At 67.1% G+C, this 224,400-nt stretch carries 210 protein-coding genes, 2 tRNA genes, 2 pseudogenes and 1 riboswitch (1 of these 215 only partly in view); of the genes and pseudogenes, 106 read left to right on the forward strand and 108 right to left on the reverse strand.

Annotated features, from left to right (window positions below):
- Positions 1-46 precede the first annotated feature (46 nt).
- The 10 genes from PVW48_RS10140 (at position 47) to infB (ending at position 12,427) form a co-directional block, all read left to right on the forward strand.
- Positions 47-736 carry an adenylate kinase gene (locus PVW48_RS10140; RefSeq protein ID WP_012180210.1) on the forward strand — a complete coding sequence of 230 codons (690 nt, stop codon included), beginning with the start codon at positions 47-49 and terminating at the stop codon, positions 734-736.
- Positions 737-855: 119 nt separating this feature from the next.
- Positions 856-1,113, forward strand: a complete 258-nt coding sequence (locus tag PVW48_RS10145) for a DUF4212 domain-containing protein (protein WP_012180211.1) — start codon at positions 856-858, stop codon at positions 1,111-1,113.
- Between the two features lie 17 nt (positions 1,114-1,130).
- The gene (locus tag PVW48_RS10150; protein ID WP_012180212.1) at positions 1,131-2,927 is read left to right on the forward strand and encodes a sodium:solute symporter family protein; all 1,797 of its coding nucleotides are present in this window, start codon (positions 1,131-1,133) and stop codon (positions 2,925-2,927) included.
- A 124-nt stretch (positions 2,928-3,051) separates the two neighbouring features.
- Complete coding sequence (locus PVW48_RS10155) at positions 3,052-4,872, forward strand: DUF294 nucleotidyltransferase-like domain-containing protein (protein WP_274581252.1); 1,821 nt, start codon at positions 3,052-3,054, stop codon at positions 4,870-4,872.
- A 12-nt stretch (positions 4,873-4,884) separates the two neighbouring features.
- Complete coding sequence (locus PVW48_RS10160) at positions 4,885-5,400, forward strand: hypothetical protein (protein ID WP_274581253.1); 516 nt, start codon at positions 4,885-4,887, stop codon at positions 5,398-5,400.
- 20 nt (positions 5,401-5,420) lie between these two features.
- Positions 5,421-6,878, forward strand: a complete 1,458-nt coding sequence (locus tag PVW48_RS10165) for a 3'-5' exonuclease (protein WP_274581254.1) — start codon at positions 5,421-5,423, stop codon at positions 6,876-6,878.
- A gap of 153 nt (positions 6,879-7,031) precedes the next feature.
- On the forward strand, positions 7,032-7,622 hold the full coding sequence (gene rimP / locus PVW48_RS10170; RefSeq protein ID WP_274581255.1) for a ribosome maturation factor RimP: 591 nt from the start codon (positions 7,032-7,034) through the stop codon (positions 7,620-7,622).
- Positions 7,623-7,635: 13 nt separating this feature from the next.
- A complete protein-coding gene (gene nusA / locus PVW48_RS10175) occupies positions 7,636-9,270 on the forward strand; it encodes a transcription termination factor NusA (protein WP_012180217.1) in 1,635 nt (544 codons plus the stop codon).
- Between the two features lie 23 nt (positions 9,271-9,293).
- Positions 9,294-9,932 carry an RNA-binding protein gene (locus PVW48_RS10180; protein WP_012180218.1) on the forward strand — a complete coding sequence of 213 codons (639 nt, stop codon included), beginning with the start codon at positions 9,294-9,296 and terminating at the stop codon, positions 9,930-9,932.
- The gene (gene infB / locus PVW48_RS10185; protein WP_274581256.1) at positions 9,929-12,427 is read left to right on the forward strand and encodes a translation initiation factor IF-2; all 2,499 of its coding nucleotides are present in this window, start codon (positions 9,929-9,931) and stop codon (positions 12,425-12,427) included. Before PVW48_RS10180 ends, infB begins: the two co-directional genes overlap by 4 nt.
- Before the next feature lie 343 nt (positions 12,428-12,770).
- Here the strand turns inward: infB and mutT are convergent, their stop codons facing one another.
- From mutT to PVW48_RS10200, 3 genes are all read right to left on the reverse strand, one after another.
- Complete coding sequence (gene mutT, locus PVW48_RS10190; RefSeq protein ID WP_274581257.1) at positions 12,771-13,169, reverse strand: 8-oxo-dGTP diphosphatase MutT; 399 nt, start codon at positions 13,167-13,169, stop codon at positions 12,771-12,773.
- The gene (argJ, locus tag PVW48_RS10195) at positions 13,166-14,389 is read right to left on the reverse strand and encodes a bifunctional glutamate N-acetyltransferase/amino-acid acetyltransferase ArgJ (RefSeq protein WP_274581258.1); all 1,224 of its coding nucleotides are present in this window, start codon (positions 14,387-14,389) and stop codon (positions 13,166-13,168) included. The genes mutT and argJ overlap by 4 nt, the downstream gene beginning before the upstream one ends.
- A 77-nt stretch (positions 14,390-14,466) precedes the next feature.
- The gene (locus PVW48_RS10200; protein ID WP_274581259.1) at positions 14,467-15,309 is read right to left on the reverse strand and encodes a peptidylprolyl isomerase; all 843 of its coding nucleotides are present in this window, start codon (positions 15,307-15,309) and stop codon (positions 14,467-14,469) included.
- A gap of 227 nt (positions 15,310-15,536) precedes the next feature.
- Here PVW48_RS10200 and secA point away from each other — a divergent pair, with 227 nt between their 5' ends.
- On the forward strand, positions 15,537-18,263 hold the full coding sequence (gene secA / locus PVW48_RS10205) for a preprotein translocase subunit SecA (RefSeq protein WP_012180223.1): 2,727 nt from the start codon (positions 15,537-15,539) through the stop codon (positions 18,261-18,263).
- Positions 18,242-19,768, forward strand: a complete 1,527-nt coding sequence (locus tag PVW48_RS10210; protein WP_274581260.1) for a PstS family phosphate ABC transporter substrate-binding protein — start codon at positions 18,242-18,244, stop codon at positions 19,766-19,768. The genes secA and PVW48_RS10210 overlap by 22 nt, the downstream gene beginning before the upstream one ends.
- On the opposite strand, the gene radC is transcribed toward PVW48_RS10210, so the two are convergent.
- The 3 genes from radC to dnaK all read right to left on the reverse strand — a co-directional run bounded on the left by radC (position 19,740) and on the right by dnaK (position 23,686).
- Positions 19,740-20,504, reverse strand: a complete 765-nt coding sequence (radC, locus tag PVW48_RS10215) for a RadC family protein (RefSeq protein ID WP_012180225.1) — start codon at positions 20,502-20,504, stop codon at positions 19,740-19,742. The genes PVW48_RS10210 and radC overlap by 29 nt on opposite strands.
- Positions 20,505-20,539: 35 nt before the next feature.
- Complete coding sequence (gene dnaJ / locus PVW48_RS10220; RefSeq protein WP_274581261.1) at positions 20,540-21,691, reverse strand: molecular chaperone DnaJ; 1,152 nt, start codon at positions 21,689-21,691, stop codon at positions 20,540-20,542.
- A gap of 75 nt (positions 21,692-21,766) precedes the next feature.
- Positions 21,767-23,686: a molecular chaperone DnaK gene (gene dnaK / locus PVW48_RS10225; RefSeq protein ID WP_274581262.1), complete on the reverse strand. Its 1,920-nt coding sequence runs from the start codon at positions 23,684-23,686 to the stop codon at positions 21,767-21,769.
- A 165-nt stretch (positions 23,687-23,851) separates the two neighbouring features.
- Between dnaK and PVW48_RS10230 the strand changes: the two genes are divergently transcribed.
- Positions 23,852-24,487, forward strand: coding sequence for an alpha-ketoglutarate-dependent dioxygenase AlkB family protein (locus tag PVW48_RS10230; RefSeq protein ID WP_012180228.1), 636 nt, complete (start codon positions 23,852-23,854; stop codon positions 24,485-24,487).
- Positions 24,488-24,517: 30 nt separating this feature from the next.
- On the opposite strand, the gene PVW48_RS10235 is transcribed toward PVW48_RS10230, so the two are convergent.
- On the reverse strand, positions 24,518-25,339 hold the full coding sequence (locus tag PVW48_RS10235; protein WP_274581263.1) for an ABC transporter permease: 822 nt from the start codon (positions 25,337-25,339) through the stop codon (positions 24,518-24,520).
- 153 nt (positions 25,340-25,492) lie between these two features.
- Between PVW48_RS10235 and cysQ the strand changes: the two genes are divergently transcribed.
- The 8 genes from cysQ (at position 25,493) to PVW48_RS10275 (ending at position 34,821) form a co-directional block, all read left to right on the forward strand.
- Positions 25,493-26,290, forward strand: coding sequence for a 3'(2'),5'-bisphosphate nucleotidase CysQ (gene cysQ / locus PVW48_RS10240; protein WP_274581264.1), 798 nt, complete (start codon positions 25,493-25,495; stop codon positions 26,288-26,290).
- Complete coding sequence (locus tag PVW48_RS10245; protein ID WP_274581265.1) at positions 26,290-27,090, forward strand: 3-deoxy-manno-octulosonate cytidylyltransferase; 801 nt, start codon at positions 26,290-26,292, stop codon at positions 27,088-27,090. The genes cysQ and PVW48_RS10245 overlap by 1 nt, the downstream gene beginning before the upstream one ends.
- Positions 27,087-28,319, forward strand: coding sequence for a glycosyltransferase family 2 protein (locus PVW48_RS10250; RefSeq protein WP_274581266.1), 1,233 nt, complete (start codon positions 27,087-27,089; stop codon positions 28,317-28,319). The genes PVW48_RS10245 and PVW48_RS10250 overlap by 4 nt, the downstream gene beginning before the upstream one ends.
- A gap of 144 nt (positions 28,320-28,463) precedes the next feature.
- Entirely contained in the window at positions 28,464-29,357 is an 894-nt protein-coding gene (gene galU / locus PVW48_RS10255; protein ID WP_274581267.1) for a UTP--glucose-1-phosphate uridylyltransferase GalU, read from the forward strand.
- Positions 29,358-29,369: 12 nt separating this feature from the next.
- On the forward strand, positions 29,370-30,608 hold the full coding sequence (locus tag PVW48_RS10260; protein WP_274581268.1) for a glycosyltransferase family 4 protein: 1,239 nt from the start codon (positions 29,370-29,372) through the stop codon (positions 30,606-30,608).
- 47 nt (positions 30,609-30,655) lie between these two features.
- A complete protein-coding gene (locus tag PVW48_RS10265) occupies positions 30,656-31,672 on the forward strand; it encodes a glycosyltransferase family 2 protein (RefSeq protein WP_274581269.1) in 1,017 nt (338 codons plus the stop codon).
- Positions 31,669-33,378 (forward strand): DUF5927 domain-containing protein, encoded by a 1,710-nt coding sequence (locus PVW48_RS10270; RefSeq protein WP_274581270.1) that lies wholly within the window; start codon positions 31,669-31,671, stop codon positions 33,376-33,378. The genes PVW48_RS10265 and PVW48_RS10270 overlap by 4 nt, the downstream gene beginning before the upstream one ends.
- A 6-nt stretch (positions 33,379-33,384) precedes the next feature.
- Complete coding sequence (locus PVW48_RS10275) at positions 33,385-34,821, forward strand: hypothetical protein (protein ID WP_012180237.1); 1,437 nt, start codon at positions 33,385-33,387, stop codon at positions 34,819-34,821.
- Between the two features lie 11 nt (positions 34,822-34,832).
- Here PVW48_RS10275 and PVW48_RS10280 read toward each other — a convergent pair whose 3' ends face one another.
- From PVW48_RS10280 to PVW48_RS10320, 9 genes are all read right to left on the reverse strand, one after another.
- A complete protein-coding gene (locus PVW48_RS10280; protein ID WP_012180238.1) occupies positions 34,833-35,297 on the reverse strand; it encodes a PTS sugar transporter subunit IIA in 465 nt (154 codons plus the stop codon).
- 38 nt (positions 35,298-35,335) lie between these two features.
- On the reverse strand, positions 35,336-35,911 hold the full coding sequence (gene hpf / locus PVW48_RS10285) for a ribosome hibernation-promoting factor, HPF/YfiA family (protein WP_012180239.1): 576 nt from the start codon (positions 35,909-35,911) through the stop codon (positions 35,336-35,338).
- Positions 35,912-35,985: 74 nt separating this feature from the next.
- Positions 35,986-37,302, reverse strand: a complete 1,317-nt coding sequence (locus tag PVW48_RS10290) for an RNA polymerase factor sigma-54 (protein WP_274581271.1) — start codon at positions 37,300-37,302, stop codon at positions 35,986-35,988.
- 8 nt (positions 37,303-37,310) lie between these two features.
- Positions 37,311-38,075, reverse strand: coding sequence for an LPS export ABC transporter ATP-binding protein (gene lptB / locus PVW48_RS10295; RefSeq protein ID WP_012180241.1), 765 nt, complete (start codon positions 38,073-38,075; stop codon positions 37,311-37,313).
- Positions 38,072-38,584, reverse strand: a complete 513-nt coding sequence (lptA, locus tag PVW48_RS10300; RefSeq protein ID WP_012180242.1) for a lipopolysaccharide transport periplasmic protein LptA — start codon at positions 38,582-38,584, stop codon at positions 38,072-38,074. The genes lptB and lptA overlap by 4 nt, the downstream gene beginning before the upstream one ends.
- Positions 38,585-38,597: 13 nt before the next feature.
- Complete coding sequence (locus PVW48_RS10305; RefSeq protein ID WP_012180243.1) at positions 38,598-39,200, reverse strand: hypothetical protein; 603 nt, start codon at positions 39,198-39,200, stop codon at positions 38,598-38,600.
- A 3-nt stretch (positions 39,201-39,203) separates the two neighbouring features.
- A complete protein-coding gene (locus PVW48_RS10310) occupies positions 39,204-40,166 on the reverse strand; it encodes a KpsF/GutQ family sugar-phosphate isomerase (protein ID WP_274581272.1) in 963 nt (320 codons plus the stop codon).
- Between the two features lie 9 nt (positions 40,167-40,175).
- The gene (locus PVW48_RS10315; RefSeq protein WP_274581273.1) at positions 40,176-40,787 is read right to left on the reverse strand and encodes a ribonuclease D; all 612 of its coding nucleotides are present in this window, start codon (positions 40,785-40,787) and stop codon (positions 40,176-40,178) included.
- Between the two features lie 42 nt (positions 40,788-40,829).
- Positions 40,830-40,916, reverse strand: a tRNA-Leu gene (locus tag PVW48_RS10320).
- A gap of 275 nt (positions 40,917-41,191) precedes the next feature.
- Between PVW48_RS10320 and PVW48_RS10325 the strand changes: the two genes are divergently transcribed.
- On the forward strand, positions 41,192-42,175 hold the full coding sequence (locus PVW48_RS10325) for a complex I NDUFA9 subunit family protein (protein ID WP_012180246.1): 984 nt from the start codon (positions 41,192-41,194) through the stop codon (positions 42,173-42,175).
- 22 nt (positions 42,176-42,197) lie between these two features.
- Here the strand turns inward: PVW48_RS10325 and xrtE are convergent, their stop codons facing one another.
- From xrtE to PVW48_RS10345, 4 genes are all read right to left on the reverse strand, one after another.
- A complete protein-coding gene (xrtE, locus tag PVW48_RS10330) occupies positions 42,198-43,826 on the reverse strand; it encodes an exosortase E/protease, VPEID-CTERM system (protein ID WP_274581274.1) in 1,629 nt (542 codons plus the stop codon).
- 107 nt (positions 43,827-43,933) lie between these two features.
- On the reverse strand, positions 43,934-44,140 hold the full coding sequence (locus tag PVW48_RS10335) for a hypothetical protein (RefSeq protein WP_162017717.1): 207 nt from the start codon (positions 44,138-44,140) through the stop codon (positions 43,934-43,936).
- A gap of 134 nt (positions 44,141-44,274) precedes the next feature.
- Entirely contained in the window at positions 44,275-49,458 is a 5,184-nt protein-coding gene (locus tag PVW48_RS10340) for an SdrD B-like domain-containing protein (protein WP_274581275.1), read from the reverse strand.
- Between the two features lie 402 nt (positions 49,459-49,860).
- Positions 49,861-50,664 (reverse strand): undecaprenyl-diphosphate phosphatase, encoded by an 804-nt coding sequence (locus tag PVW48_RS10345; RefSeq protein ID WP_012180249.1) that lies wholly within the window; start codon positions 50,662-50,664, stop codon positions 49,861-49,863.
- Positions 50,665-50,884: 220 nt separating this feature from the next.
- Here PVW48_RS10345 and PVW48_RS10350 point away from each other — a divergent pair, with 220 nt between their 5' ends.
- Together PVW48_RS10350 and gltB are read left to right on the forward strand one after the other, a co-directional pair.
- Positions 50,885-52,324: an NAD(P)-dependent oxidoreductase gene (locus tag PVW48_RS10350; RefSeq protein WP_274581276.1), complete on the forward strand. Its 1,440-nt coding sequence runs from the start codon at positions 50,885-50,887 to the stop codon at positions 52,322-52,324.
- A gap of 214 nt (positions 52,325-52,538) precedes the next feature.
- Positions 52,539-57,077, forward strand: coding sequence for a glutamate synthase large subunit (gene gltB / locus PVW48_RS10355; protein WP_274581277.1), 4,539 nt, complete (start codon positions 52,539-52,541; stop codon positions 57,075-57,077).
- 259 nt (positions 57,078-57,336) lie between these two features.
- Here gltB and PVW48_RS10360 read toward each other — a convergent pair whose 3' ends face one another.
- Positions 57,337-58,197, reverse strand: a complete 861-nt coding sequence (locus PVW48_RS10360) for an LOG family protein (protein WP_274581278.1) — start codon at positions 58,195-58,197, stop codon at positions 57,337-57,339.
- A 180-nt stretch (positions 58,198-58,377) separates the two neighbouring features.
- Between PVW48_RS10360 and PVW48_RS10365 the strand changes: the two genes are divergently transcribed.
- The 4 genes from PVW48_RS10365 to PVW48_RS10380 all read left to right on the forward strand — a co-directional run bounded on the left by PVW48_RS10365 (position 58,378) and on the right by PVW48_RS10380 (position 61,338).
- Positions 58,378-59,007, forward strand: coding sequence for a hypothetical protein (locus tag PVW48_RS10365; RefSeq protein ID WP_274581279.1), 630 nt, complete (start codon positions 58,378-58,380; stop codon positions 59,005-59,007).
- A 103-nt stretch (positions 59,008-59,110) separates the two neighbouring features.
- Positions 59,111-59,938, forward strand: a complete 828-nt coding sequence (dapD, locus tag PVW48_RS10370; RefSeq protein ID WP_274581280.1) for a 2,3,4,5-tetrahydropyridine-2,6-dicarboxylate N-succinyltransferase — start codon at positions 59,111-59,113, stop codon at positions 59,936-59,938.
- A gap of 364 nt (positions 59,939-60,302) precedes the next feature.
- Positions 60,303-60,776 (forward strand): hypothetical protein, encoded by a 474-nt coding sequence (locus PVW48_RS10375; protein ID WP_274581281.1) that lies wholly within the window; start codon positions 60,303-60,305, stop codon positions 60,774-60,776.
- On the forward strand, positions 60,766-61,338 hold the full coding sequence (locus PVW48_RS10380; RefSeq protein WP_012176690.1) for a hypothetical protein: 573 nt from the start codon (positions 60,766-60,768) through the stop codon (positions 61,336-61,338). The genes PVW48_RS10375 and PVW48_RS10380 overlap by 11 nt, the downstream gene beginning before the upstream one ends.
- Positions 61,339-61,829: 491 nt before the next feature.
- Here PVW48_RS10380 and PVW48_RS10385 read toward each other — a convergent pair whose 3' ends face one another.
- Complete coding sequence (locus PVW48_RS10385) at positions 61,830-62,036, reverse strand: cold-shock protein (protein WP_012176691.1); 207 nt, start codon at positions 62,034-62,036, stop codon at positions 61,830-61,832.
- A 167-nt stretch (positions 62,037-62,203) separates the two neighbouring features.
- Complete coding sequence (locus tag PVW48_RS10390; protein WP_274581282.1) at positions 62,204-62,725, reverse strand: DUF305 domain-containing protein; 522 nt, start codon at positions 62,723-62,725, stop codon at positions 62,204-62,206.
- A gap of 134 nt (positions 62,726-62,859) precedes the next feature.
- Between PVW48_RS10390 and PVW48_RS10395 the strand changes: the two genes are divergently transcribed.
- The 6 genes from PVW48_RS10395 to PVW48_RS10420 all read left to right on the forward strand — a co-directional run bounded on the left by PVW48_RS10395 (position 62,860) and on the right by PVW48_RS10420 (position 69,149).
- The gene (locus PVW48_RS10395) at positions 62,860-63,207 is read left to right on the forward strand and encodes a hypothetical protein (protein WP_274581283.1); all 348 of its coding nucleotides are present in this window, start codon (positions 62,860-62,862) and stop codon (positions 63,205-63,207) included.
- Between the two features lie 4 nt (positions 63,208-63,211).
- On the forward strand, positions 63,212-64,351 hold the full coding sequence (gene dapE, locus PVW48_RS10400; RefSeq protein WP_274581284.1) for a succinyl-diaminopimelate desuccinylase: 1,140 nt from the start codon (positions 63,212-63,214) through the stop codon (positions 64,349-64,351).
- The gene (locus tag PVW48_RS10405) at positions 64,348-64,776 is read left to right on the forward strand and encodes a GNAT family N-acetyltransferase (RefSeq protein WP_274581285.1); all 429 of its coding nucleotides are present in this window, start codon (positions 64,348-64,350) and stop codon (positions 64,774-64,776) included. The genes dapE and PVW48_RS10405 overlap by 4 nt, the downstream gene beginning before the upstream one ends.
- On the forward strand, positions 64,776-65,354 hold the full coding sequence (locus PVW48_RS10410) for a TIGR04282 family arsenosugar biosynthesis glycosyltransferase (protein WP_274581286.1): 579 nt from the start codon (positions 64,776-64,778) through the stop codon (positions 65,352-65,354). The genes PVW48_RS10405 and PVW48_RS10410 overlap by 1 nt, the downstream gene beginning before the upstream one ends.
- Positions 65,355-65,554: 200 nt before the next feature.
- Positions 65,555-67,810, forward strand: a complete 2,256-nt coding sequence (rnr, locus tag PVW48_RS10415) for a ribonuclease R (protein ID WP_274581287.1) — start codon at positions 65,555-65,557, stop codon at positions 67,808-67,810.
- A gap of 91 nt (positions 67,811-67,901) precedes the next feature.
- Entirely contained in the window at positions 67,902-69,149 is a 1,248-nt protein-coding gene (locus tag PVW48_RS10420; RefSeq protein WP_274581288.1) for a lytic murein transglycosylase, read from the forward strand.
- 88 nt (positions 69,150-69,237) lie between these two features.
- On the opposite strand, the gene PVW48_RS10425 is transcribed toward PVW48_RS10420, so the two are convergent.
- Positions 69,238-69,888 (reverse strand): DUF998 domain-containing protein, encoded by a 651-nt coding sequence (locus PVW48_RS10425; RefSeq protein WP_274581289.1) that lies wholly within the window; start codon positions 69,886-69,888, stop codon positions 69,238-69,240.
- 156 nt (positions 69,889-70,044) lie between these two features.
- Positions 70,045-72,369 carry a multicopper oxidase family protein gene (locus PVW48_RS10430; protein WP_274581290.1) on the reverse strand — a complete coding sequence of 775 codons (2,325 nt, stop codon included), beginning with the start codon at positions 72,367-72,369 and terminating at the stop codon, positions 70,045-70,047.
- A 236-nt stretch (positions 72,370-72,605) separates the two neighbouring features.
- Between PVW48_RS10430 and typA the strand changes: the two genes are divergently transcribed.
- Complete coding sequence (typA, locus tag PVW48_RS10435) at positions 72,606-74,423, forward strand: translational GTPase TypA (protein ID WP_012176701.1); 1,818 nt, start codon at positions 72,606-72,608, stop codon at positions 74,421-74,423.
- Between the two features lie 614 nt (positions 74,424-75,037).
- Here typA and PVW48_RS10440 read toward each other — a convergent pair.
- A complete protein-coding gene (locus PVW48_RS10440) occupies positions 75,038-75,742 on the reverse strand; it encodes a winged helix-turn-helix domain-containing protein (RefSeq protein WP_083768341.1) in 705 nt (234 codons plus the stop codon).
- Positions 75,714-76,007, reverse strand: a complete 294-nt coding sequence (locus PVW48_RS10445) for a hypothetical protein (protein ID WP_044028146.1) — start codon at positions 76,005-76,007, stop codon at positions 75,714-75,716. The genes PVW48_RS10440 and PVW48_RS10445 overlap by 29 nt, the downstream gene beginning before the upstream one ends.
- A gap of 133 nt (positions 76,008-76,140) precedes the next feature.
- On the opposite strand from PVW48_RS10445, the gene PVW48_RS10450 reads away from it, so the two are divergent.
- The 5 genes from PVW48_RS10450 to PVW48_RS10470 all read left to right on the forward strand — a co-directional run bounded on the left by PVW48_RS10450 (position 76,141) and on the right by PVW48_RS10470 (position 80,270).
- On the forward strand, positions 76,141-76,695 hold the full coding sequence (locus PVW48_RS10450) for a hypothetical protein (RefSeq protein WP_012176704.1): 555 nt from the start codon (positions 76,141-76,143) through the stop codon (positions 76,693-76,695).
- Between the two features lie 43 nt (positions 76,696-76,738).
- Positions 76,739-77,359 carry a ribonuclease HII gene (locus PVW48_RS10455; protein WP_274581291.1) on the forward strand — a complete coding sequence of 207 codons (621 nt, stop codon included), beginning with the start codon at positions 76,739-76,741 and terminating at the stop codon, positions 77,357-77,359.
- Positions 77,360-77,453: 94 nt separating this feature from the next.
- The gene (locus tag PVW48_RS10460) at positions 77,454-78,560 is read left to right on the forward strand and encodes a site-specific DNA-methyltransferase (protein WP_274581292.1); all 1,107 of its coding nucleotides are present in this window, start codon (positions 77,454-77,456) and stop codon (positions 78,558-78,560) included.
- 323 nt (positions 78,561-78,883) lie between these two features.
- Positions 78,884-79,555, forward strand: a complete 672-nt coding sequence (locus PVW48_RS10465; protein WP_274581293.1) for a cupin domain-containing protein — start codon at positions 78,884-78,886, stop codon at positions 79,553-79,555.
- A 73-nt stretch (positions 79,556-79,628) separates the two neighbouring features.
- Positions 79,629-80,270 (forward strand): NAD(P)-dependent oxidoreductase, encoded by a 642-nt coding sequence (locus PVW48_RS10470; RefSeq protein ID WP_274581294.1) that lies wholly within the window; start codon positions 79,629-79,631, stop codon positions 80,268-80,270.
- A gap of 123 nt (positions 80,271-80,393) precedes the next feature.
- Here the strand turns inward: PVW48_RS10470 and PVW48_RS10475 are convergent, their stop codons facing one another.
- Both PVW48_RS10475 and mutY read right to left on the reverse strand, forming a co-directional pair.
- On the reverse strand, positions 80,394-81,548 hold the full coding sequence (locus PVW48_RS10475) for an alkane 1-monooxygenase (RefSeq protein WP_274581295.1): 1,155 nt from the start codon (positions 81,546-81,548) through the stop codon (positions 80,394-80,396).
- 7 nt (positions 81,549-81,555) lie between these two features.
- Complete coding sequence (mutY, locus tag PVW48_RS10480) at positions 81,556-82,650, reverse strand: A/G-specific adenine glycosylase (protein WP_274581296.1); 1,095 nt, start codon at positions 82,648-82,650, stop codon at positions 81,556-81,558.
- 85 nt (positions 82,651-82,735) lie between these two features.
- Between mutY and PVW48_RS10485 the strand changes: the two genes are divergently transcribed.
- Both PVW48_RS10485 and PVW48_RS10490 read left to right on the forward strand, forming a co-directional pair.
- Positions 82,736-83,248 carry a DUF721 domain-containing protein gene (locus tag PVW48_RS10485; RefSeq protein ID WP_274581418.1) on the forward strand — a complete coding sequence of 171 codons (513 nt, stop codon included), beginning with the start codon at positions 82,736-82,738 and terminating at the stop codon, positions 83,246-83,248.
- 11 nt (positions 83,249-83,259) lie between these two features.
- Positions 83,260-83,931 (forward strand): DsbA family protein, encoded by a 672-nt coding sequence (locus PVW48_RS10490; protein WP_012176712.1) that lies wholly within the window; start codon positions 83,260-83,262, stop codon positions 83,929-83,931.
- Between the two features lie 35 nt (positions 83,932-83,966).
- On the opposite strand, the gene lpxK is transcribed toward PVW48_RS10490, so the two are convergent.
- The 6 genes from lpxK to PVW48_RS10520 form a co-directional block, all read right to left on the reverse strand.
- Positions 83,967-84,980 (reverse strand): tetraacyldisaccharide 4'-kinase, encoded by a 1,014-nt coding sequence (gene lpxK, locus PVW48_RS10495; RefSeq protein ID WP_274581297.1) that lies wholly within the window; start codon positions 84,978-84,980, stop codon positions 83,967-83,969.
- Positions 84,980-86,296, reverse strand: coding sequence for a 3-deoxy-D-manno-octulosonic acid transferase (locus PVW48_RS10500; RefSeq protein ID WP_274581298.1), 1,317 nt, complete (start codon positions 86,294-86,296; stop codon positions 84,980-84,982). Before PVW48_RS10500 ends, lpxK begins: the two co-directional genes overlap by 1 nt.
- Before the next feature lie 160 nt (positions 86,297-86,456).
- Entirely contained in the window at positions 86,457-86,648 is a 192-nt protein-coding gene (locus tag PVW48_RS10505; protein WP_012176715.1) for a Trm112 family protein, read from the reverse strand.
- Positions 86,645-87,292, reverse strand: a complete 648-nt coding sequence (locus PVW48_RS10510) for an LON peptidase substrate-binding domain-containing protein (RefSeq protein WP_012176716.1) — start codon at positions 87,290-87,292, stop codon at positions 86,645-86,647. Before PVW48_RS10510 ends, PVW48_RS10505 begins: the two co-directional genes overlap by 4 nt.
- A 26-nt stretch (positions 87,293-87,318) precedes the next feature.
- Complete coding sequence (locus PVW48_RS10515) at positions 87,319-88,230, reverse strand: thioredoxin family protein (RefSeq protein WP_274581299.1); 912 nt, start codon at positions 88,228-88,230, stop codon at positions 87,319-87,321.
- A gap of 73 nt (positions 88,231-88,303) precedes the next feature.
- Entirely contained in the window at positions 88,304-89,092 is a 789-nt protein-coding gene (locus tag PVW48_RS10520; protein ID WP_274581300.1) for an exodeoxyribonuclease III, read from the reverse strand.
- Positions 89,093-89,432: 340 nt separating this feature from the next.
- On the opposite strand from PVW48_RS10520, the gene PVW48_RS10525 reads away from it, so the two are divergent.
- Entirely contained in the window at positions 89,433-89,957 is a 525-nt protein-coding gene (locus PVW48_RS10525) for a VPLPA-CTERM sorting domain-containing protein (RefSeq protein ID WP_274581301.1), read from the forward strand.
- Positions 89,958-90,172: 215 nt separating this feature from the next.
- Here the strand turns inward: PVW48_RS10525 and PVW48_RS10530 are convergent, their stop codons facing one another.
- The gene (locus PVW48_RS10530; RefSeq protein WP_012176720.1) at positions 90,173-90,859 is read right to left on the reverse strand and encodes a response regulator transcription factor; all 687 of its coding nucleotides are present in this window, start codon (positions 90,857-90,859) and stop codon (positions 90,173-90,175) included.
- A 158-nt stretch (positions 90,860-91,017) separates the two neighbouring features.
- On the opposite strand from PVW48_RS10530, the gene ribA reads away from it, so the two are divergent.
- From ribA to PVW48_RS10545, 3 genes are read left to right on the forward strand one after another with little or no spacing between them, the layout of a single operon-like run.
- Complete coding sequence (gene ribA / locus PVW48_RS10535; protein WP_274581302.1) at positions 91,018-92,088, forward strand: GTP cyclohydrolase II; 1,071 nt, start codon at positions 91,018-91,020, stop codon at positions 92,086-92,088.
- A 27-nt stretch (positions 92,089-92,115) separates the two neighbouring features.
- Complete coding sequence (locus tag PVW48_RS10540) at positions 92,116-92,403, forward strand: DUF1330 domain-containing protein (RefSeq protein ID WP_012176722.1); 288 nt, start codon at positions 92,116-92,118, stop codon at positions 92,401-92,403.
- Positions 92,404-92,409: 6 nt separating this feature from the next.
- Entirely contained in the window at positions 92,410-92,904 is a 495-nt protein-coding gene (locus tag PVW48_RS10545) for a L,D-transpeptidase family protein (RefSeq protein WP_274581303.1), read from the forward strand.
- On the opposite strand, the gene PVW48_RS10550 is transcribed toward PVW48_RS10545, so the two are convergent.
- Positions 92,901-93,557, reverse strand: coding sequence for a YggS family pyridoxal phosphate-dependent enzyme (locus PVW48_RS10550; protein WP_274581304.1), 657 nt, complete (start codon positions 93,555-93,557; stop codon positions 92,901-92,903). The genes PVW48_RS10545 and PVW48_RS10550 overlap by 4 nt on opposite strands.
- An 86-nt stretch (positions 93,558-93,643) precedes the next feature.
- Entirely contained in the window at positions 93,644-94,618 is a 975-nt protein-coding gene (locus PVW48_RS10555; protein WP_274581305.1) for a porin, read from the reverse strand.
- A 300-nt stretch (positions 94,619-94,918) separates the two neighbouring features.
- Here PVW48_RS10555 and PVW48_RS10560 point away from each other — a divergent pair, with 300 nt between their 5' ends.
- Complete coding sequence (locus PVW48_RS10560) at positions 94,919-95,389, forward strand: DUF3576 domain-containing protein (RefSeq protein ID WP_012176726.1); 471 nt, start codon at positions 94,919-94,921, stop codon at positions 95,387-95,389.
- A gap of 6 nt (positions 95,390-95,395) precedes the next feature.
- Here PVW48_RS10560 and PVW48_RS10565 read toward each other — a convergent pair whose 3' ends face one another.
- Both PVW48_RS10565 and PVW48_RS10570 read right to left on the reverse strand, forming a co-directional pair.
- A complete protein-coding gene (locus tag PVW48_RS10565) occupies positions 95,396-95,770 on the reverse strand; it encodes an STAS/SEC14 domain-containing protein (RefSeq protein ID WP_012176727.1) in 375 nt (124 codons plus the stop codon).
- Positions 95,771-95,826: 56 nt separating this feature from the next.
- Positions 95,827-96,144, reverse strand: coding sequence for an HNH endonuclease (locus tag PVW48_RS10570; RefSeq protein ID WP_274581306.1), 318 nt, complete (start codon positions 96,142-96,144; stop codon positions 95,827-95,829).
- A gap of 74 nt (positions 96,145-96,218) precedes the next feature.
- Between PVW48_RS10570 and PVW48_RS10575 the strand changes: the two genes are divergently transcribed.
- Entirely contained in the window at positions 96,219-97,439 is a 1,221-nt protein-coding gene (locus PVW48_RS10575; protein WP_274581307.1) for a TIGR03862 family flavoprotein, read from the forward strand.
- Here the strand turns inward: PVW48_RS10575 and PVW48_RS10580 are convergent.
- The 8 genes from PVW48_RS10580 to PVW48_RS10615 all read right to left on the reverse strand — a co-directional run bounded on the left by PVW48_RS10580 (position 97,418) and on the right by PVW48_RS10615 (position 108,599).
- Positions 97,418-98,008 carry a glutathione S-transferase family protein gene (locus tag PVW48_RS10580; RefSeq protein WP_274581308.1) on the reverse strand — a complete coding sequence of 197 codons (591 nt, stop codon included), beginning with the start codon at positions 98,006-98,008 and terminating at the stop codon, positions 97,418-97,420. The two genes, PVW48_RS10575 and PVW48_RS10580, sit on opposite strands and share 22 nt — an antisense overlap.
- Positions 98,009-98,022: 14 nt before the next feature.
- Positions 98,023-99,048 (reverse strand): DNA polymerase III subunit delta, encoded by a 1,026-nt coding sequence (holA, locus tag PVW48_RS10585; RefSeq protein WP_274581309.1) that lies wholly within the window; start codon positions 99,046-99,048, stop codon positions 98,023-98,025.
- Positions 99,045-99,539, reverse strand: a complete 495-nt coding sequence (gene lptE, locus PVW48_RS10590) for an LPS assembly lipoprotein LptE (protein WP_274581310.1) — start codon at positions 99,537-99,539, stop codon at positions 99,045-99,047. The genes holA and lptE overlap by 4 nt, the downstream gene beginning before the upstream one ends.
- Positions 99,526-102,135, reverse strand: a complete 2,610-nt coding sequence (gene leuS / locus PVW48_RS10595; protein ID WP_274581311.1) for a leucine--tRNA ligase — start codon at positions 102,133-102,135, stop codon at positions 99,526-99,528. The genes lptE and leuS overlap by 14 nt, the downstream gene beginning before the upstream one ends.
- A gap of 81 nt (positions 102,136-102,216) precedes the next feature.
- Positions 102,217-102,822 (reverse strand): LolA family protein, encoded by a 606-nt coding sequence (locus tag PVW48_RS10600; RefSeq protein ID WP_044027558.1) that lies wholly within the window; start codon positions 102,820-102,822, stop codon positions 102,217-102,219.
- Between the two features lie 139 nt (positions 102,823-102,961).
- Positions 102,962-105,949 carry a DNA translocase FtsK gene (locus PVW48_RS10605; RefSeq protein WP_274581312.1) on the reverse strand — a complete coding sequence of 996 codons (2,988 nt, stop codon included), beginning with the start codon at positions 105,947-105,949 and terminating at the stop codon, positions 102,962-102,964.
- A gap of 13 nt (positions 105,950-105,962) precedes the next feature.
- Positions 105,963-107,144: an aminotransferase class I/II-fold pyridoxal phosphate-dependent enzyme gene (locus PVW48_RS10610; protein ID WP_274581313.1), complete on the reverse strand. Its 1,182-nt coding sequence runs from the start codon at positions 107,142-107,144 to the stop codon at positions 105,963-105,965.
- A 123-nt stretch (positions 107,145-107,267) separates the two neighbouring features.
- Positions 107,268-108,599, reverse strand: coding sequence for an amidase (locus tag PVW48_RS10615; RefSeq protein ID WP_274581314.1), 1,332 nt, complete (start codon positions 108,597-108,599; stop codon positions 107,268-107,270).
- Between the two features lie 61 nt (positions 108,600-108,660).
- Between PVW48_RS10615 and PVW48_RS10620 the strand changes: the two genes are divergently transcribed.
- On the forward strand, positions 108,661-109,926 hold the full coding sequence (locus PVW48_RS10620; protein ID WP_443112674.1) for an FAD-dependent monooxygenase: 1,266 nt from the start codon (positions 108,661-108,663) through the stop codon (positions 109,924-109,926).
- Between the two features lie 122 nt (positions 109,927-110,048).
- Here PVW48_RS10620 and PVW48_RS10625 read toward each other — a convergent pair whose 3' ends face one another.
- The 3 genes from PVW48_RS10625 to PVW48_RS10635 all read right to left on the reverse strand — a co-directional run bounded on the left by PVW48_RS10625 (position 110,049) and on the right by PVW48_RS10635 (position 113,744).
- Positions 110,049-110,843 (reverse strand): inositol monophosphatase family protein, encoded by a 795-nt coding sequence (locus tag PVW48_RS10625; RefSeq protein WP_274581316.1) that lies wholly within the window; start codon positions 110,841-110,843, stop codon positions 110,049-110,051.
- Positions 110,830-112,176, reverse strand: coding sequence for a TldD/PmbA family protein (locus PVW48_RS10630; protein WP_274581317.1), 1,347 nt, complete (start codon positions 112,174-112,176; stop codon positions 110,830-110,832). The genes PVW48_RS10625 and PVW48_RS10630 overlap by 14 nt, the downstream gene beginning before the upstream one ends.
- Positions 112,177-112,253: 77 nt before the next feature.
- Positions 112,254-113,744: a hypothetical protein gene (locus tag PVW48_RS10635; RefSeq protein ID WP_012176747.1), complete on the reverse strand. Its 1,491-nt coding sequence runs from the start codon at positions 113,742-113,744 to the stop codon at positions 112,254-112,256.
- Between the two features lie 115 nt (positions 113,745-113,859).
- Here PVW48_RS10635 and PVW48_RS10640 point away from each other — a divergent pair, with 115 nt between their 5' ends.
- Complete coding sequence (locus PVW48_RS10640) at positions 113,860-114,618, forward strand: SDR family oxidoreductase (RefSeq protein ID WP_274581318.1); 759 nt, start codon at positions 113,860-113,862, stop codon at positions 114,616-114,618.
- A pseudogene (locus PVW48_RS10645) lies at positions 114,615-115,223 on the forward strand (enoyl-CoA hydratase/isomerase family protein); the annotation flags it as partial. The gene PVW48_RS10640 and the pseudogene PVW48_RS10645, both read left to right, overlap by 4 nt.
- 142 nt (positions 115,224-115,365) lie before the next feature.
- On the opposite strand, the gene PVW48_RS10650 reads toward PVW48_RS10645, so the two are convergent.
- A complete protein-coding gene (locus tag PVW48_RS10650) occupies positions 115,366-115,950 on the reverse strand; it encodes a transglycosylase SLT domain-containing protein (RefSeq protein WP_012176750.1) in 585 nt (194 codons plus the stop codon).
- Positions 115,951-116,026: 76 nt separating this feature from the next.
- On the reverse strand, positions 116,027-116,908 hold the full coding sequence (locus PVW48_RS10655; RefSeq protein ID WP_274581319.1) for an AEC family transporter: 882 nt from the start codon (positions 116,906-116,908) through the stop codon (positions 116,027-116,029).
- A gap of 86 nt (positions 116,909-116,994) precedes the next feature.
- On the opposite strand from PVW48_RS10655, the gene hspQ reads away from it, so the two are divergent.
- On the forward strand, positions 116,995-117,321 hold the full coding sequence (hspQ, locus tag PVW48_RS10660; protein ID WP_012176752.1) for a heat shock protein HspQ: 327 nt from the start codon (positions 116,995-116,997) through the stop codon (positions 117,319-117,321).
- Between the two features lie 47 nt (positions 117,322-117,368).
- Here hspQ and PVW48_RS10665 read toward each other — a convergent pair whose 3' ends face one another.
- The 3 genes from PVW48_RS10665 to PVW48_RS10675 all read right to left on the reverse strand — a co-directional run bounded on the left by PVW48_RS10665 (position 117,369) and on the right by PVW48_RS10675 (position 119,870).
- Positions 117,369-118,952, reverse strand: a complete 1,584-nt coding sequence (locus PVW48_RS10665; RefSeq protein ID WP_274581320.1) for a gamma-glutamyltransferase family protein — start codon at positions 118,950-118,952, stop codon at positions 117,369-117,371.
- Positions 118,953-119,013: 61 nt separating this feature from the next.
- Positions 119,014-119,451: an ATP-binding protein gene (locus PVW48_RS10670; protein WP_274581321.1), complete on the reverse strand. Its 438-nt coding sequence runs from the start codon at positions 119,449-119,451 to the stop codon at positions 119,014-119,016.
- A gap of 86 nt (positions 119,452-119,537) precedes the next feature.
- Positions 119,538-119,870, reverse strand: coding sequence for an STAS domain-containing protein (locus tag PVW48_RS10675; protein WP_012176755.1), 333 nt, complete (start codon positions 119,868-119,870; stop codon positions 119,538-119,540).
- Between the two features lie 99 nt (positions 119,871-119,969).
- Between PVW48_RS10675 and PVW48_RS10680 the strand changes: the two genes are divergently transcribed.
- Positions 119,970-121,148, forward strand: coding sequence for a thiolase family protein (locus PVW48_RS10680; protein ID WP_274581419.1), 1,179 nt, complete (start codon positions 119,970-119,972; stop codon positions 121,146-121,148).
- A 57-nt stretch (positions 121,149-121,205) separates the two neighbouring features.
- Here PVW48_RS10680 and PVW48_RS10685 read toward each other — a convergent pair whose 3' ends face one another.
- Positions 121,206-121,364, reverse strand: coding sequence for a hypothetical protein (locus PVW48_RS10685; RefSeq protein ID WP_157865166.1), 159 nt, complete (start codon positions 121,362-121,364; stop codon positions 121,206-121,208).
- A gap of 47 nt (positions 121,365-121,411) precedes the next feature.
- Complete coding sequence (locus PVW48_RS10690) at positions 121,412-121,654, reverse strand: hypothetical protein (RefSeq protein ID WP_274581322.1); 243 nt, start codon at positions 121,652-121,654, stop codon at positions 121,412-121,414.
- Between the two features lie 389 nt (positions 121,655-122,043).
- Here PVW48_RS10690 and PVW48_RS10695 point away from each other — a divergent pair.
- The 4 genes and pseudogenes from PVW48_RS10695 to PVW48_RS10710 all read left to right on the forward strand — a co-directional run.
- Positions 122,044-122,196, forward strand: a pseudogene (locus PVW48_RS10695) (IS21 family transposase); the annotation flags it as partial.
- A gap of 90 nt (positions 122,197-122,286) precedes the next feature.
- Positions 122,287-122,721: a hypothetical protein gene (locus PVW48_RS10700; protein ID WP_274581323.1), complete on the forward strand. Its 435-nt coding sequence runs from the start codon at positions 122,287-122,289 to the stop codon at positions 122,719-122,721.
- An 80-nt stretch (positions 122,722-122,801) separates the two neighbouring features.
- On the forward strand, positions 122,802-123,185 hold the full coding sequence (locus PVW48_RS10705; protein ID WP_274581324.1) for a hypothetical protein: 384 nt from the start codon (positions 122,802-122,804) through the stop codon (positions 123,183-123,185).
- Between the two features lie 42 nt (positions 123,186-123,227).
- Entirely contained in the window at positions 123,228-123,812 is a 585-nt protein-coding gene (locus PVW48_RS10710) for a hypothetical protein (RefSeq protein WP_274581325.1), read from the forward strand.
- 327 nt (positions 123,813-124,139) lie between these two features.
- On the opposite strand, the gene PVW48_RS10715 is transcribed toward PVW48_RS10710, so the two are convergent.
- Positions 124,140-124,216: transfer RNA gene (locus tag PVW48_RS10715), tRNA-Pro, on the reverse strand.
- 147 nt (positions 124,217-124,363) lie between these two features.
- Between PVW48_RS10715 and PVW48_RS10720 the strand changes: the two genes are divergently transcribed.
- Positions 124,364-125,245 (forward strand): lysophospholipid acyltransferase family protein, encoded by an 882-nt coding sequence (locus tag PVW48_RS10720; protein ID WP_274581326.1) that lies wholly within the window; start codon positions 124,364-124,366, stop codon positions 125,243-125,245.
- Here PVW48_RS10720 and PVW48_RS10725 read toward each other — a convergent pair.
- The 6 genes from PVW48_RS10725 to leuC form a co-directional block, all read right to left on the reverse strand.
- Complete coding sequence (locus PVW48_RS10725; RefSeq protein ID WP_044028161.1) at positions 125,242-126,222, reverse strand: DMT family transporter; 981 nt, start codon at positions 126,220-126,222, stop codon at positions 125,242-125,244. The two genes, PVW48_RS10720 and PVW48_RS10725, sit on opposite strands and share 4 nt — an antisense overlap.
- A 130-nt stretch (positions 126,223-126,352) precedes the next feature.
- On the reverse strand, positions 126,353-127,459 hold the full coding sequence (gene leuB / locus PVW48_RS10730) for a 3-isopropylmalate dehydrogenase (RefSeq protein ID WP_274581327.1): 1,107 nt from the start codon (positions 127,457-127,459) through the stop codon (positions 126,353-126,355).
- 75 nt (positions 127,460-127,534) lie between these two features.
- A complete protein-coding gene (locus PVW48_RS10735) occupies positions 127,535-128,659 on the reverse strand; it encodes an endonuclease/exonuclease/phosphatase family protein (protein ID WP_274581328.1) in 1,125 nt (374 codons plus the stop codon).
- Positions 128,660-128,764: 105 nt separating this feature from the next.
- A complete protein-coding gene (gene leuD / locus PVW48_RS10740) occupies positions 128,765-129,370 on the reverse strand; it encodes a 3-isopropylmalate dehydratase small subunit (RefSeq protein ID WP_274581329.1) in 606 nt (201 codons plus the stop codon).
- 37 nt (positions 129,371-129,407) lie between these two features.
- A complete protein-coding gene (locus PVW48_RS10745) occupies positions 129,408-129,935 on the reverse strand; it encodes an HdeD family acid-resistance protein (RefSeq protein WP_274581330.1) in 528 nt (175 codons plus the stop codon).
- Positions 129,936-129,969: 34 nt separating this feature from the next.
- On the reverse strand, positions 129,970-131,373 hold the full coding sequence (leuC, locus tag PVW48_RS10750) for a 3-isopropylmalate dehydratase large subunit (RefSeq protein ID WP_012176767.1): 1,404 nt from the start codon (positions 131,371-131,373) through the stop codon (positions 129,970-129,972).
- A 311-nt stretch (positions 131,374-131,684) separates the two neighbouring features.
- Here leuC and PVW48_RS10755 point away from each other — a divergent pair, with 311 nt between their 5' ends.
- The 11 genes from PVW48_RS10755 to PVW48_RS10805 all read left to right on the forward strand — a co-directional run bounded on the left by PVW48_RS10755 (position 131,685) and on the right by PVW48_RS10805 (position 143,566).
- Positions 131,685-132,287, forward strand: coding sequence for an SOUL family heme-binding protein (locus tag PVW48_RS10755; RefSeq protein WP_012176768.1), 603 nt, complete (start codon positions 131,685-131,687; stop codon positions 132,285-132,287).
- Positions 132,288-132,485: 198 nt separating this feature from the next.
- Positions 132,486-132,818, forward strand: a complete 333-nt coding sequence (gene rsfS, locus PVW48_RS10760) for a ribosome silencing factor (RefSeq protein ID WP_274581331.1) — start codon at positions 132,486-132,488, stop codon at positions 132,816-132,818.
- A gap of 18 nt (positions 132,819-132,836) precedes the next feature.
- The gene (gene rlmH / locus PVW48_RS10765; protein ID WP_274581332.1) at positions 132,837-133,307 is read left to right on the forward strand and encodes a 23S rRNA (pseudouridine(1915)-N(3))-methyltransferase RlmH; all 471 of its coding nucleotides are present in this window, start codon (positions 132,837-132,839) and stop codon (positions 133,305-133,307) included.
- Between the two features lie 123 nt (positions 133,308-133,430).
- Positions 133,431-134,948, forward strand: a complete 1,518-nt coding sequence (gene gpmI, locus PVW48_RS10770; protein ID WP_274581333.1) for a 2,3-bisphosphoglycerate-independent phosphoglycerate mutase — start codon at positions 133,431-133,433, stop codon at positions 134,946-134,948.
- Positions 134,945-136,048 carry a murein hydrolase activator EnvC family protein gene (locus PVW48_RS10775; RefSeq protein ID WP_274581334.1) on the forward strand — a complete coding sequence of 368 codons (1,104 nt, stop codon included), beginning with the start codon at positions 134,945-134,947 and terminating at the stop codon, positions 136,046-136,048. The genes gpmI and PVW48_RS10775 overlap by 4 nt, the downstream gene beginning before the upstream one ends.
- Before the next feature lie 7 nt (positions 136,049-136,055).
- Entirely contained in the window at positions 136,056-137,393 is a 1,338-nt protein-coding gene (locus tag PVW48_RS10780; protein WP_274581335.1) for a S41 family peptidase, read from the forward strand.
- Position 137,394: 1 nt separating this feature from the next.
- On the forward strand, positions 137,395-137,877 hold the full coding sequence (locus PVW48_RS10785) for an RNA pyrophosphohydrolase (protein WP_274581336.1): 483 nt from the start codon (positions 137,395-137,397) through the stop codon (positions 137,875-137,877).
- A gap of 279 nt (positions 137,878-138,156) precedes the next feature.
- Complete coding sequence (locus PVW48_RS10790; protein WP_274581337.1) at positions 138,157-141,141, forward strand: error-prone DNA polymerase; 2,985 nt, start codon at positions 138,157-138,159, stop codon at positions 141,139-141,141.
- A 105-nt stretch (positions 141,142-141,246) separates the two neighbouring features.
- Positions 141,247-142,359 (forward strand): S-(hydroxymethyl)glutathione dehydrogenase/class III alcohol dehydrogenase, encoded by a 1,113-nt coding sequence (locus PVW48_RS10795; RefSeq protein WP_274581338.1) that lies wholly within the window; start codon positions 141,247-141,249, stop codon positions 142,357-142,359.
- Positions 142,356-142,844, forward strand: coding sequence for a GNAT family N-acetyltransferase (locus PVW48_RS10800; RefSeq protein ID WP_274581339.1), 489 nt, complete (start codon positions 142,356-142,358; stop codon positions 142,842-142,844). The genes PVW48_RS10795 and PVW48_RS10800 overlap by 4 nt, the downstream gene beginning before the upstream one ends.
- A gap of 11 nt (positions 142,845-142,855) precedes the next feature.
- Positions 142,856-143,566: an NYN domain-containing protein gene (locus tag PVW48_RS10805; protein WP_012176787.1), complete on the forward strand. Its 711-nt coding sequence runs from the start codon at positions 142,856-142,858 to the stop codon at positions 143,564-143,566.
- Here PVW48_RS10805 and PVW48_RS10810 read toward each other — a convergent pair.
- Positions 143,563-144,186: a TetR/AcrR family transcriptional regulator gene (locus PVW48_RS10810; protein WP_012176788.1), complete on the reverse strand. Its 624-nt coding sequence runs from the start codon at positions 144,184-144,186 to the stop codon at positions 143,563-143,565. The genes PVW48_RS10805 and PVW48_RS10810 overlap by 4 nt on opposite strands.
- Positions 144,187-144,305: 119 nt before the next feature.
- Between PVW48_RS10810 and mbfA the strand changes: the two genes are divergently transcribed.
- Entirely contained in the window at positions 144,306-145,277 is a 972-nt protein-coding gene (mbfA, locus tag PVW48_RS10815) for an iron exporter MbfA (RefSeq protein WP_012176789.1), read from the forward strand.
- Positions 145,278-145,284: 7 nt separating this feature from the next.
- On the opposite strand, the gene PVW48_RS10820 is transcribed toward mbfA, so the two are convergent.
- Positions 145,285-146,106 (reverse strand): GT-D fold domain-containing protein, encoded by an 822-nt coding sequence (locus PVW48_RS10820; RefSeq protein ID WP_274581340.1) that lies wholly within the window; start codon positions 146,104-146,106, stop codon positions 145,285-145,287.
- 310 nt (positions 146,107-146,416) lie between these two features.
- Between PVW48_RS10820 and PVW48_RS10825 the strand changes: the two genes are divergently transcribed.
- On the forward strand, positions 146,417-147,352 hold the full coding sequence (locus tag PVW48_RS10825; RefSeq protein ID WP_012176791.1) for an AEC family transporter: 936 nt from the start codon (positions 146,417-146,419) through the stop codon (positions 147,350-147,352).
- Positions 147,352-147,804 (forward strand): YaiI/YqxD family protein, encoded by a 453-nt coding sequence (locus tag PVW48_RS10830; protein WP_274581341.1) that lies wholly within the window; start codon positions 147,352-147,354, stop codon positions 147,802-147,804. Before PVW48_RS10825 ends, PVW48_RS10830 begins: the two co-directional genes overlap by 1 nt.
- 90 nt (positions 147,805-147,894) lie before the next feature.
- Here the strand turns inward: PVW48_RS10830 and PVW48_RS10835 are convergent, their stop codons facing one another.
- The gene (locus PVW48_RS10835; protein WP_274581342.1) at positions 147,895-149,130 is read right to left on the reverse strand and encodes an MFS transporter; all 1,236 of its coding nucleotides are present in this window, start codon (positions 149,128-149,130) and stop codon (positions 147,895-147,897) included.
- Positions 149,131-149,237: 107 nt separating this feature from the next.
- Between PVW48_RS10835 and zapE the strand changes: the two genes are divergently transcribed.
- Positions 149,238-150,320 (forward strand): cell division protein ZapE, encoded by a 1,083-nt coding sequence (gene zapE / locus PVW48_RS10840; protein WP_044027567.1) that lies wholly within the window; start codon positions 149,238-149,240, stop codon positions 150,318-150,320.
- Positions 150,321-150,375: 55 nt separating this feature from the next.
- Here the strand turns inward: zapE and PVW48_RS10845 are convergent, their stop codons facing one another.
- Positions 150,376-150,858 carry a peroxiredoxin gene (locus tag PVW48_RS10845; RefSeq protein WP_012176795.1) on the reverse strand — a complete coding sequence of 161 codons (483 nt, stop codon included), beginning with the start codon at positions 150,856-150,858 and terminating at the stop codon, positions 150,376-150,378.
- A gap of 86 nt (positions 150,859-150,944) precedes the next feature.
- Between PVW48_RS10845 and PVW48_RS10850 the strand changes: the two genes are divergently transcribed.
- The 3 genes from PVW48_RS10850 to PVW48_RS10860 are packed head-to-tail and all read left to right on the forward strand — an operon-like array spanning position 150,945 to position 152,873.
- Positions 150,945-152,150, forward strand: a complete 1,206-nt coding sequence (locus PVW48_RS10850) for an NAD(P)/FAD-dependent oxidoreductase (RefSeq protein WP_274581343.1) — start codon at positions 150,945-150,947, stop codon at positions 152,148-152,150.
- Positions 152,147-152,704, forward strand: a complete 558-nt coding sequence (gene rsmD, locus PVW48_RS10855) for a 16S rRNA (guanine(966)-N(2))-methyltransferase RsmD (protein ID WP_274581344.1) — start codon at positions 152,147-152,149, stop codon at positions 152,702-152,704. The genes PVW48_RS10850 and rsmD overlap by 4 nt, the downstream gene beginning before the upstream one ends.
- Positions 152,697-152,873 (forward strand): hypothetical protein, encoded by a 177-nt coding sequence (locus PVW48_RS10860; RefSeq protein WP_274581345.1) that lies wholly within the window; start codon positions 152,697-152,699, stop codon positions 152,871-152,873. The genes rsmD and PVW48_RS10860 overlap by 8 nt, the downstream gene beginning before the upstream one ends.
- A 121-nt stretch (positions 152,874-152,994) precedes the next feature.
- Here the strand turns inward: PVW48_RS10860 and PVW48_RS10865 are convergent, their stop codons facing one another.
- The 4 genes from PVW48_RS10865 to sfsA form a co-directional block, all read right to left on the reverse strand.
- On the reverse strand, positions 152,995-154,047 hold the full coding sequence (locus PVW48_RS10865; protein ID WP_012176798.1) for a TRAP transporter substrate-binding protein: 1,053 nt from the start codon (positions 154,045-154,047) through the stop codon (positions 152,995-152,997).
- Positions 154,048-154,334: 287 nt separating this feature from the next.
- Complete coding sequence (locus PVW48_RS10870) at positions 154,335-154,829, reverse strand: hypothetical protein (RefSeq protein WP_274581346.1); 495 nt, start codon at positions 154,827-154,829, stop codon at positions 154,335-154,337.
- 69 nt (positions 154,830-154,898) lie between these two features.
- The gene (gene map, locus PVW48_RS10875; RefSeq protein WP_012176799.1) at positions 154,899-155,714 is read right to left on the reverse strand and encodes a type I methionyl aminopeptidase; all 816 of its coding nucleotides are present in this window, start codon (positions 155,712-155,714) and stop codon (positions 154,899-154,901) included.
- Positions 155,715-155,760: 46 nt separating this feature from the next.
- Complete coding sequence (sfsA, locus tag PVW48_RS10880) at positions 155,761-156,495, reverse strand: DNA/RNA nuclease SfsA (protein WP_274581347.1); 735 nt, start codon at positions 156,493-156,495, stop codon at positions 155,761-155,763.
- Positions 156,496-156,543: 48 nt separating this feature from the next.
- Between sfsA and PVW48_RS10885 the strand changes: the two genes are divergently transcribed.
- From PVW48_RS10885 to PVW48_RS10900, 4 genes are read left to right on the forward strand one after another with little or no spacing between them, the layout of a single operon-like run.
- The gene (locus PVW48_RS10885; protein WP_274581348.1) at positions 156,544-157,272 is read left to right on the forward strand and encodes a competence/damage-inducible protein A; all 729 of its coding nucleotides are present in this window, start codon (positions 156,544-156,546) and stop codon (positions 157,270-157,272) included.
- Positions 157,269-157,994, forward strand: coding sequence for a GNAT family N-acetyltransferase (locus PVW48_RS10890; RefSeq protein WP_274581349.1), 726 nt, complete (start codon positions 157,269-157,271; stop codon positions 157,992-157,994). Before PVW48_RS10885 ends, PVW48_RS10890 begins: the two co-directional genes overlap by 4 nt.
- Positions 157,991-158,566, forward strand: coding sequence for a peroxidase-related enzyme (locus PVW48_RS10895; protein ID WP_274581350.1), 576 nt, complete (start codon positions 157,991-157,993; stop codon positions 158,564-158,566). The genes PVW48_RS10890 and PVW48_RS10895 overlap by 4 nt, the downstream gene beginning before the upstream one ends.
- Complete coding sequence (locus tag PVW48_RS10900) at positions 158,563-159,495, forward strand: OmpA family protein (protein ID WP_274581351.1); 933 nt, start codon at positions 158,563-158,565, stop codon at positions 159,493-159,495. The genes PVW48_RS10895 and PVW48_RS10900 overlap by 4 nt, the downstream gene beginning before the upstream one ends.
- A gap of 7 nt (positions 159,496-159,502) precedes the next feature.
- Here PVW48_RS10900 and PVW48_RS10905 read toward each other — a convergent pair whose 3' ends face one another.
- The 7 genes from PVW48_RS10905 to ilvD form a co-directional block, all read right to left on the reverse strand.
- Positions 159,503-160,411 carry a LysR family transcriptional regulator gene (locus PVW48_RS10905; protein ID WP_274581352.1) on the reverse strand — a complete coding sequence of 303 codons (909 nt, stop codon included), beginning with the start codon at positions 160,409-160,411 and terminating at the stop codon, positions 159,503-159,505.
- 145 nt (positions 160,412-160,556) lie between these two features.
- Positions 160,557-161,141 carry a type 1 glutamine amidotransferase domain-containing protein gene (locus tag PVW48_RS10910; protein ID WP_274581353.1) on the reverse strand — a complete coding sequence of 195 codons (585 nt, stop codon included), beginning with the start codon at positions 161,139-161,141 and terminating at the stop codon, positions 160,557-160,559.
- Positions 161,142-161,179: 38 nt separating this feature from the next.
- Positions 161,180-163,198 carry an oxidoreductase gene (locus tag PVW48_RS10915; RefSeq protein WP_274581354.1) on the reverse strand — a complete coding sequence of 673 codons (2,019 nt, stop codon included), beginning with the start codon at positions 163,196-163,198 and terminating at the stop codon, positions 161,180-161,182.
- Between the two features lie 103 nt (positions 163,199-163,301).
- Entirely contained in the window at positions 163,302-163,718 is a 417-nt protein-coding gene (locus PVW48_RS10920) for a hypothetical protein (RefSeq protein ID WP_274581355.1), read from the reverse strand.
- Positions 163,715-164,458 (reverse strand): DUF6478 family protein, encoded by a 744-nt coding sequence (locus tag PVW48_RS10925; RefSeq protein WP_274581356.1) that lies wholly within the window; start codon positions 164,456-164,458, stop codon positions 163,715-163,717. The genes PVW48_RS10920 and PVW48_RS10925 overlap by 4 nt, the downstream gene beginning before the upstream one ends.
- Positions 164,459-164,603: 145 nt before the next feature.
- Entirely contained in the window at positions 164,604-165,263 is a 660-nt protein-coding gene (locus PVW48_RS10930; RefSeq protein ID WP_274581357.1) for a hypothetical protein, read from the reverse strand.
- On the reverse strand, positions 165,235-166,968 hold the full coding sequence (gene ilvD / locus PVW48_RS10935) for a dihydroxy-acid dehydratase (protein WP_274581358.1): 1,734 nt from the start codon (positions 166,966-166,968) through the stop codon (positions 165,235-165,237). Before ilvD ends, PVW48_RS10930 begins: the two co-directional genes overlap by 29 nt.
- A 143-nt stretch (positions 166,969-167,111) precedes the next feature.
- Here ilvD and PVW48_RS10940 point away from each other — a divergent pair, with 143 nt between their 5' ends.
- From PVW48_RS10940 to PVW48_RS10955, 4 genes are all read left to right on the forward strand, one after another.
- A complete protein-coding gene (locus PVW48_RS10940; RefSeq protein ID WP_274581359.1) occupies positions 167,112-168,014 on the forward strand; it encodes a CPBP family intramembrane glutamic endopeptidase in 903 nt (300 codons plus the stop codon).
- 64 nt (positions 168,015-168,078) lie between these two features.
- Entirely contained in the window at positions 168,079-169,041 is a 963-nt protein-coding gene (gene accD / locus PVW48_RS10945; RefSeq protein WP_012176813.1) for an acetyl-CoA carboxylase, carboxyltransferase subunit beta, read from the forward strand.
- A gap of 4 nt (positions 169,042-169,045) precedes the next feature.
- The gene (locus PVW48_RS10950) at positions 169,046-170,314 is read left to right on the forward strand and encodes a bifunctional folylpolyglutamate synthase/dihydrofolate synthase (RefSeq protein WP_274581360.1); all 1,269 of its coding nucleotides are present in this window, start codon (positions 169,046-169,048) and stop codon (positions 170,312-170,314) included.
- 102 nt (positions 170,315-170,416) lie between these two features.
- On the forward strand, positions 170,417-171,376 hold the full coding sequence (locus tag PVW48_RS10955) for a Hint domain-containing protein (protein ID WP_274581361.1): 960 nt from the start codon (positions 170,417-170,419) through the stop codon (positions 171,374-171,376).
- Here the strand turns inward: PVW48_RS10955 and PVW48_RS10960 are convergent.
- From PVW48_RS10960 to PVW48_RS10985, 6 genes are read right to left on the reverse strand one after another with little or no spacing between them, the layout of a single operon-like run.
- A complete protein-coding gene (locus PVW48_RS10960) occupies positions 171,373-171,666 on the reverse strand; it encodes a 4a-hydroxytetrahydrobiopterin dehydratase (protein ID WP_012176816.1) in 294 nt (97 codons plus the stop codon). The two genes, PVW48_RS10955 and PVW48_RS10960, sit on opposite strands and share 4 nt — an antisense overlap.
- Positions 171,666-172,892, reverse strand: coding sequence for a GNAT family N-acetyltransferase (locus tag PVW48_RS10965; protein ID WP_274581362.1), 1,227 nt, complete (start codon positions 172,890-172,892; stop codon positions 171,666-171,668). The genes PVW48_RS10960 and PVW48_RS10965 overlap by 1 nt, the downstream gene beginning before the upstream one ends.
- Positions 172,893-172,942: 50 nt before the next feature.
- On the reverse strand, positions 172,943-173,716 hold the full coding sequence (locus PVW48_RS10970) for a glycerophosphodiester phosphodiesterase family protein (RefSeq protein ID WP_274581363.1): 774 nt from the start codon (positions 173,714-173,716) through the stop codon (positions 172,943-172,945).
- Positions 173,713-174,180, reverse strand: coding sequence for a RidA family protein (locus tag PVW48_RS10975; RefSeq protein ID WP_274581364.1), 468 nt, complete (start codon positions 174,178-174,180; stop codon positions 173,713-173,715). Before PVW48_RS10975 ends, PVW48_RS10970 begins: the two co-directional genes overlap by 4 nt.
- A 22-nt stretch (positions 174,181-174,202) precedes the next feature.
- Positions 174,203-175,510 (reverse strand): HlyD family type I secretion periplasmic adaptor subunit, encoded by a 1,308-nt coding sequence (locus tag PVW48_RS10980; protein ID WP_012176820.1) that lies wholly within the window; start codon positions 175,508-175,510, stop codon positions 174,203-174,205.
- Positions 175,507-177,246: a type I secretion system permease/ATPase gene (locus tag PVW48_RS10985; protein ID WP_274581365.1), complete on the reverse strand. Its 1,740-nt coding sequence runs from the start codon at positions 177,244-177,246 to the stop codon at positions 175,507-175,509. Before PVW48_RS10985 ends, PVW48_RS10980 begins: the two co-directional genes overlap by 4 nt.
- 172 nt (positions 177,247-177,418) lie before the next feature.
- On the opposite strand from PVW48_RS10985, the gene PVW48_RS10990 reads away from it, so the two are divergent.
- Both PVW48_RS10990 and PVW48_RS10995 read left to right on the forward strand, forming a co-directional pair.
- Positions 177,419-178,240: an MlaA family lipoprotein gene (locus tag PVW48_RS10990; RefSeq protein ID WP_012176822.1), complete on the forward strand. Its 822-nt coding sequence runs from the start codon at positions 177,419-177,421 to the stop codon at positions 178,238-178,240.
- Positions 178,230-178,850, forward strand: coding sequence for an MlaC/ttg2D family ABC transporter substrate-binding protein (locus PVW48_RS10995; protein ID WP_274581366.1), 621 nt, complete (start codon positions 178,230-178,232; stop codon positions 178,848-178,850). The genes PVW48_RS10990 and PVW48_RS10995 overlap by 11 nt, the downstream gene beginning before the upstream one ends.
- Before the next feature lie 163 nt (positions 178,851-179,013).
- Here the strand turns inward: PVW48_RS10995 and PVW48_RS11000 are convergent, their stop codons facing one another.
- Positions 179,014-181,230 (reverse strand): transglycosylase domain-containing protein, encoded by a 2,217-nt coding sequence (locus PVW48_RS11000; protein ID WP_274581367.1) that lies wholly within the window; start codon positions 181,228-181,230, stop codon positions 179,014-179,016.
- A 287-nt stretch (positions 181,231-181,517) separates the two neighbouring features.
- Here PVW48_RS11000 and PVW48_RS11005 point away from each other — a divergent pair, with 287 nt between their 5' ends.
- Together PVW48_RS11005 and PVW48_RS11010 are read left to right on the forward strand one after the other, a co-directional pair.
- Positions 181,518-181,856 carry a P-II family nitrogen regulator gene (locus tag PVW48_RS11005; protein ID WP_012176825.1) on the forward strand — a complete coding sequence of 113 codons (339 nt, stop codon included), beginning with the start codon at positions 181,518-181,520 and terminating at the stop codon, positions 181,854-181,856.
- 34 nt (positions 181,857-181,890) lie between these two features.
- Positions 181,891-183,204, forward strand: a complete 1,314-nt coding sequence (locus PVW48_RS11010; protein ID WP_012176826.1) for an ammonium transporter — start codon at positions 181,891-181,893, stop codon at positions 183,202-183,204.
- Between the two features lie 160 nt (positions 183,205-183,364).
- Here the strand turns inward: PVW48_RS11010 and PVW48_RS11015 are convergent, their stop codons facing one another.
- The 5 genes from PVW48_RS11015 to dapA form a co-directional block, all read right to left on the reverse strand.
- Positions 183,365-184,543 carry an amino acid aminotransferase gene (locus tag PVW48_RS11015; RefSeq protein ID WP_274581368.1) on the reverse strand — a complete coding sequence of 393 codons (1,179 nt, stop codon included), beginning with the start codon at positions 184,541-184,543 and terminating at the stop codon, positions 183,365-183,367.
- An 8-nt stretch (positions 184,544-184,551) separates the two neighbouring features.
- The gene (gene sseA / locus PVW48_RS11020) at positions 184,552-185,403 is read right to left on the reverse strand and encodes a 3-mercaptopyruvate sulfurtransferase (protein ID WP_044027571.1); all 852 of its coding nucleotides are present in this window, start codon (positions 185,401-185,403) and stop codon (positions 184,552-184,554) included.
- 309 nt (positions 185,404-185,712) lie between these two features.
- A complete protein-coding gene (gene smpB / locus PVW48_RS11025) occupies positions 185,713-186,195 on the reverse strand; it encodes an SsrA-binding protein SmpB (protein WP_012176829.1) in 483 nt (160 codons plus the stop codon).
- A 30-nt stretch (positions 186,196-186,225) separates the two neighbouring features.
- Positions 186,226-186,564, reverse strand: coding sequence for a GNAT family N-acetyltransferase (locus PVW48_RS11030; RefSeq protein WP_050757766.1), 339 nt, complete (start codon positions 186,562-186,564; stop codon positions 186,226-186,228).
- 107 nt (positions 186,565-186,671) lie between these two features.
- On the reverse strand, positions 186,672-187,547 hold the full coding sequence (gene dapA, locus PVW48_RS11035; RefSeq protein ID WP_012176831.1) for a 4-hydroxy-tetrahydrodipicolinate synthase: 876 nt from the start codon (positions 187,545-187,547) through the stop codon (positions 186,672-186,674).
- 173 nt (positions 187,548-187,720) lie between these two features.
- On the opposite strand from dapA, the gene PVW48_RS11040 reads away from it, so the two are divergent.
- Positions 187,721-189,670: a lytic transglycosylase domain-containing protein gene (locus tag PVW48_RS11040; RefSeq protein ID WP_274581369.1), complete on the forward strand. Its 1,950-nt coding sequence runs from the start codon at positions 187,721-187,723 to the stop codon at positions 189,668-189,670.
- A gap of 37 nt (positions 189,671-189,707) precedes the next feature.
- Here the strand turns inward: PVW48_RS11040 and PVW48_RS11045 are convergent, their stop codons facing one another.
- Together PVW48_RS11045 and mnmD are read right to left on the reverse strand one after the other, a co-directional pair.
- Entirely contained in the window at positions 189,708-190,586 is an 879-nt protein-coding gene (locus tag PVW48_RS11045; RefSeq protein WP_012176833.1) for a DMT family transporter, read from the reverse strand.
- Positions 190,583-191,287: a tRNA (5-methylaminomethyl-2-thiouridine)(34)-methyltransferase MnmD gene (mnmD, locus tag PVW48_RS11050; RefSeq protein ID WP_274581370.1), complete on the reverse strand. Its 705-nt coding sequence runs from the start codon at positions 191,285-191,287 to the stop codon at positions 190,583-190,585. Before mnmD ends, PVW48_RS11045 begins: the two co-directional genes overlap by 4 nt.
- Before the next feature lie 80 nt (positions 191,288-191,367).
- Here mnmD and PVW48_RS11055 point away from each other — a divergent pair, with 80 nt between their 5' ends.
- Positions 191,368-192,426: an NAD(P)/FAD-dependent oxidoreductase gene (locus PVW48_RS11055; RefSeq protein WP_274581371.1), complete on the forward strand. Its 1,059-nt coding sequence runs from the start codon at positions 191,368-191,370 to the stop codon at positions 192,424-192,426.
- A 181-nt stretch (positions 192,427-192,607) separates the two neighbouring features.
- Here PVW48_RS11055 and PVW48_RS11060 read toward each other — a convergent pair whose 3' ends face one another.
- Positions 192,608-193,153: an NADPH-dependent FMN reductase gene (locus PVW48_RS11060; RefSeq protein ID WP_274581372.1), complete on the reverse strand. Its 546-nt coding sequence runs from the start codon at positions 193,151-193,153 to the stop codon at positions 192,608-192,610.
- 710 nt (positions 193,154-193,863) lie between these two features.
- Between PVW48_RS11060 and PVW48_RS11065 the strand changes: the two genes are divergently transcribed.
- From PVW48_RS11065 to cobO, 3 genes are read left to right on the forward strand one after another with little or no spacing between them, the layout of a single operon-like run.
- Entirely contained in the window at positions 193,864-194,220 is a 357-nt protein-coding gene (locus PVW48_RS11065; RefSeq protein ID WP_274581373.1) for a CidA/LrgA family protein, read from the forward strand.
- Positions 194,213-194,929, forward strand: a complete 717-nt coding sequence (locus PVW48_RS11070) for an LrgB family protein (protein ID WP_012176838.1) — start codon at positions 194,213-194,215, stop codon at positions 194,927-194,929. The genes PVW48_RS11065 and PVW48_RS11070 overlap by 8 nt, the downstream gene beginning before the upstream one ends.
- A gap of 11 nt (positions 194,930-194,940) precedes the next feature.
- The gene (gene cobO / locus PVW48_RS11075) at positions 194,941-195,555 is read left to right on the forward strand and encodes a cob(I)yrinic acid a,c-diamide adenosyltransferase (RefSeq protein ID WP_274581374.1); all 615 of its coding nucleotides are present in this window, start codon (positions 194,941-194,943) and stop codon (positions 195,553-195,555) included.
- A 248-nt stretch (positions 195,556-195,803) separates the two neighbouring features.
- On the opposite strand, the gene cobN is transcribed toward cobO, so the two are convergent.
- The 5 genes from cobN to PVW48_RS11100 all read right to left on the reverse strand — a co-directional run bounded on the left by cobN (position 195,804) and on the right by PVW48_RS11100 (position 202,407).
- Entirely contained in the window at positions 195,804-199,511 is a 3,708-nt protein-coding gene (cobN, locus tag PVW48_RS11080) for a cobaltochelatase subunit CobN (RefSeq protein ID WP_274581375.1), read from the reverse strand.
- Between the two features lie 68 nt (positions 199,512-199,579).
- Complete coding sequence (locus PVW48_RS11085) at positions 199,580-199,993, reverse strand: hypothetical protein (RefSeq protein WP_274581376.1); 414 nt, start codon at positions 199,991-199,993, stop codon at positions 199,580-199,582.
- A 391-nt stretch (positions 199,994-200,384) separates the two neighbouring features.
- Complete coding sequence (gene cobW, locus PVW48_RS11090) at positions 200,385-201,464, reverse strand: cobalamin biosynthesis protein CobW (RefSeq protein WP_274581377.1); 1,080 nt, start codon at positions 201,462-201,464, stop codon at positions 200,385-200,387.
- A gap of 1 nt (position 201,465) precedes the next feature.
- Complete coding sequence (locus PVW48_RS11095; protein WP_443112675.1) at positions 201,466-202,149, reverse strand: CbtA family protein; 684 nt, start codon at positions 202,147-202,149, stop codon at positions 201,466-201,468.
- A 21-nt stretch (positions 202,150-202,170) separates the two neighbouring features.
- Positions 202,171-202,407, reverse strand: a complete 237-nt coding sequence (locus PVW48_RS11100; RefSeq protein WP_443112676.1) for a CbtB domain-containing protein — start codon at positions 202,405-202,407, stop codon at positions 202,171-202,173.
- A riboswitch (cobalamin riboswitch) is annotated at positions 202,391-202,612 on the reverse strand. (Overlaps the previous gene by 17 nt.)
- A gap of 188 nt (positions 202,613-202,800) precedes the next feature.
- On the opposite strand from PVW48_RS11100, the gene smc reads away from it, so the two are divergent.
- The gene (smc, locus tag PVW48_RS11105; RefSeq protein ID WP_274581379.1) at positions 202,801-206,253 is read left to right on the forward strand and encodes a chromosome segregation protein SMC; all 3,453 of its coding nucleotides are present in this window, start codon (positions 202,801-202,803) and stop codon (positions 206,251-206,253) included.
- Positions 206,254-206,472: 219 nt separating this feature from the next.
- Here smc and PVW48_RS11110 read toward each other — a convergent pair whose 3' ends face one another.
- The 4 genes from PVW48_RS11110 to PVW48_RS11125 are packed head-to-tail and all read right to left on the reverse strand — an operon-like array spanning position 206,473 to position 209,947.
- Complete coding sequence (locus tag PVW48_RS11110) at positions 206,473-207,642, reverse strand: lytic murein transglycosylase (protein WP_274581380.1); 1,170 nt, start codon at positions 207,640-207,642, stop codon at positions 206,473-206,475.
- A 60-nt stretch (positions 207,643-207,702) separates the two neighbouring features.
- A complete protein-coding gene (gene cbiB, locus PVW48_RS11115) occupies positions 207,703-208,614 on the reverse strand; it encodes an adenosylcobinamide-phosphate synthase CbiB (protein ID WP_274581381.1) in 912 nt (303 codons plus the stop codon).
- A complete protein-coding gene (locus tag PVW48_RS11120) occupies positions 208,611-209,567 on the reverse strand; it encodes a threonine-phosphate decarboxylase (protein ID WP_274581382.1) in 957 nt (318 codons plus the stop codon). Before PVW48_RS11120 ends, cbiB begins: the two co-directional genes overlap by 4 nt.
- Complete coding sequence (locus PVW48_RS11125) at positions 209,564-209,947, reverse strand: DUF1636 family protein (RefSeq protein WP_012176849.1); 384 nt, start codon at positions 209,945-209,947, stop codon at positions 209,564-209,566. Before PVW48_RS11125 ends, PVW48_RS11120 begins: the two co-directional genes overlap by 4 nt.
- A 278-nt stretch (positions 209,948-210,225) precedes the next feature.
- Between PVW48_RS11125 and PVW48_RS11130 the strand changes: the two genes are divergently transcribed.
- Positions 210,226-210,585 carry a hypothetical protein gene (locus PVW48_RS11130; RefSeq protein WP_012176850.1) on the forward strand — a complete coding sequence of 120 codons (360 nt, stop codon included), beginning with the start codon at positions 210,226-210,228 and terminating at the stop codon, positions 210,583-210,585.
- 101 nt (positions 210,586-210,686) lie between these two features.
- Here the strand turns inward: PVW48_RS11130 and PVW48_RS11135 are convergent, their stop codons facing one another.
- Entirely contained in the window at positions 210,687-211,676 is a 990-nt protein-coding gene (locus PVW48_RS11135; RefSeq protein ID WP_274581383.1) for a glutathione S-transferase family protein, read from the reverse strand.
- 335 nt (positions 211,677-212,011) lie between these two features.
- Between PVW48_RS11135 and PVW48_RS11140 the strand changes: the two genes are divergently transcribed.
- The 8 genes from PVW48_RS11140 to PVW48_RS11175 all read left to right on the forward strand — a co-directional run bounded on the left by PVW48_RS11140 (position 212,012) and on the right by PVW48_RS11175 (position 220,135).
- The gene (locus PVW48_RS11140; protein ID WP_012176852.1) at positions 212,012-212,257 is read left to right on the forward strand and encodes a DUF6732 family protein; all 246 of its coding nucleotides are present in this window, start codon (positions 212,012-212,014) and stop codon (positions 212,255-212,257) included.
- On the forward strand, positions 212,254-213,504 hold the full coding sequence (locus PVW48_RS11145) for a sirohydrochlorin chelatase (protein ID WP_274581384.1): 1,251 nt from the start codon (positions 212,254-212,256) through the stop codon (positions 213,502-213,504). The genes PVW48_RS11140 and PVW48_RS11145 overlap by 4 nt, the downstream gene beginning before the upstream one ends.
- Before the next feature lie 899 nt (positions 213,505-214,403).
- Positions 214,404-215,042: a precorrin-8X methylmutase gene (locus tag PVW48_RS11150; RefSeq protein ID WP_044028195.1), complete on the forward strand. Its 639-nt coding sequence runs from the start codon at positions 214,404-214,406 to the stop codon at positions 215,040-215,042.
- Positions 215,043-215,124: 82 nt separating this feature from the next.
- A complete protein-coding gene (gene cbiE / locus PVW48_RS11155) occupies positions 215,125-216,327 on the forward strand; it encodes a precorrin-6y C5,15-methyltransferase (decarboxylating) subunit CbiE (protein WP_274581385.1) in 1,203 nt (400 codons plus the stop codon).
- Entirely contained in the window at positions 216,324-217,025 is a 702-nt protein-coding gene (gene cobI, locus PVW48_RS11160; protein ID WP_274581386.1) for a precorrin-2 C(20)-methyltransferase, read from the forward strand. Before cbiE ends, cobI begins: the two co-directional genes overlap by 4 nt.
- The gene (gene cobJ / locus PVW48_RS11165; RefSeq protein WP_274581387.1) at positions 217,016-218,821 is read left to right on the forward strand and encodes a precorrin-3B C(17)-methyltransferase; all 1,806 of its coding nucleotides are present in this window, start codon (positions 217,016-217,018) and stop codon (positions 218,819-218,821) included. The genes cobI and cobJ overlap by 10 nt, the downstream gene beginning before the upstream one ends.
- Before the next feature lie 123 nt (positions 218,822-218,944).
- Positions 218,945-219,721 (forward strand): precorrin-4 C(11)-methyltransferase, encoded by a 777-nt coding sequence (gene cobM, locus PVW48_RS11170; RefSeq protein ID WP_274581388.1) that lies wholly within the window; start codon positions 218,945-218,947, stop codon positions 219,719-219,721.
- A gap of 60 nt (positions 219,722-219,781) precedes the next feature.
- Positions 219,782-220,135, forward strand: a complete 354-nt coding sequence (locus tag PVW48_RS11175; RefSeq protein WP_274581389.1) for a hypothetical protein — start codon at positions 219,782-219,784, stop codon at positions 220,133-220,135.
- Between the two features lie 3 nt (positions 220,136-220,138).
- Here PVW48_RS11175 and PVW48_RS11180 read toward each other — a convergent pair whose 3' ends face one another.
- Positions 220,139-221,311, reverse strand: coding sequence for a MalY/PatB family protein (locus tag PVW48_RS11180; protein ID WP_274581390.1), 1,173 nt, complete (start codon positions 221,309-221,311; stop codon positions 220,139-220,141).
- Positions 221,312-221,423: 112 nt separating this feature from the next.
- Here PVW48_RS11180 and def (PVW48_RS11185) point away from each other — a divergent pair, with 112 nt between their 5' ends.
- The 3 genes from def (PVW48_RS11185) to fmt all read left to right on the forward strand — a co-directional run bounded on the left by def (PVW48_RS11185) (position 221,424) and on the right by fmt (position 223,411).
- The gene (gene def / locus PVW48_RS11185; RefSeq protein ID WP_274581391.1) at positions 221,424-221,948 is read left to right on the forward strand and encodes a peptide deformylase; all 525 of its coding nucleotides are present in this window, start codon (positions 221,424-221,426) and stop codon (positions 221,946-221,948) included.
- A gap of 72 nt (positions 221,949-222,020) precedes the next feature.
- On the forward strand, positions 222,021-222,515 hold the full coding sequence (gene def / locus PVW48_RS11190; protein ID WP_274581392.1) for a peptide deformylase: 495 nt from the start codon (positions 222,021-222,023) through the stop codon (positions 222,513-222,515).
- A complete protein-coding gene (gene fmt, locus PVW48_RS11195) occupies positions 222,512-223,411 on the forward strand; it encodes a methionyl-tRNA formyltransferase (RefSeq protein WP_274581393.1) in 900 nt (299 codons plus the stop codon). Before def (PVW48_RS11190) ends, fmt begins: the two co-directional genes overlap by 4 nt.
- A gap of 104 nt (positions 223,412-223,515) precedes the next feature.
- Here fmt and rnhA read toward each other — a convergent pair whose 3' ends face one another.
- Together rnhA and PVW48_RS11205 are read right to left on the reverse strand one after the other, a co-directional pair.
- Positions 223,516-223,989, reverse strand: a complete 474-nt coding sequence (gene rnhA / locus PVW48_RS11200; protein WP_274581394.1) for a ribonuclease HI — start codon at positions 223,987-223,989, stop codon at positions 223,516-223,518.
- On the reverse strand, positions 223,982-224,400 hold the 3' portion of the coding sequence (locus PVW48_RS11205; RefSeq protein ID WP_274581395.1) for a class I SAM-dependent DNA methyltransferase. 181 nt of this gene lie beyond the right edge of the window; only the last 419 of its 600 coding nucleotides appear in the window; its start codon lies beyond the right edge, outside the window; it ends in the stop codon at positions 223,982-223,984. Before PVW48_RS11205 ends, rnhA begins: the two co-directional genes overlap by 8 nt.

Genomic DNA, 224,400 nt, shown 5'->3' on the forward strand with positions numbered 1-224,400 from the left:
TCGAAGACCTCATCGAAAACAGAATGAACAAGAAAGGATGAGGGGCATGGATGGCGCGACACTGACACAGACCAAGCCGGTGAACGTGATCCTGCTGGGCCCGCCGGGTGCCGGCAAGGGTACCCAGGCGCGAATGCTCGAAGAGAAGTTCGGCCTGATCCAGCTCAGCACCGGTGATCTGTTGCGGGCAGCCGTGGCGGCCGGCACCGAGGCCGGGCGCGAAGCCAAGGCGGTAATGGAAGCCGGGGCGCTGGTGTCCGACGAGATCGTTCTGGCGATCCTGAAGGATCGGCTGGCCGAGGGGGACGTGAAGGCCGGTGTGATCCTCGACGGGTTCCCGCGCACCACGGCCCAGGCAGAGGCGCTCGATGCGCTGCTGTCCGACGCGGGCCAGGGCATCGATGCGGCAATTGCGCTCGTCGTCGACGACGAGGCAATGGTCGGCCGGATCTCCGGCCGCTTCACCTGTGGTGGCTGCGGCGAAGGTTACCATGATACTTTCAAGGTCCCCGCAAAATCAGGGACTTGCGATAAGTGTGGCAGCACGGATATGACACGTCGGGCTGACGACAATGCCGACACGGTGCGCGAGCGGCTCAAGGCCTATCACGTGCAGACGGCCCCCCTGATCGGATACTACGAGGCACAAGGCGTGCTGAGGAAAGTGGACGCGATGGGAGAGATTGGGATAGTCGCAGAGCAACTGGCAGGAATTGTCGGGTCCGCGACATCCTGAGGAGGATCGGCGCTCCCTTGGGAGAGGGGGCGCCGGAGTACGGAGCAACCGCAATAGCGCGACGTGGGACCCAGGTCCGCAGAGACGCGATTTGCATCTAGAAAAAGGGAGTGACCGCAATGGCGGATAATTCTTCAACTAACGCGTATTGGGCAGCCAATATCCGCATCATCACATGGTGCCTCGTCATATGGGCAGTCGCGTCCTATGGCTTCGCCATTCTTCTGCGGCCGCTTCTGTCGGGCATCCCGATCGGGGGCACCGACCTGGGCTTCTGGTTCGCACAGCAGGGGTCCATCCTCGTCTTTCTCGCGCTGATCTTCTTCTACGCATGGCGCATGAACAAGCTCGACAAAGAATTCGGCGTCGAAGAATAACAAAGGCTTAGGGACACATGGATCAGACAACACTCAACATTATCGTCGTGGGGCTGTCGTTCGCGCTCTACTTCGGTATCGCGATCTGGGCGCGCGCCGGATCGACCTCGGAGTTCTATGCCGCCGGACGCGGTGTCAACCCGGTGGTCAACGGCATGGCCACGGCGGCGGACTGGATGTCCGCGGCATCCTTCATCTCCATGGCGGGCCTGATCGCCTTCGTGGGCTATTCCAATTCCAGCTTCCTGATGGGTTGGACCGGCGGGTACGTGCTGATGGCGCTGCTGCTGGCGCCTTACCTGCGCAAGTTCGGCAAGTTCACCGTGCCGGAATTCATCGGGGACCGGTTCTACTCGACCAAGGCACGCGTCGTCGGCGTGATCTGCCTGATCGTCATCTCGACCACCTACGTGATCGGCCAGATGACCGGCGCAGGCGTGGCCTTCTCGCGCTTTCTCGAAGTGAGCAGCACGACGGGCCTGGTCACCGCGTCCTGCGTGGTGTTCGTCTACGCGGTTCTCGGCGGCATGAAGGGCATCACCTACACCCAGGTGGCGCAATATGTCGTTCTGATCATCGCCTACACGATCCCGGCGATCTTCATCTCGCTGCAGCTGACCGGCAACCCGATCCCGGGGCTCGGTCTGTTCTCGAACATGGCGCCGGGCCAGGTCGGGGCGGGCGAGCCGCTTCTGGTCACCCTGGACGGCCTGCTGACGGATCTCGGCTTCAACGCCTACACCACGGGCAGCTCGCCCTTCCTGATGGCGCTGTTCACCCTGTCGCTGATGATCGGGACCGCGGGTCTGCCGCACGTGATCATCCGCTTCTTCACCGTGCCGCGCGTGGCGGATGCCCGCATCTCGGCCGGTTGGACCCTCGTCTTCATCGCTCTGCTGTATCTGACGGCGCCTGCGGTGGGTGCGATGGCGCGGCTGAACATCACCGACCTGATGTGGCCGGAAGGCACGCAGGGCGAAGCCGTGACCATCGAGATGATCCAGAACGATCCGGAATATGCCTGGATGAACACCTGGCAGCAGACCGGTCTTCTGGGTTGGGAAGACAAGAACGGCGACGGCCGGATCCAGTACTACAACGACGCCAACCCGTCGATGACGGAACGCGCCGAGGCGGCTGGCTGGCAGGGTAACGAGTTGACCAACTTCAACCGGGACATCCTGGTTCTGGCCAACCCGGAGATCGCCAACCTGCCGGGCTGGGTCATTGCCCTGATCGCGGCGGGCGGTATCGCGGCCGCCCTGTCGACGGCGGCGGGCCTGCTGCTCGCCATCTCGTCGGCGATCAGCCACGACCTGATCAAGACCGTGTTCAACCCGTCCATCTCGGAGAAGGGCGAGCTGCTCGCGGCCCGGATCTCGATGGCCGGTGCGATCGTGGTGGCGACCTATCTGGGGCTCAATCCGCCGGGCTTTGCGGCCCAGGTGGTGGCGCTGGCCTTCGGTCTGGCCGCGGCGACGCTGTTCCCGGCGCTGATGATGGGCATCTTCTCCAAGCGCATCAACGCAAGCGGTGCGACCTGGGGCATGCTTGTGGGTCTGATCAGCACCTGTGCCTACCTGTTCACGTATCTGGGCATCTTCTTCGTCCCGGGGACCAACTTCCTCGAGCCGACGGCGTCCAACTACCTGTTCGGGATCCCGCCGACCCATTTCGGGCCGATCGGGGCGCTGCTGAACTTCGCCGTGGCGATCCTGGTGAGCCGTGCCACCGAAGAGCCGCCGCAGGAGATCCAGGATCTCGTCGAAAGCGTGCGCATCCCCAGGGGTGCCGGCGCGGCCGTCGATCACTGATCTGTCCGGACGGAGCGGGCCTTGCCTGCCCCGTCCCCATCCTGAACATTGCCGCGTCCCGACCTTTCCAAGGCCGGGGCGTGGTCGTCCGAAAGGCCCCCTTCCAGATGAATGGTGAGCGATTTTGCAGGACCTGACGAAGATCCAGAGCTTTCTGGCCCATGTGCACCCCTATGACAGCCTGACCGATGCGGAGCTTGCCATCCTGGCCGGGCAGGTGCAGGTCGTCACACAGGCCGCGGGCGAGAAGATCTATACCCTCGGGGAGCCGTGTCGTGGGGTCTATGTGATCGTGTCGGGCGAGGTCGAGATCACCGACGAGACCGGCGCGCAGATCTCGCAACTGGGCAGCCGCAACAGTTTCGGCGAACGCGGTCTGGCCCGCGACGGGGTTGCGGTGACCAATGCCCGGGCGGCCAGCGATACCGACATGCTGCTCGTGCCGGCGGAGGTGTTTCACGAGCTGGTCGACGTACACCCGGCCATTGCCAAGTTTTTCAACCGGTCCCGCGGGGCCGAGACCCGCAAGACCGATCTCGCCACGGCGCGGATTTCCGAGCTGATGACCCGGCAGGTGCTGGGCATCACCGCCGACGCCACGATCCAGCGCGCCGCCCATCTGATGCATGCCAAGAAGGTGTCGTCGCTGGCCGTGCTCGAAGGCGGGCGGCTGGTCGGTATCGTCACCGTGCGCGACATGGCGCGCGTCGTCTCCGAAGGGCTGGCGAACGATGCGCCGGTCTCGGAGGTGATGATGGCGCGCAAGATCATCTCCCTGCCGCCCGATGCCCTGGGCTCGGATGTGCTGCATACCATGCTGGAGCGGCGGATCGGGCATCTGCCGATCACCGACAAGGGCACGCTGGTGGGGATCGTCACCCAGACCGACCTGATCCGGTTCCAGGCGCTGTCCTCGGCGCAGCTGGTCCATGACATCGTCTATGCCGACACGCCTGCGGGCATCGCGGCGGTGACCAAGCGCCTGCCGGAGCTGCTGGCGCAGCTGGTGGGTGCGGGCAACCCGCACGAGGTGGTCACGCGCCTGATCACCGACATCGCGGATGCCGCTACCCGACGCCTCCTGGCGCTGGCCGAGGAAAAGCTCGGCCCGCCGCCGGTGCCCTATCTGTGGCTGGCCTGCGGCAGCCAGGGCCGGCAGGAGCAGACGGGCGTGTCCGACCAGGACAACTGCCTGATCCTCGATGACGCGATGACGCCCGAGATGGACGGCTATTTCAAGGCGCTTGCCAGCTTCGTCTGCGACGGGCTGAACGCGGCGGGATACGTGTATTGCCCCGGCGACATGATGGCCACGGCGGATCGCTGGCGCCAGCCGCTGCGGGTCTGGAAGCAGTATTTCCAGGGCTGGATCGCCCAGCCCGACACCGAGGCGCAGATGCTCGCCTCGGTGATGTTCGACCTGCGGCCCATCGGCGGGGAGGACAGCCTGTTCGCCAACCTGCAGGACGAAACCCTCGCGGCCGCCTCGGCCAACAGCATCTTCGTCACCCACATGATCGCCAACTCGCTCAAGCATACGCCGCCCCTGGGCATGTTCCGGGGTTTCGCCACGATCCGTTCGGGCGAGCACAAGAATGCGCTGGACCTCAAGCATAACGGGGTGGTGCCCGTGGTCGATCTCGGCCGGATCTACGCGCTGCGCGGGAGGCTGACGGCCGTCAACACCCGGGCGCGGTTGCTTGCCGCCCGCGACGAGAAGGTGATTTCCTCCTCCGGGGCGGCGGACCTGCTGGATGCCTATGACCTGATCGCGGAAACCCGGCTGCAACACCAGGCGCGACAGGTGCGCGCCGGGGAGGCGCCGGACAACTTCATGTCGCCGACCACCCTGTCGGATTTCGAACGCAGCCACCTGCGGGACGCCTTCGTGGTCATCCGCACAATGCAATCCGCCGCCGGGTCCGGTCGCGGTGGCCTGGCCTGAGGACGCGCGCAGATGTTTCTGGAATTGATCGCCACCTTCGCCATCGGATTTCTTGCCGCGGGTCTGGTCCTGCTGGCGAACCTGTTGACCGGGCGGCGCCTGTCGCGGGCCTTCGTGCCGCTTGCGGCCGGGGCCGCGATGATCGGGTTCACGATCTGGAGCGAATACAGCTGGTATCCCCGGACCAAGGCGCAACTGCCAGAGGGGGTCCTGATCGTGTCGACAAACGAGTCCCAGGCGCTCTACCGGCCCTGGACCTATGCCGCGCCTTTCGTGGACAAGTTCGCGGCGGTCGATCTGGCACGCGTCCTGCGCAACGAGAAACTGCCGGACCAGATTCTCGTGCCGATGCTCTTCATGGGGCGCTGGGCGCCGGGTGCCGAGATCCCGGTCGTGGTCGATTGCGGTGGGTCAAGGCGCGCGAAACTGGCCGATGGTACGGAATTCGATGATACGGGTGCGGTTCTGAACGCCGATTGGGTCTCTGTGGAGGCGGATGACCCCTTGCTGGAGGCTGTCTGCACCTGAGGCACGAAAGGGGGAGTGCGATGTTGGGAACTCTGAGTTTACGGCTGCGTGTCTTTTTGTTTTTCGCGTTTCTGGCGGCGGGTGGGCTTCTGGCGGTGTCCGGTGCGCTGGTGCTGGGGTACCGGCAGCTGGGCGATGCCGCGGCGCTCTCGGCCTTCGTGACCAGCGGGGCGGTGGCGGGGTTCGCGATCCTGGCCTTGGTGACCTGGGTCTGGATGCTGTTCGATGAAAACGTCGCCAAGGCCCTGGAGTCCCTGGCCACGGACATGCGCGCCCGGGCCCATGCGGATATCGAGCGCGACCTGGATCAGAACAAGGCAAAATACCTCGGCGACCTCGCCCCCGCGGCGGCGGCGGTCACGGCGAACCTGAGTGACATGAAAAACAGCCTGGCCCAGGCGGTGATGCGCGAGACCACGCTTCTGGCGGCGGAGAAGAACCATCTCGAAGCGGTGCTGAACGATCTGCCCACGGGCGTTGTGCTGTGCAATGCCCAGCACCAGGTGGTGTTCTATAACGGTCGGGCGCGGGACCTGTTGCGGCCGCTCGGGGGTATCGGGCTCGACCGGTGCCTGGCCTCGGTGCTGGATGCCGCGCCGGTGGAGGCGGCCTATGCGCAACTGCTGGCCCAGCCGCGCGAAAGCTGCGCGGACATGCGGCTGGAGGTGAATGAGGGCAAGCTGCGGCTCGGCGTGGGGATGCGGCTGGTGGAGCCGCTGCCCGACAGTGCGCTGCAGCCGGGCTATATCCTGACCCTGCGCGAGGCGCCGATGGTCGATACGGCCTGCGCCACGCCGATCCTGATGCCGCGGGAGACCGCCTTCGATTTCGACCTGCTCCATGCGCGCCCGTCCCAGGACGTGATGGACTGCAAGCTCGGCGATCTGAAATACGTGATCTTCGACACCGAGACCACGGGGCTGCTGCCCGAGCGCGGCGACGAGGTCTGCCAGATTGCAGCTTGCAGGGTGGTGAACGGCAAGATGGTCAAGACCGAGATGTTCGACACCCTGGTCAATCCGGGGCGGCCGATCCCGCTGTCGGCGACGAATATCCACGGGATCACCGATGCCATGGTCGCGGATGCGCCGGATTTCCTGACCGCGGGCCGGGCGTTTCACGGCTTTGCCGATGGCGCGGTGCTGATCGCCCATAACGCGCCCTTCGACATGGCGTTCTTCTATCGCAAGCAGGCCGAGATCGGGGCGCGGTTCGATCATCCGGTGCTGGACACGGTGCTGTTGTCGGCGGTGATCTACGGTCAGACCGAGCAGCATTCGCTGGACGCGCTGGCCGAGCGGCTGAACGTGACCATCCCCGAAGAGGCGCGGCACACCGCACTCGGCGATGCCCTGGCCACGACGGAGGTGTTCCTCAAGCTGCTCCCGATGTTGCAGGCCAAGGGGATCGAGACCTTCGGCGACCTTCTGGCCCAGACCAAGAAGCACGCACGGCTTCTGGAGGACCTCAACGCCTGAGCGTGTGCGGGAGGGGTTGTCGCGCCGGGGATTCGGGCGTATATGAGCCTCAACAGCGGCGGCTGCGGGTCCAAACCGAAGCCTCCACCGACACATTCGACGGGCCGCACGGCCCGTTTTTTTATTCCCGAATGCCGGGAGTGGAGACCCCTCTTGTCCGACCTGATCGCGAAAACCACCCTCGACCAGCGTATCGCCGCCCTCGTCACCCCGGTGATCGAGGATCTGGGCTATGAACTGGTGCGGCTGCGGGTGATGAGCGGCAAATCCCCGACCCTGCAGATCATGGCCGAGAAGCCCGAGGGCGGGATCGAGGTGGACGATTGCGCGCGGATCTCGACCGAGGTGTCGGCCACGCTCGATGTCGAGGACCCGATCGAGGACAACTACACGCTCGAAGTCTCCTCCCCCGGCATCGACCGGCCCCTGACCCGGCTCAAGGATTTCGACACCTGGGTCGGCTACGAAGCGAAGATCGAGACCACCGAGTTGATCGAGGGCCGCCGCCGGTTCAAGGGCACGCTGGCCGGGACCGAGGGCGACGAGGTGCTGATCGAGATCGAGGAAGGCACCATCGGGCTGAAATTCGAGTGGCTCAGCGACGCCAAGCTCGTGCTGACCGACGACCTGATCCGGGATGTCCTGAAAGGCCGCAAGGATGCGGGCCAGGTGGACGAAGCCCAGTTCGACGAAATCCAGACCATCATCGACGGCGATGATGAACCACCCGCGAATACCGCGTAAGGGAGAGACACAGATGGCAATCACCTCTGCCAACCAGTTGGAGCTGTTGCAGACCGCCGAGGCGGTGGCGCGCGAGAAGATGATCGACCCGGGCCTCGTGATCGAGGCCATGGAAGAGAGCCTCGCCCGTGCCGCCAAGTCGCGCTACGGCTCGGAGATGGACATCCGTGTGTCGATCGACCGCAAGACCGGCGTGGCGACCTTCACCCGCGTGCGCACCGTGGTCGAGGACGAGGAGCTGGAGAATTACCAGGCCGAGCTGACCGTGGAGCAGGCCAAGCCCTATCTCGACGATCCCAAGGTCGGTGACACCATCGTCGACCAGGTGCCGCCGGTGGAGATGGGCCGGATCGCCGCCCAGTCGGCCAAGCAGGTGATCCTGCAGAAGGTCCGCGAGGCCGAACGCGACCGCCAGTACGAGGAGTTCAAGGACCGCGCGGGCACGATCATCAACGGGGTCGTCAAGCGCGAGGAATACGGCAATGTCATCGTCGACATCGGCCGGGGCGAGGGCGTGCTGCGCCGCAACGAGAAGATCGGGCGCGAGAGCTACCGGCCCAATGACCGCATCCGCTGCTACATCAAGGATGTGCGCCGCGAAGTGCGCGGGCCGCAGATCTTCCTCAGCCGCACCGCGCCGGAATTCATGGCCGAGCTGTTCAAGATGGAAGTGCCGGAAATCTATGACGGCATCATCGAGATCAAGGCCGTGGCCCGGGACCCGGGCAGCCGCGCGAAGATCGCCGTGATCTCCTATGACGGGTCCATCGACCCGGTGGGCGCCTGCGTCGGTATGCGCGGCTCCCGCGTGCAGGCGGTGGTCAACGAGCTGCAGGGCGAGAAGATCGACATCATCCCGTGGAACGAGGACCAGCCGACCTTCCTGGTGAACGCATTGCAGCCCGCCGAGGTGAGCAAGGTGGTCCTGGACGAGGATGCGGAGCGGATCGAGGTCGTGGTCCCGGACGAGCAGCTCAGCCTCGCCATCGGGCGGCGCGGGCAGAACGTGCGTCTGGCCAGCCAGCTGACCGGGCTGGACATCGACATCATGACCGAGGCGCAGGAATCGGAGCGTCGTCAGGCCGAGTTCGCGGAGCGCACCAACATGTTCGTCGAGGCGCTGGACGTGGACGAGGTGCTGGCGCAGCTGCTGGTCTCCGAAGGGTTCACCAACCTCGAAGAGGTGGCCTATGTCGAGCAGGAAGAGCTGCTGGTGATCGACGGGTTCGACGAGGACACCGCCGAGGAGCTGCAGACCCGGGCCCGCGAGTTCCTGGAAGAGCAGGCCAAGAAGGCCCTGGAGCGGGCGCGCGAGATGGGCGTCGAGGACAGCCTGGTTGAATTCGAGGGCCTGACGCCCCAAATGCTGGAAGCCCTCGCCGCGGACGGGGTCAAGACGCTCGAAGACTTCGCGACCTGTGCCGACTGGGAGCTGGCCGGCGGCTGGACCACGGTCGATGGCGAGCGCGTGAAGGACGAGGGCGTGCTGGAGAAGTTCGACGTGTCCCTCGAAGAGGCGCAGCTTCTGGTGATGACGGCACGCGTGCAGCTCGGCTGGGTCAACCCCGAGGACCTGGAGATCGAGGAAGACGCCGATCCCGAGGCCGAAGGTGAAGCCGAGACCGAAGAGGGGGCGCCGCAGGTCTGAGCCTGCGGTCGCAGGGCTGGGCCATGACCCGCGGAGGCCGCCAGAAGGATCGCAGCGCCGGACCGGAGCGCAAGTGCATCGCCACGGGCGAGGTGCTGCCGAAGGCCGCGCTGATCCGGTTCGTCATCGGCCCGGACGGCACGGTGGTGCCGGACCTGGCGGGCAAGCTGCCCGGGCGCGGGATCTGGGTGAAGGCCGATCGCGCCGCGTTGGAGCGTGCGGTGTCCCGGAACCTGTTTCCGCGCGCGGCCAAGGCCCCGGTCAAGACCCCGGCCGACCTGGTCGATCAGGTGGAGCGGGGCCTGCGCGCGCGGGTGCAGGCGACCCTGGCGCTGGCACGCAAGGCGGGGCAGGCGATCTGCGGGTTCGAGAAGGTCCGCGGCAGCCTCGATCTGGGCGAGGCGGTGGTGCTTTTGCAGGCCTCCGACGGGTCCGAACGGGGAAAAACGAAGCTGCGGCCGCCCGACGGCCCGGCAAGCTACATCGGATGGCTGACCGCCCGGGAATTGGGTTTGGCATTTGGCCGCGATAGTGTGATACATGGCGCCTTAACGACTGGTGGACTCACAACGCGTGTTGTAGAGGAAGCCACGCGGCTCTCAGGCGTCCGCGAAAACGATGACGGCGGATCCGCCGCCGGAAAGGATACGACAGACGTATGAGTGATACAGACGGCAAGAAAACACTCGGACTCCGTGGCGGGTCTCGGACGGGTCAGGTGAAGCAGAGCTTCAGCCACGGCCGGACCAAGAACGTCGTGGTGGAAACCAAGCGCAAGCGCGTTCTGGTGCCGAAGCCGGGTGCGTCCGCCTCGGGTGGTCGCGGGTCTGATCCCAAGAAACCCGGCAATGCGACCGATGCCGAGATGGAGCGCCGCCTGCGCGCCCTCCGGGCTGCGAAAGCCAACGAATCCGAAGAGGCGGAGCGCCGCGCGGCCGAGGAAAAGGCCCGCGAAGAAGAGCGCGCGCGCCGTCGGGCCGAGATCGAGGCGAAGGAACGCGAAGAGCAGGAGCGCGAAGAGCGCGCCCGCCAGAAGGCCGAGGAAGAAGAAGAGGCCCGCAAGAAGGCGGAGGCCGACGCGTCCTCCAAGCCCGCCGCGGCGCGCAGCAAGGCCGACGATCCCGCGACCATGGATCCCGCGGCCGCCCAGGCCGCCGAGGCCCGTGGTGCCGGCAAGACCGGCTCCGGACCGCGAAAGGAGCGCACCGCCGACCGCGCCCAGCCCCGCAAGGAACAGAAGGGCAAGGGCGACGATCGCCGCCGGTCCGGCAAGCTGACCCTGAACCAGGCGCTTTCGGGCGATGGCGGGCGTCAGAAGTCCATGGCCGCGATGAAGCGCAAGCAGGAACGCGAACGCCGCAAAGCGATGGGCGGCAGCCAGGAGCGCGAGAAGATCGTCCGCGACGTGCAGTTGCCGGAAACCATCGTGGTGCAGGAACTTGCCAACCGGATGGCCGAACGTGTGGCCGACGTGGTCAAGGCGCTGATGAAGATGGGCATGATGGTCACGCAGAACCAGTCCATCGACGCCGACACCGCCGAGTTGATCATCGAGGAATTCGGCCACAAGGTCGTCCGGGTTTCGGACGCCGATGTGGAAGACGTGATCGCGACGGTCGAGGACGACCCGGCCGACATGCAGCCGCGTCCGCCGGTCATCACCGTGATGGGCCATGTCGACCACGGCAAGACCTCGCTTCTGGATGCAATCCGCAACGCCAAGGTCGTGGCGGGCGAAGCCGGTGGGATCACCCAGCATATCGGGGCCTATCAGGTCACGACCGATGACGGCACCAAGCTGAGCTTCCTCGACACGCCGGGCCACGCGGCCTTCACGTCGATGCGGGCGCGCGGCGCGCAGGTCACCGATATCGTTGTTCTGGTGGTGGCGGCCGATGATGCCGTGATGCCCCAGACCATCGAGGCGATCAATCACGCCAAGGCCGCGAAGGTCCCTATGATCGTGGCGATCAACAAGATCGACCGTCCCGAGGCCAACCCGGACAAGGTGCGGACCGACCTGCTGCAACACGAGGTGATCGTGGAGAAGCTGTCGGGCGACGTGCAGGATGTCGAGGTTTCGGCGATCAATGGCACGGGCCTCGACCAGCTGCTGGAATCCATCGCGCTGCAGGCGGAGATCCTGGAACTCAAGGCGAACCCCGACCGGGCCGCCGAGGGTGCCGTGATCGAGGCGCAGCTCGACGTGGGCCGGGGTCCGGTTGCGACCGTGCTCGTCCAGAAGGGTACCCTGCGCCGCGGCGACATCTTCGTCGTGGGCGAGCAGTGGGGCAAGGTCCGCGCGCTGATCAACGATCAGGGCGAGCGGGTCGACGAAGCCGGACCGTCGGTGCCGGTCGAAGTGCTGGGTCTGAACGGTACGCCCGAGGCGGGCGACGTTCTGAACGTGGTCGAAACCGAGGCCCAGGCCCGGGAGATCGCCGAGTACCGCGAGAGCGCCGCGAAAGAGAAGCGCGCCGCGGCCGGGGCGGCCACGACCCTCGAACAGCTCATGGCGAAGGCCAAGTCCGACGAGACTGTCGCCGAACTGCCGATCGTTGTGAAAGCCGACGTGCAGGGCTCTGCCGAGGCCATCGTCCAGACGATGGAAAAGATCGGCAATGACGAGGTGCGGGTACGGGTGCTCCATTCCGGGGTCGGGGCGATCACCGAGAGCGATATCGGCCTCGCCGAAGCCTCCGGCGCGCCGGTATTCGGGTTCAATGTCCGGGCCAATGCGCCTGCGCGAAACGCTGCCCAGCAGAAGGGCGTGGAGATCCGGTACTACTCGATCATCTACGACCTGGTGGATGACGTGAAGGCGGCGGCCAGCGGTCTTCTGTCTGCGGAGGTGCGCGAGAACTTCATCGGCTATGCCGAGATCCGGGAGGTCTTCAAGGTCTCGGGCGTCGGCAAGGTCGCGGGCTGTCTCGTCACCGACGGTATTGCGCGCCGCTCTGCCGGGGTGCGTCTGCTGCGGGACAACGTGGTGATCCACGAAGGCACGCTGAAGACGCTGAAGCGCTTCAAGGACGAGGTCAAGGAAGTGCAGTCCGGCCAGGAATGCGGCATGGCGTTCGAGAACTACGACGACATTCGCCCCGGCGATGTCATCGAGATCTTCGAACGCGAAGAGGTCGAACGCAACCTGGAGTGACCTGCGGGTTCCAGTCAGGAAAACGAAAAAGGGGTGGCCAGATCGGCCACCCCTTTTTTTGGCGTGAGAATTCGCGAAACTTCTATGCTGCGCGTCCGATCGGCAAACCTTCGAAGGTGCGCGTTCCGACGCGCACAACGATCCGACCGTTATCCAGAGCCTTCACAAAAAGGCCCTGAATGGAAACGCAGCTTCCGAGAGTGATGGTACGAAGCATGTGTGTCTCCAGTGTGGTACACCTTAAACATAGCATTCGTATTCATTGAATTCATCTAAAAACTGCCACTTATCTATTACGAAAGTTGCGGCAGAAGGTTACATCCTGTGCACTTTGGAAAGATGCCTATAGCCAATCGCGCAGGATCGGGATCAGCGGGATATCCGCGGGCGGCATCGGATACTCCCGGAGCTTGTTCGGCGCGACCCATTTAAGGACCTGATTTTCAACAGGTTTCGGGATACCCTCCCATTTCCGGCAGGCAAAGAGCGGCATCAGCAGGTGGAAGTCGGCATAGCTGTGCGACGCGAAGGTCAGCGGGGCCAGGCAACTGTTCCAGGTCTCGATCCCGAGCTCTTCGCGCAACTCTCGAATCAAGCAGTTTTCGGGCGTTTCGCCCGGTTCGACCTTGCCACCGGGAAATTCCCAGAGCCCGGCCATGGATTTACCTTCGGGCCGCTGGGCCAGCAAAACCCGGCCATCGGCATCAATCAGGGCCACCGCCGAGACGAGAACCACCTTCACGAGCGGTAGTCCGCGTTGATCTCGATGTAGCGCTTGGTCAGGTCGCAGGTCCAGACGGTCGCCGCCCCGGTTCCGAGGCCCAGATCGACCGCAACCTCGATCTCTTCGCGCTGCATGTAGGCGGCACCGGCGGCCTCGGTATAGCTGGGCGCGACCCAGCCATTCTCGGCCACGAGGATGTCGCCGAACCGGATGGTCAGCCGGTCGCGGTCGGCTTCGGCGCCGGACTTGCCCACGGCCATGACCACCCGGCCCCAATTCGGGTCTTCCCCCGCGATGGCGGTCTTGACCAGCGGCGAATTGGCGATGGACAGGGCATGGGTGCGGGCATCCGTTTCGGTGCGGGCGCCGGTCACGCGGACGGTCACGAACTTCGTGGCCCCTTCGCCGTCGCGCACGACCTGGTGGGCGAGGTCCAGCATAACGCCATGCAGGGCGGCCTCGAAGGCGGTGGATCCGGTCACATCGACCCCCGAGGCGCCCGTCGCCGCGAGCAGCAGCGTGTCGGAGGTGGAGGTGTCGCTGTCCACGGTGATGCAGTTGAAGGTCCGGTCCGTCAGCCGCGACAGCAAAGCCTGCAGGTCGGCGCGCGGGATCGCGGCGTCGGTGAAGATGTAGACCAGCATGGTGGCCATGTCCGGCGCGATCATGCCGGACCCCTTGGCGATGCCCGCGATCCGCACCGGTTTGCCGTCGATCTCGATCTCGGACCCGGCGCCCTTGGGGAAGGTGTCGGTGGTCATGATCGCCTCGGCAGCCTCGGCGATGCCCGCGGGGTCGAGGGCGGCGGCCAGGTCGGCCAGCTTGGCGGTGATGCGGTCATGGGGCAAACGCTCGCCGATCACCCCGGTGGAGGAGGTGAAGACCCGCGCCGCGGGCAGGCCCAGCACCCCGGCCACCGCGTCGCTGATCGCGGCGACGGACTCGTCGCCTGCCTTGCCGGTGAAGGCGTTGGAGTTGCCCGAATTCACGACGAGCGCCGCGCCCTCCGGTCCGTCATCGCCGATCTTGGCCTGGCAGTCGCGCACATTGGCCGAGCGGGTGGCGGAGCGGGTGAACACCCCGGCGAGCACACTGCCGGGGGCACATAGCGCCAGCATCACGTCGCGGCGCCCGGTATAGCGCACACCGGCCTCGGCCGTGGCGAAAGAGACGCCGGAAATCACCGGCAGGTCGGGAAACGCTGCCGGGGCGAGCGGGGAGGTCGGGTATTTGGCCATGGGCGGGATCCGGGCAAGGGGCGTGCGCGCAACTGGAGGGGCCGGGGCGCGGCCCGGCCCGTTCGATAAAGAGTGGCTCAGTCCAGGAGGGAAGTGTCGCGGATCAGGGCCGGGTCGATCTCCGCCTCGGACCGGGTGATCTCGGTTGCCGCGACCAGCGAGTCCACGACTTCCTGGGCCGCCTCTTCACTCAAGCGCTCTTCGAGCCTGCCCCGTACCTCTTCGAGGGGTTGGGCGGCAGAGTCGCGGATGTCATTCAGCCGGATCACGTGCCAGCCGAATTGCGTTTCCACCGGCTCGGATACGGTCCCGGGTTCCATCCCGATGACGGCCATTTCGAACGGGGCCACCATCATCCCCGGCCCGAACCAGCCAAGTTCCCCGCCATTGGGTCCCGACGGGCCGACGGACCGTGCTCTTGCCAGTTCCGCGAAATCGGCACCGCCTTCGAGTTCGGTCACCAGTGCCTGGGCCTCCTCCTCGGTTTCCACCAGGATGTGAGAGGCGTTGAATTCTTTCTCCGGCTCGATGTTACCGAATTCCGCGTCATACAAGGCCTGCACGCTCTCCTCGGTCACGGCGGCCTCGATGGCGCCGTCGATGATCGAATTCGCCATCAGGGCCCAGCGTTGGCTTTCCAGCGACAGCTCCAGCTCCTTGGAGAGCGAGTCGCCCATGGACTGCGCCAGGGCCACCTGGCGGATCATCTGCTCCAGAAGGCCGGAATACAGCCGATCGTCGGCCAGTTGCTGGAATTGCGTGGGCAGACTGCTTGCCACAGCGATCAGGTGGCCGAGGGTGATTTCCTCGCCGCCGACGGTTGCCAGAACCGTGTCGGCATCCTGGGCCTGGACGGCCACGGGGCTCAGCAAGGTCAGGCCAAGCGCGAGCCTGGCGAGGGGCTTCCGAATGATGTTCACGAGGGTGTCTCCTGTTGCGCGCGCGTTGGCAGCGTTTTTGCCTTGTTCACAAGGCCACGTTGACAGTTTCCGGGCAGGCCCTTAGATGCGGTATGTCCCCGGGGGCCCTTTGGCCGCACCGTCTCTGATGCCGTTTGTAAGCCGCAGCCGAGGCGTGGGCAAGCGCGGAGCTTCGGGCAGAGTTCACGATAGGTCGAGACGGCCTAAACCGGAGTACGAAATCGACAATGCTGGGTCTTGGAACCATCACCAAAAAGGTCTTCGGCACGCCGAACGATCGCAAGGTCAAATCGGTACGCCCCCTGGTGGCCAAGATCAACGCGCTGGAGCCTGAGTTTCAGGCCCTCGACGACGCCGGGTTGATCGCGAAAACCGAGGAATTCAAGCAGCGGATCGCGGCGGGCGAGAGCCTCGACGATCTGCTGCCGGAGGCGTTCGCCAACGCCCGAGAGGGGGCCCGCCGCGCGCTGGGCCTGCGGGCCTTCGACACGCAGCTGATGGGTGGGATCTTCCTGCACCAGGGCAATATTTCCGAGATGAAGACCGGCGAGGGCAAGACCCTGGTGGCGACCCTGCCGGCGTATCTCAATGCGCTGACGGGCAAGGGCGTGCATATCGTCACCGTGAACGACTACCTCGCCCGCCGGGACGCTGAGTGGATGGGCAAGGTCTATGCCCAGCTGGGCATGACCTGCGGCGTGGTCGTCCCGTTCCAGCAAGAGGATGAGAAGCACGCGGCCTATGCCGCCGATATCACCTATGCCACCAACAACGAGCTTGGCTTCGACTATCTTCGCGACAACATGAAGTCCGAGCTGAGCCAAATGTCCCAGCGAGGGCATCATTACGCCATCGTGGACGAGGTCGATTCGATCCTGATCGACGAGGCGCGGACGCCGCTGATCATCTCTGGCCCGAGCCAGGACAAGAGCGACCTCTATGTCACCATCGACAAGGTGATCCCCGAGCTGGTCGAAGAGCATTACACCATCGACGAGAAGACCCGGGGCGTCAGCTTCACCGACGAGGGCAACGAGTTCCTCGAGGACCGGCTGCACGCGCTGGGGATCTTGCCGGAGGAGCAGTCGCTCTATGATCCGGAGAGCACCACCATCGTGCACCACATCAACCAGGGCCTGCGCGCGCACAAGCTGTTCAACAAGGATCAGCAGTATATCGTGCGCAATGGCGAGGTCGTTCTGATCGACGAGTTCACCGGGCGGATGACCCCGGGGCGGCGCCTGTCCGAGGGGCTGCATCAGGCGCTGGAGGCCAAGGAAGGCGTCGAGATCAAGCCCGAGAACGTCACGCTCGCATCCGTGACCTTCCAGAACTACTTCCGGCTTTATGACAAGCTGGGCGGCATGACCGGGACCGCGGCGACGGAGGCCGAGGAATTCGCCGAGATCTACGGGCTCGGCGTGGTCGAGGTGCCGACCAATCGCCCGATCCAGCGCGAGGACGAGCACGACCAGATCTATCGCACCGTGCAGGAAAAGTTCGACGCCATCGTCAAGACCATCAAGGAGGCCCATGCCAAGGGTCAGCCCATCCTTGTCGGCACGACCTCGATCGAAAAGTCCGAGTACCTGTCGCAGCTTCTGAAGAAAGAGGACGTGCCGCACAACGTGCTGAACGCGCGCCAGCACGAGCAGGAGGCGCAGATCGTCGCCGATGCGGGCAAGCTGGGCGCGGTGACCATCGCCACCAACATGGCCGGGCGCGGCACCGACATCCAGCTCGGCGGCAATGTCGAGATGCGCGTGCTGCAGGCGCTGGCCGAAACGCCTGAGGCCAACCCAGACGAGATCCGCACCCGGATCGAGGCCGAGGTGGCCGAGAACAAGCGCAAGGTGCTGGAGGCCGGGGGCCTCTTCGTGCTGGCCACCGAACGGCACGAGAGCCGCCGGATCGATAACCAGCTGCGCGGCCGGTCGGGGCGTCAGGGCGACCCGGGGCGGTCGGCCTTCTTCCTGTCTCTGGAAGACGACCTGATGCGGATTTTCGGGTCCGAACGGCTCGACAAGGTGCTCAGCTCGCTCGGCATGAAGGAAGGGGAGGCGATCGTGCACCCTTGGGTGAACAAGTCGCTGGAGAAGGCGCAGGCGAAGGTCGAAGGGCGCAACTTCGACATCCGCAAGCAGCTGCTGAAATTCGACGACGTGATGAACGACCAGCGGAAGACCATCTTTTCCCAGCGGATGGAGATCATGGAAACCGACGACGTGGCCGAGATCACCCGCGACATGCGCCACCAGGTGATCAACGACCTGGTGGACGAGTTCATTCCGCCGAAATCCTATGCGGACCAGTGGAATGTCGAAGGGCTCTATGCCGCGATCCTGGAGAAGGTCGGCGCCGATACCGACGTTATCAAATGGGCCGAGGAAGAGGGCGTGGATGACGAGATCATTCGCGAGCGGCTGGAGAAGGCCTCCGACGAGTTCATGGCGGCCAAGGCGGCGCAATTCGGTGTCGAGAACATGCGCCGGATCGAGAAGCAGCTTTTGTTGCAGACCATCGACCAGAAATGGCGTGAGCATCTGCTGACGCTGGAGCATCTGCGCTCCGTCGTGGGTTTCCGTGGCTATGCGCAGCGCGACCCGCTGAACGAGTACAAGACCGAGGGCTTCCAGCTGTTCGAGAGCATGCTCGACAGTTTGCGGGTGGATGTGACCGACAAGCTTGGCAAGATCCGCCCCCTGACTGAGGAAGAGCAGCAGGCCATGATGCGCCAGATCGCGGCCCAGCAGGCCGCGGCCCAGGCGGCGAACGAGGCTGCGCGCCAGCCGCAACCGGCCATGGCCGGGGCAGGGGCGGAGGCCGAGGAGGGCACGCCCGCGGAGGGCTTCGTCGAGAGCGATCCGACCACATGGGGCAACCCGGGCCGCAACGACCGCTGTCCTTGCGGGTCCGGAAAGAAGTTCAAGCATTGCCACGGGCGCTACACCTGAGCGCCCGTCTCGCCGGGCTGGTCCTGGCGGCTTGCCTGTCGCCGGGGGCAGCCCTGGCCGAGCCCGTGACGCTGACCGCACGGTCGGACGGGTTTTCCGTGACCGGCGATCTGGTGGCTTTCGATGGCCGCTTTTACCGCGTCGACGCGCCCGAGGGGGTGCTGACCCTGTCCGCGGCGCAGGTGGACTGCACCGGGGCGGCCTGCCCGGCGGCGAACGAGACGACCGGGTTCGCGGTGACCTCGGCTTTCGGACCCGGCGCGGTCGTTCTGCCCGCGCTGATCCAGGCCTATGCCCGGGCGCGGGATCTGCCGCTGCGGCGCGAAGACCTGGACGCCACCCATATCCGTTTCGCGCTGGGCGATGACACCTCGTCGCGCCGCTTCCCCATTTCCCTGCGCCTCGCCCTGAGCGGCGAAGGCTTCGCGGATCTCGCCGTGGGCGAGGCCGACATGGTGCTCGCGGACCGGCTGATCTCGGAGGCGGAGTTGAGCGTCGCGCGGGATGCCGGGCTCGGCGATCTTTCCGCGCCGGGGCAGGAGCGGGTTCTGGCCTGGGATGCGCTGGTGGCGGTGACGTCGCCGCGTCGTCCACGGCAGCCGGTCGATCCGGCACAGGTGCTGGCCCTCTGGGATATGTCCGCGCCCGATTGGCGCGCGCTGGGCTTTGCCGAGGGGCCGCTGCGGCTCCATGCCCGGGCCCATGGCGGGGATCTGGTCAAGCTGCGTCCGGACGGGGCCGTGCCCGCGGCCCCGGTGACTTACCACGAACAGGGTGCGGGCCTGGCCGCCGTGGTGCGGGAGCAGCCCTCGGGCCTGGGCCTCGTCGCCTTGTCAGAACGCGGCCCGGCGCAGGCCTTGCCGCTGGCCGGGGCCTGCGGGCTCACCCATGCGCCCACGCGTGCGGCCCTGACCCTGGGGCGCTACCCCTGGGCGATGCCGCTCACCGCTTATTTGCCGGAGCGGCGCATGCCCTTGGATCTGGCCGATTTCCTGGCGTTTCTGGACAGCGAGGCCGCCGGGCGCGTTCTGGACCGGGCAGGGTTTGCGCAACCGTCACTGGCGCCGGTCGCCTCGGACCTCGCCGCGCGGGTGCTGCGGGCCCTGGCCGGGGCCTCGGATGCGGATCTGCCGCGCCTGCAGGAGGTGGCGCGACGGCTGGGGCAGGCGACCCAGCTTGGCCTGACCTTCCGGCCCGATGCCGCGGATCGGGGCGGTCGTGCCCTGTCGGCGGCGGCGCTGGAGACGCTGGCGGAGGCCGAAGACGGACGTTTTCTTCTCGCCGCCCATGCCCCGACCCGCGCGCAGGCGGAGGCGGACGCAGGTCAGCTGCTGGTCGAGCTTGCCGCGCTGCGCGGGGGGCGCGCGCCGCTGGAGATCGAGGTGGCGGCCCTGGGGCCGGCCCTGCCCGTGGCCTGCGCCGATGCGCCATGGGCCGCGTCGATGAACCGGCGGATCGATGTCTGGCGCCTGCCCGCTACAGGTAGCCCTCCGCGCGGAAACTGACCTCCCGCGACTTGCCGATCACCAGGTGATCATGGAGCCGCAGGCCGAGCACCTCGGCCGCGTCGCGGATCGCGTAGGTCATGGTGATGTCCTGCTCCGACGGGGTGGGGTCGCCGGAGGGGTGGTTGTGCACCAGGATCAGGGCCGAGGCGTTCAGCTCCAGCGCGCGTTTGGCGATCTCCCGCGGATAGACGGGCACATGATCCACGGTCCCCCGCGCCTGCGCCTCGTCCGCGATCAGCACGTTCTTGTTGTCGAGATACAGCACCCGGAAGTGTTCCGTATCCAGGTGGGCCATGGCGGTCTGGCAGTATTCCAGCAAGGCGTCCCAGCTCGAGACCACGGGGCGTTGCAATACCTTGCCGCGGGCCAGCCGATGGGCGGCGGCCTCCACGATCTTCAGCTCCAGCGCCACGGCCTCACCCACCCCGTCCACGGCCCGCAGCCGGGGCAAGGGGGCGGCCAGAACATGGGTGAAATCGCCGAATTCCTCGATCAGGCGCCGGGCCAGCGGTTTGACATCCTGCCGGGGAATGGCACGGAACAGAACAAGCTCCAGCAACTCGTAATCCGGCATCGCCTCCGCCCCGCCCGCGAGGAAGCGTTCGCGCAAACGCTTGCGGTGATCCTTGAGGTAGGATGGGGTTTTCTCCTGCCGCGCGGGGGCGGGTGCCACAGGGCGTGCGTCACCGAAGAGCGGCAGGGGGGATTCGTGAAAGGCATGGGCGCGCGGCATGGGGGCTACCCTGCCGCGCGATGCTTTCCGAAAGGTTAACTCTTCATCCCGTCCCAGAAGCTTTTGACGGTCTTGAAGAACTTCGAGGTCTCGGGCTGGTTGTCCTGGCTCTCGGCCTCGAACTCGCGCAAGAGCTCCCGCTGGCGCATGGTGAGGTTGACCGGGGTTTCCACCGCCAGCTCGATGAACATGTCGCCGGTGCCTGCACCGCGCAGGGCGGGCATGCCTTTGCCGCGCAGGCGCATCTGCCGGCCCGACTGGCTGCCGGAGGGAATCTTCACCCGGCTGCGGCCGCCTTCGATGGTGGGCACTTCCACGTCGCCGCCAAGCGCGGCTGAGGTCATGCTGACCGGGACGCGGCAATAGAGGTCGAGGCCTTCGCGCTGGAAGATCCGGTGCTCTTCGACCTCGATGAAGATATAGAGATCCCCCGACGGACCGCCCCGAACACCCGCATCGCCCTCGCCCGCGAGCCGGATCCGGGTGCCGGTTTCCACGCCTGCGGGGATATTGACGCTGAGCGCGCGGGTCTTTTCCTCGCGCCCGGCCCCTCGGCAGGCCTGACAGGGGTTCTTGATGATCTGACCCATACCAGAACACGTCGGGCAGGTTTTCTCGATGGTGAAGAAGCCCTGCTGCGCGCGCACCTTGCCCATGCCGGAGCAGGTCGGGCAGACCACGGGCTCCGCGCCGCCCTCGGCGCCTGTGCCGTCACAGGCGCTGCAGCTGACCGTGCCGGGGACAGAGATAGTTTTCTGCATGCCCATGAAGGCCTGCTCCAGGGTGATCCGAAGGTTGTAGCGCAGGTCCGAGCCGCGCGCGGCCCGCTGGCGTCCGCCGCCCCGCTGGCCGCCCATGAAATCGCCGAAGAGATCCTCGAACACGTCCGAAAAGGCGGAGGCGAAATCGCCCTGTCCCTGGCCGCCGAAGCCGCCGGGCCCGCGCGGCCCGCCGGAGCCGTTTTCGAACGCCGCGTGACCATAGCGGTCATAGGCGGCCTTCTTGTCGGGGTCCTTCAGGATGTCATAGGCCTCGTTGGCCTCCTTGAACTGCGCTTCGGCATTGGGGTTGTCCGAATTCCGATCCGGGTGCAGCTCCTTGGCCTTCTTGCGAAAGCCCTTCTTGATCTCGTCGGGAGACGCCCCCTTGGACACGCCCAGGACGTCGTAATAGTCGCGTTTGGCCATGACCGGATTCCTTCACTTAAACGCACGCGCCGACCCGCAAGTCACGGGTCGGCGCAGGGGTCCGTTTCGCGGGGCTCAGCCCTGCTTCCGGTCGTCCAGGTCTTCGAAATCGGCGTCCACGATGTCGTCATCGACCTCGCGTGCCTTGTCGCCATCCGCCTCGGGGGCTTCTTCCCCCGCGGCTTCCTGCTGCGACTTGTAGATCGCCTCGCCGAGCTTCATGGCCGCGTCGGTGACGTTCTGGATGCCGGACTTGATCTTGCCCACATCGTCGCCTTCCAGCGTTTCCTTGAGCGCGGAGACCGCCAGTTCGATCGCCTCGACGGTCGAGGGATCGACCTTGTCGCCATGCTCTTCGAGGGACTTCTCCGTCGAATGCACGAGGCTCTCGGCCTGGTTCTTGGTCTCGACCAGTTCCTTGCGCTGCTTGTCGGCGTCGGCATTGGCCTCGGCGTCGCGCACCATCTGATCAATCTCCTCGTCGGACAGACCGCCGGACGCCTGGATCGTGATCTTCTGCTCCTTGCCGGTGCCCTTGTCCTTGGCCGACACGGAGACGATGCCGTTGGCGTCGATGTCGAAGGTCACCTCGATCTGCGGCATCCCCCGCGGGGCGGGCGGGATGTCTTCGAGGTTGAACTGGCCGAGCATCTTGTTGTCGGCCGCCATCTCGCGCTCGCCCTGGAACACGCGGATCGTCACGGCGTTCTGGTTGTCCTCGGCGGTGGAGAACACCTGGGACTTCTTGGTCGGAATGGTCGTGTTGCGGTCAATGAGACGCGTGAACACGCCGCCCAGGGTCTCGATGCCCAGGGACAGGGGCGTCACGTCCAGCAGGACCACGTCCTTGACGTCGCCTTGCAGAACACCGGCCTGGATCGCCGCACCCATTGCGACGACCTCATCGGGGTTCACGCCCTTGTGCGGCTCCTTGCCGAAGAACTTCGACACTTCCTCGGTGACCCGCGGCATCCGCGTCATGCCGCCGACCAGAACAACCTCGTCGATGTCCGACGTGCTGAGCCCGGCATCCTTCAGCGCGTCCTTGCACGGCTTCAGCGAGGCCTTGATCAGGTCGGCCACCAGGCTTTCCAGCTTCGCCCGGGTGAGCTTCATCACCAGGTGCAGGGGCTGGCCGCCATTGGGATCCATCGAGATGAACGGCTGGTTGATCTCGGTCTGGGTCGAGGAGCTGAGCTCGATCTTGGCCTTCTCGGCGGCTTCCTTCAGGCGCTGCAGGGCCATCTTGTCCTTGGTCAGGTCGACGCCATGCTCTTTCTTGAACTCGTCGGCCAGGTAGTTGACGATCCGCATGTCGAAGTCTTCCCCGCCGAGGAAGGTGTCCCCGTTGGTGGATTTCACTTCGAACAGGCCGTCGTCGATCTCCAGGATGGTGATGTCGAACGTGCCGCCGCCGAGGTCATAGACCGCGATCGTCTGGGTGTCGGACTTGTCGAGGCCGTAGGCCAGCGCCGCCGCGGTCGGCTCGTTGATGATGCGCAGCACGTCGAGGCCGGCGATCTTGCCCGCGTCCTTGGTGGCCTGACGCTGGGCGTCGTTGAAATAGGCCGGGACGGTGATGACCGCCTGGGTGACATCCTCGCCGAGATAGCTTTCGGCGGTTTCCTTCATCTTCTTCAGGATGAGGGCCGAGACCTGCGCGGGAGAGAATTTCTCGCCCTTCACGCTGACCCAGGCGTCGCCGTTTCCGCCGTTCACCACGGCGTAGGGCAGGTTCTTCTTGTCTTTTTCCAGATCTGCATCGTCGAACCGACGCCCGATCAGGCGCTTGACGCCAAAGACGGTGTTTTCCGGGTTGGTGACCGCCTGGCGCTTGGCCGGCTGGCCCACGAGGCGTTCGTCGTCCGTGTAGCCGACGATGGAGGGCGTGGTCCGCGCCCCTTCGGAGTTTTCGATGACCCGCGGTTGCGAGCCGTCCATGATGGCAACGCACGAGTTGGTGGTGCCGAGGTCGATACCAATGACTTTACCCATTGCGATGTTCCCTTTCATCTAGGCGATTGTTTGGAGGCAAGATCCGTGAGCGGCCTCTCGTCTCCGATCCCTGAAAGATCACGGGGCCCGCGATCAAGTTCTCGGCGTATATAAGGAGGGGGTTGGGGTGCTGCAAGCGCCCCCCCGGTGCAGAAAGGGTCAGAAATGGAGAAAAAGCCGATTGTGCCCGATGCTATTGCGCCGGATTTGCGCCTGCGCGGGGTCGCGATTTACAAGGGGTTTGTGGACCGCGCCGCGCAGGAAGCCCTGGTGGAGGATCTGCGCGGGGTGGCCCGGGCGGCACCGTTCTATCGCCCGGTGACCCCGTCGGGCAAGGCGATGTCGGTGCGTATGACGGCGGCCGGACGGTTCGGCTGGGTGTCCGACCGCCAAGGCTATCGCTATGCGCCGACGCATCCGGGCGGGGGCGCATGGCCGGATATTCCGAACTCGGTTCTCACGATCTGGGACAGGCTCGTGCCGGAGGCGCGCAGGCCTGAGTGCTGCCTCGTGAATTTCTACGATGCCCACGCGAAGATGGGCCTGCACCAGGACCGGGACGAGGCCGATTTCAGCCAGCCGGTGCTGTCGGTGTCCCTGGGCGATGCAGCGCGGTTCCGGGTCGGGTCCACCAGCCGTGGGGGCACGACCGAATCGCTTTGGCTCGAATCGGGCGACGTCGCGGTGATGGGCGGAGAGGCGCGGCTGATCCATCACGGGATCGACCGGATCAAACCGGGCAGCTCCACGCTCCTGCCCGAAGGCGGGCGGATCAACCTGACCCTCCGTGTGGTCACCTGACAGCGGCGCGCGCCCTGTCCCGCACCGCCCCTATTTGCCCGCGGACCAGCTCAGCGAAGCGCGGCGGCGGGTGTGAAACTCTCCCATCAGGCCGATCATCAGGCACGCCACCATCAGCCAGAGCGGGTAGTCCAGGTTCGTGTTGCGGGGCAGGTAGTTGATGAATACCGCGCCGCGCATCTGGTCAATTAGATGGAACAGCGGGTTCCAGGCAAAGAGCGGCAGCATGAAGGCAGGCAGGGTATTGGCCACGAACATCTTGCCGCTGGCGAACATGTTGATCCGGCTGAAGATCATCTGCACGGTCTTGGTCGCCTCGGGCGCCCAGGGTTTCGCGGCGAGAAACACCATGCCGATCCCGGCCCCGCTGAGCCAGGTGAGAAGCAGTATCAGCCCCGCGCGCCCGGGGTCGGCAATCGCCACATTGTGGGTCACCAGGTGATAGCCAACCAGCACGATCAACAGCGACAGCACCTGAATGTACAGGCTGCTCAGCATGGCGGCGCCGATGCTGATCATGGTGTTCATGTTGCGATGCTTCATCATCGGCGAGGTCGGCCCCTCGCAGCCATAGACCGCGCCCATGGTCTTGTTGAACATCATGAACAGGAACACGCCGGTCAGGATGTACATCATGAAATCGCCGCGCAAACCTGCGCTGCGCATGCCCATCAACTGAAAGATCAGGTAGAACACCATCACGAAGACGATGGTCTGGAACACGTTCAGGAACAGGCTCATCATGGCATTGCCATGGGTGATGCGCACGCTCCGCACGCTGGCGTGATAGATCAGCGTCAGAGTGCGATAGGCCCCGGCCAGCGAGGACGAGCTTTCCTTGACGTAGAACACCGGCTGCGACCGTTTCCTTCCAGTGACACTCTGTCCGACATGACAACACAATGGTTGCGGATCGTTTAAGGCACCAGCATAGAAAAAATAAGCATGTGGGCAATGATCGCGGTCGCCGCGCCGCCCCGTTCGATCGCGACACAGGAGTTTTTGATGGATTTCGAGACCGTAATGCCCGTTTTGCGCCGGCTGTCCCTGGAGGCCGGGGATGCCATCATGGAGATCTACACCTCCGACGATTTCGACGTGCGCGCCAAGTCCGATGACAGCCCCGTCACCGCCGCCGACGAGGCCGCCGATGCGCTGATCTCCGCGGGGCTGAAGGCGGCCTTTCCCGATGTGCTCTGCGTGACCGAGGAGCAGGCCGCCTCCCACAGCCAGACCGCGGACAGCTTCTTCATCGTCGACCCGCTGGACGGTACCAAGGAATTCGTCCATCGCCGCGGCGATTTCACCGTCAACATCGCCTATGTGGAAAACGGCACGCCCGTGCGCGGGGTGGTCTACGCACCTGCCAAGGGGCGGTTGTTCTTCACGCAGGCCGATGGCACCACGGTCGAAGAGACCGGCGATTTCGACAAGGACACCGTCGGGACGGTCAAACCGCTCTCGGTCGCGACGCCGGACAATAATGCGCTGATGGTGGTGGCCTCCAAATCCCACCGGGATCAGGCCACTGACGACTATATCGGCAAGTACGGGGTCAAGGACATGACCTCCGCCGGCTCTTCGCTGAAGTTCTGCCTCGTGGCGACGGGGGAGGCGGATCTCTATCCGCGCCTCGGCCGCACGATGGAATGGGACACCGCCGCTGGGCACGCGGTGCTGCTGGGCGCGGGTGGTCATGTCGTGCGTTTCGATGATCACACGCCGTTGACCTATGGCAAGGCCGACTATGCCAACCCGTTCTTCATCGCCTATGCCCCGGGCGTGGACCTGAAGGCCGCCTGATGTCGGTTCTGGTGGTCATCCCGGCGCGGTACCCGTCGGTCCGCTATCCCGGCAAGCCGCTGGTGGAGTTACGTGGGGCCACGGGGGTTGCCCGCTCGCTCATCCGGCGCAGCTGGGACGCGGCGATGGCCGCCGAGGGCGTGGACCGGGTCGTGGTGGCCACCGATGACGACCGCATCCGCAGTCATGCCGAGGGGTTCGGGGCCGAGGCGGTGATGACCTCAGATACCTGCCGCAACGGGACGGAGCGGTGCGCCGAAGCGCTGACCGTGCTGGGGATCTCCCCCGAGATCGTCGTCAACCTGCAGGGCGACGCGCCCCTGACCCCGGCGTGGTTCGTGTCGGACCTGGTCGCGGGGCTGCGCGCGGCCCCGGATGCGGCGCTGGCCACGCCGGTGCTGCGCTGCGACGGCGCGGCCCTGGCCGGGTTTCTGGAGGATCGCCGCGCGGGCCGGGTGGGCGGGACCACCGCCGTGTTCGACCGGGACAATCACGCGCTCTATTTCTCCAAGGAAGTGATCCCCTTTACCAGTGACAGCTACGCGCCCGACGCGCCCACGCCGGTCTTTCACCATGTGGGTCTCTATGCCTACCGCCCCGATGCGCTGGTCGCGTACGGTACCTGGCCGGTCGGCCCGCTGGAGACCCTCGAAGGGCTGGAGCAGCTGCGCTTTCTCGAAAACGGCCGCAAGGTGCTCTGCGTCGAGGTGGAGGGCCGCGGCCGCGCCTTTTGGGAGCTCAACAACCCCGAGGACGTGCCCCGGATCGAGGCGATGCTGACCAAGATGGGACAGGCGTGACGCCGCAGGCGAGTGTCGTCATCGTCAGCCGCGGTCGCGGGCCGGAGCTTGCGCGCTGCCTTCTGTCGCTGGAATTCCAGACCTGCCCGCGGTTCGAGGTGATCGTGGTGGGCGACCGTGCCGCACGGCAAGCGGTGGTGGCTGGGCCGGGGCTGGCGCGGGTGGGGTTCGCGCCCTTCGAGGCCGCGAATATCGCCGCGGCGCGCAATGCGGGCGTGGCGGCGGCGCGCGCCCCGGTGGTGGCATTTCTCGACGATGATGCGGTGGCAGAGCCCTGCTGGCTCGCGGGGCTGATCGCGGCCCTGCAGGTGCCGGGCGTCGGGCTTGCGGCGGGATATGTGCGCGGACCTGATGGGCTGGCGTTCCAGTGGCGCGGCGAGTGGCTGACCCCCGAAGGGCTGTCGCGGCCGATGACCCCCGTGCCGGAGGTGCCGGGCCACGTTTTTGCCCAAGACGGTGCCGTGCCAGGGGCGATGGGGACGAATTTTGCGGTGGCCGCCAAGGCGCTGCGCGCGGTTGGCGGGTTCGATGCCCGGTTTCGCTATTTCCTGGACGAGAGCGATCTCGTGCTGCGGCTCGCCGCCGCCGGGCAGGGGGTCGCCTATGCCCCCCGGGCCCAGGTGCATCACAGCCTTGCGCCGGGGCCCTACCGGCGCGCGGATCGCCTGCCCCGCAGCCTGGTCGCGGTCGGGCGGAGCGCGGCGCTCTTTGCGGCAACCCACGCGCCGGACGCGGTGGCGGACGCCGTCGCCGCCCACCGGGAGCGGCAGCGCACGCGCCTTGTGCGGGCGATGGTCGCCGGGCGGTGCCTGCCCGATCAGGTCTGGTCGCTCCTGCGCAGTTTCGACCGTGGGGTGGCCCAGGCGAATCGCGTACCGGTCCCTCCTCCCGAGACATCTTTCGAGAAGGCCGGACGGCTGTTTTCCCAGGATGCCGCAGCCCGCAGCGCCTCCGCCGGAGCAGTCGAGGCGGTTTGGCTGATTGCCCAGGGGCGCGGGGACCCCCGCGCCTTCGCAGCTGCAGAAAGAGCGGCAGAGGCCGGGGGCGTGGCCACGGTCGTGATCCCGGCGGGGCGCCTGTCGCGTCCGCAGGTGGTTTTCCGCGCACCCGGGCTTTGGCTGCACAACCTCCCGCTTTCAAAGCGTCAGATGACAGCCAATCGTCATGTTCTCGACCATTTACAGGCGGAATATAGCGACATCCGAGTCGGGAACCATGTTAGGGTTTGACGCGTTAGCCCAAGGCATGTGTTGTCGGACAATGCTGCAATGCAACAACAGAACACACCTGGGGCGGCGCTGGCTGTTGTGCTTTGCGTCCGATACCGTGCAAAATGCGGTCGCCAACAGGTCATATTTGAATAGGAACGCATGATGTCTCGTAGTGTCAAAACCGCTGTCTTTCCCGTTGCTGGTATGGGCACGCGATTTTTGCCAGCCACCAAGTCGGTGCCGAAAGAAATCATGACCCTGGTGGATCGTCCGCTCGTCCAGTATGCGATCGACGAAGCGCGGGCGGCGGGGATCGAGGAGTTCATCTTCGTCACGTCGCGCGGCAAGAGCGCGCTCGAGGATTACTTCGACGCCGCCCCTCAACTCGAACAAACGCTCGAGGATAAGGGCAAGACCAAGCTGCTGGAGATCCTGCGCAACACCAACATGGACAGCGGCGCCATCGCCTATGTGCGGCAGACCCGCGCGCTGGGCCTCGGTCATGCGGTCTGGTGCGCGCGGCGACTGCTGGGCAACGAGCCCTTCGCCGTGATCCTGCCTGACGACGTGATCGCCGCCGAAAAACCCTGCCTCGCGCAGATGGTCGAGGCTTACCAGGAGCTTGGCGGCAACATGGTTGCGACCATGGAAGTGCCCATGGACAAGGCGTCGGCCTATGGCATCGTCGATGTCGAAGAGGACATGGGCAGCGTGGTGCGGGTCAAGGGCATGATCGAGAAACCCAAGGCTGAAGACGCGCCCTCGAACCTGGCGGTGATCGGGCGGTACATTCTCAGCCCGGAGGTTCTCGACAACCTCGACAAGGGCCAGATCGGCGCCGGGGGCGAGATCCAGCTGACCGATGCCATTGCGCAGGAAATCACCAACAAGAACAATGTCTACGGCTTCCGCTTTTCGGGCCAGCGGTATGACTGCGGCTCCAAGGCCGGGTTTCTGCAGGCGACGGTGTCCTTTGCCCTGGCGCGGCCGGATCTGCGCGACGAGCTGTCGGATTTCCTGCAGGAGCTGGCCTTCGCGCGCAAAGCGGCCGAGTAACTTCGCGCCCCGATGGCGGCGGAGGGCATGCGCCTGAACCAGGATCCCTTGCCCCTGCTGCTCGACGTGACACGGCTGGCTTCGCGGATCGGGGACAGGCGCTTGTCCGGCGTCGACCGGGTGGAGGCGGCCTATCTGCGCTTCGTGCTGTCGCAACCGGACATGCCCTATGGGCTGGTGCGGTCTGTCTTCGGCTACCTGCTGCTCGATCGCGCGGGGTTGCAGCCGCTCTGCGATGCCGTGGCCGATGAAACGATCTCCTGGGGGCGTCCGGACCTGTTGTCCCGGCTGGCGCGCCACCGCTCCAAGGCGCGCGCGGGGGTCGAGACGACCTTGCGCGCGCTCTCCATCGCGCGGGCGCCGCGTTCGGGGCTGGGCCGGATGCTGCGCAAATGCCTGCCCGACGGGGCCCATTACCTGAACGTGGGCGAGACGAATTTCGATGGCCCGGTCGCGATGGCCCTGCGCGGTCTGCGCCGCAGCTGGATCGACATGGTGCTGCATGACACCATTCCCTGCGACTTTCCCGATCTCGTGACCCCGGCCTCCGCCGCGCGGTTCGACAAGCGCCTGCGCGCGATGCGCACACATGCGGATCGGATCATCACCGCCACCTGGGCCGTGCAACAGGCCGGGTGCCGCCACCTGGGGCTTGGATCGGAGGACGCGCGCTGGTGCGTGGCGCCCTTCGGGCTCGACCTGCCGGAGCCCGACGCCAAGGCCCCCGCCCGGCACGGGCTGACCCGGCCCTACATGCTGGCGCTGGGGACGTTGGAGCCGCGCAAGAACATCACCTTCCTGCTGGAGATCTGGCGGCAGGCAACCGCCACGGGCAGCGCCATGCCGGACCTCGTTCTCTGCGGTGCGCGCGGCTGGTATCCGGCGAAGGTCTTCGCCGCGCTGGACGCCGACCCGCTGCGCGGTGTTCATATCCACGAGATCAACGATGCCCTGGATCCGGAAGTCGCGGGCCTGATCGAAGGGGCCGAGGCGCTGCTGTTTCCCACCGTGGCCGAAGGCTTCGGCTTCCCGCCGCTGGAGGCCATTGCCCTGGGCGTGCCGGTGATCTGCAGCGATCTGCCCGTGCTGCGCGAGACCCTCGGGGCCTTGCCCGTTTACGTGGCCCCCGGGGACAGCTACGCTTGGACATCAAAAATTAAGCAAGGTTGTGCAAAACCGGATCCGACCGCTGTGGAGGCCCTGCTGGACCGGTTCACCTGGGAGCAGCACTTCGCCCGGGTGTTCGGCTGAGCGCAGCCAGAAGCGGTCGCAGAGGCGATGACGAGGCACCGAACCGCGTGAGCGTGATCGAACAGTACAAGAGGCGCCTGCGGCGCAAGCGCTTGCTCTGGCGCGGCTTTCGCCGCCGACGCCAACTGACGGTCGTTGAAAACCGCACGGGCGAGATCGGCGCGTCCGACATCCTCGCCTTCGTCACCCTGCGCAACGAACGCATCCGCCTGCCCTACTTCCTGGATTACTACCGCAAGCAGGGGATCGACCACTTCCTGATCGTCGATAACGGCTCCGACGACGGCTCCACCAGCTACCTGGCGGATCAGCCCGATGTCTCGCTCTGGTCCACGCCGGACAGCTACCGCCGGGCGCGCTACGGGGTGGATTGGCTGACCTGGTTGCAGCGGACATACGGCCACAAGCACTGGTGCCTGACCGTGGATGTGGACGAGTTCCTGATCTATCCCTTCTGCGAAACCCGGCCCCTGCGCGCGCTCACCGACTGGATGGAGGCGTCGCGGCTGCGGGCGCTGCCTGCGATGCTGCTCGACCTCTATCCCAAGGGGCCGCTGGACAGCGTGACCTACCGCGAGGGGCAGAACCCGCTTGAGCTGGCCTGCTGGTTCGACAGCGGAAATTACACGATCTCGCAGAATCCCGAATTCGGCAACCTGTGGATCCAGGGCGGGCCGCGGGCGCGCACCTTCTTCACCGACACGCCGGAGGCGGCGCCGGCGCTCAACAAGATCCCGCTGGTGAAATGGGATCGCGGCTATGTCTATGTGGACAGCACCCATATGCTGCTGCCCCGCGGCCTGAACCGTGTCTACGAGACCGGCGGGGGGGAGCGGATTTCGGGCTGCCTGTTGCACACGAAGTTCCTCGACACCTTCGTGGCCAAATCCGCCGAGGAGGTCGTGCGCCAGGAACATTACGCCAAGGGCCGCGAATACAAGGCCTATGCCGAGACCCTGACCGAGCAGGGCGCGCCATCGCTCTGGACCGAGATGTCGGAGCGATACGTCTCTTGGCGGCAACTCGAAATCCTCGGCCTTCTGTCCAAGGGCAGCTGGGCATGAGCGCGCCGGTCAAACTGGGGTTCGTCATGCTTGCCCATGCGGAGCTGGGCCGTGTCGAGCAACTCGCGCGCTACTTCGCGGGCTTCGACTGCCCGGTTGTGATCCATATCGACCGCAAGACCCCGCAGGGGGAGTTCACCGCGCTGCAGACCCGGCTGGCGGACCAGCCCCTCGTGCACCTGATGCGGGTGCATAAATGCGGCTGGGGCCTTTGGTCCATGGTGGCTGCGACCCTGGACGCGGCGCAGGCCCTGCTCGACCGGTTTGCGCAGGTCACCCATGTCTCGCTGGTCTCGGGCGACTGCCTGCCCCTGCGCCCGCTCGACCGGCTGCTCGATTTCCTCGGCGCGCACCCGGACACGGATTTCATCGAATCGGTCACCGTCTCGGACGTGCCCTGGACCATCGGCGGCCTGCAGCAGGAGCGTTTCACGCTGCGCTTCCCGTTCTCCTGGCGGACCCGGCGCAAGCTCTTCGACAAGTATGTCGAGATCCAGCGCCGTCTCGGCGTGCGCCGCCGCGTACCCAAGGGCCTCGTGCCGCATCTGGGCTCGCAATGGTGGTGCCTGACCCGCCGCAGCCTGGAGGCGATCCTCGAAGACCCCCGCCGGGCAGAGTTCGAGCGGTACTTCGCCCGCGTCTGGATCCCGGACGAGTCCTACTTCCAGACCCTCGTGCGCCGGGTCTCCACGCAGATCGAAAGCCGGTCTCTGATGCTGTCGAAATTCGACACCCAGGGCAAACCCTTCGTGTTCTACGACGACCATCTCGACCTGGTGGGCCAGTCGGACTGCTTCCTGCTGCGCAAGGTCTGGCCCCGGGCCGACAGGCTCTATGCGCAACTGCTCGACCCCGCGCTGGGCGCGCCAGAGCATGGGCCGAGCGACCCGCACCGGATCGAGCAGACCTTCGAGGAGGCGATGCAGCGCGGGCGCGAAGGGCGACCCGGGCTCTTCATGCAGAGCCGCTTTCCCAGCGACACCTGGCAGTCGGGCAAGACCGCAGCCCCCTATTTCGCCTTCCAGGGCTATGACGAGGTGATCGAGGGCTTCGCGCCCTGGCTCGCTCAACGCAGCGGCGCTCGGGTTCACGGGCATCTGTTCGACTGGACCGAGGTGCAATTCGCCGAGGGGGTGCGGTGTTTCAATGGCGGTCTGTCGGATGCGGTCAGCCTGCGGGATTACAACCCGCAGGCCTTCCTGACCAACCTGATCTGGAACAGCCGCGGGGAGCCGCAGTGTTTCCAGATTGCCCCCTATGACCGGCAGGACCTGAATGACTACATGATGTGGGACCCCAACGCCCATATCTCGATCATCACCGGGGCCTGGGCGTTGAAACTTTTCCGGTCGGACCTGCCCTTCCGCGATGCCAGGCGGGAGGCGGCCTGGATGCAGAAGGTCGAGGACCACTTCCTCGGCCAGCTGCGCCGCCGGGGCCTGCCGAGTCGGGTGCGTGTCACCTCCCTGGCGGAGTTCGTGGCCGACCCGGTCGGGCAGCTTCAGGACGTGCTCGACCAGATGACGCCGGTGTCCCAGCGCCGCCTCGCCGCGCCCCCGCCGCTGGTCGATCTGGCGGGGTTCGGCGGCTTCCTGCAGGCGCTCAAGAACGCCGGGATGAAGCCCTACCTGACCGGAGATTTCCCGCTCGACACCGCGGGGCTCGGTCAGCCGACGACGCCCGCCAAACCCTATCTGGTGACTTGACCCGCCATGCCCGATCGCTTCGACTATTTCGTGATCTTCGCCGGGATGCGCACCGGTTCCAACTACCTGGAGCGGAACCTCAACGCCGCGCCGGACCTGCGTTGCTACGGCGAGCTCTACAACCCCTATTTCATCGCCCATGAGGGGCAGGAGTCGTTCCTCGGCCTCACCCTCGCGCAGCGCGAGGCCGACCCGGACGCCCTGATCGCGCGCATCCGGGAAGAAACCGTGGGCCTGCCGGGGTTTCGGCTGTTTCACGATCATGACCAGCGGGTGCGCGACCGGGCGCTTGCCGACCCGCGCGCGGGCAAGATCATCCTGACGCGCAATCCACTGGACAGCTATGTCTCCTATTGCCGGGCGCTGGCGTCGAACCAATGGGTGCTCACGGACGCCAAGGGCCAGATCGACACACCCGCCATCGATTTCGACGGGCCGGGTTTCGCGACTTTCCTGGCGGATCAGACCGATTACTTCACCGCCGTGCGGCAAGGGCTGGCCCGCGCCGGGCAGACCGCGCTGACCCTGCGCTACGAGGATCTGCAGCAGATCGAGGTGATCAATGGCGCGCTGGCCTATCTGGGCTCGCCTCACCGGCTTGCACGCCCCGAACGCACCCTGAAACGCCAGAACCCGGAACCGTTGGAGGGGAAGGTGACGGATATGGCGGTCCTGCGCGCGGCGGTGGCGGGGCTCGACCCGTTCGGGATCGACCATCTGCCCCCCTCCGCGCCGCCGCGCGGACCCGCGGTGCCCAGCTATGTCGCCTGTCCCGACACGGGGCTGCTCTATCTGCCCATGGCGGGGCCGGAGCCCGACCCGGTGCTGGCCTGGATGGCCGCGCTGGACGGGGTGCCCAAGGACGCACTGATCACGGGTATGCGCCAGAAAGACCTGCGCGCCTGGCGCCAGGCGCATCCGAACGCACGCTGTTTCACGGTGCTGCGCCATCCCGTCGCCCGCGCCCACACGGCCTTTGTCACCCGTATCCTGCCCAGCGGATTGCAGGCCTATGCCGAGTTGCGCCATGGGTTGATCGCCGCCTACAAGCTGCCCCTGCCGGAGCATTTCCCGGCCGACGAGGTGGACCCGGACCGGATCGGCAAGGCCTTCCTGCGATTTCTGAAGTTTCTCAAGCCCAACCTGGCGGCCCAGACCAGCCTGCGGATCGACCCGTCCTGGGCGGCGCAGATGACGGTGCTGCAGGGCATGGCCCAGGTCGCGATGCCGGATGTGATCCTGCGCGATGGTCCGACGCTGCAGACGGATCTCGCGGGTCTCGCCGCGCGCGCCGGGCGCCCGGCACCGGACGTGCCGGTGGTCTTCGAGACTGGCAATCTCGGCGCGCTATATACACCGGACATGGAAAAAGCCGCGCAGGCGGCTTACGGGGTGGATTACGCCAGTTTCGGGTTCGGCCCCTGGACGCCGACAAAGGCCTGAACCGGGCAGGCTCAGGCGGCGCGGGTGCTCTCGCTTTCGGTCAGAACCGTATAGAGCGTGCTTGGATCCCCATTGGCCCGCAGCTTGGCGCAGATATTCGGGTCGCGCAGGGTCCGCGACACCAGCGCCAGCGCCTTGAGATGCGCCACGCCGCTGTCTTCGGGTGCGAACAGCCCGAAGACCAGGTCCACGGGCTGCCGGTCGACCGAATCGAAGGGCAAGGGTTTGTCGAGGCGTACGAACACACCGACCACCCGGTCGATGTCACGGAGCCGCGCATGGGGCAGGGCCACGCCGTGGCCGACCCCGGTCGGCCCCAATGCTTCGCGCTCCTGAAGGGCGTCCACGGCATTCACCGGACACACCCCGTACGCATCGCAGACGATGTCGCTCAGCTCCTGCATCAAGCGCTTCTTGCTGCTCAGATGCCCGATCACCTTCACGGCTTCCGGCACGAGCAAATTCGATAAATCCATTCCGATCGCTCTTGTCTCCGCCGTGTCACTTGGCGGGGTTAGCTGTCCATCTTGGTATCGATCCAGCCGATGTTGCCGTCATCCCGGCGATATACGACGTTGATCCCACCGTGTCCCTCATTGCGAAACACCAGTACGGGTGCCTCGGCCAGTTCCATCTGCATCACGGCCTCCCCGACCGAAACTGACGGAATGGTTGTCTCCATTTCGGCGACAATGATTGGTTGCAGGGTCTCCGGCTCATGCTCATCGGACCCCTCCGAGCCATCGAGGATATAGGTAGACGCGCCGGAAAGTGCAACGGGTTCGGTGCGGTCCCGGTGATGGTTCTTCAACCTGCGCTTGTATCGGCGCAGCTGTTTCTCCATTTTCTCGCTGCATTTGTCGAAAGCGGCATAGATTTCGTGGGCCGAGGCCTTGGCTTGCGCGGTCAGCCCGGTGGACAGGTGCACCGTGGCTTCACAGACGTGATTATAGGCGTCCTTGGAAAACACGACATTGGCATCTGTCGGCCGCTCGGCATACTTGCCCACAACCTCCGAGAGTTCCGCTTTCACGTGGCGCTGCAGAGCCTCGCCGATGTCGATCTGTTTTCCGGTGATTTGGTAGCGCATAGTGCCTCCCTGAGTGCGCAAGCGGCGCCGGTCCGGTTATCCGGAGCAGAAACAGCCACTTGCAAGAAGTGGGATTACCCGGATGATATCATCCGGCCGCGCATCCGGGCCGCGGCGTTCAGCCGTTTGCGGTCGTAGGATGACGGGATGTTCAAGCATCCCCTGTATTTGGCGACAGTTCGACGGGCGATGTCAACGCCCTCCTTTTTCAACCTCTGCGCTATTTCGCCATCGGTGAGAACCGCGTCTTCGGATTCGGCGGCCACGAGTGCGGCGATCCGGCTCTGAACCCCGTAAGCACTGGTCGCAGCGCCCGTTTCCGGGCCCAAACGGGCCGAAAAGAACGCCGAAAGGGGAATCACGCCGCCCGCATGGGCCAGGGTCTTGTCTGCGACAGCACGCCCCACCGTGGCCGCGTGCAGACCCAGCCGTGCGGCCAGTGCCTCGCGGGTCAAAGGGCGCATCGCTGCCCCCCCTTCGCGAAAGAATCCGCTCTGGTAGTCCACCAGGAAGGCGACGATCCGTTCCAGCGCGTTGGCCCGGTAGCCAAGCGCCCGGTGCAGCGCTTCTGCCTCTGCCCCGTAGCGGGCCAGTGCCGTGTCGGCCGCTTCGCGCCTGGCGGCGGCTATCAGTTCGGGGTCGAGGGCCAGGTCGCTCTGGCGGCCGCGCAGCACCCGGATCTCGGGGCCCGCGCCGTCAGGGAAATGCACCGCCACGTCGGGCGCGCTGACCTGCGGCGTGGGGCTGAAACGCTGGCCGGGATAGGGGCTAAGCTCCGGCAGCAGCCGGATCACCGCGCCCAGATCCTCTGCCGGGATGCCGGTGCGCCGGGCGGCGCGGGCGACATCGCTGCCCACCAACAGGTCGAGCACCTCTGTCGCCCGGGCGGCGACCGCCGGGGCAATCCCCTTGTCCACCAGTTGCAGGCGCAGGCATTCCGCGAGGCTTCGCGCGCCCACACCCACAGGCTCGCAGCCCTGCAGCGCCGCGAGGCCCAGCAGCACCGTCGCCTCGTCCAGGGCGCATTCCTGGGCGATCTCGGCGGGCGTGCTGTCGAGGTATCCGGTTTCCGTCAAGGACCAGCTCAGGGCGAGGGCCGCCTGGTGGACTGGCGGCGCCAGGCTCATCAGCCCGAGTTGCGCCCGCAGGTGATCGCCGAGGCTGACCTCGGCCACGGTGGTGTCCAGCGCCACCTCGTAGGCGGTGACCTGTGCCGCCGGCGGCGGGCCGGGGCGGCGCAGGCTCAGGATCGGGTTTTCCTCCGCCTGCCGCACCAGCAACTCTTCCAGCGCCGCGGCGGACATCCGCAGCACCGACAGGGTCGTGCGCATTTCCGGCGTCAGGGTCAGGCGTTGTTGCTGCCGGAGCGTCAGCCCCTCCCGGTGCCGCATCGCGCGCCTCAGGTCATCGTGAAGGTGTTGCCGAGATAGACCCGACGGACGTTTTCGTCGCGCACGACCTCGTCCTTGGTCCCGCTCATCAGGACCACCCCGTCATGGAGGATATAGGCCCGGTCCACGATCTCCAGGGTTTCGCGCACGTTGTGGTCGGTGATCAGCACGCCGATCCCACGGGTCTTGAGCTGGGCGACCAGCGCCCGGATATCGCCCACGGCGATCGGGTCCACCCCCGCGAAAGGCTCGTCCAGCAGCAGGTATTTCGGATCCGCGGCCAGACAGCGCGCGATCTCCACCCTGCGCCGCTCGCCGCCCGACAGGGCCAAGGCCGAAGTGCGGCGCAGGTGCTCGATGTTGAACTCGGCCAGCAGCTCTTCCAGCCGCTCCATCCGGGTGGTCCGGTCCCGTGTATTGACCTCCAGGATGGCGCGGATGTTGTCCTCGACGCTCATCCCGCGGAAGATCGACATTTCCTGCGGCAGATACCCGATGCCCAGCTTGGCGCGGCGATACATCGGCAGGAGCGTCACATCGCGCCCGTCGATGGACACGATCCCGGCTTCCGGCGCCAGCAGCCCGGCGATGGCGTAGAAACAGGTGGTCTTGCCCGACCCGTTCGGACCCAGAAGGGCCACCGCTTCGCCGCGCGTGACCTCCAGGCTGACGTCGCGAATGACCGGGCGGCGCTTGTAACTCTTGCGCAGGTTGCGCACCCGCAGCCCCGGGGTGCCGTCGGTCACCGACAGGTCCGGTCCGTCCGCGCTCATTCCGGCTGCAGGACGGTGCGGACGCGCCCCTCCATCTCGCCGATCCCGGTCAGCAGGTCCACCACCAGCGCGTCCCCCGCGATCACCACCGGACCCTGGCTCAGCAGCACGTCGCCGCTCAGCCGGATCTCGTTGCTGGCGGGGGTGTAGACGGCACTCTGGCTCTCGGCGGCATCGGGTCCGCTGACCATCAGGACATTGCCCTCGGCGCGCACCTCGCGGATCTCGCTGGCGGTGGTGTCGCTCCCGGGGTCGTAGCTGACGGTCACCTCGTCCGCCTCCAGCCGCAGCGCGCCTTGCGTCACCTGGACATTGCCGGAGAACACCGCGCTGCCGTTCTGCTGGTTCACCGACAGGCTGTCCGCGTCGATCTCCACGGGCGCGTCGCGGTCCACCCGGGCTGTTCCGAGGGCCACCTGGGAGCCTTGCGCCCAGACCGGCGCGGGAAGGGGGAGGCCGAGGCCCAGGGCGAGTGCCGTGCACATCGCGATGCGTCTGAAATCCACCATGCGGCCTCCGAAATCACTGGGGGGTATATACCAGCTTCACCCCGTCTGTGAACACCACCTCCCGGTTGCCGGTCGCGGCGTCGGGCTGCATCCGTGCCCGCCCGGCGCTCAGGGTCAGCCCGGGGCCGAGCACGATCACGTCGCTCGTGGTCTCCCCCCATTGGCCGTCCAGCCGCACCTCTGCCCCTTCGGTGCTGAGCGTGTAACCGTCGGTGCGCGACAGCCGCAGTCCGCCCTCGATGCGGACCGTGCGGCTGGCATTGTCCATCACGCCCTCTGCGCCGCGGATATCGACCTGAAGCCCGTCATTCTGCAGGATGCGTCCGGTGATCTCGCTGGCCATGAACCGGTCCGGATTGCCGATATCGGGCCGGGCGCTCTCGGCGGTGAACCGTGCGAGCGCGCCGCTGTCCAGAACCGTCTGGTAGCGCGGGCGCAGGATGCGCTGGCCCTCGACGATTTCCTCCAGCTCGATATCCGAGAAGGGGATCGTCTGCTCGCCATCCTGCACGCCGGACAGCAGGAACAGGCTCGACAACAGCCCCAGCGCCAGCAGCGGCAGGACGATCTTCGCCGCCAGGACAAACTGCGAATAGCGGTTGTCGGCGCGCGGCATGGCTCAGCCGATCCCGGCCCGCAGACAGTCATGAATATGCAGGAACCCGGCAGGCGCCTTCGGCCCGTCCTCAGGCACCACGAACAGACAGGTGATCTTGCGCGCGTTCATCACCGCCACGGCTTCTTCGGCCAGGGCGTCGGGGGTGATGGTCAGGGGATCGCGGGTCATCACGTCGCCCGCCGCGAGCCCCAGCAGCCCGTCCATGTGCCGCCGCAAATCCCCGTCGGTGATCACGCCCGTCAGCAGCCCGTCCCGGGTCACCCCGACCACGCCGAATCCCTTCTGGCTGATCTCCAGCAGGGCGTCGCCCATGGCGGCGTCTTCGGCGATCAGGGGCAGCTCCGTGCCCTTGTGCATCAGATCTCCGACCTTGGACAGCCGCGCGCCCAGCTTGCCGCCGGGGTGGAAGTCGCGGAAATTCTGGGGGCTGAACTCGCGATGCTCCATCAGGGCCACCGCCAGGGCATCGCCCAGGGCCAGGGTCATGGTGGTCGAGGTGGTGGGCACGATGCCGGTCCCGCAGGCCTCCGGCGCCTTGGGCAGCACCAGCGCCACGTCGGACTGGCGCAACAGCGTGCTGTCGGGATTGCTCGCCACCCCGATCAGCGGAATGCGGAACCGCCGAGTGTAGGCCACCAGATCCGCGAGCTCCGGCGTCTCGCCCGAGTTCGACAGCACCAGTACCACGTCGCCCGCCGCCATCATTCCCAGATCGCCATGGCTCGCCTCGGCGGGGTGGACGAAATGCGCAGGCGTCCCGGTCGACGCGAAAGTCGCCGCCATCTTGCGTGCGATGTGGCCCGATTTGCCCATGCCCGACACGATCACCCGGCCCTTGGCGCTCAGGATCGTGTCGACCGCGCGGGCGAAACTGTCGTCGAGCCCGGCGGCCAGCTGCGCAAGGCCCTCGGCCTCCACCGCGATGACCCGGCGGGCGATGTCGAGAAAGGTGTCGCTGCTCATTGGGCCCACTCAGTGATGGAAAATGTCGATCTCGGACCAGCCGCCCAGATCGAGCCGGGCGCGCGTGGGCAGGAACTCGAAACAGGCTTGCGCCAGCTCTGTCCGCTCCTCGCGCGCAAGCATCCCGTCCAGCGCCTCTTTCAACCGGTGAAGGTACAGAACGTCCGACGCCGCATAATCCAGCTGCGCCGCCGACAGGGTCGGCGCCCCCCAGTCCGAGCTTTGCTGCGCCTTGGACACATCGACGCCCAGCACCTCGCTGAGCAGCGCCTTCAACCCGTGCCGGTCCGTATAGGTGCGCACCAGTTTCGAGGCGATCTTGGTGCAATAGATCGGCGCGGTCCGCACCCCGAACGCGTTTTCCAGGGCCGCGACGTCGAACCGGGCATAGTGAAACAGCTTCAGCACCTTGGGATCGGTCAGCATCCGGGTCAGGTTCGGGGCCTCGGTCTGTCCCTGGGCGATCTGCACCATATGCGCGTCCCCGTCCCCGGACGACAGTTGTACCACGCAGAGCCGGTCACGCGCCGGCACCAACCCCATCGTTTCGGTGTCGATCGCCACAACGGGGCCGAGGTCCAGCCCGTCGGGCAGGTCATGTGAATGCAAATGATTGGTCATGGGATCCCCTCGTGAACTCGCGAAATGGCGGCGGAAGGGGAATGGTGCCCAGGAGAGGACTCGAACCTCCACGTCCATACGGACACTAGCACCTGAAGCTAGCGCGTCTACCAATTCCGCCACCTGGGCAGGTGTCGTGAGCCGGGGAGGTACATCCGGTTGCGGGGGGAGTCAACGGCCCCGTTCGTGATTTCCGGAGATTTTTCGCGCCGCTTTCGGGGCGCGGCATCCCGGTCGCGATCCGCCTGCCCAGAGGCCATCTTTGCCGTGTGCGCCGGGGGCATTGTGACCTTGCGCGCCGGGGGCATTGTGACCTTGCGCGCCGGGGGCGCGACGACCTGCGCCTTGTGGCGGTTTTGCCCGCTCGCTAAACCCTCAGACGACTCGGGATCAAGGAGCACAAGATGTCCAAACTCGTGACCATCTTTGGAGGGTCCGGCTTCGTGGGCCGCTATATCGCCCGGCGCATGGCGCAAGAGGGCTGGCGCGTACGCGTCGCGGTTCGCCGCCCGAACGAGGCCCTGTTCGTGCGCACCTATGGCGCCGTGGGGCAGGTGGAACCGATCCTGAGCAACATCCGCGACGATGCCTCTGTACAGGCCGCGGTGACCGGCGCCGATGTCGTGATCAACTGCGTCGGCATCCTGTCGGAGACCGGCAAGAACACCTTCGGCCTGGTGCAGAGCCACGGTGCTGCCCGGGTCGCGCGCCTGTCTGCCGAGGCCGGCGTCGGCCGGTTTGTGCAGATCTCCGCTATCGGGGCCGACCCTGCCGCCAAGAGCGACTATGCCCGCACCAAGGCAGAGGGCGAGCAGGCGGTGCTCCAGGCCATGCCAGAGGCCGTGATCCTGCGCCCCTCCATCGTCTTCGGGCCCGAGGACCAGTTCTTCAACCGCTTCGCCTCCATGTCGCGCCTCGGACCGATCCTGCCCGTGGTCGGCGCCGAGACGAAGTTCCAGCCGGTCTATGTGGATGACGTGGCCCGCGCCGCGGTGAAGGCGGCTCTCGGCCAGGCCAAACCCGGCATCTACGAACTGGGCGGGCCCGACGTGAACAGCTTCCGCGAGCTTATGGCGCATATGCTCTCTGTCATCGACCGCCGCCGCCTGATCGTCAACGTCCCCTTCCCGGTCGCCCATGTGATGGGCATGACCCTCGACCTGGTGCAGAAGCTCTCGCTGGGGATCATCCACAACGGCATGCTGACCCACGACCAGGTGCGCAACCTCGCCAAGGACAACGTGGTCGCTGCGGATGCCATGGGGTTCGACGATCTGGGGATCGAGCCGGTCGCGCTGGAGGCGGTGCTGCCCGAGTACCTGTGGCGCTTCCGCCCGGCGGGACAGTACGAAGAGATGAAGAAATCCGGCAAGAACCTGCGGACCTGAGGGCGCCCCGAACCGGCGCGGCTCAGATGATGTGCCAGGCCCCCGTCGCCAATGCCCAGGCCGCGATGGAGGCGTTCGCAGCCCCGTGGCTGACGATGGCGTCGGTGACATTGCCTGACCGGTAGACCAGCGCGCCGAAGACCAGCCCGGCCAGCCCCGCCGCGATCCAGCGGTCATGCAGCACCGCGAAAAGCCCCGCACTGATCACCACCGCAATCGCCATTCGCAGCCCCTTGCCCGCGGGCGCGAGCTTCTCCAGCAGGTAGCCGCGGAACAGAAGCTCCTCGATCACCGGCACCAGCAGGCTCGTCCCGATCACCCGGGCGGTGATCCACAGCGCCAGCATCCCGCCGGTCAGCGCGCCGAAAGGCGGCGGCCCGTTCCCCGCCTCCGGACCGGTGACGATCCAAAGCACCCCGATGGCCAGCCCGGATCCGACCGCCAGCCCGTCGAGCCGCCAGGGCAGCGCGCGCAGCACGGACCAGAACAGCGCAAGTGCCGCCGCCATGGCCAGCGCCCGGAACGGGTAAAGCAGGCTGGGTGTCTCGGAAAATGTCGACGCCAGCAGCGCCGACACCATGAAGATCGCGAAGGGAAGCACCTTGGCGGCCACCGGATCCTCGAAGAACGGCGGCAGCGGCGCGGGCGCGGTGGCGACCGCCTCGGCCTTGTTGAAGAACGCCACGTGCCGCGCCACCAGGATCAGCCCCACCGACAGTGTCGTGAAGGCGAGCCAGCCCGCATGGCTGTGAAACCCGCCGATGGCCAGATCCGGTGACACCTCGTATCCGAGGCTCAGGAGTGCCGCGATCCGCACCACGTTGAAGCTCCAGCTCAGCACAATCCCGATCGGGAACAGCAGCAGCGCATGGGGGAAGGCCAGATCCCGCCGGAAGAGCAGCATGTAGACCGTCAGGAACACCGAGATCAGCGCGAAGCCCTCGACCCCCGAACATTGCGGCCCCACCGCGACGAAGAAATTCTCCGCTTCCGTTGCGCCGAGGATGCCGATGATCTTGGTCTCGGGGTAGGCCTCCGTGCCATAGCCCACAGCGTTCAAGACCCACAGGACCGCCTGGAAGGTGATCTCCGTCACCCAGTCCGCGCGCCACAGGGGTTGGATCAGGTCCGAGAGCTCCGGCAGGGCGAGGCCGGCCGCGAGCAGCGTGGCGAGCAGGACGCCCTTCTGCGCGATCAGCCCGCGCCAGGCGGGCCAGGGCGCGAGGATCAGGGCCGCGCCAATCCCGGCCAGCGCCGCGCCCACAAGCCACCCTGCACCGCCCGCGAAGACCAGCGCCGGGCTGGCGGCGTCGCTCAGGAAGAACCACGGCGCCAGCGCCAGCGCGAACCCCGCCAGGCTCAGGCTGACGCCGCTGCGGATCGGGCCGGGCACACGCAGGGTGTCCTGCACCAGGGCGCCGTGAGCCATGGCGAAGACGCCGAAAGCTGCCAGCAACCCGAGGATGCGGGGCACGATCCGGCTGGCAAAGGCACAAAACCCGTCCGGAGCAAGGTCGCGGCAGGTAAACTCGAAATTATGCTGGTAGAGCAGGGAAATCACCAACAACTCCACCACGACGAGGCCACCCGTGACACCCCAGGCGAGGCGCTGCGTGGATCTGGTCTGCGGTGTCTCGGAAAAGGCGCTCATGGCGGGATCTATCTCTGGCAAAGCGGACGGGACAGGGGCCAAAATGGAACGGCCCCGTGGCAAAACTCACCCCGGGGCCGCCCGATTGTCATGTCTGAGACGGGGTCTCAGGCCGCGCGGCGGCGACGCTCCCAGACCAGAGCCACGATGGCGACAACAGCGGCGAGCGCTGCAGTGCCTTCGAGGGCGCTGATTTCCGGAACGGGTGTGCAGCCTGCGCCTGTAAGAGGGTCGCAGCCACCAGTAGGTGTGGCGAACGCTGCGACTGCACTGAACATCGTGATCGATGCCGTCGTAAGTGCGGTACGTACCATGGGAAAACTCCCTGTGAGCGACCCCTTCATGCGCAAAGTAGGTCCTAAGAATTACAGGCGGCGCATCGCCATTCGAAGATGCCTTTAGGCGAATGTCAGGAGGCAGAAGCATTCTGCCTCCCTTTGTTTTGAACTCAGCAGAGGCAGTCGATATTGTCGAACTCCACTCCGATGATGAACGGCTGTGAGTTTGTGCTTGTCGCCGGGTTCGGATCGATGATCAGACCGACCACATCTCCAGCGCCTGCTTCAAAGCCTTCCCCGTTCGCTTCTGCGAGGGCAACGATCTCGCGAACATCCTCAAGGTCACCGAAGATGCCAGGGATGAAATCAATGCTATCGGTCAGGCCCCAGATCGCTGCCTGAACCTCGGCGTCTGTGAAACCTTGGCTCTCGAAGTCCTGGTTCAGGATCCAGTTGACCAGATCGAGATTTTCCTCGGCGCTTTGACCATTAATCCCAACCTGACCGTCCAGAACATTGTCCGGCAGCAGAGCTGCATCAGCCACAAACAGGTTCCCGCCGAGAACCGGGGCCGTCGCAAAGTCCGGTCCTGCGGCTGCCGGATCGAACGCGCTGACGCAGTATGCCGCCTCGGTGATGAGCCCATCGAGGCGCGCATCTGTGCTCGTCAGCTGCACAGTATAGGCGTCGCTGTTCCCGAGGTTGTAGCCGTCGATGATCTGGTATTCTACCTGCACGGGCAAGCTGAGTGCGATGTCCGCAAGATCCTCCGCCGTCCCGCAGAAGGTGACATCCACATCCGCCTGGGCGAAGCCGCCATTCCCGTCTGTCACGGTATAGCTGTAGGTCACGTCTGCCTCTTCGCCGATGTCGAGCGCCTCGAAGGCCGCTTCCCCGTCGAAGGTCAGGGACCCGCCGTTCAGGGTCACGAACACACCGTCGATTTCCAGCGTCTGACCGTCAATGATCTCGTTGCCGTTGACCTCGGTGATCGTCAGGCCGTCGCCATCGGGATCGGTGTCGTTGGCCAGGACATCGAGGGTCAGAAGCTCGTTGGCGCAGATCTTGCCCATGTCGTCCATGGGGGTCGGATCGCCGTTCTCGACCACGAGGCCCGCGTCGAGGGTCGGGTTGTTCTCGCCGATCGCCAAAGTGACCTGCTGGGTGATGCCACTGGCCTCCGCATCGCTGTCGGCGGTGTCATCGCCCCCGACATTCGGCGTGGTGAAGTCGAACCCGTCCGGCTCCACGAACTGGACCGCGTAGGTGCCAGCATCCAGGCCGCCGAAGCTGTACATGCCCAGATCGTCGGTCTCGGTGGTCCCGATCACCGCACCGGTCTCGTCGAGCAGCAGCACGGTGACATCGGCCACACCGGCCTCGCCCGCGTCCTGCACGCCGTTGCCGTTGGCGTCGAGGAAGACCTTGTCGCCCAGGGACGCGGTGCCCGGGTCTTCGACCCCGGCATCCACGTCGGTGATCGCGTCACCGATGGCCACCGAGATCACGCCGGTCTCGCCGGTGTTCGGATCCACGTCGCTGTCGATGGCATCGTCACCGGCATCCTGCGCCACGAAGACCTTGCCCAGCACATCCGGGGCGAAGGACACCTTGTAGTCCCCCGCCGCGAGACCGGTGAACTCGTAAGAGCCATCCGCCGCGGTCACCGTCTCGGCCACGAAGGCCCCCGCCGCGGTGAGCAGCACGACCCGCGCATTCGCGATGCCCGGCTCGTTGTCGTCGAGATCGTTGTCGTTCTCGTCGCAGAAATAGCGACCCGCCAGGGACGCCGTGCCCGGATCCTCGATCCCGGCGTCGTTGTCTTCCGACCGCTCGCCGATGGCCAGGGTGATGGTTCCGGTCTCGCCCGTGCCCTGGTCCGCGTCGCTGTCGATGGTGTCATCGCCGCCGACATTGCTGTCGACGAGGACCTTGCCATCCACCTCGGTCGGGAAGCGCACCGAGTAATCCCCGGCGTTCAGGCCGGTGAACTCGTAGGAGCCGTCGGTTGCCGTGGTCGCGGTGCCGATCACCTCACCGGCTGCGTTCAGCAGCGCGACCTCGACGCCGCCGACACCCGGCTCGCCATTGTCGACCGAGTCGTCTTTCTCGTCGCAGAACAGGCGCCCGGCAATGGCCGCCGTGCCCGGATCTGCCACGCCCGCATCCACGTCGCGCACGTCCTCACCCACGCCGACGACGACCGGATCGGAAACACCCGTGCTGGGGTCGACGTCGCTGTCCACGGTGTCGTCACTGCCGACATTCTGGGCCACGAACTCCTTGCCATCGGGATCGGCCTGGAACCGCACCGAATAGGTACCTGCCTCCAGCCCGGTGAACAGGTACGACCCGTCCGCCCCGGTGGTGGTGTCATCCACCACGTTACCCGCCGCATCCAGCAGCTCGACGGTCAGACCGGCAAGACCCGGCTCGCCGCTGTCCTCCAGCCCGTCCTTGTCGTCGTCGCAGAAATAGCGCCCGCCAAGGGTCGCCGTGCCCGGATCGACCAGACCCGCGTCAATGTCGCGCTCGGCTTCGCCGATGCTCAGCTCGAACGCCTCGGTCATGCCCGTGGTCGCGTCCGCGTCGCTGTCGCCATCGACCGCATCGTCCGCCGCCGCACCTTCGGTCGTGAAGACAAGCCCCCCCGTAGTAGAGGCATCGAAGGTCACCTTGTAGGACCCGGCATCGAGCCCCTCGAAGAGGTATTCGCCGTTGCCGTCGGTCACATCCGTGACACTGGTGTCATCCGCCGTGCCCAGAACGCCATCGGCGCCAGCCCCGGTCAGGGTGACGCTCACACCGGACACGCCACTCTCGCCACCATCCAGCAGGCCGTTCCCATTCGCATCGAACCATACGGTGTCGCCCACCGACGCCGTACCCGGATCCTCGACCCCGGCATCCACGTCGGTCTTGTCCTCGCCCGCCATCAACGTGATCGGCCCGGTGGTCCCGGTGGTCGGATCGACATCGCTGTCATCGGCGTCGTTGCCCACATCCTGCGCCACGAAGGTCTTGCCGGTTGCGTCCGGGGCGAAGCGCACCGCATAGGTGCCCGCGTCCAGCCCGGTGAAGCTGTAACCGCCCGTGTCGTCGGTCTGCGTGGTCGCGACCACGTTCCCGGCCGCATCCAGCAACTCGACCGTCGCCCCCGCGACGCCCGGCTCGCCATCATCCACGTCATTGTCGTTCTCGTCGCAGAAATAGCGCCCGGCGATGGAGGCCGGCTCCGGTGCCGGTTCGCCCGGCTTCCAGCACAGGTCATCGACCGCGCCGGAGCCCACCAGATGGATCTGCATGGACCCGACATCCGCCGCATCCAGATCGATCAGCTGGTTGGAGTTGTCGCCCGCCGCCGGGATGCCCACGGTCTTGATCAGGGTACCATCCGCGTCGAACAGCTTGATCGTCCCGCCGCTCTCCTCGATGTCCAGCAGACGGATGTTCTGCAGGTCCGAAGGCGCGTCGAAGTCGAAGGTGATGACGCCGCCATGGGCATTGTCGTCGGGATCGGACGCGTCATTGTCCTCGGAGATGATCAGGATGTTGCCCAGCCCGTTATAACCCAGGTCGTGATCGCCCCCGGTCGGATTGTTGCTGTCGAAGATCATCGCGTCGTTGGGCGATCCGGCCCCGTCGCCCGCCTTCTGGGCGGTGATGGTCACGCCCTCGAACTGGTTCGAAACGGTGGTGCCCCTGGTCAGACCCGAGAAGTCGAGCTTCAGGAAATCCGGCGGGCAGGTCTTGCCGTCCTGGCACAGCTCGATCTTGTCGATCCGCGCGAACTCGCCGCCATTCATGTAGCCCACGAGGCTGATCACGTCGCCCGTGTTCAACATCAGGTCCTGGAAGACATCTTCGGAGAAGGTCGAACCGGAATTCGCGCCGCCTTGCCCGTCATTGCCCTGGTCGAGCCAGATCGTGTCCACGTAGTGACCGTTCACGAACACGTCGATCGCGCCGTTGCCATCGTTCTCGTCCATCGAGAACACACTCAGGTCATAGGTGCCCGAGGGCCCCGAGAACACGGTCTCCGCCACGCCGCAATGTTCGGCGAGCTTGATGTTGGCCCCGCCATGGGCGTCGCCATTATGCTCGACGGAGTAACCCGAAAGATGCATGTCCTCGGCTTCGATCACGATGCATGTCGGGTTCGGCTCGTCCACGTCCTTGACCTTGACCCACAGGTCCTTGGTCGTCGCGTTGCCGTTCTCGTCGGTGACGGCCACGGTCACGTCATAGGTGTTGTTGTTGCCGCCGGAGGTCGGATTCTCGAAATCCTTGGCGGTCTTGAAGCTCAGTTCGCCCGTGTGGGGGTCGATCTCGAACATCGCGCCGTCGCGCCCGCCCACGATGCTGTAGGTGAAGCTGTCGCCCTCGGCATCGGTGCTGTCGATGTTGAAGATCTCGGTTTCGTTCTCATCCACATGCAGGATGCCGTTGTCGGGCAGGTTGTCGAAGACCGGCGCGGTGTTGGCCGGGGCCGAGTCGTCGGTGGTCAGCTCGATCTTGTCGATCCGCACCCACTCGCCGTCGTCACGCTCGGCCTTGATCTCGATCTTGGCGCCCTGGGGGATGTGCAAACCTTCGATGGTGAAGGCGCTGAAGCCGCCATTGTCGCTGCCGCCGCCGTCATTGTCGTTGTCCAGCTTGAAGCTCTCGACCAGCACGCCGTTGATGAACACCTTGATCCGGGATTCCCCGTCGCATTCGTCCTGGGCAAAGAGCGTCAGATCATAGGTGGCCGAGGGGCCGTCGAAATGGGTCGACAGCCGACCCTCGTGCCCCTCCAGCTTCACCAGTTCGCCGCCGGAGGCCTGATCTCCATGCACCGTGCGGAAGCCGTTATCGTTCATGTCTTCGGCTTCGATCACGAAGGTGGTCTTGCCGCCGGTATCGCCTTCCAGAGGGCCCGCGCCCAGTTTGGCGTATTCGATGCCCTTGCTGCCGCTGTCGTCCTTGACCTTCAGCTCGACACCGGCCGGGGGGACGTCCCCGATGAAGGTGAAGAAATCATCGCCCTGGCCGGGAGCCTTGTAATCCTCGATCTCGATCTCGGCGAGCTTGTAGGTCTTGCCGTCCGAGCCTTTGAGCACGTAATATTTTTCGATGTAGACCTGTTTGTGGGGAACCTCGACACCGTTCACGACCGCATACTGGCCCGTGGAATCCGTGGCATCATCGTCCTTGTCGCCGGATAGCTTGTTGTCGTCATCCGTGGTGGAGATGGTGTAAGTCGCCCCTGCGGGCATGACGAACTTGTCGCCGACACCCAGACCCTTTCCGATAGTGCCCTGCCGGACAAGATCGTCCTCGGAAAATGCCGTAAACTCATAAGTGGTGGTCATCACACTGTTCCCTCGTCAGACCTGTTCGGGCCGTTCCCCGAACGCTTTGTGTTCAGCGGGGAAATGGGGGCAGTGATGCACACACGAAAAACGCGCAAAGACAATGAAAGCACGCCCGAAGGCCACTCGTTACACAACACCGTCAATGTCTTTTACCCAATCCGTTCTGATCGTACACATTGACCCATGAACGGAACCATTACTCCACTACGAAATACTCGATAATTCGTATGCGAAAATCCGCTCATCCCGCAAGGAAATTAATGGTTTGTTAAGACTTTGCGCCAGGCGACCTGCAAGGCTCTGAATTCAAGTAATAAATTTCCTGACAATCTGAAGCTTTCCACAAGATAATCCGCCGTTCGGAAACGCTGCACCGCGGAAAAATCGGCTTCCGTGGCGTCAGGAATAGGCGATGATCAGCAGAATCGTGCCGAGGCAGACGCGGTAGATCACGTAGGGGGTGAAGCTCACCGTGCGCAGCAGGCGCATCATCAGCGTCAGCGCCAGGAGTGCTGCGCCGAACGCGAAAACCGCCCCGATCGCGGCGTCCTTGAGCAGGGCCCAATCGGCCTGTGCCGCAACCTCGACGCCCAGCAGGCCGCCGGAAGCAAGGATCGTCGGGATCGACATCAGCATGGACAGTTTCGCCGCATCCTCCCGCCCGTAGCCCAGAAGCCGCGCGCCGGTGATCGTGATGCCCGACCGTGACGTGCCCGGGATCAGCGCGAGCGCCTGCCACAGGCCCATGATGGCCGCATGCCGCAGGGTCCAGGCCCCGGCCTTGCGCGTCACCGGCCCCCTCTGGTCCGCCCAGTAGAGCACGATCCCGAAGATAAGCATGGTCCAGCCGATCACCGCCATCGACCGCAAGGCCTGGTCAAGCCCCGTCAGGTTCAGCGCCAGCCCGACCACCATCACCGGCACCGTCGCGATCAGCAGGCACAGCGCGAGGAATGCTCCCGGGGTGTCAATCCGCCCCCGGATCAGCCGCCCGACCCCGGCCACGGCCACCGCCACGTCTGCGCGGAAGTAGAGCACGACCGCAAAGAGCGTGCCCACATGGACGGCCACGTCGATCACCTGCCCCTGGTCCGCCATGCCGCTGAGTTCAGGCAGCAGGATCAGATGCCCCGAGGAAGAGACCGGCAGAAACTCGGTCAGCCCCTGGATCACGGCCACTAGGATAAGATGAAAAAGGGTCACGCGCGCCCGGTCATTGATTCGTGCCGCACGTTATCGGCGCGGAAAGTAAAAGAAAAACGAACATTTGATGCGGTATAAGTCAGTAATCCTGACATAAAATACGTCGAGATTCATTGTTTCCCAACGTCCCCGATGGAATTTTTGCGAACTAGGTCAGTAAATGTGACTTTTATTTGCCGAAAAGCGGCTTTATACAGCGCGGGCTAGTTAGGAGGACTTTATGGCCAACCAGCCGATGCTCAAGTTCGTCAAGATCCCGAAGGACATGCCCGAGAAACGGGATGCGGACACGCGCAAGCAGGACTTCGACGAGATCTACCAGGAGTATGCCGCCGAGAAGGCCGCCGAGCAAGCCTCGCGCTGTTCGCAGTGTGGCGTGCCCTATTGTCAGAGCCATTGCCCCCTGCACAACAACATCCCCGACTGGCTCAAGCTGACCGCCGAAGGCCGGCTCGAAGAGGCCTATGAGCTCAGCCAGGCCACCAACACCTTCCCCGAGATCTGCGGCCGCATCTGCCCGCAGGACCGCCTGTGCGAAGGCAACTGCGTGATCGAGAAGTCCGGGCACGGCACCGTCACCATCGGCTCGGTCGAGAAATACATCACCGACACCGCCTGGGAAAAGGGCTGGGTCAAGCCGATCACCCCCGCCCAGGAACGCCCCGAGAGCGTCGGCATCATCGGCGCGGGCCCGGGTGGGCTTGCGGCGGCGGACGTGCTGCGCCGCCAGGGCGTGCAGGTCACGATCTATGACCGCTACGACCGCGCGGGCGGCCTGCTGACCTATGGGATCCCGGGCTTCAAGCTGGAAAAGGACGTGGTCATGCGCCGCAACGACCAGCTGGAGCAGGGCGGGGTGACGTTCGAGCTGAACTGTGACGTGGGCACGGACATCTCCTTCGACAAGATCCGCGAGAAGCACGACGCCGTGCTGATCGCCACGGGCGTCTATAAATCAAGGGATCTGGGCGGTCCGGGCGCGGGCGCGAACGGGATCGTGCGGGCCATCGACTACCTCACGGCGTCGAACCGCAAGAGCTTTGGCGACGCGGTGCCGGAGTTCGACAGCGGCGAGTTGAACGCCAAGGGCAAGCGCGTGGTCGTCATCGGCGGCGGCGACACGGCGATGGATTGCGTGCGCACGGCGACGCGCCAGGGCGCGACCAGCGTCAAATGCCTCTATCGCCGGGACCGCGCGAACATGCCGGGCTCGCAACGCGAGGTACAGAACGCCGAGGAAGAGGGCGTGGAATTCGTCTGGCTGACCGCGCCGCAGGGGTTCGCGGGCGATACGGATGTGAGCGGCGTCATGGTCCAGAAGATGCGTCTCGGCGCGCCGGATGCCACGGGCCGACAGGCCCCGGAGGTGATCGAGGGCGCGGATTACATCGAGGACGCGGATCTCGTCATCAAGGCGCTGGGCTTCGAGCCCGAGGACCTGCCGACGCTTTGGGGCGAGGAAGCGCTGGAAGTGACCCGATGGGGCACGATCAAGGCGGATTTCCGCACTCACGAGACCGCGCTGCCCGGCGTCTATGCGGCCGGCGACATCGTGCGCGGCGCGTCCCTGGTGGTCTGGGCCATCCGGGACGGGCGCGAGGCCGCCGAGGCCATGCTGGAGAAATTCAACGCCAAGGCCACATCCGTGGCCGCGGAATAGGGCCCGACCCCGGTCGGATCGGGGTCGGACACCTGTCGGCAAAGTGTCGGGCAAGTGTATGGCATCCGGTTAACGCCAAAAAACGCAACGGTCAGGACCGCTGACCCAATTAAAAATCGCAACGCGCCCCGCACGGGTTCCCGTAACGGGGCGCACCAAACACCGAAATCACCCGGAGCGCGGCGCACGCCCCTCCCCCGCCAGGAGACACGCCATGACCAAGTATGACGCAAACTGGGCCGCCGCCGAAGAGGCCAAGCGCAAGTGGCTGGCCGAAAACGGCATGTATTCGGAGGAGGAAGAGCACTCCTCCTGCGGCGTGGGCCTCGTGGTCAACGTCAAGGGCGAGAAGTCCCGCGCCGTGGTCGAGGCGGGCATCACCGCCCTGAAGGCGATCTGGCACCGGGGCGCCGTGGATGCGGACGGCAAGACCGGCGACGGGGCGGGCATCCACGTGCAGATCCCGGTCGAGTTCTTCTATGACCAGGTGCGCAATACCGGCCACGAGCCGGAGATGGACCAGCTGATGGCGGTGGGCCAGGTGTTCTTGCCGCGCACCGATCACGGGGCGCAGGAGACCTGCCGGACCATCGTGGAATCCGAGGTTCTGCGCCTGGGCTACCACATCTATGGCTGGCGGCATGTGCCGGTGGACATCTCGTGCCTGGGCGAGAAGGCCAACGCGACCCGGCCCGAGATCGAGCAGATCATCATCTCCAACTCCAAGGGCGTGGATGAAGAGACCTTCGAGCGCGAACTCTACGTGATCCGCCGCCGGATCGAGAAGGCGGCGGCGGCGGCGCAGGTTGCGGGTCTCTATATCTGTTCGCTGTCGTGTCGGTCGATCATCTACAAGGGCATGATGCTGGCCGAGCAGGTGGCCGAGTTCTATCCCGACTTGCAGGATGCGCGCTTCGTATCGGCCTTCGCCATCTATCACCAGCGCTATTCCACCAACACCTTCCCGCAGTGGTGGCTGGCGCAGCCGTTCCGGATGCTGGCCCATAACGGCGAGATCAACACGCTCAAGGGCAACATCAACTGGATGAAGAGCCACGAGATCCGCATGGCCTCGGCGGCGTTCGGTGAGATGGCCGAGGATATCAAGCCGATCATCCCGGGGGGGTCGTCGGATTCGGCGGCGCTGGACGCGGTGTTCGAGGTGATGGTGCGCTCGGGCCGGAACGCGCCCATGGCCAAGACCCTGCTGGTGCCGGAATCCTGGTCCAAGCAGGCGGTGGAGCTGCCCCAGGCCTGGCGCGACATGTATTCCTACTGCAACTCGGTGATGGAGCCGTGGGACGGCCCCGCTGCGCTGGCCATGACCGACGGGCGCTGGGTCTGCGCCGGGCTGGACCGGAACGGGTTGCGTCCGATGCGGTACGTGGTGACCGGCGACGGGCTGGTCATCGCGGGGTCCGAGGCGGGCATGGTCCCGGTGAACGAGGCGAACCTGGTCGAGAAGGGCGCGCTCGGCCCCGGGCAGTTGCTGGCCGTGGACATGGAAGAGGGGCGGCTTTTCCATGACACCGAGATCAAGGACAAGCTCGCGGCCTCCCAGCCGTTCGGCGAGTGGGTGGGCAAGATCACCGATCTCGACAGTGCCCTGGCCAAGGTGACCGAGGTGGCGATCCACGAGGGGGGCGAGCTGCGCAAGCGGCAGATCGCGGCGGGCTATTCCATCGAGGAGCTGGAGCAGATCCTCGTGCCCATGGCCGAGGACGGCAAGGAGACGCTGGCGTCGATGGGCGACGACACGCCGCCCGCGGTTCTGTCGAACCAGTACCGGCCCCTGAGCCATTTCTTCCGGCAGAATTTCAGCCAGGTGACCAACCCGCCGATCGATTCCTTGCGCGAATACCGGGTGATGAGCCTCAAGACCCGGTTCGGCAACCTCAAGAACGTGCTGGACGAGACCTCCGAGCAGACGGAGATCCTGGTGCTGGAGAGCCCGTTCGTGGGCAATGCCCAGTTCGAGCGTCTGATCGCCCAGTTCGGGGAGTCGGTGTGCTACATCGACTGTACCTTCCCGGCGGGCAAGGATCGCGACACCCTGCGCCGCGAGCTCGGGCGCATCCGGGCCGAGGCCGAGGATGCGGTGCGCTCCGGCGCGGCCCATATCGTGTTGAGCGACCTGGGCCAGTCCGAGGACCGGGTGCCGATGCCGATGATCCTGGCGACCTCCGCGGTGCATAGCTGGCTGACGCGCAAGGGGCTGCGGACGTTCTGCTCGCTGAACGTGCGGGCGGCGGAATGCGTGGACCCGCATTATTTCGCCGTGCTGATCGGCTGCGGGGCGACCACGGTGAACGCGTATCTCGCCGAGGACAGCCTGGCGGACCGGATCCGGCGCGGGCTGCTCGACTGTACGCTGACCGAGGCGGTGGCGCGGTATCGCAATGCCATCGACCAGGGGTTGTTGAAGATCATGGCGAAGATGGGGATCTCGGTGATCTCGTCGTACCGCGGGGGTCTGAACTTCGAGGCGGTGGGGCTGAGCCGCGCCATGGTGGCGGAGTATTTCCCCGGCATGACCAGCCGGATTTCCGGGATCGGGACGACGGGGATCCAGACCAAGCTCGAAGAGGTGCATGCGCGCGGCTGGCGCGGGGGGCAGGATGTGCTGCCCATCGGCGGGTTCTACAAGGCGCGGCGGTCGGGCGAGAAGCACGCCTGGGAAGCGCAGACGATGCATCTGATGCAGGCGGCGTGCAACCGGTCGTCCTATGAGCTGTGGAAGCAGTATTCCAAGGCGATGCAGGCCAACCCGCCGATCCATCTGCGCGATCTGCTGGCGATCTCGCCGCTCGGCGCGCCGGTGCCCATCGAGGAGGTGGAGAGCGTCACCGCGATCCGCAAGCGGTTCGTCACGCCGGGGATGTCCCTGGGCGCGCTGAGCCCGGAGGCGCACAAGACCCTGAACGTGGCGATGAACCGGATCGGCGCGCGCTCCGACAGCGGCGAGGGCGGGGAGGATCCGGCCCATTTCGTGCCCGAGCCCAATGGCGACAACCCGTCCGCGAAGATCAAGCAGGTGGCCTCGGGGCGGTTCGGGGTGACTGCCGAGTACCTGAACCACTGCGAAGAGCTGGAGATCAAGGTGGCCCAGGGCGCCAAGCCCGGCGAGGGCGGCCAGCTGCCCGGCATGAAGGTCACCGACCTGATCGCGCGGTTGCGGCACTCGACCAAGGGTGTGACCCTGATCTCCCCGCCGCCGCATCACGACATCTACAGCATCGAGGACCTGGCGCAGCTGATCTACGACCTCAAGCAGATCAATCCGCGCTGCAAGGTGACGGTGAAGCTGGTCGCCTCTTCCGGCGTCGGCACCATCGCCGCCGGTGTGGCCAAGGCCAAGGCGGACGTGATCCTGATCTCGGGCCATAATGGCGGCACAGGGGCCTCGCCGGCCACCTCGATCAAATACGCAGGTCTGCCCTGGGAGATGGGCCTGACCGAGGCGCACCAGGTGCTGGCGATGAACAACCTGCGCGACCGCGTGACCTTGCGCACGGATGGCGGTCTGCGCACCGGGCGCGACATCGTCATGGCCGCGCTGATGGGGGCCGAGGAATACGGCATCGGCACCGCGGCGCTCATTGCCATGGGCTGCATCATGGTGCGCCAGTGCCAGTCCAACACCTGCCCCGTGGGGGTCTGCACCCAGGACGAGGAGCTCCGCGCCAAGTTCACCGGCAACGCCGACAAGGTGGTCAACCTGATCACCTTCTATGCCCAGGAGGTGCGCGAGGTGCTCGCCGCCATCGGGGCGCGGAGCCTTGACGAGGTGATCGGGCGCGCGGATCTCTTGCGCCAGGTCAGCCGCGGCTCGGCGCATCTGGACGATCTCGACCTCAATCCGCTGCTGATCTCGGTGGATGGGGCGCAGCATATCGTCTACGACCGCAACAAGCCGCGCAACCCGGTGCCCGATACGCTGGACGCGCAGATCGTCTCGGACGCGGCGCGGTTCCTCAAGGATGGCGAGAAGATGCAGCTGTCCTATGCGGTGCAGAACACGCTGCGGACCATCGGGACGCGCACGTCGAGCCATATCGTCACCAATTTCGGGATGCGCAACGCGCTCCAGCCCGATCACCTGACGGTGAAGCTGGAGGGATCCGCGGGGCAGTCGCTCGGGGCGTTCGGCGCGCCGGGGCTGAAGCTGGAGGTTTCGGGCGATGCCAACGACTACGTGGGCAAGGGTCTGTCCGGGGCGACGGTGGTGGTCAAGCCGGTGCTGGGCTCGCCGCTCAAGGCGGATGAGAACACGATCATCGGCAACACGGTGCTCTACGGTGCGACCGACGGCTATCTCTTCGCCGCGGGACGGGCGGGCGAGCGGTTCGCCGTGCGCAACTCCGGCGCGAAGGTGGTGATCGAGGGCTGCGGTTCGAACGGGTGCGAATACATGACCGGCGGTGTGGCGGTGATCCTGGGCGAGATCGGCGCGAATTTCGGCGCGGGCATGACCGGGGGGATGGCCTATCTCTATGACCCTGCGGGCCGCGCGCCGGACATGATGAACATGGAGACGCTGGTGACCTGCCCGGTGACGGTGGATCACTGGGAGGGCCAGCTCAAGGGCCTGATCGAGCGCCACCTGGCGGAGACCGGCAGCCGCAAGGCCGCCGATATCCTGCAGCACTGGGACATCGAGAAGGCCAACTTCCTGCAGGTCTGCCCGAAGGAGATGCTGGTCCATATCCCCGCGCCGCTCGGCATCGAGGACAGCGCGATCCCGGCGGAGTAAGGCGCAAGCGGCGCCGCCGGGCGCAAGCGGTTTCGAAACCGCTTGTCGGGTGGCCGGTCGGGCATGCCGTGCCCCGGTCCGGCCTTGCGTCCGCGGCAGGCCAAGCCGTGCCGGACTCGCGATCGCCCTGCGGTGCTCTGCCGTTGGAGTGGTGTGCCCAAGCGGTTTCGAAACCGCTTGCACCGCGCCTGTGGCGCGGGCCTTCGGCGAGGATATTTGGAGACTTGAGGCAGGGGGCGCGGCCCGCGAAGGGTCGTGATCAGACCCTCTGGCTGCGTCCCGGCAGGCTGTCGCGCCAGCCGGTTTCGCCGTCCCAGGCCTCGATCAGGGCGACGGCCTCTTCGGCGGTGTCGACCATGCGGAAGAGGTCCAGATCCTCCTCCGAAATCGTGCCGGCCTCGGCGAGGGAGTCCCAGTTGATGATGGTCTTCCAGAACTCCGTCCCGAAGAGCAGGAAGGGCAGGCGCGACATGCGCCCGGTCTGGATCAGGGTCAGGGATTCGAAGAGCTCGTCCAAAGTCCCGAAGCCGCCGGGGAAGACCGCGATGGCCTTGGCGCGCATCAGGAAGTGCATCTTGCGGATCGCGAAATAGTGGAAGTTGAAGCACAGGTCCGGCGTCACATAGGTGTTCGGGGCCTGTTCGTGCGGCAGCACAATGCTCAGCCCGATGGACGCGCCGCCGGCCTCGTGGGCGCCGAGATTGCCCGCCTCCATCACCCCCGGCCCGCCGCCGGTGACGATCACGTTCTCGCGGCCATAGGTCTCCATGCTTTTCTGGGTCATGGCATAGGCGAATTTCCGGGCCTCCTCGTAATAGCCCGACAGCTCGGCGAGTGTTTCAGTCCGGGCGCTGGCCTTGTCGGCCGGGGCCGGGATGCGCGCGCCGCCGAACATCACGATGGTGCTTTCCACCCCGCGCTCGTCCAGCACCATCTGCGGCTTGAGCAGTTCCAGTTGCAGCCGGACCGGGCGCAGTTCCTCGCGGCACAGGAAATCCGGGTCGTCGAAGGCCAGCCGGTAGGCCGGGGCGCGGGTCTGGGGCGTGTCCGGGATGCTCTCGGCGGTTTCCACATCCTGGTGGGCGTCGCGGAAGGGGCCTTGCTTGTGGTCGTCTCTCATCGCTGCTGCCTTGTGGGGGGACGGGAGTGTCCACCGTGCCGGGATTTGTCGGAAACGCAAGACCAAGCGCCCGATCTGCGGCGTCTCGTGCGGCCCGAGTGCGGAATGCTTGCGGGTCCGCGCGGGACCGGGGTAATTTGCGCGGGTGGCAGGGGCCGGTTCTGTTGGTTGGGGGTGCGCGTGGCTTTGAGCATTGCGGTGGGGACCAGGTCGCTGGACGTGGTGCCGTTCGAGCGGTTCGATGATTTCAGGGGGTTTTCGGCCCATTGGGCGGCGCGATTGGTGCCCGGCCCGGCGGTCTTGAACCACTGGGATCATGCTGCGCGGGCCTGGCGGGCGCCGCCGCTGGAGGCGCCGATCACCCTGCGGCCCGCCGTGCAGTGCCTGGTGAGCGACGGGTTCGGGGTGCGCGACGGGGCGGCGGAGCGGGCGATGATGGCGCGGATCTGCGACGGGCTGGGGGTGTCTGGCGCGGCGCTGCATGCGGCGGTGGAGGCGGAGCTGCCGCCCGCGCGGTTTGCGGTGGACACCCATGCCGCCCTGACCGCCGAGCAGCGGGCGGCCGGGTCCTGGGAGGTGCTCGGCCAGGCCCATTTCGAGCATCTGGTGCTGCGTGGGGCGGTGGGGCGGCTGGGGGATTGGATCCTGGTCTCGGTGGCGGTGGATTTCACGCTCTCGGCGCGGACGGTGGCGCGGGCGTTGCGGGGACCGGACGGGCCGGGCGGGGCGCTGACCGAGCGGAGGCCGGACGACCTGCGCGCCCGGTCGGGGGAGGCGGAGCGTCATGCAGGTTCGCGCGCGGGGCGGTAGGCGCGGGGTCGCGGCGCAAGCGCAGCGGGGCGCGTGCAATTGCAGCCCCGCGCGGGGTCGTCTATAGCCAGCGGAATTGATCTGCACGCTCGGAGGGGAGCCCATGTCCAACGCTCAGCTTGAAACCGCCATCGAGGCCGCCTGGGAGGCGCGCGACACGATCTCTCCGGCCACCACGGGCGAGACCCGCGAGGCCATCGAAGAGACCCTGAACGCGCTGGACAGTGGCGCGCTGCGCGTGGCCGAACGCGGTGCGGACGGATTCTGGCATGTCAACCAGTGGGCCAAGAAGGCGGTGCTGCTGGGGTTCCGGATCAAGGACATGGAGGCGCAGTCGGGCGGCCCCCAGGGCGGCGGCTGGTGGGACAAGGTCGACAGCAAGTTCCTCGGCTGGAATAGCGGCGCCTGGGAGAAGGCGGGCTTCCGCGCGGTGCCCAGCTGCGTGGTGCGCAAGTCGGCCTATATCGCGCCGGGCGTGGTGCTGATGCCGTCCTTCGTCAATCTCGGCGCTTACGTGGACGAGGGGACCATGGTCGACACCTGGGCCACGGTCGGGTCCTGCGCGCAGATCGGCAAGAACGTGCACCTGTCGGGCGGCGTCGGTATCGGCGGCGTGCTGGAGCCGATGCAGGCCGGCCCGACGATCATCGAGGACAACTGCTTCATCGGGGCGCGCTCCGAGGTGGTCGAGGGCTGCATCGTGCGTGAAGGCTCGGTGCTGGGCATGGGCGTGTTCATCGGCCAGTCCACCAAGATCGTGGACCGGGAGACCGGCGAGGTCATGTATGGCGAGGTCCCGCCCTATTCCGTGGTGGTGGCCGGGTCCATGCCGTCGAAGAACGGAATCAACCTCTATTGCGCGGTGATCGTCAAACGCGTCGACGAGCGCACCCGCTCCAAGACCGGCATCAACGAGCTGCTGCGCGATTAAGCCTGCGGGACCGCTTACCATGCTCCCCGCGGCAGGTCCGTGGGGAGCGACTCAGCAATGCCTTGAAGCCAAGCCTCGGCCAAGAACGTGACAAACCTGAAGACGGTTTTGCCATGGGTTTGTGGCGCAAGACTTTTCAACGCTTGCGGGCGAAGTACCGCGAGTGACAAAAACGACGAATTTTGGCTTATAGGTGACGGATTTTGGCGTATAGGTATTGTCAGGGGGTTTGGGTCTCAATTCTGGCATCACCGAAATCCGTGCTGTCCCTTTGGGGTTGCGCGAGCCAGCTAAACTGCGAAGATGACCGGTATCTGCTTCACTGATTGAGGAGCGTGGTACGCATCAACCAACAGAAAGGCATTTGAATTTGGCTTTCCTCAAGACATACAAAGACGAGATTGCCTCAACCGCTGCGATCATTTCGATAATCTCAGCAATCGTTCTAATTGTGTCCGTTGTCATCAGCGCTCGGCAGTTCTACCTGGCCCGCCAAGCCGTTCAAGCGCAGGCCATTGGAACCTCGCTTGCGCACGGTAGAGACCTCTATGATGCTCTAGCGGCAAACGCTGATCTCGCTGAGAGGCTTTTTGGAGTAGAGCCTCCGCAGCTAGAAGAAACAGTTTTCGTCCAAAAGACACTTAGCTTTTTCTCAGAACAATACATTTACCGTGACGGTGGTCTTATCGATGATGAAACGTGGGAACTAGTCCAGCGGGACATGTGTCAAACATATCAATCGCCTGGCTTTCTTAGAATAGCTGCTCCTTTGCTTGAGCGTGGCGATTTTCCAAGTGACTTCACCGATATTTTAAGAGGATGCAGCATTGCGCAATAGACTTCTCGGTATACTCCTCAGCGCCGTAGTTTATACGTTGCCCGCTCATGCATGGTTCTTCCAGCCTCCGCCAGGATCGGTTTCGGAGGAGACGCTGGCACGCTTTCAAGAAGCGGCAGTAAATACTCTCGAAGGTTTGGCGCTAATCCACCAAGTGCTGCTACAAATTGAGCAGGCTGAGACGAGCGTTAACTCCTTAGAAGCAACTTCTGCTGCGATAGAGAGGCTTACTTCAGCTGCGGAACTGTTTCAGGATTTGCAGACAGACGACTTACAGGCACTCGTCGTGTCAATAGAGGCCGTCGCACAAATCGATGAGGGTGCTATCCAGCTGGTAAGGAACGCGGAGATCGAGACTGCAGCCGATCTCGCGCGCTATTCTAGTGACCAAAGTTTGGCACTAGCTGAATTGATGGGTAGGCTTCAGGAAATTGACTTTGGCCCGGACGCCGCTGCAAATTCTGAAGGTCGCACGACAGTAAATCGAGTCGTCTCGAACATCTCCACTATGATGATCGTTGTAAATTCTGTGTCCGGTGCGCTAGCGTTGGAAACGCAATAATCGGCTCAGCCAGCTACAATAGCGTAGAAAAATGCCAAAAAGACTTAAAACCGGATGCTCCTAAAAATTACCAAAACTCAACCGTTTCCGTCACCGGCGATAACAACCGTTTTCGTCCACTCTAGATCTGGCCAACTGGACCACGCAAAGGTCCGCTGAGCCAATCGGTGCGCTGTAGGGCAATCAGAGAGGTCGTTGGTTATGGCGCCCGGCGCGGGACGAGGGCCGCAGGCCCGCCGCGCCGGCGCCTGCCCGGTCCGGCGGGTTGGCGCTTGGGTCGGGGTCGCGCGGAGCCTGTAGCGAAGATGTGCGTGGCGGCCATAAAGCTCTCTAGCCCAGAGCCCATGAGCGTCCTCCCCCGGGCAGGGGCTGGCGCGGCTCTGCACCCTGCTCCCGGATCGCGTGGACCCGACCCCCACACGCAAAACGGGCGCATCGTTGCCGATACGCCCGTTCGAAATTGTCAGCTCTGTCCCGAAACGGGACCGGGCTTAGGCCAGCGCGAGGTTGGCGGCGCTTTCACGGCCGTCGCGGCCGGATTCGATGTCGAAGGTAACCTTCTGGTTGTCCTCGAGGCCGGTCAGGCCGGCGCGCTCAACCGCGGAGATGTGCACGAACACATCGCGGCTGCCACCATCGGGGGCAATGAATCCAAAACCTTTGGTTGCGTTGAACCATTTTACGGTGCCAGTGGCCATCGTAAGTCTCCTTGTTTGCTGCCCGCAGGATGCGGCAGGTCGGCTATGTCAGTGCTAGATCGAGACACTGAGCCGTAAGGAGCAGGATTTTCGATAGAGGTAACGTAACCCGCTCTCCCTAGGCTCTTGTGCGCAATTAAGCAAGCGATATTCGCGCGCCGCCCCGGTCACGACGCAGGGTCACTTGCCTCCGCGGCGGTCTCGATCTGCGAGATGTAGCGCTTCATCTCGGCGATCTCGGCGCGCTGGGTGGCGATGATCTCGTCGGCCAGGGCGCGCACGCGGGGGTCCGACAGCGTCGCGCGTTCGCTGGTCAGGATGGCGATGGAATGGTGCGGGATCATCGCCTTCATCCAGGCCACGTCGCCCACGGTGTCTTGGGACCGCACCAGGAAGACCCCCGCCGCGAAGGCGAGCACCGCGCCCGTGAACACGGCGATATTGGCGCGGCGGTTGGAATACATCCCCAGCATGAAGGCCAGCATCACCACCGCCATGGCCCCGCCCATGTAGAGCGCCATCCAGGCCCGCGTCTGCGAGAAGAACACGTGGTCGAGCGCATAGGTGTTGAGATACATCAGCCCGTACATCACCGCGGTCGAGGTGGCGATCATGGCCAGGAACCGGCCGTAATTCGCGCCGGTGCCGGATTCGTGCGCGCCGGTGTGGGGGGTGTCATGCTGGGTCATGCCGATCTCCCGGGGTTGGTGGGTGTCATGGGTCAAACGTCCGACGCCGGGGATCGTTCCCGCGCGCGGGCGGCCTCTGGTCTCGGTCGGGTTGTGGTGCTAGGTCTCGCGCGATCCCGAACCCGGAGGGGGCCATGGCCCGGAATCCCAAGACCGACAAACCCGCCAAGCGCCCGCACCAGGTCTATACCCTGCTGGTGGAGGTGGGCCGGGCCAAGGATGACGGCCTGCCCAAGGCGGCCACGGGCGCGGCGCTGATGTGCTATGCCTCCGGCGTGGACGAGGCCGAGGCCGTGCGGGAGACCGTGGCGCTGCTCAAGCAGGCGGATCTCAACCCGTTGGAGGTGACGGGCTATGGCACGCTCGACGAGCGGTTGGAGGACGGCCACGACATTTCCGACGACGAGCGCGCGCTGATGCAGCGGGCGCTGGACGAGAATTCCGTGGTGGTGGCCCAGACCACCGCGTTTTACGAAGACTGAGCCCATGACCGACCCTGTTGCCCTGACCGCCGATCTGATCCGCTGCCCGTCCGTGACGCCCGAGGAGGGCGGTGCGCTGAGCCTGCTGGAGGCGCGGCTGTCGGCGGCGGGTTTCGCCTGCACCCGGGTGGACCGGAACGGGATCGCGAACCTCTTTGCCCGGTGGGGCGAAAAGGGGCATGCGCGGAGTTTCGGGTTCAACGGGCACACGGATGTGGTGCCCGTGGGCGCGCGGGCCGATTGGCGGTTCGACCCGTTCGGGGCGCAGGTGGAGGGTGACTGGATGTATGGCCGGGGCGCGGTGGACATGAAATCCGCCGTGGCCGCCTTTGCCGCCGCGGCGATGGATTTCGTGGCCGACACGCCCCCCGATGGCGCGGTGATCCTGGCGATCACCGGGGACGAGGAGGGCGATGCGAAGGACGGGACCGTCGCCCTGCTGGACTGGATGGCGGCGCAGGGCGAGGCGATGGATGTCTGCCTGGTGGGCGAGCCGACCTGCCCGGACGAGATGGGCGAGATGATGAAGATCGGGCGCCGCGGCTCGATGACGTTTTTCTTCGAGGCGCTGGGCGTGCAGGGCCATTCCGCCTATCCGCACCGCGCAAAGAACCCGGTGCCCGCGCTGGCCAAGCTGGTGGATCGGCTGGCGGGGCTGGAGCTGGATACCGGGACCGATCATTTCGATCCCTCGACGCTCGCGGTAACCACCTTCGACACCGGCAACCCGGCCAACAACGTGATCCCGGCGGCGTGCCGGGCCACGGTGAACATCCGGTTCAACGATGCCCATTCGTCGGAAAGCCTGACCGCGATGATCCGGGGGATCGCGGCGGAGGTGGCCGCCGAGACCGGGATCGAGATCACCGACCGGGTGTCGGTCTCGGGCGAGAGCTTCATCACCCCCCCGGGGCGGTTGTCGGACCTGGTCGCCGCGGCGGTGGAGGCCGAGACCGGCCGGGTGCCGGTGCTGTCGACCTCCGGCGGGACGTCGGACGCGCGGTTCGTGCAGCACCACTGTCCGGTGGTGGAGTTCGGCCTTGTGGGCAAGTCCATGCATCAGGTGGACGAGCGGGTGGCCATTGCCCAGATCCCGCAGCTCAAGGCGATCTACACCCGGATCCTGCGCGACTATTTCGCATGAGCACGGTGCGGGAGATTTCCGGGCCGGAGGAGCTGGCCCTGTGCCGCGCCCTGCGCCGGGAGGTGTTCATCGAGGAACAGGCCGTGCCCGAGGCCGAGGAATGGGACGGGCTGGACGCGGAGGCGCGGCATTGGCTGGTCTTCGACGGCGCGGTGCCGGTGGCGACCATGCGGCTGCGGGTGCTGGGCGAGGTGGGCAAGATCGAGCGGGTCTGCGTACGCGCGGCCCATCGCGGTTCGGGGCACGGGCTGGCCCTGATGCGCGCGGCCCTGGCGGCGCTGGCCGAGACGCCCGGGGTGACCGAGGCGCGGTTGGGCGCGCAGCTCCACGCGATTGCGTTCTACGAGGCGCTGGGGTTCACGGCCCATGGCGCGGAATTCATGGATGGCGGGATGCCCCACCGCTGGATGACGAAGCCGCTGTGATGCGCCCGACGCTGGTGGTGATGGTCAAGGAGCCGCGCCCGGGCCGCGTGAAAACCCGTCTGGGGCGCGAGATCGGGATGGTCGGGGCGGCCTGGTGGTTCCGGCACCAGGGCGCGCGCCTGATCCGGCGGCTGCGCGACCCGCGCTGGGACCTGGTGCTGGCGGTCTCGCCCGATACCGAGGGGCTGACGAGCCGGGTCTGGCCCGCCGATCTGCCCCGTTGGCCGCAGGGAACGGGCGATCTGGGGGATCGGATGGGGCGGGCGTTGCGCGGGTTCGGGCCGGGGCCGGTGGCGGTGATCGGCGCGGATATTCCCGGCATCGACCGCGCCCGCATCACTGAGGCCTTCGCCGCGCTGGGCCGCGCCGACGCCGTGCTGGGGCCCGCGCCGGACGGCGGCTACTGGCTGATCGGCTGGGCTGGGCGCCGCGCGCTGCCAGCCGCCACCTTCGAGAGCGTCCGCTGGTCCACCGAACACACCCGCGCCGATACGATCCGGTCGCTCGGCGATTGCCGGATCGCCCACGTGGCGGAATTGCAGGATGTGGACACAGTCGAAGATTTGCGCCGGGTTTGAGGGATTGCGCCGGGGCAGAGCCCCGTCGCCGGGGGCGCGCGCTGCGCGCGCGCCTTTGGGGCCTGCGCGGGCGCTTTGCGCAATGAAGCGAACAGACCGCGAGGGCGCTGCCCCCGCACCCCCGGAGTATTCCGGCAAAGATGAAGGGAGCTTGCGCGTCGCGGTTGCAACGGGCGCGGCAAACGCGCTAGGCGACGGGGATGGATCGGTTTCCCACCAAAGACGAAGTTCTCGCCTGGATCGAGGACAATCCCGCCCGCGCCAACAAGCGCGAGATCGCCCGTGCCTTCGGCATCAAGGGGGCCGCGCGCATCGACCTCAAGCGGCTCCTGAAGGAGCTGGAGGGCGAGGGCCACCTGGAAAAGCGCAAGCGCAGCTACCGCGATCCCGAGAGCCTGCCGCCGGTCTCGGTCCTGAAGGTCGGGGATGCGGATGGCGACGGCGATCTCTTTGCCCGGCCACTGGACTGGCAGGGCGCTGGGGCGGAGCCTGCCTGCCTGATCATCCCGCGCAAGGGCGATCCGGCCCTGGCCGAGGGCGACCGCATTCTGGCGCGTCTCACCAGGGTGGAGGGCGAGGATTACGCCTACGAGGCGCGGCTCATTCGCCGGATCGGCACCGGGCCGCGCAAGATCCTCGGCATTCTGCGCAAGACCGCCGAGGGCGGGCGGATCGTGCCCATCGACAAGGGCGCGGACCGGGAATGGCGCGTGGGCCAGGGGGGCTTGCTGGGCGCGCAGGACGGGGACCTGGTGGAGGCGGAGCAGGCCGGACCCAAGGGGCGCATGGGCCTGCCGCTGGCACGGGTGACGCAGGTGCTGGGCGATCCGGGCGGGGCGAAGTCGGTCTCGCTGATCGCGATCCACCAGCATGGTATCCTGGACGAATTCCCCGAGGCCGCCCTGGCGGAGGCCGAGGGGGTCACAGCCCCCGAGTTGGGCGCGCGCACCGACCTGCGCGACCTGCCGCTGATTACCATCGACCCGCCCGATGCCCGGGATCGGGACGACGCGGTCTGTGCGATCCCCGATGACGACCCGGCCAACCCCGGCGGCTTCGTGCTCTGGGTGGCGATTGCGGATGTGGCCGCGGCGGTGCGCCCGGGCGGCGCGCTGGACCGCGAGGCGCGCAAGCGCGGCAATTCCACCTATTTCCCCGACCGGGTGGTGCCGATGCTGCCCGACATTCTCTCGGGGGATTTGTGCTCGCTGCACGCGGATGTGGACCGGGCCTGCATGGCGGTGCGGATGGTGATCGATGCCGAGGGCACCAAGCGCGGCCAGACCTTCCACCGGGGGCTGATGCGGTCGCGCGCTTCGCTGGCCTACGGCGAGGTGCAGGCGGCGGTGGATGGCGATCCGACCGAACGGACCGAGCCGCTGCTGGAGCCGATCCTGCGTCCGCTCTTTGCCGCCTACGAGGCGCTCAAGGCAGCGCGGGCGCGGCGGCAACCGCTGGACCTGGACCTGCCGGAGCGGCGCATCGCGCTCAGCGAGACGGGGGAGGTGACCTCGGTGGCCTTCCGCGACCGGCTGGAGGTGCACCGGCTGATCGAGGAATTCATGGTGCTGGCCAATGTGGCTGCCGCCGAGACGCTCGCCAAGAAACGCACGCCGCTCTTGTACCGCGTCCACGAGGAGCCGGCCGAGACCAAGCTCGATGCGCTGCGCGAGACCGTGCAGGCGGCGGGGCTGACCTTGGCCAAGGGGCGGGTGCTGCGCACGGCGGACCTCAACCGGCTGCTGGCGCAGGCCGCGGGCACGGATGATGCGGAGTTGATCAATATCTCGACCCTTCGGTCGATGACGCAGGCCTATTACAGCCCCGAGAATTTCGGCCATTTCGGGCTGGCCTTGCAAAACTACGCCCATTTCACCTCGCCCATCCGGCGCTATGCGGACCTGATCGTGCACCGGGCGCTGATCACCGCGCATGGGTTCGGGGAGGACGGGCTGACCGAGGCCGATATCGACCGGCTGGAGGAGACCGCCAAGCTGATTTCGGAAGCCGAGCGGCGGTCCATGGCCGCCGAGCGCGACACGATCGACCGCTATCTCGCGGCCTATCTGGCGGACCGGGTGGGCAACGAGTTTTCCGCCCGGATCTCGGGGGTGGCGCGGTTCGGGGCCTTCGCGCGGCTGGACGAGACCGGGGCGGACGGGCTGATCCCGATCCGCACCATCGGGGCGGAGTTCTTTCATTTCGATGCCGAGGCGCAGGCGCTCGTGGGGTCCGACACGGGCTTCCGGCTGGCCATGGGCCAGCGCGTGACCGTGCGGCTGGCCGAGGCGGTGCCGGTGACGGGCGGCATCGGGCTGGAGCTGCTCGCGGTGGAGGACGAGACCGTGCCCACCGGGCGCAGGCGCGGCAAGTCCCGGCCCGTGCGGCGCAAGATCGCCGCGAAAAAGGCCAAGGCCGGCAAGCTGAAGAAGAAGCTCAAGCGCAAGCGGGTCTGACGGGCGGAGGCTTGCCGGGCCGCGCAGAACGCTTTGCCGGAAGCGCGTTTCGGGTTACCTTGGTCCCAAACAGTAGGGACGAGCAGACCCCATGATCCGTGCAACGCTGGCCGCCTTGTCGGTGGCGCTTTCGATGCCCATGGCCGTGCAGGCGGCCTCCCTGGCGCAATCCCCGCACCCGGTGGCCCGGCCCGGCCCGGTGGTGCAGGCCGTGGCCCTGCCTGCCCGGTTCGAGGCCTGGATCGGCGCGTTCGAGCGGCGCGCCCGGGCCGCTGGGATTTCGGCCGCGACCTTCCAGCGGGCCTTTGCCGAGGTGGACTACCTGCCGGACGTGATCCGGCGGGACCGGTCCCAGGCGGAGTTCACCAAGCAGATCTGGGAATACCTGGACAGCGCGGTCTCGGACGCACGGCTGCGCAACGGGCGTGCGGCCTTTGCCGCCCGGCGCGACACCCTGCGCGCGATCGAGCGGCGCTACGGCGTCGAGGCCGAGGTGGTCACCGCAATCTGGGGGCTGGAGAGTGCCTATGGCAGCTACCGGGGCGCGACGCCCACGCTGTCGGCCATGGCGACCCTGGCCTATGAGGGGCGGCGGGCGGCGTTTTTCGAAGACCAGCTGATCGCGGCGCTGAAGATCCTGCAAGACGGCGATACCACGCCGGGGCGCATGACCGGCTCCTGGGCGGGGGCGATGGGGCATACGCAGTTCATGCCCACGAGTTACCTGGACTACGCGGTGGATTTCACCGGCGACGGGCGGCGCGATATCTGGGGCGAGGATCCCACCGATGCGCTGGCCTCGACCGCCGCGTATCTCAAGGCGTTCGGCTGGACCACGGGGCAGCCCTGGGGGGTGGAGGTGCGCCTGCCGGCCGGGTTCGATTACAGCCTCACGGGCGAGAAGGTGAAGCGCAGCCCGGCGGACTGGGCGCGGCTGGGCGTGCGGGACATGGACGGGCGCGCGGTGCCGAACCATGGGCGGGCGTCGATCCTGCTGCCGGCGGGGGCGCGGGGCGCGGCCTTCATGATCTTCGACAATTTCCACGTGATCGAGCGCTACAACACCGCCGATGCCTATGTCATCGCGGTGGGGGTTCTGAGCGACCGGATCGCGGGCGGGCAAGGCATCCGCGCGGACTGGCCCCGGGGGGATCGCGCGCTGTCCTTCACCGAGAAGAAGGAGATGCAGCGCCTGCTGGGCCGGGCCGGGTTCGACACCGGCAAGGTGGACGGGATCATCGGGCCGAACACCATCGACGCGGTGCGCCGCTACCAGGCCAGCATCGGGGTGGTGCCGGACGGGTATGCCTCGCTCGACATCCTGCGGCGCTTGCGGTGATCCAGCGGCGCGCCTGCGGCGCAAGACATCTCGGGTAGGGGGCGGGCCTGCTCCGGAGGCGTGTTGCACAGATGAAGGGGGTGGCGGGTCAGCGGGCGTGTTCCGGCTGCGCCTGCCGGGCATGGGCGAAGAGGGCCGCGGCAAGGATCAGCACCTGCGCGCAGGCCACGCCCCCCAGCAGCCGCTCGTAGCCGCCATCCACATCCGTGGGCAGCAGGAAGAAGACCGGCGACATCACCGCCCAGAGCAGGCCCGTCCCGATCAGCGCCGGGCGGCTCCAGGGCAGCAGTCGGGCCGCCCGGGGCGCGAGGCAGAGCGGCATCGCGGTGAACAGGACCCCCAGCCCGTAGACGAGGTATTCGTGGATCACCACGCCCTCGGCATCGCCGTCGCCATACTCGTTGCGCGCGCCCACCACCACGATCGTCGCCGCCAGGACCGCGAGGCAGAGCGTGCCCGCGGACCACGCAAGCCCCCCCTGGTGGACATGGGCGCAGGCCAGGGCCAGGGCAAACAGCCCCGCCGCGAAGCCGTAGAGGGCCACATCCATGATGATCTCGCCACGTCCGGCGGCAAGATCGCTGATTGTGTCGGCCATGGGGTCATGGGCGGGCACAAAGAGCGGGCCGATCACCGTCCCGGCCAGCAGGGCGCCGACGCCGATCACGCCGATCCAGGCGAGCAGGGCAAGAAAGCCGGGTTGCCGCGCCAAGGCGGCATGGGGGGTGTGTGCGGACATGGGCTGCCAACGCCCCGGGGGCCGGTTGGTTCCCAAGGGGGGGCGCCGCCCCCGCCGGCGCGGGGCGCGGCCTCCCCCGGAGTATTTCGGCAAGGATGAAGGGGGCGGCGGAGCGGTCATCCGGCGTCGCGGGCGGGCGGTCCGCAGGGGTGCCGGTCAGGCGATCTCCACCGTGAACATCATGCCGTTATCCTCGTGATAGAGGCTGTGACAGTGGAAGACGAATTCCCCGGTGAAATCGACCTGGTAGCTGAGCGCGGCCACCCGGCGCCCGGTGAGCGGTGTGGCGGTCGCGTCGTTCCCGGCGTCGAAATAGACCGTGTCGCGCCAGATCGGCAGCAGGTAGGGGATGAAGCTGGTGATCGCCTCCGGGTCGTCCGGGGCGCTGACCCGGTAGCGGCCGAGCACCATGAACGAGTTGATGTGGATGTGGAACATGTGCAGGTCGCTGCTGGAATAGAGCTCCCAGGCCGTCCAGTCGCTTGCCGGCAGCATCAATTGCGGATCGTCGCTCAGGTCCGCATCGAAGGACTGGCCGTTGATCTGGAAATTGGCCGGGGTGCCGTCCGGGTCGGGCTCGGCGACGAAGGCGAAGTTCAGGGATTTCCAGTGCGGGTCCGTGACCCCGAGGCTGGGTGTCGTGACGGTCTCGGCGGCGGCGGCGAAGCTTGCGCGCCAGCGCGCCAGCATCTCGGCCACCGACAGGCTGTCGGGTTGGGCGGTGCCGGGCATGTCGGCCAGGGGCAGTTCGGGCCGCACGAGGTTGGCCTGGCCAAGGCCGGGCAGGCGGCGCAGGGCGGCGACCTCGAAGAACGCCATGTGGGGCAGGCTCTGGTCGGTCCTGGGCGGGCCGGAGACCACCACCGTGACGATCCCGTCCGTCGCGGCCTTGCCGGCCTCTTCGTTGTCGAGCACGTTCGGCGCGCTGCGCGCGGCGGTGCCCGGGGAGGTGCCGCTGGCGGGGGTGTCGTATTGCGGCACGCCCGCGAGGGCGAAGCGGACCTCTTCGGCGCCCTCGATGTCTGGGGCCTTGACCAGCAGGTCGAGCCGCTGGGCGGGTGCGAGGGTGATCAGTTCGGCGGTCGTCCAGTATCTGCGGGCTGCATGGGAGGTGTCACCGTCCTCCGGACGCGGCTGGTCGTAGTCGATGGGGAACCAGGGCGCATCGGGGGCAAACCGGCCCTCGGGGTCGTCCGCCGGGTTCACCGGGTAGAGCGGGATGCCGTCCACGGCGATGGCATAGACCTCGGGCAGGGGCTGTCCTGCGGGCGCGTCGCCCAGGATGCGGAATTTCGGAATGTAGTTCGTCCCATTGGTGGCGTTGATCATGCGAAAGCGCAGGATCTCGCCCGGAGCCATGGCGAGGGTCGGGGTGACCATCCCGTTGACCGAGGTGACCGCCGTGACCGCGCTGCCCGCCTGGTAGGTCGGGCTGCCGGGGAGGATCGAGGGCGTGCAGGCGAAGTTCTGCGCGGGTGTGCTGGCGTAGAAATTGTCGGCGACATAGATGCCGGTGCCGGCCTCGGGCCGGGTGTTATAGGCGATCTGTTGCAGGACCATGATCCGCTCGTCGTCCCGTGTGATGTTGCAGTGGATCGCCAGCGCCTCGTCCAGGTCGATCTCGCCGGGTTTGGAACGGATCAGCAGCGCACCCGCCATGCCCGCGCCCACCTGGCTGGCCACCGCACCATGCATGTGCGGGTGGTACCAGAACGTGCCGACGGGGTGGTCGTCCGGCACGTCGTAGAAATAGGGGAAGGTGGCCGGGTCCTCGGCGGTGATCGCATCCGGGTGCTTGAGGCAGATCTCCTTGATCTCGTCGGGCACCACGGTGACGAGCACATCGTCCGAGGGCGCGCGCGGCGTGTCCGAGGGCGCGCGCGGCGTCACGTGCAGCCCGTGGGTATGCAGGTTGGTGTAATTGAAATTATGCGGGGTGTAGCCCGCGTCGGGGGCGTCCGGGGCGATCTCGGGGTTGGTGCCGCAGACCTGCAGGTCGTTGGTCAGCCAGACGCCGGTGATCTCGCCGCGGGTGAATTCCATGGTCGGGCCCACCGCGCGCAGGCTGGCGGCCTCCGGCGCGATCCGGTCGGCATAGACCGGCGACCACAGCCGTGCGGTCGTGCCGTCCTGCCGGGTCAGCTCCACACCGTCGCGAGACAGGGCGGCGACCGCGTAGAACCGGTCGATCCTGGCGTAGTCCCCGGGCGCGAGATCCAGCGGCGGGCGCTCGCGGGCGATGGGCTGGTCGCGCCAGGTCTCGACGAAATCGGCGAAACTGTCGGCATAGGTGGCCCAGGCGGGGGCGTCGAACTGCCCCGGCCCGGTGGTCGGGGCGGGCGTCATCAGGGGCGGGGCGCGGAAGCTGCCGGTGGTGCGGGCCTGGGCTCGGCCCGGCCCGCCCGTGGCACGGACCAGCGCGGTGGTCCCCAGAAGCCCCAGGAAGGCGCGGCGTGTGAAGGTCGAAACATGTGCTGCCATGGGAAAAGTCCTTGTGAATCAGAAATAAAGGGCGCAAAGCCGCGCCCGGATCCGTCTCGACCACCCGCCGCCAGCGTGGCCCAGAGCCCGGCTCCGATCAAGGTTTATCGCCCGGCCGCGTCCCGTGCCCGCACCGCCTCGCCCCGCGCCCGTGGCGCCGCAGCGCAGAGAAAACGCTTTATTTCGCGGCCGACTCCCGCTACGTGGCGGCCAACTCCCTATCCAAAGGCACTCCCATGGACCTTCGCAATATTGCGATCATCGCACACGTGGACCACGGCAAGACCACCCTCGTGGACGAGCTTCTCAAGCAATCCGGCACCTATCGCGACAACCAGGCCACCACCGAGCGGGCGATGGACAGCAACGATCTCGAACGCGAGCGCGGCATCACCATCCTGGCCAAGGCCACCTCGGTGGAATGGAAGGGCACCCGGATCAACATCGTCGACACCCCCGGCCACGCCGATTTCGGCGGGGAGGTGGAGCGGATCCTGTCCATGGTCGACGGGGTCGTGTTGCTGGTCGATGCCGCCGAAGGCCCGATGCCCCAGACCAAGTTCGTCACCTCCAAGGCGCTGGCGCTGGGGCTGCGGCCCATCGTGGTGCTCAACAAGGTCGACAAGCCCGATGCGGAACCCGACCGGGCGCTGGACGAGTGCTTCGACCTTTTCGCCAATCTCGACGCCGATGACGACCAGCTCGATTTTCCCCATCTCTACGCCTCGGGCCGCTCCGGCTGGGCCGATGCGGAGCTGGACGGGCCGCGCAAGGATCTCGCCGCCCTGTTCGACCTGATCGTGCACCACGTGCCCAAGCCCCGGCAGATCGCCCATCTGGACGAGGATTTCCGCATGCTGGCCACCACGCTCAGCGCGGATCCCTTCGTGGGCCGCATCCTGACGGGCCGGGTCGAGAGCGGCACGCTCAAGGTCGGGGCCACCGTGCAGGCCCTGTCCCGCATCGGCCAGAAGATCGAGCAGTTCCGCGTCACCAAGATCCGCGCCTTCCGCGGCCTGGGCCACGCGGATATCGAGGAAGCCCAGGCGGGCGACATCGTGTCGATCGCGGGCATGTCCAAGGCCACCGTGGCCGACACGATCTGTGCGCTCGCCGTGGACACGCCGCTCGATGCGCAACCGATCGACCCGCCCACCATCACCGTCACCTTCGGGATCAATGACAGCCCGCTTGCCGGGCGCGATGGCAAGAAGGTGCAGTCGCGGGTGATCCGCGACCGGCTGATGAAGGAAGCCGAATCCAACGTCGCCATCAAGATCGCCGACACGCCCGGCGGCGAGGCCTTCGAGGTCTCGGGCCGGGGCGAGTTGCAGATGGGCGTGCTGATCGAGAACATGCGCCGGGAGGGGTTCGAGCTCAGCATCTCCCGCCCGCAGGTGATCATGCGCGAGGTCGACGGCGTGAAGATGGAGCCGATCGAGGAGGCCACCATCGACGTGGACGACGAGTATTCCGGCACGGTGATCGAAAAGCTGACCGGCGCGCGCAAGGGCGATCTGGTCGAGATGAAACCGGCCGGCGCGGGCAAGACCCGGATCGTGGCCCATGTGCCCTCGCGCGGGCTGATCGGCTACCATGGCGAGTTCCTGACCGACACCCGCGGCACCGGGGTGCTGAACCGGGTGTTCCACGACTGGGCGCCCTACAAGGGGCCGATCCCGGGCCGCCGGGCGGGCGTGCTGATCTCGATGGAGAACGGCACATCGGTGGCCTATGCCCTGTGGAACCTCGAAGAGCGGGGCCGGATGTTCATCGGCGCCCAGGAGGCGGTCTATACCGGCATGATCATCGGGGAGCACAGCCGGGAAAACGACCTGGAGGTGAACCCGCTGAAGGGCAAGAAGCTCACCAACGTGCGGGCCTCGGGTACCGATGACGCGGTGCGGCTGACCACGCCGATCACCCTGAGCCTGGAAGAGGCCATCGCCTATATCGACGATGACGAACTGGTCGAGGTGACACCGAACGCGATCCGGCTGCGCAAGCGGTACCTGGACCCGCATGAGCGCAAGCGCCAGGCGCGCGCGGGCTGAGGCGCGGGTTGGGGGCGCTGCCCCCGTCGCTGCGCGACCCCCCCGGAGTATTTTTGCACAAAAGAAGACAGGGGCGGGTCTTGCGGGGCCGCGCCGGGGGGAATCGGCGGGCTGGCCCGGGTTCGGGTTGCGGCGCGTGCCGGGGGCGTTAACCTTGATGTTTCGTGAACGGGGCGCGCGGTCAATGCCTTGAAAACGCAACGAAAACCTTCCCCGCGGGGAAGGTTTCGGCGTCTTTCGGGGGGGTATGCGCCCGCCGCCGCGCAGCGGCGGCCGGGCCCAAGGCCGGGCAAGCCCCCGGCAGGGGGCGCGGACCGGGGGCGGGAGCGCCACGAGTCCCCCGGTTTGGGCGGGGTGAGTCGGTGCATTGGGAGCATGCGGTCACTCCAGAGTTGGCACCGGCGCGGCATTGCTTGCCGGTCCGTCCGGCCCCGTCTGCGCGTTTGATCCACGGTGTGGGTCCGCGATTGTCTGCGCCAATCGCTGCCGCTCCCTGCGCTGCATCGCGTGTTGGCTCTGGTGGGTCTGTTGCGTGGCTTGATCATCTGGGTGGGCACGCGATTGTCTTTGCCAATCGCTGCCGCCCACTGCGCTGCATTGCTTTGCAATGCAGCCTAAATCATCTTGATCGCGGTCTTGTCGACGCTGAGCAGGTAGCCCTTGCGGGAGATGTTCCGCACCAGTAATTCGCTCACCATCTGGTTGCCGAGCGCGTCGCGCAGGCGCTTGATCCGCGTGGCCCCCGCCGCCTCTTCGCAGTCGCTCGCGTCCCGGCCCTGGATCATCCCCTCCAGTGCCGCCCCCGACAGGATGTCCCCGTCCATTCGCGCCTCCGCCAGCACCGACAGCGTCTCCATCGCCGCTTCGGTCAGCTTGAATTCCATGTCGTTGAGAACCACCAGACGCTCCTCGCGGCTGATCAGCAGGGAGGACACGATGATCCCCTTCTTGTCGATCTCCGACACCCGCCGGTTCACCGTCACCAGCGCCACCAGGCTCGCCAGCGCCGCCACCAGCAGGGCGGCCGAGAACACCAGCAGCACGAAGATCACCACCCGGTAAGAGGCCAGCACATCCGAAAACGCCGTGCCGCTCTGGGCGAGGATCTCCAGCAGGCGGATCTGGTCCGTGGTGGTCAGGGCGTCGTTCTCGACGAAGATCTGCTCGACCTGTCTGTTGAACGCATTGGCGTCGGGCAGGCTCCGGAACAGCACCACCGCCGCCACCAGCAGGATCGCCACGATCGCCGCCAGCCCGAGCGTGACCACCCGCGTGCCCGTGCGCAGCGTCCTAGAAGCGGAGGTAATAGGGTCCGGCATTGTCTTTCCGTTCTGCAAGCCCGTCCTCCCCGAAGGTGGAGACGATGTTCAGAAGCGTCCAGCCCCCGGCGGCGATCTTGCGCGCGGCCTCCTCGCTGGCGGCGCGGCGGTCGTCGCAGGCCCCGTCGCTGAGCGCGATCACCCCGTAATGCAGCCGCAGGGGGTCGTCCTGCTTGGCCTTGTAATCGGCATAGCAGGCGGCCTGGGCCGGAGCGGCCAGCAGCGCGAAGCAGGCGGCCAGAAGGGGAAGGCGGATCTTGTCCATGGGGAAGATCGTGACCGCCGCCGCGCCGATATTCAATAGCGCAAGCCTGTCATCGGCTGGCGGCGGGCGGTTATTGTGTGCGCGGCGCGGGCGGGGCGACGATCGGGGCATCGTTCACAGATGGAGAGATGCCATGACCCAGACCTTTTGCACCCGCGGTCTCCGCGCCGCCGCCGCGCTCCTGTTGTCGGCGGTGATCGGGGCGACCAGCCTGGCCGCCACCGCCAGCCCCGCCCGCGCGCTGGAGCGTGAAACCCTCGGGCAGCTGCTCTTCGGGGCGGCGGCCATCGCGCTTGCCGCCAAGGTCTATAACGACCGGGAGGACCGCAAGGCCCGCGAACGGGCCGCCCGGGCCGCCCCGCCCCCGGTGCAGGTGGTCGAGGCCGACCGCTGGCGCGCTTATGGTCCCCGGGGGCGGGTGGTCTATGGTCCCGGCACCCGGCCCGGGCAGGCGTTCGAGGGGGCGGGGACCCGGCGCGAGGCGCTGACCCGCCGCATCCAGTGCCAGCGCAAGCTGCAGACCGAGACCGGGTGGGTGAAGTTCTACAGCCAGGCCTGCCTCGACCGGGTGGGGGCGGATGTGGACGTGCCCCAGACCTGCCTGCGCCAGCGTTGGGCGCAGGGGCGCTGGGTGCAGTATTTCAGCCGGGGCTGCCTGCGCCGCTTCGGCATCGTGGACGCGGTGTGATCGGGTCTTGAGCCTGCGGGCGGCGCGGGCGACAGTCCGGCCCATGAGCCGCCCGCATTTCCAGTTCGAAACCGACCTCGCCGCCCGGGGGTATCTGCGCATCGCCGGGGTGGACGAGGTCGGGCGCGGCCCCTTGGCCGGGCCGGTGATGGCCGCGGCGGTGGTGCTGGACCCGGGTGCCATCCCCGAGGGGCTCAACGATTCCAAGCAGGTGACCGCGAAGCGGCGGGAGGCGCTGGCCGCGCAGCTGGCGCAGGTGGCCCAGGTCGGTGTCGGGGTGGCGGAGGTGGCCGAGATCGACCGGCTCAACATCCGCCGCGCGGCGCATCTGGCGATGCTGCGGGCGTTGGACGCCCTGCCCGCGCCGCCGGACATGGCGCTGATCGACGGGCGCGACCGGCCCGATGACCTGCCCTGCGCGGCCCATGCGATCATCAAGGGGGACACCAAATCCCTGTCCATCGCCGCCGCGTCCATTGTTGCAAAAGTGGCACGGGATCGGGTGATGAAGGCGCTGGCGGCGGAATTTCCGGGCTATGGATGGGAGACGAACGCCGGATACCCGACCCAGGCCCATCGCGCCGCGCTTCTAGATATTGGGGTCAGCCCACATCATAGACGCAGTTTCCGCCCCGTCCACAATATCTTGTATCAAGAAAAATAACTAAGCCCTTGATTCAAAAAAGAATTTGACGGCGAATCAGCTTTGACTCATCCTAGGCGCAACAAGAAGCGCAAAGCGCGAGACGAGGCAGACAATGAAAACCAAGACCAAACAGCCGGAAGCGGGCATGCTTCCGCTGAACGAGATTCTGGCCGGGGATTGCATCGAGGTGATGAACTCCCTGCCGGAGGCATCGGTGGACCTGATCTTCGCGGACCCGCCCTACAACCTGCAATTGAAGGGTGATCTGCACCGGCCGGACAATTCCAAGGTCGACGCGGTGGACGATGCCTGGGACCGCTTCGCGAGCTTCGACAGCTATGACCGCTTCAGCGCCGACTGGCTGGCCGCGGCGCGCCGGTTGCTCAAGCCCAACGGGGCGATCTGGGTGATCGGGTCCTATCACAACATCTTCCGTGTGGGCGCGGCGCTGCAAAACACCGGCTACTGGATCCTGAACGACGTGGTCTGGCGCAAGTCGAACCCGATGCCGAATTTCCGCGGCAAGCGGCTGACCAACGCGCACGAGACCCTGATCTGGGCCAGCAAGTCGGAGGGGGCGAAATACACCTTCAACTACGAGGCGCTGAAGCAGCTGAACGAGGGGATCCAGATGCGCTCCGACTGGGTGCTGCCGATCTGCACCGGGCATGAGCGGCTCAAGGACGAGGCGGGCGACAAGGCCCATCCGACCCAGAAGCCCGAGAGCCTGCTGCACCGGGTGATCGTGGCGACGACCAATCCCGGCGACGTGGTGCTCGACCCATTCTTCGGGACCGGCACGACCGGGGCCGTGGCCAAGAAGCTGGGCCGGGATTTCATCGGGATCGAGCGCGAGGCGGCTTATCGCAAGGTCGCCGAGGCGCGGCTGGCCGATGTGCGCCGGTTCGACCGCGAGAGCCTGTCGGTGACGCAGTCCAAGCGGTCCGAGCCGCGTGTGCCCTTCGGCCAGTTGGTCGAGCGCGGCATGCTGCGCCCGGGTGAGGTGCTGACCTCGCCGGGCGGGAAGGTCGCGAAGGTCCGTGCCGATGGCACGCTGGTGGCCGATCAGGTCACCGGGTCCATCCACCAGGTGGGCGCGGCGCTGGAGCATGCGCCGTCCTGCAACGGCTGGACGTACTGGCACTTCAAGCGTGAGGGCAAACCCGTGCCCATCGACCTCTTGCGCCAGCAGATCCGCGCGGAGATGCGCGCCAACTGATCCCCGAATTCCGGGTTACCGCCCGTGCCTGCGGCCCTTGCCGAAGTGGCACGCGACTTGCCCCGCCTGCCTGTCAGGCGGGGTTTTTTCGTGCGAGGAACAAGCGGTTTCGAAACCGCTTGGGGTCGCGCGGGCTGGGACGGCGCGCGCCGTGCCCGGCCCGGGACAGGCGCTGCGACAGGGCCGGTGCGGGGCCGTGCCGCCGGGTGCATCAAGCGGTTTCGAAACCGCTTGGTCAGCGCTTGTAGCCCATGTGGGGCGACATTCCCGGGGTCATGGCCTAGTTTCGGGCAAACGGGACAGGTGACGAAGGAAAGCCGAGCATGAAACTGAACGCGGATTTCACCCGGCGCGTGGTGGTGCGCCCCGAGGATTACGCCTGGGTCGACAGCCCGGCCAGCGGGGTGCAGCGGATGATGCTGGACCGGATCGGCGACGAGGTGGCGCGGGCCACCAGCCTCGTCCGTTTCGCCCCCAACAGCCAGTTCGACGCCCATAGCCATGGTGGGGGCGAGGAGTTCCTCGTGCTGGAGGGGGTGTTCTCGGATGAGCATGCGGATTACCCGGCGGGGTCTTACGTGCGCAATCCCATCGGCACCGCCCATACGCCCCATATCGGGCCCGAGGGCGCGACGATCCTGGTGAAACTGCACCAGTTCGACCCGGAGGACACCGAGCAGAAGGTCATCGACACCCGCGTGGCGGCGTTTCTGCCGGGCTCCGCGCCGGGGCTGAGCGTGCTGCCGCTGCATGCGGTGCCGGGGGAGTCGGTGGCGCTGGTGCGTTGGGCGCCTGGCACGCGGTTTGCCGCGCATCGCCATTGGGGCGGGGAAGAGATCTTCGTGCTGGAGGGGGTGTTTCAGGACGAGCATGGGGATTACCCGGCGGGCAGCTGGCTGCGCAGCCCGCACCAGTCCGAACATGCGCCGTTCTCGGAGGAGGGCTGCCTGATCTACGTCAAGACGGGGCATTTGCCGATGCAGGAAGCGGCCTGAGCCAGGCCAATCGTCGCGTTGGGGGTTTCCTCCGGGTGGGGCGGCCTATGTGTCGGACAACAGGAGGTGCGCGATGCAGAAGATACTGGTGATCGGTGGCAGCAAGGGGATCGGCCTGGAGGCCGTGAAAATCGCCTTGGAACAGGGGTTTGCGGCGCGGGTCATGGCGCGCAAGCCCGAGGCTGTGGGGCTGGAGCACGCAGATCTGGAACTGGTGGCGGGGGACGCGACCGATGCCATGGCGGTGAGCGATGCGCTGGCGGGGTGCGAGGCGGTGATCTCGGCCATCGGCATTCCCAAGAGCCTGCCGGCGCTGGCGCGGCCCACGACGGTGTTTTCCGACGCGACGGCAGTGCTGATCCCGGCGATGAAGGCGGCGGGGATCACCCGGCTTCTGGCGGTCACGGGGTTCGGTGCGGGCGAGAGCAACGCGGCCATGAGCACCCTGGAACGCCTTGGACATAAAGCACTTTTGGGCCGCGCCTATGCGGACAAGGCGGTGCAGGAGGAGATGATCAAGGGCTCTGGCCTCGACTGGACCATCGCGCGGCCCGGGATCCTGACCAACAATGCGCGGACCGGGCAGTACCGGGTGCTGAGCGATCCCGCGGAGTGGCGTAACGGGTTGATTTCGCGGGCGGATGTGGGGGATTTCCTGATCCGCGCGCTCAAGGAGGGCAGCCATATTCACGACGCGCCGGTGCTGGTGCGCTGAGCCGAAAACGCGCGTCGGGGGCGTGTCGGCAAACTGTATGGCAGGTGTATGGCACCTGTCGGGCACCTGTCGGGCAAATTGTCTGACAATCCACGCGCGGACCACAGGCCGCGCCCGGTCCAGTCAGCGTGGCAGCGGCGTCTCGGCGCGCTTGTAGGGGCCCCAATCCTCGATCTCGGGGTAGTATTGCCGACGCCAGGCGCGCACGCGGGGGTTCATGATCCGGCGCCAGAGGGGCGGGACCATGGCGGCCATGGTCATCACCGGATAGCCGAAGGGCAGTTGCGGTGCCTCCTCGGGTCCGTAGGTCTGCAACAGCGGGAAGCGGCGGTCGGGCTTGTAATGGTGGTCGGAATGGCGCTGCAAATTGATCAGCAGCCAGTTCGATGCCTTCTGCGCGGCGTTCCAGGAATGGCGCGGCTGCACATGCTCGTAGCGCCCGTCGCCCAGATGTTTCCGGGTCAGGCCGTAATGTTCCACGTAGTTGACCAGTTCGAGCTGCCAGATGGCGGTGGCCGCCTGCACGGCGAAGAGGGCAACGCCCGATGAGCCCCCCAGGGCGAAGGCGAGCGCGAGCCAGCCTGCCTGCAGCGCGGCGTAGCGCCAGAACGGGTTGGCCGGGTGCCAGACAGGGCGGTTGCGGCGGGCGAGCATCGCCGCCTCCGCCCGCCAGGCCGAGGCCAGGCATTGCCACAGCACACGCGGATAGAACCGGTGAAAGCCCTCGTTGTAACGCGCGGTGACCGGGTCGCGCGGCGTGCCCACGTAGCGGTGGTGCACCAGCAGGTGTTCGGAGCGGAAATGACCGTAGAGCACCGAGGCCATGAGCAGGTCGCCCAGCCACCGCTCCAGCCGGTTCTTCTGGTGCATCAGCTCATGCGCGTAGGTGATCCCGACCGTGCCGGAGGCCACGCCCATGCCGAAGAACACGCCGACCTTCTCGGCCGCGCCCAGATGGGCGGCGGCGGGCACGGTGGCCAGCAGCCAGATCAGCATCGCCGCCTGGAGCGGGAACCATGCCAGCGTGATGGCCCGGTACCAGCCGAGCGCCTCTTCGGGCGTGTCGGTGTCGGCATTGCCGGTCTCCAGCCCCGCGAGCGCATCCAGCAGGGTAAACAGCCCCCAACTGGCCAGGGGCGGCAGCAGGAGCGCCCAGCCGCCATATTCCGCCGCCAGCAGGATCGCTGGGAACAGGCCCAGCGACAGCCAGAAGGGCAGGGCCCGGGTCAGGCGGGCCATGCGGGCGGGGGGAATGGAGGCGGTGTCGGGGGTGCTCATGGCGTGATCAGAGCGGGGAAGGGAAGCCTGTGTCAAGATGTGCCGCCGCGAGGTCATGGGCCTTGCGGAACACCGTGGGCAGATCGGCGGGGCGAAAGGCGGCGCGCGGCACGAAGCGGCCCCTTGCGGGCGGGGCGTCCGTGATCGCGGTGCGCAGGGCCAGGCGCAGGTGGAAATGGGTGAAGGTGTGGCGCACTTCGAGGGCCGGGTCGTGCCAGTCCGCGGCGACCGGGGGGGCGTCGGCGGGCGCGTCCTCGGTCCAGTCGGTGGAGGGATAGGCGAGCATGCCGCCCAGCAGGCCCCGGTCGGGACGGGTTTCCAGCAGCCAGGCACCGTCCGGGTGGCGCGCGACATAGACCAGACCGAAACGGGTCGGTTTGGGCTTTTTCGGCAGTTTGCGGGGCAGGTCGGCGGCGATGCCGGTGGCGCGGGCGACACAAGGGTCCCGCCACGGGCAGATGCCGCAGGCGGGGTTGCGCGGGGTGCAGATCGTGGCGCCGAGGTCCATCACCGCCTGGGCGTAGTCGCCGGGGCGTTTGTCCGGCGTGAGGGCCGCGGCGGCCTCGGTCAGTTCCGGCTTGGCGGGCGGCAGGGGCGTTTCGATCCCGCGCAGCCGGGCCATGACCCGTTCGACATTGCCGTCGACCACCGTTTCGGGCCGGTCGAAGGCAATCGCGGCGATGGCGGCGGAGGTATAGGGGCCGATGCCGGGCAGGGCGCGCAAGCCTTCGGCGGTGTCGGGAAAGCGCCCGCCATGGTCCTGCGTCACCACCCGCGCGCATTTCAGCAGGTTGCGCGCGCGGGCGTAGTACCCGAGCCCCGCCCAGGCGGCCATGACATCGGCATCCGCGGCCGCCGCCAGGTCGGTGACCCGGGGCCAGCGGTCGGTGAAGGCGCGGAAGTAGTCGCGCACGGCGGCCACGGTGGTCTGTTGCAGCATCACCTCGGAGAGCCAGACGCGATAGGGGTCCGGGCGCTTGCCCGCGGCGCGCTCGGCAGGCCCCACGCGCCAGGGCATCACGCGGGCATGGGCATCGTACCAGTCGAGCAGCGTGCTGCTCAGCGCCGCCGCCGCCGCGTCGCTCGCGATTTTTTTATGCATTCTGCGCGGTCTCCGTCGCTTCGCCTCTGGTTCTGGGCGCGCATGAGCTTAGACTAGGGTGGAACGCATCGAAAGCGAGCGCGAGATGGCGACAGGCACACGGCGGCGCGGCTACGGCTTCCGCCAGACGGGACAGCTTCTGGAGACCCGGATCCGTACGGCGGGGGAGAGCCGGGGCTTCGCGGTGTCCAAGCTGCTGACCCATTGGGAGGAAGTGGCCGGGCCGGACATGGCGGCCAAGGTGCGCCCGGTGACGGTCAACTACGGCCGCAAGGGGTTCGGGGCCACGCTCACGGTGCTGACCAGCGGGGCCTTCGCGCCGCTGCTGGAGATGCAGAAGGAGCGGCTGCGCGAGAAGGTCAATGCCTGTTACGGCTACAACGCGATCAGCCGGATCAAGATCACCCAGACCGCGTCCACGGGCTTTGCCGAGCCGGGCGCCGATTTCACCCCTGCCCCGAGGCGCGAAGGGCCGCCCAAGCCCAAGCCGGTCACCGAAGCCGCGCGGGCCGTGACCGGTGCGGTGCAGGACCCCGGTCTGCGCGACGCGCTTGCGCGGTTGGGCAGCAACATTCTGAACAGCAAACATCCCTCTTGAAAGGATCCGTCATGGCTCGGAAACTCACCTCTCTGGCCCTCGGGGTCGCGATCGCCGCTGCGGGCGCCTACTGGTATACCAGCCAGTCCGGTGTGCCCACGGCCGGTGTCACCCTGAACCCGGTCGGGTCGGTCGAGGCGCAGGAGGTCGATACGTCGGGCATTGTGGAGATGACCCTGGGCGCGGCGGATGCGCCGATCACGGTGGTGGAGTATGCCTCTTTCACCTGCCCCCATTGCGCCACCTTCCACCAGAACGTGTTTCCGGAGCTGAAGGAGAATTACATCGAGACCGGCAAGGTGCAGTTCATCTACCGGGAGGTGTATTTCGACCGGTTCGGGCTCTGGGCCGGGATGGTCGCGCGCTGCGGCGGCGAGGAGCGGTATTTCGGGATCACCGACATGCTCTATGAGCAGCAGAGCGAATGGACCGGCAATGGCAGCCCGGCGGAGGTTGCCGACAACCTGCGCCGGATCGGGCGGGTTGCGGGCATGTCGGACGAACAGGTCGATGCCTGCCTGCAGGACGGCGAGAAGGCACAGGCGCTGGTGGCCTGGTACCAGCAGAACGCCGAGGCGGACGGGATCAACTCGACCCCGTCCTTCGTGATCAATGGCGAGAATTATTCCAACATGAACTTCCGCGATTTCGCGGCGGTGCTGGACGGGCTGCTCGAAGAATAAGCCCCGCGCCGGGGAATGTGACGCGCCGCGCGGGGTCACGCGCGGCGTGTTGCGTTCGGAAACAGCGTGTCGAGGGCCGCGGTCAGGGCGGTGTCGTCGGCAAGCGCGAGCCGGACGGGCAGGCTGAGGACCTGGCCGCGCAGCTCGGCCGGCAGGCGGACGGCGTCCTTTTCGGTGGTCACGAGTTGCGCGCCCTGGGCCTTGGCATCGGCCAGAAGCCGGGTGATCAGCCGCGCGTCCAGCGGTTGGTGGTCGTCCAGCGGGTGGGTGGCGCAGAGGATCACGCCCTGGTCCTGCAGGGTGTCGAAGAATTTTTGCGGATGGCCGATCCCCGCGAAGGCGACGGCGCGCAGGCCCTCCCACCGCATGCCGGTCTGCAGGGGGGTCAGCGCGCCGCGCAGGTGGGGCAGGGTGCCGGTGGCGGGACCCCAGAGCGCGTCGAAGCGGGCTTGCGCTGCGGGGGGGCCGATGGTCAGGAGCAGGTCGGCGCGGGCCAGGCCGCGGGTCACGGGTTCGCGCAGCGGGCCTGCGGGGATGACCCGGCCATTGCCGAAGCCCCGTTGGGCATCCACCACCACGAGGGAGAGATCCTTGGCGAGCGTCGGGTTCTGGAACCCGTCATCGAGCAGGATCGCCTGGGCGCCTGCGCCCTCCGCCGCCCGTGCCCCTGCCGCGCGGTCCCGGGCGACCCAGGTGGGACCGAAGGCGGCGAGCAGCAGCGGCTCGTCTCCCACCTCGGCCGCATCGTGGCGGCGCGGGTCCACGGCGACGGGGCCCTCCAGCCGCCCGCCATAGCCGCGGCTGACCACATGGGCGGCGATGCCGCGGGCGGCGAGGATCATCTGCAGCGCGATCACGGTCGGGGTCTTGCCGGTGCCGCCCGCATTGATGTTGCCGACGCAGATCACCGGGATGCCGGGCCGGTGGGCGGGGGGCCGGGCCACGCGCCGGGCGGTGGCGGCGGCGTAGAGCGCGCCCAGCGGGGCCAGCGCCCGGGCGCGCCAGCCTGGGGCATCGGGGGGCGCGTGCCAGAAGCCGGGCGGGCGCATCAGGGGGCTTTGCGGGCGGCGGGCTCGACGCCGTCGAGCTGGTCGAGCACTTCGGAGAGGGCCAGGTCGGTGACCTGCGCGCCGCGGGACGAGACCTCCCACGCGGCATGGGCCATGGCGGCGGCGTTATGCGGCGCCAGCAGGTCGTCGATGGTCTCGGCCAGCGTGACCGGCCCGTCCACCTGCCGCGCGCCGCCGGCCTGGGTCAGCCGCTCGTAGATATCGGCGAAGTTGAACACATGGGGCCCGTGGACGATGGCGGAGCCGAGTGCCGCGGGCTCGAACGGGTTGTGGCCGCCGACCTCGGTGAGGGAGCCGCCGATGAAGCTGACCGGGGCGAGGCGGTACCACAGGCCCAGCTCGCCCAGGGTGTCGGCGACGTAGATCTGGGTGTCGAGATCGACGCTGTCGTCGTCGCTGCGCAAGGAGACCTCCCAGCCTTCGGCGCGCAGGGCGCGGGCGATCTCGGGGCCGCGCTCGGGGTGGCGGGGGACGAGCACCATCAGGAGCCGGTGCATCCGGCGCACGAGGCTGCGGTGGGTTTCGCTCATCATCTCTTCCTCGCCCGGATGGGTGGAGGAGGCGAGCCAGAGGGGGCGGCCGTCGATCTCGTCGAGGAAGGAGGCGTACTGGGTCTGGGAATAGGGTAGGAGCTGCGCGCCTTCCTTCAGGGTGCCGATGGTGCGAAGGCGGTCCTGGGGCGCGCCGAGCCGGGCGAGCAGGCGCATGGTGTCCTTGTCCTGCGCCAGGATGCGCCGGAACCGCGACAGCAGGGCGTGGGACAGGCCGCGCATCCAGCGCCAGCGCCGGTAGCTGTCTGGCGACATGCGTGCATTCATCAGCATCATCGGGATGCCCCGGTCGGCGGTGTCGTGGATCATGCGGGGCCAGAGCTCGCTCTCGATCCAGATGGCGAGGTCCGGTTTCCAGTGGTCGAGAAAGCCGGCGATGGCCGGTTTGGTGTCCACGGGCGCGAATTGGTGGATCGCGCCCTGGGGCAGGCGGGTGGCCAGCAGTTCGGCGGAGGTGCGGGTGCCCGTGGTCAGCAGGATCGTGGTGTCGGGGCGTTCCTCGCGCAGACGGCGGATCAGCTCCTGCACCGAGAGCGCCTCGCCCACGCTGGCGGCGTGCATCCAGATCAGCGGGCCGTCGGGCCGGGGCAGGCCGGGGCGCCCGAGACGTTCGCCGTAGCGGTCGGGGTCTTCCTTGCCGGCCTCGCGACGCTCGGCGATCTTGCGCTCGGCCCAGCCGGTGAGCCGCGCGTTCATCGCAAGGTAGAGCCACAGGGCGGCGGAGCGGGGAAAGGCGGCGCTCATGGGGTGCGGCGCGGGTTGGAGGCGGGCTGGATCACGGGGGGCTCCGGGCTGGGGTCGCGGCGCAGCCTAAGGGGCGGACATGGGGCGTTCAAGGCAGCATGGGATGCAGACCGGTGGGCCGGGGTCGCCGCGGCGCGGTCCGGCAGGGCGGCGCGGGGGCTCAGTCGAGCTTGCGCGCCTCGTCCTCGATCATCACCGGGATGCCGTTGCGGATCGGGAAGGCCAGGTGTGCGGCGCGGGAGATAAGCTCCTGCGCCTCGGCGTCGTAGGTCAGGGGCGCGCGGGTCACCGGGCAGACAAGCGATTCCAGCATGTGGCGGTCGAACTCCGCCTCGATCTCGTCGGCGCTCATTGCAGCAATTCCTCGCTGGAGCCGCCGCGCAGGGCGAACTCGATCAGGGTGACGAGGGTTTCGCGCCGGGTGGAGAGCGAGGGCGCTTCCAGCAGGGCCTGCTTGTCCTCCGGATCGAAGGGGCAGAGCATCGAGAGCGAGTTGATCAGCAACTCGTCCTCGGCCTCCGACAGGCTGTCCCAGTCGGTACGCATGTCCTGGTCTTCGAAGAAACGGCGCAAGAGGTCGAGGAAGGCGCCGCGCTGGAAGCCCGGGTCTTCTTCGGTCTTGCCCAGGTCACGGCCGAAATCGTCCCAGGTCACGTCTGCCTTGAGATACGGGGTGAAACCGCTGACCTCGCGGGTGATGCGGAAGCGCGACATGCCGTTCAGGGTGATCATGTAGCGCCCGTCCTCGGTCTCGGAGAAGGCCGAGACCCGGCCCGCGCAGCCGATGCTGTGCAGGCGGCGGTCCTTGGAGCCGGGCACTTCGCGCGGCTGCACCATGCCGATCAGCCGGTGGGGCGTCTTCAGCGCATCTTCGAGCATGGCGAGGTACCGCGGCTCGAAGATGTGAAGGGGCAACCGGGCCCGCGGCAGGAGCAGGGCTCCGGGCAGCGGAAAGACGGGGATGGTGTCGGGCAGGTCTGCAGCCGAAAGTTTCATGAGGTTCAGGTAGCCCCGGGGCGCGCTCAGGCAAATATCATCGACGACAGGCGGCGGCGGCCCTGGAGCGCGATGGGGTCTTCGGGCTTCAATGCATCGAAGATGGTGAAGAGCTGGGTCTTGGCGGCGCCGTCCTGCCAGTCGCGGTCGCGGCGGAACAGGTCGAGCAACTCGTCCACCGCCGCTTGGGTGTCGCCGTTGGCATAGAGCGCCTGGGCCAAGTCGAAGCGGGCCTGGTGGTCGTCGGGATCGGCGGTGACCTTGGCGCGCAGCTCGGCCACGGGACCGGCCTGGGCGGCCTGGCGCGCCAGTTCGAGCTGCGCGCGGGCGGCGTCGAGCTCGGGCGATTTGGCGACCGCATCGGGGGCGGCGGTGATCAGGGCCTCGGCCTTGTCCAGCTCGTCCATTGCCAGGTGGGCGCGCACGAGCCCGCCATAGGCCGCGGCATTCTCGGGCTCTTCGCCGAGGATCGCGGCGAAGGTTTGCGCGGCATCCACGGCGGCGCCTTCGGTCAGCATCGCCTCGGCGGCCTCTACCGCTTCGCCCAGCCCGTCATCGCCGCCGAGCGCGGCCACGCGGGAGACGAAATCCTTGATCTCGGCGGGGGTGATCGCGCCCTGGAAGCCGTCGACCGGCTGGCCCTTGTGGAAGGCGTAGACCGTGGGGATCGACTGGATCCGCATCTGGCCCGCGATCATCTGGGCCTCGTCCACGTTGACCTTGACCATGCGGACCTTGCCCTTGGCGGCGGTCACTTCGGCCTCCAGCGCGGGGCCGAGGGTCTTGCACGGGCCGCACCAGGGGGCCCAGAAATCCACGATGACGGGGATTTCCTGGCTGGCATCCACGACATCGGCCATGAATGTCGCCTCGGTGGTGTCCTTGACCAGATCGCCCGCGGCGGGGGCGCCGCCGCCTGTCTGTCCGAATTCCAGCATGGCTTCCCTCATTGTCCGTTCGGTTTCGTATATGGCGTGTCTGCCGTCGGACTCCAAGGGCCGAATGGCGGGTTCAGAGGTCGAAGCTGGCGAAGACCGGGGCGTGGTCGCTGGGCTGGTCCCAGCCGCGCACCTCGCGCAGGATCCGCGAGCCGTGGGCCGCGGCGGCGATGTCGGCGCTGGCCCAGACGTGATCGAGGCGGCGGCCCTTGTCGGCTGCCGACCAGTCGCGGGCGCGGTAGGACCACCAGGAATAGAGCTGGCCCTCGGGGATGTCGGCGCGGGTGACGTCGACCCAGTTGCCGGCCTCGCGGGTGGTCTCGAAGGTGTCGACCTCGATGGGGGTGTGGCTGACGACCTTGAGGAGTTGCTTGTGCGACCAGACGTCGTCCTCGCGCGGGGCGATGTTCAGATCGCCCACGAGCACGGATTTCTCCGGCGCGGTATCGGTGAACCAGGCGCGCATCTCGGCCAGGAAGTCGAGCTTGTGGCCGAATTTCTCGTTGACGTCGCGGTCGGGCACGTCGCCGCCCGCGGGCACGTAGTAATTGTGGATGGTCAGACCGTTTTCCAGCCGCGCAGCGACGTGGCGGGCGTCGCCCTTGCCGACGAAATCCCGGTGCCCGGCGTCTTCGAGGGGCAGGCGGGACAGGATCGCCACGCCGTTATAGCCCTTCTGGCCGCGGGCGACCATGTGGCCGTAGCCCAGGGCGGCGAAGGTCTCCAGCGGGATCTTGTCGACCGGGCTCTTGCATTCCTGCAGGCACAGGACATCCGGCGCCTCGTCGCGCAGCAGGCGCGCGACCAGATCGGCCCGCAGGCGGACGGAGTTGATGTTCCAGGTGGCGATGGTGATGGACATGGGCGTGCTCCCTCGCGGACCGGCGCGACCCTAGGGGAGATCGGGCGCGACCGCCAGAGGCCCGGGGCCGGAAAGGGGGGCATGCGGGCTGCGTGATTCGGATCTGGTTGTTAACCATTGCAAATCAATGCCCTTCGGCCGTCGAGACTTGGCTGGAAATGGTTAACACTGGCTCGGATGCGCGGTTTTTATCGAAAAAGTCGGTTTTTACGCACACATTACTGTAATAATGAGCGATCGGCCCTCGCAATCGGGGTTAAGAAAAGCTTAATGTGCAAGGCAGCGTTGCGCGGGTCGCGCTAACGGTTGATAACTGACCTGTGTGAATTGTAGGTGTACTATGCGTAAACTTCTTCTGACTTCTCTCGTCGCATTATGTCCAGCGGTTGCTTCGGCGACGACGCTTGCGGGCGATACAGTCAACCTGGCTCTTCCCGGTTTCGGCGCCGTAGATGTCGTGGTGGGCAGCGGAATCGAATTTGATCTCGACGGCACGACCTTCGACCTGAATCCGAACGGCACCAACAACCTGCTGGTTGTGGACGGGGACGTTTTCGGGACCGTGGGGAACGTCAGCAGTCTCGTCATCAGCGACATGGATTTCAACGACGGGTCCGAGTTGACGGGATTCTTGGTCACGCAGACCAATCTTGTGAACCTGCAGGTGAGCTTCACGGCAGACAGCCTGACCTTCACTTTCGACCCGAACACCGACAGCCCGAACGGCATCCTGCTCGAAGGTGCGTATCTGACGCAGCTTCCCGGGGCGGGCCCTACCCCCGTTCCGCTGCCGGCGACGGCTCCGCTCCTGCTGCTTGCGGCAGGCGGTCTGGCGGTGATGCGGCGGCGCAAGGCGCGCGGCTGAGGCCAGAGGCCAACGCGACGATCCAGGCCGGGGTTTTACCCCGGCTTTTTCGTGTTCGGGGACGCCTTGTGGAAAAAAATGCCGGGCACGAGGCCCGGCAAGTCCAACAGGGAGGTTGCTGTGTCATGCCCCGTCACAGCATGGGGTTGCTTCACCATACACCCTAGCCGCAGCTTCGCGGGTGCTGAAATACGACTTTCGGCTGCGTGCGGCAATCAGGCCACAAGCCGGTAGCCGCCGGATTCCGTGACCAGCAGCCGGGCGTTGGAGGGATCGGGCTCGATCTTCTGGCGCAGGCGGTAGATATGGGTCTCCAGCGTGTGGGTGGTCACGCCCGCATTGTAGCCCCAGACCTCGTGCAGCAGCACGTCGCGGGCGACCACGCCTTCGGTGGCGCGGTAGAGGAACTTGAGGATGTTGGTTTCCTTCTCGGTCAGGCGGATCTTGCGCTCGTCCTCGGTCTCCAGCAGCTTCATGGCGGGTTTGAAGGTGTACGGCCCCAGGGTGAACACCGCGTCCTCGGATTGCTCGTGCTGGCGCAGCTGGGCGCGGATCCGGGCGAGCAGCACCGGCAGCTTGAACGGCTTGGAGATATAATCGTTCGCCCCGGCATCCAGCCCGAGGATGGTGTCGGCGTCGCTGTCATGGCCCGTCAGCATCAGCACAGGGCATTTCACCCCCTGCTTGCGCATCAGGCGGCACAGCTCGCGCCCGTCGGTGTCGGGCAGGCCCACATCGAGGATCACCAGGTCATAGAGCCCGGCCTTGGTCTTTTCCATCGCCTCGGCGCCGGAGCCGGCTTCGAAGACGTCGAAATCCTCGGTCATCACGAGCTGTTCCGACAACGCCTCGCGCAGGTCCTCGTCATCGTCGACAAGCAGGATCTTTCTCAAAGTGGCCATGTGGTCCTCCGGTTCGCTGCATCAGAAATGCGCCCGGTGCCGCGTTCCAGCAAGGGTTGGAGAAAAATGCTCACGGCCTCGTGTCGCAAGCGCGGGATTTGTTTCAATTTCCGCTGCCAACGGGTACAGGGAGGGGCCAAGTGTTACAGGAACCGGCCATGTCCCTGACCCCCGATCCGCGCGAATTGCGTGCCCGTGCCTGGGCGGACCTGCGCATGGGCGTGTCCGTGGTGCTGCATTCGGAGGGCCGTGCGGTGCTGGCGCTGGCGGGCGAGACGCTCAAGCCTGCGCGATTGTCGGTGGTGGCGGGCATGGCGGAAGCGGTGCTCGCGATCACGGCGCGGCGGGCCGAGACCCTGCGCGCGGTGCCCTATGACGGGGATATCGCGCGGATCGCCCTGCCGGGCAATGCGGATGCGCACTGGGTGCGGGCGGTGGCCGATCCGGCGGATGATCTGCGGATGCCGATGAAGGGGCCGTTCCGGGTGCTGCGCGACGGTGACGCAGTGTTGCACCGGCTGGCGCTGACCCTGTGCAAGGAAGCGCGGCTCTTGCCTGCGGCGGTGGTCGCGCCCGTGGTGCCCGGGTTCGGCCCGGCGGAGGGTCTGACGGTTCTGGATGCCGCCGACCTGCGCGTGCCGGTGGTGATGGACGAGGTCGTCTCGGCCCGCGTGCCCCTGTCGGTGTCGGAGGCGGGGCGGCTGCATGTGTTCCGGCCCGAGGATGGCAGCGAGGAGCATTACGCGGTCGAGATCGGCACGCCGCCGCGCGACCAGCCGGTGCTGGCGCGGTTGCATTCGGCGTGTTTCACCGGTGACCTGCTGGGGTCGCTGAAATGCGATTGCGGGCCGCAATTGCGTGGGGCGCTGGCGCAGATGGGGGCCGAAGGGGCGGGCGTATTGCTGTACCTGAACCAGGAGGGGCGGGGGATCGGGCTGGCCAACAAGATGCGCGCCTATGCCTTGCAGGACCAGGGGTTCGACACGGTGGAGGCGAACCACCGGCTGGGCTTCGAGGATGACGAGCGGGATTTCCGGATCGGGGCGGAGCTTCTGCGGCGGCTGGGGTTTTCGGCCACGCGGCTCATGACGAACAACCCGGCCAAGGTGGCGATGATGGAGAATTGCGGGATCGCGGTGACCGAGCGCGTGCCGCTGAAGGTCGGAGAGACGCCGCAGAACGCCGGGTACCTCGCGACCAAGGCGGCGAAGTCGGGGCATTTGTTGTAGGCCGGCCCGGAAAAGGAGGGGGGGATCATGCCCAAGGGATACATCGTCGCGAGCATTCGCAGCAACGACATGGAGACGATCGGCCGCTTCGCCGCCGCCGCTGGTCCGGTGATCGCGGAGTACGGAGGGCGGGTGCTGGCGCGTGACCCGCAGCCGGAGGTGCGCGAGGGAGCCGATACGGGGATTGCCGTTCTGGTGGAGTTCGACGACGTGGCGACAGCGCGCCGGTTCTACGAGTCCGCAGGGTACACGGCGGCGAAGGCGATCCGCGAGGCGGTGGCCGAGACCGATCTGCGCATCGTGACTGGGCTCTGAGGCCGAATGGGCCCGCGTGACCTTGTATTGACCCCGATGGGCCTGCGCTTCGCCGGGCGTGTGCTGCCCTGCACGATCGGGCGGGGCGGGGTGACGGGCCGCAAGCGCGAGGGGGACGGGGCGACGCCGCGCGGGGTGCATCGGTTGGTGGGGATGTTGTACCGCCCCGACCGGATGGCGCGGCCTGCGGATTGGGCGCTGCCGATCCGGCCGCGGGACGGGTGGTCCGACGACGTGAGGGACCCGGATTACAACCTGATGGTCACCCGGCCCCACGGGTTCGGGCATGAGCGGTTGTGGCGGGCCGATCCGCTCTATGATCTGGTGATCCTGACGGACTGGAACTGGCCCTCTGCGCGCAGGGGGGCGGGGTCGGCGATCTTCATTCACCAGTGGCGCGGGCCGGGGCGGGCGACGGAGGGCTGCGTGGCCCTGTCGCGCGCGGACCTGCGCTGGCTGGCGCCGCGCATCCGGTACGAGACGCGGCTGATCGTGGTCTAGGCGGGTTTCACCCGGTCGCCGAAGATGGCGGAGCCGACGCGGATATGGGTGGCGCCCTGGGCGATGGCACTCTCGAAATCGCCGCTCATGCCCATGGAGAGACCGTCCAGCCCGTTGCGGGCGGCGAGCTTGGCCAAGAGGGCGAAATGCAGGCTGGGTTCTTCGTCGATGGGCGGGATGCACATCAGGCCCTTCAGGGGCAAGTCCAGGGCGCGGCATTCGGTGACGAGCGCGTCCACCTCGGACAGGGCGCAGCCGGCCTTCTGGGTCTCGTCGCCGGTATTGACCTGGACGAAGATGTCTGGGCTTTGCCCGCGCTCCTGCGCGTGGTCGGCGAGGCGGCGGGCGAGCTTGGCGCGGTCCACGGTGTGGATGGCGTCGAAAAGCTCCACCGCAGGGCGGGTCTTGTTGGATTGCAGCGGGCCGATCAGGTGCAGGTCGATGCCGGAATATTTCTCCCGGAAGGCGGGCCATTTGCCCTGCGCCTCCTGCACGCGGTTCTCGCCGTAGACCCGGTGGCCCTCGGCCAGCACGGCCTCGACGCGGTCGAGGTGCTGAACCTTGGAGACGGCGATCAAGGTGATCTCGGCGGGATCGCGGCCGGCCTTGCGGGCGGCGGCGTCGATCCGTGCGGTGATCTCGGACACTCCCATGGACTCCTCCCTTTGCTGTATGGGGTCATCCCAAAAGAAAAGAGCGGGCACAAGGCCCGCTCTCCGCTTCAATCAACCGAGGTCGATTAGAAGGACATCGCGATCCCGAAGGATGCGGTGGTGAAGTTGTCGTCGTCCTCCGGATCCCAGAGGGAGGCCACACCGGCTTGCAGCTCTGCGCCGCCACCGAGGTCATACTCGACACCGATACCGTAGGTGGTGCCGTCGACGTCGCCGATTTCCACCTGGTTCACGCCGAAGGTGATGCCGTAGGCGCCGAGGTCATAGGCACCGGACAGACCGTAGGCTTCTGCGTCCACGTCGAAGTCGTTGCTGTGATCAGCGTAGACGAAGTCGAGGTCAAAGCCTGCGAAGGTACCGCCAACGGTCACACCGATGGTGTCACCACCGCCGAGGTCGCCACCGATTTCAACTTCGTCGACTTCCATGTAGGACAGGCCAGCGCGGAAGGCGCCGAAGTCGTACTCGGCGACGATGCCGAAGTCCTGCTCATGCGCGTGGGCCGTTGCCGTCAGCGACAGACCGCCGAAGGAACCCTGGTACATGATGTTGGAGCGACCGCCTTCGTCTGCGTTGAACAGAGCTTCGGCGTCCAGGAACAGGATCGCGTCGATCAGGTTGTCAACGCCAACGCCGTCGTAGCCGGGGTCACGGGTGTTACCGAAGCCCGCCTGGTCAGGTGCGGTGTCGAGCGCACCAACGGTTAGGGTGCCGAAGCCGGAGGTGATGAAGATTTCCGGGTCGATGCCCTGGGCGTTCTGGTTGCCTTCAGCGTCGGAGTCGGACTCGAGCTCGGCGCTCATGCCGAAGCCCAGGCCGCCATCGGTTTCGCCGGAAGCGGAGAAGTCGAACTGGAGTTCGTAATCCAGGAACAGCTCTTCGGTATCGTCGGAGCCGGGGCCCTCGGCCGGAGCGCTGGGGTCAGCGCGGTCTTCGATGTAGATGATGCCGAACTGGGCGGAGCCGCCGAGTGTCACGTCGGCATAAGCGAAGCCGGACGTAGCAACCAGGGCGGTAGAAGCGATGAGAAGCTTTTTCATCGGATTTCCCTCGTGTGTTAAACAGTGCACCCCAGCGCAGTGCATCCGGCTGGGTATGCTTCTCTTTCCGCCTTTCCCAACTTGATTGCAAGAAATGGCATTTGAGGGTTTCCGTTCTGCGGATGGAATGGTGCAACAAAGACACAGTGAAAAAACCGGGCTGGAATCGGGGCTCGGCGGAAACCCGCGGCGGGCGTGGTGCCGGGCGATCGGCCCCGTGTCGGAACGGGTTGTGAGGCTCGGGCCGCTCGGGTACACAGCCTGCGGAATGGTCGATCCGGGATGGGCGAGGAGAGCGACATGGCGCAACGTTTCAACAGGTCCGCGTGGCTTGGTCTGCCGGTCGTTTTTCTGACGGCCTGCGGTCTGGGGCCGAGTGCGCCGCGGGACCAGTTGCCGACCAATATCGACGATGCGCCCGGGACCGACAGCACGATCTGGGACCTGTTCGATGCGCGCGACGATCCCAACACCACGGTCGAGGTGAACAAGTATATCTGGGCCGCGGCCCTCGATGTGCTGGATTTCCTGCCGATCGAGACGGTGGATCCGTTCACCGGGGTGATCGTGACCGGGTTCGGCACGGCACCGGGGTCGAGCCGGGCCTACCGCGCGACGGTCTATGTCCAGGACCCGGCGCTGGATGCGCGGTCGCTGCGGCTGGCGCTGGCCACGCGGTCGGGGCCTGCGGATCCGGACACGGTGCTGGCGGTCGAGGATGCGATCCTGACCCGTGCGCGGCAGCTGCGTCTGCAGGACAGTCGTCTCTGAGCGGGATCAGTCGTCGAGGCTGGTCCAGTTCCGCGCCCAGGCGCGGGCCTCTTCGAGTTGGTCGCGTTTGAATTCCCTGATCTGAAGATGGGTCAGCCTGTCCGCGAGCCGGGTGAAGGGGCTGAACCATGTCAGGTCGCTGACCACGGCGACCCGGCGGAATTCGGACCAATGGGCGAGGTCGAATTTCAGCCCGTCCCAGAGCGTGCGGGCATCGAACCCCTCGAAACTGTCGATGACTTCGACGAGGCTGAGCGGGCCGCGGGCCAGTTCGGCTTCGAGTTTCGGCACGACCTCTTCGAACTCGGCGTGGGTTATCTTGCCCGAGACGGTCAGCTCGACCACGCGGGCCTGGCTGTCGGCGGTGTAGGTCACGGCCATGATGGGTCTCCCTCCTTGATCCTTCGGGGGCAGGATACCGGCCGGAGCGCAGGTTGTCACCGCCGTGACTTCCACGCGCGGCGGCCGCCTGCGGTCTTGGCGTGGAAGTCGGGCGGGCGTATGGCGACCCAGGCGATGAAGGTGGCGAGCCGGGGATGGGCGCGCAGCGCCGCGATGCTGGCATAGCTGCGGGCAAGCTCCGCCTCCGAGAGGGTGGCGTGGATCTCGTTATGGCAGATCTGGTGGAGCAGAACCGTGGGGCCGCCCTTGCCGCCGCGCAGCTTCGGGACGAGGTGGTGCAGGCTTTGGGGCGCGCCCGGCGGGATCGGGCGGTCGCAGAGCGGGCAGAGGGGCGGCGCGTCGGGCTGGTCCATGGGGCAAGGGTGGGGCGCGGGCGGGCAGTGGCAAGTGGGTTGATTTCCGCGCGCGGAGCCCGGATGACGGGGGCATGTCAGGTATCGCCCCCTTGCCCGAGATCGAGACGGATGCGCTGGTCGTGGGGGCCGGTCCCGCGGGGCTGATGGCCGCCGAGCAGCTGGCGCAGGCGGGGTTTTCCGTGCGCATCGCCGAGCAGATGCCCAGTGCCGGGCGCAAGTTCCTGATGGCGGGCAAGAGCGGGCTGAACCTGACCAAGGATGAAGAGATGCCCGCGTTCCTCGGGGCTTATGGCGGGGCGGCGGCGTGGCTGGCGCCGATGCTGGAGGCGTTCGGGCCGCGGGATGTGCAGGACTGGGCCGCGGGGCTGGGCCAGCCGGTCTTCACCGGGTCCACGGGGCGGGTGTTTCCCGAGGCGATGAAGGCGTCGCCGCTGCTCCGCGCGTGGCTGGCGCGGCTGGCGGGCCTGGGCGTGCGGCTCGACACGCGCTGGCGCTGTGTCGGGTGGCAGGACGGGGCGCTGCGGTTCGAGACGCCCGCGGGGCCGGTGCGGGTGCGGGCGCGGGCGGTGGTGCTGGGTCTGGGCGGGGCGAGCTGGCGGCGGCTGGGCTCGGACGGGGCCTGGGCCGTGTGGATCGGGGCAGCGTGCGCGCCGTTCGCCCCGGCGAATGTGGGGCTGCGGGTGGATTGGAGCCCGCCTATGGCGCGCCATTTCGGGGCGCCGGTGAAGGGGGCCGCGCTGTCGTCCGGTGGGCTGGTGTCGCGCGGCGAGGTCGTGGTCTCGGCCCGGGGGCTGGAGGGCGGCGGGCTCTATCCGCTGGGCCCGGTCCTGCGGGAGGGCGCGGAGTTGCGGGTGGATCTGTGCCCGGACCTGGAGGTCGGGGCGCTGGCCGCGCGACTGGCCCGGGTGCCGGCCAAGGCCAGCGGGGCCAGCCGGTTGCGCAAGGGCGCGGGCCTGTCGCCGGTCAAGCAGGCGCTGGTGCAGGAATGCGCGCGCCCCCTGCCGCGCGATCCGGCGGATTTGGCGCGGGTTCTCAAGGATTTGGGGGTGCCGCACCAGGGGGTGCGTCCGCTGGACGAGGCGATTTCGGTGGCCGGGGGTGTCGCGCGTGCGGCGCTGGACGACCGGTTGATGCTGCGCGACCGGCCGGGGGTGTTTGCCTGCGGCGAGATGCTGGACTGGGAGGCGCCGACGGGGGGCTACCTGCTGACGGGCTGTTTCGCGACGGGGCGTTGGGCCGGGCTGGGGGCGGTGGACTGGCTGCGCGGTGCTCAGGCGGCGGCGCGGGCGTAGGCGGGGCGGGCGCGCATTCGGGCGAGATAGGCGTCGAGCGGGTCGGGCAGGGCGGGGAATTTCGCCAGTTTCGCCCAGCCGAGGCAGTGACCCAGCACGATGTCGGGCAGGCTGAGCGTGTCGCCCATCAGAAACGGAGCCGCGCCGAGGTCATCGGCAAGCCGGGCGGCGTTGCGGGAGAACTCGGTCTTCAGGCTGTCCTTGATGGCGGGGACACGCTCCGCCTCCGGCAGCACGAAAGAGTGGCGCGCGGCGGTCCAGAGCAGGGCGTCGATTTCATCGAGGATGCGGAAATGCAGGGCGTCCTGCCGGGCGCGGTCGAGGGTGCCCGCGGGGTGCGTGAGCCCGCCATGGCGGTCGGCGAGATAGGTGAGAATCGCGCTGCTGTCGGAGATCGGGGTGCCGTCGACCACCAGCACGGGGATCTTGCCTCCGGGATGGACGGCGCGGACCGCCGCCGATTGGGGCGGCTCGGGGTGGTGGGTGAAGGGCAGCTCCAGCTCGTGCAGCGTCCACAACACGCGGAAGGCGCGGCTGCGCGGGGTGCCGTAGAGGGTATAGTCGGGCATGGGGGCCTCCGGTCTCAGCGTTGGGCGTTCAGCATGGCGAGGCGGATGAGCGCGCGTTCCATCAACGCCATTTGCGGGGCCTTTTGCGAGGACCGCAGGGCGAGGTCGGTTTCGGTCAGGATCGAGAGCGCGGTTTCCAGTTTCGGCGCGCCCCAGGACTGGGCCTGGCGGATCATACGGTTGCGGGCCGGGCCGAAGACCGGTGGGCGGGCGCGGGAGATGCCCGCGGCGGGGCCGCCGGGGTCGATGGCGGCGGTGTAGAGGCGGCGGAAATGCATGACCGCGCCGATGCAGAGCCGGACCGCGCCCTCGCCCTGGCCCGAAAGCCGCGCGATGAGGGGCGGGATGCGCGCGACCTCGGCCTCGGCCACGGCATGCAGGAGCGCGTCGATCTCGGCCTCGGTGGTGGCGGGGGCGACGGCGGCGAGATCCTCGGGGGTGATCGGGCTGGCATCGCCGTGCTTGTAGAGGGCGAGCTTCTCGACGATCTGCGCGAAGTCGCCGGGATCGACCGCGCGCGACAGGTCCGTCAGGTCCGACATGGCGTCGCGCCCGACCTCGGCGATGCCGGCGCTGCGCAGGAGTGCTTCGATTTCGGCCCGGTCGGGGGGGTCGTCATAGATGCCCGCGGCATAGGCGTTGCGATGCCCCTCGAATGCCTTGCGCAGGGCGGATTTCGCGCCGAGGCTGCCGGCGGTGACCACGAGCACCGCGTCGCCCTCGCGCCAGTCGCCCAGGGCGGCGGTGATGGCGGGGGCCGCCTGATCGGTCGCGGCATCCACATGGACGGCGCGGGGGCCGGGATACATGCTGATCGCCTTCATCGCGTCCATCAGGGCGGCGGGATCCCGGCGCAGGTCGGGGCCGTGCAGCCGGGTCAGGCGCATTTCCTCGTCGCCCTTCTCGCCCACCAGCGCCTTGAGCAGGGCCTGGCGGCGCAGGGAGACCCGCATGGCATCCGCGCCGTAGAGCAGGATGCCCGCCCGTCCCGGTTCGGGCCGGGCGACAAATCCCGGCAGGTCGCGGGGGGCGAGTTTCATTGCGGCAGGCTGTCGGCATTGGCCAGAAGCCGGGTGACGACCAGGTCGGCGAGGATGATCATCAGGCGGCTGCGGGCGTCGCGTTCGGCCGAAAGCGTGCTGACCGTGGTGCCGGTGGCCGAATAGGAGGTCAGGCTGTTGACCTCGCCCGACAGAAGGTCGGTCTCGGACCCGATGGGGCGCAGGCTGTAGCGCGCGGTGCCGATCAGGTTGAAGCGGGTGATGTCGCGGGCCCCGACGAGGGTGAGGGAATCCTCGGTCACGCGGGGGGCGATGGTCAGCTCGTAAAGCGGGGTGTCCGGGCGGCCGAGGCGGGCTTCGATCTCGCGCACGATGTCGAATTCGTCCGGGGTTTCGGGGTCGGGCATGCGGACCGCGCCACGGAGCCGGGTCGCCTCTGCGCCCGGGGCATAGACCGGCGTGAAGCCGCAGGCGGCGAGGGGTGCCGCCGCCAGCAGGATCAGGAGGGTGCGGCGGTCAAATGACGACATTCACGATCCGGCCCGGCACGACGATGAGTTTTCGGGGCGCGCCCCCGGCGAGCGCCTTGAGCACGGCCGCGTCCGCCAGCGCCAGTTTCTCGACCTCTTCCCGGGGCATGTCCTTGGGCACGGCCAGCTCGGAGCGGCGCTTGCCGTTGATCTGGATCGGCAGGGTGACGGTGTCTTCGACGAGCAGCGCCGGGTCGGCTTCGGGCCAGGGCGCCTCGGCCACCAGGCCGATGCCGCCGAGTATCGACCAGACCTCTTCGGCGAGGTGGGGCGTCATGGGCGACATCAGCTGCGCCATGGTTTTCAGGGCAGCGCGCTTGTCGGCGCGGGGGGCCTTGGATTTCTGGATCGTGTTGGTGAATTCGTAGAGCTTGGCCACGGATTTGTTGAAGGCGAAGCCTTCGATCCCGGCGGTGACCTCGGCGATGGCGCGGGCGGTGGCGCGCGCCAGGGCGCGCGCCTCCTCGGCGCTTCCTGCGGTCGCGGCCTCCTCGGCATTCCGGCGCAGATCCTCGGCCAGACGCCAGACCCTTCCGAGGTGCTTGAAGGCGGCCTCGGCGCCCGAGGCGGTCCATTCCACGTCACGCTCCGGCGGGCTGTCGGACATCACGAACCAGCGCGCGGTATCGGCCCCGTAGGCGTCGATGATCGCGAGCGGGTCGACCACGTTGTTCTTGGATTTCGACATCTTGGCCGACGGCACGATATCCACCGGCGCACCGGTCTTTTTCAGGACGGCGCCCTCCTCGGTCGTTTCGACCTCCTCGGGGTAGTGATAGACCGGGCGGCCATCGGTGCCGGTGGTCTTGTAGATCGCGTGGGTCACCATGCCTTGCGTGAAGAGCGCGTCGAAGGGTTCGCGCGCGCTCTCGGGCAGGTGGCCGCAGAGATGCATCGCCCGGGCGAAGAAGCGTGAATAGAGCAGGTGCAGGATCGCGTGTTCGACCCCGCCGATATACTGGTCCACGTTCATCCAATAGCCGACCTCGGCTGGGTCCGTGGGCGTCTCGGCCCGGGGGGCAGTGAAGCGGGCGAAGTACCAGGAGCTGTCGACGAAGGTGTCCATGGTGTCGGTTTCGCGCCGGGCGGGGGCGCCGCAGGCCGGGCAGGCGCAGTCGCGCCAGGACGGGTGGCGGTCGAGCGGGTTGCCGGGGATGGAGAAATCGATGGGCCGCCCGTCCTCGTCATAGGGCAGGGCGATGGGCAGGTTTTCCTTGCGCTCGGGCACCACGCCGCATTTGTCGCAATGGACGACCGGGATCGGGCAGCCCCAGTAGCGCTGGCGGCTCAGGCCCCAGTCGCGCAGGCGGAACTGCTCGACACCCCGGCCCCAGCCCGCGGCCTCGGCGAAGTCGATGGTGGCCTCGATCGCCTCCTGCCCGGTGGCGATGTCTAGCCCGGCGAAATGCTCGACCCAGCGGACGGGTTCGGTTTTCGGCGGCACGAAGGCGGTGTCGCCCACGGGCGTCGGGTCGTCGAGAGCGAAGAAGGTGTCGATCACCGGCAGGTCGTATTTGCGGCAGAAATCCAGGTCGCGCTGGTCATGGGCCGGGCAGGCGAAGATCGCGCCGGTGCCGTAATCCATCAGGATGAAATTGGCGATCCAGACTGGGAGCTCCCAGTTCGGGTCCAGCGGATGGCGCACCGTGATCCCGGTGTCGAAGCCGAGTTTCGGCGCGGTCTCAAGTGCTGCCTCGGTGGTGCCGCCGCGCGCGACCTCGGCCAGGAAATCGGCGACCTCGGGGCGCTGGGCTGCGAGCGCCTTGGCGATGGGATGGCCCGGGGAAATACCCACGAAGCTGGCGCCCATCAGCGTGTCGGGCCGGGTGGTATAGACCGGGATCGGGTCGCCGCCATCGGTGCGCGCGAAGGCAAACTCCAGCCCCCGCGATTTGCCGATCCAGTTGGCCTGCATCAGGCGGACCTTTTCGGGCCAGTTCTCCAGCCCGTCCAGCGCGCTCAGCAGGTCGTCGGCGAAGTCGGAGATCTTGAAGAACCATTGGGTCAGCTCGCGACGCTCGACCTCGGCGCCGGAGCGCCAGCCCTTGCCGTCGATCACCTGCTCGTTGGCGAGCACGGTCATGTCCACGGGATCCCAGTTGACCACGGCGTTCTTGCGATAGACCAGGCCCTTTTCCAGGAAGTCGAGGAACATGGATTGTTGCTGGCCGTAATAGGCCTCGTCGCAGGTGGCGAATTCGCGCGACCAGTCAATGCTGAGGCCGAGAGGTTTCATCTGCGCCCGCATCTCGGCGATGTTGGCGTAGGTCCAATCCTTGGGGTGGCCGCCCGTGGCCATGGCGGCGTTTTCGGCGGGCATGCCGAAGGCGTCCCAGCCCATGGGATGCAGGACCGAGAAGCCGCAGGAGGCCTTGTAGCGCGCGATCACGTCGCCCATCGTGTAGTTGCGCACATGGCCCATGTGGATGCGGCCCGAGGGATACGGGAACATCTCGAGCACGTAGTATTTCTGCTTCGCTGGGTCCGGGGTCGCGGTGAAGGTGCCGGCCAGATCCCAGGCGGCGCGCCATTTCGGCTCGATCTGGGCGGGGTCGAAGCGGGCGGGGGCGGAACCGGCGGGCGTGTCGGCGGGCATGGGCGTGGGACTTTCCTGTGGCGTGGTCGCGGGAAGGTCTAGCCCCCTGTGCAGGCGAGGTCTAGGGGCGCGCGCCGCCGGTCAGTTGCGGCGGCGGTTGGTTTCGCCGGGAATGTTGAACAGGTTGGAGGACAGCTGTGCCGGGCGGGTCAGGGGGCCAAGCTCGATCACTGTCTGCTCGCCGGTCTCGCCGACGATGACCCAGCGGGCCAGCCGCACGGGATCGGCGGCGAATTGCAGGGCGATGCGGCCGTATTCCGGATGCGCGGGGTCATGGGCGAGCACGGTGGTCAGATCGCCGTCCAGTTGGTGGCCGAAGATCGCGTCGGAGCCTTCGAGATCCACCTCGCGCGACAGGATCACGTTCAGCGGAGTGCGCCGCAACGGGTAGCTTTCGGGGGTCGGGTCGCCCTTGGCGTCGAAGATCGCGACCGTGCCGCCGCCGACCATGACCAGCACCTCCGCGGGCGGGTCGTATTCGAACCGTGCGCGGCCGGGGCGGCGCAGGTAGAGCGTGCCGGTGGAGGTCGAGCCATCGGCATTGCGCTGGGTGAAGCGGGCCTGGACAAGGTCGAGGCCGCGCAGATAGGCGGCGATCTCGGGCAGCGGGATCAGGCTCGCGGCCCGGGCGAGACCGGGGGTTGCGAGACCGGCGAGGGTGAGGGCGGTAAACTGGCGTCTGTTCATGCACCCAGAGGTAAGCGGGGCGGGGCTGCTATGCCATAGCGGGCGGCTCACCTCTGCGCGATTTCGCCCATGGGGCGGGGTGCGCAGGTGCCGGGGCATCACCCGGCGGCGGCGCATGTCGCCGCCGCGCGCCCCGGTGTCAGCCTTGCTCGGGCACGAGGATTTCGCGTTTCCCGACGTGGTTGGCCGGGCTGACGAGGCCTTCTTCCTCCATCTGTTCCACAAGGCGCGCGGCCTTGTTGTAGCCGATGGCCAGCTTGCGCTGAATGTAGGAGGTGGAGCATTTGCGGTCCTTGATGACCACGGCCACCGCCTGGTCGTAGAGCGCGTCTTCGCCGTCGGTGTTGCCGCCGAGGCCGAGCACGAGGTCGATATCGCCCTCCTTGTCCTCGTCCACGCCTTCGACCACGCCGCTCATGTATTCGGGGGGGCCGAAGGATTTGAGGTGGGTGACGACTTCCTCGACTTCCTCGTCGGACACGAACGGCCCGTGGACGCGGGTGATGCGCGAGCCGCCCGCCATGTAGAGCATGTCGCCCATGCCCAGGAGCTGCTCGGCGCCCATCTCGCCCAGGATCGTGCGGCTGTCGATCTTCGAGGTGACCTGGAAGGAGATCCGGGTCGGGAAGTTGGCCTTGATCGTGCCGGTGATCACATCGACCGAGGGGCGCTGGGTTGCCATGATGAGGTGGATGCCCGAGGCGCGCGCCATTTGGGCCAGGCGCTGGATGCAGGCTTCGATCTCTTTGCCGGCGACCATCATCAGGTCGGCCATCTCGTCGACGATGACGACGATATAGGGCAGGGCGACGGGTTGGCTGTGCTCGGTCTCGAACACGGGCTCGCCGGTTTCGTCGTCGAAGCCGGTCTGGACGGTGCGGGTGAACATCTCGCCCTTGGACAGCGCGTCCTTCACCCGGCCGTTGTAGCCTTCGATGTTGCGCACGCCCATCTTGGACATCTTGCGATAGCGTTCCTCCATCTCGGCCACGACCCATTTCAGGGCGACGACGGCCTTTTTCGGGTCCGTCACCACCGGGCTGAGCAGGTGCGGGATGCCGTCATAGACGCTGAGTTCCAGCATCTTGGGGTCGATCATGATCAGGCGGCATTCCTCGGGGCTGAGCTTGTAGAGCAGGCTCAGGATCATGGTGTTGATCGCCACGGATTTGCCCGATCCGGTGGTCCCCGCGATCAGCAGGTGAGGCATCTTGGCGAGGTTGGCGACCACGGGCTCGCCGCCGATATCCTTGCCGAGGGCGAGCGGCAGGCGCAGGTTGCTGTCGCCGAAGTCGCGGCCCGCCAGGATCTCGCGCAGCACGACCTTTTCGCGCTGGGCGTTGGGCAGTTCGATCCCGATCACCGAGCGGCCCGGCACGGTGGAGACCCGTGCGGACAAGGCCGACATGGAGCGCGCGATATCGTCGGCCAGACCGATCACGCGCGACGCCTTGAGGCCCGGTGCCGGTTCGAGTTCGTACATGGTGACGACGGGGCCGGGGCGGACGCTGACGATTTCGCCCTTCACGCCGTAATCGTCGAGCACGGATTCGAGCATGCGGGCGTTTTCCTCAAGTGCTTCGTCGCTGAGATGCAGGCGCTCGACGCTGATCGGGTTGGTCAGCAGAGATAGGGGCGGGGCCTCGTAATCGGGTGCCGGGGCCGGGTCGAATTGCAGGGCGGGCTGGGCCTCGGCCTGGGCCGCGCGGGAGGGCGGAGTTGCCTTGCGCGGCGGGTGCTGGACCACGGATTTCGGCTCCGGCGCGCGGGGGCGCTGGAAGGTCGGTGCGGTGCGGTCGAGGACCTGCGGTGTTGGTGCAGGGGGCGGGAGGTCGTCGTCGGATGCGTCGTCAAAAGGTGCGTCGAGGTCATCGAGCACGTCGGTGTCCATGTAGGATGCTGGGGGGTCTTGTGGCTCCGGGGACCACTCCTCCGGAGCGAGAGGGGCCGTGCCGAGGGTTGCCGCCATCGGCGGGATGGTGGCGCGGCGCAGGGGCGGCTCCGGCGGCAGGGCGGCCTCGGCGGCGGGCGCATCCTTGGGCAGGATCAGCGCGCGTCCGGTTACCCGGTTGCGGCGCCGGGTGATGGCGTCGGTAATCGCGGCAGAGATGCGATCGGGTTCCTGCGTCTCGCCCTCGGGGGTTTCGGCCGTGGCCTCTGCCGTCGGGGAAGGGCGTGCCAGGGCGCGGGCCTTGACCCGGGCCAGCAGGCTCGGCTTGGCGGGCAGCGCGTCCTCGGGGGCAAGCTCGGCTGCGAGGGCCGCGGGGTCGTGCGATTCGGTGGCATGGGCAGGGGTGTTTTCGGTCAGGACCGGCTCGGCGCGCAGCACGCGGGCGGGCGCATGTCCCGACACGACCGGGTCGCGGCGCACGGCGGCGATGGCGGCGGCCTTGTAGGCGTCCTGGGCCCCGGCCTGTTCGGCGGCGCGGGTCTTGCGGGCCTCCCACCCGGCGGTGCCGGCGGCCATGGCGCGGGAGCTGGCCTTGCCCAGCCCGGCGAGAGCGGCCTCGTAGACATTGACCAGACCGACCAGCAGGAACACCCCGATGCGGGTCAGTTCGCTGCGCACGAAGCCCGCGACATAGAGCAGGAGGGCGATCATCCCGACCGCCAGCGTCAGGGAGGCGAGCTTCAGCCCCGCCGCCGCCCCGAGGGGCGAGACGCCGAGCAGCGCGCCCAGCACCGTGTCGCCGAAGAGCCCGCCGAGGCCGAAGGAATGGGTCCAGTCCGACCCGGGCACGAGGGTGGCCGCATAGACCGCGGCGCAGGCCACGGCGATGGGGGCGAAGATCATCCGGCCCACGAACCGCTCCGACCCGCGGTGGAGCAGGAACCGCCCGCCCCAGACCGCGAGGATCGCCACCAGCGCCCAGGCGCCGTGCCCGATGATGATGTTGAGCGGCGCCGCGACGGTCGCACCCGGACGGCCCATCCAGTTCTCGGCCGGGGCCTGGCTGGTGCTCATCCAGCCGGGATCGTCGGGCACGTAGCTGGCCAGCGCGAGGCCCAGCATCGCCGCCAGCGCCAGCAGCCCGAGGCCGAGCAACTCCCGCCCGCGTTTTTCCAGCGCGGCCTGGGTGGAGGTGTCCAGCAGGGGGTCTCTCTGTCGGGCGGGGTGGTAAGCCATGGACGCGCTCTCCTCAGGAATACAAACTGTCGCGAATAAGGGTCAGGCCGCGGGCCACATCCGGGGCGTCGGCCACGAGGGCCACCCGGATGAAACCTGCGCCGGGGTTGCCGGTCTCGGTGTCACGGCTGAGATAGGCGCCGGGCAAGACCCGTACGCCGGTCTCGGTCCAGAGCTTCAGCGCCGCGGCCTCGCCGTCTTCGACCGGCAGCCACAGGAAGAAGCCGGCCGCCGGGCTGGTATAGCCGGGCACGGGCCGGAGGATCTGGTCCGCGGTGTCGAACTTGGCCGCGTAAAGGGCGCGGTTCTCGACCACATGGGCCTCGTCGCGCCAGACGGCGGTGGCCACGGAGTGCAGGGGGCCGGGCAGGGGGGCGCCGGCATAGGCGCGCAGCTTCTTCATCTCGGTCATGGCGCGCGGCCCGCCCGCGGCGAAACCGGAGCGCAGCCCCGGCAGGTTGGAGCGTTTGGACAGGGAATGGAAGATCACCACGCGCTCGGGGTCGGCGCCCATGGCGGTTGCGATTTCGAGCGCGCCGCAGGGCGGCGTGTCGCGGTAGATCTCGGCATAGCATTCGTCCGCGAAGACGTAGAAATCATGCTTTTCCGCAAGCCCGATCAGGGCGCGCCAATACTCCGCATCCGCAACGGCGCCCTGCGGGTTCGAGGGCGAGCAGATATAGGCGATGGCGATCCGGTCAAGCGTCTCGGGCGGCAGGGTTGTGAGATTGGGCAGAAACCCGGTCTCGGCGGTGGCATTGACGAAGAGCGGCCGGGCCCCGGCGGCCTGCGCGCCCACGGCATAGACCTGATAGAACGGGTTGGGCATCGCCACCAGCGGCTGCCCGCCCGCCTTGGTGTCGGGGCAGAGTGCGAGGCAGGCTGCGAACAGCCCCTCACGGGTGCCGTTGAGCGCCAGCACCTGCCGTGCGGGGTCGAGCGTGACGCTGTAGCGCCCCTGCACCCAGTCGGCGATGGCGGCGCAGAGTTCGGGCGCGCCGTCATTGGGCGGGTATTTGTTGAAGAGCGGCAGGGCCTCGGCCAGCGCGTCGGTGGCGATCTTCGGGAACGGGTGCTGCGGCTCGCCAATGGACATGGCAAGGGTCGGGCCACCGGGCGGGTGGCCGTCCAAAAGGGCCCGCAGACGCGGGAACGCATATTCCGGAAGCGCAGAAAACCGCTCGGGAAAATCCATGACTGCCTCAGTATCCGGGGTCTGACGCCCCTTGTTGGCGATCAGAATACCGGCAGAGCCTTGCGCGGTCTACGAAAAACAGGCGCACGGGGGTGCGCCTGTTGCCCGATTGCCCGGATCGCGTCAGGTCAGCGCGGCCTCCGCCGCCGCCCCGAGCCGCAGGAGGGCGGCCTCGCCGAAGGGTTGGCCCATGATCGACAGCCCGCAGGAGGGGGTGCCCGTGGGCAGGTTCAGCGCGCAGACCCCCATCAGGTTGCCGATGCGCGTGTTGCGCAGGGCGAGCAGGTTTTCCTCGACAAAATAGGCCTTTTCCGACAGGAGCCGGTCCACATTGGGCGGCAGGGTCGGGGCGGTGGGCAGCAGCACGCCGTCGAAGGCCCGGGTGCGGTCCGCCCAGACCGCGCGCAATTCGACCAGCTTGCGCCAGCCCGCCACATAGGCCGGGGCATCGTAGTCCCGCCCGCCGCGGAAGCGGTCGAGGATGGGGGGGAACATCTTTTCCGGGGCGGCCTCGATCACGTCCTTCCAGATGCCGTAGGCTTCGGTGGCAAAGAGCACACCGGACAGCGCAAGCGCCTCGTCCACCTCGGGGGCGTGCAACTCGGTGATCTGCGCGCCCGCCTCGGCCAGACGCGCCACGGCGGCCGCGAAGGCCTGCTCGGGCTCGGGCCGGATGTCTTCGAACGCGCCGGTGCGCAGGACGGCGAGGCGGGTGCCTGTGAGGGTTGCGCCGCGCAGGTCGGGGGCTTTCGTGCCCCCGAGGGCGCCGAGCAGGAGCGCCGCGTCCTCCACCGTGCGGGTGAGGGGGCCGACCGTGTCGAAGGCGCTGGCAAGCGGCACGGCGCCTTCGAGCGACAGCAGGCCGGAGGTTGTCTTCAGCCCCACGAGATCGTTCCAGGCCGAGGGGATGCGCACGGACCCGCCGGTGTCCGAGCCGATCCCGGCGGCGGCCAGCCCGAAGGCCACCGACGCCGCGGCGCCCGACGACGAGCCGCCGGGCACTGCACCAGGGTCGTTGATGTTGGGCGGGGTGGCGGTGATCGGGTTGAGGCCAAGCCCCGAGAAGGCCAGCTCCGACAGATGCGTCTTGCCGAGGCAGACGAGCCCCGCCGCGGTGGCGTTCGCCAGCACCTCCGCATCGCGGTCGGGCGTGCGGCCCTTCAGAAGGGCCGTGCCGGACTCCGTGGCCACGCCCGCGGTGTCGAACAGGTCCTTCCAGGAGATCGGCACCCCGTCCAGCGGCCCGTGCCGGGTCTGCGACCTGGCGCGATCATGGGCGGCCATCGCCTCGGACAGGGCGCGGTCGGGCGTCGTGCGGGCATAGATGCGCGGGCTTTCGGCGCGCGAGGCGATCTTGTCGAGATAGGCCTCGGTCAGGGCCACCGGGTCCAGAGTGCCCTCTGCGATCGCGCGCCCCTGCGCCGCCGCGCTTGCCGTCAGCCAGCTTTTGTCCATTCCGCACCCCGTTTTCGCCGTTGAGAGACATTTCGCCGCGAAGCTACAGGGGCCGGCTGCGATGGACAACGCCCTGGCGCAAGGCATATCCAAGGGTATGGCGGATTTTGACAGTGATATCCTGATCGTGGGCGGCGGGCTGAACGGCCCGACCCTGGCCCTGGCCCTGGCGCAGGCGGGTTTGCGCAGCACCGTGATCGATGCGCACAGCGTGGATCGGCGCGCGGACCCGGCCTTCGACGGGCGCAGCTATGCCCTGGCGCTGGCGTCGCAGCGGATGCTGGCGGCGCTGAGCCTGTGGGACGGGTTGGAGGAGCGCGCGCAGCCGATGCTGCGGATCAAGGTGTCGGACGGGCGGCCCGGCGAGGGGGCCGCGCCCTGGTGGATGCAGTTCGACCATGCCGAGATCGAAGAGGGCCCCATGGGGTTCATGGTCGAGGACCGCTACCTGCGCCGCGCGCTTCTGGCCGCGATGGAGGAGTGCGCCGAGATTGCTCATCTGAGCGAGACGACCGTGATCGACCAGCAGGTCGATGCGGACGCTGTGACCGTGACCCTCGCGGATGGCACGAGCCGGCGCGGCCGGCTGCTGGTGGGCTGTGACGGACGCGCCAGCGGGACCGCGCGGCGGGCCGGGATCGGGCGCACGGGCTGGGGCTATGACCAGACGGCGTTGGTTTGCGCCGTGTCCCACGAATTGCCCCATGAGGGGACCGCGCATCAGTTCTTCATGCCCGGGGGGCCACTTGCGATCCTGCCGCTGCCGGGCAATCGCAGCTCGATCGTGTGGTCCGAACGGACGGCGCAGGCCGAACGCTTCGCCGCGCTGGACGATGCCGCGTTTCTGGAGGCACTGCGGCCGCGGTTCGGGGATTTCCTGGGCGAGATCGCGTTGGTTGGCGCGCGCTTCACCTATCCGCTGAGCCTGACGCTGGCCAACGCGATGGTGGCGGATCGGCTGGCGCTGGTCGGAGACGCGGCCCATGGCGTACATCCGATTGCCGGGCAGGGTCTGAACCTCGGGTTCCGGGATGTGGGCGCGCTGGCCGAGGTGCTGGCGGATGCGGCGCGGCGGGGCGAGGATATCGCGGCGCGGGATGTGCTGGACCGCTATGCGCGCTGGCGGCGGTTCGATACGGCGACGCTGGCGGTGGCGACCGATGCGGTGAATCGGCTCTTTTCCAACGACAACCCGCTACTGCGGTTGGGCCGTGACCTGGGCATGGGGCTGGTCAATGCCCTGCCCGGCGCGCGCCGGACTTTCATCCGCGAGGCGGCTGGTCTGACCGGGGATGTGCCACGGCTGCTGCAGGGGCGGCCGGTCTGAGCCTGCGCGGGCAACGCGCTTCGAAGCGCGTTGGACCCGGGTCCGACGCTTTGTCTTCAGGTGATCCTTTGGCGCAGCGGGGAGTGCGAAGGGCCAACAAGCGCCTTCGAAGGCGCTTGGCGCTAGCTGGACCGCTCGGACATGGAGGTGAGCTTTGCGCTGAGCTCGGCGTGAAGCCGGGGATTGGCCGCCACCACGCCCTTGGTCTGTGCCGACGGGTTGTTGAACCGCAACCCTGCGCCGTGGCGGTCAGTCGTTTGCCCCCCGGCTTCCTCCACGATCAGGCAGCCCGCGGCGATGTCCCATTCCCAGCTGTTGCGCAGGGTCAGCATGGCATCGAACCGCCCTTCGCCGGTCAGCGCCAGCCGGTAGGCCAGCGAGCTGCGGAAATGCCGGTCCAGGGCGGGTGGCGTGCCGCCCCAGTGGTGGCTCTCCAGGTTCGGCCGCGCGGCCAGCACGGTGGCGCCTGCGACCTCCGATCGGGTCGAGATGCGCAAAGCGGTGCCGTTCAGGGCCGCGCCCGCGCCGCGTGCGGCGGTGTAGAGCTTGTCGCGCAGGGGCAGGTAGACGACCCCGGCCACGGGTATGCCGTTCTCGACCACGGCGAGGGCGTGGGCAAAGGTGCGCTGCCCGGCCATGAAGGACCGTGTCCCGTCGATGGGATCGACGACGAAAACTCGCTCGTGGTCCAGCCGGTCCGGCGTGTCCTCGGTTTCCTCCGACAGCCAGCCGTAATCCGGGCGCGCGGCCAGAAGCTCCGTGCGGAGCATCCGGTCCACTTCGAGATCGGCCTCGGTCACGGGGCCTGCACCGCCCGGCTTGTCCCAGGCTTCGGGGTCCTGACGCCAGTGCTTCTCGGCGATCCGGCCCGCCGCCTGGGCCGCGTCGATCAGGAGCGCGAGGTCAGGCGCCGGCAATCGTCAGTCCTTCGACCAGCAGGCTGGGGATCACGCGGCTCAGATGGGGCCGGGCGTCGTTGCCGGGCACCAGGGTCTTGAGCATGTCGCGCAGGTTACCCGCGATGGTGCATTCGTTCACCGGGTAGGCGATCTCGCCCTTCTCGACCCAGAAGCCGCTGGCCCCGCGGGAGTAATCCCCGGTCGTGGGATTGATCGAGGCGCCGATCATCGAGGTCACCCAGAGCCCGGTGCCCATGTCCCGTGCGAGTGCTTCGGCGGGCTTGTCGCCCTGGGTCAGGGCCACGTTGGTCACCGAGGGCGATGGCGGGCTGGAGGTGCCGCGGGCGGCATTGGCCGTGCTCGGCAGGCCCAGCTTGCGGCCCGTGGCCAGATCGAGCGTCCAGCCCTGCAGCACCCCGTTGTCGACAATGAGTCGACGCGCGGTCGGCAGGCCCTCGGCATCGAAGGGACGTGATCCCGTGGCCCGCGGGCGGTGGGGATCCTCGACGAGGCTCAGGCCCGCGGGCAGCACCTGCGTGCCGAGCGCGTCGCGCAACCAGCTGGAGCCGCGGGCGATGGCGCTGCCGCTGATCGCGGCCAGCAGGTGTCCGATCAGGGCGCTGGAAATCCGTTCGTCGTAGAGCACCGGGAAGGCGCCGGTGGGCGGTTTGCGCGCCCCGGCCCGGGCGAGGGTGCGTTCGGCGGCGCGTTTGCCGACTTCTTCGGGGCTGGGCAGGTCGGCCTGGAAGATCCGGCTCTCGCCTGCGTAGTCACGCTCCATCCCGGTGCCCGTGCCGGTGATGGCCACGGCAGAGAGCCCACGGTCGGTACGTGCGTAGCCGCCCGAAAACCCGCCGCTGGTGGCCAGGTGCACGGCGCGGCGGCCATAGCCCGCGCTGGCGGACTGGACCTGGCTGATGCCCGGCAGGGCGAGGGCCGCGGCCTCCGCACGTCGCGCGTCGTCCTCGAGCGCGGCGGGGTCCGGCTCCGGGCTGGGGTCTTGCAACTCCAGCGCGTCGATGTCCCAGGAGGTGGCGAGCGCGTCCGGGTCCGCGAGCCCGATATAGGGGTCGTCCGGTGCCTCGGCGGCCATGGCCACGGCGCGTTCGGCCATCTCGCGGATCGTGTCGCCCGAGGTATCGGAGGCCGAGACCAGCGCCTGTTTCTGGCCCAGCAGGACCCGCAAGCCGAGATCGATCCCTTCGGAGCGCTCGGCCTGTTCGAGGGCACCGGCGCGCACGTCGATGGACACCGAGGTGCCCTTCACCGCCATGGCATCGGCGGCCTCGGCCCCCGCGGCCTTGGCAGCACTCAGGAGGGCATCGGTCAGGGCAGACAGGTCTTGCGGCATGGCACAGGTTCTCCGGGAAACACTCGCTCTGACCTAGGTCGCGCCGCCCCCGGGTGCAAGCGGTTGTCCGGCTTCGCTCAGCGCAGGCGCATCCCGTTGGCCACCAGCCCGCCATCGGGTTTCAGCTCGATCTCTGCCGAGAGCGTGTCGGGATCGTTGCTGGGCGTGGTCAGCATGGCGATCACCATGCGCGCGCCCATGACGTCCGACGGCCGCAGGAGGCCAAGCTCGGCCAGGTTGTCCAGAAGGCCGTTCAGACCGCGCGATGTCATGCCGATGCGGCCGCTCAGCGCGGGCAGGCCGGGCATGGTGCCGCCGCGAGACAAGTCCACATCGAAGCCGCCTTCCGCGGTGATCCGGGCGCCCGCGGCATCCAGGACGAGCCGGTTGATCGAGAGGCTGTCGAGGTCGAGCATGGTCCGGGCGCCTGCGCGCGGGTCCAGCAGGTCGTCGGAGGCGCGCCCTTCGCCGGTCAGGTCCACCTCCAGCGTGGCGGGACTGCGCGGCAGGAGGCCGACGGGATCGAACATCGCCCAGACCTCTTCGTCCACGGTCAGCTCCTGCAGCTTCAGGCCCAGCCCGATCGGGCGCACGTCCTCGGTGGGGGTGGCGGGCAGGGTGATCTGCAACGCCATGTTCGCGGCGGCGGCATCGAGGGGCGAGGCCAGCGAGGGCACCAGCGCCTGGATGTCGAGCCCCTGGGCCCGGGACGCCACCGAGACCTGTCCATCGGCGAAGGAGACCGCGCTGCCGCCGCCGGTCGTGGACAGGGCGGCCCCGCCGGCCACCCCGTCGATCTGCCCACCGACCGCGAGGCTCAGCCGGGCATGGCGGCTTTCGAAGCTGTAGGGCGTCTGCCCGGTCAGGAGGGCCGCGGTGTCCGCCGTGGGCGACATCAGCAGCGCACTGCCCCGGTCCGAGAAGGCGTAATCCGTCAGCGCGATCTGCAGCCGCAGCGCGCTGTCGTCCTCGGGCGCGCTGAGCGCGACGGCGCCGGACATCTGGGCGACGCTGAAGGCGCTGTCGGCGATTTCTGCGCCATAGGCCGACGACAGGGCGAGATCGGTGAAGGTCCAGGTGAATTCCGACACCTCCGCCGTGCCATCATCCTCGAACGCGCTCAGCCGCAGGACCGCCGCCGGGGTGGTCGTGTCGAAGGACATGTCGCCCGGTGCACCGCTGGCCAGGGTGACGAGGTCGGTGGTCTCGAGCAGCAGCTCGGCCCGGTCTATGCCGACGCCGCTGTCATCTTCGAGCAGGATCCGGAGTTGCGGCGGATAGACGATCTCGACCCCGCCCGTGTCCAGTTCACGCAAGGTGAGCCGGTCGATCAGGGTGGTGACGCGGGGCGCGTCCTCTTCGGAGATCAGCGTCACTCCCTCCAGCGTCAGGGTACCGGCGCCGGGGGTGGCAACCGCGGCGCGCTGGCGCAATCCGCCGCGCTCCGAGATCTGCTGCATCTCTTCCCAGACCTGTGCCGCGGTGAGGGCCAGGGCCGGCGCGGGCAGGCCCAGCACGAGCAGCGAAAGCGCCGAAAAACCCGCGCGGCGGAGAAGGGGAAAGCGCATAGAGACCTCTCTGGTCGATGTGTCGAGAAAACACTTTCTTTGTTCCTGCCTCTCCGTATACGGTCAAGCCCCGAGGGGTGAGAGCGGGCAAAAACAAGAAGGGATTACCCGGTCCATGAGCCAAGTTTCCGGAAAATCGGTTCTGATCACCGGCGCCAGCACCGGCATCGGCGAAGCCGCGGCGCGGGCCTTTGCGGCGGCTGGCGCCCATGTGACGTTGCTGGCCCGGAACGGGGAGGCTTGCACCCGGATCGCCAAGGAGATCGGCGGCGGTGCGCTCGCCATACCCGGTGATGTCAGCGACCCTGCCACCCTGCCTGCGGCGGTGTCGCAGGTCTGTGCCACCTACGGCAAGCTCGACATTCTGATCAACAACGCGGGGGTGATCACGCCGATCGCCCCGCTGGAGACGGTCGATGCCGCCGCCTGGAGCGCGCTGATCGATATCAACCTCAAGGGGGTCTTCTACGGGATGCGCGCGGCGCTGCCGGTGATGAAGGCGCGCGGGGCAGGCACGATCATCACCATCAGTTCGGGCGCGGCCCATAACCCGCTGGAGGGGTGGAGCGCCTATTGTGCCTCCAAGGCCGGGGCGGCGATGCTGACCCGCTGCGCCCATCACGAGGCGGGTGGCAGCGGGCTGCGGATCATGGGGCTGAGCCCGGGCACCGTGGCCACGGAGATGCAGAGCGTGATCAAGGGCTCCGGCGTGAACCCCGTCAGCCAGCTCGACTGGTCGGTGCATATCCCTGCCGACTGGCCCGCCCGCGCCCTGGTCTGGATGTGCGGCCCGGAGGCGGATGCCTATATCGGCACGGAGATCTCCCTGCGGGACGAAGACCTGCGACAGAAGATCGGACTGACATCCCCATGATCGAGACCACCCATGGTGACGGGCAGTGCGTGATCACCCTGAACCGGCCGGACAAGGCCAATGCCCTGACCGCGCCCATGCTCGAAGCGCTGGAGCGCGCCCTGATCGAGGCGGAGGCCGCCGGACTGCGCGTTGTCGTGCTGACCGGGGCGGGCAAGGTGTTCAGCGCCGGGGCCGACCTGGAGGCGGCGCGCAATGGTGGGCTGACCACCCACCCGGTCTGGGAGCGGGTGTCGTCGCGCATCGCAGGCTATCCGGGGCTGACCGTGGCGGCGCTCAACGGGACTTGCGCGGGGGGCGCGCTGGGCATGATGTTGGCTTGCGACCTGCGGGTCGCGGTGCCGACGGCCAAGGTGTTCTACCCCGTGCTGAAGAACGGGTTCCTGCCGCAACCTTCGGACCCGCCGCGGTTGGCGGCGCTGTGCGGGGTGAGCCGGGCGAAGATGATCCTGCTGGGCGGGGCCAAGGTGGCGGCGGAGACCGCCCTGTCCTGGGGCCTGTTCGACCGGATCGCCGCGCCGGAGGAGTTGATGGAGGCGGTGGACGGCTTCACCGTCGATGCCAAGGGCGCATCGCCCGGCTTGCTGGCACAGATCAAGGCCCTGTGCCATGGCGATCAACCCGGCCGCGACCGGCCCGGCCCCAGCCCGGCACCGGCGATGCAGCGGCACCCGCAGCCGCTGGGCACAGAGGCGGTGTTCACCGCCTCTGTCCCGTCTGCGGAGCAGGACACGGGGCGCTAGGGACTCAGCGCTTGTTGCAGGACTTCAACTGGCGGTCGTACATCGCCGCCCGTGCCGCCACGTTGTTGGCCACCCGCATCAGCCAGGCTTTCTGGTTGTAGCTGCCCCGGGCATAGCCGGTATGGCCCTCGTGATAGGCCAGGTACTGCCGCCGTGCGTCCGTCTTGGGGATGCCATTGCGCTGCTCGGTCTTGGTCATGTACCAGCCCATGAAATCCGTGGCATCGCGGATGTTGTTGCGCTTGGCGCGCCACCGGCCCTCTTCGGCGAGATACTCGTCCCAGGTGCCGTCGAGCGCCTGGGAATACCCGTAGGCCGAGCTGACCCGCCCCATGGGAATCACCCCCAGCGCGAAACGGTAGGGGGTGCGCGCATCGCTCTTGAAGCGGCTCTCCTGGTAGATGGTGGCCATCTGCACGGGGACGGGCACGTCCCATTTGCGTTCCGTCCGCTCCATCGCCTTGAGATAGGCCGGGCGCTGGGCGACGATCGCGCAGGCATCATCCAGCCGCGAGGGCGGATTCGATCCTGACCCGCCGCATGCGGCCAGCAAAAGGAACACCATCGAGAGGCGAAGTTTACTGCTCATCCTGCTCTCTCAGTCTTTTGTTATTCCCACAAGCTTAGCCAAAAACAGGCTCTCGGAAAATGGTTAAAGAGTGGTTTCAGATCACAAAGGCGAGCAGGAGTGGCAAAGCCACCACCGAAACGAGTGTGGAGACCACCACAAGGCCCGCCACGGCGTCGGCATCGGCGCGGTATTTCTGTGCCATCAGGTAGCTTGTAACCGCGACCGGGGTGCTGACCTGCAGCACGAGCACCCCGAACGCCACGGGCTCCAGCGCGAAGGCGCGGCCGATGGTCCAGCTTATGGCGACGCAGACCACCAGCTTGAATACCGACAGCCAGAGTGCCTTGCCGATGCGTCCGGGCCGCAGCCCCGCGATGGCGACGCCCAGAGTGATCAGCATCAGCGGGATCGCAAGCTGGCCGATCAGCTCCAGTGCGTTGGTCAGGAACACCGGTGTCTGCCAGCCCTGCCAGAGAAACAGCGCGCCGAGCAGGGTGGCGGCAACCATGGGTTCCTGAATGACCTTGCGCAGGGAGCCGCCGCCCGCGACCACCCAGGTGCCGAAGGTGAAGGAATAGATCGCCATGGCCGCGAAGACGACGACGCCGTAGCTCAGCCCGGTCTCGCCGAAGGCGAAGAGCGCCAGCGGCAGGCCGAGATTGCCGGTGTTGCCGAAGGTCAGGGGGGCGAGATAGTCGCGCTGCCGATCCCCCACCGCCCGGATGTAGATCGCGAAGACCACGGTGATCGCGATATAGGCCGACAGGGTCGCCAGGGACACGGTGCTCAGGGCCGCCGGGTCGATCTCGGTCTGCATCAGGGCGGTGAAGATCAGGCAGGGCACCGCGAGGGTCATGCCCATGCGCGTGACGAATTCCAAGGGGTAGTCCCAGCCCAGGCGCACCCAGCCGAACCCGAGCCCCGCGAGCAGGAAAACAGGGGCGACGATGTTCAGAACTGTCAGGAGCAAGTTCACAGTCTGTTTCCCGGAGCGACGGTTTGTTCGATGGACATCTGGCCGATGGCACCCTATTTTGGAAGGCAAGAAAAGGTTGTGATGTGATGCTCAAGGCACAGGCAAAATACAATCTCGGACAGGTGGTTCGGCACCGGAAGCACCCCTTCCGGGGCGTGGTCTTTGATATAGACCCCGAATTTTCCAATACCGAGGAATGGTACGACGCCATCCCCGAGGACAGCCGTCCTCGGAAGGACCAGCCGTTCTATCACCTGCTCGCCGAGAACGACCAGAGCTATTACGTGGCCTATGTGTCGGAGCAGAACCTGGTGGTGGATGCCGCCGGCGGTCCGGTCGATCATCCGGATGTCCCGGACCTGTTCGGGGATTTCGACGGGCGGCAATACCCGCTGCATTTCCAGATGAACTGATCCGGTGATCCCGGCTTCGGGATGGAGCCGGGGTTGCGGGCGCACGCTCAGTAGCCGAGGGCACAGCCGTCCTTGCGGGGGTCGGAGGCGCCTTGGAGAACGCCGGTCTCTGGATCGATCCAGATCGCCTGCGCGCCGCCGATCGGCGTGTCGGGGACCACGACGCTGTGGCCCATGGCCGACAGCTCGGCGCGGACCGCGTCGGAATAGCCCCGCTCCACCTGAAGGCCATAGCGCGGGTCATGGAAGCTGCGCGGGGCGTCGAGATTGGCCTGCGGGTGCAGCCCGTAATCGACGAGATTGGTCAGAACGCGCGCATGGCCGTTGGCCTGGTAAGGCCCGCCCATGACACCGAAGGGCATGACCAGCCGGTCGTTCCGGCGCAGCATGGCGGGGATGATGGTGTGCATGGGGCGCTTGCCGCCGCCTGCCTCGTTCGGGTGGCCGGGCGTCAGGTTGAACCCTGCGCCGCGGTTATGGAACAGGATGCCGTAGCGGTCGCTGGCGATGCCGGAGCCGAACCCGTCGAAGATCGAGTAGATCAGCGACACGGCCATGCGGTCCGCGTCGACCACGGTGATGTAGATCGTCTCGCGGTGGACTTGTTCAGACAGGGCGGCGGGATCGGCCATGGCCCGCTTGGGGTCGATCAGGGCGGCCAGCGCATCGGCGGTCTCGGGGCGCAGCATGTGGTCGAGCCGCGTGGTGTGGTCCGGGTCTGCGACGAAGCGGTTGCGCGCGTCATAGGCGAGCTTGGCGGCTTCGGCCTCCAGGTGCGCGCGGGCGGCACCGAAGGGATCGAGTGCGGGCAGGTCGAACCGGGCGAGGATATTGGCCATCAGGATCGCGGTCGCGCCGTGGCTGTTGGGCGGCAGTTCCACCAGTTCGGAGCCCTTGTAGTCGCCGCGGATGGGCGTGGCGTCCATGCAGGCGGTTGCGGCGAAGTCGTCGCGTGTGTGGGTACCCCCCGCGGCGCGCAGGCTGGCGACCATGTCCTCGGCCACCGCGCCGGTGTAGAAGCCGTCACGGCCCTCGCGGGCGATCTTGCGCAGCACCTCCGCTTGCCGCGGGGCACGGAACATGGCCCCGGCCACGGGCGGTTTGCCGGCTATAAGGTAATGGTCGCGGGCGGTGCCGTTCAGGCGGGCGGAATCGGTGGCCCAGTCGAAGGCAACGCGGGGCGCGACTGGAATACCCTGTTCGGCATAGTGGATGGCGGGCGCAAGGATCGCGTCGAGTCCGGCGCGGCCCCAGCGCTCTGACATGTGGCAAAAGGCGTCGACAGCCCCCGGCACCGTGACCGAGGCCGCCGCCGCGGGCGGCATGGTGGTGTGGCCCGCGGCGCGCAGGGCCGCCGGGTCCAGGGCCGCAGGGGCCTTGCCGGAGCCGTTGAGGCCCAGGATGTCTTCGCTGCCCGCGGGTTTGATCAGGGCAAAGCAGTCGCCGCCGATCCCGGTCATCTGGGGCTCGCACAGGCCCAGCAGAACCGCGCCGGCGATGGCGGCGTCGAGCGCGTTGCCGCCGTCGCGCAGGATGTCGAGAGCGACCTTGGCGGCGAGCGGGTGGGACGTCGCGCACATGGCGTTGCTGGCAAAGACGGCGGACCGTCCGGGTAAGTGAAAATCTCGCATGATGGGCTCCTCGCTGCGGCCGTCACATTAGGCAGCCCGCGCGCGGGTGCAAGGCGAGAGGCTAACCGCCGGCGGCGAAGGGGATGATAAACCGCGTCTCGTTCCGCTCCGCGGCGCGGGTATAGATCAACTCTTCGGTGAGTGTATGGATCAGGTGCCAGCCGAACCCGCCCTCGGGCAGGTCCTGAAGCGGGGTGTCCGAAGTCGGGCACCTGCCTTCGGGCAGGTTCAGGCCCGGCATGGCCACACCACTGTCATCGAGCACGACGCGCAAACCGGTTTCTTCCAGAGCACAGCGGAGACGCACAACTTCATCCGGGGACTCACGGTAAGCATGTTCGACGACATTGTTCATGGCTTCGGCCAGAACGACCTCGACGATCCCCGCATCCTCGCTCTCGACTCCGGCATCCCGCAGCGCGGCCAGAAGCTCCGCCAGGGTTTCTCGCACCTGAGCATATCGGCTCGGGAATTCGTAGGTTTTCTCAAATTCCTTCACCCAGAGGCTCCTCCTCGTGGCGGATGGCTGTGCGGTGTCGGGGCGCGCGGCGCAACGGGTTTTGCAGGCCATGACGACGGCAGCCCTCAGGCAGCTTCCAAAGCCTGAGCGGAGCTTTCATAGACCTTGAAAACCTTGTCCATCCGGGTCAGGCGGAAGACCTTTTGCACCACGGGATTAAGACCTGCGAGTTCGAGGCGCTTGCCTGGTGCATAGGCCTTCATCACGGCCACAACGGCGCCAAGGCCGGAACTGTCGAGAAACTGGACCTGCGCAAGGTCGAGAATCACGCGCCCATGCGCGGTACGCCCGATCGCCTGCATCGTGTCCTTGAACTGAACCGCCGAGGAGGCATCGATCCGGTCCTCGTGCACGACGGCAACTATGGTATTCCCATGGGCAGTGGTCGTTACCTGCATCTCTGGTCCTCATCTAGACTTGCATGCGCCGAGCCTAGGACCGATGGGTTACCAGAAAATGAGCGAATCTGACGGATTGGGACATTTTGGAGGAAAATGATGAGGACTGTCGCGGTTTGTGGGGCGGCCCGGACGCCCATGGGGGGCTTTCAGGGCGTGTTTTCCGATGTCAGCGCGGCGCAACTGGGCGGTGTGGCCATCGCCGGGGCGCTGGCGGATGCAGGCGTGGCCCCGGCGCAGGTGAATGAGCTGCTGATGGGCTGCGTGCTGCCTGCGGGACAGGGGCAAGCCCCGGCGCGGCAGGCCGGATATGCGGCGGGACTGGGCGACGCGGTGCCTGCCACGACGCTCAACAAGATGTGCGGCTCTGGCATGAAGGCGGCGATGATCGCCTGCGACCAGATCGCGCTCGGCCAGTCCGACCTGGTGGTTGCCGGCGGCATGGAGAGCATGACCAACGCGCCCTACCTGCTGGACAAGATGCGGGGCGGGGCGCGGATCGGCCATGGGCAGGTGATCGATCACATGTTTCTCGATGGGCTGGAGGATGCCTATGACAAGGGCCGCCTGATGGGCACCTTTGCCGAGGACTGCGCCGAGGCGTTCCAGTTCACGCGTGCGGCCCAGGACACCTATGCGCTGGGCTCGCTGGAAAATGCGCTGGCGGCGGAGGCGTCCGAGGCTTTCGCGATGGAACTGGTGCCGGTGACCGTTTCCGGGCGCAAAGGCGAGACCGTGGTGATACGGGATGAACAACCCGCCGCGGCCCGGCCCGAGAAGATCCCCCATCTCAAGCCCGCCTTCCGCAAGGACGGGACCGTCACGGCGGCGAATTCCTCGTCGATCTCGGACGGGGCGGCGGCGCTGGTTCTGGCCGACGCCGGACAGGCCGAGGCCCATGGCCTGCCGGTGCGGGCCCGGGTGCTCGGGCATGCGAGCCATGCCCAGAAGCCCGCGCTATTCCCGACGGCCCCGGTGCCGGCGGCGCGTAAACTGCTCGACCGGCTCGGCTGGAGCGTGGCGGACGTGGATCTGTGGGAGGTCAACGAGGCCTTCGCGGTCGTGCCCATGGCCTTCATGCACGAGATGGGCGTGCCGCGGGAGAAGATGAACGTGAACGGTGGGGCCTGTGCCTTGGGTCACCCGATCGGGGCCTCCGGCGCGCGGATCCTGGTGACGTTGCTCAACGCCATGGAGGCGCGGGACCTGAAACGGGGCGTGGCCGCGATCTGCATCGGGGGCGGGGAAGGCACTGCCATCGCGCTGGAGCGCGACTAAGGCGCCCGCCCCGAAGGAACGCCGCGCCAGGGGTCCCGGCGCGGCCTCTCCTTGTCGTTATTCGGCCTGTTCGATTGCCACGGCAGGTGCCGTTTCGGTTCCACCGCTGAACAGGTCAAAGCCCCAGATTGCCACCGCAGCAGCAACAACCAGGGCCGCAGCCCCGCCCCAGATCCACCAGGTCGGGCGTTTCATGGTCGGAAAGTGAAAGGCCATCTTCTGTGTCCTCTGTCAGAGCTGAATAAAACCCTTGCCCGATCGCGTTATTCCGCGGCTGGCGTCAGTTTCTCGGCATCGAGGGCGGCGGTCAGTTCCGCATCGTCCACGAAGCCGTCGCCGCTCGTGTCGATCTCGCCGAACAGATCTTCGGTCAGATCGGGGTAGATCGGCGTCATCTCCTCGTAAGAGGCCAGGTTATCACCATCGGTGTCGATTTCGGACACGGATGCGATCGCCGGCGCCGCGCAGAGGGCGGCCACCATGGCACAAACTGCTACACGACTCATTTTCGTCTTCCTCCATTTGAAAGAACCGGGAGGTCTGCCCTCCCGCAGCGGAAATCGGAAGGGGCCGGAGCGGATTCAAGATGGTCGAAGACCCGCCCACGAAATTTTTTCGACGGTTGGAACGGGTGAGGTTTCCGGTGCGGAAAGCGGCGCATCACCAGGGTCAATGGCCCGGGTTTGCGGGGGGTTGGCATCGTGAGTGAGGTTTGCCACTACATCTTTCCTTTTTTCCAGCAAATACCCTTCAAAACAATTGCTTAGGCGCAAAATGTTTGACAGCTACCGTTCCTTTTCGCCGGATTTGAAGCGTTGGAGCATGTTTGCGTTGGCACAAGTTGCCATCGCCAAAGAAGACAGAAAGTGTGCCTCGGACCGCCCCGCGCCATGATGGCGTGCCGCACACGATCCTCTTTGACAATATGAAGACGGTGTTGATCGACCGGAATACTTATGGCCCGGGCCAGCACCGTTTTCATGCGGGTTTCCGCGAGTTTGCCAAACATCACGGCTTCAGTCCGCGCATGTGCGCGCCTTATCCGGCCATTCCGCTCAGTCCCCGCGTCTGTCCGGTTTGCATTGCGGAAGACCGATAGCGGGGCGACGGGCAGGAATACCTGCGCACCCAGTGGACCATGCCCGCGGTGGGGGCTTGCCCGGAGCATGGGGTGCTTCTGGAGCCGCTGCCGCGCCCACCCAGCTACCGTGGGGCCAAGGATCTAAACCTTTGCCTGAACCTCTGGCCCGATCGCCGTCTGCCCGACCCCCGTCCAGTCGCCAGCCATGATCTGGACCTCGCGGTGCAGACCTTCCTCGCCGAGGGCACCGACCGGGTCGGGGGCTGGTCGCTTGTGGAGGCGCTTGCGACCGCGCCACTCTTAGGGTGTTTCGCCGAGATCGGGCCGGTCAAACTGAAGGAACTGGGCGAAGCCGATCTTCAGCGCTGCACGGAGACCGGCTTCTCACTGCTCCGCGACGGCCCGGGCGCTCTCGAAGACGCGGTGGGGGGCGCATTCGCAAGCGGCTCGCCGAGGGAGCGCGGTCCCCGGAAGACGTCCTCGGGTGTCTGAACGGAACGTTGCGGCATTTCCGGGACGTACCGGCGTACCGTCCGCTTCTGGACGCTGTGCACGGGGCCGCAACGCGCCACATGCAGCGGCATTGGGCCTATTCCTTCCTGAACCGGGTGATCCCGGCCTTCGATCACGCGACGGTAGAGACGCTGTCCCAAAGCCATGGTGTCTCCCGTGGGTCCGTGCGCTTCGCCCTGGCGGCGGACAAGGTCCCCACGGTGGGTCACGTGTCTGCGTTCGGGAAAACCTATCGCGTCTACGATCGGTCGGCGGCCGAGCGCGCGATTGCCCGGGTGCAGGATACCGTGTCCTTCGACGAAGCACGGCAGCTGCTTGGGATGCGTCGGTTCACCTTCGAGAAGGTCTGGCCCGCGCGGGTCCTCGGGCGGGCGTCCTCCTGGCCGCAGCGCAAATCGAGGCCCTGGCGGCACGAGGTTGTGGCGCTGCGGGACGCGTTCTAGGCGGCGGCGCCGCGCGCGACCGAAGACCTAGGATCGGGCTGGGTGTCCTTGTCGGCATTCGCGCGGACCTCCCGGCAGGGACCGGCTGCCACGGCGCGCTTGCTCTTGGACGGCGCGCTGGCCCCGGCGGTCCGCTGTCCCGACGACCATGGATGGGAGGCGATCCGGGTGCTCGAGACACAGATAAACCGCCACCGAAAGCCGCTCGCGCGCTCGCTGCGACACGCGGATGGACAGCTGACGACCGAAGCGCTCGCCGCGAGCTACGGGCTGCGCTATGTCACGATTACCCGTCTTGTGGAGTTGACCCTGCTTCCGCCAGCGGATCGCCACAAGGTGGACGGGCGGCGGATGGAGGGCTATCCGGTGGCCGCCGTCGAACAGCTCTTCGCGCACCATCGCACCCTCAGCGATCTGGCCGCGGCGCATGGCTGCAGCCCGCACCTGATGGCGCCGCTGCTCGCCCGGCTCGGCGTGCGTCCGTTGATCGCCGAGAAGGGCCACACCCGCCTCTACGCCATTGCCGATCTGCCCCCCGCGATCCGCCTGGCCGAGGAGGTCGCAAGGGCCCAGGCCCGCACTGCGCGGTTCAAGACACCGCAAAAGGGTGCTCTGTCACAGGAGTAGACCGTAGCGGCATGGCCATCCCGGTTGCGCCAAAAAAAACGACAGCACTGCTCGGGAAATTGACCTGAGCAGCGGTGCTGACGCGGAACTGAAAGCCTTGCCCCTCACTGCCGTGACCTGAGCGCGGCAACGTTCAGCGCGAGTCATCCCAACATCAGTTATTGGCCGCCCGTTGCATCCGGGCGCTGGACCCAACGCGTTCAGCACGGCGCAGCACAACTGCGACGCGCTCCCCGAAGCTCCCTCAAGTCACGCCGCCGGCAAAATGGCAAAGCAGTGTCCAAGAAAGGCAAGATACAGTGGCAAACGTCACACGGGGGAACCATTTGGTCGGGCTGAGAGGATTCGAACCTCCGACCCCCTGCTCCCGAAGCAGGTGCGCTACCAGGCTGCGCTACAGCCCGACCGAATGGCGCGGGGGTACTCGCTTCGCGCTCCGGATGCAAGCGGTCATCGGTCGCGGCCGGGCAAAACCTGCGCAAAAGCCACGCGCCGCCCTGCATGCGGAAGCGCTGGTCCCGGGCGCGCGGCACGGCTAAAACAGGCGCGTCATGACCCGCCGCGCGCGCCTCTCCTACCTGATCAGTTTCGCACCGATCTATGTGTTCCTGAAGCTGGCCCGGCTGGTGCCGTTCCGGCGTCGGGTGGCGCTGGGCGGGGCGCTGGCCGGGCTGGCCTTGCGTCACTTCCCCCCGGCGCGCAAACGGGTGATGGCCAATCTCGCGCGGATCTATCCCGAAATGGCGCCGGAAGCCGCGCGCGCCCGGTGTCGCGCCATCGGGCGGCAATTGGGGCGGACCCTGACCGAGATCCTGTTCGGGACCGAACATCAGACAAAGCATTTGCCGTTCAATGTCTCTGGCCCGGGGCTGGAGGCGATCCGGGCCGCCCATGCCGCGGGCAAGCCGATCCTGCTGGTCAGTGCGCATTTCGGGCAGTGGGACGCGGCGCGCATCTATTTGCGGGATACTCTCGGGATCGAGGTCGGCGCGCTCTACCGGCCCAACAACAATCCCTATTACGAGCCTTACCTGGCCGAGGGGGCCGCCGCGTCCGGAACACCGCTCGTGCCCAAGGGCAATGACGGGTTTCGCATGCTCCTGCGGCACCTCAAGGGGGGTGGTGCCTTTGCGATCATGGCGGATCAGTATCATTTTACCGGCGCTGTGCTGCCCTTCATGGGGGCGGACGCGCGCACCGCCCTGACCCCAGCGGAGTTGGCCCTGCGCTACAACGCGCCGCTGGTGCCGTGCTTTGGTATTCGGCGCGACGCGGAGGGGCGGATCGACGTGGTGTTCGAGGCGCCGATCGAGGGCGAGACGCCCGAAGAGATGATGCGCGCCTTCAACGACCGGGCCACCGCGCGGATCGAGGCCGACCCGGACCAGTGGCTCTGGCCGCATCGGCGGTGGAAGGGGATGGAGGGCGGCTAATCCGCGTCGGGCTTGTCGCCGGGCAGGTCGGGTTTGGCCGTGTCCGGCAGCAGCGGGCCGACCCGCGGCATGGTCCCGGTTTCGGGCCGGGACCGGGTGCGCAGGACGGGCATGTTGTCCGATACGCTGGAGCGGCTTTCCCGCGCGACGATATAGAGGCCGGAGGCGATCACGATGGCGGCCCCGAGGGCGGTGTTCAGGTCGATCCCCTCGCCGAAGAGCACGAAGCCAAAGAGCGACGCCCAGAGGATCTGGGAATACTGCATCGGCGCGATGATCGCGGCCTCCCCGGCGCGGTAGGCGGCGATGAGCAGCAGGCTCGCCCCGAAGCCGAGGGCGGCCATCAGCCCCACCGCGGCCAGGTCCCCCACGGGCATCGGGCGATAGAAGAACGGCATCAGGCAGGCCATCAGCACGAAATTCGCCACCATCGGATAGAGGAGCAGCACGACCGAGCGCTCCTCTCGACCCACCTTGCGCACCACCACCGAGGCGAGCGCGCCACCGACCGCCGCGGTCAGGGCGGCGACATGGCCCAGGGTCAGATCCACTGCGCCGGGGCGCAGCACCACCACCACCCCGATCAGGCCCACGATCACCGCCAGCCAGCGACGCAGGCGCACGGTTTCGCCCAGGATCGGGATCGACAGCACCGTGATCAGCAACGGTGAGGCGAAGAGGATCGCGTAGACCTGTGCCAGCGGCAGGACCGTGAAGGCGTAGAACGCGGTCAGGCCGGTGATCACCGCCGCGCCGGTGCGCAGGGCGATCCACCAGGGATGCCGGGGCCGCAGATTGCCATGTGCTTTCTCGCGCATCATCATCACGGTGGTCAGCGGGAAGCTGAAAAGCACGCCGAAAAACACGATCTGGAACGGTGTGTAACTGCCCCCGAGCGTTTTCACGACCACGTCATGGACCGCGAAGACGGCGAAGGCCGCGAGGCCCAGCAGGGCTCCCTTGAGGTTGGATGACAGCGTCATGGATCGGGCTTTCCGGGCGGTTTTACCGCAAACGCGGTCGACTGTGCGTCGGTTTCGCCATGTTGCCAAGAAAAAAGGACTGCATACGGGTGGATGCAGTCCGGGTCTGCGAGGGTTGCGGGGCTCAGAGGCTGGCGTCGAGGGCCGCGATCACCGCATCGCCCATTTGCGATGTGCTGGCCGGCGCGGTGTCGCCTGCCTGCATCAGGTCCGCGGTGCGGATGCCCTGGGCGAGCACCTCGTTGACCGCGGCTTCCAGCCGGTCGGCCTCTGCCCCCTGGTCAAAGGAGTAGCGCAGCGCCATAGCAAAGCTCAGGATGCAGGCGCAGGGGTTGGCCTTGCCCTGGCCTGCGATGTCCGGGGCGGAGCCGTGGACCGGCTCGTAGAGCGCCTTGGGCCGTCCGTTTTCCATCGGCAGCCCGAGGGAGGCCGAGGGCAGCATGCCGAGCGAGCCGGTGAGCATCGCCGCCGCATCGGACAGCAGGTCGCCGAACAGGTTGTCGGTGACGATGACGTCGAACTGCTTGGGCGCGCGCACGAGCTGCATGGCGCCTGCATCGGCATACATGTGGCTCAGCTCCAAATCCGCGTATTCGGCGGCATGGATCTCGGTCACCACGTCGCGCCACAGGATGCCCGACTCCATGACATTGGCTTTCTCCATCGAGCAGACCTTGTTGCCGCGCTTCTTGGCCAGCTCGAAGGCCGAACGCGCGACGCGGGCGATCTCGCTCTCGGTATAGCGCTGGGTATTGATGCCGACCCGCTCGTTGCCTTCCTTGTGGATGCCGCGCGGCTCCCCGAAATAGACGCCGGAGGTCAGCTCGCGCACGATCATGATGTCCAGCCCGGCGACGATATCCTTCTTGAGCGACGAGAAATCCGCCAGCGCGTCGAAGCACTGGGCCGGGCGCAGGTTGGCAAAGAGGTCCATCTCCTTGCGCAGGCGCAGCAGGCCGCGCTCGGGCTTCAGCGAGAAGTCGAGTGTGTCGTATTTCGGCCCGCCCACGGCGCCGAGCAGAACGGCGTCGACCGCTTGGGCCTTGGCCATGGTCTCGTCCGCAAGCGGCACACCGTGCACGTCGTAGGCCGCCCCGCCCACGAGATCTTCGGACACGTCGAACGCCAGGTCGCGCTTGGCGCCGTACCAGTCGATGATCTTGCGCACCTCGGCCATGACCTCGGGGCCGATGCCGTCCCCGGCAAGGATCAGAAGGGAAGCGGTGCTCATGTCGTGTTTCTCCGGCTGCGTTTTGCCGCGTGCGGTATCCCGTTGACCGCGGAGGGTCAAGGCGTGGGCGTGTGCTCAGGGACGCAGGTCGACCCAGATCAGCCGGTGGCGGGATGCGGTCTCGGCCCGTGCCAGCGCCGCGGCGTCCTCCGGGTCGGGCCAGTGCAGACCGGCGCCGGTCACGGTCAGGTCCCGCGTGGGCAGGATGTAATCAACCCGCAGGTTGCCGGGATCGGTTGGGCGCGTGTCGGGCCAGTCCACGGTATCGCGTGCGGGATCGCCGCTGTGTCGGGCGTTCACGCCGCCCTGCGCCCGAGTGGCCGCCGCCGCCCCCGTCGCTTGCGGTGCAGGGTCCTGAAGGCGTGGGTGGGCGCGCAGGCGGGCGAGGGCGCCGGGGCGGGCCTCCCCATCCTGCGGGTCGGCGTTGAGCGTGCCCAGAACCAAGGCCTTCCCGAGCGGGGGGGCGGTGCCTTCCGGGCGCCAGCCGTTGAGGTAGTCGGCCCAGAGCCGCATCTGGTCCGCGTTGCGCCGCCCGTTGCGATCCTCCGGACCGTCGAACACGGGCGGCGTGGCGTGCAGGGTCAGAAGCCGCAGCACGTCGCCTGAGGGCAGGCGCACGGGCACGTCCCAATGCCCGGTGGCCGACAACCGTATCACGGCCTGTTCTTCGGGACCGTAAGTTTCGGGCAGGCTGGCGGCGGGAAACTCGGCCCAGAGCAAGCGCGACAGGTCGGTGATCTCGTCGCGCAGAATCGGGTAGCGCGACAGCAGCACCAGCCCGCCCGCGCCGCGAAACTCGCCAAAGGCCTGGGTGTCTTCGGGTTCGTCCCATTTCCCGTCGCGGTCGAGGTCGAGGCCAGTGGGCACGCCGGTGTTCGGCGCGGCGGTGAACCCGTGGGGAAGAGGCAGGCCGCGCTGGGCCAGGGCCGTTTGCAGCGCGGCCAAAGTGGCATGCCCCGCGTCGTAATCGATATCGGCCAGCAGGACGATGTCCGGTGCGGTCTCTACCAAAATGCCCAGCACCGCGGCGAGTTGGTCCGGCGCCTCATCCCGCCGCAGGTCGCGCAGAAGTAGCCCCGGCCCGCGTGCCGAGAGCTCGGTATGGAAATAGGCCACGCGCACGGTCTCGGCGGCCAAACGCAGCGGGCCGACCAGCAGGGCCAGCACAAGGCAAAATCGGAACAGGCGGGCAAGGCGCATGGACGGGTCCGAACGTGAAAAGGGCCTCCGATCCGTTGATCGAAAGCCGCGCCATGTTTCGTCAATATTGGTTAAGGGATCCTTACCGGCGTCCGGCCGATGGGGTCAGACCCAGGGCCGTGCCGCGCTGGCCTGAGCCTCGAACGCATCGATGGACGCGACCTTCTCAAGGCTCAGCCCGATATCGTCGAGCCCGTTGAGCAGGCAGTGCTTCTTGAAGGCGTCCACCTCGAAGGAGATCGTGCCGCCGTCGGGGCCGGAGATCGTCTGGTTCTCCAGATCGACGGTGACGGTCGCGTTTGCCCCCCGCGCCGCATCGTCCATCAGCTTGTCCACCTCTTCCTGGGGCAGGGCGATGGGCAGGATGCCGTTCTTGAAGCAGTTGTTGTAGAAGATATCGGCAAAGCTCGGCGCGATCACGCAGCGGATGCCGAAATCCAGCAGCGCCCAGGGGGCGTGTTCCCGCGAAGAGCCGCAGCCGAAATTCTCGCCGGTCACGAGGATCTGGGCGTCGCGGTATTGCGGCTTGTTCAGCACGAAATCCGGGTTCTCGTTGCCCTGCCGGTCATAGCGCATCTCGTCGAACAGGCTCACGCCCAGGCCGGAGCGCTTGATCGTTTTGAGGAACTGCTTGGGGATGATCATGTCGGTGTCGATATTGACCAGCGGCATGGGCGCCGCGATCCCGGTCAGCTTGGTGAATTTTTCCATCAGAAGTCTCCGAGGCGTCGTGCCGAGGCAGGCGCCGTTAGTCTTTTTTCGGTTTGGCCAGCTCGGGATGGCTGCGCAGGAAGAAGCCCAGCACCACGAAGCCCATGCCATTGAACAGCAACTCGACCCCCAGCAGCACGCCCAGCAATTGCACCGAGGCGGTGGCGAAATTGGCCGTGATGTAAGCCGCCAGCAGGATCGACAGAGCGCCGGAGATCAGCATCGGCCAGAAGAACTGGGTCTGCTTCATGGTCCAGGCAAAGACGATCCGCGCACCGCCGCTGACCGCCAGCAGGATGGTGATCAGCAGGGCGAGGGAAATCGCGCCCTGAAGCGGGTTGAACAGGAAGGAGAGGCCCAGGAACGCCGCGAGCACCCCCATGCCGATCGAGAACGCCTTGCTGCCGAAGCCCTCTTCGCCGAGGCCGCCGACGATCTGCGCGCCCCCTGCGATCAGGAAAAGCGCCCCGGTCAGGCCGGTGACCGCGATCGAGGCAAGCACGGTGTTGCCCAGTACGATCACGCCGCAGATCAGCGAGAGCAGCCCAAGCAGGGCCCATTTCATCCATTGTTTCACGACAAGTCTCCTGCTTTCTGGGTTACATCAGGTCCCGCACGTCCGTGAGCTTGCCGGTGACCGCGGCGGCGGCGGCCATGGCGGGCGAGACGAGATGCGTCCGCCCCTTGTAGCCCTGCCGCCCCTCGAAATTGCGGTTCGAGGTAGAGGCACAGCGCTCGCCTTCGCTCAGCTGGTCGGGGTTCATGGCCAGGCACATGGAACAGCCCGCCATGCGCCATTCGAACCCGGCCTGCTTGAAGATGTCGGCAAGGCCTTCTTCCTCGGCCTGGGCGCGGACAAGACCGGAGCCTGGCACCACCATCGCCCGCTTCACGGCGATCTTCTTGCCCTTCAGGATTTCCGCGGCGGCGCGCAGGTCTTCGATCCGGCCATTGGTGCAGGAGCCGATGAAGACCGTGTCGATCTCGATCTCGCTCAGCGGCGTGCCCGGGGTCAGGCCCATGTAGTCGAGCGAGCGCCGGGCCGCGTCGACCTTGCCGCCGGTGAAATCCTCCGGCGCGGGCACCATGGCACTGATCGGTAGCACGTCTTCGGGGGAGGTGCCCCAGGTGACCACGGGGGCGATATCCTCGCCCTTGATGGTGACGACCTTGTCCCAATGGGCGTCGTCGTCGGAATAGAGGGTCTTCCACCAGGCCAGCGCGGCCTCCCACTGTGCGCCCTTCGGCGCATGGGGGCGGCCCTGCACGTATTCATAGGTCTTCTCGTCCGGCGCGATCAGGCCCGCACGTGCACCCCCTTCGATTGCCATGTTGCAGACGGTCATGCGGCCTTCCATGGACAGGTCGCGAATGGCCTCGCCGCAATACTCGATCACGTAGCCGGTGCCGCCCGCGGTGCCCGTGGCGCCGATCACCGAGAGGGTGATATCCTTGGCGGTCACGCCGGGGCGCAGCTTGCCCGTGATCTCCACCTTCATGTTCTTGGATTTCTTCTGGATCAGGGTCTGGGTGGCCAGCACATGCTCGACCTCCGAGGTGCCGATACCGTGCGCCAGCGCGCCGAACGCGCCGTGGGTGGCGGTGTGGCTGTCACCGCAGACCACGGTCATGCCCGGCAGGGTCCAACCTTGCTCGGGCCCCACGATATGGACGATGCCCTGGCGGATGTCGGAAACCGGGTAGTAATGGATCCCGAAATCCTTGGCGTTCTTGTCGAGGGCTTCGACCTGAATGCGGCTGTCCTCGGTCATCTGGTCGGGGTTCTCGCGGCCAAGCGTCGTGGGCACGTTGTGGTCCGGCACGGCGATGGTCTTGTCCGGCGCGCGGACGGTGCGGCCCGCCATGCGCAGACCTTCGAAGGCTTGCGGGCTGGTTACCTCGTGGACCAGATGGCGGTCGATATAGAGCAGGCAGGTGCCATCCTCGGCCTCATGGGCCAGGTGCGCATCCCAGATCTTGTCGTAAAGCGTGCGGGCAGTCATGGATCTCTCCCCAGGTGGAGGGTGTCATTGCAATGGGTCTGGCAGGGGCAGGGGCGTCAAAGCCCCACGCGCACCGTTCGAAGGGCGCCGTGGAACCGCCAGGGCAACCGCGACCGGTCTGACATGTCGAAAACTCTGTCCATGAGCAGCAGATACAGCCCCCGACCCTGTGCCGCAAGAGATGCTTGTCGCCGCCCGGCAGGGGCCGCTGTCCATGTGTCGCACCCGTGGGGTGTGGAAAAAAATGATCCGGGCCCGATATGGCACCGTACCCCCTGCACAATACCACCAAAGTCGAAGGACACGGCGTCATGATACGCACCACACATATAGCCTTGATGCTCGGTATGATGGTCGCCGCGGTGTCGGTGGGCGCAGAAGCGCAGCTTTATCGTGGATATGAGACCCCCAGCTATGAAGTCACCGTGAAAAAAGGCGATTTCGAGCGTCGCAGCTATGCGCCGCAGGTCGTCGCGGAGGTCTATGTGCAAGGCGACCGGGAAGAGGCCGTCTCGCGCGGCTTCCGCGTGCTGGCCGACTACATCTTCGGCGGCAACGTGGATGAGGCCAAGGTCGCGATGACCACACCGGTCAGTCAGCAGGCCGCCGACGATGATGACGCCGGTCTCTGGGTCGTGCGATTCGGGATGCCCCGGGGTTACACACTGGAAAACCTGCCGAAGCCGCAATCGGCGGCGATCCGTCTGACCGAGACACCGGCGGAGGACCAATTGGTGGTGCAGTTCACCGGCCGCTGGAGCGAAGCACAGCTCACCCAGAAAGAGCTGGAATTGCGGGCTTTTGCAGCAGCGCACGGGTTGGACGCGTCCGGTGCGCCGCGGTTCTATTTTTATGATGGGCCGTTCACCCTGCCGTGGACTCGCCGCAACGAGGTTGCGCTCGTTTTGAATTGATGCGCATGGCCGCCCCAAGTGCGGGCCGTTGAGCGAAATGTCGTTCAATGCTATGTTGCTAGTAGCCCGGCGTCGGGGCGTATCTGACGTGTTGCCCAGGAGGACAGAAATCTGTCTCACATTTCCAATGCGGTTGGGGTCTCCGCTGTGACTGAAACCCCTCAGGCTGGACTGGCCGCCGTGCCCACATCCGGCAGAATGAGCGACCGGATACTGGCGCTCACCCTCACCTCTCTTGATCAAGACAAGGCCGAGGATGTCGTCTCCATCAATTTGCGGGGCAAATCGAGCATGGCGGACCATATGGTCGTCTGTTCGGGGCGCTCCACGCGTCAGGTGGCCGCGATTTCGGAAAAGCTGGTCGAACGGCTGAAGGCCGAGCTAGACGTGGCCTGCAAGGTCGAGGGCAAGGGCCAGGGCGACTGGGTGTTGATCGATACCGGCGACGTGGTGGTGCATGTGTTCCGCCCCGAAGTGCGCGAGTTCTACCAGCTCGAAAAGATGTGGATGACCCCGGCGGCCCAGGCCTGAGTCCGGGCCGGACGGTTCATGAAAGTGACGCTGTGCGTGGTCGGCCGCCTGCGGACGGGACCGGAACGCGACCTGATCGATGACTACCTGCAACGCTTCGACCGCACCGGGCGGGGTCTTGGCCTCGGTCCGGCGAGCGTCGTCGAGGTTGAGGACCGCAAGGGCGGCGGGAAGGCGGCGGAGGCTGACCTGTTGCGCAAGGCGGTGCCGCGTGGTGCCGTGATCTGCGCGCTGGACGAGCGCGGCAAGACCATGAGTTCGCCGCAATTCGCCGACAGTCTTGCAGGCTGGCGCGATGCGGGGCGCAGCGATCTGGCGTTCCTGATCGGCGGGGCGGACGGGCTCGACAAGGCCTTGCGCGCGCAGGCGGAGGCGCGCTTGTCCTTCGGGGCGATGGTATGGCCGCACATGCTCGCCCGTGTGATGCTTGCCGAACAGTTGTATCGCGCGGCCGCGATCCTGGCAGGGACGCCGTATCACCGCGTGTAACGCGGGCGGTATGGGCGGTTTTTCGAGTGTTTGTGGATCCATGATGCCGAGCACCGCGCACAGGAGGTTTCCGATCCCCAGCCGCTTCGTTAGAAGGCGCGGGAGACAACGAAGGACGATCCGATGACTGCGCCGAAACCAGTGGTGTTGTGTATTCTCGATGGCTGGGGGCTGGACCCGGACGGGCCAGCGAACGCGCCGTTGCTGGCCGACACGCCTGTCATGGACCGGCTCATGGCGACCTGCCCGAATGCGACGCTGACGACCTTCGGCCCGGATGTGGGCCTGCCCTCCGGCCAGATGGGCAATTCCGAGGTCGGGCATACCAATATCGGGGCGGGCCGGGTGGTGGCGATGGACCTCGGGCAGATCGATCTGGCGATCGAGGATGGCAGCTTTGCGCGCAACCCGGCTCTCACGGGTTTCATTGACCGGCTGAAATCCAGCGGGGGGACCGCGCATCTGATGGGTGTGGCATCGGACGGTGGCGTGCATGGCCACACGGATCACATTATCGCAGCGGCCAAGGCGGTGGCCGGGGCCGGGGTGCCGGTTGTGCTCCATGCGATCACCGATGGGCGCGACGTCGCGCCGAAATCCGCGGACCGTTTCATGCCCGCACTTGAGGCTGCGTTGCCCGAGGGCGCGCGGATCGGCACTGTGATCGGGCGCTATTACGCGATGGACCGGGACAACCGCTGGGACCGGGTCGCGCGCGCCTTCGCCGCCATGGTCCGCGCCCAGGGTGAGACCGCCGAGAGCGCCCAGGCAGCCGTGGCCGCCGCTTACGGGAGGGGCGAGACGGACGAATTCATCGCCCCCACGGTGATCGGGGGGTATGCAGGCATGCGGAAAGGCGACGGGATCTTCTGTCTGAACTTCCGGGCCGATCGGGCGCGCGAGATCCTGCGCGCCTTGGCCCAGCCGGATTTCGACGCCTTCGATCCCGCGGGCCTGCCAGATTTCGCCGCCAAGCTGGGCATGGTGTCCTTTTCCGACGACCATGATGGCTGGTTCGATATCGTTTTCCCCAAGCGCGAGATCGTCAATACCCTTGGCGCCTGGGTCGCCAAGCAAGGGTTGCGGCAGTTCCGCCTCGCCGAGACCGAAAAATACCCCCATGTCACTTTCTTTCTGAATGGCGGGCAGGAGACGCCCGAGACCGGGGAGGACCGCTTTATGCCGGCTTCGCCCCAGGTGGCGACCTATGACCTGCAGCCCGAGATGAGCGCCGAGGAAGTGTCTGACAGTTTCGTGGCGGCGATCGAGGCGGGCTATGACCTGATCGTGGTGAACTACGCCAACCCGGATATGGTCGGGCATACCGGCGATCTGGAGGCGGCGAAGGCCGCGTGCACGGCAGTGGATACAGGGCTCGGGCGCGCGCTTGCGGCCCTGGAGGTCGCGGGCGGTGCGATGATCGTCACCGCCGATCACGGCAATTGCGAAACGATGATCGACCCGGAGACCGGCGGCCCGCATACCGCCCATACCCTGAACCCGGTGCCGGTGATCCTCGTGGGCGGGCCGGAGGGGGCGACGCTTGCACCGGGGCGGCTAGCCGATCTTGCGCCGACGATCCTGCACCTGATGCACTTGCCGCAGCCGGTGGAAATGACCGGCCGAAGTCTGATCCGGTGAGACGGGCGGCGGTCCTTCTCTGCGCGCTGCTGGCGGCGCCGGTTGCGGCGCAGACCGATCCCGTGGCGCGGGCGTCCCAGGCCGCGGCGCTCTTGGCCGAGGCCGAAACGGCCCTGGCCGGTGCCGGCTCCGCCCCGGACCGGATCGCGGCGCTGACCGATGCGGTGCGCGGGTTCGAGGCCGGGTTGGAGGCGGTGCGTGAAAGCGCGCGGCAGGCCGTGATCCGCGAAGAGGCGATCACCGCAAGGCTGGCCGCGGAACAGGCGCGGCTGGGCGCGTTGCTGGGCGTGCTGCAGACCCTCGACCAGACCCCGCCCCCGGCGCTGCTGCTGCATCCGGAGGGCCCACTCAGCCTTGCCAGGGCTGAGATGATGGTTTCCGACGTGACCCCCGCCGTCGCCGCGGAGGCCGAGGCCCTGCGCGCCACGCTGCAGGAGCTCTCCAGCGTCCGCATGATCCGGACCAGTGCGAGCGCGCAGCTCGAAGGCGCATTGCGCGATATCCAGGCGGCCAGGGTGGCCTTGGCCGAAATCATGGCCGAGCGTGTGCGGCTGCCCGAGGGGGCGGCGCCCGATCCGGTGCTTCTGGGCGTACTGTCAGCCTCCAGCCGGACGCTGGAGGATTTCGCCGCGGGGCTTGCGGATATCCCTGCGCCTCCTGCGCCCCTGACCGACTTCGCCAGCCTCCGCGGGGCCCTGCCCCTGCCGGTCGCGGCCCGCGTGTTGCGCCGCTTTGGCGAGGCGGATCTTGCAGGCATCGCGCGACCCGGTCTCGTGCTGGCCGCGCCGGCCCAAGCGCTCGTGACGGCGCCCTTTGCGGCCACGGTGCGCTATACCGGGACGCTTCTGGACTACGGAAACGTGATCGTGCTTGAGCCCCAAACCGGTGTTTTGCTTATTCTCGCGGGGCTGGATGCGCTCTACGTTGATGGGGGAGATGTGCTGGCCCCCGGCGCCCCGCTGGGCCTGATGGGGGGAGACCCCGCGCAGCAGGCCGGTTTTGCCAGTGGTCAAACCCGGCAGGAGACGCTTTACTTGGAACTGAGAGAGAGCGGTGCCCCGGTCGATCCGGCGGACTGGTTCGTGACAGACAAGGATTGAAACGCAGATGAAGAAATTCGTGATGGCCGCACTGGGCGGCACGGTGGCAGGCGCCCTGCTGACAACCCAGGTCGCAGGGCCACTTCTGGCACAGGACAATGCGCGCAACACCTCGGTCTATGAGCAGCTCGACCTGTTCGGGGACATTTTCGAGCGCATCCGCGCACAATATGTCGAACAGGTGGACGAGGGTGAGTTGATCGAGGCCGCGATCAACGGGATGCTCACCTCGCTCGACCCCCATTCCAGCTACCTTGCGCCGAAGGATTTCGGCGACATGCAGGTGCAGACCCGAGGCGAGTTCGGCGGGCTGGGGATCGAGGTCACTCAGGAGGACGGCTTTGTGAAAGTCGTCTCGCCCATCGACGAAACCCCCGCCGCAGAGGCCGGGATCGAGGCGGGCGATTTCATTACCCACGTGGATGGCGAAAGCGTGCTTGGCCTGACCCTGGACGATGCGGTGACCATGATGCGCGGCCCGGTGGGCTCTGAAATCGTGATCACCGTGGTGCGCGAGGGCTTCGACGAGCCCTTTGATGTCACCATCACCCGCGACACCATCAAGCTCACCGCGGTGCGCAGCCGGGTGGTCGGCGATACGGTGGTCATGCGGATCACCACATTCAATGACCAGACCTTCCCGAACCTCGAAGAGAAGCTGGCCGAAGAGGTCGCCGAACTGGGTGGCATGGAAGCCGTGAGCGGTTTCGTGATCGATCTGCGCAACAACCCGGGTGGCTTGCTGACACAGGCGATCAAGGTCTCCGACGCGTTTCTCGACAAGGGGGAAATCGTTTCCACACGCGGGCGCGACCCCCAGGACGGGGAGCGGTTCAATGCTACCCCCGGTGATCTCGCCGAAGGCAAGCCGATCGTCGTGCTGATCAATGGCGGCTCGGCCTCGGCCTCGGAGATCGTGGCGGGCGCGCTGCAGGATCATCGCCGCGCCATCGTCGTCGGCACCAAGAGCTTCGGCAAGGGTTCGGTTCAGTCGGTCGTGCCGCTGCGGGGGGATGGTGCCATGCGTCTGACGACGGCGCGCTACTACACGCCCTCTGGCCGGTCGATCCAGTCGCTCGGCGTGTCACCGGATATCGTGGTCGCGCAACCGCCCCGGCGTCTGGAGGTTGAGGAGGACGAGGAGGCGAACAATCGCCCGCGCCGGTCCGAAGCGGATCTGCGCGGAGCTCTGGACAACGACTCGATCTCGGAGGCCGAGCGTGAGCAGCTGCTCAAGGAGCGGCAGAAGGCTGAAGATGCCGCCGAGTTGCGCGAAGAGGACTACCAGCTTGCCTACGCCATCGACATCCTCAAGGGGCTGAATGCGCTGGGGCCGACCGACTGACATGACACCGGACGAGATTGCGGCACTGCCCTATCGCAAATGCGTGGGGGTCGTGCTCTGGGATGGCGTTGGCCGGGTGTTCACCGGCCAGCGCTATGACAGCGAATTGCCCGCTTGGCAAATGCCCCAGGGTGGTATCGAAGACGGCGAGGATGCGCGCACGGCGGCCCTTCGGGAGTTGGTCGAGGAAACCGGCGTGGCGGCAGAGAAGGTCGAGGTGCTGGCGCAAACCCCCGACTGGATCAATTACGACCTGCCACCGGAGATCGTGCCGCGCATCTGGAAAGGCCGTTACAAGGGCCAGACCCAGCGTTGGGTGCTGATGAAATTTCTTGGCTCCGACGCGGATATCAATATCGAAACCACGCATCCCGAGTTCTCGGAGTGGCGCTGGCTGGAGCCTGCCTCGGTGCTCGACAGTATCGTCCCCTTCAAGCGCGACGTCTATGAGCAGGTCTTCGATGCCTTCTCAGACTGGCTTTAAGGTACGTGCCCCGCTCTGCTTCCGGGGTTGTGACGCAAGGTGTTGCGCCGCGCTGCGCGCGCCGCCGGGGGGCGAGAGGGGCCAGCCCCTCTCGCGCTCTCTCCGGGATATTTGGAGACTTGAGCCTGGCAGGCCTCGTCCGCGTCTTCATCTGTGCGAAAATACTCCGGGGGAGGCGCGCAGCGCCGGGGGCAAAGCCCCCGACATTCCGAACCTTGACCCAAGTCTTCATGCCCGGCATCTTCGGGCGGGAACAAAAAGTGAACACGCGAGTCGCCCATGTTCGTCGAACTCTGCGCCTTGTCCAATTTCACCTTTCTGACCGGCGCCTCCCATCCCGAAGACTATGCGCAGAAGGCCGCCCTTCTGGGCCTACCCGCCTTTACCATCGCCGATGTGAATTCCGTGGCCGGAATTGTGCGGGCCCATACGGAACTGAAGGAAATCGCCCGGCAAATCGACTTGTGCGCGACGGCCGAGGCGCGGGATGGTCCCATCGGGCCGCCCTGGCCCGGCCCGCGATCCGAAGATAGCGCCGCGGTTCGCAACCTGCCGCGGCTTCTGCCTGCGGCTCGATTGCGCTTGCGCGACGGGACCGAGATCACCGCCCTGCCCGAGGATCGCGTAGCCTGGGCTCGGCTCAGCCGGCTCTTGACCCTCGGCCAATGTCGCGCGCCCAAGGGGCGCTGCCATCTCGACCTGGCGGATGTGCTGGATGGGGCGGATGGGATGCAATTGCTCCTCCACGGGCTGCCAGAGGCACCGCCGGTGCAGCCCGGCGCGGGCCGAACATGGCCACAGGCGGAGGCGTTGACGCGCCGCTTTCCCGGCAAGGTCAGCCTGCTGATGACCCCGGCTTATGACGGCCAGGACCGCGTGCGTTTCGATCGGTGGGCGGCGCTGGCCGACGCCCTGGGCCTGCCCACGGTCGCTTCGGCGGCTCCGCTGTTTCATTGCGCCAGGCATCGCCGCCTCGCGGATGTGTTGACCGCCATTCGCAGTGGTTGCCGTGTCGAGGATCTTGGCCGCGACGCCCAGGCTCATGCGGAGCAGCGGCTGCGCTCCGAGGCTGAAATGCTGCGTCTGTTTCGTGGGCATGAAGATGCTGTCCACCGGACCGCCGAGATCGCCGCGCGCTGCAGCTTCTGCCTCAGCCAACTACGCTATGAGTATCCCTCCGAGACCCGGGGCGGCGAGACCGCGCAGGATCGCCTTTCCCGATTGGCCCATGAGGGTTTGCGCTGGCGATATCGCAACGGGGCGCCGCCCAAGGTCCGGAAAATGCTCGACCATGAGCTGCGCCTGATCGGCAAGCTCGGCTATGCGCCCTATTTCCTGACGGTCAATGATATCGTCGCCTTCGCCCGCTCGCGCGACATTATATGCCAGGGGCGTGGCTCGGCGGCCAATTCGGTGGTCTGCTACTGTCTCGGCATCACCTCGGTCTCGCCCGAGGTCGGCACCATGGTGTTCGAGCGCTTCGTCTCCGAGGCCCGCGACGAGCCGCCGGATATCGACGTGGATTTCGAGCACGAGCGCCGCGAGGAGGTGATCCAGCATATCTATGAACGCTACGGTCGTCACCGCGCCGGGCTTTGTGCCACGGTGATCCACTACCGAGGCAAGCGAGCGGTGCGCGAGGTGGGTCGCGCCATGGGGCTGAGCAGCGACACGCTCTCGGCGCTCAGCTCGCAGATCTGGGGCTTCGGGTCCGTGCGCGGCATCGAAGAGACGCGCTTGCGCGAGATCGGGCTCGACCCCACGGATCGCCGTCTGCGCCAGACCATCGACCTGATTTACCGAATCCAGGGCTTCCCGAGGCATCTCAGCCAGCATGTGGGTGGGTTCATCATTACCGAAGGCCGGCTCGACGAGCTGGTGCCGGTGGAGAACGCCACCATGGTGGACCGCACGGTGGTGTGCTGGGACAAGGACGATCTCGACAGTCTTGGCATCCTGAAGATCGATATCCTCGCGCTCGGCATGCTGTCTTGCGTGCGCAAGGCATTCGACCTGATCGCCCATCATCACGGGGCCAAATTCAGCCTTGCCACCCTGCCGGTCGAGGATCCTGCGGTCTACGACATGCTCTGCCGGGCGGACAGCATCGGTGTTTTCCAGGTGGAAAGCCGGGCCCAGATGAACTTCCTGCCGCGGATGCGCCCGCGCTGTTTCTACGACCTGGTGATCCAGGTCGCCATTGTTCGCCCGGGGCCGATCCAGGGGGACATGGTCCATCCCTTCATCCGCCGCCGCAACGGCGAGGAGCAGGTGGAATTTCCCTCCGACGCCTTGGGCGAGGTGCTGAGCAAGACCCTCGGCGTGCCGCTCTTCCAGGAGCAGGCAATGCAGATCGCCATCGTCGGTGCGGGGTTCGACCCGTCCGAGGCCGACCGCCTGCGCCGGGCGCTGGCCACCTTCAAGAAACACGGAAACGTATCGGAATTTCGCACCCGGTTTCTCAAGGGCATGGCGCAAAACGGTTATGACACGGCGTTTGCGGAGCGATGCTTTTCCCAGATCGAGGGTTTCGGCAGCTATGGTTTTCCCGAAAGCCATGCGGCGAGCTTTGCGCTGCTGGTTTATGCCTCAGCCTGGATCAAGTGCCATCACCCGGGCATCTTCGCCTGTGCACTGCTGAACGCGCAGCCCATGGGGTTCTATGCGCCCGCGCAGATCGTGCGCGATGCCCGTGAGCATGGCGTGACCGTGCGCCCGGTCTGCGTCAATGCAAGCTTCTGGGACAACACGATGGAGCCCGACGGGCAGGGCGGGCTGGCCCTGCGCCTCGGCTTTCGCCAGGTCAAGGGGCTGGCGCAGGAGGATGCCGAGTGGCTCGTCAGCGCGCGCGGCAATGGCTACGGCACGGTGGCGGACCTGTGGCGCCGGGCGGGGTTGGGCCAGGCCGTACTGACCCGCTTGGCCGAGGCGGATGCCTTCGCCGAACTGGGGCTTGGCCGCCGCGACGCGCTCTGGCAGGCGCGCGCGATCCGGGGGGACGCACCTCTGCCGCTGTTTTCCGGCGACATGGACGGAGAGGGCGGGGCCGAGCCGCCCGTGGTGTTGCCGCCGATGAGCCTGGGCGAAGAGGTGGTGGAGGATTTCGTGGCCATGCGCCTGAGCCTGCGGGCCCATCCCGTGGCCCTGCTGCGGCATGTTCTGACCCCGGGCATGGGCGATCCGGAGCTTGCCGGTCGAGTGCAGGGGCCGCGTGGTGCAGGGCGGAGCGAGGGGCCAGCCCCTCGCGCTCCCCGGGATATTTGACGACTTGAGTTGAAGGCTCCGGATCTGCCCGGTCGCAAGCCCCTTCTGCCATTGCTGTCGACAGTGAAATCCCTCATCTTGCACGAAAAAGGGAAAGGGACAGTCATGCGCACGAAAGCAGCCGTCGCCATTGCCGCGGGCAAACCGCTGGAAGTGATGGAGGTGAACCTGGAAGGCCCCAAGGCGGGCGAGGTTCTGGTCGAGATCAAGGCAACGGGGATTTGTCACACCGACGAGTTCACCCTGTCGGGCGCGGATCCGGAGGGGCTCTTTCCTGCGATCCTGGGCCATGAGGGTGCCGGGGTCGTGATGGAGGTCGGGCCGGGCGTGACCAGCCTCAAGCCCGGGGACCACGTGATCCCTCTCTACACCCCGGAATGCCGGGAGTGCGAATACTGCCTGAACCCCAAGACCAACCTTTGCCAGTCGATCCGAACCACGCAAGGGGCGGGGCTGATGCCAGACGGCACCTCGCGGTTCTCCACCCTCGATGGCGACCCGATCCTGCATTACATGGGCTGTTCGACCTTCGCGAACCACACGGTCCTGCCCGAGATCGCGCTGGCCAAGGTGCGGCCCGACGCGCCCTTCGACAAGATCTGCTATATCGGCTGCGGCGTGACTACCGGCATCGGGGCAGTGATCAACACCGCCAAGGTCGAGATCGGCAGCCGTGCAATCGTCTTCGGGCTGGGGGGTATCGGGCTGAACGTGATCCAGGGGCTGCGGCTTGCCGGCGCCGACCAGATCGTCGGTGTGGACCTGAACCCCGACAAGATCCCCATGGCGGAGCGGTTCGGCATGACCGATTTCGTCAACCCGGCGGAGGTCGAGGGCGATCTCGTACCCTATCTCGTGGACCTGACCAAGGGCGGCGCGGACTATACCTTCGACGCCACCGGCAATGTGCAGGTGATGCGCGCGGCCCTCGAATCCGCTCATAAGGGCTGGGGCGAGAGCATCATCATCGGCGTGGCCCCGGCTGGTGCCGAGATCGCGACGCGGCCCTTCCAACTGGTCACGGGCCGGGTCTGGCGCGGCACTGCTTTTGGCGGCGCGCGGGGTCGGACGGATGTGCCGGAGATCGTGGACTGGTACATGGACGGCAAGATCGAGATCGATCCGATGATCACCCACACAATGCCCCTGTCGGACATCAACACCGGCTTCGATCTGATGCATGCGGGCGAGTCGATCCGGTCCGTTGTCATCTATTGAGCGTCACGGTTCGGACGGCCGAGGCCTCTGACTGGCCCGCGATCTGGGAGATGCTGCGCCCGGTCTTCCGGTCCGGGGAAACCTATGCGGTTGCCCCTGATATCTCGGAACACGATGCGCGGAACTACTGGCTGGCGCCGTCGCGCAGAACCTTCGTGGCCGAGGACGAGGGGGCGGTTGTCGGCACCTACTACCTGGCCGCGAATTTCGACGGGAATGCGGACCACATCTGCAATTGCGGCTATGTCACGGCCGCGGCAGCGCGGGGCCGGGGCGTGGCGCGCAGGATGCTCGCCCATTCGCTGGAGGCCGCGCGAGAGGCAGGTTTCCGCGCGATGCAGTATAATTGCGTGGTGTCCAACAACCTGAGCGCGATTGCCCTGTGGAAGTCCGCCGGGTTTCGGATTATCGCAACCCTGCCCGAGGCGTTCCGTCACCCTGCCGACGGGCTCGTGGATGCCTATGTCATGTGGAAACAACTTTGACCGGAGGCCCCGTGCCAAATCGCGACCGTCCCCTGCTTGCCGTTCTGATCGACGCCGACAACGTGCCCGCCAAATTCGCCGAAGCGATCCTGAAAGAGGTCGCCTCGATCGGCGAGCCTGCCTTGCGCCGGGTCTATGGCGACTGGTCCAGCGGGCGTTTGCGCAACTGGGCGGACAAGGTCCTGAGCCTGGGGCTGGTGGCCCATCAGGACACTGCCAATACCACGGGCAAGAATGCCTCTGACATCGGGTTGGTGATCGACGCCATGGATATCCTGCACGGCGGGCGGTTCGACGGCTTCGTTCTGGTCAGCTCCGACAGTGATTTCACCAGCCTCGCCAACCGGCTGCGCGAAGATGGCAAGGAGGTGATCGGCATCGGCGAGAAGAAAGCCCCCGAAAGCCTGCGCAATGTCTGCAACCGGTTCATCTTCATCGAAAATATCGTGCAGGCCGGGCCGGATGCGGCCGGGTCTGGCAAGGCCGCCCCGCAGGAGCAGATCACCGACGCGGTGCCGCTGATCCTGAACGCGATGGATGAGATCAACCAGGACGACGAATGGTATCCGCTGGGTCAGCTCGGCCAGTATATCGTCGCCGTGAACCCCGATTTCGACACGCGCAGTTACGGTCACCGCAAACTCAGCAGCCTGATCGGAGAGCTCAAGCGCTTCGAGACCAAGAAGGTGGGCAACCAGTTGATGGTCCGGCGGCTCGACTAGACAGGGCCGGTGGCGTAACGCGCCAGAAACATTTCCACCGCGCCGGTCAGAACACGCTCAACGTCCCTGGGGGACGGCGGTGGCGGCACGCGCATCAAGAGACGCATCTGCAGGTCCGCGCGGCACAGTTCGACGAACTGGTCGGCGGCCAATTCCGGATCTTCGATGCGCAGCTCGCCGCGCGCCTGGGCTTCGGCGAAATAGTCGCAAAGCGCGGCCTGGGTCGCCATCGGACCTGCCTCGAAGAACGCTTGGGCCAGTTCGGGAAATCGCTCGCCCTCGGCGATGCAGAGACGGAATATCCCCAACCCGACCACCGACAGGCTGAACCCGATGATGGTTTGCCCGGCTTGTGTCAGCACCTGTGCGGGCGGTGCGGTCCGGTCGATATCGGTCATCGCCCGGTCGGTCAGAGTCGCGATCTCGGCCCGCGCGATTTCGAGAAAAAGTAGCCGTTTGTCCGAAAAATAGCTGTAAACCGTGGCTTTCGAGACCCCTGCGGCGCGGGCGATGTCGTCCACGCTGGCCCCGTCGAACCCGTCGCGCAGAAACACGTGCCGTGCGCCAGAGAGCACTTCATCGTATTTCCGGCCCCGTTTGACGGGTGATGTCAGGTTCATCCGGCGCGTCCCATGCTTTGCACTGATCCTATCGCGGAGACCCGCCTCGGCTCAAGCAGGTGGTTGCATTCCTTGGGGACATGCCTAACTTAGAATCGTTCTAAATTTGAGGCCTCGTCATGCTCCCGCTTTTGTCCCGCAAAAGGTTCTCCGACCTGACCGAAGAGGAAATCCTCGCCCTCGCCATTTCCTCGGAAGAGGATGACGCGCGGATCTATCGCTCTTATGCGCAACGTCTGGGCACGGAGTTCCCCGACACCGCGGCCGTCTTCCTCGGCATGGCGGACGAGGAAGACACCCATCGCGCCCGCCTGATCGAGCTCTTTCGCCAGCGCTTCGGCGAGACCATTCCGCTGATCCGGCGCGAGCATGTGGCGGGATTCTATGCCCGCCGCCCTGTCTGGCTGACGGAAAACCTCGGTCTGGAGCGGATCCGCGAGGAAGCCGCGATCATGGAGCGCGACGCAGGCGCGTTTTACCACGCCGCCGCGCAGCGCTCACAGGATGCAGGGACGCGCAAACTGCTCGGCTGGCTCGCCGCGGCGGAGGATGCCCATGCCCGCAAGGCGGAGACCCTGACCGGCAAGGTCAGTTCCGAGGCCGCGGAGCAGGAAGAGGCAGTCGCGAAACGCCAATTCGTCCTGACCTGGGTACAGCCCGGCCTCGCGGGGCTGATGGACGGGTCGGTCTCTACGCTTGCCCCGATCTTTGCCGCCGCCTTCGCAACCGGAGACACCTGGTCGACTTTCCTCGTCGGGCTTGCTGCCAGCGTCGGCGCCGGGATCTCCATGGGATTCACCGAGGCGGCTTCGGATGACGGGGCCTTGTCGGGACGCGGTGCGCCGTGGAAAAGGGGGTTGGCCTCCGGGGTGATGACCACACTGGGCGGCTTGGGTCACGCCCTGCCCTATCTCATCCCGGATTTCTGGACCGCAACGACCATCGCCGTGATCGTGGTGTTCTTCGAGCTTTGGGCGATTGCCTGGATTCAGAAAACCTATATGGAAACGCCGTTCTTCCGCGCGGCTCTCCAGGTCGTGGTGGGCGGTGCGCTCGTGTTGGCCGCCGGTATTCTGATCGGGTCGGGTTGAGTGCCGCCTAGGCCAGCGCGGCGAGTTGGCTTTCGAGGCGGAGTTCCCTGGGGACTTCGCCGGGCGGTGTGTCGGGGAAGGCTTCAAACCACAGGGGCATCACACTGGGTCGGGTGTTGATCCCTGCCCAGATGTCCAGCGCAGAGCCCATGTCGATTGCGATCCCACCCTGTGCGCGCACCTGTTCGCAGTAGGCTTTGCCCCAGATCCCGGCGCCGATAAGAAAAACATCCCCGGGACGGACATCCGTCAGACTTCTGGAGACTGTCTCCATGCTTTGCCACCAGTGTTCCGGCGTGACGCCCAGGGTTTTCTCGCGGCCGAAATGTTCGAGAACCGGGAAGAAAAGGGTGGGGCCGGTCCGGGCCGTCATGATCTTTCGCGCAACGGACCTGCGGCATGAAATAAGCCCGATCCGAGGTGCCTTGAGAACGAGGCGCGCAAGATAGCCGCTTGCGAGAAGGTCGTAATGGACCCACGCGCTGGAAACGGGGCGCGCGTTGGACACCCCGAGCCTTTCGAGGGCGAACACCATGTGGGCCAGTCGCAAGGCGGATTGATAATCGTGTTTCTTTTCGGCAGGTTCGTGACCCTCGGTGGACCGCTTGTACCGCAACAGAAAAGCGTCCTTGGGCGCTTTGAAATCGTCGGCGGTCAGGGATAGGTAAAGTACCTCCGCGCGCAGGCCGAGGATGCTGGCATGGCCGACAGCTCGGTCGAGATGTTCGCCCAAGGCATCGGCTCTTGGCTGATCGTATGCGGGTCCGAAAGCCTGGAGGATGGAGGGGCGCAGGGGATCGCGCGGCCCTCCTTGCCGGGCCAGCGCCATGCCTTCGCCATCGCCGATCCGAACAAAGGAGAACGGCAACCTTTCATCGAGGGCATGGGAAAGGCGCTTTTCCACCTCGGGCCCGGTCAGAGCGTCCGAGAGTTCGATCGGAAGGGCCATCGCGCCCTCTCCTTGTACCGGATTACTCGAACCCGGACGCTAGGCCGCGGTTACGTTGCGGTCAATTGCGCGTTACCCCACCCCTGATTGCAAGCCCTGAGCCGTGGCCTGCCGTCCACGCACGCGCCGCATTCCATACAGCGTTGCGCTTGCCCCTTGGCCCCGACCCGGGCTTCTGTAAGGTGACGCCATGGTGGCGATTTTTCTTCAGACCCTGCCGTTCTTTGCCATCATCGCGTTGGGCTATGGGGCGGGACGGACCAATTTCTTCTCGCCGGAGGCGACGGCCTATCTGACCAAGTTCGTGTTCTATTTCGCGCTCTCGGCGATGCTGTTCCGGTTTGCGGCGAACCTCACGTTGTCGGACATTCTCGATTGGCAGTTCGTCTGGGCCTATCTCTGGGCCACGGGCGTGATCTATCTGCTCGCCACGGCGGTGGCGCTGATCCGCAAGCTCAATGTCTCTGAGGCCGCGGTGGAGGCGCAATGCGCGGTGATCGGCAATGTGGGCTTTCTTGGCATTCCGATGCTGGTGCTGCTTTTGGGCGAGGCGGCAGTGGGGCCGGTGATGCTGGTGCTGACCGTGGATCTGATCGTGTTCGGCAGCCTGATCGTGATCCTGATCACGGGATCGCGGGACGGGCGGGTCTCTCTCGGTGTGCTGCAATCGGTGGGGCTCGGCCTGCTGAAGAACCCGATGATCGTGTCGATCTCGCTTGGCCTGGCCTGGTCGGCATTGCGCCTGCCGATCCCCGGGCCGATGAACGCGTTTCTCGACATCATCGGGTCGGCCGCCACGCCCGGGGCGCTGTTCGCGATCGGCGCATCGCTGGCCACGAAATCCGCCGAGAGGCTGGAGGTCGCGGGTTGGCTGTCTTTCTGCAAGCTGGTGCTACATCCGGCGGCGGTTGCCCTGGCCGCGCTGGTGATCTTCCCGGTAGAGGATGCCTATGCCGCCGGGGTGATGATTGCCGCTGCTGCCCTTCCCACCGCCGGGAATGTCTATATCCTGGCCCAGCATTACGGGGTCGCGCCAGCCCGGGTGTCGGCGACGATCCTCGTGTCCACGGCCCTGAGCATCCTGACCCTGTCGGCGGTGATTGCCTGGGTGGGGCCTATGGGCTGATGGCGCTCTATATCGACGCGGATGCCTGCCCGGTGAAGGTCGAGGCGGAAAGGGTTGCCACCCGGCACGGGGTGAAGATGTTCGTGGTCTCCAATGGGGGGTTGCGCCCGTCGCAGAACCCGCTGGTCGAGATGGTCTTCGTGCCGGACGGGCCGGACCTTGCGGATATGTGGATCGCCGAGCGTGCGGGGCCTGGCGATGTGGTGGTGACCGGCGACATTCCCTTGGCCGCGAAATGCGTGGAGGCCGGGGCAGAGGTGCTCAAGCATAATGGCGAGCGCCTGACCCGGGCCAATATCGGCAATGTGCTGGCGACCCGGGATCTGATGTCCGATCTGCGGGCGGCTGACCCGTTTCGGCAGGGCGGTGGACGCGCCTTTTCCAAGGCCGACCGCTCGCGGTTTCTCGATGCGCTGGAGCGCGCGATCCGCGCAGCGAAGACTGCTGGATGAGGGCAGTGGACCTCTTGCGTCACGGAGCGTGCGCGCCTCGGGCGCTACGCGCGTTGACCACCAGGCTATAAGGTCCTTGAGGAAAAGGCGTCAGGCGGGCAGCGGGCTCGCGGGCCGTTCCTTGATTGGCAAATGGACGAGCGCCGAGAACAGCCCGACGCCGACACCAACCCACCAGACCAGCGTATAGTCGCCGTAAAGGTCATGGAGCCTGCCGCCCAGCCAGACGCCCATGAAGCTACCGATCTGGTGGCTCAGGAACACGACCCCGTAAAGCGTGCCCATGTATCTGACCCCGTAGAGATGGGCGACCAGCCCGGAGGTCAGCGGCACCGTGGCAAGCCACAGCGCGCCCATGCCGAGGGAGAACAGGATCACGGTTTCGGGCGTGATGGGCACCATGATGAAGGCCGCAGCCACAAGGGTGCGCGCAAGGTAGATGCCCGCCAATAGGGATTTCTTGCGGTACCGCTTGCCCGCCCAGCCCGCCGCGAGAACGCCCGCGATATTGGCGACACCGATCAGCGAGATAGCGATGGCGCCAAGGGCCGAGGTCGTGGTGATCCCAAGCCCGGCAAGCATGCCGCCGGGGGAGATCGGCCCGCAAAGCTCGGTCACGAAGGCCGGGAAATGCGCGGTGATGAAGCCGAGCTGATAGCCGCATGAAAAGAATCCAAGAAAGATCAGGGTGAAATTCGGGTCCTTCAAGGCGCGGGCGACGGCAGGGCCCATGGGTTCGGACAGGGTCGGCGTCGCGCCGGGTCTCGCCTTCAAGGCCGGCAGGACCAACAGCGTCGAGAGCACCGCGAGCGCGAAGATCACGAACACCGCTTGCAGCGATACGATGCTTAGGAGCGCCTCGGCCACGGGGGGGCCGAAGATCTGCCCGCCGGAGCCCGCCGCGGTCGCGATGGCGAGCGCCATGGACCGATTCTCGTCCGAGCTTGCCCGCCCGACGATAGCCAGGATCAGCCCCATCCCGGTCCCCGCGATGCCGAAGCCTACAAGCATCTCCAGCAGGTTGTGCTGCATCGGTGTGGTCGCCACCGCGCTCAGCAGGAGCCCGACAGTGTAAAGCGCGATGCCCAGCATGATGGCCTTGCGGTCGGTGAACCGTTCGGCGATGGCGCCGAAGAGCGGGGCGCCGATCCCCCAGGCGAGGTTCTGGATTGCGATGGCGAGCGAAAACTCCGCCCGCAGCCAGCCGAACTCCTCTTGGATCGGGATCTGGAACACTCCGAAGGCGGACCGGATCGCGAAGCTCACGAGGATGATGACGCACCCGGCCAGAAGGACCGGGGTGACGAGGGGGGCGCGGTGTTCCATGGCGCCACGTTGCGCCGAGGATGCGGCGCGGGCAAATCAATAATTCTGGCCCTTCGCATCAGGATCGCTTAACCGTCAGCCCACGCCAAAGGCCCCGAGAGAGACAGATGACCGACCTGATCGCGCGCTACCATGCCCTTGTCGCGGACGGAGAGATCACCGCCGACGCCGCACAAGTGGCCGCGCTGCACGTGCTCGAAGAGGTCGGCGCGGCCTTGGCAGCTCCTGTGCCCAAACGCTCCTTTCTGAAACGCTTTGCCAAGCCGCAGGCGCCTGAGGGCAAGCGCGGGGCGTATCTCTGGGGCGGGGTGGGGCGCGGCAAATCCATGCTGATGGACTTGTTCTTTGCGGCGGCCCCGATAGCCGAAAAACGCCGGGTGCATTTCCATGCGTTCATGCAGGAAATGCATGCCGCCCTGCATGCCGCCCGCCAGACCGGGGTCGAGGATGCTTTGGCGCCGGTGGCCGCGGATGTGGCGCGGACCACGCGGCTGTTGTGTTTCGACGAGATGCAGATCACCGACATCACCGATGCCATGCTGGTGGGGCGTCTGTTCGATCTGCTCTTTGCGGATGGGGTGGTGATCGTGACCACGTCGAACCGGGTACCCGATGACCTTTACAAGAACGGGCTGAACCGCGACCTGTTCCTGCCATTTATCGAGACGATCAAGGAGCGGCTTATCGTTCACGAGCTGGTTTCGGAGACCGACTACCGGCAGAACCGTCTCACCGGCGCGCAGCGCTATTTCGCGCTGAGGGGCGCGGAGGCGCGGGAAAAGCTGGACGCGATCTGGGAGGATCTGACCGGCGGCGAGAACCACCCCCTGACCCTGACCGTGAAGGGGCGCGCGGTGGAGATCCCGCGCTATCACAACGGGGTTGCGCGGATGCGGTTCTGGGAGCTGTGCGGTCAGCCGCTGGGCGCCGGGGACTACCTTGCGCTGGCGGGTGCGGTGCGGGTGTTGATGATCGACGACATTCCACAGCTTGGCCGGTCGAACTTCAACGAGGCCAAGCGCTTCGTCACCCTGATCGATGCGCTCTACGAGGCGAAGGTGCAATTGATCTGCTCGGCCGCGGCTGCGCCGGAGATGCTCTACATCGAGGGCGAAGGCACGTTCGAATTCGAGCGTACGGCGTCGCGTCTTCGTGAGATGCAGGATGCCGACTGGGGTCGCACGGACTGAGCTGGACGGGGCCGGGGGGCTGCGCCGTGCACTGCGCCCGGCCCCGTCCGGCGTGTCAGATCGCGTCGAGCATTGCCTCGCCGCCGGAGGTCTCGCAAACGCCCGGGTTTTCCTCGGCATGGAGCACTTTGACCACACCGTCCTCGGCATAGAGCGCATAGCGCTTGGAGCGGGCATGAAGCCCCGCTGGCGGGGCGTCGAAATCCATGCCGATCGCCTTGGTAAACTCGCTGCCGGGATCGCCCAGCATGGTGATGCCCGCATCTGCGGCCCCGGTCGCCTCGCCCCAGGCCTTCATGACGAAGGGATCGTTGACCGACACACAGATGATCTCGTCCACGCCCTTTGCGGCGAACGCGTCCTTGGTGCGCACGAAGCTCGGCACATGGGCCGAGTGGCAGGTCGGGGTATAGGCCCCCGGCACCGCGAACAGGATCACCTTGCGCCCTGCCGTCAGGCTCGACACCGACACGGTTTCCGGTCCATCAGCGCCCAGCTTGATCAGATCGGCCTCGGGTAGTTTGTCACCCACTTGCATCGCTTGTCTCCCTCCGCGTTGCGTTTCTTCACGTCCGCCATATAGCCTTGTACAACCCGGACACCAGAGCGAAAACGGAACTCCCCATGTCCCACATTGTTGTCATCGGCGCCGGGCAGGCAGGCGCGTCCCTCGTCGCGAAGCTGCGGGTGCTGGGCCATAAGGGTGCGGTCACCCTGGTCGGAGAAGAGCCCGTGCCGCCTTATCAGCGCCCGCCGCTCTCCAAGGGGTATCTTCTGGGGGATATGGCGGAGGAGCGGCTCTATCTGCGGCCTGCGCGGTACTACGCAGAAAACGACATAACCCTGAAGCTGGGCACGCCGGTGAGTGCCGTCGATACCGGGGCGCGCGAGGTGTTTCTGGGGGATGAGAGGTTGTCCTACGACCAGCTGGCCTTCACCACCGGGTCTGTGCCACGGCGGTTGCCCGCCTCCATCGGCGGGACGCTGGACGGCGTGTTCACGGTACGCACCTTGGCGGATGTGGACGCGATGGCGCCGCAGATGAGCGCGGGCAAACATGTGTTGATCGTGGGGGGCGGTTATATCGGGCTGGAGGCCGCGGCAGTGGCGTCCAAGCTTGGCCTTCGGGTCACGCTGGTGGAGATGGCCGACCGGATCCTCCAGCGGGTAGCGGCGCCCGAGACCTCTGCGTTCTTCCGCAAGCTCCACGCGGATCATGGTGTCGATCTGCGCGAGGGCGTGGGGCTCGACAGGCTCACAGGAGAGGGCGCAGTGACGGGCGCGCGGCTCAGCGACGGGAGCGAATTGGCGCTGGATCTGGTGATCGTGGGCGTCGGGATCGCACCTGCCACGGATCTGGCCGCGGCGGCGGGCGTCGCCCTCGACAACGGGATCGCCGTGGACGCCCTAGGCCGGACATCGGCACCCGGGGTCTGGGCCGCTGGCGACTGTGCCTCTCTGCCCCATCGCGGGGCGCGCATCCGGCTGGAATCGGTGCAGAACGCCATCGACCAGGCCGAAGCGGTGGCGGCCAACATGCTGGGGGCAGAGACGCCCTATGTTCCGAAGCCGTGGTTCTGGTCGGATCAGTACGATGTGAAGTTGCAGATTGCCGGATTGAACACGGGCTATGACCGGGTGGTTGTACGCGATGACGCTGGTGCGATCTCGCATTGGTATTACGCGGGTAACACCCTGCTGGCGGTGGATGCGATGAACGCGCCGCGGGCCTACATGGTCGGCAAGCGGTTGATCGAGGGGGGCAAGAGCCCGGACGCGACGCTGGTCGCAGACCCGGCGACCGAGCTCAAGGATCTGATGCGGGCATGAGGATCATCGCCGGTCGGTTCGGAGGGCGCAAGCTTGCGAGCCTGGGCAAGGGCGATGCGGCGGCACATCTGCGCCCGACACCGGACCGGGTGCGCGAGGCGCTGTTTTCATCCCTGACATCGGGCGCGTACGGCGACCCGATCACCGGCGCCCGGGTGCTGGACCTGTTCGCTGGCACCGGAGCGCTCGGGCTGGAGGCGCTGTCGCGCGGCGCGGCTCATGTCACCTTCGTGGAAACGGGCCGCGTGGCCCAGCGGCTGCTGGCCGACAACATCCGAAGCCTCGGAGTGGCCGCAGAGACCCGCGTGCGGCGCAGCGATGCCTGCAAGCTCGGCCCGCCGGAAGTGGCGCCGTTCGATCTCGTGTTTCTCGACCCGCCTTACGGTCAGGGGCTCGGCGTGCGCGCGCTTGCGCAGCGGGACTGGATCGCACCGGGGGCCTTGATTGTCTGGGAAGAGGATGCGCCCCAAGACCCGCCGCCGGGTTTTGATCTACGCGACCAGCGGCGCTATGGTGGCACCCATGTGACCGTGTTGGAGGCACGCGATGTCTGACAGTTCCGTTTTCGACGCGCGCGTAGCCGTTTCCGAGAAGGCGGTGCGCCAAGTCCCGCGACCGCCACGGCCCGGGCCCGTTCTGATCGGCGATTGCCTGAGCAGTTATGGCGGGCGCCCCGTTCTGCTGCGGCTTTGGGAAGACTGGGCGGCTGGGGACCGGGAGTGAACCGAGGGCAGGCTTGATCATGGCGGAGCAGGGGCCAGCCCCGTGCTCCCCAGGGATACTTCCGGACCTAACCCTGTAATGCAGGCCCTGCACGATCGGGCCTGCGGAATACGCGCGTGGCTTAGTTGAGCGGTTGGTTGTCGGAACGGGTCACTTGCACAGCCGCGCGCGCATCGGCGACGAGCCCTGCACCATCAAGCCCCTTGTCGGTCATCTCGGCGATCCAGGTTTCGGTTACGGCCTCGCCGAGAGTGACGATCTCGGCGGTCAACTCCTCGGACATGGTGGCGATCTCGTTGCCGGCATCGGCCATGGCCTGCTTACCTTCGGCGTCTCCGGTGTCATGGGCGCGCCCAGCCCAGGCCGAGGCGGCGAAACCGGAATTGGCGTCGATCACGGCCTTCAGGTCGTCGGGCAGGCTGTCATACTTCGCCTTGTTCATCGCCCAGAGGAAGAAAAGGTTGTAGAGGCTCTTGTCGCCCGCCACGTCTGTGTGGCTGTCGGTCAGCTCATCGAGCTTGAGGGAGGGCGACATTTCCCATGTGATCACGCCTCCGTCGACCACGCCGCGGGACAACGCCTCGGGGAATGCGGGCACGGCCATGCCGACCGGGGTCGCGCCCATCTCGCGCAGCAGCAGGGTCGCTGGACGAGACGGTCCGCGCAGCTTCAGGCCCTCGAAATCGCTCAGTTCCGCAATCGCGGGGCCTTTCTTGTGCACGAGGCCACGCCCGTGCATGTGGGCGGCGATCACTTTCACGTCGGCGAAATCGTCCATCAGGTGCTTCTGGGTATAGACCCAGGCCGCCTTGGAGGCGTCCTCCCCCGTCTTGGTCGTCATGAAGGGCAGTTCCAATGCCTCGGCCTCGGGGAAGCGGCCGGGCTGGTAGCCGGGGATCACCCAACCGCCATCCACCGCGCCATCGCGGATCAGGTCGTACATGTTCGGGGCTTTGCCGCCGAGTTGCATGAACGGGTAGAGTTCCACCTTGATCCGACCGTTGCTGTCGGCCTCGATCTTCCGCGCCCATGGTTCCATGAAATAGGTGGGATTCGCGCTGAGAGGCGAGACGAAGTGCTGGAAGCGGAGCGTGACCTCCTGCGCAAGGCTGGGCAGGGATGTGGCCGACACGGCCAGCATGGTCAGAGCCGCGGTCTTTGAGAGGAAGGTCATCGCAGGGGCCTCCTGGATCGGTTAAGAACAGGTCGGTGCTGACATACGCGCTGCACTGACGTTCAGCTAGGTGTAAAACGCCCCTGTTGCAACTGGCTCGCAAGCACGGGCCGTGGCACGACATCGCAACCAATTGGCCATGTTGTCAAAAGCTCGGGGAAACTGTCTGAGCCGGTACGAGATCTATGTCGCGCGTTTGGAGGATTCGCTTGCCATGAGCGGTGGTGGTGTCCCGGGTGACCGTCGGAGGCGAGACTTGCCAGCGGTCGGACCCGTTGGCGCCTCAATCACGGGTTGTCGCCTTCCAAAAGGCTGCCGTCTGCCCTCGAACCGAAATCTGCGGTCGAAAACAGCGTAAACCGAAAAGGCGCGGTCGAATAGGGTGCAGGAAGCCTCGCGATTTTTCTGAGGAGCACCCGCCTCGAAATACCTGCCTTTTCTCGGATGTGATCGCGTCCTTGAGTCTTGCTGCCCTGGGAAGCGCACCGATGGATGGACGTTTGATCAGTCGGGCGCGGACTGCGCCCGAAAAGGTCTCGGTTGCCTGGACTTTGTTTCAGGTCTGTGTGGGCGAAATGCCCGGTTCTGAGAGGATCCGTGCCGAACTCCAACGCCTCGGCTTCCCCGCCGATCCCAAAAACAGGGTCATTTTCGAGCAGGCCGGATAGCGAAGTTTGGTAGGTGGAAGACCCTGGCGGCATCGTGATGATTGCGGCGTAAAAGGGTCTTTGGGAGTTATGAATGCCCGGTGCCGCGGTGACCTTCTCATCGACGCCAAGCATGAACACTCCAGCACGGCAAGCCCCGCGGTCCTACTCACGGGTTTGCGCAAACCTGCGGAGCGCTGGCGATCAAGCTTTGTAGGTCGGGTGGAACAGGCCGCCCGGGGACAGGGTGAAGATCTCGCACCCGTCGGCGGTCACCCCGATGGAATGCTCGAACTGCGCGCTGAGGCTCTTGTCGCGCGTCACGGCGGTCCAGTCATCGGCGAGCACCTTGGTCTCGGGCCGACCGAGGTTGACCATGGGCTCGATGGTGAAGAACATGCCCTCTTCAAGGACAGGGCCCGTCCCCTTGCGTCCGTAATGCAGGACATTCGGCGGCGCATGGAACACCCGGCCCAGCCCGTGGCCGCAGAAATCGCGCACGACGGACATCCGGTGGCTTTCCACGAAGGTCTGGATCGCGTTGCCGATGTCACCGAAGGTATTGCCGGGGCGCACGGCCTTGATCCCCTCCATCAGCGCGTCATGGGTGACCTCGATCAGACGCTCGGCGCGGCGGTTCAACTTGCCGGCCACGTACATGCGCGAGGTATCCCCGAACCAGCCATCCACGATCACTGTCACGTCGATGTTCAGGATGTCGCCATCCTTGAGCTTCTTCTCTCCGGGGATGCCGTGGCAGACCACGTGGTTGATCGAGATGCACGAGCCGTGCTGATACCCCTTGTAGCCGATGGTGGCCGAGGTTGCGCCGGCGGCCTCCACCTGCTCTGTGATGATCCGGTCGAGCTCTCCGGTGGTCACGCCGGGCACCACATGCGGCGCTATATCGTCGAGGATCTGTGCGGCCAGTTTCCCCGCGGTATGCATGCCTGCGAAATCCGCGCGCTCATAGAGGCGGATACCATCCTTGGTCAGGGTCGTGCGCGGCTGTTCGTTCACTGAAGTCTCCATCACCCGGTAAGATAAGGGCTTTCGCAGCGGGCTTCTAGTCCTCGTTCTGCGGCGCTTGCGCCGCCGGATCGACCGGTAATGCCTGGCCCAGCGTTACACCGCCCGTGTCGATAAGCGTGCCGTAGCACAGCATCTCGACCCCAGTCGCGCGGGCCGCGTCGAAAGCGCGCGCATAGCTTGGGTCCAGGTCCGGCGCCAGGCGTAGCCGTGTGCAATCCGTGCGCTGCACGAGGTAGAGCATCACCGCTCGGTGACCGGCTTCGACCATGCGGGCAAGCTCGGCAAGATGCTTGGCGCCGCGGGTGGTCACACTGTCGGGAAACTCGGCCCAATCCTCTGCGCGGCGCAGATGGACGTTCTTGACCTCCACATAGGTGTCCGGAAGACCCGGCTCGGTCGCAAGGAAATCCACGCGCGAGTTGGTGCCGTATTTCACCTCCGCCCGGATGGTGCCGTAGGCGGCCAACTCGGTGATCGCGCGCGCCGCCAGCGCCTCGCCCACCACCTTGTTGGGCACCGAGGTGTCGATCCCCGCCATGTGCCCGTCTGCCAGTTCCACCAGCCGCCAACCATAGCGCAGTTTCTTCTTCGGATCGTCGTTCGACTCCAGCCAGATCCGCTGCCCTGCATCCTTCAGGCCCAGCATGGCGCCGGGATTGGGGCAATGGGCGCGGACCTCTTCGCCGGTGTCCTCCAACACTGCGTCACTGAGAAAGCGGTTGTATCGCCGGACCAGCCGGGCGGGCACAAGAGGGGTTTGAAAGCGCATGGCGCGGACCTATACCCGGTCAAAGGGCAGGGCAAGGGACGTAAGGCCATGGCAACACCGACAGCAGCGATGATCGTCATCGGCGACGAAATCCTGTCCGGGCGCACCCAGGACAAGAACATGCATCATCTGGCCGGGGAGCTGACGGCCAAGGGCATCCCGCTGACCGAGGCGCGGGTGATCTCGGACGAGGCCGCGACCATCACCGCCACCGTGCGGGAGCTGAGCAGGCAATACACCCATGTGTTCACGTCCGGCGGGATCGGGCCGACCCATGACGATATCACCGCCGACGCGGTGGCAGCCGCCTTCGATGCGCCCATAGACGTGCGCGAGGATGCCCGTGCGCTGCTGGCCGCGCATTATACCAAATCCGGGACCGAGCTGAACGCGGCGCGGTTGCGGATGGCGCGTATCCCCGAGGGCGCGACCCTGATCGACAACCCGGTCAGTGCTGCGCCCGGCTTCACCCTGGGCAATGTGCACGTGATGGCCGGGGTGCCGTCGGTCTTCCGCGCCATGGTCGCCTCGATCCTGCCCACGCTGACAGGCGGCGCGCCGGTCCTGTCCGAAAGCCTGCGCGTGATCCGTCCCGAGGGCGAGATTGCAGGGCCACTTGGCGCGCTCGCGGCGGAGTTCCCCGACCTCTCCTTCGGGTCGTACCCGTTTATCAAGGATGGCGTCTTCGGCGCGAATGTTGTGGTGCGCGGGACGGATGCGTCCGCGCTTGCCAAGGCGGTCGCGGCGCTGCGGGTGACCTTTCCGGATGCTGCATGAGCGGGATCTGGGACGCGATTGACGCCACTTGGGCGGCACCCCGGCTGCATCGGGTGGGCCCCTTCACCCTGCGCGAAGGGCAGGGCGGGGGCCAGCGGGTCTCGGCCGCCACCACCGACCAGGTGCCCAAGCCCGCCGAGATCGCCGCCGCGGCCCAGGCCATGCGCGCACTCGGCCAGCGCCCGCTCTTCATGGTGCGCGGCGCGCAGCGCGCGTTCGATGCGGCGCTGGAGGCCGCGGGATACGAGGTCAACGACCCGGTCATCGTGATGGAGGCCCCCATCGACACCGTGGCCCGGGACGGCCCGCCCCCGGTCAGCGCCTTTCCCATCTGGCCCCCGCTGCAGATCATGCAGGAGATCTGGGCTGAGGGCGGCATCGGTCCCGAGCGTCTGGCGATCATGGCCGGGTCCTGCGATCCGAAAACCGCGATCCTGGGGCGCGTGAAGGACCGTGCGGCGGGCTGCGCCTTCGTGGCCATTCATGCCGGCATCGCCGTGATGCATGCGGTGGAGGTTTCCCCCGCCCTCCGTCGCATGGGCACCGCCCGCAACATGGCGCGCGGGGGCGCGGATTGGGCACGCCGCCACGGTGCCACCCGTTTTGCCATCCTGACCGTGGCCGACAACGCCGCCTCGCAAGGTGTCTTCACTTCCCTCGGGATGGTCCCTGTGGAACACTACCACTATCGCCGAGACCCCAACTGGACGGAGACGCCGTGACCGATACACCTGACCTTGTGACCGCGCTGAACCTGCCGCAGGTGGATCCGTTGCCCCCCGAGACCGCCAAGTATTTCGCGATCTGCGAAGAGAAGCTTGGTCTCGTGCCCAATGTCCTGCGCGCCTATGCCTTCGATATCGACAAGCTCAACACTTTCGCCGCGCTCTATAACGACCTGATGCTGGCGGAGTCGGGCCTGACCAAGCTGGAGCGTGAACTGATCGCGGTCGTCGTCTCGTCGGTCAACCGCTGCTATTACTGCCAGGTGGCCCACGGCGCGGCGGTGCGGGAGCTGTCGGGAAACCCCGAACTGGGCGAGCAGATGGTGATGAACTACCGCGTCGCCGACCTGTCGCCCCGGACCATGGCGATGCTCGACTATGCCGTGGCCCTGACCGAGGCCAGCGCCAAGGTGACCGAGACGGACCGTGCCCGGCTCCGGGAGCATGGGTTCACCGATCGGGACATCTGGGACATCTCTGCCGTAACCGGGTTTTTCAACATGACCAATCGCCTGGCCTCCGGCGTCGAGATGCGCCCGAACCCGGAATACCACGGGGCCCATCGGTGAAGCTCTGGGCCGGGCTCGCCCTGGCCTGGCTTGCCGGAAGCGCCCATGCGCTGGAGCTGGCCTTGCCGGATGGCGCGATGCAGGCCCATGACGCCAGCGTCCCGGCGGCCCGCTACGCCTTGCCCACGGGTCCGGCCAAGGCGGGCACCGTTCCGTTGCGGCAGGTCGAGGGCACGCTGCGCCACCGGGTCTGGCACCTGTCGCCGCCTCAAACGCTCGCTGTTTTGTTGGCGAGCCTTCGCGCGCAGTTGGATGAGGCCGGGTACGAAGTGCTGCTGGATTGTACGGCGCGTGGTTGTGGAGGCTACGACTTCCGCTTCGCGGTGGAGGATGTCGGCCCGCCGCAGATGATGGTCGATCTCGGGCGCTACGGCTACCTGAGCGCGCGGAATAGTGGCACCGGCCATTACGCAGTGATCCTGGTCAGCGAAACTCGAAGCCTGGGCTATGTGCAACTGACCGAGATCACCCCGACGGAGATCGCGCTCGATCTGGACACGACCGCGAAAGTACAAGTCCCGGGGGCCGCCCTGGCCCGGTCCGGAGACATCGCGCGCCCGCTGGCCGACCTGCTTCTGTCCCAGGGTCGCGTGGTGTTGGAGGATCTGCGTTTTGCCACGGGCAATGCCACGCTGGAAAACGGGCAATACCCGTCCCTGACCGCGCTGGCAGGGTTTCTGACCGAAAACCCGGATCTGGTGATCGCCCTGGTCGGCCATACCGATGCCGAGGGCTCCATTGATGCGAATTTGGCCCTGTCCATGCGGAGGGCCGAGGCTGTGCGCAACCGGTTGGTAGCGGACTACGGCGTCGCGTCGGAGCGATTGCGGGCCGAAGGGGTCGGTTACCTCGCCCCGCGCGCCACCAATCGGACCGAGGAAGGGCGGCGCGCCAACCGGCGGGTCGAGGCGGTGCTGACCCAACCCTGAGCCGCGCTCAGGCCGACATCGCCTGTTTTTCAGCCGAGAATTCGCGCACCAGGAAGTCGATGAAGGCTCGGACCTTGGGCTGGGTGAACCGGCCCGGCGGATAGACCGCATAGATGCCCAGATCGTCATAGGGCAGGTCGGGCAGCACCTCGACCACATCGCCACGACCCAAGGCGTCTTCGAACAGGAAACTCGGAAGATATGCGATCCCCAGCCCGGTTTTGGCCGCGTTCAGCAGGGATTGCCCGTCATTGACCGTCAACCATCCCCCGGTCCGCACCTGCCGTTTTTCGCCGGATGGTGCCGTGATCTTCCACAGGTTCCCCGATGACTGGTTCGAGTAATGCAACAGCTTGTGATCGCTCAGATCGTCGATCCGCTTGGGATGTCCGAATTTCTCAAGATAGCTGGGTGCCGCGATCATCCGCTTCGACGTGGTGGCCAGCTTGCGCGCGCGCAAGGTGCTGTCCTCCAGATCGCCCACCCGCAGGGCGAGGTCGAAGCCTTCAGAGATCAGCTCCACGTAGCGGTTGTTCAGCATCATGTTGATCTGAATTTCGGGAAACTGGTGCAAGAACCCGGCGAGGACCGGCGACAGGTGCTTCACTCCGAAATCCGTGGCAACCGAGATCCGCAGAAGACCGTTGGGTTCCGATTGCATGGCATTGACCATGGCATCCGCCTCGCCCGCGTCGTTCAGAACACGCCGGGCCCGGTCGTAATAGGCCAGCCCGATTTCCGTGGGGCTGACGCGCCGGGTGGTCCGGTTGAGAAGCCGCGCACCGAGGCGGGCCTCCAGAGAGGAGACATGCTTCGACACGGCGGATTTCGAGATCCCCATCTTGCGCGCCGCGTCCGTGAACCCGCCTTGGTCCACCACCGTGGCGAAGGCTTCCATTTCCGTAAGTCGATCCATTTCACTATCCTGACACCTGGCAACACACTGGTCAGGTATCAGCGACAATTCAGGCAGGATTGGGCCAAACAGCGGACATTATCGGGAAAGCAAAGGGGTTTTGTTCGCCGGTTCAAAGTAATCCGGCGAACAGAAGATCAACGGGTCAGGCTGCGTCAGCCCGAATCTGACCCTTCTCTACCTCTTCGATGATCGCTGCGACGAAGGCGTCGAGATCATCGGGATTTCGCGATGTGATCAGCCCGCGGTCGCGCGCCACGGGCACATCCACCACCTGTGCCCCGGCATTGGCCAGATCCGTGCGCAAGGAGGGCCAGGAGGTCACCTCGCGCCCGGCCACCAGCCCCGCCTCGATCAGCAGCCAGGGCGCGTGGCAAATCGCGGCAACGGGCCGGTCCCGGTCGCGGAACGCCTGGATCAGGGCAATAGCCGCCGGGTCAAGGCGCAGGATGTCCGGGTTGATCTGCCCGCCGGGCAGCACCAGCGCGTCATATTGGGTGGAGTCCGCGTCCTCGATCCGCAGGTCGACCTCGGCCATCCGGCCCCAGCCGTCGCCGTCCCACCCCTTGATTCCGTTGCCGTCGGGGCTGGCCACATGGACCTGTGCCCCGGCATCGCGCAGCTTGTCCCGGGGCACCTCCAGTTCCGATTGCTCGAAGCCGTGGGTGGCGATGATGAGAATGCGTGCCTTGGTGATTTCGGTCATGTCGGTCTCCCGTCTCGTGTCCATTCATATTGTCAACGAGCCGGGAGAGGCCCCTGTTCCATTCAGAGTGCTGCCGCCAGCCTCGCGCCCTGGTCGATGGCCCGTTTCGCATCGAGTTCGGAGGCCACATCCGCGCCGCCGATCACGTGGACTGGAACACCGCGCGCGCTCAGTGCATCGGCGAGGCTGCGTTCAGGCACCTGCCCGGCGCAGAGCACGATGGTGTCCACCTCCAGGGTCTCCGGGGTTCCGTCCCGCAGGATGCGCAGTCCCTCCGGACCGATCCCTTCGTACTGCACCCCGCCGAGCATCCTGACACCCTTCATCTGCAAACTGGCGCGGTGGATCCAGCCCGTGGTCTTGCCCAGTCGCTTGCCGAGTTTCTCTGCCTTGCGTTGCAGCAGGGTGATCTGTCGGGGGCTCGGAATGGGTTGCGGCCCCTCGGCGGCGAGGCCGCCGCGAATGTCCTCGGGGTCCGCGACGCCCCACTCCCGGCGCCAAAGCTCGGGAACCTCGGTCGGGCTCTCGCCTTTATGGGCCAGGTATTCCGCCACGTCGAAGCCGATGCCCCCGGCGCCGACGATCGCCACTCGGTCCCCGACCGGTGCCTTGCGGCGCAACACGTCGATATAGGACAGCACGTTGGGGGCGTCCTGCCCGGGGATGCCAGGGTCACGGGGCAGCACACCCGTGGCGACGATCACCTCGTCGAACCCCGCGACGGTCTCGGGTGTGGCGTCGGTGTTCAGGCGCAACGCAATGCCGCGCTCGGCCACCATGGTCTCGTACCAGTCCACGAGGCCGTGGAATTCCTCCTTGCCGGGGATCTGGCGCGCCATGTTGAGCTGTCCGCCGATCCGGTCCGCCCGGTCAAAAAGCGTGACCGCATGGCCCCGCTCCGCCGCGACCAGGGCCGCCGACAGCCCGCCGGGACCGGCGCCCACCACGGCGATCCGGCGCGGGGTCTCGGTCGGTTCATAGCGCAGCTCGGTCTCGTGGCAGGCGCGCGGGTTCACCAGGCAGGAACTGAGCTTGCCGGAAAACGTATGATCGAGGCACGCCTGGTTGCAGGCGATGCAGGGCGCGATGGTCGCCGCGCGCCCGGCGGCGGCCTTGGCCACGAAATCCGGATCCGCGAGGAAGGGTCGCGCCATCGACACCATGTCGGCGCAACCCTCGGCAAGTACCTCTTCCGCGATTTCCGGCGTGTTGATTCGATTCGAGGTGATCACGGGGATGCCGACCTCGCCCATCAGCTTGCGCGTCACCCAGGCAAACGCCTTGCGCGGCACCGAAGTGGCGATGGTCGGGATCCGCGCCTCGTGCCAGCCGATCCCGGTGTTCAGGATCGACGCGCCCGCGCCCTCAATCGCGTGGGCAAGTTGCACCACCTCATCCCAGGTGGACCCGTTCGGGATCAGGTCGATCATGCTCAGCCGGTAGATCACGATGAAATCGTCGCCCACCGCCGCGCGTACCCTCCGGACGACCTCCACCGGCAGGCGCATCCGGTTCTCGTAAGGCCCGCCCCAACGGTCCTCGCGTCGGTTGGTGTGGGTGACGAGAAACTGATTGAGGAAATATCCCTCCGATCCCATCACCTCCACCCCGTCATAGCCGGCCTCGCGCGCCCGGGCGGCCGCAGTGACGATATCGGCGATCTGCTTTTCGATGCCAGCCTCGTCCAGTTCGCGTGGTGCGAAGGGCGATATCGGGGATTTCACCGCCGAGGGCGCAACGCAATTGGGGCTGTAGGCATATCGCCCCGCATGCAGGATCTGCATGGCGATCTTGCCGTCCGCGTCATGAACCCGGTCCGTCACCACCCGATGATTGGCGATGTCCTCCGGCGTATAGAGCCCCGCGGCACCCGGAAACACGCCGCCTTCCGGGTTCGGTGCCATGCCGCCAGTGACCATCAGCGCCGCGCCGCCCCGCGCCCGGGCGGCATAGAACTCGGCCACCCGGTTCCAATCCCGCGTCTCTTCCAACCCGGTATGCATGGACCCCATCAACACCCGGTTGCGCAGGGTCGTATGGCCGAGCTCCAACGGGCGCAGCAGGTTCGGATAGGCGGTCATGGCGTGTCTCCGGTGGCGTGGGCTTTGGCGCGCAGACTGCCGCCGCCCGCGCGGCTTGTCATCCGCTACGCTGCGTCAGTCGATCCGCGCCCGAGGGCGGCTGTCAGTCATCGGGCAGTCGCGCCCGCATCGCGGCCTGGAAAGCCCTGCGCAACTGATCCAACTCCGCGCGCAGCAGGGCGACTTCCGCGCGCAGGTCATCGGCCAGGTCCTCCCCGGCGAGCAGGGGCACACGGGCCAGCACGGCGCCCGTTTCCGCATCGGTTACCAGGAAAACGCTGACCCCCTCGCCAAGGGCCGAGACAGGGATGGCGAACCTCACGTCCCAGGCGTTGGGCGCGCCCGCCACGGCCGTGACCCTCGGGACCGGGTGATCGGTCCCGTCCTGGATCAGCCGCAGGGCGGGCGCCCCGGCGGCCTGCGCACGTGCCGTAAGACGGCCTTCCCACAGCCCGCCCTGAAACCGGGTCTTCACGAGTTCGAACGGGGTCGAGGCTGCGCCCGATGCGGTCTCGGTCACATTTCGGCCCGCGGATATCGGGACAGCAAGACGTCATGCAAGGTCAGCCGCAACATGGCCGGGCGCTCCACGATCAGGTCGATCCACGCATGATCTACCGGCTGCGCGCGCAAATCGCCATAGGCCAGATCGAAGGCGGCATGACATGTTCCACTTTCGGGCGCAGAGAATTCCGACAGCATCTGGGCGGTGTTCGGCCCCTGCTCCATGTTCAGACGACCATAAAGCTTCGTCGGCGCCGAAGCCTCCAGCCTCAACTCGATCCGCAGAACGTCGCGGTCGCTGAGCGCGGCGGCTTCGCTGTCCGGCAGGCCGGTCACCAGGGACAGGAAGCTGCCTTCGAAATGCAGGGTGTCGAGGATCAGCGCGAAGGGCGCGGGGGCGCTGGCCGGTGCGAGGGACTGGCGCAGGATCATTTCGGCCTTCGGGCAGTCGTGAAACAGCGTCAGGTCCGGTGTGATCCGGGTGCCGTTGGCCGGGCCGATGCGGATCGGATCTTCTGTCGCCTGGTGCCAGGCCGTCGGGCGCTGGGCCCAGACAGCCCCCGTGGGCAAGTCGGGCCGGGGGCGCTGGGTCTGCCGCAACCGGGCCTCGGCCTCGCGGGCCTCCGCATCGGCCCGGGCGCGGGCGCGGCGGGCGGCATCGCGCTGCTGCACCTCGACACTGCGGTCGCACCCGGCGGGCGGCGCCATCACGTCCTGCCATTCCGGAGGGGCGGCCCGCTCGCCGCCGCCTGACATCCACGCGTTCAACCTGCGCAACATCATTGCGGTCTCCCTGTTTCCTTGAGGGCGCACTGTCAGCTCGAAGGTGACACGCCCGCGAAATCCTACGCCCGATCCGTCATGCAACAAGCGTTTTGAAATACGGTTAAGGGTATCGGCGTCACAGCGCCGGATTATCCCTCTGGATTCGCGCGGCAAACTCCCGCACGGCGCGCAAGCCCTCTGCCCGCGACAGGGGATTGGCCTCGAAGCCAAGCACCGCCACGGAGACCACGCGCCCGTCCAGATCGAAGATCGCGCGCCAGTGGTCGGAGGACATGCCAGGCGCATAGCCTGCGCTGTCATCCCGGGCATGGACATAAAGCACATCGCCCTGCTGGAAACTTTCCAGGATATCGACGGTTGCGGGATCGCTCTCGCGGCTGAGCATCGCCCGCCCGTTATCGGAGCGCAGAAAGGCTTCCAGCAGAGGGGCTTGCTCGGCGACTTCGATCGCCTCGGTCTCTCGGACCGCCGCGGTCAGGAGTGCGCGGATGCGCGGCTGAGGCGCCGCCCCCGACCGGGTGATCGCGGCACAATTGCCCAGCAGCACGAAGGCCTGCCCATCCCGATCCTTGGTCGCGGATGGGTCCACGCAGAACCCCCGCGGCCCCGAGATCGTCACGGCGCTGCGCGAGACGGTGACGGTTGCCTCCGGCGGAACCGGCCCGCCGGCCAGTCCGAGCCCGTCCAACTCCGCGCAGCCCGCGAGCGCCAGCAGGGCAAGCCCCGCCAGCATGCGGCGCCCGATTTCAGAGATCGGCGTAGATGTGTTTTTCATCCTTGGCTCCGGGATGGGTGACTGCCCCCAGGCGTGCGCCGCCAACCAGCTGCGCATATTTCCACAACGCACCCGAGGCATAGATCGTCTCCCGCGGGCCGCTCCAGGCATCTTTTCGCGCGGCAAGCTCATCCTCGCTCAGCGCGACGGACAGCTCGCCCTTCAGCGCGTCGATGGTGATCATGTCGCCGTCCTTGAGCATCGCGATGGGGCCGCCATGGGCCGCTTCGGGGCCCACATGGCCGACGCAGAAGCCGCGCGTGGCCCCGGAGAACCGGCCATCGGTGATCAGCGCCACCTTCTTGCCCATGCCCTGACCCGAGAGCGCCGCCGTGGTGGCCAGCATCTCGCGCATGCCGGGGCCGCCTGCGGGACCCTCGTTGCGGATCACGAAGACGTCGCCTTCCTCGTAGGCGCGGTTCTGAACCGCCTCGAAGGCGTCCTCTTCGCACTCGAACACGCGCGCCGGGCCGGTGAAGACCAACTGGTCGTCGCTCATGCCCGCGATCTTCACGATGGCACCTTCGGGCGCCAGGTTACCCTCGAGCCCGACAACCCCGCCCGTGGTAGAGAGTGGCGTGTCGACCGGATAGATCACCCGGCCATCGGCTTCGAGCGTGACCTTGTCGAGCTCCTCGCCGATGGAGTAGCCGGTCACGGTCATGCAATCCTCGTGGATCAGGCCCGCGCGGCGCAGCTCGCGCATCACCACGGGTACACCACCCGCTTCGTACATGTCCTTGGCGACGTATTTGCCGCCCGGCTTGAGGTCCACGAAATAGGGCGTGTCTCGGAAGATGTCGCAGACATCCTGCAAGGTGAATTCGATCCCGGCCTCATGGGCAATCGCAGGCAGGTGCAGACCGGCATTCGTCGACCCGCCGGTGCAGGCCACGATCCGCGCGGCATTCTCCAGCGACTTCCGGGTCACGATGTCCCGCGCGCGGATGCCTTTCTCGATCAGGTCCATGACCGCGCGGCCCGACGCCTCGCCATACTGGTCGCGGCTTTCGTAGGGCGCGGGTGCGCCCGCGGAATTCGGTAGCGCCAGACCGATCGCCTCGGACACGCAGGCCATGGTATTGGCGGTGAACTGACCGCCACAGGCCCCTGCGGACGGACAGGCCACCCGTTCCAGCACTTCCAACTCTGCATCGGTGTAGTTCCCGGCCTGGTGCTTGCCCACGGCCTCGAACACGTCCTGAACCGTCACGTCCTCGCCGTTCAGCCGACCCGGCAGGATCGAGCCGCCATAAATGAAAACCGACGGCACGTTGAGCCGCACCATGGCCATCATCATCCCCGGCAGAGACTTGTCGCAGCCCGCAAGACCCACAATCGCGTCATAGCAATGGCCGCGCATGGTCAATTCGACCGTATCGGCAATCGCCTCGCGGGAGGCCAGCGAGGACCGCATGCCCTCATGGCCCATGGCGATCCCGTCGGTCACGGTGATCGTGGTGAATTCCCGCGGCGTGCCGGAGGCCTGCTTGACCCCCATCTTCACCGCCTGGGCCTGGCGGCTGAGCGCGATGTTGCAGGGCGCGGCCTCGTTCCAGCATGTGGCGACCCCGACCAGCGGCTGGTGGATCTCTTCCTCGGTCATGCCCATGGCATAGTAATAGGACCGATGCGGCGCGCGCGAGGGGCCTTCGGTGACGTGACGGCTGGGCAGCTTGGACTTGTCGAACGGACGCTTGAGCATGACATGGATCTCCTGGCAACTGGCTCATCTGATACGCGCTCGGCTTCGCGGGTACAAGCGGTCGCAGGGGCGCGCGGAACATGGCGGTTGTTCTCTGCCCATGCAGCCCCTAGCGTCCGCGCGCGCAACCCCGGAGACGCCCGATGTCCCTTTCCCGGTCCCTTTGGACCCCAGAGTTCGACCATTTCACCGAGCCCGCACGCCGCCGCGCGGGGCTGGGATGGTTCGTGCTGGGATGTGTCCTGGTGATCGGGATCTATGCCGCGTCGCTCATGGGGATCTTCGGTGCCATCGGGCTGATCGGCGGCGAGGGCGCCGCGGCCCAATGGCTGCTGCGGGTGCAGACCGCTGCCGGACCCACGGCGACGCTCCTGCTGCTGGCGACTTTTGGTGGGCTCGTGCTGGGCCTCTGGGCCTGCTTGCGGCTGGTCCACCGCCGCCCTCTCGGGAGCGTGATCGGCGCGTGGGAGCCGACGTCGCGCGACTTCCGCCGTGCGAGCGTGATCACCCTGGCGGGCATGGGCCTTTCGCTGCTGCTCTTCCTGCCGGGCATGGAGATCCTGCCGAACCTGCCTTTGGGCATCTGGGTGTCGTTCCTGCCCCTGGCCCTGCTGATGATCGCGCTGCAGACCGGCGCGGAAGAGATGCTCTTTCGCGGCTACCTGCAACAGCAACTCGCGGCGCGGTTCTCCAGCCCGCTGGTCTGGATGTTGCTGCCCAGTGTTCTCTTCGGCGCGGCTCATTACGACCCGACCACGGCCGGCGACACGGCTTTGCAGGTGGCCTTGGCGGCGGGGATCTTCGGGCTGATGGCGGCGGATCTGACCCGGCTGACCGGCAATATCGGCGCGGCCTGGGGGATGCATTTCGCCAATAACTGCATGGCGATCCTCGGGGTATCGGTGCAGGGCACGATCCCGGGCCTGTCGCTCTACACCACCGAGCTTGCGATTTCGGACACCGCCGAGATCAGCGTGCTGCTGTGGCAGGACATGGCGCTGACGCTTCTCTTCTATCTCGCAATCCGCTGGGTCGTGACCCGCTGATTGCATTTCCGCGCCGCGGCGATTATCTCGAACCCAATCGCATAGCCCCAGGACAATCGCGCCCATGAACTGGATTTCCAACTACGTCCGCCCCACGATCAACTCGTTGTTTTCGCGGCGGGAAGTGCCGGAGAACCTGTGGCGCAAATGCCCTGAATGCGGAACCATGCTGTTTCACCGGGAACTGTCGGACAACCTGTTCGTCTGTATCAGCTGCGATCACCACATGGCGATCACCCCGCGCCAGCGCTTCGAGGCGCTGTTCGACGGCGGTGTGTTTTCCGAGGTGAAGGTGCCCGCACCCATCGCCGACCCGCTCCAGTTCAAGGATCAGAAGAAGTATCCCGAGCGGATGAAGAGCGCCGTGAAAGCAACGGGCGAGCCCGAGGCGATGCTGGTAGCCGAAGGCGAGATCGGCCGCACCCCCATCGTCGCCGCGGCCCAGGATTTCAGCTTCATGGGCGGCTCCATGGGGATGTATGTGGGCAATGCGATCATCGCCGCGGCCGAACGGGCGGTGGCGCTGAAGCGTCCGTTGATCCTGTTTTCGGCTGCGGGTGGGGCGCGCATGCAGGAAGGCATTCTCAGCCTGATGCAGATGCCCCGCACCACCGTGGCCGTGCAGATGCTCAAGGAAGCGGGACTGCCTTACATCGTCGTTCTCACCCACCCGACCACGGGCGGGGTGACCGCATCCTATGCCATGCTGGGCGATGTTCAAATCGCCGAGCCCAATGCGCTGATCTGCTTCGCGGGCCCCCGGGTGATCGAGCAGACGATCCGCGAGAAACTGCCCGAGGGCTTCCAGCGCGCGGAATACCTGCTGGATCACGGGATGCTCGATCGGGTGACCCACCGGATGAAACTGCGCGACGAGTTGATCCGCATCACCCGCATGCTGCTGGGTCTCGGGCCGGCCATTGTCGGTGACCTTCCGGCGCCCGATCCCGCGCCCGCGACGCCGGAGCCCCAGAAGGCGGCCCCGAGCGCACCTGCGCAGGACAAGCCCGGCGCAGGACGGTCGTGACACGGTGAACGCGCCCGGCTCCGACCTGCTGCTGGAGCGTCTGATGACGCTTCACCCCAAGATCATCGACCTGACCCTCGACCGGGTCTGGCGCCTGCTGGCGACGCTCGATCACCCTGAACGACGCTTGCCGCCCGTGGTCCATATCGCGGGCACCAATGGCAAGGGCTCGACGCTGGCGATGATCCGCGCGGGGCTGGAAGGGGCGGGGCAGACCTGTCACGCTTATACCTCGCCGCATCTCGCACGGTTTCACGAGCGCATCCGTCTGGCCGGGGACCTGATTTCCGAGCCTGATCTCGCCGCCCTTCTGGCGGAATGCGAGACCGCCAATGGTGGCGCGCCCATCACCTATTTCGAGATCACGACCGTCGCGGCTCTTCTGGCCTTCGCCCGCACGCCCGCCGACTGGACCCTGCTGGAGGTCGGCCTCGGCGGGCGGCTCGATGCGACCAACGTGATCGACACGCCCGCGCTCTGCGTCATCACGCCGGTGTCCTACGATCACCAGCAGTTTTTGGGCGACACCCTGCCCGAGATCGCGGGCGAGAAGGCGGGCATCCTGAAACGCGGCGTGACCTGCGTGGTCGGCCCACAACAGGACGCCGCGCTGGAGGTGATCGAGGATCGCGCCGCCCGTGTCGGCGCGCCACTGCGCGCCCATGGGCAGCACTGGCATGTGAGCGTGGAGCATGAACGGTTGGTCTACCAGGACGAAACCGGGCTTCTGGACCTCCCCCTGCCGGTCCTGCCGGGACCCCACCAGATCGAGAATGCAGGCATGGCGCTTGCCGCCCTGCGCGCGCTCGGCACCGGCGATCCGGAGCCCGCGCTGACCAAGGCTCAATGGCCCGCGCGGATGCAGCGGCTGCGCCATGGGCCCTTGGTGGAGCTCGCGCCGGAGGTCGAGCTCTGGCTCGACGGCGGGCACAACCCGGCGGCAGGGGCCGCACTGGCTGCGACGCTCGCCGGGCTGCCGGACCGGCCCACCTATCTGATCTGCGGTATGCTCCGTACGAAAGATGTGGCCGGGTTCCTCCGCCCCCTTGCGGGCTTTGCCGAAGCCCTGCACGCCGTTTCCATCCCTGGCGAGGCCGCCACTCTCAGCGCTTCCGAAACCGCCGCCGAGGCTACCGCCCTCGGCCTGCGCAGCGTCGAGGCTGACACGGTCGCGGCCGCCCTTGCCGCCATCGCTGCCGAAACCCCGGCCGCGCGGGTTATAATCTGTGGCTCGCTCTACCTCGCCGGGTCGGTCCTGCGCGAGCATGGTTGAACCAACCGCACCCAAAGGGCGGTCATTAACCAGACCTACACCACGAAGGGATTAGAACGAACCCCGAACATGCAGCGGGCATGACCTATCGGGGCTTCTGTCGTGGCAAACTCTGGCGGCGATCACACCTATACCAGCCTGGGCTGGCCCAAGGATGCCTATTACCTGCCCGAGGGCACGGAACTGAAACTGGTCGAACTGCACCTCGTAGACAAGGATCAGGATGGCGACATCGGTCCGGGGGATGTCGTCAACGGGTCGGAAGTTCTGGAATCCTATCTCGGCGACTGGATCGGCTTCGATTCCGGCGAAGGCGAGCAGTGGGTCTATGGTGTGACCTTCTACCTCGAAGACGGGTCGCAGGTCTTCATGGCCACCGATGGCACCCAATTGCAGGATGCCAAGTCCACGGGCTGCAAATGGGTGCTGGAGAGCACCGATGTGCCTGTCAAGCAGATCACCGCCCCTTGTTTCGTCGCGGGAACGCGTATCCTGACCCCCGAAGGGGTCGTGCCGGTCGAAACCTTGCGCCCCGGGGATCTTGTGCAGACGCGGGACCACGGGGCGCAGCCCGTGCTCTGGGTCGGGCGCAGGACCCTTCCGGGCAGCGAGGCCCTGGCGCCGATCCGCTTCTCGCCCGACGCCCTGGGATCCGACCGCCCGCTCTACGTATCCCCCCAGCATCGGATGCTGCTGTCGGATCCCCGCCTCTTACTCCTCTTCGAAGAGGCTGAGGTCCTTGCCGCCGCCCTGCACCTCGTCAATGGCCACAGCGTGGTACAGGCGCCACGCGCGCGCGTGACCTATATCCACCTGCTATTTGCACGGCACGAGATCGTCTATGCCGAGGGGATCCCGAGCGAGAGCTTTCATCCCGGCATGGCCGGTCTCGCGGGCTTTGGCGATGCCGCGCGAGACGAGCTCTTGGGCTTTTTCCCGCAGCTGGCAGACCTTGATGCCGGTTTCGGCCCCTGCGCCCGCCGCGTGTTGCGCGCCCATGAGGCCGCGGTTGCAGCAAAGCTGGTCATCGGCCGCGGCGCGCATGCCGCGATGGCGGCCTAGGCGAGGTTGTCCATCTTGCTGGCAAGCTTGATATCCAACTCCGACAAACCGCCCACGTCATGGGTGGTCAGCGTCACTTCGACGGTCTTGTAGACGTTGCTCCATTCCGGGTGATGGTCCCATTTCTCTGCCCAAAGGGCTGTGCCGGTCATGAAGGCGAACGCCTCGGTGAAGTCGCCGAACACGAAGGTCTTCTTGATCGCGTCGCGCCCCTCGACCATCTCCCAGCCCGCGCGCATCAACGGCGCAAGGTGCTCGTCCCGTGTGCTGTCATCCAGTTTCTGTGCCATCAATCCTCCGACAGTGTTTTCTTGAACGGGCCATAGCTCGTCATCACTTCAATTTCCTCGCCCACGGCATCCTTCTCGGCCTCCAGATAACGCTGGATCGCCTCGGCAAACCCTTGGTCGCGCACCCAGTGCAGCGAATGGGTCTGTGCCGGCAGGTAGCCGCGCGCCAGCTTGTGCGCGCCCTGCGCCCCGGCCTCCACCGTGCCGAGACCATGGGCAATCGCGAACTCGATCGCCTGGTAATAGCACGCCTCGAAATGCAGGCAGGGGTGATCCTCGACACAGCCCCAGTAGCGCCCGTAAAGCGCATCGCGCCCGACGAAGTTCAGCGCCCCGGCCACGGGCCGCCCCGCGCGATGGGCCAGTACCAGCATCATGTCGTCGCGCAGGGTTTCCTGGGCGATGTCGAAAAAACGCCGCGTGAGGTAAGGTGTGCCCCATTTGCGCGCGCCCGTGTCCTGGTAGAACACCCAGAACGCGTCCCAGTGGTCGGGCCGCAAATCGTCGCCGGTGATCTGTTGGATCTCGCCGCCGAACGCATGGGCCGTCTGCCGTTCCTTGCGGATGTTCTTGCGCTTGCGCGACGACAGGTCCGCAAGAAACCCGTCGAAATCCGCATAACCCCGGTTCACCCAATGAAACTGCTGCGACACCCGGTGCATGAGCCCCATCGCGGCCCCGGCTTCGGCCTCCGCCTCCGCCTCGGTGCAGAAGGTGATGTGCAGCGAGCTGACTTCCGCCTCCGCGGCCACCTGGACCGCGCCCTGGACGAGTGCCGATTGCCCGATCCCCTCGTAACCTGGTCGCACCAGGAGCCGCCGCCCCGTGGCCGGGGTAAAAGGGACCGCGATCTGCAGCTTGGGATAGTACCGCCCGCCTGCCCGCTCATAGGCATGGGCCCAGTTGTGATCGAAGATGAACTCGCCCTGGCTGTGGGACTTGGCATAAAGCGGTGCGACCGCGATCACCTGATCCTCCGTGCGCGCCACTAGGTAACGCGGGCCCCAGCCGCTCCCTGCCCCGACGGAGCCTGACGCCTCCAGCGCATGCAGAAACCGATAGGTCGTGAAAGGGTCATCCGGACGCCCGCCATCCGCGACCTCCGGGCAGGCGCAGGCGTCCCAGTCCGCGGCCCCGATCTCGTCCAGACGCCCCACGACCGAAATCTCGATCTGGGTCTCGCGCGCTGCCGCGCGGTCCGGGTCGGGCAGGGGGTCGGGGATCATCGCAGGCTCCACAAGGTCGCCCTGCACAAATGGCCCCGGCGCGTCGCGGGTCAAGCCTCCGGCACGGGCCGCGGCGGCAGGAACCCCTCGAAGGTGATGTTGTCGGCAGCCTGCAGGGCCTCGCGCGCCTCCGCCGGGCTGGTGATGGTCCAGGTCAGAACAGGCACACCGCGGTGCCGCAGCCGGGTCACCGCGTCCATGTCGAGGCTGCGACGATCGTGGCTGATGAAGCTCGCGCCGACCGCGTCGAAGGTCGCGATGGCGTTCAGCCGGACCTGTTGTTCGGGGCTGAGCGTGTTTTCCCTGCAGAAGTCCATGGTCGTCAAACCCCGCGGCACCGAAGGCAGGAGCCGCGCGAGATGCTGGACGGTGTGTGGGTTGAACGACATCACCGCGATGTTGTCCGTCGCCGCGCCGATCGCGCCCGCGACCGCCGCGGCCAGCGCCTCGCTCTCGGGGCCAAGACTGCCGGACTGGTCTTTCAACTCGATCAGGAGCGGCACGCGCCCACCCACATGGGCCACCACTTCGGACAGTTCCGGCGGCCCGTCTGCGGCCCCCCGCAGTCGGATCGCCTGCAGCGCCGCGAGGGAGCGCGCGCGCACAGGTCCGGTCTCGCCCGTCAGCCGGTCAAGCTCAGCATCGTGGAAGACCAGCGCCGCGCCATCCGCGGTCAATTGCACGTCGATCTCGATGCCGTAGCCAGCCTGCATCGCCGCCTCTATGGCCGCACGACTGTTCTCGATCCGCGCGGTTGTCGGGTCGTGGAGCCCGCGATGGGCCAGGGGCCGGGTCACGAAGGCCCAAGGCAGGGGCGGGGTCATGGGCGGATCTGGAACAGGCCCTCGATCTCGACGGCCACGCCGAAGGGCAGGGCCGCGGCACTGACCGCCGAGCGCGCATGGCGTCCGGTGTCGCCGAGCGCCTCGACCATGAAATCCGACGCGCCATTGACCACCTTGGGCTGATCTCCGAAATCGGGGGTCGAGTTGACGAAGCCTACCAGCTTCACCACCCGCTCCAGCCGGTCGAGATCCCCGCCGCAGGCCGCCTTGACCTGGGCCAGCAGATTGATCGCGCAACGCCTGGCCGCGGCCGCACCCGCGTCGACGTCAAGGTCCGCCCCCAGCTTTCCGAGCACCATGTTCCCGTCGGCCGCGGGCAGTTGCCCGGAGACATGCACCATGTTCCCGACGATCACGAATGGCACGTAGTTCGCCGCAGGCGCGGCCGCGTCGGGCAAGCTCACCCCAAGCTCGGCCAGGCGCGTTTCGAATTTTCCAGACATCGTTCCCCCTCTTGTCCCGCGCTCAGCCTTCCCGGAAGGCGCGGTTGAAATAATCGCTCAGCGGTTTGACGAAATACTCGATCGGCGTGCGGTCCGCGGTGCGGATGAATGCTTCTACCGGCATGCCGGGGATCAGGTCGAGCCCTTCCAGCTTCTCCATTTCGCCTTCCTGCGGCGCGGTTTCCACCCGGTAGAAGGAAGCGCCGGTCGCCTCGTCCACGAAGGCATCCGGCGAGACGCTCACGACCTTGCCCTTCAACTCCGGTGTCAGCCGCTGGTCGAAGGCCGAAAACCGCAGGTTCACCTCCTGGCCCACATAGACCTCGTCCACGTTGATCGGATTGACCCGGCTGGTGATGATCAAGGGTCGGTCCTGCGGCACGATATAGAGCACCGGTTCCGCCGGGCGGATTACCGAGCGTTCGGCAAAGACCGACAGGTCATAGACGATCCCCCCGAGTGGCGCGCGGATATCGAGACGACTGAGCCGTTCGCGCAAGGCCTGTCGCTGCTGCTTGAGCTCCGATTCCTGGGCTTGCGTGTCGCGCAGTCGGGAAATCGCCTCCTCCCGGCGCGAAGTCGACAGTTTCAGGATTTCGATGTCGATTTCGGTCTGTCGCCCCTCGAACTCAGCCTTGGAGGCGGTCAACTCGCCCACCGACCCCAACAGCCGCGCTTGCTCCCGCTGCAGCGACAGCACCCGCGAGGCCTGGGCCAGGCCACGGTCGAGCAGGCTCTGCTGATCCGCAAGTTCCTGCTCGATCAGGTCGAGTTGCTGGGTCAGGGCGGTCTGCTGGGCCTCGATCCCCTCGATCTGGTTGCCGATCTGGGCCCGGCGCCGGGTCAGCTGCTCGGTTTCGGTTTCGACGGAGGTGTTGCGCGCCTCGAACAGGCGCCGCTGGCCGTCCATGACATCCGCGACCTCCGGGCTGGTCGCCGAAACCAGCAGGAGTTCCTCGTCGAAGATCACCTCCTCCTGACCGTCGCGCTCGGCCACGAGCAGCGCCCGCCGTGCCATCAGTTCGAACAATTGTCCTTCGACGATCGAGAGGTCGGTTTGCAACAGCGTCGGATCGAGCTGGATCAGCAGGTCGCCGGTCGCCACCGTATCGCCCTCGTCCACGGCGATGCGTTGGACCACGCCGCCATCGGGGTGCTGAACCACCTGGCGGTTCTGGTCCACCTCGATCTGACCGGGGGCGATGATCGCGCCGGCGATATTGGCCATCACTGACCAGCTGCCGAAGCCGCCGACCAGAATCGCGAGGGCAATCCCACCTATCAAGAGCTGCCGTCGGGCGGGAAATTTCTTGGCTGCGGGTCCGGTCATGACACGCCTCCAGCGGCTTTCTTCAGGATTTCCTTGTGGTTGGACACCATGGATTTCAGCACCTCGTCCCGTGGCCCGAAAGCCTTGCGCGAGCCACCCTCCAGCACCAGAAGCGTATCGCATTGCTCGATCGCTGCGGGCCGGTGGGCCATGATCAGCACCGCCTTGCCATCCTTTTTCATCCGCGCCACGGCCGCATTCAAGGCCTGGCTGCCGGAGTTGTCGAGGTTCGAGTTCGGCTCGTCCAGCACGAGGAGCACCGGATCTCCGTAGAGTGCGCGCGCCAGGCCGATCCGCTGCATCTGCCCGCCCGAGAGCCGGGTCTGGCTGCCGAGCAACATCGTGTCATAGCCATTGGGCAGCTTCAGGATCATCTCGTGGGCGTCCGCACGCTTGGCGGCATCCACCACCGCCTGGGCATCGGGCTGCGGGGCCAGCCGGGCGATGTTCTCGGCAATGGTACCGTCGAAGAGCACAACCTGTTGCGGCAGGTAGCCGATATGGGTGCCCAGCACATCCGGGCCGAACTGGTCCAGCGCCGCGCCATCGAGCCGGATCTTGCCGCCCGCCACGGGCCAGATGCCGGTCAGCGCCCGCGCCAGGGTCGATTTGCCCGCGCCCGATTGCCCGATCACCCCGCAGGCCTCCCCGGGCGAGACCGTGAAGCTCACACTCCGCAGGGCCGCTTGCGCTTCGCCCGGGGGCACCACGATCAGCTGCTCCACCACCAACCGCGCCTTCGGTTTGGGCAGGGGGGTCCGCTCCGGGTCGGGCGGGATGGCATCCAGCAACTCGATCAGGTCGCGCCGTCCCTTCATCGCCCGCTGCACCAGCGGCCATTGTCCGATCGCCATCTCGATCGGCGCCAGGGCCCGGCCCATCAGGATCGAGCCTGCGATCATCGCCCCGGCGGTCAATTGCTGCTGCAAGACGAGATATGCGCCAAGCCCGAGCATCGCCGATTGCAGGAACAGCCGGAATGTCTTGGTCAGGGTAGAAAAGCCGCCGGTCCGGTCCGAGGATGTCAGCGTCTCCGACAGGGACTCCGCGCGCACCTTGCTCCAGCGTGTGAAGGCCGCGCCGCGCATGCCGAGCGATTCGACGGTTTCCGCGCCCCCGGCCAGTTGCTGCGACATCATCTCGGCGCGGGCCGAGGCCTCGTTCGCCTTGCTCACCGGGCGACTTGTCAGCCATTGGTTCAGCACCGTCACCAGGATCAGGAATGTCCCGCCCACCAGGGCGAGATAGCCCAACCAGGGGTGAAACATGAAGATCGCGGCCACGAAGAGCGGTGTCCACGGAATGTCGAACACCGCCAGAAGAGCCGGCGAAGACAACAGTCGCTGCATCGACTCCAGGTCGCGCAACCCGGTCGCCGCCGTGGTCTGCCCCTGGCGCAAAGATTTGCGCAACGACGCCGAAAACACCCGTTGGTCTAGGGTGTCCTGCATGCGCGCCCCGGCCCGCGCCAACACGCGCCCGCGGGCCCAGTCCAGGATCCCCATCATCAAAAACAGAAACGCGACCAGTACCGACAGCGCCAGCAGGGTCTCTTCCGACTGGCTGCCCAGAACCCGGTCGTAGACCTGCAACATGTAGAGCGGCCCGGTCAGCATCAGGGCGTTCACGAAGATCGAGAACACGAAGACCCAGGCGAACAACGGCATGTTGGCGCGACGGATCGCACCCAGTTCTTCGAGCCCCTTGCCCGCGTTCGGGGAGGTGCGTGGCGCCATGGCGATCCCTGTCTCCGTATGTGTCTGTGCGCGCCGAACTGGCGAGGCTGCGCCGATTCTTAACGCCACTTGTTTAACGTGGGTTCTATAAATGCTGTAGTTTCCATATGTACGTCACGACGCTGCCCGAGTCTCAAGCCATTTATTGTAATCTGCCCCGGATCCCATTCGCATGTTTCAGTCCCTGACCCGCGCCCTTGTCTGCCTTGCGGTGATCACCACACTCGGGGCCTGTGCCTCGCCCAACCGCCCGGACGAGGTGATCGACCCGTTCGAGCCTGCCAACCGGGGTGTGCACAATTTCAACAAGGCGCTGGACAAGGCGATCCTGCGCGAGGCGTCCGAAGCCTATGTCACCCTGGTTCCGGACCCTCTGGTGCAGGGCATCAGCAACGCGACCGGAAACCTCGAGCAGCCCGCCCGGATCCTCAACAACGTGCTGCAGGGGCGCGCCGAGAACGCATTGCATAACATGTTCCGATTCCTCGTGAATACGACCATGGGGCTCGGCGGTCTGCTCGATCCGGCCACCGCCATGGGCCTGCAGGAGCTCGACACCGACTTCGGCGAAACCATGTATGTCTGGGGCGTGGGCGAGGGGCCCTTCGTGTCGGTCCCGCTGCTCGGGCCGCATACCTCTCGGCACCTGTCCGGACGGGCGGTCGACATCGTGATCGATCCCATCGGCGAGCTTGTCACCTTCACCCGACCCCTCACCGTGCGCGCCGGGCTCTTCACCGTCGAGCAACTCAAGGACCGGGCGGAGTTCGGATCGGTCGTGGACGACCTGCTCTACAACAGCATCGACAGCTACGCCTCCACACGCATTCTTTACCTGCAGAACCGGCGCTTCCGGCTTGGGAGTGGGACCGGAAACGATTATCTGGACCCCTACGACGATTTCGGCGGAGACCCCTCCGTGGCCCTGATCGAGGGCGGCGCCCCTGCCGACGACCTTTACTTCGATCCCTACGAGGACCCCTATGTCGAGTAACCTTTCCCGCCGCCGCGTGCTCCGCACTCTGGGTGCCTTCGCCCTGAGCCTGCCCTTTGCCGGACTGCTCGGACCAAGTCCCGCCCAGGCCCTCAACACCAACGAGGCCAAGGATCTTGTCGGGCGGCTCGTGGCCGAGATCGACGCGGCGATCAACTCGGGCAAGACCGGCTCGGCCCTCTATCGCGAGTTCGAACGCATCTTCGAGCGTTACGCGGATGTGGACATCATCGCGCAATCCGTCCTCGGCGTGGAATGGCGCTCGGCCTCCAACGCCCAGCGGCGCGCCTACACGGACGCGTTCAAGACCTATATCTCGCGCAAATACGGACGTCGTTTCCAGGAGTTCGTCGGCGGTCGGATCGAGGTGAACAGTGCACGTCCCGTGCGCAGCTTCTTCGAGGTGAAATCGACTGCGTTCCTGCGGGGCGAGGCCCCGTTCGAAGTGATTTTCCTGGTGTCCGACCGTTCGGGGCGCGACCTGTTCTTCAACATCGTCATCGAAGGCGTGAACCTTGCGATCACGGAGCGGACCGAGATCGGCGCGCTGCTGGACCGCAACGGGGGCAATCTCGACGCGATGATCCAGGCGCTTCGCAATACAACCTGATCCGGTCGGGGTGTTGCCGCGCCCACCGGGACCTGAATGATCTGCCGATCGGACACCAAGCCCGTTCGAACGGGCTTGGACACGCGATTTGGAAATCGCGTCAGAAGCGCTTTGCAAAGCGCTTGATCAAGGCGCTTCGAAGCGCCTTGCCGCGCGCCGCGGCTCAGTTCCGCCCCAGCAACCCACCAAGCACATCGCGCAGCACCCGTTCGGCGGCGTTGCGGATCTGGTCTTCAATCTGCGGCCGCTCTTGCCGGGCGATCTGTGGCGCCGGTTCCACCCGGGGGGGCGGCAGGGTCATGGGCAGGGGTCTTTGCGGGTCGCCCTCGTGGACCCGGCGCATGGTTTCGCGCCAGATCTCCGCCGGCAGCCCGCCGCCGGTCACGCCCGTCAGGGGCGTGTTATCGTCATAGCCCATCCAGATCCCCGCCACGTAATCGGCGGTGAAGCCCACGAACCACGCATCCCGCGCGGCCTGGGTGGTGCCGGTCTTGCCTGCCGCCTGCCGTCCGTCGGGCAGCTTGGCGCGCCCGCCGGTGCCGGTCTCGATCACCTGGAACATCATGAAGGTCAGCTCCTGCGCCGCGCGCTGGCTGACCACCCGTTCGCCGATCCCGCCCGCCTGGCCCATCAGCGGCTCGGAATCCCCCAGAAGCCGCAACTCCGTCAGCCCGTAGGGCGCCACGCTGCTGCCGCCGTTCAGGATCCCGGCATAGGCCGCTGTCATCTCCAGCAACGTGCTCTCCGACGCCCCCAGCGCCAGCGCCGGTCCCGGCGCCATCTCTCGCGCGATGCCGAAATCGCTGGCCACCTTGCGCACATTCTCCCGCCCGACCTGCTCCGACAGGCGCACCGCGGGCGTGTTGAGCGAGTTTTTCAGCGCCTCGGTCAGCGTCACCTCGCCGTAGAAATTGTTGGTGTAGTTGCGCGGGCTCCAGGGGCCTGAACCGGGGATATTGATGGTCAGCGGCGCATCGAGGATCATGTCGTTCGGTCTGTAGCCCAGGTCGAGTGCTGCGGCATAGACAAAGGGCTTGAAGGCCGACCCGGTCTGCCGCAGCGCCTGCGTCGCCCGGTTGAACGCGCCGGACACCTGCAGCTTGCGCCCGCCCACCATGGCCCGGACCGCCCCGTCCGCCGACATCACCACGATTGCCGCCTGAGCCTTGGAGCCGGGGCTGACCTTGGTCTCGAACACGTATTTCAGGGCCTCTTCCGCCGCCGCCTGGATATCCTGATCGAAGGTGGTGCGGATGATCACGTCCTCGGTGGTCTCCGAGGTCAGGAAATTTGGCCCTTCCTCCATCACCCAATCGGCGAAGTACCCGCCCGCGCGCCGCTCGGCCGCTTCCGACAGGGTGGCGGGATTGGCCCGGGCCACCGCGGCATCTGTCGCACTCAGGTAACCCTCCTGCTCCATCAGCCGCAGGATCGTGGCCGCGCGCCGCTGGGACCGCTCCAGGTCGTTGGTCGGCGCAAAACGCGACGGCGCCACCAAAAGCCCCGCCAGCATCGCCGCCTCCGCCGGATCCACTTCGGCCGCGGACTTGCCGAAATACCGCTGGCTCGCGGCCTCGAAGCCGCGCGCGCCAGCGCCCAGATAGGCCCGGTTCAGATAGATCGTCAGGATCTCATCCTTGGTATAGGCCGCCTCAAGCGCCAGCGAATAGGGCACTTCCTTGACCTTGCGCCAGATCCCGCCCCGGCGGCAGTCGGCTTCGTACTCCGCCTCCGTCATACCGCTCTCGGGCTTGTAAGGCGTCCCAAGGCACAGCAGCTTGGCCACCTGCTGCGTGATGGTGGAGCCGCCATGACCCGACAACGGCCCGCGCCCCTCGCGCAGGTTGATCCGTACCGCGCTGGCGATGCCGCGCGGGCTGATGCCGAAATGCTGGTAGAACCGCCGGTCCTCCGTGGCGATGATCGCGTTTTTCAGATGCGGCGACACGGTGTTGGCGTCGATCACACCGCCGAACTGGTCCCCGCGCCAGGCATAGACATCTCCGTCCCGGTCCAGCAGCGTCACGGACCCCCGCACCCGCCCATCGGTCAGCTGCAACGCCGGCGGCAGGGTGGAGTAATGGTAGGCCACCGACCCCGCGAGGATCAGCAACAGTACCGCGATCCCGCGCCAGGTGATGGCGAAGATCAGCCCGAGGATCCAGCCGATCAGCCGCCGGATTGCCCAGAACAGCCGCCCGAACAGGCCCCGCGGCGGGCCGGACCGGGCAGAGCTCCGGCGCTTGGCGGCGGTCTTGCGGCGTGGCTTGGGCTTGGGTTTAGCCGGGGCCTTGGCTGCGGCTGTCCGGGCCTTGGCCGGATGTCCGGCAGACCTCGCATCGGCGCGCAGCACCGGTCTCTTTCGTTTGTCTGAACTCATACGCGATGCCTGTACCTGCTGCGGAGGCCGAACGCCAACCCCGCGGATCGCCCCAAGGACTGGCCCTATGTAACCCCGCCTGACTCGCTTTTGCACTGCCCTGTCGCTTTTTCGCCATGCAGCAAATGCACAAAAAATGTGCAGAAGCCAAAATTCGTGCAAAAAATGTGCGACAACAACCCTGGGTTGTTGGGAAACGGGGCGCCTTCGTTGAATGAACCCGGTTCGCGTTCTGTTGTTCGGCGGTGAACTCTCGCAGGGCACCTGCAAAAGGAAGGGTAACAGACGTGAAACTTATCATCGCAGCAATCAAACCGTTCAAGTTGGAGGAGGTCCGCGAAGCACTCACCTCCATCGGCGTGCGCGGCATGATGGTCACCGAGATCAAAGGCTTCGGCTCACAGTCCGGTCACACGGAAATCTACCGTGGTGCGGAATATGCCGTGAACTTCGTGCCGAAGGTCAAACTCGAGATCGTCGTCGGCGACACCATGGCCGACCAGGTCGTCGAGACCATCCAAACCACCGCCAAGACCGACAAGATCGGCGACGGCAAGATCTTCGTCCTCGACGTGCAGCAGGCGGTCCGCGTCCGCACGGGCGAGACCAACGACGACGCGCTCTGAGCGCAGGAAATCCTTCGTAGAAAGGCTTCAACGCATGAAACTTACGAAACTCCTTCCGCTGGCTGCGGCGGCAATTGTCCTGCCGAGCCTTGGACTTGCCCAGGACGCCGCGCCCTCGTTCGACGAAATCGGCCCCTACATCATGACCACCCTGTTGTTCTGCATGGCGGGCTTCCTGGTGTTCTTCATGGCCTGCGGGTTCGCGATGCTCGAGGGCGGCCTGGTGCGGTCCAAGAACGTCACCATGCAGATGACCAAGAACATCGCGCTCTATTCGATTGCCGCGGTCATGTACTGGCTCATCGGCTTCAACCTGATGTATCCGGGCGACTTCAACGGCTATGTGGGCAGCTTCTTCGTCCCGACCGTTCTGGACCCCGTGGGCGTGGCCGCGGCTGATGCGGCACTGGACTATGCCTCCATCGGTTCGGACTTCTTCTTCCAGCTGGTTTTCGTCGCCGCAACCGCGTCCATCGTGTCCGGTGCCCTCGCCGAGCGGATCAAGCTCTGGCCCTTCCTCGCCTTCGTGGTGGTCCTGACCGGCATCATGTACCCGATCTCCGGCTCCTGGCAGTGGGGCGGCGGCTGGCTGTCCGAGATGGGCTTTTCGGACTTCGCGGGCTCGACAGTCGTGCACTCCGTGGGCGGCTGGGCTGCTCTGGCCGGTGCAATCATCCTCGGACCGCGCCTGGGCAAGTACAAGGATGGTCGCGTCAACCCGATGCCCGGCTCCAACCTTGCCCTCGCCACGCTCGGCACGTTCATCCTGTGGCTCGGCTGGTTCGGGTTCAATGGCGGCTCGCAGCTGGCCATGGGCACCGTGGGCGATGTCTCTGACGTGTCGCGCATCTTCGCCAACACCAACATGGCTGCGGCGGCCGGTGCTCTGACCGCGCTGATTCTGACCCAAGTCCTCTATAAAAAGCCGGACCTGACCATGGTGCTCAACGGCGCTCTGGCGGGCCTCGTGTCCATCACCGCGAGCCCGCTCGACCCGACACTCTTCGGCGCGCTCTGGATCGGGGCTGTCGGGGGCGTGATCGTGGTCTTTACCGTGCCGCTGCTGGACAAGTTCAAGATCGACGACGTTGTCGGCGCCATTCCGGTGCACCTCTTCGCCGGCATCTGGGGTACCATTGCCGTGGTGTTCTACCAGGAGGGCGCAAGCCTCGTGACACAGCTGGTCGGGATCGCCGCCTACGGTGTCTTCACCTTCGGGGTCGGCCTGATCGTGTGGTACCTGCTCAAGCTGACCATGGGCATTCGTGTCAGTGAAGAGGACGAGATCAACGGTCTCGACACCTCCGAGCTGGGCATGGAAGCCTATCCCGACTTCACCAAGGGCTGAGCCTCCTTCCTCTCAGCCTGACCAACTTCCCGGGCGGTCTTCGCCCGGGATTTTTCTCTTCAACGCAGTGCTCTCGTAGAGTGTGTGAACAGTGCAGGGATCGGGTGTCGTGGGAAACCGCGGCGCCCGGTCTGCGCTCCGAGGCCCGGCGCGGGCAGGTTCAGTCCTGCAGCACCGCTGCGATCGCCTCGGCCACGCGGTCCGTGGTCCGGGGGGTCACACCGGCCAGGTTCACCCGGCCTGTCCCCACCGCATAGACGGCGAAGTCTTCGCGCATCCGCGTCACCCGTTCCATGCCGAGCGGCAGCATCGCGAACATGCCGCTCTGAGCCGCCAGCCCGTCGAAACGGTCGCTCTGCAGCCGGGCGCGCAGGGCCTTGGCCAGCGCCTGGCGGTTGGCGCTCAAGGCGGTGCGTATTGCTGCCAGCTCCGCCTCCCAGGCGGCGCGCAAGGCCGGATCGGCCAGGATCTCCGTGACCACCCGGGCCCCGTGATCCGGCGGGAAGGAATAGTTCACCCGGTTCAGCCGTGTCAGCTGGCTCTGCACGGCCTCCACCACGCCCGGCTGCTCCAGCAGCACCAGCGCCAGTCCCACGCGTTCGCGGTAGAGCCCGAAGCTCTTGGAGCCGGAAAAGGCGAGCATCGCCTCGGGCAAACTTGCGAGGCGGCGCAGGAAGGCGGCGTCCGCCTCCGGCACCGCTCCGAAGCCGAGATAGGCACAGTCGACCAGCGGGACCGCCCCGGTCCGCGCCAGGCTGTCAACGATCTCCGCCTGCAACTCCGGCTTCGGGTCGATCCCGGTCGGATTGTGGCAGCAGGCATGCAGGATCACCACGTCCCCCGCCTGCGCCTGCGCGAGGTCGCGCAACAGCGCCTCCCGGTCGATCCCGGTGCCCTCCGGCGCGAGATAGGTGAAGGCCCGCGTCGCCAACCCCAGATGCTCCGCCAGCACCCGGTGGTTCGGCCAGGTCTCCGCCGGGATCCAGACTTGCGCCGCCGGTCGCGCCACCTGGCTCAGGGCCAGCAACGTCTGCACGGCGGAGGTGCCGCCCGTGGTCGCCGTAGCCGCCCGCGGACGCGTCACCGACCCGAGAAGCAGATCGCCCACCGCGGCGTGAAACGCCGGGTCGCCCGCGAAACTGACGTAGGATTTGGTGTCTTGGGTTCGCCACAGCCGTTCCTCGGCCGTTTTCACCGCCCCGAATACCGGCGTGCGCCCCTCCGCGTCGCGCCAGACCCCGATGCCCAGGTCCACCTTGCCGGGCCGCGGATCGGCCTGGAAAGCCCGCATCAGGACCAGGATCGGGTCGTCGGCCTGCGGGCGCAGATGCGCGAACATCGGGGCGCTCAGCCCGTGGCGACCTTCAGATCGCCATACATGCCCCACTCGGACCAGGAGCCGTCATAGAGGCTGTGATCGCGATGCCCCAGCCGTTCCAGCGCCAGGCTCAGGATCGCCGCGGTCACGCCGGACCCGCAGGTGGTGATCACCGGCTTGTCCAGATCGACGCCCGCCGCCACGAAGGCCGCGCGCAACTCGTCCAGGGGCTTCATCGTGCCATCCTCGGCCAGGAGCGTCGCATAATGCAGGTTCTTCGACCCCGGGATATGCCCCGCGCGCAGGCCCGCCCGCGGCTCGGGTTCCTCCCCCCTAAACCGCCCGGCGGAGCGCGCGTCGACCACCTGCGGCTCACCCAGCTTCGCCGCCGCGGCCACCTGGGTGACATCCTTGACCAGATGCGCCTGGCGCTGCACGGTCATGTGCCTGTCCCGCACCACGGGCGGCAGGTCCTCGACCGGGCGCCCCTCCGCCTGCCACTTGGGAAAGCCGCCATCCAGAACGGCGATATCGGTCTTGCCCATCAGCCGGAACAGCCACCACATCCGGGCGGCCGAAAACAGACCCGCGCCATCATAGACCACCACCTGGTGCCCGTCACCCACGCCCAGGGCCCGCATCCGCGACATGAACTTCTCCACCGGTGGGGCCATGTGGGGCAGGTCCGAACGTGCATCGCTCACATCGTCGATCGCCACGAACCGTGCCCCGGGGATATGGGCCGCGTCATACTCCGCCTTCGGATCGCGCCCCGAACCGGGCAGGTACGAAGAGGCGTCCAGCACGCGCAGATCCGGGTTGGACAGGTGCGCTTCCAGCCAATCGGTGGAAACAAGGGTCTTGGGATCGTCTTGGGACACGGGACCAGCCGCCTTATTCAACAAAGTGACACATAGTGCGTAACGAGCGTTGCTCCCGCTGGCAAGAGAGGCCGCATGCCCCGCCCTCCGGCAGGCCGGACGCCACGCATATTCTTGAACAAGGGAGGTTCAAGCGCATGCCCGTCCCTCAAGTCGTCAAATATCCCGGGGAGAGCGCGAGAGGGGCTGGCCCCTCTCGCATCGGGCGACGCGCACCAGCGCGGCGCAAACCCCCGACGCTGGCCAGTACATCCCTCGCAGAGCCCGACACACCCCACATCCGGCGCGCGCACCCCCGCGCCCGACGCTCTAGAGGTTCTGCTTCAGCAGGCGTTGTTTCTGACGGTTCCAGTCCCGCTTGGCATCAGTCTGCCGCTTGTCCGCCAGCTTCTTGCCCTTGGCCACACCGATCTTCAGCTTCACCAGCCCGCGATGGTTGAAATACATCACCAGCGGGACCAGCGTCATGCCTTGCCGCTGGGTCGCGTTCCACAACCGCGACAGCTCCCGCCGCGAGACCAGCAGCTTGCGCCGCCGCCGCTCCTCGTGCTTCCAGGTCTTGGCCTGGGCGTAGGGCGCGATGTAGCTGTTGACCAACCACAACTCCCCGTCATCCACCGTGGCATAGCTCTCGGCGATGTTCGAGCCGCCCTCGCGCAGGGATTTGACCTCCGACCCTTCCAGCACGATGCCCACTTCGAGGTCTTCCTCGATGGCATACTCGCGCCGCGCCCGCCGGTTCTCGGCGATCACCTTGTAGTTCTTTTCCTCGGGGGTCTTGGGTTTGGCCATCGCCGTCACATAACAAACGCAGGGTAGGATTCAAGCACTCTCCGCAGGCCGCACCATCTGCACCCGCTCCAGCCCGGTGGCCGTGTCCACCCGACGCCCGGTCTCGACAAAGCCCAGCCGGTGATAGGCCGCGCGCCCGTGCATGTTGAGCGTATAGACCTCCAGCGTGACCGCCATGCCGGCGCAAAGCTCGGCCACCAAGGCCCGTCCGACACCGCTCCGCTGCGCCTCGGGCGCCACGAACAGCCCCGCCAATTCCGCCCCGCGCATGGACCCGAAGCCGACGACCCGCCCCCCGCGCACCGCCACCAGCGTCCGGGTCGCCGGGAAATAGGTCTCTGCCAGTGCCGCGCGCTCGGTCGCAATCACCTTTTCGGGCAGGAAAGGATGGGTGCTGCGCGTGGCGGCCTCCCAGATGACGCAGAGCGCCTCCAGGTCCGCCGCCAGGCGCGGCCGCAGGCTCAGGTCAGACCCGGTCAGCCAAGGATCCCGGCATGGATCATCGCGTCCTTGATCAGCACCTTGGTGCCGTCGCTCAGACCCAGAAGCGGCAGGCGCACGTCTTCCGAACACTTGCCCAGCAGTGACAGGGCATATTTCGCCCCCACCAGACCCGGCTCCACGAAAATCGCCTCGTGCAGCGGCATCAGCTTGTCCTGCAGCGCCAGCGCCGTGGCGAAATCGCCCGCCAGGGTCGCCTCCTGGAACTGCGCGCAGAGCGCGGGGGCCACATTGGCCGTCACCGAAATGCAGCCGACCCCGCCATGGGCGTTGAACCCCAAAGCCGTGGCATCCTCGCCCGACAGCTGGATGAACTCCGGCCCGCAGGCCATGCGGGTCTGGCTGACGCGCGCCAGATCCCCGGTCGCGTCCTTCACGCCCACGATAGTCGGCAGGGCGGCAAGCGCCGCCATGGTCGCGGGGGTCATGTCCACCACGGACCGGCCGGGGATGTTGTAGATCACGATGGGGATGTCCGCGGCCTCCGCCAGGGCGGTGTAATGGGCGATCATGCCCCCCTGGGTCGGCTTGTTGTAATAGGGCGTGACCACCAGCGCGCCATCGGCTCCGGCGTCCTTGGCGTGGCGCACGAAGCGCACGGCTTCGACCGTGTTGTTCGACCCCGCGCCCGCGATCACCGGCACCCGGCCCGCGGCGACCTCGATCACCTTGGCGACCACCGCCTCGTGTTCCTCGTGGCTCAGCGTCGGGCTCTCGCCGGTCGTGCCCACGGGCACCAACCCGTGACTGCCTTCGGCGATCTGCCATTCGACCAGCGCTTCGAGCGTGGCGAAGTCCACGGCCCCGTCTTTCATCGGCGTGACCAGCGCTGGCATAGACCCTTTGAACATGTAGACCCTCCTGACGTTGATCATACCCGTGGCGGTATGCGCGCCTTACCGCTCCGGCCGGGGGCAGCGCAAGGGGCAGGGCACAAAACCGTGCGCGAAATCCCCCTGTCACATCGCGCCGCAACACCCTAGATGGTGGGGCAAAGCCAGGCAAACAGGGCGGGTCGAGACAGATGGCAGGCAAGGCAATTCGAGTTTTCTTCATGGTGATGGCGGCGGTGGGGCTGGTGGCGCAGGCCGCGCCGGTCCGCGCCGATCTGGCGGAGGCATTGCAGGCCACGCGCAGCAGCGACTGGGACCGCGCCACGCGCGCCGCCGCGGCGCTCGAGGATCAGGCCGCACGCGATGTGGTGATCTGGACCCTGCTGCGCGCGCGCCAGGGCAGCTGGCAGGACTACCGCGACTTCCTCGCTCGTAACAGTGACTGGCCCGGCCTGCCGCTTCTGCGGGCGCGGGGGGAGGATGCGATCCCCGAAAATGCTGACCCGGCCGACGTGCTGGCCTATTTCGCGCCGCAAGCCCCGCGCACCGGCACCGGGGCACGGCGTCTGGCCGCGGCGCAAGCCGCGACCGGCGATGCCGAGGGCGCGGCGGAGACCCTGGCGACCGCCTGGCGTGACCTGAACCTGGACCGCGAAGAACAGTCGGTCTTCCTGCGCGAGCATTTCCGCGAAATCACGCCCCAGAACATCGCCCGGCTCGACCGACTCCTGTGGGACGGGCGTACCGGCGATGCGCGCGACATGCTCGACAGCGTGCCGCCCGCCTGGCAGCGCCTGGCCGAGGCCCGGATCGCCCTGCGGATCGACCAGCCGGGGGTGGACGGGCTGATCGCGGCGGTCCCGACGGCGCTGCAGGACCATCCGGGCCTCGCCTACGAGCGGTTCCAGTGGCGCTTGCGCAAGGGCCGGATCGACTCCGCCCGCGAGTTGCTGGACGCGCAGTCGACCTCTGCCGCGGCCCTCGGCGATCCCGAGGCCTGGGCCAATCGCCGCCGGTCCCTCGCCCGCGACCTGATGCGCGACGACCGGGATCGCGAGGCCTACCGCCTGGCCGCCAATCACTTCCTGACCGAGGGCAACCACTATGCCGATCTGGAATGGCTCTCCGGCTTCATCGCCCTGCGCAAGCTGAACGATCCGGAAACGGCGCTGGGCCATTTCCGCCGGTTCGAGGGCGCGGTGGCCTCGCTGATCTCCCTCGGCCGGGCGGGCTACTGGCAAGGCCGCGCGCTGGAGGCGCTGGGTCGGCCGAACGAGGCCCGCGCCGCCTATGCGATGGGGGCCGAGCACCAGACCGCCTTCTATGGCCAACTCGCCGCCGAACGGGCCGGGATCGCGCCCGACCCCGCGCTTGCCGGGCGCGAGACCTATCCCGACTGGGCCGCGAGCCCCTATGCGCGCACCTCGGTCTTCCGCGCCGCCCGGGCCCTGCAACAAGCCGGGCAGCGGAGCCTGGCGGAGCGATTCCTGGTGCACCTGAGCGAGCGGCTGACGCTGCAGGAAATGGGCGCGCTGGCCGATGTGGCCCTGGCCTGGGACGAGCCGCATATTGCCCTCAAGATCGCGAAATTCGCGGCCGAGGACGGGCGCGTGCTGCACCGGGCCTATCACCCGGTGACCAACCTGGTGCCTGGCCAGGGGCTCGCGGTCAACCGGGCCCTGGCGCTCGCAATCGCTCGGCGAGAGAGCGAGTTCGACCCGGCGGTGGTCAGCCCCGCGGGCGCGCGCGGCCTGATGCAGCTGATGCCGGGGACGGGCGAGTTGATGGCCGGCAAGCTGGGCGAGCCGTTCTCGGCGGCGCGACTGCTGAGCGATCCGGCCCAGAACGTGCGCTTCGGTGCCGCCTATCTCGACCAGCTGATCAAGGAGTTCGGCGAGAACCTGACCCTGATCGCCATCGGCTACAACGCGGGCCCGGGCCGGTCGCGCAGTTGGACGGAACGGTTCGGCAGCCCCAAGGGGCTCGATGAGGACGCGATGGTGGACTGGATCGAACACGTGCCGTTTCGCGAGACCCGGAACTACATCATGCGCGTGACCGAAAGCCGGGTGATCTACGAGATGCGCCTGACCGGACGCGCGCAACCCTTCCGCGTGATCGAGCGCCTGACCGCCCGCTGAGACCGGCGCGCGCCCAAGGATTTTCGAAAATCCTTGTTCAGCGCGCCCGCGCCGCGGCGACCTGGGCCCGCCACAGGGTGAAGATCCCCGCGGCCACTACCAGCGCCGCGCCCAGCGCCACGTTCCACCGGATCTGCTCGCCGAACACGCTCACCCCCAGCATCGCGCCCCAGACCAGTTGCAGATAGGCAAAGGGCTGCACCGCGCTCGCCTCCGCCACCTCGTAGCACTTGATCAACAGGTAATGCCCCAGCGCCCCGGTGACGCACAGCGCCCCCATCCAGCCCCAGTCCGGCGCGCTCATCGGCTCCCAGCCCCAGACACCCACCGCGGTGATCGCCACCGCCCCCACGGTCCCGGTCCAGAAGAAACTCGTCTGCGCACTGTCCTTGCGCGCCGCATAGCGCGTCAACAGCCCATACAAGGCAAACCCGAACGCCGCCGCCAGGGGCACCAGCGCCTCGACGGCGAACACCCCGCCGCTCGGCTGCAGGATGATCAGCACACCCACGAACCCCACCCCGATCGCGCACCAGCGCCGCCAGCCGACCTTCTCGCCCAGTACCGGCCCCGACAGCGCCGCGATCAGCAGCGGATAGCAGGTGAAAACCGCATGGCTTTCCACCAGTCCCAGGAGCACGAAGGCCGTCACCATGATGCAGATCTCGGCCACCAGCAGCACCGCGCGGAACGCCTGCAGCACCGGCTGCTCGGTCCGCGCCGCCGCCCGCACGCCGCCCGCCTGACGCGTCGCCAGCGTGACCACGAAGGCCGCAAAGAACCAGTAGCGGATCATCACCACCATCAGCACGTTGTATTCCGCCGCCAGGTGCCGCGAGATCCCGTCCTGCAAGGCGAAGACCACCGTCGTCACGATCATCAGCCAGATGCCCAAACGGGTATTCTGGGCGGTCATGGCAGCCGCCCCCGGCTCATGTGCCGCTTGCGCCCGAACCCGGGGGCCCGCGTCACCTCGAACCCAGCCTCGGCCAGCGCGCGCCGCACGGCCCCCGCCGCCGTGTAGGTCGCGAAGCTCCCGCCCGGGGCGGTCCGCGCCGCCACCGCCGCCAAGAGCGTCGGCTCCCACAATTCGGGGTTCTTCGCAGGCGAAAACCCATCGAGGCACCAGGCGTCCGCACGCCCGTGCCAACCCGGCACCGTCTCCCGCGCATCGCCGAGCACGAGCTCGAAGCTCAAATCCGCCGCCTCGACGACAACCGCACCGCCCTCCAGCGCGGCCAACACATCCGTCAGCTCCGCCGCAACACCGGGGAATGTGGCCAGGGCCGCGCGCATCTCCGGCACGGCCATGGGGAAGGCTTCAAAACTGGTGAACCGCAAGGGCCCGGCAATCCCCGCCGCGCGCCAAGCCGCCCGCATCACGGCGAGCGTCAGGCCGGTGCCGAAGCCCAACTCCGCCACTGCAAACCCGGGCACGAACCGCGCGGGCAGCGCATTGCCCGCCACGAACACATGCTGCGTCTCCGCCAGCCCGTCCGCTTTGGAATAATACGGGTCGTCGAACCGCGCCGAGACCGGAACCCCCTCGGTCCATGTCACCTCGGCCCGCTGGCCCGAGATCTGGCCCAAATTCCGGCCCAAATTCTGGCCTTGCATTCTGTCCTGCCTTACACGCCTGTTCCGAGGGCGGCTCGAAACGGGCGGCCCAGCCGCGACAATGAGCAAGGAGGCGGGCTTTGGCAATTCCGGATGTGACCGTGCTGGGCGCGGGGATCCTCGGGCTCTCGGCCGCCTATGCCTGCGCGCGCCGGGGCGCACGGGTCCGGGTGATCGAGACGCATCGCGTGGGCGCGGGGTCCTCCGGTGGCGTGGTCGGCGCACTGGCCCCCCATACGCCGGAAAACTGGAATCCCAAGAAACAGGTGCAGTTCGACAGCCTGATCCGGGCGGAAGCCTGGTGGACCGAGATCGCGGCGGCCACCGGGTGCGACCCGGGGTACACCCGGCTGGGCCGTCTGCAACCCATTGCCGACGACCGGGCGCTGGCGCTGGCCCGGGACCGGGCGGAGCAGGCCGAAACCCTGTGGCAGGGCCGCGCCGCCTGGCACATCCGGCCTGCGACGGAGTTTGCCAACTGGGCGCCCGTGACCTCCACGGGCCTGGTGATCCACGACACCCTAACCGCGCGCCTGCACCCCGCCAAGGCCTGCGCCGCCATGGCCGCGGCGCTGCAGGGGCTGGGCGCAGAGATCCTGATCGGCGACCATGCACCGACCGGCAAGGTGATCGAGGCGACGGGCGCGGCGGGGTTGGCCGAACTCAGCGGACATTTCGGGGTGCAGGTGGGCAACGGCGTGAAAGGCCAGGCGGCCGTGCTCGGATACGACGCCCGTACCTTGCCGCAGCTGTTCGTCGACGGGTTGCACATCGTGCCCCATACGGACGGGACCACGGCGGTCGGCTCCACCTCCGAGCGGGACTATACCGACCCGACCGGCACCGATGCCCTGCTCGACGCGGTGATCGCCCGGGCCCGTGCGGCGGTGCCGGTCCTGCGCGATGCCCCGGTGCGCGCCCGCTGGGCTGGGCTGCGCCCGCGCGCGAAGTCCCGGGCGCCGATGCTGGGGGCCCATCCTCTGCGCCCGGACCGGGTGATCCTCAATGGCGGGTTCAAGATCGGCTTCGGCATGGCCCCGGAACTGGCGGAAATGGCCGCCGACCTCATCCTCGACGGACAGGCCCGCATTCCGCCGGAGTTCGATCCCGCCGCCAGCCTGCCGAAGCCGACGCCTTGAGGCACGCGCCCAAGCGGTTTCGAAACCGCTTGGCCCGCCGCGGATCGGGCAGGCGTAGCGGGCGAGGGCATGCGGCAACCACGCATGCCACGCCCACCCGGGCCCGACCCACACTCTGCCTGCAGGGGATTGCCCTCAGGGCCCGTTCAAGCGGTTTCGAAACCGCTTGTCCGCCCGGTGATCAGCCCGCCATCGCCGCCTTGCGCAGCTCCGCCATCAGGGCATCGAGTATCTTCTGGTAACTTTCGGTGATCAGCTTGCCCTCGCTGTCGAACTCCCTGAACGCGCCTGCCACCAGAACCTCCGGCCCCGGCAGCACATGGGCGCCGAAGGGCATCATCGCCAGCCGCAGGGCATAGGTCCCGCGCGCCCCGCCCGCGCGCCCCGCCGCCGCCGCGACGATCGCCACCGGCTTGCCGGCCCAGGGCTTGCCCTCCACCCGGCTCACCCAGTCGAGCGCGTTCTTCAACACCCCGGTCAGGCTCTGGTTGTATTCCGGCGACGCGATGATCACCGCATCCGCCGCGGCGATCTGGTCTGCCAGCATCTGCACCTCGGCCGGGATGCCCTCGGCGCTCTCCAGATCGCCATCATAGAGCGGCAGGCGCAGATTGCCTTCACTGAACTCCGCGGGACCGAAGAGCGCTGCCGCCTCACGCATCAGTTGCGTGTTGAAACTGCCCGCCCGGAGGGAGCCGGACAGGCCGAGAAGTCTGGGCTGTGTCATGGGATGTCCTTTGCTGTTTGTCCTGACCTAACCGGGAATGTGCTGGGGGCAAGAGGTGGAAACGACCTGATCGGCGCGGACCGATTGTGCAGGAGCGCACGGTCGATTAAGAACTTGGTGACCACTTCAAGACATTGTAATGAAATCAAAAAACAGGTGTGTTTCGCGTGCGAAACCTCCTTTTCGTGTCAAGGTGTTGCATGGGCCTTCCGGCACGGCGCTTTCGGCTGTCGCGTCCGGACCACTACGGATGTGCACATGTCGGCAAATGCCCGCCTCGGATTGCAAGGCCCGTCGCAGGTTTCGCAACGAACCCGCCGCCCGGGCAAAGGGCGTTTGGGATGCAGACTGCCTGACAAATCCCTACGACTTTGGTCGTAGATGCGCCCAGTATCCAAAGCCATCCGCGCCCGCATGAACACAGGGTGCCGCCTCGAAATCGAGGCTTGTACCGGGCGCGTTTTCTTCTGCATCCGCCCGGGCCTTCCCGCATTGCAGCACCCGGCGCATCGGGACGCGAGGCCATGGCATTTGACCGACCGATCCCATCCGGCGCCCCGGCCATGCGCCCGGCTGAACCGTCTCGCTTTCCGGCCCGTGACCTGACAAAGCACCAGAGCTCGACCAAAGGTCACTTTTCTGCGTTGCGTCGCCGGGCCTTGGCCCTAGGCTGCGCGTATGCGCCGCGATGCCCGCGCCGAGAGGCCCCGATGATCCTGCACCTGCTTGTCCTGCTCGTCTTCCAGCTGATCGGCGAGGTCCTTGCCCGCTCCCTGGGCCTGCTGGTGCCGGGGCCGGTCCTGGGATTGGTCCTTCTGCTCGGGTTCTTCCTTGTGCTGCCCCGGGTGGCGGAGGCGGTGCGGCCCACGGCCAACGCGCTGCTGGCGCATCTGTCGCTCTTGTTCGTGCCTGCCGGGGTCGGGGTGGTGGCGCATCTCGATGTGCTGGGGGAAAACGGTGTGCCGCTGCTCATCGCTCTGGTGATCAGCACCCTTGTGGCGATCAGCGTGGGGGCGCTGGTCTTCGTCGGTGTCGCGCGACTGATCGGGGATGCGGGCGATGACTGAGCTGAGCGCGATCTGGGTCTACCTGTCCTCCGAGCCGCTCTTGTGGCTGACCGCCACGCTCGCGGCCTATGTCGCCGGGGACGCCCTGTCGAAGCTGTCGGGCCGCGCGCCGCTGGTCAATCCGGTGCTCGTGGCGGTGGCGCTTCTGGCGCTGGTGCTCTGGGCCAGCGGGACCGCCTATGACACGTATTTCGAGGGTGCCCAGTTCGTCCATTTCATGCTCGGCCCCGCCACGGTCGCGCTGGCCGCGCCCCTCCACGCCAATCTCGCCAAGGTGCGCCGTGCCGCCCTGCCGATGATTGCGGCCCTCTTTGCCGGCTCGCTCGCGGCCATGGCGACGGCGGTCGGGGTCGGCTACGCGCTGGGGCTGCGGGGCGAGGTGCTGATGTCGCTGGCCCCGAAATCGGCCACGGCCCCGGTGGCGCTGGGCATCGCCGAGAACATCGGTGGCCTGCCCACGCTTACCGCCGTGCTGGTGATCCTGACCGGCATCATCGGCGCGGTGGCGGCCACACCGCTCCTGAACCTGCTGCGCATCCGCGATTGGCGGGCGCGCGGCTTTGCGGTCGGGGTCGCGGCCCACGGCATCGGCACCGCCCGGGCGTTTCAGGTCAACGAGACCGCCGGGGCTTTCGCCGGGATCGGCATGGGCGTAAACGCAGTACTGACCGCCGTTCTGGCCCCGCTGCTGCTGGGGCTGATATTCTGAGGGAGGATTCCATGACCGACGCTGACGACACCGCGCGCCACAACGCCAAGATGGCCAAGAAGAAGGCCGCCCGCGACAAGATCATGGCCACCAAGACCGACGAAAAGGGGCTGATCATCGTCCATACAGGCAAGGGCAAGGGCAAGTCGTCGGCCGCGTTCGGGATGATCTTTCGCTGCATCGCGCACGGGATGCCCTGCGCCGTGGTGCAGTTCATCAAGGGGGGCATGAGCACCGGCGAGCGCGACCTGATCCTGTCGACCTTCTCCGACAAATGTGCCTTCCACACCATGGGCGAGGGCTTCACCTGGGAGACCCAGGACAAGGACCGCGACATCGAAATGGCCCGGGCCGCCTGGGAAAAGGCCAAGGAACTGATCCGCGATCCGGCCAACAAGATGGTGCTGCTGGACGAGATCAACATCGCCCTGCGCTACGACTACCTCGACCTGGAGGACGTGCTGACCTTCCTCGCCGATGAGAAGCCCGAGATGACCCATGTGGTTCTGACCGGGCGCAATGCCAAGGAACCCCTGATCGAGGCGGCGGATCTGGTCACGGAGATGGAGCTTGTCAAGCATCCCTTCCGCGCCGGGATCAAGGCCCAGATCGGGGTGGAGTACTGATCCACGACGTGCCCGGTGGCGAATGTTGCGCCGTGAGTATTTTTGCACAAAAGAAGCAGGGTCTGGGCTGTGCTGGGCGGACCGTCCCGCGCCGTTCGGAGTGCATCCGGTTTCCGGTGGGCGATTAACCTTAACCGGCGGGCGGTTCCGTTCGGAGGTGGATGCGCCTAAGGGAGCCTTGCGCGCTCAGCGGTGGCCGGGGCGGGGCCGTGCCCCGGCGCGACATCCGCCTCGTTGTTCCAACATCCTCATTCCGCCGCTTGGGTGTCGGCCCCCAACTGGGCCAGCCGGGCCTTGGCGGAGTTCGAGCGGGGTTGCCACAGGCCGCGGTCGATTGCCTCCGACAGTCGCTCCGCGATCTCGCGCAGGGCTGCCGGGTTGGCGTCGGCGATGAACTCCCGCGTGTCGTCATCCTCCAGCATGGCGGCGTGGACGAGGTCGAAATGGTGGCTCTTGACCGCGCCGGTCGTGGCGGCGAAGGCGAACATGTAATCCACCGTGGCCGCGATCTCGAAGGCGCCCTTGTAGCCGTGGCGTTTCACGCCCGCGATCCATTTCGGGTTGACTACGCGGGACCGGACCACGCGGCCGATCTCTTCGTCCAGGGTACGGATCACCGGGCGTTCCGGGCGCGAATGGTCGTTGTGATAGATCGGCCGTTCCGCCCCCTGAAGGGTCGCGATGGCCGCCGCGGCGCCGCCCTCGAACTGGTAGTAGTCGTCGCTGTCCAGCAGGTCGTGCTCGCGGTTGTCCTGGTTCTGCACGATGGCGTCGGCCTGGGACAGGCGCGCGGTGAAGCCGTCGCGGTCCGGGGTGCCCTCGGCCTCTGCGCCATAGGCATAGCTCGACCAGCCGATATAGGCCTCGGCGAGGTCCGCCTTGTCGGCCCAGAGCCGCTCATCGATCATCGCCTGCAGCCCCGCGCCATAGGCCCCGGGCTTGGAGCCATAGACCCGCGCGGTATGCCCCTCGGCCCGGGCGCGGGCGGCGGCGGGGTTGTCGGCCTCGGGTTCGTCGAGGGCCATGACGGCGCGGGCGGCACTGTCCACCAGGGCAATCTGCTGCGGGAAGGCGTCGCGGAAGAAGCCCGAAACGCGCAGGGTCACGTCGACGCGCGGACGGCCGAGGACCGAGAGGGGCAGCACCTCGAACCCGGTGACGCGCCGGTTGGCGGCGTCCCAGCGCGGCTTGACGCCCATCAGGGCCAGGCACTGGGCGATGTCGTCCCCGCCTGTGCGCATGTTCGCTGTTCCCCAGGCGGTCAGCAGCAGTGACCGGGGCCAGTCGCCCTGGTCCTGCAAATGCCGCTCGATCAGCAGGTTGGCCGATTTCCAGCCCAGCTTCCACGCGGTGGGGGTCGGAATGGCGCGGCTGTCGACGGAATAGAAATTCCGCCCCGTGGGCAACACGTCCAGACGGCCCCGCGTGGGCGCGCCGGAGGGCGCCGGGGCGACGAACTGCCCATCCAGGGCGGTGAGGAGGCCCGCCCCCTCTGCCGGGCCGCAGGCGGCGATGGTGGGCAGGACGTCCGCCGCGATCTCGGCCTGCACCGCCGCGCTCTGCGGGCCCGGGGCCGGAGCGCCCTCGACGCAGGCCGCCGCCAGAAGCTCCAGCCGTTCCACCGTGTCGCCGGTGCTGCGCCAGCTGTCCGTGGCGATCGCGGCGAGCATGTCCGGGCGCGGACCCTCCCAGGCCGCCGCCAAGTCGCAGTCCAGCGGGTCGAAGCCGAGGTCGAGGTCGCCTGCCAGCGCCCGCAGGAGCGACGCATCGCCCCCGGTCCCGTCGCCGCGCGGCAGCCGGGTCAGGGCGATGGCCAGATCGCGCGCCAGCCGTCCCTCGGGCGCCGTCCCGAAGATGTGCAGCCCGTCGCGGATCTGCGCCTCCTTCAACTCGCAGAGATAGGCGTCGAGTTTGGCCAGATCGTTGTCCTCATCGCCTGTGAAGCCTGCGTCCTTGTCGAGCCCGGTGACGGCCGTCATCGACAGGATCTCGCGCCGCAGCTCGGCGATCCGGCGCGGATCGACCCCGGCGGCCTCGTAATACTCGTCCACCAGCCCTTCGAGGTCGCGGAGGGGGCCATAGGTCTCGGCCCGGGTCAGCGGCGGGGTCAGGTGGTCGATGATCACCGCCTGCGCCCGGCGCTTGGCCTGGGTGCCTTCGCCCGGGTCGTTGACGATGAAGGGATAGACATGGGGCAGGGGGCCGAACACCGCCTCGGGAAAGCAGGTCTCCGACAGGGCCACCGATTTGCCCGGCAGCCATTCGAGATTGCCGTGCTTGCCCATGTGGACCAGCGCATGGGCGCCGTGGACATGGCGCAGCCAGATGTAGAAGGCGAGGTAGTTGTGCGGCGGTACGAGGTCCGGGGCGTGGTAGGTCTCCGTCGGGTCGATGTTGTAACCGCGGGCGGGCTGGATGCCGACCACCACGTTGCCGAAGGGGATCACCGACAGGGCGAAGGCCCCGTCGGCACAGAACGGATCGTCCTCGGGTGCGCCCCAGCGGTCCTCGATCTGGGACCGCAGCGCCAGCGGCAGGGCCGCGCAATGGGCCCGGTAGGTGTCCAGCGGCAGGCGCACGCCGCCCGTCCGCTCCGCCCTGTCCGTCAGCCAGTTGGTCGGGCCGGCGAGGATCCGGTCCATCAGGGCCGCGCCATCGGCGGGGGGGGCGTCCACCCCGTAGCCCGCGTCGCGCAGCAGCTGGAGCATCCGCGCCGTGGCCTCGGGCGTGTCGAGGCCGACCCCGTTTGCCAGCCGCCCGTCCTTGTTGGGATAGTTGGCAAGGATCAGCGCGGTGCGCCGCTCGCCCGGCGGCGTCCGTCGCAGCCGTGCCCAGTTCGCGGCGAGATCGGCGACAAAGCCGATCCGGTCGCCCTGGGCCTGGTAGGTGGCGATGGCGCATTCCGTGGCGTCGTCAAAGAACGCCTCGCCCTTGAAGCTGACCGCCCGGGTCAGCACCCGACCATCGACCTCCGGCAGGGCCACGTTCATGGCGATGTCCCGCGCCGAAAGGCCCGCGGTGCCGCCTTCCCAGGCCTCCAGGCTCGATCCGGCCAGAACGACCTGGAACACAGGCGCCCCCCGGGCGGCTGGCTGCGCCAGGGGGTTCGACGCCCCCTGGCTCAGCCGTTCCGTCCCCGGCAGTCCCACGGCAAAGCTGGTGCAGTTCAGGATCACGTCCGGTGGGGCTGCTTCGAACAGATGCTCCAGCGTCGCCGCGGAAACCGGATCCTTCAGGGACGCCACGAAAACCGGCAGCGGGTTCAGCCCCCGGGCCCGCAAGGCCTTGACCATGCGGTTGATCGGATGCAGCCCGGCCCCTTGCACCAGGGCGCGGTAGAAGATCAGCGGCACCACCGGCGCGCCTTCGGTCCATTGTGCGCGTACCGTATCCAGATTGCTCAGCCCCGCGCCGGGCCAGTAGACCCCCGCGCGCAGAAGCGGCGACGCGGCGGGCGGCGCGGGCTGCGCCGGGTCCAGCAAGTGCCGCGCATAGGCCAGGAAATGCACCGCATTCTCGGGCCCGCCTTCCACCAGGTAGGACCAGAGCGCGTCGTATTCCGCGCCGCGCAGGGTCGAGAGAGCGCGCAGCTCCGGATCGGGCTTGTCGTCGCCAGGCAGAAGAACTACATGCCCGCCCGCCGCCGCGACCCGCGTGGCGTATTGCTCGGCCCCGTAGCGCCAGTAGCCCAGCCCGCCGAGAACGCGGGCGACCACCAACCGGGCCTTCGAGGCGCAATCGTCGATATGCAGGTCGACGGACATCGGGTGGCGCAGATGCATCATGTTGGCCAGCCGCATCCGGGGCGGGGCGTCCATTTCGGCCCGCGCTGCGCTCAGCCCGGCCAGTTCCGTATCCGCGGCGGAGATGACGACTAGATCCGCGGGCGTCTGCCCGAGATCAACGGGCTCCTGCCCGTCGTCGATACTGCCGGGCGTTGCCGCCAGAAGATGCATGATCCGCCCCGTTCAACCCTGTCGCGCGGGTCTAGCAAGCCGGACCGGCCCCGGCAACACCAGGACCGTCACGACCCCTTGGTCCGGGTCCGAAGGTCTGGCGGTTCCGGCTGGCTCGGTTCGGATTGCCGTCGCTCGGGTGAGGTGGCCGCCCGGCGCAGGGGGCGCTCATAGAGGGTCATGTCCTCTTCCTCGGTCTTGGGGTCGACGGGGAAGTACCCGTTGCGGCGCAAAGCTTGGCCCTGGACCGGGTACATCCGTTCGACCCAGGCCCGCAGAACGGGCAGGCGCAGGCTGCGCGCCTGGGTTTCGACCTGCTCGATCAGGATGTCGGGCAGACTGGTCCGGGCCCGGTCCGACAGGAAGCGGAAGGCGCTGACCAGCCCGAAGCTGCCCATGTTGCGCAGCGCAATACAGCCTTGTGGCGCGTCCCGCAGGACCGCGAGATAGAAGAAAGCATTCGGTCCCGTCAGGTCCGTCAAGTCCGGTCGTGTCCGTGCCTTGGGCGGGACAAGCAGTTCCTGGGCGTTGGGATCGAAAGGTGAGCTCCGGAATATCCGGATTTCGCTAGGCATCATGTGTCTCCGAACCTGCGGGCAGGTTCAAACCCCTCAGACCAAAGTATGACACGCGCGCCGCCTAAAGACGAGGCTCAAATACAGGTTTTCTGCGCGTGAGGGGCGGTATCTGCGCGGTATTGAGGGCAAAACTTGTCCGAGATTAAGATTTCAGCTGGGCACCGAAAACACCGGCTCTCCGGGATGGCGTCAGGCGCGCCGGAAAGGGGTTTTGGGCGAATCCCCCTGATCGGTTTGCGCGGCCGCCTTCACGAAGCGCCCGCGCGATGATCCGGCCTGAGCGATCACCGAAGGCTTACGCAGCCAGCGCTGCCGCGATCGCCACGCTGTCCAGCCCGGCCTGTCCGATGACCACCAGGCGTGTCTCGCGCGTCTCGTCCGCGCCGAGGGGGCGGTCGAAATAGGTCTCGATCCGCGGCCCGACCGCTTGCAGGGTCAGGCGCATGGGTTTGCCTGTCACGGCCGCGAACCCCTTCAACCGCAGGATGTCGTGATCGGCGATCACGCGCGCGACATGGGCCGCGAAGGCGTCCGGCTCGGTGATTTCCGGCAGGGTGACGACGAAGGACGTGAAGGCGTCGTGGTCGTGGTCATGGTGGGGGTGGTCGTCATGGGGATCGTCGTCGTGATCGTCGTGATCATGGTGGTGGTGATGGTGGACCTCGCTGCGGGCCTCCAGATCGTGCTCCGCCCCGATGCCCTGTCCCAGCAACACATCCACCGGCAGCGCGCCATGGGTGGCGCGGACCACCTGAACCCCGCCGCGGGCCTCGGATTTCAGCCGCTCGGTCAGCGCCTCGGCCTCGGCCGGGGTCAGCAGGTCGGTCTTGTTGACCACCAGCATGTCGGCGCAGGCGACCTGGTCCTCGAACAGCTCCGACAGGGGTGTCTCGTGGTCGAGGTTCTCGTCCAGCTTGCGCTGGGCATCCACGGCGGCCACGGAATGGGCAAAGCGGCCCTCGGTCACGGCCTTGCCATCGACCACGGTGACGACCCCGTCCACGGTCACCTTGGTCGAGATCCCGGGCCAGTTGAAGGCCCGCACCAAAGGCTGCGGCAGGGCGAGACCGGAGGTTTCGATCACGATATGATCGGGCGGGGTCTCGCGGGCGAGCAGCTTTTCCATGGTGGGGATGAAGTCATCGGCCACGGTGCAGCAGATGCAGCCATTGCTGAGTTCCATGATGTCATCCTCGCTGCAGGTTTCGTCCCCGCAGCCCTTGAGGATGTCGCCATCGACCCCGAGATCGCCGAACTCGTTGATGATCAGGGCGATCCGCTTGCCGTTCGCATTGGCGAGCATGTGGCGGATCAGGGTGGTCTTGCCGGCGCCGAGAAAGCCGGTGACGACCGTGGCGGGGATCTTTGCGGGCATCTCAAGCCTCCTGTCGGGAGTAGAAATAGGCGGCGAAGAAGCCGAGGGCGGCCCAGCCGGCGGCGGAATAGCCCAGCGACATGGCCGCAAAGCTTGCCGCAAGTTCGGCCGGGGTGACGCCGAAATAGGTGTCGAGCACCGGAGCGCCGATGATCTGCGGCACAAGCAGGAGCGGGATCGCCAGCCAGGGCCAGAGACCGCGCCCGAAGGCCAGAAGCCACATCGCCAGACCCGCGCTGAGCAGGGTCGCCAGCCACCAGGCCTGGCGCGGCCCGATCTCGGCGCCGACGGAGCCGGGCAGGACCGGGGGTTGACCCATGGCCGGGGCAAGCTGGATCGCGACGAAGCCCGCAAGACCCCAGATCAGGCCCTGGCGCGGGGTGATCTTGGTCAGCTTCTTCGTTTCGGCCAACGCCATCAGCGCCACCAGCAGCAGCCCGAAGCCGGTGTAGGTCACGATGTTGAACGCCACGGTCAGGCCATAGCGCATCGGCTCGGCCGCCAGGTCGACCTCGGCCCCGCCGCGCGGCGACTGGGGCGTGCCGTCGACGGCGAAATGGACCTTCTCTCCGGCCTCGTAGAGCTCGCCCTCCAGAAGAGACGAGGTCACGAACGAAAATTGCAGGAGGGCGGCAATCAACCCCGCTGCAAGCCCAGCGAACACAGCGCTGGTCAGCAATTTCATGGACATGTTGTCAGGCGCTGCTCAGTGGCAGGGAAAGGCCATGGCGTGGCGCTGGTCGTGGGCCGCGTCATGCAGGATCGTGGCTTGCGCATAGCCCGACAGGAACAGCAGCAGCAGGCCCGCGGCCATCGCGGCAACGATGCCGGTGGTCGAGGTTGCGGGGCGCGCGATTGCGGCGGTCTGGGTCGTGGTTTGGGTCGTCATGTCGTCTCTCTCCATGCCCGTCACACCCGACGGGCGGCTAAGGGTGTCGCGCATGGCTGGTCTCCTGGCTCGCGGGTCATCGGGTTGGATCGGCCTTCCCGGGGCGAGTCCCAGTGGCATGTCGATCTCCCTCTCCGCATACAGTCGCGGGGGCGGCTGAGGCTTTGGTCCTCCGGTTTGGATCGGACCGTTCCACATTCCCATTTGATCCCCCGGGCGCTTGGCGCGGGCACGGGGAACCATGCGCCACTGTTGTGCGCCCGTGACACCGGAGGCGTCAAGTCTTCATTGGTCGCAGGTGCAGCATTTGAAGCCTGCCTCATCTAGCAGCACCCGCAATATATGGCGGAGTTTGAGTTATCCACGACGATATGCAGTGGTGGGATTGACTCGGCGCCCGCCTGTCGTGACCCTTGGAGGTCGAAGAATCATGCCCGGAGACCCCCGATGCGGTTCACCCGTCTGCGCCTCAATGGCTTCAAGAGCTTCGTCGACCCGACCGATCTGATCATCGGGGACGGGCTGACCGGCGTGGTCGGACCGAACGGTTGCGGCAAATCCAACCTGCTGGAAGCCTTGCGCTGGGTGATGGGGGAAAATCGCCCCACGGCCATGCGCGGCGGCGGCATGGAGGACGTGATCTTCGCCGGGGCCGCGAGCCGCCCGGCGCGCAACTTCGCCGAGGTCGCGCTGGTCCTCGACAACTCGGACCGGCGCGCGCCTGCAGGGTTCAACGATACCGACCAGTTGGAGATCATCCGCCGGATCACCCGGGATGTGGGCTCGGCCTACAAGACCAACGGCAAGGATGTGCGCGCGCGGGATGTGCAGATGCTGTTTGCCGATGCCTCGACGGGCGCGCATTCGCCCGCGCTGGTGCGGCAGGGGCAGATCTCCGAGTTGATCAACGCCAAACCCAAGGCCCGTCGGCGCATCCTCGAAGAGGCGGCGGGCATTTCCGGCCTTTATCAGCGGCGGCACGAGGCAGAGCTGAAGCTGCGCGGGGCCGAGACCAATCTCGACCGGGTCGACGATGTGCTGGAGGCGCTGGCGGCACAGCTTGCAACCCTGGCGCGGCAGGCCAAGCAGGCGGCGCGGTATCGCGAGATCGGGGCGCAGCTGCGCCGGGCGGAGGGGCTCTTGCTCTATCGGCGCTGGCGGGAGGCGGATGAGACGCGGCTCGTGGCCGTGGGCGAGCTGACCGCGCGCACGACCGAGGCCGCCGCGGCCGAGACCGCGGCACGGCAGGCCGCGAAGGCCCGTGTGGCCGCGGACGAAGCCCTGCCGCCCCTGCGCGAGGAAGAAGCGATTGCCGGCGCAGTGGTTCAGCGGCTCCATGTCCAGCGGGACACTCTGGCCGATCAGGAAACCCGCGCGCGGGAGGCGATCGAGACCCTGACCGGGCGGATCGCGACGCTTGAGACCGATATCGCCCGGGAGGAGGAGTTGAACCGGGACGCGGGCGAGACCATCGCCAAGCTGGACTGGGAGCAGGCGCAGATCGCCAAGGCGTCGGTCGGACATGACGAGAAGCTCGCGGCGGCGGCAGAGGCCGCGCAGGCGGCGAGCGAGGTTCTGACCGACCGGGAGACGACCCAGTCGGAGATGACCGAGGATGTCGCCCGGCTTGCCGCGCGGCACCAGTCGACCCAGCGGCTGCTGCAGGAGGCGCGCCGGGCCGAGACCCGCGCGCAGGAGCAGATGGGCCGCGCCGAGGCGGCCCTGTCCGAGGCGCAGGCGGGTCTGGGCGATGCGGAGGCGCGGTTTGTCGCTGCGGAACGCGATCAGCAGGCCGCCCAGGGCGAAACCGAAGCCGCCGAGGCGGCGCTGGCCGCGGCAGAGGCGGAGCGCGCCGAGCTGCAGGGGGCGGAGGCGGAGGCCCGCGCTGCCCGCTCCGAAGCCGAGGGCGAGGCGACCGCGCTCCGGGCCGAGGTCGGCGCGCTGGAGAAGCTCGTGGACCGGGCGCGGGCCGAGGGGGGCCAGGTGCTCGATGCCGTGACGGCGGCACCCGGGTACGAGGCGGCGCTGGGCGCGGCCCTGGCCGATGACCTGAAGGCGCCGGAGGTCGAGGGCGACCGCTCCGGCTGGCACTTGCTGCCGGGCTATGACGCGGCCCAGACGCTGCCCGATGGTGCGGCGCCCTTGTCGGCCCATGTAGAGGTGCCCGCTGTGCTGGCGCGGCGGATGGCGCAGGTCGGTCTGGTGGACCGGGCCGATGGCGCGCGACTGCAACCGGCGTTGAAGCCGGGGCAGCGTCTGGTGTCCCGCGAGGGCGATCTGTGGCGCTGGGACGGGCTGGCGGCGCGGGCGGAGGATGCGCCCTCCGCCGCCGCGGCGCGGTTGCAGCAGATCAACCGGCTGGCAGCGCTGAAGGCCGATCTCGAGGCGGCGGAGGCCAAGGCGGCCACTGCGCGCGCAACCCATGAGGGCCTGCAGGCGGCCATGCGCGCAGCGACGGAAGCAGACCGGGCCGCGCGAGAAGCCCGCAAGGGCGCGGAGCGCGCGTTGGGCGAGGCGAGCCGGGCGCTCAGCCGTGCCGAAGCCGACCGCAATATCATGGCAGGCAAGCTCGAAACCCTCGGTAGTGCGGTCAGCCGGTATCGCGACGAGGTGCTGGAGGCCCGCAAGGCCGTGGCCGAGGCGCAGGCGGCCCAGGCCGATCTGGGCGGTCTGGAGGCCGCGCGGGCGCAGGTGGAAGCGGTGCGTGTTACCGTCGATGCCGCGCGGATGACCATGCTGGCCAAGCGGTCCGCCCATGACGAGCTGCGCCGCGAAGGCGAGGCCCGCACCCGCCGCAGCCAGGAGATCACGACCCAGATCAGCGGCTGGCGGCACCGGCTGGAGACCGCTGAGGCCCACAAGGCGGAGCTGGAAGGACGCCTGGAGGCCAGCCGTGCGGAGCTGAAATCCGCCACCGCCGCCCCGGAGGAGATCGCCGCCAAGCGCGACGCACTCGCCCATGAGATCGCCCGCGCCGAGGCCCGCAAGGCCGCGGCCGCCGATGCCCTGAGCACTGCCGAGGGGGCCGCGCGCAGCGCCGAGCAGGCGGAGCGGGACGCGGAGCGCGCCGCTTCCGAGGCGCGCGAGGCGCGGGCCCGGGCCGAAGCCCGGGCCGAGGCCGCGGCGGAGACCGTGACGCTCGCCGCCGAGCGCATTCAGGAAGCGCTGGAGGTCACGCCGCAGCAGCTGCTCGACACCCTGAAGGTCGGCCCGGACGCGATGCCCGCCTCCGACGCCATCGAGGCGGAGGTCAACCGGCTCAAGCGTCAGCGCGAGGCCATGGGCGCCGTCAACCTGCGCGCCGAGGAAGACGCCAAGGCGGTCGAGGAAGAGTATGACGGGCTGGTGGCCGAAAAGGGCGACCTGGAAGGGGCGATCGGCAAGCTGCGCACGGGCATCTCCAGCCTGAACAAGGAGGGCCGCGAGCGGCTTCTGACCGCGTTCGAGCAGGTGAACGACAATTTCGCGATGCTGTTCACCCATCTTTTCGGCGGGGGCGAGGCCAAGCTGGTTCTGGTGGAATCCGACGATCCTCTGGAGGCGGGGCTCGAGATCATGTGCCAGCCGCCAGGCAAACGCCTGAGCACCCTGAGCCTGCTGTCGGGCGGCGAGCAGACGCTGACCGCGCTGGCGCTGATCTTCGCGGTGTTCCTGGCGAACCCCGCACCGATCTGTGTGCTGGACGAGGTGGACGCGCCGCTCGACGATGCGAACGTCACGCGGTTCTGCGACCTGTTGGACGAGATGACGCGGCGCACCGAGACCCGGTTCCTGATCATCACCCACCACGCGGTGACCATGGCCCGGATGGATCGCCTCTTCGGCGTGACCATGGGCGAGCAGGGGGTCAGCCAACTGGTGTCGGTGGACCTGCGCAAGGCCGAGTCGCTGGTGGCCTGAGTTGTAAAGGGCGGGCGAGCGATGCCGCGCTGGATGGTGGGCGACCGCGCATGCGACCGGTCAGGCAGGCGGCCTAGCTATGCAATCAAGAGCAGCTGCCATTTCCCATCCGGCCCTGAGGAAGGCCGCTGAGACGTGCAACTCTTGCGTAACATGTCTGCCAAGGAACAAGTCTGCCAAGGACTTGCTTAAACGCTTGGCCCGGGTGGTCTCCGGAGGCTACAGCCTCCCCAAGAGAGCCGGTGTCGGCCAGGCATCTGCGGGCAGGCCGAGGCGCTGTTGTTCGGCGCGGACCGCGGCCCGGGTCCGGGCCCCGAGGATGCCGTCCACGGCGCCCACGTCATACCCACGGGCCGCGAGCTTCTGCTGCAACTGCTTCATCTGCGCGTCGTTCAGACCCGGTTCCGGATTGCCCGCGTCGAAAACCGGTGCGCCTGAGAGCCGCGTGGCGAAATAGGCCGCCGTGGTGACGTAGACGAAGCTCTGGTTCCACTCGAAGAACACGTCGAAATTCGGATAGGCGAGGAAGGCCGGGCCCTTGCGCCCCTGGGGCAGGATCAGCGCCGCCTCCAGCCCGCCTGCGATCTCCCCCCAGCGCGGGGTAACGCCCAGCCGGGCCCAGTCGCGCCCGGATTTGCGGCTGTTCAGCCCGGTCTCCGCCCAATCGAGATCCGCAGGCACCGAAACCTCCTGCAGCCATGGCTCGCCCTTGCGCCAGCCCAGCCCGCTGAGCATGTTGGCACCGCTCAGGAGCGCATCGGGCGCCGAGGTTTTCAGGTACACATGGCCGTCGCCGTCGCCGTCGATCCCCTTGGTCAGGATGTCCTCCGGCAGCATCTGCACCATGCCGATCTCGCCCGCCCAGGCGCCGGTGGTGCGGGCGGGGTCGAAATCGCCCGCCTCGTAAAGCTCCAGCGCCGCGAAGATCTGTGGCCGGAACAGTTCGGGCCGGCGGCAGTCATGGGCCAGCGTGACCAGCGAGTTGAGCGTGTTGAAATCGCCCTGGACCGCGCCGTAATCCGTCTCCAGCGCCCAGAGGGCCAGCAGCACGCCGCGCGGCACGCCGAAGCGCGTCTCTGCCGCATCGAACACCGCGTCGAAGCGGTCGGCATTGCGGCGGCCATTGTACATGCGGTTCTGGCTGATCACCCGGCGGGCGAACTCGGTGAAGGGCATCTTGAAAACCCCTTGCGCCCGGTCGGCGCGCAGGGTGCGGGGGTCCTGTGCCGCCGTGCGGAAGAAGGCATCCACGGTTGCCTTTGCGTGGCCCTTGGCCTGTGCCTCGGTCTTCAGGCCTGCCACGAAGTCCGAAAAGCTGCCGCCGCATTGGGCCGCGACGGGACCGGCGAGGCCGAAAGAGAGCAGAAGGAGCAGGGAGAAACGCAGCATATTGCACACCTATGGGCAGTTTGATTGAACGGTAGCAGGCCCGCGCGGTCCCGCAAGCCCTCAGAGCACGGCGATCAGGGCGGTCAGGGCCAGCATCGCGCCCCAGGAGCGCCAGAGCGCGGTGCAGGCGGCCTCGATCTCCGCCGGGCCGGGGGTGCGAGTGCCGTCGGGATGCACGAAGGGAAAGTCGCGGATCGCGCCCTCGTAGCTGCGCGGGCCCGACAGCGCGACATCGAGGCTGACGGCCATGGCCGCCTCGGGCCAGCCGGCGTTGGGCGAGCGGTGCAGCGGCGCGTCGCGCAGGATCACCGGCCAGCCGCCGGGACGTCCCGCAGCAACCAGGATCACCAGCGCGCTGATCCGCGCGGGCACCCAGTTCAGCAGGTCGTCGAACCGCGCCGCGGCCCAGCCGAATTCCGCGTAGCGCGGGGTGCGGTAACCGATCATGCTGTCGGCGGTGTTGGTGATCTTGTAGAGCAGCAGCCCCGGCAGGCCCCCGATCAGGAACCAGAAGGCCGGCGCGAGCACCCCGTCTGAGAAATTCTCGGCCCCGGATTCGATGGCGGCGCGGGCAACCCCGGCGGCATCGAGGGGTTCGGTATCCCGCCCCACGATCATCGCGACCTTGGCACGGCCCGCCGCGAGGCTGTCGCTCAGGCCCGTCGCGACGGCGCGCACATGGTCCACGAGGCTGCGCTGGGCGAGAAGGATCGCGGCAAGCAGCACCTCGACCACGGGGCCGAGGGCGGCCAGGCCCGCACCGAAGACCAGCGCGCCGAGGCCGAGGGCGATCATCACCAGGACGCCGCGAAAGCGCAGGTCACGGTGCTTGTTGAGCCGCTTGTCCGCGCCCGCCACCAGACGCCCCATAAGCACCGCCGGATGGGGCAGGCGGGTCCAGAGCCAGTCCGGCTCCCCGAAGACCGCATCGAGCAGGAGCGCCAGAAGCAGGAGCGCCGCATGCTCCGTCATGGGCTCAGCGCGCGCGCGACACGCCCCCAGTCTGCCTCCGTCCCGGGCAGGCCGAGGCGCAGCCAGCGGTCGGAATAGGGGAACCGCCGGGTCCAGATCTGGCGACGCGTAAGACGGTCCTGGGCCGCGCTCGCGTCGGGGGTGTCGTAGAGCCGAAAGAGGGCGGTGCCCCCCGTCACCGACCAGCCGAAGCCCGTGGCCAGCGCGTCCAGCCGGGCCGCGTCGCGCTCCAGCCGGGCCCGGGTCTTGGCGGCCCAGCCGGTGTCACGCAGGGCCAGCGCGCCGACGCGCAGGGCAGGCCCGGATACCGCCCAGGGCCCGATCCGGTCGCGCAGGGGGGCCAGGGTTTCGGCCTGTCCGATGGCAAAGCCAAGCCGCAGACCCGCAAGGCCCCAGAACTTGCCGAAGCTTTTCAGGATCACCGTGCGCGGGCGCGCGGCCAGCGGTATCAGGGACGTCTCCGGCGCAATATCGCAGAAACTCTCGTCCAGCACGGTCAGGGCGCGGTCGGTGGGGATCTCTTCGGCCTGCCAGAGCCTGCCGTTGGGGTTGTTGGGATGCACGGCGACGAAGGCCGCCCCGGGGCCGGTACCTTGGGCCCAGCCATGGGCGGCGAAGGCGGCGGCATGCTCGTTATAGGTGGGGCCCGGGATCTCTACACGGCCGGCGGGGACGAGCCCCGGAAGGGCCGCGATCAGGGCCGAGGCGCCGGGGGCGGGCAGGATATCGAGCCCGTCCGGGACCGCCCAGAAGTCGCGCGCCGCGGCCACCAGGTCTGAAAACGCGCTTTCGTCCGGCAGGGCGGTCCAGTCCGGGCCGGGAATGTCCGGGATCGGGTAGCTGACCGGATTGATCCCGGTGGACAGGTCGAGCCAGGCGTCCCGCGTCCCGCCCCACCGGGCCGCTGCCCCATCCAACCCGCCGCCATGGTCGCGGGGCGCGCTTGCCGTCATGGGGTGTCGTCTTCGGGCGGCAGGGGCGGGTGGCGCGTGACGAAGTGCCCTTTCACGCCCTGGGGCCAGGTCTTGTAGGGCACTTGGCCACTGTCCGAGACGGCGTGCAGCGCCGCATAGCCGACGATTGCCTCGGCGGCCTCGCCCGAGGCTTCGAAATCTCCGAGGGTATAGGTGATCTTGCCCGCTGCCTGCACGGTGACATTGCACCCGGAGGTGCAGCCCATCAGGCATGAATGGCGCCGCGTGCGGACCTCGGGCTGTGCAGCGGCGGCGGTCTCGATCAACTCGGCGAGAGCTTCGCCATCGGTGCGGCCCGGCGCACGGGCGTCCCAGTCCGTGCGCTTGCACGTGTCGCAAATGGTGATCCAGGTCGTCACAACATGCTTCCTTTGCCTCTGCACGGTCAATGCGCCCGCATGAAACGTATTTCAGACCCGGGTGCAATCCCGTTCAGGTGCCGCTGTCAATCCGTCACGGAACCAGGCTTTGTGGCAAGTTCGCGCCTCAATCCTTTAAGAATGAGAGATTTTTTGCCGATAGGCCGAAAAAACGATCAGTGGATCAAAATTGAATGCGCATTTCCGATTGATCTGGTCTAGGATGGTGTCCGTCAGCGGTTTCAGGCGCATTGTCGGGAATCGGCTACGGGGGAAGAATGCGAGTTTTGATCGTCCATGGCGAAGCCGGCCTTGCCGGCATCTGGGCGGCGCACCTTCGGCGCGGAGGTGCCGTCGTCGATTGCGTCGGCGCGCAAGAGGACGCGGTGCGGCACCTCAGCACGCATCCGGTGGACGTTGTGCTTCTGTCTCTGACCCTGAGCCAGGGCAGCGCCTTGGCGATTGCGGACTATGCCAGCTACCGGCGCCCGGATACCCGCGTGATCTTCGTGAACAACACGCAGTTCTTCAGCGACGGCTCGATCTTCAATCACGTGTCCAACGCGCGCGCGATGATGCCGGAGGACACCCCGCCCGAAGATCTGACCGCGATGGTCGAGCATTACGCCACCCACTGAACCGCCCGCCCTTTCAACGCAGCCGATTGGGCAGCGCGCAGCAAAACTCTTGAGCAAGAGTTTTGCCAAGGATTTTGCTTAAAATCCTTGGCTGTCGGAGGTCAGGCGGCGATCTGGCGGTCGCGGCCGTGCGGTGCCATCCAGTCGATCTGCGGATTGATCGGAATGATCCGGTGCGGATTAATCGTCTCGTGGCTGTAGTGGTAGTGCCGCACGATGTGGTCGAAATTCACCGTCTCCGCCACGCCCGGCCATTGGAACAGCTCCCGCGTGTAGGCCCAGAGGTTGGGGTAGTCCACGATCCGGCGGCGGTTGCACTTGAAGTGCAAATGGTAGACCAGATCGAACCGCACGAGCGTCGTGAACAGCCGCCAGTCGGCCTCGGTGATCCGGTCGCCCGCGAGGTAGCGCCGAGTGCCCAGCCTGTCTTCGACCCAGTCGAGGGCCGCGAAGAGCGTGGTGACCGCCTCGTCATAGGCTTCTTGCGTGGTGGCGAAGCCCGACTTGTAGACGCCGTTGTTGATGTCGGAATAGACCCGCGCGTTCACCGCGTCGATCTCGGTGCGCAGGGCCTCGGGATAGAAATCCTGGGTATCGCCCGTGATCCCGTCGAAGGCATTGTTGAACATCCGGATGATCTCGGAGCTTTCGTTCGACACGATCGTCTTGCCGGCCTTGTCCCACAGGATCGGCACCGTCACCCGGCCGGACACCTTCGGGTCGGCCTTGATGTAGAGATCCCGCGCGAAGGGCAGGCCGTAGAGCCGGTCGCCCGTCGCCCCGTGATCGTCCGTCTCGAAGGTCCAGCCATCGCCCAGCATGTCGGGATGCACCACCGAGATGTCGATACGCGGCTCCAGCCCCTTCAGCTTGCGGAAGATCAAAGTCCGGTGCGCCCAGGGACAGGCCATGGAGACATAGAGGTGATAGCGCCCGCTTTCGGCGGCGAAGCCACCACTGCCTGTCGGGCCGGGGGCGCCGTCCGGGGTGATCCAGTTGCGGAACCCGGCCGTGCTGCGCACGAACTTTCCGCCCGTGCTTTCGGTGTCGTACCAGGTGTCGTGCCAGATGCCGTCGATCAGCTGTCCCATGGAAATGCTCCTTTGTCCGTGTCCAACAGGTAACCCGGCAACCTCCGGTAAAAAACGCGCATGACCGCAGGGAGGTTCCCGCATCCGCGCACACAGCCCGTGCCGCCGGGGCGCGGCGCTTTGGCCCGCCGCGGTGTTGCGAAAGGGTTTGCGCGCAGGCGGGGCGGGCGATATGACCCATCCGACGACGCCCGTTTCGGGCCAGAATGGTTGCCATTGCGACGGCTGACCCAACCCGGGGGCCCGTGCATGGATCGTCAGGCTGTGATGCCGCCCCGGCGGTGTCCTGCGTGTGGCCAGGTCTGGATGGGCAACTGCTTGAAAGGACCGCGCCGATGCCCCTGCTGCCTCTTTACTGCCTTGCCGTCCTTGCGGGGATGAGTGCCGCACCTGCCCTTGCCCATCCCGGGCATCTTGCGGGCCTTGCAGGCCATGACCATTGGGTTGCGGGCGCGGCCATCGGGGCGGCGATCGCCATCGGGCTGTTCGGGGCGCTGAAGGGCAGAAAGTCGCGCGCGGATCACCAGCCCGAAGAGGCCGCGGACGCCGCCGAGGCCGACAGTGCCGAGGCCCGGACATGAGCGCCCCCGCGCCCCCCAAGATCGGCGTGATGATCTGCGGCCATGGCTCGCGCAGCCAGGCGGCGGTGGACGAGTTCGCGATTCTGGCCGAGAAGCTGCCGGTGCACCTGCCCTCGGGCTGGGAGATGGAATACGGCTATCTCGAATTCGCCAACCCGGTGATCCGCGACGGGCTCGACCGCTTGCGTGAGAAGGGCTGCGACCGGGTGCTCGCGGTCCCGGGGATGCTGTTCGCGGCGATGCACTCCAAGAACGACATCCCCACGGTCCTTTCGACCTACGCCGCCGGGCACGGGATGCAGATTTCCTACGGGCGGGAGCTGGGCGTGGACCCCAAGATGGTTGCCGCCGCCGGGGACCGGGCGATGCAGGCCGTGGCGCGCGCCAATGCCGAGCTGGGCGAGGTGGCGCTGCACGATACCTGCCTCGTGGTGATCGGGCGCGGGGCTTCGGACCCGGACGCCAATGGCAATGTCGCCAAGATCGCGCGGCTGGTGCAGGAGGGTCTGGGCTTCGGCTGGTGCGAGGTGGGCTATTCCGGCGTGACCTTCCCGCTGGTGGAGCCGTGCCTGCGCCATGTGGTGAAGCTGGGTTACAAGCGGGTGCTGGTGCTGCCCTATTTCCTGTTCACCGGCATCCTGATCGACCGGATCTACGGCTTCACCGACCAGGTCGCGGCGGATCACCCGGAGATCCAGTTCGTCAAGGCGGGCTACTTGCGCGACCACCCGGAGGTGTTGCGCACCTTCGCCGAGCGGGTGATCGAGCAGATGTCCGACACCCCGCCGCCCAATTGCGGCGATTGCGGCTACCGCGCCCAGGTGCTGTCGCTGGATGCGGGCGAGACCCGTCTGATCACGGCCGAGGAACGGACCCATCCGGCCTTCGGCGCGGTGCCTCCGTCCACCTGCGTGATGTGCAAGTACCGCACCGCCGTGCTGGGCTTCGAGGGCGAGGTCGGCGCCGTGCAGGAGAGCCACCATCACCACGTCGAAGGGCAGGGCGCCTCGGCCCCGGGTTCGAATGTGGCCGATTGCACGCTCTGCGACACGTTCTGCACCGGAATGTGCCGGTTGGAGGCGCAGGCGCGGCACGACCATCACCACCATTATCACGGGCACGATCACGGCCATTCCCACGGCCACGACCATGACCACGAGCATCACCATCATCACGCGCCCTACCCCCATGCCAAGCACCCGCACGGGCCCGAAAGCGCGCGCAAGACCGTCCGCACCGCAGAGTGATGCGCAGGGCCTTCGGCAGTTACCTCGTCGCGGACTGGTCGGCGAACGGGACGCCCAAAACCGGCAAGGACAGTATCTGGGTCGCGCTCGTGCAGCCCGATGCGCGCCCCGTGGTCGAAAACCCGTCCACCCGCAAGTCTGCCATGGCGCTGATCGAGGAGTTGATCGCCGCCGAGCAGGAGGCCGGGCGCCGGGTGCTGGCGGGGTTCGACTTTCCCTTCGGGTATCCCGCGGGCTTTGCCAAAGCCCTCGGCGACGGCGCAGGCTGGCAGGAGGTCTGGGCCCGGATCGCGGCGGAGGTGTCGGACGGTCCGGACAACGCCAATGACCGTTTCGATGCGGCCGCGCGGCTGAACACCCTGTTCCCGGGCGCGGGTCCGTTCTGGGGCAACGGGCTCAAGCGCGACATCCCCGGTCTGCCGCGCAAGCTGCCCGAGGGCTATGGCACCACCCTGCCCGCGCGCCTGCGCCATGCCGAGGCACAGGCCCGCGGTGCGCAGGAGGTCTGGAAGCTCTCGGGCGCGGGCTCCGTGGGGGGGCAGGCCCTGATGGGGATCGCGGCACTCGCAGGATTGCGCCACCGGATCGGGGCCGCTGTCTGGCCGTTCCAGCCATGGCGCGGGGAGGGCCCGGTCCTGGCCGAGGTGTTCCCGTCCCTGACCGACATCCCCCACCTGGCGGGCCGGGTGCGCGACGCGGTGCAGGTCGAAAGCCTCGCGCGAGGCTTGGCGCTCCTCGATGCGGAGGGACGGCTTGCCCCCTTGCTGGATGCCGCCGAACGGCAGCCGGAAGATGTCCGCAGCCATGAGGCCAGCATTCTCGGGCTCGGCTACGAGGCGCTGCTGGGCCGGGCGGTGAAGTCCGGGCTGGGCGCCATGCGGGCGGCGTCCGGCGCCGGGATGCGCCCCTATGAGCGCGATCCCAAGGCGATCTACGCGCAGTCCTTCAAGACCGTGCGGGCCGAGGCCCGGCTGGACAGGTTCCCCCGCGGACTCGACCAGGTGGCGGTGCGGCTGATCCATGCCTGCGGGATGGTGGATGTGGCGGACCGGCTGGCCTTCTCCGACGGCGCGTTCGAGGCCGGGCGCGCCGCATTGGAGGCGGGCGCGCCGGTGCTGTGCGATTGCGAGATGGTGGGGGCGGGGATCATCCGCCGCTATCTGCCTGCGGGCAACGAGGTGATCGTGACCCTGAACCGCGCCGAGGTGCCCGCGCGCGCCCAGGCGATCGGCAATACCCGCTCGGCCGCGGCGGTGGAGTTGTGGGAGCCGCTGCTGGGCGGTGCGGTGGTGGCCATCGGCAACGCGCCCACGGCGCTCTTTCACCTGCTGGAGCTGATCGACGCCGGTGCCCCGAAACCCGCGCTGATCCTGGGCTTCCCGGTGGGGTTTGTCGGCGCCGCCGAGAGCAAGGCGGAACTTGCGGCCAACCCGCGGGGCTGCGATTTCGTGGCGTTGCGCGGCCGGCGCGGCGGCTCGGCCATGGCGTCGGCGGCCGTGAACGCTTTGGCCGCCGGATTGCCGGAGGTGGAGACATGAGCGCGACCAATTTTCTTGCAAGAAAATTGTCAAGGATCTTGCAAGATCCTTGGCCCGCGCGGGGCCCGGGCGGTGGCTCGGCATGACCGCGCCGTGGTTGCATATCGTCGGCATCGGTGAGGACGGAATGGCCGGGCTTCTGCCGGCCACCCGGGCCGTGGTCGAGGCCGCCGAGGTCATCGTCGGCGGGGAGCGGCACCACCAGCTCTCCGCCAGCGTCACGGCCGAGCGGATCGCCTGGCCGCACCCGTTCGACGCGCTGATCGACACCCTGACCGGGCTCGCCGGGCGGCGGGTCGTCGTGCTGGCCACGGGCGATCCCCTTTGGTTTTCCGTCGGTGCGCGGATCGGGCGGGCGATCCCGCCGGGCGAGATCACCTATCATCCGCAGCTTTCGGCTTTCCAACTCGCGTCCGCGCGCATGGGCTGGAGCCTGGCGGATGTGGAAACCCTCACCGTCCATGGCCGCCCCGTCGAGCAGATGATCGCCTTCATCCAGCCCGACCAGCGGCTCCTGATCCTGACCACCGGGGCCGAGACCCCGGCGCAGATCGCGCAGTTTTTGACCGAGCGCGGCTTCGGGCAGTCGCGCATGACCGTGCTCGCCGCCATGGGGGGGGCCGACGAGGCCCGGTTCGACGGTGTGGCCGAGACCTGGGACCACGTTGTGCCGCCGTTCAACACGCTGGCGGTCGAGTGCATCGCCGCCCCGGATTGCGCGCTGCTGCCCCGGGTGCCGGGGCTGGCGGATGACCTTTTCACCCATGACGGCACCATGACCAAGCGCGAGGTCCGCGCGGTCACGCTGGCCAAGCTGATGCCCATGCGCGGGGCGCTGTTGTGGGATGTGGGCACCGGCTGCGGCTCGGTCGCGGTGGAATGGATGCGCGGCGCGCGGTATGCCCGCGCCATCGGGATCGAGCCGCGCGCGGACCGCCGCGCCATGGCGGCGGCCAATGCGCTGGCCCTTGGCGTGCCGAAGCTGCAGGTGATCGAGGGTACGGCGCCGGGCGCCCTTGCGGGTCTGGAAGCGCCCGATGCGATCTTTCTCGGCGGGGGCCTGAGCGCCGAGGTGTTCGATGCGGCCTGGGCCGCCCTGCGCCCGCTGGGGCGGCTGGTGGCAAATGCCGTGACCATCGAGAGCGAGCAGGTGCTGGTGGCGCTTCACAAGACCCATGGCGGGGAGCTGTCCAAGCTGTCGGTGCAGCGCGCGGATGCGGTGGGCCCGCGCCTCGGCTGGCGGCCCTTCATGCCGGTGACCCAGTGGAGCCTGATCAAGCGATGAGCGGCACTCTCTATGGCGTGGGTCTCGGCCCCGGGGATCCGGAGTTGCTGACCCTGAAGGCGGACCGGCTGATCCGGGGCGCGCGGGTGGTGGCCTATCCGGCGCTCGTGGCGGGCGACAGCCTGGCGCGCGGCATCGCCGCCGCCGCCATCCCCGAGGACGCGCGCGAGATCCGCATAGAGGTGCCGATGACGCCCGCCCGCGCCCCGGCGCAGGCGGCCTATGACGCCGCCGCCGCCGAGATCGCCGCGGCGCTGGCGGCGGGGGAGGATGTGGTCTGCCTGTGCGAGGGGGACCCGTTCTTCTACGGCTCGTTCATGTATCTCCATGCCCGTCTCGCGGACCGTTTCGCGGTGGAGGTGGTGCCCGGTGTCACCTCCATGACCGCCTGCGCGGCGCGGGCGGCGCGGCCGCTGGTGGCCCGCAACGAGATGCTGACCGTGATCCCGGGGCCGCTGCCGGAGTCGGCGCTTGCGGAGGCGCTGCGCGCGGCGGATACGGCGGTGATCATGAAGGTGGGTCGGCATCTGGCCAAGATCCGCCGAGTGCTGGAGGCCGAAGGTCTGGCGGCCCAGGCGGTGTATCTGGAACGCGCGACGCTCCCGGCGGAGCGGGCGCTGCCGCTCACCGAGGCGCCGGACCCCGCGCCCTATTTTTCGATGATTCTCGTGACGAAAGGAGCCGACCCATGGCTGTAACCCCTGTGGTCGTGGCGATTTCGCGCGCGGGCGAGGACACGGCGCACCGGATTGCCGCCGCGCGCGGCTGGGCCGTGCATGGCCGGGCGGGCCGCGTCGACCGGGCGGATGCCCATTTCGACAATGCGCTGACCCATGTGCGCGACCTCTTTGCCGCCGGGGTGCCGGTGGTGGGGGTCTGCGCGGCGGGCATCCTGATCCGATCCGTGGCCCCCCTGCTGGCCGACAAGACCGCCGAGCCGCCCGTTGTGGCCGTGGCCGAGGACGGATCCGTGGCGGTGCCGCTTCTGGGCGGGCACCGGGGCGCGAACCGGATCGCGGCGGATCTATCCGATCTTCTGGGCGGGGTGTCGGCGGTGACCACGGCGGGGGATGTGGCGCTCGGCGTGGCGTTGGATGCACCGCCGCCGGGCTACCGGCTGGCCAACCCGGCCGATGCGAAATCGGTGATGGCGGGGCTCTTGTCGGGGGGCGGCGCGCGTCTGACCGGAGAGGCGCTGTTCGACCTGCCCGCTGGCGAGGGGGCCGAGATCGCCGTGACCGAGGCGCCGCTGGCCGGTGGGCCAGACCGGCTGGTCTATCACCCGCAACGCTTTGCGCTCGGCGCCGGTTGCGCGCGGGATGCAGACCCGCAGGTGCTGCGAGCGCAGGTCTTCGAGATGCTTGCGGAGGCCGGGGTCGCCCCCGGTGCCGTGGCCTCGCTCAATACCCTGGACCTGAAGGCCGACGAGCCTGCGATGCATGCGCTGGCCGCCGAACTGGGCGTTCCCTTGCGGGTCTTCACCGCGGCCGAACTGGAGGCGGAGGCCGCGCGGCTCGCCACCCCGTCCGAGGTGGTCTTTGCCGAGGTCGGTTGCCACGGGGTCGCGGAAGGCGCGGCGCTGGCGGCTGCGGGGCCGGACGCGGTGCTGGTCCAGCCCAAGCGCAAGACCGCGACGACCACCTGCGCGCTGGCCCGCGCCCCCGCGCCGATCACCGCGCTGCGCGGCCGGGCACGGGGACGGGTGTCGGTCGTGGGCATCGGGCCCGGCCAGTCGGCCTGGCGCACACCCGAGGCTAGCCGCCTGGTGGCGGAGGCGGAGGAGTTGGTGGGCTACGGCCTCTATATCGACCTGCTCGGCCCGCTGGCCGCGGGCAAGGCGCGCGCGGATTTCCCCCTGGGCGGGGAAGAGGACCGCTGCCGCTACGCGCTGGAACGGGCGGGGGAGGGGCGCAACGTGGCCCTCGTGTGCTCGGGCGATGCGGGGATCTATGCCATGGGCGCGCTGGTGTTCGAGCTCTTGGACCGGGGGCCGGAGGCGCAGGGCGTGTCGGATGCCGCGCGCCGGGTGGAGGTGATTTGCGCACCCGGTGTGAGCGCGCTGCAGGCCGCGGCGGCGCGGGCGGGCGCACCGCTGGGCCATGATTTCTGCGCGATTTCCCTGTCGGACCTGCTGACGCCGCGGGCGGATATCCTGCGGCGGCTGCGGGCGGCGGCGGAGGGGGATTTCGTCATCGCCTTCTACAACCCGGTCTCGAAGACCCGCCGGACCCTCTTGGCCGAGGCGCGGGAGATCCTGCTGGCCCACCGGCCCGCGGACACGCCCGTCCTGCTGGCGAGTTCTCTGGGACGCCCGGAGGAGGAAATCCGCTATCGCCGGCTCGACGGTCTGGAGGTGGACGAGGTCGACATGCTCACCGTGGTGCTGGTGGGCTCGTCGAATTCGAAGCTCGCGCAACTGGGCGCGGGGCCGCGCATGTACACGCCGCGCGGCTATGCGCGCAAGATCGACGGGGACCTGTCCGATGCGGGGTGATCCAAAGGCGCAGGCTGCGCCTGCATTCGATATTTCGCCGCGCGTGGTTGGCCGGGACGCCCATGGGCCCGCGTCGCGGCGGCTGTTTATGGGTTTTGCCCGACTGATGCGGGGGGATGCGCGATGACGGTCTATTTCATCGGCGCGGGGCCGGGCGATCCGGAGCTGCTGACGCTGAAGGCGCAGCGGGTGATCGGGGCCTGCCCCGTGTGCCTTTATGCCGGATCGCTGGTCCCGGCGGAGGTCGTCGCAGGCGCGCCTGAGGGGGCGCGGGTGCTGGACACCGCCCCCATGACCCTCGACGACACCCACGCCGAGATTGTCGCGGCCCATGGGCGAGGGCAGGACGTGGCGCGGGTGCATTCGGGCGACCCGTCGCTCTACGGCGCCATCGCCGAGCAGATCCGGCGCCTGCGGGCGGACGGCATTCCTTACGAAATCATCCCCGGCGTGCCCGCTTATGCGGCGGCGGCGGCGGCCTTGGGGCAGGAGCTGACCATTCCCGAGGTGGCGCAATCCATCATCCTGACCCGGGTGTCGATGAAATCCACCTCCATGCCCGAGCACGAGACGATGGAGAATTTCGCCCGAACCCGCGCGACCCTGGCGATCCACCTGGGCGTGCGCAACCTGCGCGAGATCGAGCGCGTGCTGACCCCCCATTACGGGGCCGGGTGTCCGGTGGTCGTGGCCTACCGCGTGGGCTGGCCGGACCAGCTGTTCCTGCGCGGCACGCTGGCGGATATCCATGCCAAGGTGCGCGCCGAGAAGATCACGCGCACGGCCCTGATCCTGGTCGGCCCGGCCCTGGGCGAAGTCACCGATTTCAAGGACAGCGCGCTCTACGATCCCGAGATGCCCCATGTGCTACGCCCCCGCGCGCGGAAAACGGGGTCCTAGTCGCGCTTGATCTTGGCGGCGTTCGGCGCATCTTCTTTATCAGCATGAGGAGGGGATGCCATGTCGGAGTTTCTGCCCAAGGAGGTGCGCGACGGCCTCGATCAGGCCCGGGTGCGGGCCGCGCGCCGGGACAAGCGGCGCCTGCGGGTCCAGGTCGGACCGGAGGCCTACACGATCCAGAGTTTCGGGGCGGAGGCTTTTACCCTGCGCGCCGACGGGGCACCGCATCTGCGCGGGCTGGTCGATATCTACAAGGGGTCCGAGCACCTCTATCAGGCGCTGATCGTGACCGCCGCGCTGGATGGGCTGGAGATGCGCTATGAATTCAAGCGCATGACCCGCACCCGCCAGAACGTGCCGCTGGATTACGATCCGGGGCCGAACGTGCCCGCGGGGTTGATCGCCCGGCAGTAGGGATCACTGCAGGTCCGCGAAAGCGTCGGCCAGCCGATCCACGGCTTCCCGAACCCGTGCGCGCGGCATGCCGACATTGAACCGCAGGCAGCTCTCGCCGCCCTTGCCCAGTGTATGGCCGGGCGTGGCCGCGATGCGGGCTGTGCCATAGACACGCTCGGAAAACTCCGGCCGTTCCATGCCGGTGCCCGCGAAATCCACCCAGGCCAGATAGGTGCCCTGCATCGGCATGGCCGAGAGACCGGGGATGGCGTTCACGCCGTCATTGAAGACCGCGGCGTTGCCCTCCAGGTAGGTGCAGAGCGCGTCGCACCAGGCCGCGCCCGCCGGGGAATAGGCCGCCCGCGTCAGGGCCACGCCCAGCAGGTTGGGCTGCATGTCGAGCGTGTTGAAGAACCGGTGAAACCGCGCGCGCAGGTCGGGGTCGGGAATGGTGACGCAGCCCGTGCGCCCGCCCGCGATGTTGAAGGTCTTGGAGGCCGAGGTGGTCATCACCAGCCGGTCGGCGATCTGGGGCGCGGCGACGTGCATCGGGATATGGGTGTGGCCTGCGAAGGTCAGGTCCGCGTGGATCTCGTCGGAGATCAGCAGCAAGTCGTGACGCTGGCAGAAATCGGCGAGCGCGGTCAGCTCCTCTTGTGTCCAGACACGGCCCGCGGGGTTGTGGGGCGAGCAGGCGATGACCATGGTCTCGCGCCCCGACAGCATCCCCGCATAGGCGTCGAAATCCATGGTGTAGACCCCGTCCACGATCGCCAGGGGCAACTCCTTCACCACCCGGCCGGTCTTGGTGATCTTTGCGGCAAATTCGTGGTAGACGGGCGAGAAGATGATCACCTCGTCGCCCGGCGCGGTCAGGGCGTTCAGCGTGATGGCGATGCCGTTGCCGAGCCCGTAGGTGGTGAACATCCACTCCCGCTCCACGGTCCAGCCATGGCGGTCGCGCATCCAGCCGATGATCGCGTCCTCATAGCTTTCCAGCCCGCAGAAATAGCCGTAATCGGCGCGGGTGAGCAGGCCCTGCATGGCCTCCTGCAGAAACGGGCCTGGCGGGAAATCCATGTCCGCGATCCACATGGCCAGCCCGTCCTCGGGCGAGACGCCGAAGGCGCTCTCCATCTTGTCCCATTTGATGCAGTCGGTGTTGCGCCGGTCGATCTCGGTGTCGAAAGTCATGCCTGTCCCCTCGGGTTTGGCGCGAGGCTAACGGTCTGGCGGGCAGGTGCAAGGCCCGCCGATCCGGGCGGGGATGTTGCGCCCGGGGGGGGCGTGGCTTACATCAACCGGCATGACCATTCGACCGATCCTGATCCACCCCGACCCGCGCCTCAAGAAGACCGTCGATCCGGTCGCCGAGATCACCGACGAGATCCGGCAGCTGGCCGATGACATGCTGGCCACCATGTATGACGCGCCGGGCATCGGGCTGGCCGGGCCGCAGGTGGCGGCGATGATGCGGATCATCACCATGGATTGCGCCCCCAAGGATGGCGAGCCGGACCCGATGGTTCTGATCAATCCCGAGATCGTCTGGTCCTCGGAAGAGATGAACACCTACGAGGAAGGCTGCCTGTCGATCCCCGAGATGTACGCCGATGTGGAACGTCCGGCGGAGGTCGAGGTGCGCTGGACCACCCTGGAGGGCGGGGAGGCCAGTGCCAGGTGGGGCGGGCTCCATGCCACTTGCGTGCAGCATGAGATCGACCATCTGAACGGCAAGCTGTTCATCGATTATCTCAAGCCGCTGAAGCGGCAGTTGATCACCCGCAAGATGGTGAAACTGAAGCGGGAGCGCGCCCGTGCCGAGGGCTGAATCGGGCGGTCGGCGCGGCGTCGGATTTTTGTCGGGCAAGTGTCGGGCATCTGTCGGGCAAATTGTCTGACAATGATCCGACCCTTCCTCTCCTGGCCCGATGCGCGGCTGCGGACCCCCGCCGCCCCGGTGGCCGAGATCACGGAGGAGATCCGCGCGGTCTGGGACGACATGATCGACACCATGGAGGCGATGCCCGGTGTCGGGTTGGCGGCCCCGCAGATCGGCGTGATGCAGGCGCTGGCGGTGGTCGATGCCTCCGACGAGCGCGGCCGGGCGATCCGGATGGCGAATCCGCAAGTGCTCCATGCCAGCGCACAGCTGCGCAGCCATGAGGAGGCGTCGCCGAACCTGCCTGGCGTCTTTGCGAAGATCGACCGGCCGCGGGCGGTGACGGTGCGGTTTCTGGATGCAAATGGCGCGGTGAAGGAGCAAGATTTCGTTGGGCTCTGGGCCACCAGCGTGCAGCACCAGATCGATCACCTGGCGGGGCGGATGTATTTCGACCGGCTGAGCAAGACGAAACGCGACATGCTGCTGCGCAAGGCAAGGAAGCTGGCAAGATGAGATTGGTCTTCATGGGTACGCCCGCCTTTTCGGTGCCGGTGCTCGATGCGCTGGTGGCGGCGGGGCACGAAGTGGCGGCGGTCTATTGCCAGCCGCCGCGCCCGGCGGGGCGGGGCAAGAAGCCGCGCCCGAGCCCGGTGCAGGCGCGTGCCGAGGCGCTGGGGCTTCCGGTGCGACATCCGGTATCGCTGAAGGGGGACGAGGCACAGGCGGACTTCGCCGCGCTCGGGGCCGAGATCGCCGTGGTCGTGGCTTACGGGCTGATCCTGCCGCAAGCGGTGCTGGACGCGCCGGAGCATGGGTGTTGGAACATCCATGCGTCGCTTCTGCCGCGGTGGCGCGGGGCGGCGCCGATCCACCGGGCGATCCTGGCCGGGGATGCGGAGACCGGTGTGTGCATCATGCAGATGGAGGCGGGGCTCGATACCGGGCCGGTGCTGTTGCGCGAGGCGGTGGCGATCGGGGCGGAGGAGACCACGGGGGGCCTGCATGACCGGTTGTCGGCCCTGGGCGCGCGGCTGATCGTCGAGGCGCTGGCGCGGCGGGCGGAGCTGGTGCCCGAGCCGCAGCCCGAGGTGGGCGTGACCTATGCCGCCAAGATCGACAAGGCCGAGGCGCGGGTGGACTGGACCCGGCCCGCGGTGGAGGTGGACCGGCTGATCCGGGGGCTGTCGCCGGTGCCCGGGGCCTGGTGCGAGATTGCGGGCGAGCGGGTGAAGCTGCTGGGATCGCGTCTGGCCGAGGGGTCGGGTGCTGCGGGACAGGTGCTGGAGGGGTTCACGGTGGCCTGCGGCGCGGGGGCGGTGGAGATCACGCGGGCGCAGCGGGCGGGCAGGAAGGCGGCCGATGCGGCGGAGATCCTGCGCGGCATGACCCTGCCCGCGCGGTTGGACTGACGCGGGGCAAGCCCGTTCGAACGGGCTTGGACACGCGATTTGGAAATCGCGTTCCAAGCGCCTTGCAAGGCGCTTGATCAAGGCGCTTCGAAGCGCCTTGGGGCTCAGCGGCCCGCTTTGGATTTGCCGGGCTTGAAGGGCGCCATGCCTTCCCGGGCCAGCGCGTCCGCGCGTTCGTTTTCCGGGTGGCCTGCATGGCCCTTGACCCATTTCCACTGCACCTCGTGCCGGGCTTGGGCGGCATCGAGCCTGCGCCAGAGGTCCTCGTTCTTCACCGGCTTTTTGGTCGAGGTTTTCCAGCCGTTGCGCTTCCAGCCGTGGATCCAGCCCGTGACCCCGCCTTTCACATAGGCGCTGTCGGTCACGACGGTCAGCCTGGCGGGCCGTTCCAGCGCCTCCAGCGCGTGGATCGCGGCCAGAAGCTCCATCCGGTTGTTGGTGGTCTCGGCCTCGCCACCCTTGAGCGCGCGCTCCTTGACGACCGTATCGCCGTCGCGGGCGATGAGCAGCGCCCCCCAGCCGCCGGGCCCCGGGTTGCCCGAACAGGCCCCGTCCGTGTAGGCGAAAAGCTCAGGCATCGGGGACCCTCCGGGAGGTGACGATGATGAAGGGATCGGTGCGGCCGGACAGCCCCTCGCCGGTGCCGAAATCCGTATGCGACACCGTCAGGCCGGCGTCGGTCAGGAGCTGCTGCAGCTCCGCGTCGGTATAGTAGGTGTAGAACCGCCCCAGCGCGTCGCGCTCTTCCCCGGTGCCGAGCTTCAGGCCCAGGTGAAACAGCCCGCTGGGGCGCAGGGCCCGGGCGATGGCCGCCAGATGGCCGGGCATCTCGGCGCGGGGCGCGTGGAGCAGGCTGAAATTGGCCCAGATCCCGTCGAAGGCGGCCGCGGCGTCGAGATCGTCGAACCGCGCGAGCCGTGCGTCGACCCCGAGCGCGCGGGCCTGGGCCACGAATTCGGGCGTGGCGTCCATCGCCACCACCCGGTGCC

Origin of the sequence: Dinoroseobacter sp. PD6, assembly GCF_028807315.1 — a bacterium.
Lineage (GTDB): Bacteria > Pseudomonadota > Alphaproteobacteria > Rhodobacterales > Rhodobacteraceae > Dinoroseobacter > Dinoroseobacter shibae.

Excerpts from the sequence above, each read along its gene's own strand:
- PVW48_RS10780 (WP_274581335.1), top strand. The coding sequence starts at position 136,056 with ATGAAGAAATTCGTGATGGCCGCACTGGGCGGCACGGTGGCAGGCGCC.
- sfsA (WP_274581347.1), bottom strand. The coding sequence starts at position 156,495 with ATGCGCTTTCAAACCCCTCTTGTGCCCGCCCGGCTGGTCCGGCGATAC.
- PVW48_RS10975 (WP_274581364.1), bottom strand. The coding sequence starts at position 174,180 with ATGTCTGGAAAATTCGAAACGCGCCTGGCCGAGCTTGGGGTGAGCTTG.
- PVW48_RS10160 (WP_274581253.1), top strand. The coding sequence starts at position 4,885 with ATGTTTCTGGAATTGATCGCCACCTTCGCCATCGGATTTCTTGCCGCG.
- PVW48_RS10460 (WP_274581292.1), top strand. The coding sequence starts at position 77,454 with ATGAAAACCAAGACCAAACAGCCGGAAGCGGGCATGCTTCCGCTGAAC.
- dapA (WP_012176831.1), bottom strand. The coding sequence starts at position 187,547 with ATGTTCAAAGGGTCTATGCCAGCGCTGGTCACGCCGATGAAAGACGGG.
- PVW48_RS10790 (WP_274581337.1), top strand. The coding sequence starts at position 138,157 with ATGTTCGTCGAACTCTGCGCCTTGTCCAATTTCACCTTTCTGACCGGC.
- def (WP_274581391.1), top strand. The coding sequence starts at position 221,424 with ATGACCATTCGACCGATCCTGATCCACCCCGACCCGCGCCTCAAGAAG.
- PVW48_RS11110 (WP_274581380.1), bottom strand. The coding sequence starts at position 207,642 with ATGCTGCGTTTCTCCCTGCTCCTTCTGCTCTCTTTCGGCCTCGCCGGT.
- xrtE (WP_274581274.1), bottom strand. The coding sequence starts at position 43,826 with ATGAGCGCCTTTTCCGAGACACCGCAGACCAGATCCACGCAGCGCCTC.
- PVW48_RS10165 (WP_274581254.1), top strand. The coding sequence starts at position 5,421 with ATGTTGGGAACTCTGAGTTTACGGCTGCGTGTCTTTTTGTTTTTCGCG.
- rnr (WP_274581287.1), top strand. The coding sequence starts at position 65,555 with ATGGATCGGTTTCCCACCAAAGACGAAGTTCTCGCCTGGATCGAGGAC.
- PVW48_RS10540 (WP_012176722.1), top strand. The coding sequence starts at position 92,116 with ATGCCCAAGGGATACATCGTCGCGAGCATTCGCAGCAACGACATGGAG.
- PVW48_RS10475 (WP_274581295.1), bottom strand. The coding sequence starts at position 81,548 with ATGAGCACCCCCGACACCGCCTCCATTCCCCCCGCCCGCATGGCCCGC.
- secA (WP_012180223.1), top strand. The coding sequence starts at position 15,537 with ATGCTGGGTCTTGGAACCATCACCAAAAAGGTCTTCGGCACGCCGAAC.
- radC (WP_012180225.1), bottom strand. The coding sequence starts at position 20,504 with ATGCCGCGCGCCCATGCCTTTCACGAATCCCCCCTGCCGCTCTTCGGT.
- PVW48_RS10890 (WP_274581349.1), top strand. The coding sequence starts at position 157,269 with ATGAGCGGGATCTGGGACGCGATTGACGCCACTTGGGCGGCACCCCGG.
- PVW48_RS10455 (WP_274581291.1), top strand. The coding sequence starts at position 76,739 with ATGAGCCGCCCGCATTTCCAGTTCGAAACCGACCTCGCCGCCCGGGGG.
- PVW48_RS10270 (WP_274581270.1), top strand. The coding sequence starts at position 31,669 with ATGAGCGCGCCGGTCAAACTGGGGTTCGTCATGCTTGCCCATGCGGAG.
- PVW48_RS10520 (WP_274581300.1), bottom strand. The coding sequence starts at position 89,092 with ATGTCCATCACCATCGCCACCTGGAACATCAACTCCGTCCGCCTGCGG.
- PVW48_RS10885 (WP_274581348.1), top strand. The coding sequence starts at position 156,544 with ATGGCAACACCGACAGCAGCGATGATCGTCATCGGCGACGAAATCCTG.
- PVW48_RS10700 (WP_274581323.1), top strand. The coding sequence starts at position 122,287 with ATGCCCGCGGTGGGGGCTTGCCCGGAGCATGGGGTGCTTCTGGAGCCG.
- PVW48_RS11065 (WP_274581373.1), top strand. The coding sequence starts at position 193,864 with ATGATCCTGCACCTGCTTGTCCTGCTCGTCTTCCAGCTGATCGGCGAG.
- def (WP_274581392.1), top strand. The coding sequence starts at position 222,021 with ATGATCCGACCCTTCCTCTCCTGGCCCGATGCGCGGCTGCGGACCCCC.
- PVW48_RS10620 (WP_443112674.1), top strand. The coding sequence starts at position 108,661 with ATGGACAACGCCCTGGCGCAAGGCATATCCAAGGGTATGGCGGATTTT.
- PVW48_RS10690 (WP_274581322.1), bottom strand. The coding sequence starts at position 121,654 with ATGAGTCGTGTAGCAGTTTGTGCCATGGTGGCCGCCCTCTGCGCGGCG.
- cobJ (WP_274581387.1), top strand. The coding sequence starts at position 217,016 with ATGGCTGTAACCCCTGTGGTCGTGGCGATTTCGCGCGCGGGCGAGGAC.
- leuD (WP_274581329.1), bottom strand. The coding sequence starts at position 129,370 with ATGGAAAAATTCACCAAGCTGACCGGGATCGCGGCGCCCATGCCGCTG.
- PVW48_RS10325 (WP_012180246.1), top strand. The coding sequence starts at position 41,192 with ATGTCCAAACTCGTGACCATCTTTGGAGGGTCCGGCTTCGTGGGCCGC.
- PVW48_RS10360 (WP_274581278.1), bottom strand. The coding sequence starts at position 58,197 with ATGAGAGACGACCACAAGCAAGGCCCCTTCCGCGACGCCCACCAGGAT.
- hspQ (WP_012176752.1), top strand. The coding sequence starts at position 116,995 with ATGCTCAAGGCACAGGCAAAATACAATCTCGGACAGGTGGTTCGGCAC.
- PVW48_RS11145 (WP_274581384.1), top strand. The coding sequence starts at position 212,254 with ATGAGCGCCCCCGCGCCCCCCAAGATCGGCGTGATGATCTGCGGCCAT.
- PVW48_RS11150 (WP_044028195.1), top strand. The coding sequence starts at position 214,404 with ATGCGCCCCTATGAGCGCGATCCCAAGGCGATCTACGCGCAGTCCTTC.
- PVW48_RS11120 (WP_274581382.1), bottom strand. The coding sequence starts at position 209,567 with ATGACGGCAAGCGCGCCCCGCGACCATGGCGGCGGGTTGGATGGGGCA.
- PVW48_RS10545 (WP_274581303.1), top strand. The coding sequence starts at position 92,410 with ATGGGCCCGCGTGACCTTGTATTGACCCCGATGGGCCTGCGCTTCGCC.
- PVW48_RS10795 (WP_274581338.1), top strand. The coding sequence starts at position 141,247 with ATGCGCACGAAAGCAGCCGTCGCCATTGCCGCGGGCAAACCGCTGGAA.
- PVW48_RS10930 (WP_274581357.1), bottom strand. The coding sequence starts at position 165,263 with ATGAAAAACACATCTACGCCGATCTCTGAAATCGGGCGCCGCATGCTG.
- PVW48_RS10980 (WP_012176820.1), bottom strand. The coding sequence starts at position 175,510 with ATGACCGGACCCGCAGCCAAGAAATTTCCCGCCCGACGGCAGCTCTTG.
- PVW48_RS10505 (WP_012176715.1), bottom strand. The coding sequence starts at position 86,648 with ATGAGCGCCGACGAGATCGAGGCGGAGTTCGACCGCCACATGCTGGAA.
- PVW48_RS10140 (WP_012180210.1), top strand. The coding sequence starts at position 47 with ATGGATGGCGCGACACTGACACAGACCAAGCCGGTGAACGTGATCCTG.
- PVW48_RS10870 (WP_274581346.1), bottom strand. The coding sequence starts at position 154,829 with ATGCTTGGCGTCGATGAGAAGGTCACCGCGGCACCGGGCATTCATAAC.
- PVW48_RS10785 (WP_274581336.1), top strand. The coding sequence starts at position 137,395 with ATGACACCGGACGAGATTGCGGCACTGCCCTATCGCAAATGCGTGGGG.
- PVW48_RS10465 (WP_274581293.1), top strand. The coding sequence starts at position 78,884 with ATGAAACTGAACGCGGATTTCACCCGGCGCGTGGTGGTGCGCCCCGAG.
- PVW48_RS10810 (WP_012176788.1), bottom strand. The coding sequence starts at position 144,186 with ATGAACCTGACATCACCCGTCAAACGGGGCCGGAAATACGATGAAGTG.
- PVW48_RS10500 (WP_274581298.1), bottom strand. The coding sequence starts at position 86,296 with ATGAGCGCCGCCTTTCCCCGCTCCGCCGCCCTGTGGCTCTACCTTGCG.
- PVW48_RS10245 (WP_274581265.1), top strand. The coding sequence starts at position 26,290 with ATGTCGGTTCTGGTGGTCATCCCGGCGCGGTACCCGTCGGTCCGCTAT.
- PVW48_RS10605 (WP_274581312.1), bottom strand. The coding sequence starts at position 105,949 with ATGGCTTACCACCCCGCCCGACAGAGAGACCCCCTGCTGGACACCTCC.
- PVW48_RS10825 (WP_012176791.1), top strand. The coding sequence starts at position 146,417 with ATGGTGGCGATTTTTCTTCAGACCCTGCCGTTCTTTGCCATCATCGCG.
- PVW48_RS10720 (WP_274581326.1), top strand. The coding sequence starts at position 124,364 with ATGACCCGCCGCGCGCGCCTCTCCTACCTGATCAGTTTCGCACCGATC.
- PVW48_RS10685 (WP_157865166.1), bottom strand. The coding sequence starts at position 121,364 with ATGGCCTTTCACTTTCCGACCATGAAACGCCCGACCTGGTGGATCTGG.
- PVW48_RS11140 (WP_012176852.1), top strand. The coding sequence starts at position 212,012 with ATGCCCCTGCTGCCTCTTTACTGCCTTGCCGTCCTTGCGGGGATGAGT.
- rsfS (WP_274581331.1), top strand. The coding sequence starts at position 132,486 with ATGAGCGACCGGATACTGGCGCTCACCCTCACCTCTCTTGATCAAGAC.
- cobI (WP_274581386.1), top strand. The coding sequence starts at position 216,324 with ATGAGCGGCACTCTCTATGGCGTGGGTCTCGGCCCCGGGGATCCGGAG.
- PVW48_RS10410 (WP_274581286.1), top strand. The coding sequence starts at position 64,776 with ATGCGCCCGACGCTGGTGGTGATGGTCAAGGAGCCGCGCCCGGGCCGC.
- PVW48_RS10470 (WP_274581294.1), top strand. The coding sequence starts at position 79,629 with ATGCAGAAGATACTGGTGATCGGTGGCAGCAAGGGGATCGGCCTGGAG.
- cobO (WP_274581374.1), top strand. The coding sequence starts at position 194,941 with ATGACCGACGCTGACGACACCGCGCGCCACAACGCCAAGATGGCCAAG.
- PVW48_RS10560 (WP_012176726.1), top strand. The coding sequence starts at position 94,919 with ATGGCGCAACGTTTCAACAGGTCCGCGTGGCTTGGTCTGCCGGTCGTT.
- PVW48_RS10450 (WP_012176704.1), top strand. The coding sequence starts at position 76,141 with ATGACCCAGACCTTTTGCACCCGCGGTCTCCGCGCCGCCGCCGCGCTC.
- PVW48_RS10280 (WP_012180238.1), bottom strand. The coding sequence starts at position 35,297 with ATGGATTTATCGAATTTGCTCGTGCCGGAAGCCGTGAAGGTGATCGGG.
- PVW48_RS10315 (WP_274581273.1), bottom strand. The coding sequence starts at position 40,787 with ATGACCAATCATTTGCATTCACATGACCTGCCCGACGGGCTGGACCTC.
- mutY (WP_274581296.1), bottom strand. The coding sequence starts at position 82,650 with ATGCATAAAAAAATCGCGAGCGACGCGGCGGCGGCGGCGCTGAGCAGC.
- PVW48_RS11045 (WP_012176833.1), bottom strand. The coding sequence starts at position 190,586 with ATGACCGCCCAGAATACCCGTTTGGGCATCTGGCTGATGATCGTGACG.
- PVW48_RS10260 (WP_274581268.1), top strand. The coding sequence starts at position 29,370 with ATGGCGGCGGAGGGCATGCGCCTGAACCAGGATCCCTTGCCCCTGCTG.
- PVW48_RS10830 (WP_274581341.1), top strand. The coding sequence starts at position 147,352 with ATGGCGCTCTATATCGACGCGGATGCCTGCCCGGTGAAGGTCGAGGCG.
- lpxK (WP_274581297.1), bottom strand. The coding sequence starts at position 84,980 with ATGCGCCCGCCCGGCTTCTGGCACGCGCCCCCCGATGCCCCAGGCTGG.
- PVW48_RS10580 (WP_274581308.1), bottom strand. The coding sequence starts at position 98,008 with ATGCCCGACTATACCCTCTACGGCACCCCGCGCAGCCGCGCCTTCCGC.
- PVW48_RS10550 (WP_274581304.1), bottom strand. The coding sequence starts at position 93,557 with ATGGGAGTGTCCGAGATCACCGCACGGATCGACGCCGCCGCCCGCAAG.
- lptA (WP_012180242.1), bottom strand. The coding sequence starts at position 38,584 with ATGGTGGATTTCAGACGCATCGCGATGTGCACGGCACTCGCCCTGGGC.
- PVW48_RS10390 (WP_274581282.1), bottom strand. The coding sequence starts at position 62,725 with ATGACCCAGCATGACACCCCCCACACCGGCGCGCACGAATCCGGCACC.
- PVW48_RS10485 (WP_274581418.1), top strand. The coding sequence starts at position 82,736 with ATGGCGACAGGCACACGGCGGCGCGGCTACGGCTTCCGCCAGACGGGA.
- ribA (WP_274581302.1), top strand. The coding sequence starts at position 91,018 with ATGTCCCTGACCCCCGATCCGCGCGAATTGCGTGCCCGTGCCTGGGCG.
- PVW48_RS10820 (WP_274581340.1), bottom strand. The coding sequence starts at position 146,106 with ATGGCGCTGGCCCGGCAAGGAGGGCCGCGCGATCCCCTGCGCCCCTCC.
- argJ (WP_274581258.1), bottom strand. The coding sequence starts at position 14,389 with ATGGCCAAATACCCGACCTCCCCGCTCGCCCCGGCAGCGTTTCCCGAC.
- PVW48_RS10230 (WP_012180228.1), top strand. The coding sequence starts at position 23,852 with ATGGAGAAAAAGCCGATTGTGCCCGATGCTATTGCGCCGGATTTGCGC.
- PVW48_RS10335 (WP_162017717.1), bottom strand. The coding sequence starts at position 44,140 with ATGGTACGTACCGCACTTACGACGGCATCGATCACGATGTTCAGTGCA.
- gltB (WP_274581277.1), top strand. The coding sequence starts at position 52,539 with ATGACCAAGTATGACGCAAACTGGGCCGCCGCCGAAGAGGCCAAGCGC.
- PVW48_RS10635 (WP_012176747.1), bottom strand. The coding sequence starts at position 113,744 with ATGCGCTTTCCCCTTCTCCGCCGCGCGGGTTTTTCGGCGCTTTCGCTG.
- PVW48_RS10350 (WP_274581276.1), top strand. The coding sequence starts at position 50,885 with ATGGCCAACCAGCCGATGCTCAAGTTCGTCAAGATCCCGAAGGACATG.
- PVW48_RS10850 (WP_274581343.1), top strand. The coding sequence starts at position 150,945 with ATGTCCCACATTGTTGTCATCGGCGCCGGGCAGGCAGGCGCGTCCCTC.
- hpf (WP_012180239.1), bottom strand. The coding sequence starts at position 35,911 with ATGCGCTACCAAATCACCGGAAAACAGATCGACATCGGCGAGGCTCTG.
- mbfA (WP_012176789.1), top strand. The coding sequence starts at position 144,306 with ATGCTCCCGCTTTTGTCCCGCAAAAGGTTCTCCGACCTGACCGAAGAG.
- PVW48_RS10445 (WP_044028146.1), bottom strand. The coding sequence starts at position 76,007 with ATGGACAAGATCCGCCTTCCCCTTCTGGCCGCCTGCTTCGCGCTGCTG.
- smpB (WP_012176829.1), bottom strand. The coding sequence starts at position 186,195 with ATGGCCAAACCCAAGACCCCCGAGGAAAAGAACTACAAGGTGATCGCC.
- ilvD (WP_274581358.1), bottom strand. The coding sequence starts at position 166,968 with ATGCTCAAGCGTCCGTTCGACAAGTCCAAGCTGCCCAGCCGTCACGTC.
- PVW48_RS10440 (WP_083768341.1), bottom strand. The coding sequence starts at position 75,742 with ATGCCGGACCCTATTACCTCCGCTTCTAGGACGCTGCGCACGGGCACG.
- PVW48_RS10420 (WP_274581288.1), top strand. The coding sequence starts at position 67,902 with ATGATCCGTGCAACGCTGGCCGCCTTGTCGGTGGCGCTTTCGATGCCC.
- rsmD (WP_274581344.1), top strand. The coding sequence starts at position 152,147 with ATGAGGATCATCGCCGGTCGGTTCGGAGGGCGCAAGCTTGCGAGCCTG.
- PVW48_RS11010 (WP_012176826.1), top strand. The coding sequence starts at position 181,891 with ATGAAACTTACGAAACTCCTTCCGCTGGCTGCGGCGGCAATTGTCCTG.
- cysQ (WP_274581264.1), top strand. The coding sequence starts at position 25,493 with ATGGATTTCGAGACCGTAATGCCCGTTTTGCGCCGGCTGTCCCTGGAG.
- gpmI (WP_274581333.1), top strand. The coding sequence starts at position 133,431 with ATGACTGCGCCGAAACCAGTGGTGTTGTGTATTCTCGATGGCTGGGGG.
- smc (WP_274581379.1), top strand. The coding sequence starts at position 202,801 with ATGCGGTTCACCCGTCTGCGCCTCAATGGCTTCAAGAGCTTCGTCGAC.
- PVW48_RS11070 (WP_012176838.1), top strand. The coding sequence starts at position 194,213 with ATGACTGAGCTGAGCGCGATCTGGGTCTACCTGTCCTCCGAGCCGCTC.
- PVW48_RS10425 (WP_274581289.1), bottom strand. The coding sequence starts at position 69,888 with ATGTCCGCACACACCCCCCATGCCGCCTTGGCGCGGCAACCCGGCTTT.
- cobN (WP_274581375.1), bottom strand. The coding sequence starts at position 199,511 with ATGCATCTTCTGGCGGCAACGCCCGGCAGTATCGACGACGGGCAGGAG.
- holA (WP_274581309.1), bottom strand. The coding sequence starts at position 99,048 with ATGAAACTCGCCCCCCGCGACCTGCCGGGATTTGTCGCCCGGCCCGAA.
- PVW48_RS10970 (WP_274581363.1), bottom strand. The coding sequence starts at position 173,716 with ATGACCCCGCCCCTGCCTTGGGCCTTCGTGACCCGGCCCCTGGCCCAT.
- PVW48_RS11015 (WP_274581368.1), bottom strand. The coding sequence starts at position 184,543 with ATGTTCGCGCATCTGCGCCCGCAGGCCGACGACCCGATCCTGGTCCTG.
- PVW48_RS10555 (WP_274581305.1), bottom strand. The coding sequence starts at position 94,618 with ATGAAAAAGCTTCTCATCGCTTCTACCGCCCTGGTTGCTACGTCCGGC.
- dnaJ (WP_274581261.1), bottom strand. The coding sequence starts at position 21,691 with ATGGCCAAACGCGACTATTACGACGTCCTGGGCGTGTCCAAGGGGGCG.
- PVW48_RS10530 (WP_012176720.1), bottom strand. The coding sequence starts at position 90,859 with ATGGCCACTTTGAGAAAGATCCTGCTTGTCGACGATGACGAGGACCTG.
- PVW48_RS10565 (WP_012176727.1), bottom strand. The coding sequence starts at position 95,770 with ATGGCCGTGACCTACACCGCCGACAGCCAGGCCCGCGTGGTCGAGCTG.
- PVW48_RS11040 (WP_274581369.1), top strand. The coding sequence starts at position 187,721 with ATGGCAGGCAAGGCAATTCGAGTTTTCTTCATGGTGATGGCGGCGGTG.
- PVW48_RS10385 (WP_012176691.1), bottom strand. The coding sequence starts at position 62,036 with ATGGCCACTGGCACCGTAAAATGGTTCAACGCAACCAAAGGTTTTGGA.
- zapE (WP_044027567.1), top strand. The coding sequence starts at position 149,238 with ATGACCGACCTGATCGCGCGCTACCATGCCCTTGTCGCGGACGGAGAG.
- fmt (WP_274581393.1), top strand. The coding sequence starts at position 222,512 with ATGAGATTGGTCTTCATGGGTACGCCCGCCTTTTCGGTGCCGGTGCTC.
- PVW48_RS10665 (WP_274581320.1), bottom strand. The coding sequence starts at position 118,952 with ATGCGAGATTTTCACTTACCCGGACGGTCCGCCGTCTTTGCCAGCAAC.
- PVW48_RS10995 (WP_274581366.1), top strand. The coding sequence starts at position 178,230 with ATGTCGAGTAACCTTTCCCGCCGCCGCGTGCTCCGCACTCTGGGTGCC.
- PVW48_RS10675 (WP_012176755.1), bottom strand. The coding sequence starts at position 119,870 with ATGCAGGTAACGACCACTGCCCATGGGAATACCATAGTTGCCGTCGTG.
- PVW48_RS10940 (WP_274581359.1), top strand. The coding sequence starts at position 167,112 with ATGTCCCTTTCCCGGTCCCTTTGGACCCCAGAGTTCGACCATTTCACC.
- PVW48_RS10525 (WP_274581301.1), top strand. The coding sequence starts at position 89,433 with ATGCGTAAACTTCTTCTGACTTCTCTCGTCGCATTATGTCCAGCGGTT.
- PVW48_RS11135 (WP_274581383.1), bottom strand. The coding sequence starts at position 211,676 with ATGGGACAGCTGATCGACGGCATCTGGCACGACACCTGGTACGACACC.
- PVW48_RS10290 (WP_274581271.1), bottom strand. The coding sequence starts at position 37,302 with ATGCGGCACCGGGAGGGGCTGACGCTCCGGCAGCAACAACGCCTGACC.
- PVW48_RS10395 (WP_274581283.1), top strand. The coding sequence starts at position 62,860 with ATGGCCCGGAATCCCAAGACCGACAAACCCGCCAAGCGCCCGCACCAG.
- PVW48_RS11000 (WP_274581367.1), bottom strand. The coding sequence starts at position 181,230 with ATGAGTTCAGACAAACGAAAGAGACCGGTGCTGCGCGCCGATGCGAGG.
- PVW48_RS10860 (WP_274581345.1), top strand. The coding sequence starts at position 152,697 with ATGTCTGACAGTTCCGTTTTCGACGCGCGCGTAGCCGTTTCCGAGAAG.
- mnmD (WP_274581370.1), bottom strand. The coding sequence starts at position 191,287 with ATGCAAGGCCAGAATTTGGGCCGGAATTTGGGCCAGATCTCGGGCCAG.
- lptB (WP_012180241.1), bottom strand. The coding sequence starts at position 38,075 with ATGAGCGCGGACGGACCGGACCTGTCGGTGACCGACGGCACCCCGGGG.
- cobM (WP_274581388.1), top strand. The coding sequence starts at position 218,945 with ATGACGGTCTATTTCATCGGCGCGGGGCCGGGCGATCCGGAGCTGCTG.
- dapD (WP_274581280.1), top strand. The coding sequence starts at position 59,111 with ATGTCCAACGCTCAGCTTGAAACCGCCATCGAGGCCGCCTGGGAGGCG.
- PVW48_RS10405 (WP_274581285.1), top strand. The coding sequence starts at position 64,348 with ATGAGCACGGTGCGGGAGATTTCCGGGCCGGAGGAGCTGGCCCTGTGC.
- PVW48_RS11060 (WP_274581372.1), bottom strand. The coding sequence starts at position 193,153 with ATGACACAGCCCAGACTTCTCGGCCTGTCCGGCTCCCTCCGGGCGGGC.
- PVW48_RS10680 (WP_274581419.1), top strand. The coding sequence starts at position 119,970 with ATGAGGACTGTCGCGGTTTGTGGGGCGGCCCGGACGCCCATGGGGGGC.
- PVW48_RS10510 (WP_012176716.1), bottom strand. The coding sequence starts at position 87,292 with ATGAAACTTTCGGCTGCAGACCTGCCCGACACCATCCCCGTCTTTCCG.
- cbiB (WP_274581381.1), bottom strand. The coding sequence starts at position 208,614 with ATGACGGAGCATGCGGCGCTCCTGCTTCTGGCGCTCCTGCTCGATGCG.
- PVW48_RS10990 (WP_012176822.1), top strand. The coding sequence starts at position 177,419 with ATGTTTCAGTCCCTGACCCGCGCCCTTGTCTGCCTTGCGGTGATCACC.
- PVW48_RS10865 (WP_012176798.1), bottom strand. The coding sequence starts at position 154,047 with ATGACCTTCCTCTCAAAGACCGCGGCTCTGACCATGCTGGCCGTGTCG.
- PVW48_RS11095 (WP_443112675.1), bottom strand. The coding sequence starts at position 202,149 with ATGAAATTGCTGACCAGCGCTGTGTTCGCTGGGCTTGCAGCGGGGTTG.
- PVW48_RS10430 (WP_274581290.1), bottom strand. The coding sequence starts at position 72,369 with ATGGCAGCACATGTTTCGACCTTCACACGCCGCGCCTTCCTGGGGCTT.
- leuB (WP_274581327.1), bottom strand. The coding sequence starts at position 127,459 with ATGAGCACCGCTTCCCTTCTGATCCTTGCCGGGGACGGCATCGGCCCC.
- PVW48_RS10575 (WP_274581307.1), top strand. The coding sequence starts at position 96,219 with ATGTCAGGTATCGCCCCCTTGCCCGAGATCGAGACGGATGCGCTGGTC.
- PVW48_RS10180 (WP_012180218.1), top strand. The coding sequence starts at position 9,294 with ATGACCCGCGGAGGCCGCCAGAAGGATCGCAGCGCCGGACCGGAGCGC.
- PVW48_RS10340 (WP_274581275.1), bottom strand. The coding sequence starts at position 49,458 with ATGACCACCACTTATGAGTTTACGGCATTTTCCGAGGACGATCTTGTC.
- PVW48_RS10745 (WP_274581330.1), bottom strand. The coding sequence starts at position 129,935 with ATGAAATGGGCCCTGCTTGGGCTGCTCTCGCTGATCTGCGGCGTGATC.
- PVW48_RS10960 (WP_012176816.1), bottom strand. The coding sequence starts at position 171,666 with ATGGCACAGAAACTGGATGACAGCACACGGGACGAGCACCTTGCGCCG.
- lptE (WP_274581310.1), bottom strand. The coding sequence starts at position 99,539 with ATGTCGTCATTTGACCGCCGCACCCTCCTGATCCTGCTGGCGGCGGCA.
- dnaK (WP_274581262.1), bottom strand. The coding sequence starts at position 23,686 with ATGGGTAAAGTCATTGGTATCGACCTCGGCACCACCAACTCGTGCGTT.
- PVW48_RS10925 (WP_274581356.1), bottom strand. The coding sequence starts at position 164,458 with ATGTCAGGCGGCGGCGAGCGGGCCGCCCCTCCGGAATGGCAGGACGTG.
- galU (WP_274581267.1), top strand. The coding sequence starts at position 28,464 with ATGTCTCGTAGTGTCAAAACCGCTGTCTTTCCCGTTGCTGGTATGGGC.
- leuC (WP_012176767.1), bottom strand. The coding sequence starts at position 131,373 with ATGACTGCCCGCACGCTTTACGACAAGATCTGGGATGCGCACCTGGCC.
- PVW48_RS10570 (WP_274581306.1), bottom strand. The coding sequence starts at position 96,144 with ATGGACCAGCCCGACGCGCCGCCCCTCTGCCCGCTCTGCGACCGCCCG.
- infB (WP_274581256.1), top strand. The coding sequence starts at position 9,929 with ATGAGTGATACAGACGGCAAGAAAACACTCGGACTCCGTGGCGGGTCT.
- PVW48_RS10650 (WP_012176750.1), bottom strand. The coding sequence starts at position 115,950 with ATGAGCAGTAAACTTCGCCTCTCGATGGTGTTCCTTTTGCTGGCCGCA.
- PVW48_RS10705 (WP_274581324.1), top strand. The coding sequence starts at position 122,802 with ATGCAGCGGCATTGGGCCTATTCCTTCCTGAACCGGGTGATCCCGGCC.
- PVW48_RS10835 (WP_274581342.1), bottom strand. The coding sequence starts at position 149,130 with ATGGAACACCGCGCCCCCCTCGTCACCCCGGTCCTTCTGGCCGGGTGC.
- PVW48_RS10915 (WP_274581354.1), bottom strand. The coding sequence starts at position 163,198 with ATGACCGCCTATCCGAACCTGCTGCGCCCGTTGGAGCTCGGCCATACG.
- PVW48_RS10755 (WP_012176768.1), top strand. The coding sequence starts at position 131,685 with ATGATACGCACCACACATATAGCCTTGATGCTCGGTATGATGGTCGCC.
- dapE (WP_274581284.1), top strand. The coding sequence starts at position 63,212 with ATGACCGACCCTGTTGCCCTGACCGCCGATCTGATCCGCTGCCCGTCC.
- PVW48_RS10310 (WP_274581272.1), bottom strand. The coding sequence starts at position 40,166 with ATGAGCAGCGACACCTTTCTCGACATCGCCCGCCGGGTCATCGCGGTG.
- accD (WP_012176813.1), top strand. The coding sequence starts at position 168,079 with ATGAACTGGATTTCCAACTACGTCCGCCCCACGATCAACTCGTTGTTT.
- PVW48_RS10275 (WP_012180237.1), top strand. The coding sequence starts at position 33,385 with ATGCCCGATCGCTTCGACTATTTCGTGATCTTCGCCGGGATGCGCACC.
- cbiE (WP_274581385.1), top strand. The coding sequence starts at position 215,125 with ATGACCGCGCCGTGGTTGCATATCGTCGGCATCGGTGAGGACGGAATG.
- PVW48_RS11100 (WP_443112676.1), bottom strand. The coding sequence starts at position 202,407 with ATGCGCGACACCCTTAGCCGCCCGTCGGGTGTGACGGGCATGGAGAGA.
- PVW48_RS10490 (WP_012176712.1), top strand. The coding sequence starts at position 83,260 with ATGGCTCGGAAACTCACCTCTCTGGCCCTCGGGGTCGCGATCGCCGCT.
- rnhA (WP_274581394.1), bottom strand. The coding sequence starts at position 223,989 with ATGCCTGAGCTTTTCGCCTACACGGACGGGGCCTGTTCGGGCAACCCG.
- PVW48_RS10610 (WP_274581313.1), bottom strand. The coding sequence starts at position 107,144 with ATGGATTTTCCCGAGCGGTTTTCTGCGCTTCCGGAATATGCGTTCCCG.
- PVW48_RS10305 (WP_012180243.1), bottom strand. The coding sequence starts at position 39,200 with ATGCCGCGCGCCGACAACCGCTATTCGCAGTTTGTCCTGGCGGCGAAG.
- PVW48_RS10630 (WP_274581317.1), bottom strand. The coding sequence starts at position 112,176 with ATGCCGCAAGACCTGTCTGCCCTGACCGATGCCCTCCTGAGTGCTGCC.
- PVW48_RS10965 (WP_274581362.1), bottom strand. The coding sequence starts at position 172,892 with ATGATCCCCGACCCCCTGCCCGACCCGGACCGCGCGGCAGCGCGCGAG.
- PVW48_RS10515 (WP_274581299.1), bottom strand. The coding sequence starts at position 88,230 with ATGCTGGAATTCGGACAGACAGGCGGCGGCGCCCCCGCCGCGGGCGAT.
- PVW48_RS10905 (WP_274581352.1), bottom strand. The coding sequence starts at position 160,411 with ATGGATCGACTTACGGAAATGGAAGCCTTCGCCACGGTGGTGGACCAA.
- nusA (WP_012180217.1), top strand. The coding sequence starts at position 7,636 with ATGGCAATCACCTCTGCCAACCAGTTGGAGCTGTTGCAGACCGCCGAG.
- PVW48_RS11175 (WP_274581389.1), top strand. The coding sequence starts at position 219,782 with ATGTCGGAGTTTCTGCCCAAGGAGGTGCGCGACGGCCTCGATCAGGCC.
- leuS (WP_274581311.1), bottom strand. The coding sequence starts at position 102,135 with ATGCCCGCCGACACGCCCGCCGGTTCCGCCCCCGCCCGCTTCGACCCC.
- PVW48_RS11130 (WP_012176850.1), top strand. The coding sequence starts at position 210,226 with ATGCGAGTTTTGATCGTCCATGGCGAAGCCGGCCTTGCCGGCATCTGG.
- PVW48_RS10735 (WP_274581328.1), bottom strand. The coding sequence starts at position 128,659 with ATGCGCCTTGCCCGCCTGTTCCGATTTTGCCTTGTGCTGGCCCTGCTG.
- PVW48_RS10145 (WP_012180211.1), top strand. The coding sequence starts at position 856 with ATGGCGGATAATTCTTCAACTAACGCGTATTGGGCAGCCAATATCCGC.
- PVW48_RS10845 (WP_012176795.1), bottom strand. The coding sequence starts at position 150,858 with ATGCAAGTGGGTGACAAACTACCCGAGGCCGATCTGATCAAGCTGGGC.
- PVW48_RS10985 (WP_274581365.1), bottom strand. The coding sequence starts at position 177,246 with ATGGCGCCACGCACCTCCCCGAACGCGGGCAAGGGGCTCGAAGAACTG.
- PVW48_RS10615 (WP_274581314.1), bottom strand. The coding sequence starts at position 108,599 with ATGGACAAAAGCTGGCTGACGGCAAGCGCGGCGGCGCAGGGGCGCGCG.
- PVW48_RS10640 (WP_274581318.1), top strand. The coding sequence starts at position 113,860 with ATGAGCCAAGTTTCCGGAAAATCGGTTCTGATCACCGGCGCCAGCACC.
- typA (WP_012176701.1), top strand. The coding sequence starts at position 72,606 with ATGGACCTTCGCAATATTGCGATCATCGCACACGTGGACCACGGCAAG.
- rlmH (WP_274581332.1), top strand. The coding sequence starts at position 132,837 with ATGAAAGTGACGCTGTGCGTGGTCGGCCGCCTGCGGACGGGACCGGAA.
- PVW48_RS11180 (WP_274581390.1), bottom strand. The coding sequence starts at position 221,311 with ATGACTTTCGACACCGAGATCGACCGGCGCAACACCGACTGCATCAAA.
- cobW (WP_274581377.1), bottom strand. The coding sequence starts at position 201,464 with ATGCCCGCAAAGATCCCCGCCACGGTCGTCACCGGCTTTCTCGGCGCC.
- PVW48_RS10600 (WP_044027558.1), bottom strand. The coding sequence starts at position 102,822 with ATGAACAGACGCCAGTTTACCGCCCTCACCCTCGCCGGTCTCGCAACC.
- PVW48_RS10150 (WP_012180212.1), top strand. The coding sequence starts at position 1,131 with ATGGATCAGACAACACTCAACATTATCGTCGTGGGGCTGTCGTTCGCG.
- PVW48_RS10910 (WP_274581353.1), bottom strand. The coding sequence starts at position 161,141 with ATGGACACGAGACGGGAGACCGACATGACCGAAATCACCAAGGCACGC.